This window comes from Thioreductor micantisoli, assembly GCF_055392745.1.
Genome location: NZ_AP043760.1, coordinates 1,499,457 through 1,662,849 on the forward strand (window position 1 = coordinate 1,499,457; position 163,393 = coordinate 1,662,849).

Here is a 163,393-nt window from a genome sequence, read left to right on the forward strand (position 1 = left end):
CTACACCAGGAATTCCACTTACCTCTCCCAAATTCTAGGTCTGCAGTTTTAGAAGCAGTTCCACAGTTAAGCTGGGGGATTTCACTTCTAACTTACAAACCAGCCTACGCGCTCTTTACGCCCAGTGATTCCGAGTAACGCTTGCACCCTCCGTATTACCGCGGCTGCTGGCACGGAGTTAGCCGGTGCTTATTCATATAGTACCGTCATTATCTTCCTATATAAAAGGAGTTTACAGACCGAAATCCGTCATCCTCCACGCGGCATTGCTGCATCAGAGTTTCCTCCATTGTGCAATATTCCCCACTGCTGCCTCCCGTAGGAGTCTGGACCGTGTCTCAGTTCCAGTGTGACTGATCATCCTCTCAGACCAGTTACGCGTCTTAGCCTTGGTAGGCTCTTACCCTACCAACTAGCTGATACGTCGCAGTCTCATCTCACAGCACTAAAGCTTTCCCCCGTGGGGTATATCCGGTATTAGCAATCGTTTCCAATTGTTATCCCAGACTGTGAGGCAGATAACTACGTGTTACTCACCCGTGCGCCACTTAGCTGACAATCTAACCGAAGTTAGATCCGTTCTCGTTCGACTTGCATGTGTTAGGCATGCCGCCAGCGTTCACTCTGAGCCAGGATCAAACTCTCCATAAAAAGTTTAATCCTTTGAATCACTCAAAGAAATTTTCGTTTGTTACTTATCTATATGTTTTCATTAATTATTTCAATTTCTCTCAATCGCTCGTTGCGTTTGTGGACTGGAATTATAGTAAATTATCCCTCCTTTGTCAAGTGTTTTTTCTCTTTTCTTTTCAAATTTAGTGAAGTTTTTTAATAAAATATAAAAAAGGCCTTAATTTAGGGAAATTATATATGAAAAAATTTAAAATGATTTTTTTGGAAAATTATGAAATTTTTAATAAGAGATTAAGAAAGAAAAAGAAAGAAAGGATTATTCTCCTTCGTTAGTTACAGAATACTCAGCTTTTCTTTCGTTATGGAAGAACATACCAGTACCAACTGGAACTACTCTACCTAATACAATGTTTTCTTTGAAGTCTTCTAGGTAATCAAATTTACCTGCTATACTTGCTGCTGTTAAAACTTTTGTAGTTTCTTGGAATGAAGCTGCAGAAATTACACTATCACTTGAAATAGCTGCTCTTGTAATACCTACGAGTGTTGGTTCAGCAATAGCAGGTTCTCCCCCAAGTTTTAATATTTTTGCATTTTCTTCATTAAATCTTTTTCTAGATACTATATCACCTTCGATAAATTTAGTATCTCCACTGTCAACAAGTTTAACTTGTCTTAACATTTGATTAACAATTAATTCAATATGTTTATCATCTATATTAACTTCTTGTCCACGATAAACTTTTTGAACTTCTGAAATAATATATTGTTGAACTGCCTTTTCTCCTAATATTCTTAAAATATCAGCAGCATTAATATTACCATCAGTAAGTCTCTCACCTGCATGAATAAATTCACCTTCATGAACTAAAATTTGTCTATCATTTGGAACAACATATTCGAATGTCGCACCAGTTTCAGTTGTTAGAACAATTCTTTGTTTTCCTCTTAATTTTTTACCAAAACTAACAGTTCCATCTATACTTGCTAAAATTGCAGGAGATTTTGCTTTTCTTGCTTCAAAAAGTTCACTAACTCTTGGAAGACCCCCTGTAATATCACTTGATTTAGCTGCTTCTTTTGGCGTTTTAGCTAAAATGTCCCCTGCAATTACTCTATTACCCTCTTTTACTTGGATAATTGACTTAGGATCTAGTTTATATTCATAAATTTTACCTGCATCATTTGCAAGAATAATTTTTGGTTCATGTCCTTGAAGATATTCTTTAACCATAATTCTAGTTTCACCTGTTAATTCATCATATTGTTCAGCAACAGTTAAACCATCAATAATATCCTCAAAATGAATAACTCCATTATCCTCTGCTAAAATTGGATTAGCAAATGGATCCCAATCAGCCACTATTTTATCCTCATTATTTAAAGATTCACTAATTACATCACCTTTTTTTACAATAGAATCAGGTTTTGCAACTATTTTACTTCCTCTTACAATATAATGTCTTTCTGATTCTCTTCCATTAGCATCAATAATTAAAGCAAAAAATCCTTTATAATTAACTTTTTCATCTTTTTTTACATCTATATCAGCTAAATAATCACCTTCTAATCTAAAGTATTTAATTTTACCTTCAGCCATGCTTTTAGTTTGCATTGCCACTGGTTCATTATCTTCTACTTTAAGTTCAGCTCCATAAGGAATCCTTTCAGGAATATTCCATCCTTCTTTGATAACTTCAACTAGCGTATCTTCTGCTTTAACTTCTTTTCCTTCATAAGGAATATAAAGTTTTCCTTCAAGCTTTCCACTAATACCAGCTAACTCTATAGCTTTTGCAACATCATTTTTTCTTAAGGCATATCTTTTAACATTATCACCATTTGTAAGTGTAACAACAACTTCTTCATGATGGGCTTCAACTGCCACTTTTCCATCAAATAATGCTTTGATTTTAGGTTCAACTAACAATATTGATGCATTTCTTCTGTTTGCAATAATATGTTTATCTTTATTTTCATAAGTTTCTATATTATAGAATCTTATATAACCTTCTTTTTTAGCAACAATTTGTCTCTCTTCTTGAGTAGAACCTGCAACCCCACCGGCATGGAATGTTCTAAGTGTAAGTTGTGTTCCTGGTTCCCCAATTGATTGAGCTGCAATAATACCAACAGCTTCACCTGGTTTCACTAATCTTCCTTCTGCAAGATTCAGACCATAACATTTTGAACATAAACCTTTTGGTGCTTTACAAGTAAGTGCTGTTCTAATTTTTACAATTTTTACACCTTTTAAAACAATATCTTTTGCTTTTTCTTCATCAATTAATGTTCCTTCACTATAAAGGATTTCATTTGTAATAGGGTCATAAACATTTTCACTTAAAACTCTACCATTAATTCTATCTTCAAGTTTTTCTAGAAGTGTTTCACCATCTCTAATTTCACTTACTTCAATACCTTCATGAGTTCCACAATCGTACATTGTAATTTTATAATTTTGAGAAACATCAACAAGTTTTCTTGTTAAATATCCTGCACTTGCTGTTTTAAGAGCTGTATCGGCAAGACCTTTTCTCGCACCATGTGTTGAAATAAAGTATTCAAGAACATTAAGCCCTTCTTTAAATGAAGAAATAATTGGTGTTTCAATAATATCACCATTTGGTTTTGCCATAAGACCCCTCATACCTGAAAGTTGTCTAATTTGGTTTTTAGAACCCCTTGCACCTGAATCAGCCATCATATGAATTGAATTAAATCCATTTTTATCGTTTTTCATAATTTCCATTAATTTATCTGTAAGTTCATTATTAGTTTGAGTCCAAATATCAATAATTTTATTATATCTTTCTTGGTCTGTTAATAAACCTTTTTTATATTGATTTTGAATCTCAACAACTTTTTTCTTACTTACTGCAATTAATTTAGCTTTTTCTTTTGGAACAATAATATCATCAGCACTAATTGAAACCCCAGCTTTTGTTGAATATTTATAACCAATATCTTTTAAGCTATCAAGGAAACTTGCTGTAACAGAAAGTCCACCAATTTTATAAACATAGTCAGCTAAATTTGCAATATCTTTTTTCTTCAAAATTTTATTAAACATTTCAATTGGAACAAATTCAGGGCAAATTGAACCAAAAACAACTCTACCTGGTGTAGTTTCTATTACTTTTCCTCTAAGTCTTGTTTTAATTTTTGCATGAACATCAATTAATCCATTTGCAAATGCTTGTAAAACTTCACTTTCATTAGCAAAAAGTTTATGCTCACCTTTTACACCATCTTTTGTAAGAGAAATATAATAAATTCCAAGTACCATATCTTGTGAAGGAACTGCAACAGTTTTCCCACTTGCTGGAAGTAAAATATTCATACTACTTAACATTAAGATTTTTGCTTCTGCAATTGCAGCTTGACTTAAAGGTACATGAACTGCCATTTGATCACCATCGAAATCGGCATTAAATGCAGCACAAACTAACGGATGAAGTCTAATTGCTTTTCCATCAATTAATACAGGATGGAATGCTTGAATACTCATTCTATGCAATGTTGGGGCTCTATTTAACATTATAGGATGACCTTCTACTACTTCTTGTAAACATTCCCATACTTCATTTGTTTTAGCTTCAATTAATTTTTTAGCTTGTTTAATTGTAGTTGCATAACCTTTTTCTTCAAGTTTTGCCATTAAATGCGGTTTGAATAATTCTAATGCCATCATTTTAGGAAGACCACATTGATCCATTTTTAAAGTAGGACCAACCACAATAACACTTCTTCCTGAGAAATCAACTCTTTTACCAAGTAGATTTTGTCTAAATCTTCCTGATTTACCTTTAATTAATTCAGATAATGATTTTAAAGGTCTTTTATTTGCACCTTTTACAGAATTTCCTCTTCTTCCATTATCAAATAAAGCATCAACTGCTTCTTGAAGCATTCTTTTTTCATTTCTAATAATAATTTCCGGTGCATCAAGTTCTAATAATCTTTTAAGTCTTTGATTTCTGTTAATTACTCTTCTATATAAATCATTTACATCACTAACTGCAAATTTTCCACCATCAAGTGCAACTAATGGTCTTAAATCAGGTGGAAGAACTGGAACAACTTTTAAAATCATCCATTCTGGTTTATTTTCAGAATTTAAAAAACTTTCTACAATTTTTAATTTTTTTACGATGTCTTTTTTTCTAGATGCACTTTTTGTAGTTTTCATCTCTTCTTTTAATTCATCATAAGCTTCTGGTAAATCAAGTTCTTCAAGCATTTTTCTAATGATCTCAGCACCCATTTCCGCATAAAAACCATCTTCACCATAAATATCATTAAGTTTTCTATATTCTTCTTCTGTTAAAACATCTCCTCTTTTTACAGGCGCTTCACCGGTTGTATAAACAACATATGCTTCATAATAAAGGATTCTTTCAAGGTCTTTCATTTTAACACCAAGTAAAGTACCGATTCTACTTGGAAGATTTGAAACATACCAAATATGTGCAACAGGAGAGACAAGTTCAATGTGCCCCATTCTCTCTCTTCTAACTTTTGAAGTAGTAACTTCTACTCCACATTTTTCACACACAACACCTTTGTATCTCATTTTTTTATATTTACCACAAAGACATTCATAATCATTAATTGGTCCAAAAATTTTAGCACAGAAAAGTCCATCTCTTTCAGGCTTTAATGTTCTATAATTAATAGTTTCAGGTTTTTTTACTTCACCATAACTCCAAGAAATAATCTTTTCAGGCGATGCTATTTGAAAACTAACAGCATTAATATCTTTTGGTCTTCCTTCATTTAAATCAATTTTTACCAAATTTTTACTCATTTTCTTCACCTTTTTTATAAAACTCTACATCCATACATAGTGATTTTAGCTCTTTTGTTAAAACAAAGAATGTTTCACTTAACCCTGTATTTGGAACATCTTCACCTTTTGATAAGGCTCTATATGCTGCATTTCTTCCTTCAATATCATCTGATTTTGTAGTAAGCATTTCTTTTAAGTTTGCAGATGCCCCATATGCTTCAAGAGCCCAAACTTCCATTTCTCCAAATCTTTGTCCACCAAACAGTGCTTTACCACCTACTGGTTGTTGAGTAATTAATGAATATGGACCTGTACTTCTTGCATGCATTTTTTCATCTACTAAATGATGAAGTTTTAATACATACATATAACCTACATTTACTCTTTCTTTCAGTGCTTCACCTGTTCTACCATCATAAAGTTGAACTTTTCCATCAGTTGGAATTTGTGCAATTTCAAAAAGTTTTTTGAACTCTTCATCATTAACACCTTCAAAACTTGGTGTTGACATTTTAACACCTTTAGCCCAATCTCTAGCATATTTTAGAATTTCTTCATTTGTTAAAGAATCTAAGAAATCAGCATATTTTTGACCAAATTTAGCTACAAGTGATATTTCTTTCATTTTATCTCTAAGTTTATTTACATAATCTTCTGTTTTAGATTCAAAAATTTCTTGAATTTGATTTCCTAATTTTTTACCAACTAAACCTAGATGAACTTCAAGAATTTGTCCAATATTCATTCTTGATGGAACCCCAAGTGGATTTAAGATAATATCAACATTTGTTCCATCCGCCATATATGGTAAATCTTCTCTTGAAACTATGTTTGAAACAATCCCTTTATTACCATGTCTTCCGGCCATTTTATCACCGACTTTTAGTTTTCTTTTAGTCGCAATATAAACTTTAACTACTTTTGCAACTCCGTTTGGTAAGATATCATCTCTATCAATTATTTCAAGTTTTTCTTCATAATCATTTCTGATTCTTTCTTTTTCTTTTTGGAATCTATTTTTAATATCTTCAAATTTAGATTTAACATCATCTGAATATTTATCAACTACTGCTAAAAGTAAAAATTTATTCATTCCTCTTAAAACATTAGCTTCAATTTTTTCTCCAGCTTTATAAGTTATATCACCTACATCCGCATCATTTTCTAATTCAGAATTAGATAAAAGTGAAGTAAGTGCTAAAACTTCTTCTCTATCAATCAAATCAAGTTTATTTCTATAATCTTCTTCTAGCTGAGCTTTTTCTTGGGCATATGCAGTTTTTGCTCTTTCATCTTGTTCATAACCTTTTTTAGTAAATACTTTTACATCGATTACAACACCTTCTAAAGATGCCCCTGCTTTAAGTGAAGAATTCACAACATGACCAGATTTTTCACCAAAAATACTTCTAATTAATCTTTCTTCTGGTGTAGGTTTTACATCACCTTTTGGAGAAACTTTACCAACCATAATCATTCCTGGTTTAATATAAGTTCCTACTTTTACAATTCCACTTTCATCAAGATGAGTAAGCTCTTCTTCTCTAATACCTGGAAGTTGTTTTGTAATTTCTTCTACTCCATATTTAGTTTCTCTAGCTTCTGTTTGTTTTTCATAAATATGAATTGATGTATAAACATCATCTTTTAAAATTCTTTCACTAATAATAATAGCATCTTCATAGTTATATCCATGCCAAGGCATAAATGCAACCATCATATTTTTACCAACGGCTAATTCACCTTGGTCCATATTACTTCCATCAGCTATTACATCACCTACTTTGATTTTTTCACCTAATTTTACAATTGGTTTTTGATCAAACGCAGTATTTTGATTTGTTCTCATAAACTTATCAAGTTTATAATGATCAATATATGGTCCAGTTTCATCTTCACCTAAAATATATATGTTTTTAGAATCAACTTTTTGAACAATTCCACCTCTATTTGCTTTAACAATTTGCCAAGCATCACGTGCCACATATTTTTCCATACCAGTTCCAACTAATGGAGCTTCTGCTGTAAGAAGTGGAACACCTTGACGTTGCATATTTGATCCCATTAAGGCTCTATTTGCATCATTATGCTCTAAGAAAGGAATAAGTCCTGCTGCAACCCCAATAATCATTTTTGGAGATAAATCGTATAAAGAAACTTCATTTCTGCTAAGAAGTAAAATTTCACCATCTCTTCTTGCTTCAATTAATTCTTCTTTGATAAATCCATTTTCATCAAGTTTAGCAGAAGCTGGTGCAATTACTTTTCCTTCTTCTTGAGTAGCTGTTATATAAACAACTTCATCAGTTACTTTACCATCTTTTACAACTTTATATGGAGCTTCTATAAATCCATGTTCATTAACTCTAGCATAAGTTGTTAAAGTATTAATTAGACCAATATTTTGCCCCTCTGGAGTTTCAATTGGACAAATTCTACCATAATGAGTTGGATGAACATCCCTAACTTCAAATGAAGCTCTCTCTTTTACGATACCACCTTCACCAAGTGCTGAAAGTCTTCTTTTATGTGTAACTTCACTTAATGGATTTGTTTGATCCATAAATTGTGATAATGCTCCACTTGAGAAAAATTCTAATACAGTAGAAGAAATAAGTTTAGTGTTGATTAAATCCATAGGCATAAGCTCAGTAATACCCATTACACTACTCATTTTATCTCTAATAGCTTTTTGCATTCTAATTAAACCTTCATGCAATTTATTTGCAAGAAGTTCACCAATAGCTCTAATTCTTCTATTTCCTAAATGATCTCTATCATCTATATGACCTTGACCATTTTTAACTTTTATTAAATATTGAATAGTTCTTATTAAATCTTGGTGAGTAAGAATTGTTACTTCTTCACTTACATTTAGACCTAATTTATGGTTCATTTTCATTCTACCAACTTTTGTTAGGTCATATCTTTCTGGATCAAAAAACATTTTTTGAAGTAATTCTTCAGCTGCTGCAACTGTTACAGGCTCACCTGGTTTCATAACTTTATGAATTCTGATTTTTGCAAGTTCATTTTCATCTTCTAAACCTTCTGTTTGTCTTAGAAGTTTTAATGCATCAATATCTTGAATAAATGCATTAATTATAGAAGAATCAACTCCCCCAGCTAAATCATTTATGATTTTTATTTCATTAACACCTGATTCAATCATCTTTTTAAGTCTATTTTCATTAACTTGTGTTAAAGTATCATATAATACTTCACCAGTTACTTGATCAATTATAGGTTCAGCTAAATGTCTTTCAAGTAAAGTTTCAAGTGGATATTTAATCCATTCTAAACCTTCTTCTTTAAGTTTATTAGCCTTTCTTTTTGTTAATCTTTTTCCAGCTGCTATTATTAAATTATCATCTTTATCTTCAATATCAAATTGAACTCTACCTTCTAAAGCTTCTGCATCAAAAGACATTAAAAATTGATTATTTTCTATTTTTATAGTTGTTGTTGGATAAAAAAGTTTAATAATATCTTCTTTTGAATATCCTAAAGCTCTCAAAAGAATAGTTACAGGAACTTTTCTTCTTTTATTAATTCTTACAAAAAGTGTATCTTTTACATCATATTCAAAATATATCCAGCTTCCTCTATCTGGAATGATTTGACCTGAATATAAAAGTTTTTTAGAATCTTTTGCTTCAGTTTTTTTGAAAATTACCCCTGGACTTCTATGTAATTGATTTACAACTACTCTTTCAACTCCATTAATAATAAAACTTGTTCGTTCAGTCATTAAAGGAATATTCCTAATAAATAGAGTTTGCTCTTTTATATCTTTTATTCCTATTTTTTCACCAGTTTTTTCATCTCTTTCATGTAAAATAAGTCTTATTTTTATTTTCATAGGAATAGAATATGTAAGTCCTTTTTCCATACACTCTCTAACAGTATATTTTGGCGTCCCAAATTCACTGTCAACATATTCAAGTGTTAATTTATTATGTCCATCATTAATAGGAAAAATTGATTTAAATACTTTATTTATTCCTGATTTACTTGCATCATTTATATTTAAAAAATTTTTGAAACTATTTTGTTGAAGTTCTAATAAATTTGGAATATCTAGAACTTGAGGAATTTTTGAAAAGTCTAATCTTAGTCTGTTTGCTGATTTTAGTTGATTTAACATTGGCATACCTTGTAGTATATTTCTCGCGAGTTTTTTGTTTTTATATTTTTTGTTTTAATTAAAACAATTCCAAAAAGGAAAAGACCACAAAATGTGGATTTTAAAGAAATTAAAATTATTTAATTTCTGCTACTGCACCAGCTTCTTCTAATTGAGCTTTAAGTGCTTCTGCATCTTCTTTAGAGATAGCTTCTTTAATTGTTGTTGGTGCTTCATCAACAGCAGCTTTTGCTTCTTTTAGTCCAAGACCAGTTGCAGCTCTAACCGCTTTAATTACATTGATTTTTTTAGCTCCAGCTTCTTTTAAGATAACGTCAAATTCAGTTTTTTCTTCTGCCGCTTCACCAGCTGCACCTGCACCTGCAACTACTGTTGGTTGTGCGCTTACTTCGAATTTTTCTTCAAATGCTTTTACTAATTCGTTTAACTCTTTAACTGTTAAACCTTCGATTGTTTCTAAAATTTGTTCAACTGTACATGCCATGGGTTTATTCCTCCTCGTTATTTTGTTTTTTTTCTATTAAATTTTGTAATCCAAATGCCATTTTTGAAACTGGTGCTTTCATCATATAAGCTACCATTCCAAGTAATTCATCTTTAGTCGGAAGTTTAGATACTTCAATTACATAATCTGTGTCTTTTACTTCACCTTCGATAACTGCACTATTTACTTTAAATACATCTTTGTGTGCTTCTGAATATTTTACAATAAGTTTTGCAAGAGTAATTTGATCATCACCCCAAATAAAGATATTGTTTTCTTCATAACTTGCTTCAATTCCATTATTTGCTAATGCAATTTTTGCTAAATTATTTTTAACAACTTGAACTTTACCTTCTGCATCTCTCACTGCATTTCTCAGTACTTCAAGGTCTTTTGTTTTAGAACCTTTATAGTCACATACAAAGATATTATTATCTTTTGTAAATTCTGTAGTTAATTGCTCAACTACTTCATGTTTTTTTACTTTATTCAAATTTTTTTCCTCCTTTCCGACTAGAAAAACCTCGATAGGGAATTAAGGCTTCGCCACCTACTTTCTTCAGTCTAAGATTAAGTGTGGAATTATACCACAATTTTTATTTTTTATTTAATATCCATAAGTTCTGCTGTATCTAAATTCACAGATGGTGACATTGTGAGTGACATAGCACCTTTTTGAATATATTTACCTTTTGCTGTCGCTGGTTTCATTCTATTTATTTTTGAAATAAAAGTTTTTGCATTTTCATTTAATTGTTCAACAGAAAAACTTGCTTTTCCAATCCCAACATGAATATTACCTTTTTTGTCAACTCTGAAGTTAACTTGTCCAGCTTTTGCATTTTTAACTGCACCTGTAACATCCATAGTTACAGTTCCAGTTTTAGGATTTGGCATTAAACCTTTTGGTCCAAGGATTCTACCTAATCTTCCTAATTGCCCCATCATATCAGGAGTAGCAATTAAGATATCAAAATTAATATTTCCATTTTTGATATCTTCTGCTAAATCTTCAAATCCAACGATATCTGCTCCAGCTTCTTTTGCTTCTTCAGCTTTTTTATCTTTTGCAAATACAGCTACTTTTACATCTTTACCTGTTCCGTTTGGTAAAACAACACTACCTCTGATCATTTGATCAGCATGTCTTGGATCAACTCCAAGTTTTAAAACTAATTCAAGAGTTTCATCAAATTTAGCAGATTTTAAATCTTTTATTTTTTCTACTGCTTCATCAAATGAATAAACATCTTTATCTATTTTTTTTAATAATTCAGCATATCTTTTAGATACTTTTTTCATTCTTTCTCCTCGCATATTTTGCTTCCACTAAACTGTGGTGTATTTTTATTAGTCAACTATTTCTATACCTATACTTCTTGCAGAACCTTCTACAATTTTCATTGCTTGTTCTACATCTTTTGTATTTAAGTCAGGCATTTTTTTCTCAGCAATTTCTTTTACTTGTGCTTTTGTAAGTTTTCCAACTTTGTTTTTAAGTGGATTATCACTACCTTTTTTAAGTCCAGCTGCTTTTTTAATAAAGTCAGTCATTGGAGGTTGTTTAGTAACAAATGTAAAACTTTTATCTGCATAAACAGTAATTACAACAGGAATATTGAATCCCATCATATCTTTTGTTTTTTCGTTAAATGCTTTACAAAATTCCATAATATTAATACCTCTTTGACCTAATGCAGGCCCAACAGGTGGAGATGGATTTGCTTTACCAGCAGGGATTTGTAATTTTAATTCTCCCACTACTTTTTTTGCCATATTTTATCCTTTTATATAATTTTTTCAACTTGAGCATGAGATATCTCAACAGGTGTACTTCTACCAAAAATTGTTACATTCAATTTAAGTTTACCTTGAGACATATCATATTCTTCAACAGTACCTGTGAAGTTTGCAAAAGGCCCATCAACTATTCTTACTGTTTCACCATGAGTGAAAGCAATCTTAGGTTTAGGAGCAGCTTTTTGCTGAGATTTTTCGATTATTAAATCGATATCTGATTTAGATAAAGGTGTTGGTTTATTAGATTCACCGATGAATCCACCAACTTTTGGAAGAGATTGAATTTGTTGCCATAAAGCAGTGTTTTCATTTAAATCTTCCAATTCTACAAAAACATATCCAGAATAAATACATCTTTCTGTAATTTTTTTCTTACCATTTTTGATATCAAGAACCTCTTCAGTAGGAACAATTATTTCACCTAATTTATCGTCCCATCCAAGTTCTTGTATTAAGTTTTGAATTCCTCTTTTTACAGCTAATTCACTTCCTGAAAAACTTTGAATAGCATACCATTTTTTAGACATAATTTTCCTTATAAAACTGATTTCAATATTGATGACATTATCACATCAACAAGACTTAAAAATAATGACACAACAGTAACTACTGCAAAAACTGATATAAATGATTGTTTTATTTCTCTACTCGTAGGGAAAATAACTTTTTGTATTTCAATTTTAGCGTTTCTAATATATTTGATGAATTTATCCATTAATAATCCTCTTCCAAAAATTGGTGGCAGGGGAGGAGGGACTCGAACCCACAACAAACGGTTTTGGAGACCGCCGCTCTACCATTGGAGCTACTCCCCTTTATAGGTGTTTAAAATATTTGTAAATGGAGCGGGAAACCGGACTCGAACCGGCGACCCTCAGCTTGGAAGGCTGACGCTCTAGCCAACTGAGCTACTCCCGCTCATTTAAACTATCAAAAATAGCTTAAAAAAGAGGGGCAAAAACTTAAAGTTTTGCTTCTTTATGAATAGTGTGTTTACTACACCATTTACAATATTTTTTTACTTCAAATTTTTCAGAATGAAGTCTTTTGTTTTTAGTTGTGTGATAATTTCTTCTTTTACATTCATCACACGCTAAATGAATAATATCTCTCATTTGTTTACCTTTATAAAAATAAGGGAAAACCCTTATTTACTAATTGAACTTACAACACCAGCACCAACAGTTCTACCACCTTCTCTGATAGCGAATCTTGTTCCTTCTTCTAGTGCAACTGGAGCGATTAGTTCAACTATCATTTTTACATTATCTCCAGGCATAACCATTTCAACACCTTCTGGTAATGTAATGTTTCCTGTTACATCAGTTGTTCTAATATAGAATTGTGGTCTATATCCAGTAAAGAAAGGTTTATGTCTTCCACCTTCTTCTTTTGTTAACACATAAACTTCTGCTTCAAAGTTTGTATGTGGAGTAATTGTTCCTGGTTTTGCAAGAACTTGTCCTCTTTCAACATCATCTTTTTTAATACCTCTTAATAGAACACCACAGTTATCACCTGCTTCTGCTTTATCAAGTTCTTTTTTAAACATTTCCAAACCAGTTGCAATTGTTTTTACAGTTGGTTTAAACCCAACAATTTCGATTTCTTCATTAAGATTTAATGTTCCTCTTTCTACTCTACCAGTTACAACTGTTCCTCTTCCTGAGATTGAAAAAACATCTTCGATAGGCATTAAGAAATCTTTTTCTGTATCTCTTTCTGGAGTTGGAATATATTCATCAACTGCTTTCATTAAGTCAAGAATGTCTTGAGACCATTCACCTAATTTACCAGTTTTAACTTCTTCAAGTGCTTTGAATGCTGAACCAGCAATTACAGGAGTATCATCACCTGGGAATTCATATGCACTTAAAAGTTCTCTAATTTCCATTTCAACTAATTCTAATAATTCTTCATCATCAACTAAGTCTTTTTTGTTCATAAATACTACAATATATGGAACACCAACTTGTCTTGAAAGAAGAATATGTTCTCTTGTTTGAGGCATAGGACCATCAGTCGCAGCAACAACTAAGATAGCACCATCCATTTGAGCAGCACCAGTAATCATGTTTTTAACGTAATCGGCATGTCCTGGACAGTCAACATGAGCATAATGTCTAGCTTCAGTTTCATATTCAATATGAGATGTATTAATTGTAATACCTCTTTCTTTTTCTTCAGGAGCATTATCAATTTGAGCATAATCTTTAAGAGTATTTGTATCAGATGGAAATGCAAGTGCTAATACACCAGAAATTGCAGCTGTTAAAGTTGTTTTACCATGATCAACGTGACCAATTGTACCAATATTTAGATGTGGTTTAGATTTTATGTATTTTTCTTTAGCCATTTTGTATCCTTTTTTAAAATTTATTAGTTTTTTCAGGTCAAAGCCCCACATATAAGTGGAGCCCATAAGCGGAGTTGAACCGCTGACCTCTTCCTTACCAAGGAAGTGCTCTGCCACTGAGCCATATGGGCATAAAAACACTGTTGCAACAATGTTCATTTCGAACAATAAAATTGTGTTTTGGGATTTTCTCTAGTAGTGATAATTAATGAGATTAAACTACTAAGCTCCCAGTTCATTAAATGGAGCGGGAAACCGGACTCGAACCGGCGACCCTCAGCTTGGAAGGCTGACGCTCTAGCCAACTGAGCTACTCCCGCATTTAAAGTGGTGGTAGAGGAAGGATTCGAACCTTCGAAGGCGGAGCCAACGGATTTACAGTCCGTCCCCTTTGGCCGCTCGGGAACTCTACCAAACTATACTTTATATACTGGTCAAACGCTTGTTTAAATGGAGCCGAAGATGGGACTCGAACCCGCGACCTGCTGATTACAAATCAGCTGCTCTAGCCAACTGAGCTACTTCGGCAACTTTTTTTCACTGTGTTTGTGGACTGGAATTATATATAATTTCTTTTCTTATGTCAAGAAATTTTATAATTTTCTTACTAAAAATAAAAAGTTTTTTTGTTTATCTTTAAATAATACCTTATTTTTGGTAACTTTATAAAAAAAGTTTTTTGTGGTTTGAATAAATCCATCTTTTATTTTTATAATTTTCACATTTTTAAATGGTTTATGAGAAAGAATAGTTTCAAACAAATTACTTGGATAAGTTGAATTTAACTTATGAATAAACATAGTTTTATCATAACACTCATTATTTATACAAATTGAATTATTTTTTATAGTAAATACAAAAGCTAAATTTCCTACTTGATAAACTTCTATTTTTTTGGAAAAACTATTCTCTTTTAAAAATCCTTGATCATTTATAGCAAAATTACCTTTTTTAAAAGCTACAACAACTGGCGTAGTTTTATAAGAACATCCTGTAAATAAAATAATAGTTAAAATTAATAAATATTTTTTCATCTTAATCTTTTTAATCCCTTTTTATAAAGTTTTATAATTTTTGAAGGTTTTGCTTCAAAATATCCTATATTATCAATTATAAAAATATCTGCCCTGCTTTTGGCAAATTTTTCATCAAACTTTTTTCCACTCTCATTTGCACTTGTGGAATACATCCACTTAAATTTATCCAAAAACTCTTTATGATTTTTTTCAGTAATCACACGATATGCTTCATTATTTATAACATAAGTTATTTTGTTTGGAGTTTTTCTAATTTGTCCTCTATATTGTTTAGGAACGCGTGGAAGAAGTTTATAGCTATTTACAACTTTTAAAAATTTCTTATTTGGAGATCTTTTTTTTATTTCATTTAATTTTTGTAAATTTTGAGACAGAAATCCAACTGTTGTATTTGTTTGGATTAAATATATTTTATTTGGATTCATTATCAATTTATAAAACAACCAAAAAGATTGTTTATTCAGCTAGATATTCTTGAAGTGATTTTACATTAAATTTATTTTGTTGCAAAAATTTAATAGATTCTATACTTGCTTTTACCGCTGCAATAGTTGTAAAATATGGAATATTTGCTGCTAATACTTCTTGTCGAATAATTTTAGCATCTTCTTTACTTGCTTTATTATCACTTGTATTAATCACTAGGGCAATATCTCCATTTTTGATTAAATCTACAATATTTGGTCTTCCTTCACTAATTTTAAGAACCAATTCAGCTTCGATTTTGGCATCAGTAATTGCTTTGTAAGTTCCTCTTGTAGCAACAATAGTAAATCCTAAATCGATTAAATCTTTTGCTATTTCACCCGCAAATTCTTTATCAAGCTCTGTTAAAGAAACAAATACTTTTCCACTTTTTGGTAAAATATTTTTACAAGCTTCTTGGCTTTTTGCAAAACTTTCTCCGAAAGTTGAACTAATTCCCATAACTTCACCTGTTGATTTCATTTCAGGTCCCAAAATCAAATCAGCACCTGGAAGCTTATTAAATGGAAATACCGCTTCTTTAACTGCTATATGATTTTTTAAAGTTGCTTTGTAAACATCTCCATCAAAATTTATAATATTATAATTATCATAAAACTTTAATGCTTCTTTTAAAACATCCTCATCTTTAAATTTTAAATTCCACATAACTCTTGTAGCAACTTTTGCAAGAGGAATTCCAGTTGCTTTACTTACAAATGGAACAGTTCTACTTGCTCTTGGATTAACTTCGATTAAATATAAATCATCATTTCTATGAAGAGCATATTGAATATTAAGAAGACCCTTTACTCCAAGTCCTAAGGCAATATTTTTAGTAGTATGAGCTATCTCTTTTAATTTTTCATCACTTATACTTACACTTGGCAAACTACAAGCACTATCACCTGAATGGATTCCAGCCTCTTCAATATGTTGCATAATTGCCCCAATATAAACCTCTTTCCCATCACAAATAGCATCCACATCAAGTTCAATTGCTCTATCTAAAAATTTATCAACTAAAACCGGACTTTCATTACTTACACTAACTGCTTCATCCATATATTGTTTAAGATCATTTTCATTATAAACAATTCTCATAGCTCTTCCACCAAGAACATAACTAGGACGAACTAATACTGGATAACCTATTCTTTGGGCAATTTTGAAAGCTTCTTCTTTTGTAAATGCAGTTCCATTTTCTGGTTGTCTTAAATTTAATTTTTCCACAAATACACTAAATTTCTCTCTATCTTCTGCAGTATCGATTACTTTTGCACTTGTTCCTATAATATTTGCTCCAATAGAAGTTAAAGATTTTGAAAGTTTAAGTGGAGTTTGCCCTCCAAAATGAACAATTACACCATCTGGATTTTCTCGCTCAATTACATTTCTAACTCTTTCAAAGTCGATTGGTTCAAAATATAAAACATCACTTGTATCATAATCAGTTGAAACTGTTTCAGGATTACAGTTATACATAATTGTTTTGATTCCCATATCCTTTAGGGCAAAAGCCGCATGTACACAACAATAATCAAACTCAATTCCTTGACCTATTCTATTTGGTCCACCACCAAGAATTAAAACTTTTTTATCATCTTTTATACTACTAGTTCTAAGAGGAACTTCTTTTGTAACATTCGTAGAAGAGTATAAATAACTTGTAGTTGTAGCAAATTCCGCCGAACAAGTATCCACTTCATTATAATCAAGTTCAATATTCATTCTTTTTCTTGCATTATAAATATCAGTTTCGCTTAAGTTTGCTTCATCACTTTCATTGATTAACTTAGCAAGCATTCTATCACTAAATCCATAAGTTTTAGCTTTTCTTAATTTTTCATCATTTTGTAAGATATCAATATCAATCTCTTTTTCAAATTCAATTATCTCTTTTATTTGATATAAAAACCATTTATCGATTTTGTTGATATCATAAATTTCATCTACACTCATTCCTTTTCTAAACGCCTCGGCTACATATAAAATTCTATCTTCATTTGGACGTCTAAGCTCTTTAATTAGAGTATCTTCATCAACATTCATTTTTTCAAAACCATCAAGACCCGTTTCAAGTGAACATAAAGCTTTTTGCATTGATTCTTTGAAAGTTCTACCAATTGCCATAACTTCACCTACACTTTTCATTGAAGTTGTAAGTGTTGAATCAGCTCTTGGGAATTTTTCAAATGTAAATCGTGGAATTTTTGTAACAACATAATCAATTACCGGCTCAAAACTTGCTGCAGTTCCTGTCATATCGTTTTTGATTTCATCAAGTGTAAATCCAACTGCAAGCATAGTTGCTACTTTTGCGATAGGATAACCAGTGGCTTTTGATGCAAGTGCACTACTTCTACTAACTCTTGGATTCATTTCAATTACAATCATTCTTCCATTTTCTGGATTAATTGAAAACTGAACATTACTTCCACCCGTATCAACTCCAACTTCTCTTAAAATAGCAAAAGAAGCATCTCTCATTTTTTGATACTCTTTATCTGTTAAAGTCAAGGCAGGAGCAACTGTAATTGAATCTCCTGTATGCACACCCATTGGGTCAAGATTTTCGATTGAACAAACGATAATACAGTTATCATTTCTATCTCTGATAACTTCCATTTCGTATTCTTTCCAACCAAGCATACTTTCCATAACTTCTATTTCATTAATTGGAGATGCTTCAATACCAATTTTTGCAAGTTCTTTAAACTCATCCATATTATAAGCAACACCACTTCCAAGTCCTCCAAGAGTGTAACTTGCTCTCACGATTACTGGAAATCCTATCTCTTTAGCTACATTTATAGCAAAATCTAAATCATTAACCGCGTAACTTTTTGCCATTTCTAAACCGATTTTTTCAACAGCTTTTTTAAATGCTTCTCTATCTTCACCTTTTTTAATTGCTTCTGGATTTGCACCTAAAAATTCAACACCTTCAAGAAGGCCTTTTTCATACATATCCATAGCAACATTAAGTGCAGTTTGCCCTCCCATTGTAGGCAAAATTGCGTCAATATTCTCTTTTTTTATGATTTGTGAAATAACTTCCGGAATTATAGGCTCAACATATGTTTTATCTGCAAATTCTGGATCAGTCATAATTGTAGCTGGATTTGAATTAATTAAAACAACTCTATATCCTAATTCTTTCAATGTTTTTGTAGCTTGAACCCCTGAATAGTCAAATTCACAAGCTTGACCTATGATAATTGGCCCTGAACCAACAAGTAATATTGTTTTGATATCTTCTCTTTTTGGCATAAAAAATTCCTTTATTATTATTCTATTTTAGAATTATACCAAATTATAAAAATATTTTTTTGATTGTATTCATATGTTAATTTAAATTTATGTAAGTTTATAATTTCATTTGAAATATATAATCCAAGTCCAAAACCTTTATATGAATTTTCGTATTCATGATTAAAAGGTTTAATGTAATTTTCAAATGGTTTTTGCAGTTTTTCACCTTCATTTGTGATAACTATTTTATCTTTATAAACTTTTATTTTAGGGTTTTGCCCATATTTAATAGCATTATCAATTAAATTTTTTAAAGCTATAGGAAAATAGTAAATATCTACATCCATTTTATATTCATCAAAAAATTTAACTTCAATTTCAGATAAAGAAATTTCAAAAGCTCTGTGAATTACATTTTGTATCGGATAACTCTCTTTTTTTAATTTTATAGTTTGACTTGTAATTAATTCAAGCTCTTTGAGTGACTTTATAATTTCTTCTAATCTATTTATAGAATTTTCAATTCTAATTTTTTGTTTATCACTGTTTAAAAGAGTTGTTGTGAGTTTTATTTTTGTAATTGGAGTTAAAAGTTCGTGAAAAATATTTCTTAAAAAAAGTTTTCTACTTTCATTTAAAGATATAATTTTTTCAGAAGCACTATTTAATGCGTTAACTATCTCTTCTATTTCAGTAGAAGCTTTAATATTTAATTTGTTATTCGTAGGGATTTTAGCTATAAATTTCGTAACTTTTTTAAGTGGTAAAAGTGAATAAATAATAAAAACATAAAAAAGTATAAAAATAGTATCAAGTAAGACATAATAAATTATTGGATTTTCATATTTTTTTAAATCCTCAAAACTAAATGGAGTAAGAGAATTTTCAAAATAAATTTTGTTATTTTTTATAGGTTTAGGAATATATTTAAGCTCTAAAGCATTCATATTGTCAATAAATTGATTATAATCTATCTTATAAAGTTTATATTCTTGATAATAATTTAGTGCTTTTTGGTATCTAAAAGTTTTATCTTGATTTATTTGCTTCTCTTTATTTAAATAAATTTCATAAAAAAGATAATTTATTAACCCAAACATCATAAAAAAAAGAAAACTTATTTTAAAAAACAGACTTTTAACAAACAAATTTATATCCTATTCCTCTGACTGTTTTTATGCAGTCATTTTTTAGTTTTTTTCTAATTCTACCGATTAAAACCTCAACTGTTTTTAAATCACTTTCAAAATTATAAACTAATTCAGCCTTATCGATTATTTTATTTCTATTTTGGATTAAAGTGGATAAAATATTCTGTTCAGCTACTGTTAAATTTAAAGTTTTACCAAATTCCAAAATTTCATTATCTTTTATTTCATATATTTTAGTTGGTTTTTGATATCTTTTGATGTTGGAATTAATTCGTAAAACCAACTCTCTTAAATCATAAGGTTTTGGAAGGTAATCATCAGCACCATTTTCAAACGCTATATTTTTATCGTCAAAATCACTTCTTGCAGATGAAATAATTATAGGAATATCACTAAATTCTCTAATTTTATTTATAACTTCAAGTCCATTCATTTGAGGCAAAGACAAATCTAAAATCACCAAATCATAAACAGTGTTTTTTAGAGATTCTATTCCATTTTTTGGAGTAGGAAAATTGCTAATATTTATTTGATAAGATGAAAGAGTCTCAGAAATTATTTCTGCTAATTCTTCATCATCTTCTATCATTAAAATATGTTTATTTTTTTCTTTTTGCATTTATAAGCGCTTCTAATTTTGTTTTTTGTACTGGTGTTAAAATTGCATATATTTTTGCTATTATTTCTGCTCTTTTTTGAATATTTTCTTCAAACATAGTTTTTCTTGTTTTAATATAAGTTTCTTTGTCAAACTTACCATTTTTAATACTAAGAACTAATGAATTTTGATATTTTATTCTATTTTTTCTATTTTCTTTGAAAATTTCTCTAATCTGTTTTCTTTGTACTGATGTAATTCCTAGATTTCTAACTAAGCTCATAAAATTTCGTTTATTAATTCTATGATGTTTTTTCATTTGTTTATGTTGAACATTTTTAACTTGATTTTGATTATTCACTGGCGCGTCGGCAAATAAAGAAGTTGCTACAATCATTCCTGCTAATACTAATTTTTTCATTTTCTTATCCTTAAGTTTTTTTGTAATAGAAGTATAAAAAAATAGAGTAAACAAAAGGTAAATATTAAATAATTTTTTCGATATTTCCATTTATTACTTTTTTATCTTTAATTTGTAAAATCCTATCACATAAAGGAAGCATATCTTCATCATGAGTTACCATAATAACCGCTACATTTTGCTCAACTGCTATTTTTTTGAGCATTTTCACCACATCTATAGATTTTGTTTTATCAAGTGCAGCAGTTGGTTCATCTGCTAAAATTATTTGAGGTTCAGTAGCCAAAGCTCTTGCAATTGCTACTCTTTGTTGTTGTCCTCCACTTAATTCACTTGGCATAAAATGAGCCTTTTGGTCAATATCAAAATAATCAAATAATTCCATTGCTTTTTTATTGGCATTTTGTTTTGAAATTCCTTTTGTAACAGAAAGTAAAGTTACATTTTCTATCACATTTAAAAAAGGAATTAAATTTGGCGCTTGAAAAATAAATCCTATTTTATCTCTTCTTATTTCTGTGGTATCTTTTATAAGCCATTTATTATCATAAACTTTTTCATCACCTAAACATATTTGTCCACTTGTAGGAGTTTCAACACATCCTATCATCATTAAAAGAGTAGTTTTTCCTGCTCCACTTGGAGCGACAAGAGCAACTAATTCACCTTTTTTTACTTCGAAATTAGCTCCATTTATTACTTCTACTTTTGTATCATTTTTACCAAAAATTTTTACTAAATTTTCAACTTTTATACTACTATCCACCTATTGCCTCCTGAGGATTTACTTTTATAACTTTATAAATTCCGATTAAAGAAGATAAAACAGAAGCCACTAAAACTATAATAAAAAGTACTCCAGCATCATTTGAATTTAATAAAACTCTTTTAGGAAACTTATTATATATTAAATGTGCAAAAATATTTCCAGAAATAAAAGCTAAAATTCCTAATAAAATAGTCTCTTGTAAAATCATATTTACAATTTTTATATTTGGGATACCAATTAATTTCATAATAGCAATTTCTTTCATTTTTTCTAATGTCATTGTGTACATTATAAGTCCAATAATAATAGTAGAAACTATAATTAAAATAAGTGTAAAACTTCCAATTTGTTTAGATGACTTTTCTATAACATGTTTTGATAAAAAAAACAGTTCATCTTTTTGAGTAAAAAAGTTTTTATTAAAATCTTTTTTTATATTTTGACCTACTAATTTTGGTGAATAACCCTTTTTAAGTTTCACAATTATTGTATTTACCAAATCGCTATCTCTATTTGCCTTTAAACCCCGGGCTCTATCATTTCTAATTCTTGGATTTGTATAATTAAACTGAATCTTATTTGCATCTGCTAATGACATATAAACTATCGGATCACCTCCACTATCAACTGTCCCATGAGTAATTCCTACAACTGTGTAAATATCGTTTTGTAATTTTATTTTATCTCCAAGTTTATATTTCATTTTATCTGTTGTAACTATTTCATAATGAGATTTATTTATCACTCTTCCCTCAATTAATCTTTTAGGATTTATAGGGTTTATTTCACCAAAAATATCATATCCTACAATCATTGCTTTAACGGATTTTGTTTTTAAAGGAAATTCCATAGTTTGAAAAGTATAAGCAGCTGTTTTATCAACACCTTCCACTGATTTTAAAGAATTTTTCAAGTCTTTATGAATTTTTGAACTTTCTGCAAATGGACCTAACCTATCTTCTTGAACTACCCACAAGTCTGGGTTTATATCCATAACTAACACTTTAGCATCATAAATCATACCACGATAAACACCAATCATAATAAGCACAACACCTAAAAGCATTCCCACACCCATAGCTGTTACAATAAATTTTCCTAATGTATGCTTAATATCTTTATAGGCTAAATTCATAAAACTTTGCTTCCATTTTTTAGTGCTGCCTTTTTACTGTTTGGTACTATAATTTTTAAATTTTTTTTATTTATTATGATAAATTTATCATTTCTATCTATAATTTTTATTGGTTCAAATCTTGCTTTATTACTATTTTTTACCCATACTCCTACTTTCTTATTTTGATAAACAACTACATTTGCAGGTATTTTATAAATATTCTTATATTTTTTTGTAGTAATTGCTACATTAGCCTGAGAGTTCATATAAAAAGGAGTTGGGAGCTTCTCAAAAGAGATGTCAACTTCTCTCTCTTCTGTCACTAAATCTGTAACTGGAGTAATTCTCGCAACAATTCCTTTGTAATAAATATTAGGATTTGAATTTAGAGTAATATCTGCATTTTGACCTATTTTTAAGTTTTTACTAACTCTTTCATCAATATAACTTTTTAGCCATACATCTTTTGGATTTACTATTTCAAAAATTTCTCCATTTGGCATTATATTTTGATCTAATGATACACTTTTTGAGATTACCAATCCATTAGTTGGAGAATAAATCTTAAATTTACTTAGCTGAAGTTTAATAGATTCTATATTTTTACTTGCAATTAATATCTCTTTTTGAGCTATTTGCAAAGCAACTCTGTTTGATTCTATTTCTTTAATAACTTCTTTTAAGTTTGCTTTTGAAGTGTCATATTTATCTTGTGAAACTCCTTTTACTTTTATAAGTTTTTTATTTCTTTGAAATGTTTTATTTAAAAGCCATTTTTTTACTTCTAAACTTTCTAAATCTTTATTTAATTTTTGTATATTTAGTTTTGCTTTTTCTAAATTTAGTTTTTCTATTTCAAGTTTTTTAGGTAAATCTACACTATCAATAACTGCTAACAATTGCCCTTTTTTTACCCATTTTCCAATATCACTATTTAAAGCTAAAATTCTTCCACTTACTTCTGAATTGATTTTATAAATTGTTTTAGCAGATATATTTCCAATCCCATAAACTTGAACTTTCAAATTGCCTTTTATTGGCGTAACTATTTTGTAAGTATGCTTTGGAATATAAACTTTTTTATAAAACCCAAAACCTATAATAATTATAAGAAATAAAAAACTCCCCCATTTTAATATATTTTTCATCTTTTTCCTTTGAATTATTTTATGATAAAAGTATAACAAAATAAAGTAAATAGAAAGTAAACATTGAAATATTATTTAAAAACAGGCTTGATATTCACAACTTCTCTAATATAATAAAGACCACCATTTAAATTTTGAGCGTCTATTCCTTCTTTTCTTAGAAGTTTTGTAGCTTCATAACTATCTACTCCTCTTTCGCACAAAATATAAACAGCTTTATTTAGTTTGTTCACTTCTTCTACAAAATCATCATCAAATTTAATAAAAATACTACCTTCATAATATCCTAAATCTTCGATACTTTCTTCATCTCTAATATCTATAATTATTCTTCCATCATTTAAAAAATTTTCATCAGGAAAATCCTCTCTCATAGGTGCTAATCTCTCAGCTCCAAAGCCCCACGATGGTTCTTTTCTCTCTTTTTTTCCAAATAATTTTTTAAGCATTTTTATCCCCATATTTTTGTGTAATTTCTTTATCTATCATAAAAATATCATCAATAGAATTAATTTTCATATTTTCATATTCATTAAATATACCTAAAATAAATTTACTTATTTCTATAAAACTAATTTTACCTTCTCTAAATCTTTTATTTGCAATCTCATTTGCTGAGTTTATTACAACACCTAATTCTGGTTTATTTAAAAGTTTATCTTTTATTTCCCAAATTGGATATCTATTTTTGTCAATTTTTCTAAATTCCAATGAAGCAATTTCCTCCCAATCTACAAAAGAAGTAATTTGTTTATCTACTTCTCCAAGCAAAGCAAAAGCAATAGGGAGTCGCATATCACTCTCAGCAATATGTGCCGTGGTACTTCCATCTACAAAATTTATCATCGAATGAATTATTGATTTTGTTTCGATTATAGCATCAATTTTTTCAACCCCAAAAAGCCACTTTGCTTCTAATAATTCAAAAATTTTATTTACCATTGTAGCACTATCAATCGTAATTTTATTTCCCATCGACCAATTTGGATGTTTCAAAACATCTGAAAGTGTAGCGGATTCTATCTTTTCAAGTGGATAATCTCTCAAAGCCCCTCCACTTGCAGTAATGGTCATTGAATCAATCTTTCTTCCACTGTTTAAATACCACAATCCAAAATGCTCACTATCAATGGGAACAATATCTTTCATATCGATAAATTTACCCGCCATTACAAGAGATTCTTTATTGGCTAAAGCAAGTTTTTTATTTAATTCTTTTGTTTTAAGTGTTGGCCTGATTCCTGCACTTCCTACAAGTGCATTAATTATAGTATCACTTTTACTCTCTTCAATTGCATTTAATATCTCTTTTTCACTATATTTTATATTTCCAAAATTAACTTTTTCAGCAGTAAATTTATCTTTTACAATTACTCTTTTTGGTTTAAACTCTTCGATTTGTTTATTTAAAAGTTTATAATTATTTCCTGCAACTAATGTATCAATATTTAAATTAAAAACTCTAGCAATATTTAAAACATTAACACCTATACTTCCAGTGCTTCCAAGTAAAATCATACGAGTTTCATTCCAACGTATAAAATAACAACTCCAAATAAATATCCATCTAATCTGTCCATTATTCCACCGTGTCCAGGGAAAATATTTCCACTATCTTTTACACCTGCTTTTCTTTTTAGATAACTTTCAAACAAATCACCAAATACACTAAAAAACGAAACAAAAAAAGATAAAATTAAAGCATATAAAAATCCATTGAAATATAATCCTGCTGCACTTCCTATAATCGTACCAGCAATTATTCCTCCGGCAACTCCTTCTAATGTTTTATTTGGTGAAGTAGGTGAAAATTTGTGTTTTCCAAAGCTCTTCCCACTAAAATAAGCAAATGTATCAGTAAAAGAAACTACCAAAATAAGCCAAAGAACTGCAAAAACTCCAAACTCTTTATAAAGGGCTAAAAACAAAATCATAGAAACTGTTGGATATATCAAAACAAAAGTATCTTTTATATCTTCATTTCTATAAACTTTATGACTTGCCATCAAAATAGCCGGTAAAAAGGCTAATAATTCTACTTGATTTATAAACAAAGTAGCAATCCAAGTAACTACTCCTAATGTCAAAACTACTGTTTGACTTTCAACATTTATAAGTTTATTAGTTTCATAAACTCCTAAAATATAAGCCATACCTAATACGCCCCACATTAAATAAAAGTTATTTATAGATAGAATAATAATAGCCCCTAAAATTAATCCGACCCCTGTTACAACTCTCTGTTTATTCCCAAATAATATATTTTTTATTTTATCCATTTTTATCCTTTTAAATCTATATGATGAGTTTGTTTTGCATTTTCTCTTTGCTCATCTTTTGGTAAATTTGTATCGATTTTACTTGATTTTTCTATTTTTCTAACTTTTTTTACTTTATCTTCTTTCTCTTTTGCTGCAATTTTAGAAAATTCATCAGAAAATTTCATTTGTGCAATATGTTCAGCATATAAATATGCAGGAATATGCATATTTTGATTAATATTTATAATTTGACCTATTTGACTCATTTTAAACCCTCCTCTAAAGCAAATGCAAAACTACATAACATATTGTTATATTTTTCAATAATATGTTTTTCTTTGTCTTTTAGCAGATTTTCAAATACAACTTCATTTACTGGTTCTAAAAACATTTTTTGATTTTCTAATATTTCTAACTCTTTTTTTGATTTTCTAATATTATCTATAATTGTTCTTTTTTGAACATCTATATTTTCTAACTCTTTTTTTGCTTCTTCTTTATCCTCTTCTGAAGTTGTTAATTTTACTAAAACATTATTCTCTTCTATAGTAAGATTTTCTAAATTTTTTTCATTTTTATCTATTTTTTCTAAACAATTAGATATATTTTTATCTACTTTTTCTAAATCTATTTTCATAAATAAATCTTCCTTTTTAACTGATAAATATTTATATTTATGATATATTCTTTTTATATCATCTATAGAATATTCCATCTGTATAGGTTTATATTTTGTATCTTTATCCACTAATGTTTTTGTAAATAAAATCTGAACAAAATCACTATATTTTTCATTTTCTATTCTATCAACAAAAAAAGAAGTTATAAATAAATAAATTTTATTATAGAATTTTTTTAATAAAATAGAAGATAATAAAATAGCTATTTTCTCTATTTTTGTATATGCAATAAGTTCTTTTATAAGATAACTTCTTAAAGAATTATTTAATTCTTTCCTAAAGTATAATGGGGATATTTCTTTGGGATTAAACTTGTTTTTTAATGTTTTATTAACAATATCATTTAAAAGATTTTCTATTTCTATATCATCTTTAAAATATTCATAAATTAAATTATCCTCTTTCTTTTTACTAAATAAAAAAGCTGTTTTTTTAAATTTATTTTTTAAAAGAAAAGTCTCTTTTGTCAACTCTAAATTTTGATTTTTATAAAAATCTATCATTTTTTCTTGTAAATTAACACTTTTTTGCAATTGATTTAATTGTTCAGAAACTCTTTTTTTATAAGTAATAATAGATGAATTCTTTTTATCTTTTTCAATCTGACAATTAAAAATTTCATTTTTAAGAACGATAAAACTTTCTTTTAACATTTTAATTACATGATTATATTTTTTTTCTAATTTTCCACATTCTTTATTCATATTCTTATTTTTACACCTTTATAAGTTACATAATTTACGAAAGCTTTTTCTTTGATATATAAATTTCTTCTATGAGTATAATCGACGATTCCTTCATTTTCATTACTAAAAGTTAAAGCGAGCTTTGCAGCTTTAAAAATCACATCTTCTGGTACATTTTTTTTATTAGTTTTGATTATTACATGAGCTCCTGGTTTATCTTTGATATGAAGCCATACATTATTTGCCTTGCTTTGCTTTAATAATTTTATATTTCCTTTTTCATTTTTACCTACCAAAACTATAAAATCATCTATAAAAAATTGTTCAATATTATCTTCTTTTAATTTTGTTTTTTTAGGAGATTTAAAAATATTGAGTTCACTAATAGTTGTGGCTTTCTCTATACCTTTTTTATAATTTTCTAAAAATTCTATCTTTTCAGTTAAATTTCTTTTTTCTATTTGAATATTTTTAGATTTATGTTTCATTTTTTTGGATAAATTATAATAATAATTTCCAATATCATTTATATTTCTAAGTTTAGGCATAGGAATTTTCAGAGTTTCACCTTCAAAATCTTCTACTTCTATAAACTTGTCATATTTATTACTAATTTTATACAGATTTATCATTGCCAAATCTGCAAAAAGTTTATATTTTTCACTCTCTTTTAATAATTCTTCTTCACTTGGTAAATTTTGTAAAATTTTTTCTAATTTTTTTATTTTTTTATTTGTAGAATTAATTATAGTTTTTTTAATATTATCTAGTTTTTGATTATATTTTTTACTAAAAAGCTCTTGTGTGTATTGAACAATATCATCAACTTCAAACTCTTTTTCTTTTATTTCTATTTTTGGAAGTGGAAGTAGTTTAATTCCTGGCTGAATTGGTCTAAATGTTACGCTACTGTTTATATGATGAAGTGCTTCAGTAATTATAAACTTTTCATCTAAAATAATGGTATTTGTATATCTTCCTGTAAATTCAAATTCTATACAATTAATCTCTTTTTTAAATCCAAGATTGGTTTCTACTTTTAAAGTTAAAATTCTTTCAACTGCTTTAACTTCTAAAAGTTTTGATTTAATAAATTTTTTAGCAAGTGTAATATCAAACGGAGCATTAAATTTTTTGGAAACATCATACTCTATATCAATATAAATATCACTATTTCCTTTTGTTAAATCAAAGAAATATTTAGTTTTATCAATTTCAAGTAAAATTACATTATCATCAACTCTTAAAGCTCTTTTGATAAATTTTTTATTTGAAATATGATTTGCTATTTTTTTTAGAATAAAAGCTTTCATATAACAGACTCTTTTTTATAAATTATAGCATAATGTAAGGGATTTTTAAAGGAAAGTAAAAAAGAAAAAAGATAAAAAATTATCTTTTTGAGAATTGTGGGCTTCTTCTTGCTTTTCTTCTTCCGTATTTTTTTCTTTCAACGATTCTAGCATCTCTTGTAAGAAGTCCATAAGGTTTAAGTAAAGTTCTTAATTCTGGTGCATATTCAACTAAAGTTTTTGCAATTGCATGTTTTACTGCATCAGCTTGAGCAGCTTGACCACCACCATAAACTTTAGCTTCGATAGCTACAGCGCCTTCTTGTTTAGTTACCATTAAAGGCCATCTAACTCTAAGTTTAAGAGCATCTCTTCCACCTAAAAATTCATCAAGGCTTTTACCATTGATAGTCATTTCACCATTTCCTGGTTTTAACCATACTTTAGCTACTGCTGTTTTTCTTTTTCCTGTTGCATAAGTTCTACCGTGCATTTTCATTTGCTAGCCTTTACTTGAGCTGTATGAGGATGTTCTGCCCCTTCATACACTTTTAATTTTTTAAGTTGCGCTTTTCCAAGTGATGTTTTTGGAAGCATCCCTCTTGTTGCAAGTTTAAATAGTTTTTCTGGATTTTCATCTAAAAGTTTTTTAGCACTTTCTTCTTTAACACTACCGAAATATCCTGAATGTCTATAATATTTTTTATCTTCAGCTTTATTTTCTTTTGAAAATTTAACTTTATCTGCATTTATAACTACTACAAAATCTCCACAATCCATATTTGGAGTATAGTAAGGTTTGTTTTTTCCTCTTAAAATAATTGCGATTTCAGAAACTACTCTACCGAATATTTTATTTTCTGCATCAATTACTACCCAGTTTCTTTCAACTGTTGGATTCATATTTGTAAATTTCATATTTATGCCCTTTTAGCAATTTTAAGTAACTATATATTACTTTTGGAAATGAAAGTATAATCAAATTTCCTTAAACTTAGCTGAAATTAAGTAAAATTTAAGCTTTATTTTAGAACTTCAAATAAAGTTGAACTTCACCTGCTGGCATATTAACTTCTTTTGCTATCTCTTCTACAGAATACCCTATTTCAAAAAGTTCTTTAATTTTACTTTTATCATCTTTTTTATTAGATATTGTTTCAAAATTTGGCAATGCATTTAATTTTATATTACTTTCTATTTTTTCTATTTTTTCATACAAACTTTTAATTTCATCTTCTGATTTATATTGAGATTCTTTTATTGTTTTGATTAAATTTTCTAAAATATCACTCATCTGGTTAGATATAATTTTTTCTACATCTAACTCTAAATTTTGAGATATCTTTTTTTGTTGTTTTTCAAGTTGATAAATTTCTTCATTCATCTCTTCTAATGCCATACCAATTCGTTGAAATTTTCTATCAAAATTTTTACTACTTGCAAAAATATAAAAAAACAAAAACATTATAGCAAATGCAAATCCTATAAAAATTGCTATAGTTATACTCATTTTATTCCCCTTTTTTCTCTAATTAATGCTCTTTCTCTGGCTGCTATAAAAGAATTATAATCTTTTATATCTCTATCATGCATTAAAATAATTTCAGCAATCTCTTCATCTATGGCAATGAAATAAATAGGAACTTCCCTCTCTGGGAAAAAAGCAACATTTAATCTTCCATAATATTTTTCATTTGGTGTCAAAATAGGATTTTGAAATTTAATATATTCATATCCAATATCACTAATTTTTTCATTATATTTAAGAGCAATTAATTCTTTTGTTTCATTTTTGATTAATTGTGTAAGTTCATCTACTTTTCTATGAAGTGCAATTACAAGTTCAAGTAATACTTTATCACTCTCACCTGTCTCACCTCTTGCCTTAGCTAATTTTATATATTGACCAATTGGATCATCTATTTCAGCCCCTAATTTATCATATTCTTCTTTGAAAATTTCTTTATCTTCTTCAAATTCAATATTAAGTGGAGCTGAAACAAATCTTATTTTCATTTAAAAACCTTATCTAAAACTATACAAACAAAAAATATAATTCCTAAATATCCATTCAAATCAAAAAATGCTTTTGGAATATTTTCTAAATTATTTCTTACCATCATTTGTTCTTTATATAAAAATCCTACACTAATTATAAGTGCAATATAAGCAAAAAAACCTAAATGTGAATAAACAATAAATAAAAACCAAAAAATAATTGTCAAAATATGAAAAAGTGCAGAAAGCTCTAAACTAGGTTTAAGCCCATATTTAGCAGGTATTGAGAATAACCCCTCTTTTTTATCAAACTCCATATCTTGCAAAGAGTATAAAATATCAAATCCAGCCACCCAAAATATAACTCCAAATGCCAAAAAAACACTCCAATCTGGCACACTATTTGTTACAGCCATTGCTCCACCTATTGGTGCAAGTGCAAGTGAAATTCCTAAAATAATATGAGCATATTCACTAAATCTTTTGAAATAACTATACCCACCTAACACTGCCAAAATAAAAGGTGAAGAGTAAAAAACAAGTGAATTAATAAAATAAGCTACAAAAATAAAACCTATCACATTTCCTATAATAAAAAGTTTCATTTCATTTTCATTTACTTCGCCATTTACACTTGGTCTATCTTTTGTTCTTTCATTTTTGATGTCAATATCTCTATCTAAATATCTATTTACACCCATTGCAAAATTTCTAGCAAATATTGCTTCTAAAACTACCAAAAAAAACAGTTTCCATCCAAACCAACCATCAGCCCCAACAATCATTGCTACGAAAATAAAAGGCATTGAAAATATCGTATGCTCAAACTTTACAAGTTTTGCCATTTTTAATAAGTAATTCATTTTATTACATCCAAAATATATTTTGCTAAATTAAGAGCTCTTGTTCTATGAGAAATTGATTTTTTAACTTCTTCATCAAGTTCTCCGAGTGTCTTATCATAACCCTTAGGAATAAACATAGGATCATATCCAAAACCTCTATTTCCTCTTGCTTCATCTATCACTTCACCATACATAAATCCATGAGTTGTGTAAATTCCATAAGGAGACGCAATAGCTATTGCTGATGTATAAAAAGCAGGAGTTTTTGAAATATTTCTTTTTTTAAGTTCATTAATTAATTTATTTAAATTATCTTTGTCACTTGCATCACTGCCAGCAAATCTTGCACTATAAATACCAGGAATATTTCCTAGAATTGGAACACTTATGCCACTATCATCGGCGATAATTATAAACTCAGGAAGTTTTTCATAAATAGCCTTAGCTTTTATAATAGCATTTTCTTTGAAACTTTTACCATTTTCTTCTATTTCAAACGGAGTAATTAAATCACTAAAAGCGATAACATCGTTACCAAAATATTTTTTAATTTCTTTAATCTTACCTCTATTTGATGAGGCCAAAACTATTTGCATATTAAAAACCTTTTTTGATAATTATATCAAAAAAAGAAAAAAAGCGAACTTATTCCGCTTTTAATCCATAATCTACTAAAGTTTCTGGAAGTTTTTTATTCATATCTCTTAAATATCTCCAATATAAAAGTGGAATAACAAAAAGACTTAAAACTGTAGAAACCATCACACCAAAAATAAGTGAAACAGCTAATCCTTGCCAAACTGGATCAAGTAAAATAACACTTGATGCCAAAATAATAGCAAGTGCCGTTAGAATAATAGGCCTAAATCTTGTAGCTGCTGCTTCAACTACTGCATCTTCCAGATTTCTTCCTGCTTTTACTAAGTCATTTGTAAAGTCAATAAGTAATAGTGAATTTCTAACAACAATTCCGGCTAGTGCAATAAATCCAATCATACTTGTGGCAGTAAAATAAGCTGGCGTTCCAGTAAGAGGAACAGTAAACCAACTTGTTATCATATGCCCAGGCAAAACTCCAATAAAAGTTAAAGGCACAGCGGCTAATACAATTCTTGGAATTCTGAAATTTTTATAATATGCAACCATTAGTAAGAAGATTAAAATAACTGCCCCACCAAATGCAGTTCCTAAATCTCTAAATGTATCAAATGTAATTTTCCATTCACCATCCCATACTAGATCATATTTTTGTCCAGTTTTTGTATTGAGTGCTACTAAATTTAATCGTGGATTTCCATTATAAGTGATTTTATAACCTGCTAAGCCTTTATCTTTTAATTGATTAAATATATCAAGAAGTGCATAAATACTTCCTCTTTTATCCATTTCACCAGTTACCATTGTAATGTCTCGAAGGTCTTTACTCGTAATAAGTCCTCCATAAGGCACTGCTTTTACTTTCACAACTTCTCCAAGTGGCACCATTCTATGAGTTGTCATAGACATAATTTTGATATTTTGAATATCTTCAATTCCATTTCTTGAAGCTTTATCAAATCTAACAAAGATTCCAACTTGTTCTTTTTCGTTTGGAATATGAGCTACACTAACAACGGCACCTTTTATTCCAAGTCCTAAAATATCAGCAATTTGTTTAGTTGTAATTCCTAAAAGTCCAGCTTTTACTTTATCTGGTACTAATTCATATTTTACAATAGGGTCATCAGCCATTACATCAATATCAACTACACCTTTTGTTTTTTTATAAATATCTTCTATTTTTTTAGCTAAAACCATTCTTCCAGCATTATCTCCTCCACTTACTTCCATAAGAAGTGTAGCCATTACAGGAGGTCCTGGAGGGTCTTCTACAAGTTTAATGTTTGCATCATAAGGTTTAGCGATTTTTTGTAAGATTGGTCTAAGTCTTGAAACCATATTAATTGATGATTCTTTTCTTTCATGTAAATCTTTTAAATTAACTCTAATTTCAGCTAAATTTTCACCTTTTTTAAGATTACTTCCTTTTAAAAGTCCATTAAAATCAATAACTCCACCCATTCCTACAAAACTTTCAAAATCAGTGATTCCTTTTTGTTTTGCAAGCTCTTTTTCTAATTTAGATACCACTTCTTTCGTAGTATTAATATTTGAACCTGTTGGTAAATCAATTGTTATATTAAATGTGTTTTTATTAGCTCCTGGAAGCATTTTAAATAACACTAGTTTACTAGGCAAAGTTAAAATCGATAAAATAGTTAAAATTACAAGTGATGAGATAAATAGTAATCTTTTAGATTTATACTCAATCATCGGTCTTAATAATTTATTAAATATAGCATAAGTTTTTGTTTTTTTAATATCAAATGGCTCACTTTTGTGATGATCTGGTAAAAATTTTACTGCTGCCCATGGCACAAACATATAGGCTATTACAAGTGAAGAAATCATTGCAACTGGCACATTAAATGGAATTGGCCTCATATAAGGTCCCATCATTCCACCAACAAAAAACATTGGAATAAATGCTAAAATAATAGCTAAAGTTGCTACATTAGTTGGATTTCCTATCTCATTTGTAGCAAATACTGCTGCGTGTTCTTTACTTTTATCCCCCATTGAAAAGTGTCTATGAATATTTTCAATAACAACAATAGCACTATCAACCAAAAGCCCAAGTGAAAGAATAAGCGCAAACAGTGTAATTCTATTAATTGTTTGCCCTGCAAGCATTCCTACAAAAAGAGTCGTAGCAAGAATTAAAGGCACTGTAAAAGCAATAATTAAAGATTCCCTAAATCCTAAAGTTATAATTAATAATATTGTGATAATACCAATTGAAATAATTAAATGAGATACAAGTTCATTAACTGCTTCATTTGCTTTATGTCCATCATTTCTTGTAATTATTGCTTTAACTCCTGCTGGAAGTTGTTTTTTTAGTTCATTCATTTTTTTAATTGTAGCTTCTGAAACAAATACAGCATTTGTTCCTCTTTTTTTAGATACAAATACAGTTACTTGATTTAACTGCTCACCTTTATTTATACCTTTATCTTCAAAAGATTGTCCAGCCATAAAATAAGTATAATGTTTATCATGATAATTTGCAGTATCGCTAACTTTTGCTATATCTTTTAAATAAACAGCTCTACCATTATAATTTGCAACTAATAAATTTCTAATATCATCTAAATTTTTAATAAATCCATTATATTCTACTGGAATAGAAAATTTACCTTTTTCAAAATTACCAAGAGGATAATCCACATTTCCTTTTTTAAGTGCATCTGCAACTTGACCTAATGAAATATGATAAGCTGCTATCTTAGATGCATCTAAAGTAACATCAAATTCTCTTTTGTGTCCACCTTTGATTCCAACTACACTTACATTCTTAACACTAGCAAGTGGAGTTAAAAGTCTTTGTGCCATTCTATAAAGCTGGGCATCATTATATTTTTTACTTGCTAATGCAAAAGTTAAAACTGGAACTTCATCAATATCATTTGGTTTAATTATAGGTTTCCATACACCTTTTGGTAAATAATCCATATTTTGAAAAAGTCTATCATAAAGTTTTTCCATTGAAAGTTCTTTATTTTGACCAATCTTAAATACAACTGTTACAACCCCTACACTATTCATAGACATACCATAAATATGGTCAACCCCAACAATAGCCTTTGTTTTTCTACTAAGTGGATCAACTATAATATTTTTAACCTCTTTACTACTAGCCCCTGGATAAACTACAATTATATTTGCACTGGGAACATCAATTTGAGGATTTTCTTCTCTTGGTGTCATCATAAGAGCAATTGCCCCAAATAAAAATAGAACAAAAGCAATTACAGGTGTTAAAGGATTTTTAAGAAAATCTCTTGCTAATCTTCCTGCTATATTTAACTTTAATTCTTCTTCTATTTTTTGAATTTCTTGCTTTTCTTGATGCAACTCTTTTTTTAAATTTTTTTCTTCCATTATCTATCCTTAGTCTAATGGTGTATTATCTGTCATATTTACAGGTGGTAAGATCACAACTTCTTCACCTACTTTTACATTACTAACAGCTACACTATTTCCATCTTGAGATAAAATTGTAACAGCTCTAAATTCAGCTTTACTGCCATTATTTACAAATACTCCTACAATTCCTCCTCTACTTGTTAATGCATCATAAGGAACTACAGTTTCTTTTTTATCCCCGATTTTTACTCCGATTTTGGCATACATTCCTGGTAAAATATCACTATTTTTATCACTAAATTTAAATTTAACTAAATAAGAGTGAGTTGCCGCATCACCTGAGAGAATTACACTTGATACTTTTGCCAAAACTTTTTTATTTAAAGCACTAATAAATATATCAGTATTTTGACCTTTTTTTATAAGCCTAACATCCTCTGCTTTTACAAAAGCTCTAGCTTGAACAGACTTTAAATTAGCTAAAATAAGTACCGGATGACCTGGAATAGACATATCTCCAACATTTGCAAACTTTCTCACTACTACACCATTAATTGGAGCATAAACTTTTGAATATTTTTTTTGAGCAAGAGCTTGATCAAGTCCTGCTTTTGCTTGAGATAGCATTGCTTTTGCCATCCCCACTTGTGATTTTCTTATTTTCATATTCAAAGTCATTTTGTCATAGTCTCTTTTTGAAACTGAACCTTGTTTATAAAGATTACTAAATCTATCATAATCTTTTTTAGCATCCGCGTAAGCTAGTTCCGCCATCAAAACTGCATTTTGTGCTTGCAATACTCCTGCTCTTGCTTGATTTATCATGGAATAAATATCACTTGGGTCAACTTCAAATAAAAATTCACCTTTTTTAACTACATCACCCTCTTCTACATTTATTTGTTTAATATATCCCATAAGTCTAGTTGCCACCATAACTTGTTTTTTGGCATAAGTGTCACCACTATATGTTTTTGTTATATTAATTGTTTTCATTTGTGCAGGTGCTAAGTTATAAGCAAAAGCACTAAGTACCATTAACGATATTGATAATATTTTTTTCATTTGCTTTCTCCTTTAATTCTTTTTCCAATTGCTAATTCAAGTTTGGCTGCTGCTAAAGCTTGATCATATTTTGCTTTTATAAGCTGGGCATCTGATTTTTGTTTTTGGGATTGTTTCATAAGTAATCTTGAAATATTAATTATCCCATTTTTATACATTGATTTATATTGATGTAAAACATTTTCGGCTAAATCTCTATTTTTAACCTTTGTTTTTATTAAAGCCGTTTTTGCTTGTAAATTAAGTAATTTTTGCTCTACTTCCATTTTTATACCATTTTGCATATGTTTATAATATAATGCAGTTTGAGCTGCTTGAATCTTTGATTTTTGAAGTTCTTCTTTATCCCCTGGATTTATAAAATTATATGTAAGTCTTGCAGAAAGTAAATAATAATCTTTATTTCTATTAAGCTCTGGGTTTTTACTGTTTTGTCCATATTCTAGATGAGTGCCTATTGTTGGATAATAGATATTTTTATCCATTTTAACTTTGTTTTGCATAGTATCCACATTTGATTTCATATATTTTATATCGTTTCTATTTTTTAGGGCTACTTCTTGCAAAGTTTTTAAATCAGATTCAGGAGAAACTATTACTTTGAAACCTTTTACATCATCTATACCACTATTTCCTGTTAAAAATCTTAAATAAGCCAAGGCTAATTTATATCTATTTTGTGCTTCAATTAACTTCGCATCTATTTCACTATCTCTCTCTTCGGCATTTAAAACATCACTTTTTACGATGATGCCTTGTTTATACATATTATTTGTCATCTTTACAAATGAAGTGGTAGTTTTTTTGGCACTTTTCAAAGCTTCAATAAAATATTTAGCCGCAACTGCACCATTATAAGCTTTTAAAACCTCAACAGCTAATTTATTTTTATCTCTTTGATATTTAAATTGTTGAGCTTTTACTTGAAGTTTTGCTATTTTTTTTGCATATTTTATTTTAAAACCAGTAAAAATTGGTAAATCATAAGCAATTTTTGTAGAATAATTATCTCTAAGATGTGGATAATTCAAATTCTCAGGTACTACTTTTAGAGCAGCTGGACCTGTAAATTGATTTGCACCAAAATCCATAAATGTAGCTTCTCTTTGAGATAATTTATCACCAAAAACATATAAAGCATTATTTGTTCTACTAAATGTTTCCTCAAAATAAAGTCTTCCAAAATCAAACATTTTAGCTTTACTAAAATCTTGTTTAGACATTTCAATATTTAATTTTTTAGCTTTTAAACCATTATTATTTGTATATACATCATTCAAGGCTTCTTCAAAAGAAACACTCGAAGCAAGCATAAAAACTGGAATTAATCCTATCATTATTCTTTTCATAAAAAATCTCCTTAAATATCATAATTTAAAATTATATCATAATTTTTTTATAAAAAGAGTGATTTTATCTTATTTAAAAAACAGGAACATATATTTTTTCTTTTGGAGGAGGAGAAAGTTTTGTAAAAGGCATTTTCTTATTTTTATAATTGAAATATTTAATACCCTTTGGAACAAAAAAATATCTTTTAATTTCTGGATGAATTTGTAATAATTGTTCATAAAAATACTTAAATACAGGTGCACTTACTCTCCCACCACTCATTCTTTTACCCATAGTTTTATAATCATCATTTCCATACCAAACAATAGTTGTAGTATCGGGAGTAAATCCACACCACCAACCATCTCTAAATTTATTAGTTGTCCCAGTTTTACCAGCTACTTCTATTGCCTTAAGTCTTGCATTTCTACCGGTTCCTTTTTTTACAACATCCCTTAAAACATCTACCATTAGATATGCTTGATCCTCGTCCATTAAATCATCTTTTTTAGTTAAAAACTCAGTATTTAAACCTTTTTTTTCATTGCTTATTTCCAAAATAAGTCTAGGCTTAACTTTAACACCATAATTTGAAAAAAGTGTATATTCTTCAGCCACTTTAAGTAAAGTGACACCTGCACTTCCCAAAACAACTGACATATCTTTGGAAGGAATATCATCAAATCCAAAAAAATACAAACCTTTTATAATTCTATCAAGTCCTATCATTGAGGCTAAATTAATTGTAGCTAAATTTCTTGAATGCACAAGTGCCTGTCTTAATGTAATATATCCTAATGTATTTTTTTCATAATTATGTGGATGCCAATATGTATCATTATTATCTTGACTTGACATCTTATAAGTTCTTGAAACATCTGGAACCATGCTTTGTGGATTATACCCCATATTAAAAGCAATTTGATATACAAAAGGTTTCATGGCACTACCCATACTTCTTTTGGATTGAATAATTCTATTGAAATTACTTTTTTTATAATCAATTCCTCCTACAGCCGAAAGAACATCTCCTGAGTGAGAATTGATTGTAATCATAGCTCCATTTAAAGTAGGATCATTTTCATCATATTTTTTTCTAATTCTATCATATCCCCATATTATGGATTCTTGTGCAATTTTTTGAATATCTAAAGCTATACTAAGTTTAACTTTATATCCACCTGTTTTTATATCAGAATATCTTTTTTTTAACTCTTTTAAAGCCATATCTACTACATAAGGTGCTTTGTTTCTTGTTAAAGTTGTATTATAGACTTTTGGCGTCTGAAAAACTGCTTTTTTATATTCATCATTTGTTATCCAACCAAGGGTTAGCATTCTTTGCAAAATTGTATTTGCACGGATTATATTTTTATTATAATGATTAGTAGGGGCATAATAACTAGGTGCCTTAGGCAAAGCAATAAGCATTGCTATTTCTTTTAAAGATAACTCTTTTAATTCTTTATGAAAATAACCTTCACTTGCTGTTTTAATACCATAATATCCATGTCCTAAATAAATTTGATTTAAATAAATTTCTAATATTCTGTTTTTTGAAAGAGTTTTATCTATTTTTATAGCAATAAAAAGTTCTTTTATTTTTCTTTTTATACTTTTTTTCCTATTTAAATACATAACTTTAACAAGTTGTTGAGTTAAAGTAGAAGCTCCTTCTACTTTTTTACCTGCTTTTATATCTTTTATCAAAGCTCTAAAAATTGCCTCTAAATTAAATCCATGATTTGTAAAAAATGTAGTATCTTCCGTAGCTACAAGAGTTTCTATTACTCTTGGAGGAATATCTTTAAATTTAACATAAAGACGATTTTCTTTATCAAAAATATTAGCAACTAATTTACCATTTCTATCATAAAATTGTGTAGTTAAAGGAGGATTATAATAAACTAATTTATCTATATCAAATCTCGTAGATTGATACAGATATAAGATTAAAACAATTACAACAATTATTGGTAATATCAAAAATGATAATAAAAATTTTTTAAGCATCAATTAGATTAGAGCTTTCTTACATTTAACTTACTAACTAAATTTAAATCATCTAAAACTTCATATAAAATATCACTTTTTACTTCTAATTTTATATTTATACCTTCTTCCACTTTTTTAAGCAAATTACCAATTACAGCAGAAGGCATAGCAAAACTATCTTTTATTCTAAGAGTTACTGTACTTCCTTCTTGAAACTCTTCCAAAATTCCGTTTAATTTGTTTGCATCATTCATAGTTTTAATAACACCTTCTATCTCTAAAACATTACCTTTTTTTATAATATCCATTATTTGTCCTTTTTTAAATATAATTTTACTTTATTGCCTTTTACATTATAATAAATACCATCACTTAGAGATTTCAACATTTTAAGACCTCTTCCATGATATCTATTAAACCACTCTTTTTTAAATATATCATTAACTTCAAATCCATCTCCTTCGTCTTCCACTATAAGAATAACAAATTTATTTGAAACTAAAATTTGGAGTTGGACATATTTATTTTCATTATTATACTCAATTTTTATACTATTTTTAACTATTTGATGTTTATTTCTACCCATTTTCAATACAGAATGTTCTAAACTATTTAATAAAAGCTCATTTAAAGCAAATACTATTTTTTCTATAATTTGAATTGATACTCTGTTTTGAGGTAATTCAAACTCTATATTATTAACTATATTTTCTATATTTTCTTGATTTATTAAAATTTTTTCATCATAAATAGTTTCATATTTATCTTTATCTTTTGCTAAATAAAAAATAGTCATATCATCATCAGCTTCATCTACATTTTTACTAAAATCACTAATTATTTCAGACAAAAAAAAAGAGGTTTTAAATTTATCTTTAAATCTAATTAAATATGGATATCCATTATTCATAACGGATTCAGTTAATCCATCACTTGCCATTAAAATAGCATCAAATTTACTAGCTTCATCTATAAAAAATTGTTTCTCAGTCAATAAAAGAGCAGTATTATTTGCTTTTATTTTTATAGTTTCTTCGTCTCTTTTTAGATAAATTGGTGGAAGACCAAAATTGGCATATCTTATATTTTCATTTTCAATATCTATTTCAACCATTGCAAAGCTCAATGCTTCATTTTCAAGTAAAATAGATTTAACATATTCAAATGTATCTTTTACAGTTCTATTAAAATTATAATCATTGAATGCAATTGATTTAGAAAGAGAATAATTCATAAAAGCTATTGTAAGCACAGAAGTAAGAGATGCACTAACACCTTTCCCCATTCCATCTACAACAGCTACAAAAAACTTAGTATCACTAATTCTGAGTGTTGCATAACTATCTCCACTTACAATATCATACGGCTTAAAATAAGAATCAGCTATCCAATCACCATAAAAATGATTACTAGCATAATCTTCAATAATTTTATACTGTTTTCTAAGTGTCATTTCCTCTTGTTTATCTTTATATTTTAATGTTTTTTCTAAAGAAATCTGATAATTTTTTACTTTATAATAATATAATCTTAAATTAATTAAAATATTCATTCTAGCAGTAAATTCAGCAAAATCTATAGTTTTAGGCATAAATTCAGTTACACCCTCTTCTATTGCTTCTAATTTAACATTTATATCATCACTATCAGTCATCATAATTGTTAAAATATCTTTATTTATTTCTTTGATTTTTTCTAAAACTTCTATTCCATTTAAATGAGGCATTATATAATCAATAAATATAATATCAATACCATCATTTTTTTCCAAATATTCTAAAAATTCAACTGGATTTTGAAAAGCAATAATATTATTTAAATTTAATCTTTTTAATAGTAATTTTAAATAATTAATTGAAGATTTAGAATCATCAACAATTGCTATTTTTAATTTTTCTCTATCCATTCAATAACCTCTTTTAATTTTTCTATATCTTGACTAATTCGTGCTGTTATTCTGAAAAGTGATTTTTTCACAGTTGGAGGACGAATTGCACCTACTAAAAATCCTTCTTTTTGTAACTCTTCAGATTTTAAAATTATATCATTTTCATATTCTTTTACATAAATAAGAGAATCACTTTTTATCAATTTTTTTCTTTTATCAATCTCTTTTTTTAATTCATCTAAATTATTATGTATATATTTTAAAGCAAAATATGCATACATCGTATCAAAATTGCTTAATGCGGTTGAATATATAATTCCTTTTGCCCTATTTTCTAAAAATGAAATAATTTCCTTACTCGCTAAAATATAAGCACCATAACTTCCAAGCGCTTTACCAAGTGTCCCTATTTTTATAGTGTTTACCGTGGGAATTTTATATAAATCAACTACTCCCATTAATTTATCTCCCACTACCCCTACAGAATGGGCTTCATCGATGATTGTAATAACTTTCTTTTTGGCAGCCAAATATTGTAAAATCTCCTCTTTTACCAAATCCCCTCTCATAGAATAAATACCTTCTACGGCTACAAAGACTCTGTTAAAATGTATAGAATCAGCAAGTTTATAGACTAAATCTTCTAAATCATTATGTTTAAAATATCTAACTTCTGCTTGAGTAAGCTTCGTCCCCACAATTCCACTTGCATGATACTCTTCATCTAAAATTACCAAATCCCCTTTTCGTGCCAAACTTTCGAAAAGGCTCATATTTGCCAAAAATCCACTTCCTACAACAATTCCTGCTTTATATTCATTTATTTCACAAAGATATTCTTCAAGCTTTTTGTGATATTTTGTATATCCATTTACTAATTGACTAGCTTTTGCTCCATATTCTTCGCCTTTTAAAGCATTATAAGTTTTATCCAAAATTTCTGCATTTCCTGCAAGTCCCAAATAATCATTACTTGCAAAATCTATTACATTATTATAAATTTTTCTTTTTCTAAATCTATTCTTTTTTTTTAAAATTTCTATCTCTTTTTTATACATTAAATAAATTCCTTTTCTTTTTTTACAAAAATAGGGTAAAATTTTAAAAAAATTATATCAAGTTTTTTAGTATAGGAGTTAGTATATGAATATTAGAGAAGAATTTTTAAACTTTTTTGAAAAAAAAGGTCATAAAATATACCCATCAAGCCCATTAGTTCCGGATGATGCAAGTCTGCTTTTTACAAATGCAGGAATGGTTCAATTTAAGCCAATTTTTACAGGTGAAATCCCTGCACCAATTCCTCCAAGAAGAACTTCAAGTCAATTATGCTTGCGAGCTGGTGGAAAACACAATGATTTAGAGAATGTAGGTTACACAGCAAGACATCATACACTTTTTGAAATGTTAGGAAATTTTAGCTTTGGTGATTATTTCAAAAAAGAAGTAATTGCATATGCGTGGGAATTTATAACAGAGGTAGTTAAACTTCCAAAAGAAAAACTTTGGATTACTATTCACGATAGTGATGATGAAGCAGGTGAAATCTGGAAAAAATATGTCCCAGCTGATAGAATTGTGAAAATGGGTGATAAAGACAACTTCTGGCAAATGGGAGATACAGGTCCTTGTGGCCCTTGTAGTGAAATTCATTATGACCAAGGAGCAGAACATTTTAACTCTGAAGAAGATTATTTAGGTGGTGAAGGTGATAGATTTTTAGAAGTTTGGAATTTAGTTTTTATGCAATATAATAGAGACAAAAAAGGTAATCTTACCCCACTTCCAAAGCCTTCAATCGATACAGGAATGGGACTTGAGCGAATAGTAGCTATAAAAGAAGGTGTTTTTAGCAATTATGATTCTTCTATTTTTAAACCCCTTTTAGAAAAAATTACAGAAATTACAGGGAAAAAATATTATACAGATGAAAAAGGTGCATCTCATAGAGTAATTGCTGACCACATCAGAGCTACTACATTTTTACTTGCACAAGGTGTAAATTTCGATAGAGAAGGTAGAGGATATGTTCTAAGAAGAATTTTAAGAAGAGCAGTTAGACACGGATATCTTCTTGGAATGAGAAAACCTTTTATGTATAAAATTGTAGATACATTAGTAGAAGAAATGGGAAAACAATATCCCTATTTAATAGAAAAACAAAACATCGTAAAAGAAAATATGAAACTTGAAGAAGAAAAATTCTTTGCTACTATCGATAAAGGTATGGCGATTTTTGAAGAAGAGCTAAAAAATACAAAAGGTAACCGTTTTAGCGGAGAAGTTGCTTTTAAACTTTATGATACTTACGGTTTCCCTCTTGACTTAACACAAGATATGCTAAGAAGTGTAAATAAAAATGTAGAAATCGATATGTTTGAAAAGCTTATGCATGAACAAAAAACAAGAGCAAAAGCTGCGTGGAAAGGTAGTGGAGATGAAGTAAGTGCAAATGTAAAACCTTTGATTGAGGAATTTGGAGAAAACAAATTTGTTGGTTATACAACTACAAAACATAATTCAAAAATATTAGCACTTTTAGATGAAAATTTTAATATAGTTGATGAATTAAATGGTAATGGTTGGGTAATGTGTGAAGAAACTCCATTTTATGCCGAAAGTGGTGGACAAATTGGAGACACTGGAACTATTAATGGTTATGAAGTTAGTGATACTAAAAAATTCAATGGAATTAATTTAAGCTTCGTAAAAAATGCAAAATTAAAAGTAAATGAGGAAGCTATATGCGCAGTTGATAACTTAAGACACGAAATAGCGAAACACCATTCTGCAACTCATTTACTTCAATCTGCTTGTAGAATAGTCTTAGGTGAACACATCTCACAAGCAGGAAGTTTAGTAGAAGCTGATAAACTTAGATTTGATATAACACATCCAAAAGCAGTTACAAATGAAGAGCTTGAAAAAATAGAACTGATTGTAAATGAAATGATAGCTAATGCAATCTCTGGAATGACAGAAGAACTTCCTATCGAAGAAGCTCAAAAAAAAGGTGCAATGGCTCTTTTTGGTGAAAAATATGGAGATATTGTTAGAGTTGTAAGTTTTGGTGATGCAAGTGTTGAATTTTGTGGTGGGACACATGTAGATAATACAGCTGAGATTGGAAGCTTTTATATTACAAAAGAATCAGGTGTAAGTGCAGGGGTTAGAAGAATTGAAGCAGTTGTAGGTATGAGTGCTTACAAATATGCTAAAAATAATATAAACAAAATAAAATCACTAAAAACTGAACTTAAAGCACAAGATATTTCAAAAGCTATTGAAAAACTAAAAAATGAAATAAAATCATCAAAAGAAGAGATTAAAAAATTAAAATCAACTTCTGTAAAAGAGTTGAATAAAACTGAAAAAGATGGCGTTGTTTATATAATAGATAGAGTTGATAATGCTGATTTAAAAGAATTAGTTGATAAAGAAAAAAACAAACATGACAAAGTTTTCATTTTCTTAATTGGAGAAGAAAACGATAAAGTAAAAATGGCTTGTGGGGCAAAAAATGTAGAATTAAAAGCCGGAAATTTCATAAAAGAAATAGCACCAATCGTGCAAGGTGGTGGAGGTGGAAGACCTGACTTCGCTCAAGCAGGTGGAAAAGATAGTTCAAAAATCGATGAAGCACTAAACCAAGCAAAAGAGAAACTACTTTTGATTCTTCTTTGCTCTTCTTCAAAATCAAGAGCCAAATTACTACAAGTTGCAAATATCCCTTTTATTCAAAAAAGTTGTGAATTTGATGAAGAACAGATTCAAACTACTAATCCTCTTGAATTTGTTAGCCTTGCAACAAAAGGTAAATTTACTGAATGTTTAAAATGTTTGGGTGATGAAATTCCTTTACTTTCAGCCGATACAATTATAACTGACGGCAAACAACTTCTTAGAAAAGCAAAAAACGAAAATGACGCCAAAAGATTACTTTCAATTCAAAGTGGAAAAAAGATTGATATTGTAACTTATCAAATAATTGGATATCAAGGTAAAATTTATGATAATTTAGCCACAACTACTTACTATTTTGATAAATTTAATGAAAAAGATACAGAAAATTATATAAAAAGTGGAGAATGGGTAGGAAGCGCAGGTGCATGCAAGGTTGAAAGTTTTTGTAAAAAATATATTAAAAAACAAATTGGTTATACGAGTACGGCAATGGGACTTACAACTGAGTGGGTAGAAAAAATTTTGAATAAAATTTATTAAATAGTGTATAATTAAATTAAAAAAGGTAAAAAATGAAAAATATAAAATTGATTTACATACTTCCAAATCTGTTTACAGCACTTAGCGTGTTTTTTGGAATAATGAGTGTGATAGCTTCGAGTCAAGGAAAATTTGAAAAAGCATTTGTTTATATCATCTTATCATTTATAGCTGATGGACTTGATGGGAGGGTTGCTAGAATGACAAATACCTCATCTAAGTTTGGTATGGAATTTGATAGTTTAGCTGATATTGTAGCTTTTGGAGTGGCACCTGCTATGATGTTATTTTTTAGTATAGGTTATAATTATGGGAAATTTGGCGCATTAGCAGCAGGACTTTTTGTAGTGTTTGGAGCTATTAGACTTGCTAGATTTAATGTAACAACTTCTCAAAATGACCCAACAGTATTTATAGGAGTTCCTATACCAACAGCGGCTGCTGTTTTAGCAAGTGTTCTGATGCTAAATTTAGAGCTTAACCACAAATTAGATTTAACTATTTTAATTGCTTCATTTATTTTAGGTATTTTAATGGTAAGTAATGTTAGATTTCCTTCGTTTAAAAAAGTAGATTTACATCAAAATGCCAAACTAAAAGTCTTAATTTTTATTATTATTTTAGCATCATTTTTATATTTATATCCTATTTGGACATTGGCTATAAGTTTAAGTGGATATATTATTTATGGATTAATTAGAGCTTTATGGAGTTATAGAAAAGTATATAAGAAATAACTGAAAAATCAGTTATTTCATTTATTTTATATATTTCACAATTAACACTTTTTCTTTTATAAAAACATCGTGTACATTTTCATCATTTTTAAACTTATTAATCATTTCATCATCAAAATTATCAAATGTTTTAATATCAAAACCTTTAAAATCTTTCATTGTAAAAAGTGAAATTATCCAAATAACACCAATAGCTAAAATAAGATAAAACAAAGCATTATATCCATAATATTGTTTAACTACACCTGCAACCAAACCACCTAAAAATATTCCTGAATATTGAATAGAATTTCCAATACTCATAGCAGTTGCTTTTTCGTGAATTCTTGCTATTTTACCCGTAAAACTTTGTAAAACTGGTTCTAACATATTAAATCCAATAAAAAATAGAACAACTCCAATAATATAACTACTTTCATTACTTAAAAGAAATGCAATTACACTTGAAGTCATAAAAATTGCACTTAAAATAAATACCAATTTAGCTTTACCTTTTTTTTCAGCCATAATTGCACTAAAAGGCATAGCAAAAATACCAAAAACAAGTGCAGGAATATAAACTTTCCATAAATCCATTTTTTCCCAACCAAGTTTATTTATAAAAATCAAAGGTGTTACCATAAAAATAATAGTCATCATTCCTTTTTGCATAAATCCAGAAAAATAAACTTTTATAAGTTCTCTATTTTTAAAAACTTCACTTATTTTTGCACTATCTTCGAAATGTTGAATCTCAGGCGCTGCTGGAACTTTAAGATACAATAAAACAATTGCTAAAACTGCTAAAACTGCAGTAATATCAAATAAAAATGGTACTCCATATTTTGCACCCCAAATCGGACCCACTACCATGGCAATTGCGAAACTAAGTCCAATAAATTGACCCATTCTAGCAAACATTTTTCCTCTTGTCTCTTCTGTTGATAAATCATTTAAATATGCTAAAACTACTCCACCAATTGCTCCAGCACCTTGAAGAAGCCTACCAAAAATTAGCATCCAAATATTATCACTTACAGCACATACAATACTTCCAAGTGCTAAAATAAGTAATCCAAAAGCAATAATATGTTTTCTTCCATATTTATCACTAAGTTTTCCAAAAAATACTTGTAAAAACATTTGTGAAAGCGCATATGCACCCAACGCTATACCAATTGTTGTATCACTTGAACCTTGTAAATGCATTGCATAAACTGAAAGCAAAGGCAAAACTATAAATAATCCTAAAAATCTGGTTGCCATAATTAAACTTAAATATGTCATTCTTTATATCCTTTTATTTTTTTGGAATTATACTCTTTTTATAGAGCTTTATTAATTTTTGAATTTTTTTGATATAATTTCATTTCTAATAAGACCCGTTAGCTCAACTGGTAGAGCATCGGACTCTTAATCCGAGGGTTGTGGGTTCGATCCCCACACGGGTCACCATTTTTATAATTTTTTGTATTTTTTTTCTCTATTTTCAAAATAAACAACTCTTTTAAAACCAATAAGTTTTGCTAACTCATAACTCTCTTTTAGCTTAAAACCAACCTGTGCTTTTGAATGCGCATCACTTCCAAATGTAATATCAATATTTGCTTTTTTTATCATTTCTAGTAATTCAACACTTGGATAAGCTTCATTTACTTTTTTTCTAATACCTGCTGTGTTTATTTCAACTACCATTTTTTTATCAGCAATTGCTTCAATTGCTCTTTTAGCTATTACTTTAACATCCTCTTTGGGTCTATATCCAAATATTTTAATCAAATCTAAATGCCCTACTATATCAAACATTTTAGACTGAGCCAGTTTCTCAATTAATTCAAAATATTCTTTATAAACATCATCAACATCTCGCTTAGTCCATTCGCTTAAAAATTCTGGATTATCAAATCCCCAGTTATCTAGGAAATGAACACTTCCTATAAGATAATCAACATTTCTTTCTATTACTCTTTTATCTACTTCTGGAGTAAAATCAACTTCATAACCTTTCAAAATTTTAATTTTATTTTGGTATTTTTCTTTTACTTTATCAATCCAATTTTCATACATATCCATATCATCGAAACTCATTCTATACTTTTCATCATAATTCATAGGAGCGTGGTCACTAAATCCATAAATTTTAATCCCTTTTTTAATAGCTTTCTCTATATATTCATCTATTAAATCATTAGCATGGTTACATAAAATTGTATGATTATGCAAATCAATCATTTTAAGTCCTTTTAATATTTTAAGTAAATATAATTACTTTCTCAATATTATAACTTTTTTTTGGTATAATTTAGACAAAAATAGTTTTTATAGGAGCTTTGTTATGACACAAGAAGAACTAGATGCCCTAATGGATGGTGGAATAGATGATTTAGATGAAGAAATTGAAGAAAATAACCCTGCCAAAGAAAATGATGAAACTGAAACTAAAGAAACAGTATCTACTGAATCTGAAAATTCAGAAAAAATAGATCCAGCTAATAATAGTGGAATATATCCACCTCCTGCTACAGAGGAACATCAAGTTGTTTCCCAATTAGATGAAGTAACAAAAGATAGTGAAGAAAAAGCAAGTGAAATTTTGGATATTATGGATGAGATTTCAAATGCAATGCTGGAAAATGAAGAAGATTCAAATACAGTGCTAAAAACTTTAGAAGAACAAAAAGCTTTGTTTGAAAAATTATCAAATAAATTTCCAAATATAGAAGTATTTAAAGAACAACTTGCAAAAAGTGAAGAAGCAATTACACTTATAAATAAAAATCTAGAAAATGCCCAAGGTGCAGGCGATAATATAATGATGGCTATGGATATTATGCAGTTCCAAGATATTCACAGACAAAAAATAGAAAGAGTAATTAATATTATGAGAGAACTTCTTCAATATATGAATAGAATATTTGAAGGTAAAATCGATGATAGTAAAAGAGTAGCATCAGCAAAACATCTTCATGGAGATAATACAGAAGATTTAGTTGATGGCGAAGATGACTTAGATGCTTTAATTTCCCAATTTGCAGGTGGTAAAAGTGAATAAAGTAGAACTACTTTCCCCTGCTGGTGATATGGAAAAATTGAAAATAGCTATCGCTTATGGAGCTAACGCTGTTTATGCAGGAGTTAGCCATTTTTCTTTGAGATGTCACAGTGCAAAAGAGTTTAATTATGAAACATTCGAAGAGGCTGTAAAATATGCACACTCTAAAAATGTAAAAGTTTATGCCACCGTAAATGGATTTCCATTTAATAATCAAATAAAACTTATTAAAAATCACATACAAAAATTAAAAGAAATTGGTGTAGATGCTATGATTATTTCTACTCTTGGAGTTATAAAATTAGCAAAAGAGATAGCACCAGAAATTGACATTCATCTATCTACGCAAGCAAATGCTTTAAATATCTTAGATGCCAAGGCGTATTATGATTATGGAGTTAAAAGAATAATTTCCGCAAGAGAAGCTAGCCTAAAAGACTTAAAACAGATAAAAGAAGCTATTCCAAAGCTTGAAATAGAAACTTTTGTGCATGGTGCTATGTGTTTTGCTTATAGTGGAAGATGTCTAATATCTGCTCTTCAATTTGGAAGAAATGCAAACAAAGGGAGTTGTGCAAATGATTGCAGATATCCGTATGTAATGTATGCCGAAAATCCAGAAACAGGGAAACTTCTAAAGCTTGAAGAGTATGAAGATGGAACTTACATAATGAATTCTAAGGATTTAAACCTTATAAATCATGTAGATGAGATTTTAGCAAGCGAGGCAGTTGATTCTATCAAAATCGAAGGACGAACAAAAGCCCCTTATTATGTAGGCGTTGTAACAAAAGCTTATAGAAATGCTATAGATGACTATTTCAAAAACAAATTTGATGCGAAAAAATATGAACGAGAGATTTTAACTACAAAAAACAGAGGTTTTACAGATGCTTATTTGGTCAAAAGACCGTTTGAAAAAAATGATACTCAAAATTTGGAAACATCTTTAACAAATGGAAGCTACCAAGTAAGTGGAATTGTAAATGAAGATAAAAAATCGTTTATGTGTAAGTATAAAACTTTTCCAAATGATGAAGCAGAAATAGTTTTACCTTATGGCGCTAAAATTAAAGAGTGTGAAAATGAAATAGGTAAAATTTATAAAGATAATAAAAAATGGAAACTAAAACTTTATAAAATAATAACGAATAAAGATAAAGAGTTAGAATCTGTTCATAGTGGAAATTTAAATCCAATTAAATTACCTTGTGAATTACCATATCTAACATTTTTAAGAAAAAAGGAAATAAAATGAAATTTATATCAATTATTTTAGGAAGTAAAAGCGATTATGAAGTAATGAAAGAGTGTGCTAAAACATTAGAATGTTTTACAGTACCTTATGAGCTTATAATATCATCAGCTCATAGAAGTCCAAAAAGAACTAAAGATTATATTAAAACAGCAGAAGAAAAAGGTGCAAGAGTATTTATCGCAGCTGCTGGAATGGCTGCTCATCTAGCAGGTGCAATAGCATCAACTACTACTAAACCTGTTATTGGAGTACCTATGAAAGGTGGTGCAATGGATGGAATGGATGCTATGCTTTCAACCGTTCAAATGCCTTCTGGTATGCCAGTTGCTACTGTAGCACTTGGAAAAGCTGGTGCAATTAATGCAGCATATTTAGCTATGCAAATATTAGCACTTGATAATGAAGAACTTGCAACAAAACTTCAAGAAGACAGAATTGCAAAAGCAAAAAAAGTAGAAACTGATTCAGCAGAAATAGAGGTTATTTTGTAATGCAAACATGGCTTAGTATTGATGAATTTGCTAAATTAATAGGAAAATCCCCTAATGAAATAAAAACTCTTTGTAGAAATAAAAAATTAAATTATAAAAAAGAAAATAATACAATCTATATAGAAGCACAGGCGGGAACAAAAAGTTTAATTCCAATGACTACTGAGCTTGAAATAATAGAAGATAATAAAGGGACTGTATTAGAAAAAACAATTTCAACTATTCTAACACTTCACGAAAAAGTGTTAGAAGCAAAAGACGAAACTATTACCACTATGAAAGGTGAAAATGATTTTCTAAAAAGCACAGTAATTTCAGTGCAAGAAATATATGACGAAGATAGAAAAACTATTGAAACCCTTCAAAAACAACTTAAAATAGCTCAAGAAGAGCTTGAATTTTGTAGAAGAAAATATAAACTGATGTGGGGTAAAGTAATCAAAGGAAAAGGAAAGGAAGATGAGTGAAAAGAAACAACCAAAAAGACAAAAAAGAGTTGCTCTTTTTACAGGTCCAGGTTGTATTTGGTGTGTAAAAGCCAAACAATTCTTCAAAAAACATAAAATTAAATTCAATGAAATTGACATAACAAAAAATAAACAAGCAGCAAGTGACTGCAAAAAACATACAAATGGCGGAATACCTGTAATTTTAATAGAAAACAAATGGATTAGTGGATTTAATGAACCTTTAATCAAAAGAGAGCTAGGTATCAAATGAATATAAAACCCGACTGTCTTGCGTGCCTTTTCAATCAAGCACTTAAAACTACAAAATTATTAAATTTAGATGATAAAACCTCAGCTAAAATTATGTTTGAAGTAGCAAAAATTTTACCTAATTACTCACTTGACAACACTGCACCACAAATCGCAAAAGATACTTATAAACTAATAGAAACAATTACAAATAATCCTGATCCACTTTTAAAAGCAAAAGAAAATGCTATAAAAGAAGCTAAAAAGTTTAAGCCTTTTTTATATGAAGAGATAAACAAAAGTAATGACAAACTTTTAACTGCTCTAAAAATTGCAGTAGCTGGAAATGTAATTGATTTTGGTGCAAAAAAACAGTTTAATTTAGAAGATATATTAAATGAAATTTTTAACACCCCTTTTAAAATAGATAACTATTTAGAACTAAAAGAAAAACTAAAAACTGCTCAAAAAGTGGTAATTATCGGGGATAATTGTGGTGAAAATATTTTTGATGTTATTTTAGCTGATATTTTAAAATCACTTTATAACATTGAAATATTCTATTTTGTTAGAGGAAAACCTATTATAAATGATGTAACTTTAAAAGAAGCAAATGAGAGTGATATGCCAAAATTTGCAACTATTATTGATACAAGTGTTCCAACTCCTGGATATGATTTAAAATATGCAAATGAAGAATCAAAAAAAATATTCAACGTGGCAGATGTTGTTATTGCAAAAGGAATGGGAAATTTTGAATCTTTGTATCAAATTACAAGTAGAGAAGTTTTTTATCTTTTTATCGTTAAATGTAATGTAATTGCAAATGCAATTAATGCAAATGAGAAAGATATTGTTTTACTTTATGATAAAATTTCAATAAAAAAAGGATAAATATGTTATATTTTGGTGATTTACTACTTAAACTACAAGAATTTTGGAAAAAGAAAGGATGTAATATTGTAATGCCTTATGATATTCCAGCAGGTGCTGGGACATTTCATCCAGAAACATTACTTAAGGCTATTTCAAGCAAACCTTGGAGTGTAGCGTATGTTGCTCCGTCAAGAAGACCAACTGATGGTAGATATGGAGAAAATCCAAACAGACTTGGTGCTTATTATCAATTTCAAGTTTTAATCAAACCAAGTCCAGATAATATTCAAGATATGTATTTAGAAAGTTTAGAATATTTAGGACTTGATACAAAAAGCCATGATATTAGATTTGTAGAAGATAACTGGGAATCTCCAACACTTGGTGCGTGGGGACTTGGTTGGGAAGTTTGGCTTGATGGAATGGAAGTTAGTCAATTTACATATTTTCAACAAGTTGGAGGGCTTAAATGCGACCCTGTTGCTGTGGAAATCACATACGGAACTGAAAGACTTGCTATGTATTTACAAGGAGTGGAAAATGTTTATGACCTTAAATGGAGTGAACATACAACTTATGGAGAGATGTTTAAGACAAGAGAATATCAATACTCAAAATATAATTTTGAAGTAGCAGATGTAAATATGCTTTTTAAATGGTTTGATGATGCAAGCTTAGAAGCAAAAAGAGCTTTAGAGCAAAAACTTGTTTATCCTGCATATGATTATGTAATGCTTGCAAGTCATGTTTTTAACACACTTGATGCAAGAAAAGCAATTTCAGTTACTGAGAGGCAAAATTACATCTTAAAAATTAGAGAACTTTCTAAAGCGTGTGTCCAAACTTACAAAGAATTAGAAAATGAAAATAAGTGATATTTTTGAATATTTAGATAAATTATCGCCTTTTGAACTTCAAGAAAATTGGGATAATTCTGGTTTATTAGTGGGAGATAAAAATCAAGAAATAAATAAAATTTATCTTTCACTTGATTTAGATTTAGAATTAATTGATGATATAGAAGAAAATTCTTTAATTATTACTCATCATCCACTAATTTTCAAACCATTAAAAAGTTTAGTTCCTATTAGCTATTCACAAAAAATAGCTATTAAACTTATTCAAAAAAACATATCTTTAATTTCAATGCATACAAACTTTGACAAAACTCATCTAAATAAATATGTAATGAAAGAAGTTTTAGGTTTTGAATACGCGGAAGCTGGTGAATTTATGCTAAAAGCAGATATAAATATGCCTTTTGAAAAGCTAGTAAATTATATAAAAGAGAAACTAAATGTTGATAGTTTAAATGTAGTAAAATGTCACGACACAATAAAATCTTTGACATTAACAACAGGTAGTGGAATGAGTTTACTTGATAATGTTTCAACTGATTTATTTTTAACAGGTGATATTAAATATCACGAAGCAATGGAAGCAAAAGCGAGAGGAATTTCACTTATGGATATAACTCACTATGAAAGTGAAAAATATTTTGCCAAAGCTTTATTTAAAGAATTGAAAGATTTTGAAAAATTCGTTATAATACGAAATTCAAAAAACCCATTTAAAAGGCTATAAAAAATGAATAAATATCTTAACCAATTAGTAGAATTAAATCAATATGATAAAAAACTTGAAAAATTAATTCCAGTAGAAGAAAGTATCAAAAAACCTCTTACTACATTACAAAATAAAGTTAAAAATTTAACTACAAAACTTGAAAAACTTACTGATGAGATTAAAAATTTAATACTTAAAAAAAGTAAAAATGAACTATTAATTACAGAATTAAAAGAAAAGCTTAATCAAATTGCAGAAAAAAGTGCAAAAGTAAAAACAATGAAAGAAGCAAAAGCTCTTAGTTTAGAAGAAGAACTTGCAAAAGAACAAATTGAAAGTGCAAATGAAGAGATTGCAAAATTTGAAAAAATGGTAGAAGAAAAAAAAGAAGAAAAAGAAGAAATTACAAAAGAAACAAAATCACTTGAAGCTCAAATAATTATCACTCAAGCTGAAATCCAAGATAAACTTGATGAACTTGAAAAACAAAAAGAAACTATCTATAAAAACAAAGATGTATTAATCAAAAAAATGGATTCAAATATTTATAAATTTTACAAAAAAATTAAAAAATGGGCTGGGAATTCAGCTGTTAGTCCTATAAGAAAACAAGCTTGTATGGGTTGTTTTATGAAAATAAATGAGAAAACTTATGCAGATGCAATAAAAGGTGAAGAAATAATCACTTGTCCTCATTGTGGAAGAGTTTTATATATAGAAACTGAGGAAAATAAATAATTTAAAATGGCGATAAATATTTTATATTATCTTATCGCTTTTTCCCTCTATATAATTTCCTTACCTATTTTACTTTTTCTAACTTTTAAAAACAAATATAAAGATTCAATTCCTGCAAGATTTTTTTTACTTAATAATCCACCGTTTAATAAACCTTTACACCATTTTCATACTTGTAGTTTAGGTGAAACAAAAGCTATAAAACCTATTATTGAAAATTTTGAAGAAATTAACTTATCAGTAATTACCAATACTGGTTACGAAGAAGGCAAAAAATATAAAAATGCAAATGTTAGATTCTTACCTTTTGAACTGTTTTTACCTTTTTGGTATAAACCTTGTAAAACTTTAGTGGTAGTAGAAGCTGAACTTTGGCTAATGCTTTTTATTATGGCAAAAAAAAGATGTCAAAAAACTTTGCTTATAAATGCTAGAATAAGTGATAGAAGTTATCCAAAATATATGAAATTTAGATGGTTTTATCGTCATCTTTTTAAATATGTTGATGTAGTTTTAGCTCAAAGTAAAACTGATAAAACAAGACTAATAAATTTAGGGGCTAAAAATGTCAAAGTTGCTGGAAATATCAAAAGTGCCGTAACTTATCAAATAACAAAAAAATATCCAAAACCAAGTAAAGAACTAATCGTAGCTGGAAGTACTCACCCGGGTGAAGAAGAGCTAATTCTTAATGCTTACAAAAAAAATTCTATTTTAGTAATAGTTCCAAGACATCCAGAAAGGTTTGAAGAAGTTTATAAATTAATTGAAAAATTTTCTGCCAAAAATAGTTTAACTTATGGTAAAATTCAAGATGGACTAAATAAAGATATTATTTTAGTAGATAAAATGGGTGAACTCATTAATTTGTATAGTATAGCTGATAAAGTAATTTTAGGCGGAAGCTTCATAGATAATGCTGGTGGGCATAATCCATTAGAAATAGCTTATTTTAATAAACCATTAGTTAGTGGAAAATATATTTTCAATCAAAAACCTCTTTTTAAAATGGTAGAAAACGCAAATATTATAGAAAACAGTAAATTAGAAGAGTATTTAAATAAAGAGTTAAAACCAACTAATATAAAGAACAGAGGAAATATTGATATGATATTAAAGGAAATTGATGTTTAAAATAGAAAATGATCATGTGTCATTTAAAGTAAAAGCACAACCAAGCTCATCAATTAATAAAATAGCAGGAATTTATGATGAAGACTCAATTAAAATAAATGTAAAAGCACCACCAGTAGAAGGGGCTGCAAATAAAGAACTTATTAAATATTTATCTAAACAATTTAAAATATCTAAAAGTGATGTAAGTATAAAAGGTGAAACATCAAAAAGAAAAATAATTACCCTGCCTTTGAATGAAAAAGTAAAAAAATTTATAGAGGAATTTAAATGAAAAACAGAAATTTAGTAAATAAAATAAATAGATATTCTATAATATTTCCTATAATGGTAACTATTATAGGAATAGTAGCAAGTGCATTTTTTATTACTTATCAAAAAAATTTATTAGAAAAAATAGGGACAAATGCATTAAAACAAGCAGAATTAAAAGTTCAAGAAGAGAAATTAAAAGCTTTAGTTGAGCATACTATGGATACAACAACTTTATTACAGCAACAAAACTATAAAAATATATTACAAAAATTAAAAACTATATATAAAAATAAACAAAATTATATTTTTGTATATAAATTAAATTATCCATTAAATGAATCTATAAAACATAATAAATTTGCTACGATGCTTATGAATATAAATAGACCAGATTTACTAGGAAAATCTATATCTCTTAATTATAAAGATATTAAAAATAAAGAATTTAGAAAAGAGATGCTTCAAAAAATTATAAAAAATGATGAAGCTTTTGTTACTTACTATTATAAAAATCCATTAACAAATAAAATAGATAAAAAATTATCTTACTTTAAATACTATAAACCTCTAAATATCATAATTGCAAGTGGTTCTTATTTAAACGAACTCGATAAAATAATTAAAAATTATAACAATCAAATAATATCTGTTACTAAAAATTTTGTAACAATATTTATAGTAGTTGCATCTTTTTTATTAATTATAGTTATATTTGTATATAAAATAATTACAAAATTAATCTCACAAGAAATTCAAAAATATCAAAAAACTATTAAAAAAGAAACAAATAAAGTAAAACATCAATTATATTTTGATGGACTTACCAATTTAGAAAACAGAAAATTATTGGTAGATAAAATAAATAGAAACATATTTAGTAATTTAATATTAATAGATATAGATGATTTTAAAAATATAAATCAATTTTATAGTGCAGAAATAGGTGATATATATTTACAAAAATTTGCTAGATTATTAAAAGAATTTAAAAAAGCACAAACAGCAGCTATTAGTATTTTTAGAATTGGATCTGATGAATTTGTTCTGGGAATAAGACACAGTAATTGTATAAAAACTGCTCAAATTGCAAAAAATTTAAATTTATTTATAGAAAATAAGACTATTGAAATTAATAATGATAATTTTGATATAAGTGTTACTATAGTTTTTAGCAAAACACCAAACCTTTTAAAAAAAGTGCTAATTGCTCTTTCTATTGCAAAAGAAGAGCATATTTCACTATGTTCTTATGATGATATTAAAGATAACTCAAAAGATAAAGAATATTTTGAAATGAGAAAACTTATCAAAACTGCAATAGAGAAAAATCAAATTACTCCTTATGCACAAGCTATTGTCAATAAAGATGGAGAGATTATAAAATATGAATTACTTATGAGAATTGTAACAGAAGACAAAGTTATTCCTCCTTATTTCTTAGATTATGCAAAAAAAGCAAAATTATATAATGAGCTATCTCGTCAAATGATTTCAAAATGTTTTAAATTTATAGAAAAAACAGATATTTTATGCTCTATAAATTTAGATTTAGAAGATATTAAAAATGAAGAAACTATAAAAGAATTAGAATTTTATGTAAATAAAGTTAAAAAACCTGTTGTATTTGAAATATTGGAATATGCTTCAATGACTGATTATGCAATTTTTGGAAAATTTGTTGAAAAATTTAGAAAAAAAGGAGTTTTATTTGCAATAGATGATTTTGGAAGTGGATTTTCAAATTACAAAGAAGTTATTTTATTAAAACCAGATTATGTTAAAATAGACGGTAGTTTAATAAAAGATATTACTAAGAATAAAGACAATTTACTGTTAGTTTATTCAATTGTTTCTCTTGTTTCAACATTAAATATTAAAACAACTGCTGAATTTGTAGAAAACAAAGAAATCTATAACAAACTAAAATCAATAGGAGTAGATGAATTTCAAGGTTATCATTTTGCAAAACCAACTCCATTAGAGGAATTAAAATAAGATCTATAAATAAATATTATCTATAAGTCTTGTATTTCCTACAAAAGCAGCTATTAAAATTATGCTATTTTTTTCCTCTATTTCATTAATATAATTAAATTTTTTATCTACAAAAGCAATATATTGAAGTTTATCAACATCTAAAATATTCAACATTTCTTCTTTTAGTTTTTCACAATTTTTCTCTTTTATGCTAAGCTTTGCAGCTAATTTTAATGATTTTGAAATAGATAAAGCTCTCTTTTTTTCTATATCAGAAAGATAGACATTTCTACTACTTAAAGCAAGTCCTGTTTTTTCACGAACAGTCTCACCTTCTACTATTTCAATATCCAAAAACAGATTTTTTACCATTTGTTTAATAAGTGCTAATTGTTGAGCATCTTTTTTGCCAAAATAAGCTTTTTTAGGTTTAACTATATTAAAAAGTTTGAGAACTATCTGTAAAACACCATCAAAATGCCCTGGACGGAAATGACCCTCTAATATATACCCTCTAACTTTTGGAACTTTAATCAAAGCCTCATCACTATCATTATACATATTTTCTATATTTGGAGCAAAAATATAATCAACACCTGCTATCTCACAAATTTTGGAATCTGCTTCTAATCTTTTAGGATATTTATCTAAATCTTCACCCTCCAAAAACTGAGTTGGATTTACAAAAATAGAAACTACTACCGTTTTATTTTCACTTCTAGCTTTTTTGATAAGACTTAAATGTCCTGCGTGCAATGCACCCATTGTTGGAATAAATCCAATTTCTTTGTCTTTTAATTCTTTTCTTAATTCGTAAGGATTATTTATTATTTTCATTTAAACACCTTTTATGGTAAAATTACAACTTATAAGTAGCTAATTATACTAAAAAAGGATAAAAATGGATAGTTATGAATATTCTGAATTAATTAAAGATTTAGAAAACAAACTTAATAATATTTCAAAAATTATAGACCCTGAAAAAATTAAAAAAAGACTTCAAGAAATTTCAGTAATGGAAAATGAAGCTGAGTTTTGGAATGAACCTAAAAATGTGGCTAAAATTCAAAAAGAAAAAAATATATTAACAAGAAAACTAAAAAAATATAATGATGCAAAACAAGCATTAGATGACAATAAAGATATGCATGAACTCGCAAATTTAGAAGAAGATGAAGATACATTAAATGAAATATTTAGTGAACTTCCTGCTCTTCAAGAAAAAATAAAAGCAATTGAAATTGAAGTTATGCTTAGTGGAGAACATGATGCAAATAATGCAATTGTTTCAATCCATCCAGGAGCTGGTGGTACAGAAAGTCACGATTGGTCAAGTATTTTATATAGAATGTATCTAAGATTTGCTCAAGAGAGAAAATGGAAAGTAGAAACGATAGATTATCAAGATGGTGATGAAGCAGGGATTAAAGATGTTACTTTTATGGTAAAAGGCGAAAATGCTTATGGATATTTAAAAGCAGAAAATGGTATTCATAGACTTGTTAGAGTTTCACCATTTGATAGTGGAGGAAGACGACATACTTCTTTTGCATCAGTTCAAGTTTCTCCTGAAGTTGATGATGATATTGACATCGTAATAGAAGATAAAGATATTAGAATTGATACTTACCGTGCAAGTGGAGCTGGTGGACAACATATTAACAAAACTGAAAGTGCTGTTAGAATAACCCACCTTCCAACAAACATTGTTGTTCAATGTCAAAATGGAAGAAGTCAACATCTAAATAAAGATACAGCCTTTAAAACATTAAAATCAAGACTTTATGAACTTGAGCTAGAAACAAGAAGAGCAATAGAAGAAGGAAAAGAAAAATCTGAAATTGGATGGGGTCATCAAATTAGAAGTTATGTTCTGTTTCCTTATCAACAAATCAAAGATGTTAGAAGTGACAAAGCTTATTCACAAGTAGATAAAATTCTTGATGGTGATTTAGAAGAAGTAATCGAAGATGTATTAATTGCACAAAATAGTCAAGAATAAATAAGAGTAAATCTCTTATTTATTTAAATTATTTTTAAGTTCCTTTACCCAACTTTCCATAGTCTCATTTGCTGTAATTGCAGGTGGTTCTAAAAAAGCAACTTCAAATTTATCATTAAATTCAGTAACTGCTATACTTCTTGGTCTTGCTGCTAAAATTTTTCCATTTGGAATTGCTTTTCCAAAACAAAATATAATAATTTTTGCATCTTTTATTTCAGGAGCTATATTTCCATCTACAAGACTACTAGTATGTTCAAAATGATCAAATTCTGCAATATATTTTGCAACAGGATGTTTTTCAATTTTTTGTTTAAAAAATTCTATAATTTCACTTACTTTTTCATAAGTTGTTTCATTTTTAAAAATATCCAATATAAATACTGGATATTTTTCTTGTACTAAAATTTGTTTCATAACTTTCCTTTATATTTAATAATAGAGGAAGCATTATATATATTTTTAATAATTTGTCAAATTAATTATTGGCATCCCATACATTCTATACTTCTATCCATTACATCTTGTTCAGCTTCTGGAGATTTACTTCTTAAATAATAGAATGATTTAATACCAAGTTTCCAACCAAGTGAATAAATTTCATTTAAATATTTTCCACTTGCATTTTTTGGATCTATAAAAATATTTAAACTTTGTCCTTGATCTATCCATTTTTGTCTAATGGCAGCAGCTTTTACCAATAATCTTTGGTCAAGTTCATAAGCTGGAGTATAAAATTGCCAAGTATCAGGACTTAGATTTGGTACAACAACAGGAATAAGTCCACTAAGATTTTCTTCAAACCATTTTCTTTTATAAACAGGCTCAATCGCTTGAGTTGTTCCACTTAAAATAGAAATAGAAGAAGTTGGTGCAATAGCCATTAAATAACCATTTCTCATACCGTTTCTAACTTCTTCTCTCAAACTATCCCAATCACAACAAGTTGGAGCAAATAAGTCTCTTTGAACAAGCTTTTTAGCTTCTATATTTGCAGTATCTATCGGTACAATTCCTTGTTGCCATTTACTTCCCTCAAATTCAGGATAAATTCCTTTTTCGTGTGAAAGCTCTGCACTTGTTTTAATAGCCCAATAACTAAAGTTCTCCATTAATTCATCAATTTTAAGAAAATGCTCAACACTACCCCATTCTATTTGATTTTCAGCTAAATATTGTGCTTCTCCCATAACTCCAAGCCCAATTGCTCTATTTTTTTTATTTGTATCTTTTACTTTTCTTTGTGGGTAAAAATTCAAATCAATTACATTATCGAGCATTCTAATGGCAATTGGAACAACTCTTTTGAAATCTTCTGCACTATTTACTTTACTTAAATTCACACTTGCCAAATTACAAACTGCTGTATCTCCGTCAATTTTTTGTTTTTGAGCAATATAAATTTTTTTACCATTTATAGAATCAATACTTGAAAGTTTTTTAGCAGGTTTTTTGTAGCCTCCATCAACCTCAACTATCTCTTCTTCTTCAAAAAGTTCTATACTTTCATCTTCATAAATTATCTCTATTTTATAATAATTAGGTGATGTGTTTTGATAAATTTCGGTGCATAAATTACTACTTCTAATAATTCCTGCATGATCATTTTGATTTCTAATATTTGCATTATCTTTAAAACATAAAAAAGGATTTCCAGTTTCATAATATTCAACTAAAACTTTTTTCCATAATTCTTTTGCTTTTACTCTATGTTTTACTAAATTTTCATCTTTTTCATATTCAAGATATTTTTTTTCAAATTCTTCTGCATAACAATCAGTTAAATCAGGAACTTCATAAGGGTCAAAAAGTGTCCAAAGCTCATCATTTTGAACTCTTTTCATAAACAGATCATTTATCCAAAGAGCTGGGAATAAATCGTGAGCTCTTCTTCTTTCTTCCCCACTATTTTTTTTAAGTTCCAAAAAGTCCATAATATCCATATGCCAAGGTTCCAAATATACAGCAATTGCTCCTTTTCTAGTTCCTAATTGATCAACTGCAATAGCAATATCATTTGTGATTCTAAGCCAAGGAATTACCCCACCTGCTGCATTTTTGTGATTATCAATAAAACTTCCCAAAGATCTAATTCTTGATACATCCCATCCGATTCCACCACCAAATTTACTAAGTAGTGCCATCTCTTTGTAATCATCAAAAATTCCCTCAATATTATCATTCATACTTCCTACATAACATGAGCTTAATTGATGTCTTGGAGTTCTTGCATTACTTAAAGTTGGAGTTGCAGCCATTACTTCAAATTTAGATAAAATATCATAAAACTTTTTCGCCCATTCTTGAGAATTTTCTTCATTTTGAGCCAAAAACATAGCAACACCCATAAACATATGTTGAGGAAGCTCTATTGGATTATTTTGTTTATCTTTAAGTAAATATCTATCATATAATGTTTTAATTCCTAAATATGTAAATTGTAAATCTCTTTTTGGCTTGATATAATTATTTAAATCATCTAAATCATATTTTTCTTTCAATCCTAAAATAATTCTTCCCTCTTTTTCACCTTGTTCAAAATATTCTTTTAAATGACGATATCCTGTCCATCTACTAACTTTATGGTATAAATCATATAAAAATAATCTTGAAGCTACAAATGACCAATCAGGTCTATCAATATCTATTTTATCAACAGCAGTTTTTATCAAAGTTTGTTGAATCTCTTCTGTGCTAATTTTATCTCTAAATTGTATTTTTGCATCTAATTCTAATTCACTTTGATTTACATTTTTAAGTCCTTCACAAGCAGTTGATGTATATTTTTGTATTTTTGAAATATCTAATAATTCTATTCTTCCATCTCTTTTTTTTACTTTTATTTCATTTAACATTTATATCCTTTTAGAAAAATTCCAGAATAGATTATAATATAAATTTGCTTAAACAAGCATAAAATTTATAAACTAAATAATAGGTTATAAATGTAACTTTTTTACATATTTTTGATAATAAAAAGCAATATTTGTTACAAATTGTAATCATTTTTCAAAATATTATATTATAATCAGTAACAAATTATTAAAAAAGAGTAATTTTATCTTATTATATTATAATTAGAACATAAAAAGGAGAATTTAATGGAAACAGTTTTACTATATGCCTTAGGTATTTTCGCTGGTGTTTTTGTTTTATATCTTTTAGGAATTATGGTTGCCCCTTATGCTCCTAATGATGTAAAAAATGACCATTTTGAATGTGGATTGCCACCAAGTAGTGATGTTCCTCTAAAAGCAAATTTTGGATATTTCATATTTGCAATTGCTTTTATTATATTTGATATGAGTGGGTTATTTTTTAGTTTATTCGTATTTGATAATACTGAATATAGTTTAAAGATTGCCATGATATTTGGTATTTTATTATTTGCTGCTGTAACAATTTCAATGAAGGAGTATAGACATGTTAAAAGTTCTTGATTTTTTTAACTATGCAAAGAGTAAATCTCCTTGGATAGTTCATTTTTGTAGTGGATGTTGCTCACTAGAAATGTTAGCGGCCATGAGTCCAAGATATGATTGGGAAAGATATGGATATATTATGACCCCAACACCAAGACAAGCTGATATTATTTTTATTACAGGACTTGTAAGTAAAAAAATATTACCAGCACTCATTAGAACATATGCACAAATGCCAGAGCCTAGTTATGTTGTAGCGATTGGTGCTTGTGCTTATGATGGTGGTCCATACAATGATTCAGTTTCTGTTATCAAAAATGTAACAGAAATATTACCAGCAGATGTATTCGTAGCAGGTTGCCCTCCAAGACCAGAAGCTATTCTTGCTGGACTTGAAGAAGTAAAAGAAAAGATAAGAAAAGGTGAACCAAGTGCTGCAAGCCAAGGTGGCCTTTGGAAACAAATGAAGTTTTAAGGATTGATGATGGAAGCTATTAAAAATGTATTACAAAAATACGATAATGAATATATAAAAGATTATAAACCTACATGGGTTAAAGCAAAATTCAAAAATCCAAACGATTTACTTAATATTGTTTCAGATTTAAAGGAAGTTGGAGTAGAAACTTGCTCAACTGTTTCTCCAACTGATTTTATTGATGACAATAAAATTGAAATAAATTATTTTTTAGAAGATTTAATAAATAAAAAAAATGTTTGGCTAAAATTTGACTTACCAAGAGAATTAGAAGAATGTAAAATTGATTCTATTACTCCTTTAATGCCAAGTGCTAATTGGCATGAATTAGAAGCATATTCTACTTTTGGAGTTAAGTTCGAAAGACATCCAAATCTAAGATATTTCTTAATTTCAGCTGATTATTTTGGAAAATTTCCATTTAGAAAAGATTTCGATTGGAAAAAACATGAAGAAAATTTAATTCAAAATATAGATGATATTACGAGTGAATGGCTTGATGAATATGAAGAAAATAAAAAAACATTACCAAAAGATGGTAGTGAAACTATCTTACATTGGGGACCAACACACCCTGCAAGTGGACCTATAAGACTAAGAGTTGGTGTTGATGGTGAAAATATTAATTGGGTTGATCCTGATATCGGTTATGTATGGAGAGCTTTGGAAAATCTTGTTGAAAGAAAAGATTTTATAGGTGCCATTACTTCAGTTGAGAGAATTTGCTTTATGGATAATCCAAATCCAATGATTTGTTATTCTGAAGCTGTGGAAGAAATAGCAGGTAAAGAAATCACAAGATTTGCAAAACTTATGAGAGTATTACTTGGTGAAATCGGTAGAAGCGCATCTCATTTAATTAGTATGGGTGGATTCTTCGGAAATACAGGACTTCAAACATTTGTAATGTGGACTATGGATATTAGAGAATATTTCTTAGATGTTTTAGAAGATTATTCAGGTGCAAGAATTGCTACTGCTTCAGTTGAACCAGGTGGAGTAAGATTTCCAATGCCGGATAATTGGCTTGAAACACTTGAAAAAGCAATTAAAAAATATAAAGATACAGTGCCAGATATGTTAGAAATTTTTATCAAAAATCCACTTATGAAAACAAGAGCCGTGGGAACTTCTCCAATTTCAAAAAACGATGTCATTACAAATTATATGGCAGGGCCAATTGCAAGAGCCAGTGGAGTAAAAGTTGATGTAAGAATAGATGAACCTTACGCGGGATATGATGAAATTGATATGGATTATGTAACTTGTGAAAATGGTGATGTATATGATAGGCTTAATATTTTATTTAAAGAATTAAATCAATCAATGGATATTATGAAACAAGCAATTGCTAAAATCAGAGAAGGTATTGAAAAAGGTGAAATGGATCCTAAAAAAGACCATTTAGTTAGAATGCCAAGACGTATGCCAGCAGGAGAAGCAGTAACAAGAGTTGAGTGGGCAAGAGGTGAAATGCTTATGCACTTAGTTACTACTGAAAAAGCAACAAGCCCATATAGACTAAAACTAAAAGCACCAAGTGTAAATCACACAATGGTATTAGATAGTCTATTAAGAGGTAAAACTTTGTCAGATATTCCATTAATTTATGGAAGTATGCATATCTGTCAGGGTGACTTAGATAGATAAAGGAGTAGAATATGTTTAATAATATTTGGTTTGAGATACTTGTTTTTCCAGGTTTACTGTTTTTACTTGCTTGGACATTTTTTGTATTTTATTTCGCAAGAAAAACGCTAGCAAGAATCCATAAAAGAGTTGGACCTCATTTTAATGGACCAGCAGGAACTTTACAAACAGTTTTTGATGTTTTTAAATTGTTAACAAAAGAAAATATTACGCCAAAAACAGCTGATCCATATCTGTTTAGCATAATTCCATTAGTTACACCAATTATTGCTTCACTACCAGTAATTTTAATTCCTTGGACACCTCTTATGCATAATGGAGTTGTATTGGATACACAATATGGAATTTTAGGATTAGTTGTACTGATTGGAGTTGAGCCATTTTTACTATTCTTGACAGGGTTTGGTTCAAACAATAAATATTCATTCCTTGGAGGAATGAGAGTTTTAGCACAAATGCTTTCAATGGAAACACCATTTTTCTTAGCGGCATTATCTCCTGCAATTTTATTTGGAACAATGAATTTACATGATATAATGTATTCAAATACATGGCTTACTACTCTTATTTTATTACCAGGTGCTATTATTTTTATAATCGCAATGCTTGGAATTTTGGAACAACCACCATTTAATATTCCAGAAGCAGAACAAGAAATTGTTTATGGATTTTATACTGAATATTCAGGAACAAACTATGTTTTACTTAAATTTGCAGAATTTACAGAAATTTTAGTTGTGTCAGCAACTGCTGTTACACTATTTTTTAGTGGATATAGGGGACTGTTTTTTGATAGTTTCTTTTGTTTATTCTTAAAAATAGTTTTAATTGCAATTCTTATGGTAACTATTAGAGCAAGTAACCCAAGACTTAGACTTGACCAAATGCTTAAATTTGCATGGAGTTGGTTAGTTCCACTTGCAATATTAAATATAGTTTGGATAATTTTCGCAAAACTATATATTTTAGGAGCTTAAAATGTTGTTAGATATAGTTAAAAAAATGATAAGAGTTACAAAAGGTATGACAGAAGATAGAATCGCAACTATTGATGCATCAAAAGAGTTTGTTCATCATTCTGATATGTTTAGAGGAAAACACGAAGTAGATTACGAAACTTGTACAGGTTGCGATGCTTGTAACAAAATTTGTCCAGTTAACGCAATTGTGATGAAACCTCTACCTCTTAAAAAACCAAACAAAATACCAGAAGTTAATTTGGCTGTTTGTATATTTTGTGGATTATGTGAAGATGTATGTCCTGTGAAACCAAAAGCTATTAAACTTAGTGGTGGAGACTTTAATATGAGAGCTGGTGGGAAACATGAAGCTCAAGATAACTTCTGGGTAAAAGTAGATGTACCTGAAGATTGGATAGAAAAGAAAAAAGAAGAAGAGAAAATAAAAGCGGAAGCAGCTGCAAAAAAAAGAGCTGAAATGGCAGCTAAAAAGAAAGCTGAAGCTAAGGAGGAAAATAATGGTTAGTTTTTTATTATTAACAGCAGTTATTATTCTAGCGGTAATTTCTATTACTGTTAAAAAAACTGTGCCTGCACTACTCAGTTTTGCAATTTTAATGTTTCTACTAGGACTTTATTATATTGGATATGGAGAAAAACTATTAGGACTTTTCCAAATATTTGTTTATACTGGAGGAATTGTTGTTTTAATGCTTTTTGGTGTAACTGTAATTGGAACAAACTTTCCAAAAGAAAAAGGAAGAGCATGGGCTGTTACAAGTATTGTTTTGATAACAATTGGATTTTTTATAATTCCATTTATGTTACCAAGCTTTAATATAGTAGATAATGCAGGTGATGTTCATGAACAAGTAAAAGTTTTAACTGGGAATTATGCAGAAGTTACAATTTTTTTAGCAGTTGTAGGGGCAAGCTTATTATATGGAAGTATTAGAATGCTTCATACATTAAAACATGAAAAGGAAATATCATGAGTTTTCAAATAGATATGATATTCGCAATTATACTTTTTGCAATAGGACTTTATGGAATTACAACAAAAGCAGATTTTTTGAAAATTTTCTTTTCATTGGAAATGCTTTTAAACGCGGTAATTTTAATTTTGGCAAGTAGTGCTTACCATTTTGGTATGACACAAAATCTAGCAATTGCATATATTATTATTGTAATTGCTACACTTGAAGCAGCAGCGGGAGTTTTAATATTTTTACTTGCAAATAGAATCACTCATGAAGTTATCCCAGATAGATTAAATGAAGGGGGTAAATACGATGATAAGTAGTGTTGGAATATATCTTGTTTTACCTTATTTAGGAGCTGTTTTAGCTTTTGTTATAGGTAAAATGAATGAAAAAAGTGCCTTTTGGATTGCGGAAATAGTAGGTGCTATTTTATTTGGAACAAGTGTTTATCTTTTTATGACATACACTACTCCAATTGATATAGATTATACTTGGATAAATTATGGTGGAATTCAACTGCCACTTGGAATTTACATTGACCATTTAAGTATCGTTATGCTTTTAGTAGCAACTGGACTTGGATTCATTGATATTCATTTTGCACACGATTATATGGGAGATGACCCCGATAAACCAAGATATTATGCAGAAGTAATATTCTTTATTGGTGGTATGATTTTACTTGTAATCGCAAAAGATTTAATTGGTGCTTTTGCAGGTTGGGAATTTATGGGACTTGCTTCATATCTTTTAATTGCTTTTTGGTTCAAAACAAAACCAGCAGCCAATGCAGGTATGCAAGCATTTTTATATACAAGATTTGGAGATATTTTCATATTAGCAGCAATCGGTTTACTAGCTTATTTTGTAGGTGACCTTAATATGATAGATTTAAATCAAATGGCAAACAATGGTGAAATAGATAAAACAGTTGCTCTCGTAACCGCAATGTTTATTTTCATGGGTGCTATTGGTAAATCTGGACAATTTCCATTATATCCATGGCTTATGAATGCAATGGAAGGACCAACTACTGTTTCTGCTCTAATTCATGGAGCTACAATGGTAAATAGTGGTATTTATATTGTTGCAAGACTATTTGATTTTTATGCTTATACAGATGCATTATTTGTAGTTGCAAATGTAGCAGCATTATCTGCATTTATTGGTGCAACTAGTGCATTAGTACAAAAAGAGATCAAAAAAATACTCGCTTATTCAACAATGTCTCATTTATCAATTGCTTTTGTTGGACTTGGAGTTGGAAGTTTAGGTTTTGGTATGTTACACCTTGTAAATCATGCTATTTTTAAAGCATTACTATTCTTATCAGCTGGTGCAATTATTTATATAGCTCACCATACAAAAGATGCGTGGAAACTTGGAGGACTTATCAGAAAAGCCCCTTATGTAGCACTATTTATGGCAATGGGTTCATTGTCACTTGCAGGGGTTCCACCATTTAGTGGATTTTTCTCAAAAGATGGTGTAATTGCAGAGGCTATTTTACATGGAAGTCCATTTGTTTATATATTTGTAACAATAGCAGGTCTATTATCAATAGCTTATATTACAAGACTTTGGGTATTAGTATTTATGGGTGACCCAAGAGATGAAGATATCAATGGGCATGTTCACTCTCCTGGAACTCTATTTATTAGATTACCACTTGGAATTTTAGCGTTTACTACCCTTGGAATTGCTTTATATCAAACAAATATAGTTGATTATATTGTTGGTCATCCAGTAGCAGAGCCACATGTAAAAGGTCTTTTAGTTGGATTTTTACTTGGAATGGCTATTTTATTTGGAATAGTTGTAGGTCTTTATGTAAAAGGTATGAAATTACTTAAAAAAATATCACAACATAGATTTATGCAAATTATTCATCAAGTATTATTTAATGGATATTATGTAGAAACAGGAATTACATATTTAAGTAAAAATGTAATTGTAAATGGAGTGGCAAAATCAACAAGATGGATTGATACAAATTTAATTGACTGGCTTGTAAATGCAACAGTTCCATTTGCAAGAGGAATCTTCAAAGGAATTAGAATCGGTCATACTGGTAGAATTGGTGATTATATTGGTATATTTGCTATCGGTGTTGCTATTATTGTAATTGCAATTTTAATAACAGTAAAAGGTGTGTAATATGATGAGTGTAGAATTAATATTTGGACCAATGCTACTAGCACCTTTTGTATATTTTTTATCAAAAGGAACTGAATGGGTAGCAAAATGGATAGCTTTAGCACTATTTGTTGGATTACTTGGAATATCTTTAGAGATGTATCATGCCCTGCCGGCTGATGGTGGATTTCTATTTTTAGGGGAATTCTTAAGAGTTCCCGGAATTGATTATGCTTTAACTCTGCAAGTTGATGCATTAAGTGTAATTATGCTGATTTTAACAGCATCACTTAGTATATTAGTTGTTTTTTCAAGTTGGAATGAAAAGCATCAAGCTGCTTATTTTTCATTACTAATTTTCTTTGCTGGACCAATTTTTGGTGTATTTATGACAACTAATCTTTTATGGTTTTTCATATTCTGGGAAATGGTATTAATTCCAATGTTATTCTTAATTGGATATTGGGGAGGAGAAAAAAGAGTTTATGCAACAATTAAATACTTCTTATATGCTCACTTTGGTTCAATGTTTATGTTAGTTGGATTTTTCCTTATTTATAAACAAACAGGACATTGGGATTTTATGACAGTTAAAGAAGTTATGATTACAACACCAGCTCTTATTTGGTGGCTTATGTTTGTTGGATTTGCGGTTGAAATGCCACTGTTTCCATTTCATACATGGCTTCCTGATGCACACGTTGAAGCGCCGGGAAGCATCTCTGTTTTACTAGCAGGTGTTTTACTAAAAATGGGCGCTTATGGTTTAATAAGATTTGTTATAGAAATGATGCCAACTGAATCTCGTCATTTTGCAATTTATATTGTAATTATTGGACTTACAACAACATTTTTTGCTGGAATGCTTGCTATTTATGAAAAACATATTAAAAAAATTGTTGCTTATTCATCAATCTCACATATGGGACTTGTAGCGGTAGCAATTGCCACAACAACTTATGATGGATTAAGTGCAGCACTTTATGAAATGATAGGACATGCAATTGTTATTTCTCCTTTATTTATAATAGCTGGTTGGCTTCATCATAAAACTCATACTTGGTATGTTGATGAAATGGGTGGAATTATGCAAAAAGCACCTTATGTTTCAGCAATTTTCGTTTTAGCTGGTATGGCGGCCCTTGGACTTCCTGGAACGATGGGATTTGTAGGAGAGCTTACAATTATAGTTTCTGCTATTAAAGCTTTTGGACCGTGGATTGCAATAATTGCTGTAGGTTCACTAATAACAGCGGGATATGTTATCTGGGCAGTAAGAAGAGCTTTACATGCTGAGATATCACCAATAGTAGCAAAAAGTAATTTTGATATGGGTGGTTTTGAATTTATGGCACTTGTAGTATTTGCATTCTTTATCATTTTCTTTGGTGTGTATCCTCAACCAATTTTTGATATGGCAAATAATGCATTTGCAATGTTTGGAGGTATGTAATGGATAGTTTAATTATTTTAATAGGAGCTGGACTTATTGTTCCTTTATTTTTTAAAGGGCATATGATTATTGCCAAATACATTGCAGCAGCCGCATTCGCAGCAGCCGCTTTCAATGTATATATGGGTAATGGAATTGATATGGAATATTTTGTTTTAACACCTGATATTCAACTTATGGAAATTGTAGTTTTAATCGTATTAGCAGCTACAATGATGACTTTTAGTGGATTTGAAAGACCTCTAATTTCACAAACACTTTTTGTAGGAGCTGCTAGTTTAGCTATTTTAGAAACGAATAACTTCTTAATGTATATAGTTTTATTTGAAGTAATTGCTATTATTTCTTATGTATTAGCTGCAAACATTAGAAGCAAATTAAATGCAGAAGGTGCTATCAAAATGTTTATAGCAGGGGCAACTGCAAGTGGATTTATTTTAATGGGATTTGCAATGTTTGCTATGATTACACCAACTTTTAATTATTCAGAAATTAGTGTACATGGAAATTTTGCATTAATTGCTTTTAGTATTATGCTTGCAGGTGTCTTTTATAAAATGACAATAGTTCCAATGCATGGATGGGCAGCAGATACTTATGCACAAGTTAATCACGCAGCAGCAGCTACTCTTTCAGCTACAATTAAAGTTGTAATTGCAGTAGCTACATTCAAAGCATTTTATGTATTTATGATAGCTTATCCAACTACAACCGTTTGGCTATTTGGATTTTTTGCAATTATAACAATGACACTTGGTAATTTTATGGCACTTTTCCAAACAAAAATCGCTAAAATTTTATCATTTTCATCAATTACACATGCTGGATATATGTTAATTCCATTTGCAGCAGTAGCAAGTATTTATAGTTATACTGGTTTAATTTATCTTGGTGTTGCTTATGTATTTATGCAAACAAGTGTATTTTTACTTTTAAATGATTTAAGAAGAGAAGCTCATATCAAAACACTAGAAGATATTAAAGGACTTTATAAAAAATCTCCTTTACATGCACTTTTCTTTACAATTCAACTTTTATCTCTTGCAGGAGTTCCTGTATTAGCGGGATTTATATCAAAAGCAGTTGCTTTTTATGCAGGGGTAGATGCAGGATTATGGCCACTTGTATTAATTGCAGTTCTTAATTCTGCTTTATCAGTTGGCTATTATGTATGGATTATTAAACACATATATTTTGATGAACCAGTAGCTGGGACACAAGCAAAAATCACAATGACACCTGGTTCATTAGTAGGTCAATTAATCTTACTTGCAGGAACTATTTACTTTGGTATTTTTGCAGCTCCTGTATTTAGTGCTACTTTAGGATTATAATTCCTTCCTCTCTTTTGGGAATTATTGAAACAAAATACTATTTATAAGTTACAATTTGTAACTTTCCCTCTTTGCTCTTTTTTATTTTACTTTCCTTTTTATTTTTGTATGATATAATTTATAAAAAAGGAGTTTTTATGAAACTATTTAAAGGATTATTATGTGCTTCGTTAATTGCAACAATGTCTTTTGCTGCTGAATATACACTTAAATTTTCACATGTTGTATCTCCAGATACACCAAAAGGAGAGGCAGCTGATTATTTTGCAAAAAGAGTAGCTGAGCTTAGTCATGGCACAGTAGAAGTAAAAGTTTATCCAAATGCTGTTTTAGGCAAAGACAAGGCAGTTCTAAGAAAAATGAAATTCAATTCAATTCAAATGGCTGCTCCAAGTTTTTCAAAATTTACAGGTCTTGTTCCACAACTTGGAGTATTTAGTTTACCATTTATTTTTAAAGATGCAAACCATTTACATAAAGTTTTAGATGGAGAAGTTGGTCAAAAACTTTTGAATATGGTTACAAAAAAAGGATATGTGGCACTTGCTTATTGGGATAATGGATTTAAACAAATGAGTGATAATATAAGACCTCTTCTTAAACCAAGTGATGCGAAAGGATTGAAATTTAGAGTAATGGATTCTAAAGTTTTAATGGCTCAATTTAGAATAGTAGATGCTATTCCTCAACCACTTCCATTTAGTGAAGTTTATTCAGCACTTCAACAAGGTGTAGTTGATGGTCAAGAAAATACAATTTCAAATATTTATACTAAGAAATTTTATGAAGTTCAAAAATATATGACTATTACTAATCATGGATATTTAGGTTATATGGTTGTTATGAGTAAAAAAGCATGGCAAAAACTACCAGCAGATATGCAAAAAGTTGTAAAACAAGCTATGAAAGAAGCTACAGCAAAAGAAAGAATTTGGGCAGATGCTCTTAATAATTCACAACTTGCTAAAATTCAAGAATATGCTAAAAAAACTGGAAAATTAAAAATTTATCATTTAACACCAGCCGAGAGACAAGTATGGGCAGATAAATTAAGTGAAATATATCCAGAATTTTATTCAACAATTGGAAAAGATTTAATCAATAAAGTTATAGAAGAAGGTAAATGAAAATTTTAGATTTTTTAGATAAATTTATTGGATTTATCAATGAATTTATTGCCGCATTTGGTATTATAGCAGGTGTTACACTTGCTTTTATCAATGTTGTTGCCAGATATGTTTTTCATATCGGAATTGATTGGGCGTTTGAATTAACCAATTATTTTTTCATTTGGTCTGCATTTTTTGGCGCAGCTTATTGTTTTAGACAAGAGTGCCACGTAAAAGTTACTTTACTACTTGATGTCTTACCATCAAAAGTAGCTAAATTTACATCTTTACTTGCTACATTTATTACTTTTTTATATTTATTAGCTGTTGCTTATTATGGATATCTATTTATATTTGATCCAGATTTAGGTTTAAAATCAAGTGGAGAAATGAGTATCAATTTAAATATTCCTGTTTGGATACCTTACATTGTAATCCCTATTGCTTTTATATCTGCATCTTATAGAGTATTTGAAAAATTTATCGAAATGGCAAAAACTCCAGCAAATGAATTAGTGAGAAAAACTGAAAGTGATATGATTATTGAAGAAGTTGAGATTAATATGGGTGGTAAAAAATGATAGCTGCTGTTTTATTTGGAATATTTTTTCTTTTTATGTTTTTGAGTGTTCCTGTATCGGTAGCACTTGGAGCATCTACATTTATAACTTCTTATATGTATGAAGGAAATGATTCATTAATTGATCTAACAAGTGCACTATTTTCAAAAATTGATAATTATGCTTTAATGGCTATACCTATGTTTATTTTAGCAGGAAATTTACTTAGCAAAGGAAGCAGTGCCAAAAGAATAGTAGAATTTGCAAAAGCTTTTGTAGGACATTTACCAGGAGGTTTGCCTATTTCTGCGATCTTAGCAAGTATTGTATTTGCCGCAGTTAGTGGAAGTTCCCCTGCAACAGTTGTAGCTATTGGGTCTATTATGTTTGGAGCAATTACAAGTGCTGGATATCCTAAAAAGTATGCTTTAGGAACTATTACAACAGCTGGTAGTTTAGGAATACTAATTCCACCAAGTATTGTAATGATTGTTTATGGAGTTACAGCTGAAGTTAGCATCGGTAAACTTTTTATAGCAGGGATTATTCCTGGACTTTTGATAGGTTTTATGCTAATAGCCATAACTTACATAGGAGCTAAAAGACTTGGATTTAAAAGAACAACTCCTGCAAACTGGTGCTTTAGATGGGCTAAATTCAAAGAAGCTTTTTGGGCTTTAATGACAATTATAATTATTATAGGTGGTATTTATGGTGGAGTTTTCACTCCAACAGAAGCAGCAGCAGTATCTGCTATATGGGCTTTATTTATAGCACTTTTTATTTATAAAGATATTAGCTTTGCTGATTTAAAAGATGTATTTTTAGAAAGTGCAAAAACAAGTGCTATGATTTTATTTATTATCGCAAATGCAAGTGTTTTTGCTTATTTCTTAACACTAGAAAATATACCACAAGATTTGGCATCAATGGTAACTGATATGGGACTTAATAAAATTATGTTTTTAGTGGTAGTTAATATTTTATTATTAATTGCAGGTAATTTTATGGAACCAAGCTCTATAATTATGATTATGGTGCCTTTACTTTTACCAATTGCAAAACTTTTAGGAATTGATCCTATCCATTTTGGTGTAATTTTGACTATAAATATGGAACTTGGAATGCTAACTCCTCCTGTGGGGCTTAATCTATTTGTAGCAAGTGGAATTACAGGTTCTTCCATAAAAGAAGTTGTAAAATCAGTAATTCCTTGGTTTATGGTTATTTTTGTTGGTCTTTTAATGATTACTTACATTCCTGCAATTTCATTATGGTTACCTAATATGATGATGGGAAACTAATTATTTAACTATGATAGTTTTTTAATTAGCAATTCCACTCTGGTTAAAACATCTTTTATATAAATTTCCTGAAAATTTTTATCTATTTTACTTTCTTCTTCAAAAGAATTTAATATTTTTTTAGTTTTTTGCAATAATTTTTTGAATCTATTTATTAAAAAAGTATCTTTGATTTTTAAATCAAATGCTAAATCAATCAAATCACTATATTCAATTTCATCTAATTTAAAATTATCTCCTATGCTCATTGATAATTTTGTATCATAAATATTTTTATACATAACAGTATTTAAAATATCATAAAAAGGAGTTATTGAAATGCCATTATTATCTATATAAAAAGAAATATTTTTACTGTGAGCATCACTATTTCCAATAATCAAATTAAATAAAATCCAATCTAAAAATTTACTTTTTTCTTTTATTGGCTCTTTAGTATAGTTTTCTATTGCATCTGAAAGTTTTTTGATGCTAACACCTTCAATTGCAGAGTTTTCTCCAAATACTTTTTGATATTTATAAATGGGTGGCATATTTAAAAGTTGAACGCCATCAATTATATGTTTTTTAAAAACTATATCTTTTTTTTCATCATAAAATCTATCAAATCTTTTAACTAAAAGTATTTTTTCATTATCAATTTCTAAAATTTCAGTTTCATTTACTTCTAATCCCATTTTTCTAGCAAGTTTTAGAGATAAATATTCATTTTCTACTAAATTAAGTTCTTTTTTATCAAATTTTAATATATGAGTAGAAGCATATAAACCTTCTCCAAATCCCATTTTTTTATCTTTAATCATTACAGGAAGTTTTTTACCAACTCCGGCAATACTTAATCTAACTTTTCCATTCCAAACTAAAATATTTTCATAATTGATATTTTTAATTTTTTTGATTAATTCTTTACTTGAAATTTCTATAAATTGTTTAGTTTGTGTAGTAGATATTTCATTATAAAAATTTATAGCACCTGCAATATCTTGTCCTATCTCTTTTATAAGTCCAAAAGTATTATATTTTGAAATTTGCAAAAACAGAGAAATATCATCTAAATTTTCTCCCTCTGGTAAAAGATTTGTTAGAAAATTTTTTATATCATCACTATTTATAGTTTCAAAAGATAAATAAGGAGATAATTCAAAACCATTTTTAATCCAATTATCATAATAGTTTAATTCAAATTTATCATTTTCAAAAATCAACTTTCCTATTGTTTTTTGATTATAAGTAATAAATAATTTCACTATTTTTCCTTAATTTCTATTTTATAGCCAATTAAATTTAATAACTTTGCAATAGTTTCAAATCTAACACCTTTTGATTTGTTATATTCAATTTTATAAAGAGTTCGAGCAGATATATCAGCAAGTCCACAAAATTCTTCTTTTGAGTATCCAAATTCTTTTCTTTTTTTTCTTATAAGTTCCCCTATATCTTTTAACATTTTCTACCTTTAAATACAATAGTATCTATTTTTAGTAATTTTAACATATTTTACCCAAAATGAATACTTTTGTAATTAAAAATTTACATAAATCCTATTTCTTTAGCACTATCAAAAGTGGAATTTAATTCCCTTTTTATCTCTTCAATAAAATCATTCATAACAAAAATCGGATTTTCTTTAACAGCTACTTTGTAAGCACTATTTTTAACTATTATATTAATTTGCCCTCCGGTTAAATTATATTTAGCTAACTTTTCAACATCAAACTTTTCTTCATATTCTACATTTTTAGGCAACATTTTTCCCCATAATTCAATTCGTTGAGAAAAATCAGGCTTTTTGAATTCTACTTTATAATTAAATCTTCTAGAAAATGCACTATCAATATTTTCAAGTAAATTAGTCGTGGCTATTAAAATCCCATCAAATCTTTCAATCTGTTCTAGAAATATATTTTGCATCTGATTATGCATTTTATCTGCACTTGAAGCAATATTTGTAGTTCTAGAGCTTAAAAATTGATCTGCTTCATTTAAAAGCAAAATAGGCTCTGTTTTACTTTTAGATGCTATTTCTTTAAATTCATCGAAAATTTTTCTTACATTTTTTTCACTCTCTCCTACATACATTGATAAAATTTTACTGCAATCCAAGCTCAAAAGTGGTCTTTTAAGAGTTTTGGCTAAACTTACCGCCGTCATTGTTTTACCAGTCCCAGGGTAACCATAAAACATAATTTTAGCTTCTATTTTTTTACCTGTTTTTATTCCCCAAGTTTTTAGTAAATTTTGAACTTTTTTATCCATTTGTTTTAGGATTACTTGTAATGTATTTCTCGTACTTTCATTTAACACCACATCATCGAGAGTAGTCTTTGCTTCAATTAATTCAAATATTTTTTGTTCTTGCACTAAAGATGAAAATTTAATTTTATGATTTTTAGGCTTTTTATGATGGTCGGGATGCAAAAATTGTTGAAGTAATTCATCATTTATAAAAAAGAGTTTATTAAATCCTCCAAAAGCAGAAAAAAGCTCATCATAATCAATAATCCCTTCACTAATAAGCTTAGAATTTTCTTCAAAATAGTGTCTATTTTTAATTCTTTCTATCTCATCATTGCTTATAAGACTAAGTAAATTATTTATGTCTCTAAGACCTTCATCAATCCCAGTTACCTCTTCTTTAAGCAAAGTTAAAAATATAAGTTTTTCTTTATTATCAAACTTTTTTTCTTCCATAAAATCTATAACTGGTAAATCTATATCACTTAATTCAATTCTTTTAGAGATAGAATTTTCAATTAATTTAAGCTTTGCTTGAATTCGTTTAATATTTAGAGAATTTTCATTATAATCTTGTCTATATGTTACTAATTGATGATACAAATCAACTCTTAAAAACTCATCTTGAAGATATTCTAAATGGTCAGTATATGGTTTGTCTTCTTGAACAATAAGCTCTAAATTTCCATTTTCAAGTAATTTTAAAAATGTAATTGATAATGAAACTGTAGAATTAAAAAGTTCAATCAAAGTTAAGTTTGTACTTCTAAGATTTGATAAAATTAGCCATCCCTTATTTAAAAGACTTTGAATAATTTCTATTTTTTTAAGTGATTCTAATTCTTTAGATTTATAAAAATCATTTAATATTTGATATACATAATTATCTTCAATACCTGAAATATAGGCTTTTAACATATATTTTAAAATCTCGGCTTCTTCTTTTGTGCATTTTAAGTGAGAATAAATTTTTGTTTTTTCTATATCATTTTTCAAAAAGTCTAATATATATTCCAATAGCTTCCTTTTTTAGTGCAATTTTATCAAATTTGTTATAATATTCAAAGAGAGATTGGAAAAGTATTTGAGATGATTTTTAGAGATCACATAATCTTTGAAGTACTATCTTATTTAAATTTTTTATAAACTTGAGTATGTTTTCCGAGCATTGCTAAATTCAAATATTCTGTATCTACTTTAAATACTAATAACCAATCTGGTTTAATATGTACAGTTTCATAGTCTTTCATATCTCCATTAAGGGGATGTCTTTTATATTTTGCATCAATTTCTACTTGTTTTTGTAAATTTTCAATAACTTTTTTTAAATTTTCAAAATCATCTTTTAAATAGTTTCCACTTTTCTGATCTCTTTTAATATCTTTTTTAAAAGAATTTTCAGTTTTAATTTTTAACATTTAAATACCTAAATCTTTGAATAATTCTTCTCTGTTTTCATAAGTTTGTATATTTTTATTTTTTTCAATATTATCAATTCTTTTTTCCAATTCTTTACTTGGCAATTTTAAATCAAAAGGAATACCTTTTTCCATTGCTACTTTGGCTAAAAATATATTTACTGCATCTCCAAAATTTAATCCAAGTTTTTGAAATACTTCTTTTGCTTGATTATAAAACTCTTTTTCTACTCTTACACTTGTTTGCATTTTCATAATAACCCCTTTTTATTTCATTATACTCCAAATGGGGTATAAAGTCAATTTTTAAATTATAAATACAAATTTGCTATAATTATACAAAAAAGGTTATTAATGCAATTCATTTATGAAGAAAATCCTCAAAATAGTATGATAATCACAGGAGATAATTACAAATATCTTTTTAAAGTTAGAAGAGTAAAAGTAGGAGACGCAGTTAATATTACAAATTTTAATGGTATTATTTACAAATATAAAATTACAAATATTTCAAAAAAAGATGCAAATTTACTTAAAATAGATGAGTTTAAAATAGAACAAGAATTAAAACCTTTTCATTTAGGATGGTGCAAAATTGATACAAAAAATATCGAAAAAGTTTTGCCAACTCTTAATGAAATAGGAGTAACAAAAATTACTTTTATTGAATGCGACAGAAGTCAAAGAAACTTCAAATTAAAGCTTGATAGAATTACAAAAATATTAATAAATTCAAACCAACAATGTGGAAGAGTTGAAATAATGAAAATTGATTTTTGTGAAAGTTTAGATGAATTTTTAGAAGCTAACCCAGATGCAAAAGTATTAGATTTTGGTGGTGAAAAGATAAATGAATATTTTGAGACTGCAGTTGTAGGATGTGAAGGTGGATTTAGTGAAAGAGAGAGAACATTATTTAAAAATAGATACTCTTTTGATACTGATTTAATTTTACGAAGTGAAAGTGCAACAGTTGCAGTTGCATCTAAGGTGCTACTTTGATAGCATTAATTGGTCCTACGGCAAGTGGTAAAAGTGATCTAGCAATAGAATTTGCTGGAAAGTATGGATATGAAATTCTATCTCTTGATTCACTTTCAATCTACAAAGAAATAGATATAGCAAGTGCAAAACCCAGCCAAGAAGAACTTAAAAAAATAAAACATTATGGTGTTAATGAAATTTATCCAAATGAAAAATTTGATGTAATGAAATTTATAGAAATTTATGAAAAAATAAAAGATAAAAAAATAATAATCGTAGGTGGAACTAGTTTTTATTTAAAAGCAATGCTTACAGGTATTTCACAAATGCCAAAAGTGAGTGTTGAGATAAAAAAAGAAGCTCTTAAATATAATTGGGAATTTTTAAATAAAATTGACAAAGAATATGCTTCAAAAATAAAACCTCAAGATAGTTATAGAGTTACTAAAGCCATAGAAATTTATCTTTCAACAAATACAATTCCATCTATTTATTTCAAACAAAATCCTCCAAAGCCAATTATTGAAAATTGCCAAATTTATGAAATTGCAGTTGATAGAAGTCTATTACGAGAAAAAATAAAATTAAGAACCCAGAAATTGCTTGAAATTGGACTTGTTGATGAAGTAGCATATTTAGAAAGTAAATATAGAGATAGGAAATTACCAGCCCTCAAAGCTATTGGGATAAAGGAAGTTTTAGATTATTTCAATGGAATTTATGACAAAGAGACTCTAAAAGAAAAAATCATCACAAACACCGCTCGCCTTGCCAAAAGACAACAAACATTTAATAAAACACAATTTAAAGATAAAATATCTTTACCACTTGAAGAATTGAGACAAGAATTACTAAAAAAACTTCCAAATGTTAACTAACTAACAGACAATAATTTTATTTTTTAATACAATAAATTTTCTATAAAAAATTAAAGGATAAAAATGAAGAGATTTATAAAATGTTCTGTTATTGTAAGTGCATTATTGATGAGTTCTGCATTTGCGACTGAAGTCAATGAAACAGCCAATAACAAAGTAGATAAACCTATGATGATAGCACAAAATGAAGTAGAAGTTTCTAAAACTGCTACGAAAATTATGTTATCACTTGCAAATGCAAGAGGTTACATCGCACATAAAGATGCAAAAAAAGCAAAAGAGAGTTTACAAAAAGCTCTTGTTAGTATTGATACTATTGATGATCAAAAACCTACAAGCAAAGTTACAAATCTTATTGATATTGCAAAAAAACACTTAGGATATGAATCTTCAAAAGAAGTAAAACAAGATTTAATTCCTATTGCTTACAACATAAATGAATTAGTAGATGTTAAAGCTGTAAAAATAGCTAAATCTCATCTTGAAAAAGCAAAAGAATATCTTGGTTTAGATAAAAAAGCAAAAGCAAAAAAAGAACTTGAAGCAACAGAAGCTGCTGTACAAGTTAAAGGCTTATATCTTCCAATAAATAAAACAAAAGGCTATATTCATATAGCTCTACAATATTTAAATTTAAAAGATTTTACAGATGCTGATGCTACATTAAAAAAAGCTGAAAATAGCCTTGTTGTTATGTCAGTTATAGAAACTGGTCCGATTAACAATGCTAAAAAAAGTTTTTATAAATCAATGGTTGATTATTCTCATGGAGAATATGCCAAAGCAAAAGATGACTTACAAAAAAGCAAACAATGGCTAGAACAAGCTTCCCATTCTTCAAGTGAAACTGTAAGAGATGAGGCAAATAAACTTTCAGAAAAAACAGATACTCTAAAAAAAGAGATATCTCAAAAAAATGACAATGTTAAAGAAAAGCTTAGTGCATTATGGCATAAAAGCAAAGCTTTAGCACAAAGAGAAAATGCAACATTAGGAACAGATTACTCTTTACTTAGCACTAAAACAACAACACAAAAAGCACTACTTGATGCAAGACTTCATCTCGAATATGCAAAAACAGAAATGTTCATTGCAGGAACAAACGATGAAGTAAAACAAGAATTAAACAAAAGCATCCAAGATTTACAAAAAGCTTCAAAAACAGCAGATACAAAAACAAAAAATGCTATAATATCACTAGAAAAAGAAGTGAATGGGCTCAAATCAAATATATCTCAAAAAAGCTCTGTTATGAAAGAAAAATATAATAAAGCAAAAACAAATATAGAACAAACTATCAAAAACATATAAAGGAAAATAAAATGTCATATAAAGATAAAATAAAAGAACAAGTAAAAGCCATAGTAACTACTGGAAAAGATGTAGAAACTAATATAATTACTACAGTAAAAAAAGATTATGCACAAACTATAGAAGATTCTAAAATAGCAGGACAGTCTCTTCAAAAAGTAACTTACGAAACTCTTGAAGGTATAGAAGAAGGTTTAAAATCTACTACATACAATACAAAAGAGATTTTAAAAAAATCTTCTGATGCTATGGTAGAAGTAGTGAAAAAAAGTGCAAATGCAAGCATTGATGCAACTGATAAACTTTTAGAAGAAACAAAAACAAAACTTTATGAAAGTACAGACAATGCAAAAAGTACTGCAAAAGACAAAGTAGATGCAGCCTATGAAGCTTTGCATCAAAAAACAGAAGCAGAAAAAGAACATCTTAAAGAAGTTGCTAAAGGAATACAAGAGTATTCTAAAGAAAAAACTCATAGTATATTAGATTCAAGTGTTCAAAAAGCAAAAGACGCAATTGCACATACAGAAAAATCTTTTAAAGTTCACAGCAAAAGATTTTTGGATAATATTGAGCAAAAAACAAGTTCATTTAACCATGCTTTAATAGAAAAAATAAAAAAACATTTATAAGAAATCATATGACATCAACTTCACCTTTTTATGAAGAAACATTTTCAGCTCTTTCTTCTTTTGAGCTTTTTAATGGTGTAGATAAAAAAACATTAGATACAATACTCAATGACTTTACATATATAACATTGAAAAAGTCAATGATTTTAGATGATGAAATTGGTATGAAATATCTTCATATAATTTTAAAAGGACGATTAAAAATAACAGAAGTTAATCCCAAAAATGCTAGAACAATTACTCTATTTTTATTAAAAGAAGGAGATGTATATGATATTTTTCCTCTTTTGGATGGGCAAGGACATATTACTCAACCAATTGTAGTTGATGATATGACTGCTCTAAGAGTTCCTATGGAGCGAGCAAGAGAGTTATTAGAAATTCATCCTGAATTTAATCGTAATTTTTTACCCTATATTGGCCAAAAAATGAGAAAGCTAGAAGCTTTTTCTAAAGAAATTGTTTTTACAGATACACTTTCAAGACTAGCTTCGCTAATATTAAAAAACACTATAACTACAAAAGATGATGATAAAGAATATCATTGCGTCAAACTTATAAATGATTTGTCACATGAATCACTAGCAGAGATGATAGGCTCAGTTCGTTCCGTTGTAAGCACCCAAATGCAACATCTAAAAAATGATAAAATCATTGCTAGTCAAAAAGGTTCTCTTATTGTTAAAAATTTAGATAAACTTAGAAAAAAGTGTGATTTATTCAAATAAAATACTCAATATTATCTACAAACTTACCTCCATCATTTTATTTCAAACAAAATCTTCCAAAGCCAGTTATCTAAAATTGCCAAATTTATGAAATTGCAGTCAATAGAAATATATTAAAAAAAAGAATAAAATCACGAATTAATAAAATATTTAAGATGTGACTTATTGATGAAGTAGCATACTATCCCTTAAAACTATTGAGACAAAAAAAGTGTTAGATTATTTTTAATAGTATTTATGATAAAAAGATTTTAAAAGAAAAATTATTAGAATAATAAAAATTATTATTTAAATTTTATTATTTTTTAGATACAATATGAAATATATATAAAAAGGTGCTTCATGTTAAACTTAATAAATAATATAGATATAGCATTAATTATAAAAAGAAATAATTTCAAGACTTCTTTTACACAGCAAATATTAAATATCTTCGAATGTAATGAAAATGAAATTGAAAAAAAATTATTTGAAATAAAAGAAATAAAGCAATTTATAGCATCAAATCAAACAGATATTTTTTTTGATAAAGTTCTAAGAATAAATGAAAAAAATAAAAAATTAGAATTTATAGGATATAAAGATGAAGATCTACTTTCTATTATAATAATAGATGTTACAATTATACATCATTCATATCTAATATCTAAAACTCTTTTTAAATTAAATAAATTAATTCATATAAAAGAAGAAAATGAATTATTTCAAAAAACAGTAGATCTTATTTTAGAAAGTGCAAATTTTGATGCTACTTTTATTATGATAAATAAAAATAATATTCTAAAGCCAATAGCATGGGGAAATACAGTAGAAGATAATTTAAATTGTATAAAAAATATACAAATTCCTCTAAATGGAAAATCGCCTGCTTTAAATACTCCAGTAGCACAAGCTTTTTTAAGAGGTGAAATTGTAATTAATGATAATAGTAAAATTAATCCAAATATAGAAGTTCTAAAAGATGAAATGTTGAAAAAAGATTACTTAAGTTCTATTGGAATACCTATTTTCAAAAACAATAAACCTTATGGTGCTATTTGTATTTGTCATAACGAAATTAACTTTTTTAGTAAGTTTAAAGAATTATTCAATGAAATATCAAATATTATTTCATATGTTTTAGATATCATAGAAGAAAATAAATTTACTAATATTTTAAAACAAGCTATTGATATAAGTTATGAATGGATAATAATTACTGATAAAAAAGGAATAATTTTATACATAAATGATATGGTAACAGAAAAAAGTGCTTATTCAAAAGATGAACTAATAGGTAAAAATACAAATATTTTTTTGAAAAATAATAAAATATACGAAAGTATAGAACATAAAATGAAAAATAATGAAATATATGAAGATATAATAAATTATAAAATAAAAGATAATAAACAATTATTTTTTTTAAGTAAATTTATTCCATATAATAATTATGTAATTTATATGGGAAAAGATATTACAAATGAAAAAAAATATAAAAAATTATTAAATAACATGAAAAATAGAGATAGCCTTACAGGATTTTTAACAAAAAATGCTTTTATTAAAGAAGTACAAAAAACAATAACTTTATCCCTCAATAAAAAACATTTATTAATAACAACGGATATTAATAATTTTAGCTATTTTAATATTGAATATGGTAAAAGGATTGGAGATTTATTATTTGTTGAAATATCAAAAGATATAAATAAAATTCTTAATAAATATGAAAACAACATTATAATAGCCAAAAACAATGATGGATTTTTAGTTTTTGTAGAAGATATACAAAATGAACAATTAATTGAAGTAAATAAAATTCTTGAATACTTTTTCAATAAAACCTATATTATAGATAATTTAAAATTAGTAATAGACTATAATGCAGGAATTTCTATATATCCAAAAGATGGGAAAAATATAAATAAATTATTAGAACTTGCTAATATTGCCTTAAAAAAAGCAAAATTAGAAGGAATAAATAATTATACATTTTATAATAATGAATTTTTAACTCAAATAAAACACCAAAAAAATGCAATTGCTTTAATCGAAGAAGCTTTAAAAAATGATGAGTTTATTCTATTTTATCAACCACATATAGATGCACAATCACAAAAAATAATTGGAGCAGAATCACTATTAAGAATTAAAAAAAATAATGAAATCATATCTCCTTATCATTTTATAGAAGAATTGGAAAAAAGTAATTATATTCAACAAATAGATATGGATATTTTAAACAAAATTGATAAAAAACTTTCACAAACAAATTTAAAAATTTCTTTTAACTTATCATTAAAATCATTTAATAATGAGAATATTATAAATAGAATTATAGAAATAGCTCAAAAACATCCAAATAAATTAGAGGTAGAGCTACTTGAGAGAACTTTAATAAACGACAGTGAATATACAAAAGAAATATTAAATAAATTTAAACAAAACACTATTTTGATTGCTATGGATGATTTTGGAACTGGATATTCATCTTTGAGCTATTTAATAAAATTTCCTATTGATATATTAAAAATAGATATATCTTTTATTCAAACAATGTTAACAAATAAAATATCTTTTGAAATAGTAAAAACTACTATAAATTTATGTAAAGAATTAAATATAATATCAATTGTAGAAGGTGTAGAAACAAAAGAACAATATTTAGTACTAAAAACATTAGGATGTGATTATATTCAAGGATTTTATTTTTATAAACCTATGAATGAACAAGATTTTTTAAAATTATTGAATTCTAAAATCAAGTAAGAAAGTCATTTATTACTCATTATTGCTTGACAATTAAACTCTTTTTTATTATAATTTCGTCTCTTCAAATATGGTGAGGTAGCTCAGCTGGTTAGAGCGCTGGTCTCATAAGCCGGAGGTCGACGGTTCGAGTCCGTCTCTCACTACCATTTATTTAATTTTCCTCAACAATTTCAGCTTGATAAGTATAAATTACCGGATGATAATCAAGACAATTTTTATCTATTCCAGCTTTTAGGCATAAATGTGCGAAAAATAGTTCAAATGAAGGCAATTCTTCCCAAACAGATGGTAAAAATGTAGCTTGTTTATCACCCAAAATCAAAATAATCCCATCCTTATTTGTAATTTTTCTTTTTAAATCTATTTTATCTGTATATTCTAATATTTCTGGAATTGTAAGAATACTGATTTCTATATGAATTTTTTCATATTCTTCTAGTGTTAAAGGATAAAATCTTGGATCTGCAAAAGCAGCTTGCTTTGCATTATAAATAACATCATCAATAAGTAGCTTTCTTGGAAGAATTGAGCCAATACATCCTCTTAATTGATTATCTATTTTAAGTGTTACAAATGTTGCCCTTTCTTCCAATAAAAAAGGATACTCTTCAACTAATTTATCTCTTTTGATAATCTTTTTATTTTCAAGCTCTTCTAAAATAGATTCTCTCGCTATTTTAAGTAATATTTTTTTATTCATTTTTACTCCTTCTAATATTATATAACTCAATTATACAAAATTTTGATAAAATGTCAATAAAAAGGCATATCATAAAAACAATAGAATGTAAGTTTTGTGGAGAGATTTTACACTTACCAAAAATAGATAAAAATAGTGAATATATCTGTCCAATTTGTAAAAATAGAGTCTATAGAAGTGGAAAAGATATCAGGCTTGTATTATTCTTAGCTTTAACTTCTATGTTTTTAATATTTATTTCTATTTCTTATCCACTCTTAAACATTAGTATCTTAGGTATCCATAAAAACTTGTCTATTTATGATTCATATTTTTTATTATTAAACAATAATCTATTTTTACCTGCATTTATTTTATTAGTTACCATTTTTATAATTCCTATTATGATGCTTTTTTCAATTATTATCATAACAGGATTTGCTCTATTTCATAAAGATTTAGTAAAAATAGCATTTGTTTTTAAAGTTTATAATTTTTTAAAAGAGTGGAATATGGCAGAAGTCTATTTAGTAGCTGTCTTAGTCTCTATAATAAAACTAAAATCTATTTCTTTAATGAAAATAGATATTGGATTATATCTATTTTTTCTATTTTTATTTACATTTCTTTTAACAGTTAGATTTTTTAATCCTCAAGATGTTTGGCATAAGGAACTAACCAAATGAGAACAAAAGAAAATAATCAAGTATTTTGTAATGTATGTGCCTCGCTCCAATCTACAAGAGAAAAATGTAAAAGATGTGGAAATAGAATATATACTAGAAAACCCTACTCTTTACTGAAAACTTCTCTTTATACATTGAGTGCTTTTATTATGCTAATTCCTGCTAATTTACTCGATATGATGAGTAGTGTAAAATTGACTGTAGAATATCCACAAACTATTTGGGGAGGTATTATGTGGTTTTATGAAGAAGGAGAATATTTCTTAGCTTTTATAATATGGTTTGCCTCTATTTTTATTCCAATATTTAAAATATTATCTCTTGTTTGGCTTATAATAATGGCAAAAATAGGAAAAAATAGATTTAGCTATTTTTCTACAAAATTATATAAAATAATAGATTTTATAGGAAAATACTCTATGTTAGACATATTTGTTGTTACAATTATGACTGGATTTTTACAATTTGGAAATTTAATACATGTAGAAGCCAGAGGAGCTGTTATTCCTTTTGCACTAGTTATTATATTTACAATGTTAGCAACTCAAAATTTTGATACAAAACTTTTATGGGATGAAAAATGAAACAAGCAATAAAAAAGAAAAAATCAATTATATTTATTTATTGGATAATACCGATAATTGCCATAATAATAGCAGTAATTATGCTAAAAGATAAATATGAAACAAAAGGTAAACAAATTACACTTATTTTAAACAGTGTTAATGGACTTAATATAGAACAAAAAAGTCCTATTATGTTTAATGGTGTAAAAGTTGGAAATATAGATAATGTAAAAATAGATGAAAATAATTTTAATCATTTTAAAGCATATTTAAGTATGTATAAGAAATATGATTATTTAGTAAAAAAAGGGACTAAATTTTGGAAAGTATCTCCCGAAATTTCACTTAATAAAGGAATCAAAAATTTAGGAACCATTATTACCGGAAGTTATATCGAAATATTACCTCCAAAATTAGCAAAAAAAGAGCTTATGAAACTACCTAATCAATATAATTTTATAGCCTTAGATACACCTGTATTAAATGGAATTACAACAACAATTAAAACAAAAAATTCTTCATTTTCGATCGGAACTATATTGATTTATAAAGGAATTCAAGTAGGGGAAATTATAGATAAAAACCTTCAAAATGATTACATTTATTATACAGCTATTATCTATGATAAATACAAAAATATACTATCACAAGATACAAAATTTATCCCTTTAAACTCATTAGAGTTTCAAGCATCCCTAAAAGGTATTAAATTCACAATACCTTCACTTAAAAATTTAATCACAGGTGCTATAAAAATACAAACTACAATAAAAGGCACTAAACCTAAAAAAGAATATTCACTTTTTATACCTAAAACAATTTTAAAAGGATATAAATTTACCATCATTTCAGATGAAAAATTGGCTTCATCATTAGTTTATAAAGGTTTTGATGTAGGAAAACTTATAAAAAGTGAGCTTATAAACAATAAAATTTATAATCACTTTATAATTTATGATAAATATCAAAATTTAATAAACAACTCTACTCTTTTTTATAAATTAAATGCTATAGAATTAAAAGCATCACTAAATAATTTTTCTTTACAAATTTCAGATTTAAAAAGTGCAGTTTTAGGAGGAGTTAGTTTTGTTACACCTAAAAAAATATCTTTAAATAAAAAAAGATTTAGAGTCTTTAAAAGTAAAAATAGTCTTGATGAATATCTTTATGAAAAAAGTGGTGCAAAAATAATTACACTTCTTACAAAAAATTTAGACTTTATCAAAAAAGATACACTTATAACATACAAAGGCTTAACTGCTGGAAAAGTTATAGATTACAGATATAATCCAAAAAATAATTATATTAAAGTAAAAACTTTAATTAAAAAACCATTTATAAAATTAATCAATAAAACTACCAAATTTTATACAAAAAGTGGCATAAATATAAAAGCCGGATTAAATGGCGTGAAGATTCAAACACCAACCGTTAATTCACTTGTAAATGGAGAAATTTCATTTGTTACAAAAGAAGATAAAATAGATAATACAAAAACTTTCACCCTATTAAAATATGATGAGCTAACTAAAAGAAACTATTTCACAATTAATTTAATAATGGATAAAACAAATGGAGTAAAACAAGGATCAAAACTAAAATACAAAGGCTTTACACTCGGAAGTGTTGAGAATATAATTTTTGACAAAAATATTACGACAATTATAAAAATAAATAAAAAATATAAATACTTTTTTGGTAAAAATTCAAAACTCTATTTAGAAACTTTCCAAGCTGGATTAAGTGGTATCAAAAATCCTGATTCTATTGTTTTTGGCTCAAAAATAGTTTTAATAGCTGATAAAAATGATGGGTTCAAAGATAAATTTATACTGGACAGCATAAATCCTATTAATTCATATTATCAAAAAGGATTAAGAATTGTTTTAAAAGCTTCTTCAAAAGCTGGACTGAATGTAAATTCACCTATTTATTATAGAAAAGTTAAAATCGGACATATCGAAAAAATAAAACTTTCTAAAACTGCCCAAAATGTAGAAATATTTATTTTTATAAAACCAAAATATGAAAATATAATAAGAACAAATTCTAAATTTTTTAATACAGGAGTATTGGCTATAAAAGCAAATCTTTTAGGAATAAAAATAAAAACTGGAACACTTGAATCAATGATAAAAGGAGGAGTTGAGATAATTACTCCTAATCATCCAGGTCAAAAAGTTAGAAATGGTGCTATTTTTAAACTTTATAATAAACCTGAAGTTGAGTGGTTTGAATATAAACCTAAGTTGAAAATGGGTATTTAAACACCAAAAACAACTTTTCCTAATTCTTTAGGATATCCTCTACTCTTTGCTAATTTCATAGCTAATTCATCTACTTCTTTTGTATCTAAATTAATTTCTTCTAATTTTTTTATAGAGTTTTTATCTAAAATTCCAAATTTTATAAGTTTTTTTACAATCTCATCTGCCATTGCAAAAACTGATGAAGCTTTTACTATTTCACATCGTGCATATTTATCTCCATCAAAAGATATTTCAGCAGCTCTAAGTGTTTCATCCTTCCCTGGAATTTGTTGTGCTCCATAAAGCGGTTTAAAAGCTTCATTTGCGCTGCTAAAAGAGGGAATAAAGTTTGATAAATGATTTACTGCTTTTTTAGTTCTCTCTTCTACTAAATTTTTATCCCAACCTTTTTCTATAATTTCTATAAATTTTTTATCAAGTTTTGGTTGAGATGAGTTGTTCTCACTTTTTACAAGTCCATTATCAAAAAGTGTAATATCTTTTGTCATTGCATGAAGTTGAAAATATCCTCCAAAATATGGTGTGAATTGTCCCATTCCTTTAGGTGTTCCCCTCTCTCCGTGAAAAATAATTTCTGGCCAAAATGGTTCTTTGTTTTCCCATTTTGTTACATAAGCTGCCTTAAATTCTACAAATCTTTCTCTTTTTTTATTTAAAGAATCATCAATCTTACCACTCTCAAATCCAGCAGAATTAATCACATAATCAAACTCTTCTTTGTTTAGTTTATTATCTTGAAAATATTTTATTTTAAATTTTTTATCTTCTTTTACTTCTAAAACTTGTGAATTTAATTTAAGTTTTGCATTTGGAAATTTTTTTAAAATCAAATAAGCACTTGCCCCTATTCTAAACACATTTAACCCATATTCTTGAACTAAAATAACAGGAAATTTAAGTTTTTCTAAATCTACATTTTTAGCAAAAGGCACCATCCAGTCATCTAAAGTTTTTGGAGTAGTAACATTTTTTTCTTTTAGTTTTAAAATATCATCTTTTGAATATAGTTTATAATAATCTTCTACTTCTCCTAAAACTTTATTTTTTCTATCTTCATTTATTAGTTTTTGATACTCTTTTTTTAAAAGTTCTAATCTCGGAAGTAAATCTTGGGAATTTCCTTTATCAAAAGTAGGAGTAGCAATTATTGTAGGTCTAAAATCTATAGCTTTTGGATAAAGTCTAAGAAGTTCTATAGATTCTTTTAGAAGTTGTATGCATTGATTATCTGAAATTTCTCTATAGAGATTCCCACCTGCATGTAAATGACACATCGGAGGTCCATCAACAAGTGATTCTTTTTTTTCAAACAAAGTTACATCAAGTCCTAAATTAGCTAAGTAAATAGCTGCACTACTTCCAGCAATACCACCACCAATAATTGCTATTTTCATCTATTTTTTCACTTTCAAAATATATGTAAAATCTTTGCTTTCATCAAAAATATTTTCAAATCCACTCGTTAAAATCAACTCTATTTTATTGTCTATTATTAGATATCTATCATGTAAATTTCTAAAATCTGTATTTATTTTATCTTCAGATATTTTCCAATCTTTATAAATATTTTTTATTTTAGTTATATCACTTTGATTAAAATGATTATTTGTATAATATATATTTAATTTTCTTTTAGGAACAAGCTGTTCAAAAAAATATTTAGTTCTTTCCCAATGTAACCTAAAATATTTATCATAAATAAAAATATGATTTGCATTTTCGAGTAGATTTTTAATGTGCTCTTTTCCTTTTTCTCTATCTTCCTCTTTATAAAATGTAGATGTAAAATTATTTTCTATCTGATCATTCAAGATATTAATATATGGAAAAGTATCTATAGTAGTATTTAAAATCGTTTTAAATAAAGTCATTTTTGCCAACTCTTCTAGCGATTGATTTATAAGACCACTCTGAGCCAACTGCTGAAATAGTATACTATCTGAGATACCAGCTCTTTTTAATTGTTCTATATTTGTAATATATAGTTTATAGTAATGCAAAAGTTTTTCTATATAAATATTATTACAAGATATATTATTTTTAAAATTATAAAACTCTTTTAACAGTTCATCACTCAATACCAAAGATTTACTCACTACATTATCTCCAATAATTCATCCAAAGTTGAATCAAAAAAACCTGAAGGAAAATCTATTTTTTTAAAAGTGTCATCTGTAAAATGACCACTTTGATTTATAAGTAATTTATCAAAATTTGTAGTTATATCTTTTTTATAATAAATCACAATTTCATCACTTTTTATGTTGTTTTTATACACATTATATCTCATTTTGTTAAGTATATGTTCAGAATGAGTTTCTATTATGAGTTGGATACCTGCATTACTAAGCATAATAAAAAAATCACTTATTTTTGCTTGTGCCTTTGGGTGTAAGTGTATTTCAGGATTTTCAATTATCAAAATATTGTTTTTTTTACAACTAAGACCCATAATTAAAATCTTTGCTAAATAGCTGTTACCTGCTCCAAGATTAAAAGGGGATATATCTGTAAGTCCGTCACTTTGAAAAGTCACTTTTATATTTAAATCTGTTATCTTTGATGTTTCTATTCTTAAATCTATATCAAGAATATACTTCAACCAATAACTAAGCTGTGCATCTAAGGTATTATGTTCTTTATATCTTATTAATTCATCTATGATTTTTTTATCTTTATTTTGTTCAAAATATCCAAATACATATTTGCCATCTGTACCAAATTTAATATTTTCATCAAGTTCAGCTATATCTTCTTGACCAATTCTATTTGCAGATATATAGAAAAGATTTTCTTCAAATTTTAAAAGATTACTAGTTGAAGGTCTCCTACTCTCATAAATAGGATTTTTTGATGATATTTTTAAACTACTCTCGAAAATATCATCTTCAACAATATTAAAAGAAATACTTTTAGCATTTTTATATTTATTTCTAACTGCATAAAAATTTGAGAATTTTTTAATGTAAACATCTAATAATCTACTTTTAAAAGTAATAGAAGATAATAACAACAATGCTTGAATAACTGTTGATTTACCAGTTGAATTAAGACCTGTTAAAATTGTTATATTCTTCATATCAAATTCTTGTAGATCTATACTTTTAAAATTGTTAATTGTTAATTTTTTTAACACAATTTCTCCCTTAATTCTATTACTTTTTGAAATCTATATGTAACATTTGTTGAACTATCTACACTATTTACAAAATTTTTACTACTATCAAATTCTTGTTTCAAATTTATTACTTCTTTTTTAAGTTTATCATTATCCTTAATATCACACATAATTACATATAGATATGATAATGACTCAAATAGTGGCATATTAATTGGTCTTTTATTTTGATTGTAAGTATCAAACCTAAATCCGTCTCCATTAAAAAGTTTATATGATAAAGTCATAGATTTTATAAAAATATCTTTCAAATAAATAATATCTTCATAATTATCAAAAGAATTTAAATATTCCATAACATAAGCTAAAAAATCATCAATATTACTTTTATACTCTATTTTTATTTTTTTTGTTTGAAGTAAATAAAAGGCTATAAATCTTAGTATGATATATCTATCTTTCATTCTTGTTGATTTTATACTATTTCCTGTAGCTTGTTTAAATATCTCAAGTTCTGCCAACTCTTTTAAAAGTTTTGTAGAATGACCTTGATATAAAGCATTTCTCATTTCTTGGTTATTTAGTTGTGTTCCACCTCTATTTACTCTATCAAATATATCAAATTTTACTCTTTCAGGTGTTGGTGGTTGTATTACATACGCCATAATTTGATAATCTTCTATCTTTGCTTGTAGTAATGGATTTAAATCATCAAATTTTTGTCCATTTAAATCTGATAACATTTTTAAATCACCTAAAGAAAAAACACCATTTAAATAATCCATAAAAGTAGTAATCCTTTGTCGTCCATCAACCACCTCTTTTTTACCATCTTTTGTTTCAAAAAGATATATCATAGGAATAGGTATTCCCATCAAAATAGATTCAATAAGTTCAGATTTTTGTTTTTTAGATTTCCAAATACTTCCTCTTTGAAAATCTGGATCTAGTACAATATCCTGTCTTTTAATATCTTCATATTTTCTTTTTAGTTCAAAAATACTATATTGAACTTTAGAGATTTTTACTGTAGCATTTGGATAAATATCAGTTGTGTTAATATTTAAACTTTCCTCACCTTCAAATTCTTTTACCATTTTTTATTTCCTATTTTTATAAGTTAAATTATTATATAATAATTACTAATTGTTTTCAAGATTTTTTCAATTACTCCAAAAAGCTTCATTCTTATCCTTTTAAAATTTTAGTAATTTTAAAAATATCATCTACTTCAAAAGTTGGCTTATGTTTTGAAATATCTTCTCCATAGTTATAACCATATTTTACGGCAATTGAATCAATTTTGGCATTTTTTGCCGCTAAAATATCATTTTTCGAATCTCCTACCATAATAGCCAATTTTCTATCCACACCAAAATAGTTACAAACTTCTAAAAGTGGTTTAGGTGAAGGCTTTTTCTCATCTAAAGAATCAGCTCCTAAATAATATGGAAAATACTCAATAATTTCTAATTTTTCCAAAATAGGTTTTACAAATTTATAAGGTTTATTTGTAACAATTGAAAGACAATGATTTCTCTTGTGTAACTCTTCAAGAGTTTTTTTCACATTTGAATATAAATAAGTTTTATTTGAAAGATTTTCATGATAATGATTTAAAAAAAGTTTCCTAGCTTTGTGAAAAGTATTTTTATCAATATTTTCATCTATTTTCACATCTCCACTTAAAGCTCTTTTTACTAAAACCTCAGCACCATTTCCTACCCAAAAACGAATAATATCTTCACTAAATTCTTCTCTTCCTAAACTTTTTAGCATAAAATTCACAGAACTCGCCAAATCTGGAACAGAATCAATCAAAGTCCCATCTAAATCAAAAATAACTAATTTTTTATTCAAATAATATTCCTTTATAAAATTATTTTAATCTCTTCTTGTAACTCTATTCCAAACTCTTCAAAAACTCTTTTTTTGGCTTCGTTTATAGCTTTTATTACATTTTCACAATTTCCATTTCCATAATTTACCAAAAAATTTGCGTGAACTTCGCTAAATCCAACATCTCCAAATTTAATACCTTTAAGTCCAACTTTTTCTATCATTGCCCCTGCATAATTTCCTACTGGATTTTTGAAACTACTTCCCAGACTTAGGAGCTTTGGCTGATTTTTTCTCATATTTTTAAACTCTTCTACTAATTCACTATTAAACCCATCTTTTATCTCAAAATCTGCATAAAAAATAGGTTCATCTATATGTGAATAACGGTATCCAAACTTAAACTCATTTTTACTTTTATGATTAATTAATACTAAATTATTACTAATTTCATAACTTTTCATACCAGCATTCATTTTAATACTTCCACCTATACTTCCAGGAAGTTTTGATAAAAATTCAAACCCAGCTATATTATTTTTTTTAGTGAAATTATACAAAGCTCTATTCGATGTTTTAGCACCCACTCTCAAATATCCATTTTTAATCTCTATAAAATTATATTTATCATCTAAAACACCTATATTTCCACCACATACAAGTGAATTAGAGGCACGTCCAATAATTAATTCATTATTATAATTATCTTCATTTACTATTTTAACATCAAGCTTTGAACCTATTGCAATAGTAGAAAGTTTAGAAAAATCAATAATCATTGTATAAAAGTAGGAATCATTTTAAAAAGCCTAGTAGTAAAATCAATCAAAGTAGTCATCGCCCAAGGCGCGGTTAAAACTATCACAACAGCAATACCTATAAGTTTTGGCACAAAAGATAATGTCATTTCATTAATTTGAGTAGTTGCTTGAAAAATAGAGATTAAAAGACCTATTATCATCGCTACCAACAGAGCTGGAAATGATAAAATCATAGTTACTTTCATAGCACTTATAGCTATAGCTAAAACTTGACTCTCCACTAAATCTCCTTAAAAAACTTCTCTAGAGAAGTTCTAATATCTTTTCTATTGAAACTAATAGGACTTGGATGAAAAGTTACTCCTATTTTTGTTTTATAAAAACCAAAATTAAATTCATTAATTGAGTTTCTTTTAAAATTTTTAACTTCTTTAGCATTTTCTAAAGGTAAATAACTAAAAGCTTTTATTGCTGAATTACCAAGTAATAAAATTAATTTTGGTTTTACTATTTTTATCTCTTCAAGTAACAGTTTTGCACCCTCTTTTAATTCACCAGCTTTTGGAGTTCTGTTTTTATTTCCCGCGTACGTTCTAAAAGGAAACGCATTTGTAATCAAAATATCTTTTTTTCTATCATATTTACTTAAACCAATCAAATAATCCAAATTTTTACCGGCCATCCCTACAAATGGTTGCTTTTCTTTTACTTCATTAGCCCCTGGAGCTTCGCCAATTATCATTATAGGATTAGCTTCCTTTTCATCTAAATATGGGTCAAAAACATCTGTGTAATCTACATTATCAAAAGAGATAAAATCTCTTCTTGATAAGTAAAAGTCCTTAAGCTTGGATATCAAGTCCAGAACCCTTTCCTATTACTTTTGAAATAGATTCTTTAATAGAATTATCTATTGTTTCTTGTGCTTTTTCAGTTTGTGGTGTCATACCAAGTGCTGCTAAAACTTGATTATTTTTCACATCTTTTGCTTTATTAAAAGCAAACATTCCAGCAGTCACATTTAAATTATTGCTAACATTCATATTATCTCCTTTTTCTTTTACTATTAATATCGACTATATTTTATTTTCTTTTATCTATGATTCTTTGAGCTTTACCCATACTTCTTTCTATACTTTTTGATTCTACTAAATTAACAACTGCATTTATATATAAATTATTTAATAATGAATGTTGTAACTCTTTTTTGATTTTTTCTACTCTTTCAACATCATTAAATTCAATAGAGTCATCAACTTCAATCACTATTCCTAATTTATCTAAATATCCCTTTTTATCCACAATTATTTGGTAATTAATAGTAACTCCTTCTGTATTTGCAATTACATGCTCTACTTGAGAAGGAAAAACATTCACTCCATTTACTATTAACATATCATCTGCTCTACCTATTACACTTTCCATTCTAACAAATGTTCTACCACACGCACAAGGTTCTCTATGAAGTTTTGTGATATCTCCTGTTCTGTATCTAATAATTGGTAATGCTTGTTTTGTAATAGTTGTTAAAACAAGTTCACCTTCTTCTCCATCTGGTAAAACTTCTCCAGTTTTTGGATCTATAATTTCTGGATAGAAATGGTCTTCGTTGATATGTAATCCCAAACCTTTATTACAACTACAGCTTACTCCAGGTCCTATAATTTCACTAAGTCCATACACTTCATAATAATCTATATCCCATACTTTAGCAACTTCTTTTCTAAGTCCCTCACTTGTAGGTTCAGCTCCAAAAAATCCTGCTCTAACTTGATACTCTTTTCTGAATTCAGGACCTTCTTTTCTAGCTATTTCAGCTAAATGAAGGGCAAAACTTGGAGTAGCACACAAAATAGTCGCTCCAAAATCTTTCATAAGCATAAGCTGTCTTTGGGTAAATCCTCCACTTGCTGGGATAATTGTAGCTCCCATTTTTTGAGCAGCTTCATGAAATCCAAGCCCACCAGTAAATAATCCATAACCATATCCATTATGAACTATATCTTTACTTGTCATATCAGCCATATAAAAACATCTAGTTATTACTTCATTCCACACATCCATATCATGAGCAGTATATCCTACAACAGTTGGTTTTCCAGTAGTTCCAGAAGATGAATGTATTCTTACCACTTCGCTCATAGGTACAGTAAAAAGTCCAAATGGATAATTATTCCTTAAATCCTGTTTTTTTGTAAATGGTAATTTTTGAATATCATCTAACGATTGAATATCATCAGGAGTAATTCCCATTTCATCAAATTTATCCTTATAAAAAGGAGTTAAATTATAAACTCTTTTTACTACGTCTTTTAATCTGTTAAGTTGAATCTTTTCAATATCTTCTCTATTTGCACTTTCAATTTTATTGTAAATCATTTTTTAACTCCTCAAAATTTTTTGTAGTTTTATAAACAGTCCCATTCAATAAAGCAATTACTTTATTATTATCTGTAACTTTTATTTCATAAGTACCTAATCTATTACTTTCATCGACTAATTTTGCTTCAGCTATTAAAATATCACCTTCTTTAGCTGCATTTATATATGATATATTTGCATTAATTCCTAAAGAAACTTTTCCAAAAGAGTTACTAGCTACCGCAAAAGCATAATCAGCTAATGTAAAAATAGCCCCTCCATGACATACACCTGCAAGATTCAAATGAAATTTTTTAACTTGCATTTGAACTTTTGCATATCCATACTTCACTTCTATAAGTTTAACACCTATATTTTTCCCAAATTCGTTATTTTGAGTAAAAAAATCAAATATTTTTTGCATATTCTATAGCTTTATCTAAAATCTCAAAATTAGCTTTAGCAAATCTTGGATTCATCTCTTGTATTGCATCTTTTACTTCATTTACACTAAATGGGAATTTATCATCTTTTGCTAACACAATTCCAAGCATAAATACATTTAATCCTTTTACATCAAATAAATTTTCTTCTATCAATTTATTTGCATCCACATTATAAACTTTTGCATCAATTTTAACAAAATTATCAGCATTTACGATAACTTTACCACCTCTTTTTAAATAAGGAAGATTAAGCATTGCCTCATTTTTATCTAGTCCAATTATTAAATCTGCTTGAGCATAATCAATCAAAGAATTATAAAAATCACCTATTTTTATATGTGAACTAACACTTCCACCTCTTTGACTCATTCCGTGATTTTCAGTACCTAAAAATTTAATTCCCTTTTTACCCGCACAAATACTCAAAACTTTTACTAAAAATACAACTCCTTGCCCTCCAAAACCTGCAACTAATATTTGATATTTCATGGCTCTCTCCTTATAAATGCATCAGTTGGACAAATTCCACTAATACATACCCCACATCCAATACAAAGAAGTGGATCTATATTGATTTTTCCTTTTTCATTGTAACTCATTGGTGGACAAACAAATTGAGTAGTACAAATATCACAAGCTACACATTTTTCTTCATCTACACTAGCGAATATTCCTTGTAAATTTTCTTTTGCCCTCTCTTTATCAAGCACACAAAATTGTCTGCTAACAACTACAAGAGGTCTATCAACCTCATCAAATCTTTTTTTAACATCTTTAAAAAAGTCAATAGTTTTATCAATGTCAGACTCATAAAAATATTCCATAACTTCCGCGCCACAACCTTGGACTATTTGTTTCAAATCAACATCTGGATTTGCCCTCTCTGGCGTATTTTGTCTTCCTGTCATTGCAACAGTTGAATTATCCAAAATTACCAAAATAAATTTCGCTTTTTGATAAACTGCATTTATAAGTGGTGATACACCTGAATGAAAAAATGTAGAATCTCCTATCGTCGCAATTACTATTTTTTCTTTATCAGCAATACTAAATCCATGCGCCATAGAAACACTTGCGCCCATACATAAAACTGTATCAATTGCTTGTTGATTAATTCCTAAAGTATAACATCCAATATCTGAAGGATAAATCGATTTTTTAGGACGAAATACTTTTTTAATAGAAAAGAATATATCTCTATGTGGACATCCAGGACATAGATTTGGTTTTCTCTCTTTTATATTTTCAGGAATAAACACAGGTTTATATCTGTTTTCACCTTGATAAAATCCAATTTTTATAAAACTTTCAACTACTCTTTCTTTATTCATTTCATCAACTAAATGCATATGTCCACTCATTCTACCATATACATTTTCACTTCTAATTTCTTCTTCAATTACCGGATAAGTTTCTTCTACAACTAAAACTTTTTGATATTTTTTGACCAATTGATTTAATTCTTTAGGTAAAGGATATGGCATATCAATTTTTAAAACATCAATATCCAATTTAAGTTCATCAATTACTTCTTTTACATATCCAAAAGATGCTCCACTTGTAATGATTAAATCTTTTGTACCTTTAAGCTTATCTATTTTTGGTTTTATCAATTCTTCATAATTGTATTGTCTAATTTTATCAATTCTTTTTTGTTGTTCAATTGCTTGATTTAATCTTCCATTTCTTGGAACTGCTGCAAATCTTGGAATATCTCTTTGGAAGTTACCTTTTTGAGATTTAAATTTAGTATCTCTTAATTCAATATTTTCTCTTGAATGAGATACTCTCATAACACTTCTAAGCATTACAATTGTTTCAAACATTTTAGAAATTTCAGCTGCTTTAATTGTAAATTCATAATCTTCTTTTGGAGTTGATGGATCAAGTACTGGAATCCTTGCAAATCTTGCAAATTCTCTACTATCTTGTTCATTTTGTGATGAATAAAAGCCTGGATCATCAGCCACAATTAATACAAAACTTCCTTTATTACCTATAAAAGTTGCACTCATTAAAGCATCACTAGCTACATTTAGCCCAACTTGTTTCATTGTTACAGCTGTATTTTGACCTGCTATGGCTCCAGCATATGCAACTTCAAAACCAACTTTTTCATTTGTAGCCCATTCAGCATATACATCTAAATTAAGTTTGTTTTTAATATTTTGAACTGTTGTTAAAATTTCACTAGAAGGAGTTCCAGGATAGCCACTCACCATTTGAGTATTACTGTGGATTAAACCCCATGCAATAGCTTCATTACCCATTAATGTTTGTTTCATTTTTGGCCTTTTATAAAATAATATTTATATAATAATATCAAATTTTTAGTAGTTTATTTAATAAGCTTTAATATACTCTCCACACTCTCTTCAATATTTCTATTTTCAATAGTATAATCAGCAAGTCTCATATAAATTTCATCTCTTAATAAAAACAATTCTCTTGCTTTTGTTAAATCAGCAAAAAGTGGGCGTTTTTTTATCTCTTTTTCATCTAATCTTTTTACAATATCATCAAATTCTACTTTTAAATAAATCACTATTCCAGCTTCTTTGATTTCTGATACACAAATAGGAAGTCCCCCACCTGTGGAAATTATTGCATTTTTAACATCATTTTTTATCCAATTAAAAACTCTTTTTTCTGCCTTTCTAAAATACTTTTCACCCTCATTTGCAAAAATATCACTAATTTCTCTATTTTCAAAACTTTCAATCAAACTATCAGTATCCAAAAAATAACTATGCTCTAATTTTTTTGCAAGAATTCTTCCAATTGTACTTTTTCCACTTCCCATAAACCCTGTAAGAATTATATTCTTATTTAAAATCAATCAAATACCCTTCTGTAACTTTTTTAATTATTGGTTTGTAAACTCCATCAGTATATAAAACTACTCTATAAAAACCATTATGATTTCCTACAACAACTTTTTTTATAAAACTATTTATATTCTTTTTATAAGTCAAAAAACTTCTATTTGCTTTAAAATCAAAAATAACTCTAAATGGCTCAACTAATACAAAATGTCTAATCATTTTATCTTTTGAAGATATTAAAACTTTATATTTTTTATCAATATAAAAAGTTAAAAAAGCTACTTTTATTTTTTTTACATCATTTTTTATCTTTTTTTGGAAAATATAAACAGGAGAATGCCAATTAATAGCTTTATTTATAATTATAGTTTTATTTAAAATAGAGCCTGTTAAAGTTTGATATGTAAATGTAACTGATTTTAAAATTCTTGCATCACTTGGAAGTGTTACATTTGTTTCTTGAAGAATTTCTTGTTTTATTAAATTTTTATTTTCATTAGTAATTACTGGTACAAATGGATTTTCTCTTGCATTTAAAATAATACTTACTAATAAAAATAAAATAATTTTTTTCATTTATCACCTTCTATATCTTTTAATCCAAAATACTCTTTTTGAAGCTTCACATTCTCTTTTCTAAGCTTTTGGGTTCTTTTAGCTAAAACATCTTTTTGTGATTTTAACTCAACTAATCTATTAATCCCTCTATCTCCATAAATCAAAAATCCTATATAAATAGCCATTGCCAAAATTGCAAATATGACAAAAAGGAGCTTAAAATCAAACTCTTTTTTGTCTAAAAAATCAAAATTAAGCTCTTTCAATTAGAAAAGTTCTTTTCCAATATATTCTGGTAAACCTAACTCTCTTTCGATTCCCAAAAGTCTGTTATATTTAGCATTTCTTTCACCTCTTGCAGGCGCTCCTGTTTTTATTTCACCACAATTTAATGCTACTGCAAAATCAGAAATAAATGCATCTTCACTTTCACCACTTCTATGACTTACTACACATTTATAACCATTTCTTTGAGCAAGTCTAACTGTTTGCATAGTTTCACTTACAGTTCCAATTTGATTTGGTTTAATCAAAATTGAGTTTGCAATTCCTTTTTCGATACCTTCATCTAAAAGATCTTTATTTGTTACAAATAAATCATCTCCAACTAATTGAATTTTATTCCCAAGTTTTTCAGTCATTAGTTTAAATCCATCCCAATCGTTTTCATCAAGTCCATCTTCGATAGATACGATAGGATATTTATTACATAAATCTTCATAATATTCTACAAGTTCAGCAGAAGTTAGCTCTCTGTTTTCACTAGCTAAAATATATTTTCCATTCTCATAAATTTCACTTGCAGCAATATCCATAGCAATTGCTATCTCTTTACCTGCTTTATATCCAGCTTTTTCAATAGCTTTTACTAAATATTGAAGTGGTTCTTCATTACTTTTTAGATTTGGAGCAAATCCACCTTCATCACCAAGTGAAGTAGAATGATTATTATCAGCAAGTAATTTTTTCAGTGAATGATAAGTTTCAACTGCTGCTCTCAAGGCTTCACTAAAATTATCAAATCCAACTGGCATAATCATATATTCTTGAAAATCTACATTATTATCCGCGTGACTTCCACCATTGATTACATTTAACATTGGAGTTGGTAAAACTACGGCATTACTTCCACCTAAATATCTGTAAAGTGGTAAATCTAAGCTTTTAGCTGCTGCACGTGCCACTGCCATTGAAACACCAAGAATTGCATTTGCACCAAGTTTTGCTTTGTTTTTAGTTCCATCCAAATCAATCATAATTTGGTCAATTGCACCTTGATCATAAGGACTAAGCCCAATAAGTTCATTTGCAATTACACCATTTACATTTTCACAAGCTTTCAAAACACCTTTTCCAAGATATCTTTCATCATCATCTCTAAGCTCAATTGCTTCTTTACTTCCAGTTGATGCACCACTTGGAACGATAGCATCTGCAACATTTCCGTCACTAAGTTCAACTGTTGCTCTAACTGTAGGATTTCCTCTACTATCTAAAACTTCATCTGCATAAATATTTTCTATATAAATCATTCCGTTTCTCCTTTTTCTATTGATTCATTAATTTCAAGCATACTATTTAAACTCATTCCAAGAGCATCTTTAATTTTATTTTCAATTTCTAAGGCAACTTCTGGATTGTCCTTTAAATACTCTTTAGCTTTTTCTTTTCCTTGACCTAATTTATCAGCACCATAGCTAAACCAAGAACCACTTTTGTCAATTATATCAAGCTTTACACCATAATCAACAAGCTCACCCTCTCTTGAAATACCAGTTCCAAACATAATATCAAATTCAGCTATTCTAAATGGAGGAGCAACTTTATTTTTTACCACTTTTACTTTTGTTCTATTTCCAACTTCTTTATCACTTTGTTTAAGAGTTGCAATTCTTCTAATATCAAGTCTAATTGATGAATAAAATTTAAGAGCGTTTCCACCTGTTGTAGTTTCTGGACTTCCATATCCCATCATTCCTATTTTCATTCTTATTTGGTTAATAAAAATAATAGTTACATTCATTTTGTGAACCACACCTGTAAGTTTTCTAAGAGCTTGAGACATAAGTCTAGCCAGAACTCCTACTTGAGCATCACCCATATTCCCCTCAATTTCACTTTTTGGAGTAAGTGCTGCTACTGAATTGACTACAATTACATCTACAGCTCCACTTCTTGCAACTGTTTCCACAACTTCAAGAGCTTGTTCTCCATAATCTGGTTGTGAAATTAGAAGATTTTCTACATCTACACCTAAATGTTTTGCATACATAATGTCTAACGCATGCTCAGCATCGATAAATGCAGCGACTCCACCTTGTTTTTGAGCTTGTGCAATTATTTCAAGTGTAAGTGTCGTTTTTCCTGAACTTTCTGGTCCATAAATTTCAATTACTCTTCCTTTTGGAATACCACCTATTCCAAGAGCCAAATCTAATCCAAAACTTCCAGTCGGAATAGCTTCAATTGGTTCTATTTCTTTATCACCAAGTCTTTGAATCGTTCCTTTTCCAAATTGTTTATCAAGTTGTTTTAGAGCTAAATCTAAGGCTTTTTGTTTTTTATCATCCATATTTTAAAACCTTTTTATTTTATTTTAGTATAATTATATCAAAAAAAGGCTTAACTTGAAAAAAATAGATTTAGCACATTCTCCTGATGCAGATGATATATTTATGTATTATGCTATCAAATTTGGATGGGTTAGCAGTGATTACGACTTTAAAAACAAAGCAGATGATATAGAAACCTTAAATCAACAAACATTAGCAGGACTTTGGGATGTTAGTGCGATTAGCTTTGGACTTTATCCACACATCTCAAATGAATATGCTCTTCTTAGAACTGCCGTAAGTTTTGGAGAAGGCTATGGACCTAAACTTATCAAATTAAAAGGCAAAAAGCTAAAAAGAAACTTCAAAGTTGCCCTTAGTGGAAAATATACTACGAATGCTCTAATTTTTAGACTTAAATACCCAGAAGCCAGAATTAAATATTATAACTTTTTAGAGATTGAAAAAGCAGTACTTGACGGCGAAGTAGATGCAGGAGTACTAATCCATGAATCAATTTTAAATTATGATGAAAGATTAGAAACTGAAGCTGAAATTTGGGATATTTGGAATGAATTAAACAAAGAAAATTTACCACTTCCACTTGGAGGAATGGCTATTAGAAGAAGTATTCCTTTGCTTGATGCAATAAACATAGAAGAGATTCTAAAAAAAGCTGTGGAAGTTGGAAACACTCACAAAGATTTGCTTTCTAAAATGTTAATTGAGAGAAATTTAGTAAGAGTTGATAGCGAAACTCTCAAAAAATACCTTTCACTTTATGCAAATGATGAAAGTATAAGTATGAGTGATATTCAATTAAAAGCTATAAATAAACTTTTTGAACTTGGATTTAATGCAGGATTTTATCCAGAACTCATTGATGCAAAAGAAAATTTAATCCCAAAAGAGTATAAAAAGGTAAGAGAATCTTGACTTATGAAGAATGGTATGAAAATAATAAAAATTCACTAAAATGTAAACCTCGAAGCCAACAATTCAGCTTTGCTGATTTTATTGAAAATGGTTATGAAGGAATTGCTCCGATTAACTTCAAAAAAGGTGAAATTTATTATGCCAAAATTACAAAAAAATCAAAAAAACGACCATTTGTGATTTGGCAAAACAACTTTTTAAATCAAGCTTGTTTCAAGGAAGATTATCATTCTGTAATCGTTTTACCTCTTAGCTCTCAATTAATTGGTGGAGCGATGAGATATAGAATAAATACCCACGATAATTTACCAAAAACAAGCGAAATAGTTTGTAATGCAATTGGAATTATTGGAGTAAATAAATTTCTATGGGATAGAGGTTTGATTGCAAAATTAACTGGGGAAGAGATAGAAGAAGTAAGTAAAATTATAGAGTTTATTCTATAAAAGTTACTTTTTACTAATTTATATTTTCCTATTTTTTACCTCTTATAACTTTAAATGTTCCATTATTACATTTATTTATTCCAAAAGTTAAATTATCCAAATCCTCTCCATATAAATTTTCTACACATTCAAAATCTTTAAATTCCGCTTTTTTAAGCAATTTGATGATATCATCTTTTATAAAAAAGGTAGCAACTTTGTAAAACTTAGATTTCTGTTTATTTTTTTCATAAAATTTACCAAGAGGTGAATTTAAATCTACAAAAGCAACCAATATAAATCCGCCCTTTTTTAAAGCTTTATATATATTTTGAACTGTTTTTAAAGGGTCTTTTACAAAGCATATAGTTGTAACAATTAAAGCAAAATCAAATTCTTCTTCAAATTCCATCTTTTCTGCTGTTACATTTACAACTTTAATTCCTCTTTTTTTAGCAACTTCAGCCATTTTTCTACTTGGTTCTATCCCAAATTTTATTCCAAGTGGTGCTGCAAATCTACCGGTGCCAACTCCTATTTCAATACCTTTTCCCTCGAGTAATAATTTTTTAATGGTTTTTATTTCTTCTTCATAAATTTCAGGATGTTTTTCAAACCAACTCTCATAATCTTTTACTAATTCATCAAAAAGCATTTTATTCCTTTACTATAGAATCAAAACATTCTTGTAAATCTTTTATAACATTTATATTTGGTTCTAAAAAAATTCTATTACCTATTTTTTCCATTTTTATTAAATTTGCTTCTTTTAATTCTTTTATATGTCTTGAAATAGTAGGCAATGAATAATCAAATTGTTCTGCAATAACTCCAACACATAAAGCTTGAGAAATAATATCATCTTCTTTAGCTTTTTTATTAATTCCACAAACATAAGGTTTTCTTAAAATATTTAAAAATATTTTAAGTCGTGTTTTATGACCAAGTGCCTTAAAAGCCTTAATTTTTTCTTCAAATGTTAACATAAAAATCCTTGACTTTTTTTATAAAAAATTATACCATACATTTCAATATTTAGCAAAAAAGCTAAATAGCTAAATTATAAAACAAGGAGTAATTATGAAAATTTTATTTATTTTCAACCATGAACCTTATGATGGAAGTGATGTTACTTGGAACGGACTTAGACTTGCTAAAACTTTGTTTGAAAATGGAAATGAAGTTAGAATTTTTTTGATGAATAATTCTGTTGATATGGCAAGAAACTGTTATAAAAAACCTGAAAATTATGATACAGATTTAGTAGCAATGCTTAAAGAAATGTATCAAAACGGTGTAAAACTTAAAGTTTGTGGAACCTGTCAAACAAGATGTGGGATTTTTAAAAATCAGCCATATTTTAATGATAATATTAAATCCACTATGAAAGATTTAGCTAAGTGGGTAGAAGAATGCGATAAAGTAATGACTTTTTAATTTTTTTGCTAATTTTTAATTTAAAAATATAATTTATCGTAATCTTATATAACTTTTAGTAAAAATATAGAGTTTATTTTATATTTTTACTTCTTATTTTGATTTTTATCATTTGGATCTAATGGAATTTTATTATCTTTTGGAGTTACCATCCAAAAATATCTTACTTCACTTATAAAGTTTTCCAAAATAAATTTAGCTTTTTTAATTAAGTCTTAAAACTTAATAAATTCATAATAATTTCTTTTATATATTAATTTAATTAGACTTTAAATTTATATTAAAATAAGCTATATTTGTTATAATAAAGTATTCTTATTACTAAAAGGAACATTTTGAGAGGTTTTATTCTGAAGACAACTCTTGTGAAAGAAGAAGATTTGGTTGTTACAATTCTTACAAAAAACAGAGTTTTAAGACTTTACCGTTTTTATGGAGCTAGACACTCTACAATCAATGTAGGATTTTTAATTGATTTTGAAGAAGAAGAAACAGCAGTACAAATAAATCGTTTAAGAAATGTTATGCAAATTGGATTTACTTTTTTATTAGATATAAATAAAATGATAATATGGCAAAATTTTATAAAACTATTAAATGAACATTTTTTTGAAATAGAAGAAATTGATAGTTTTTATTTTGATATGCTTATGAATATAACTCACAATTTTGATAGAAATCCTAAAAGAGTTTTAGTTGAGAATTATGTAAAACTTCTTGAATTTGAAGGAAGACTTCATAATGATTTTGAATGTTTCTTATGTGAAAAACCTATTAAAAATAGAGTAAATTTAGCAAGAGGATATTTAACTGCTTGTGAAGAATGTATACCTAAAAAAGGGTTTGAAATAGAAAAAATTAGAACACTATTTAATGAAAAAAAAACTCTACTTCTCGATGAAAAAGAGATAGAATCTCTTTTTCATATTTTAATGTTGGGAATTTAATGAATTTTTTCATCTGAATTTCGATTAATTAAATAAATTGCTATTATAGCAACAGTAAATCCAGCTAACTCAATCCATACTCCAGCATGATAAGCCCCGGCAATTGCTGTAAGCGTTCCAAGAACACATAAAAACATACCTATTAAAAATAGTGGATTTTTCCAATACTTTTTTATTGCATCCATAATTGCTCCTTTAATTAAATAACTATTTATAAATTATACTTAATTTCCTACTAAATTAGAAGCAATTAAATAAAAAATTTTTATTCCCCTACTTTTTTTACAATTAGTTACTTTAATTAAATAATTTTTGCATTTCTTCAAATTCTTTTTGCATCTCTTTTTGCATTTTTTGTTGCATAATTGAAAGTCTATTTATCATTTTAATTGCATCTTTATGTTTATCTAAAAATTCTTTTTCATTTTTATATCTTTCCTCGCTTGCTTGATAAGTTTGAGTAGCATATTCTTCTATTTTTACATCTTTTAACTTTACAATATCGTTAGTAATATTTTTAATTTTATTTATATCTTTATTATCTTTTGTATTACAAGATATATTTAAAATAATATTATATGGATATTTATCTTTTTTTGTATATTTAATATTCTCTTTTATTTTACATTTTTTATTATTTTTCACTTCTTTATTTAAATTCGTTATCTGATTTAAAACAGATTTATTTGTTTGAATATTTAAATCAATATTATACTTTTGTACAAACTCACTTTGTGCAAATAAAGATGAACCTAATAAGGCTAAAGCTAAATATTTTTTCATAATATTCTCCTTTTTTTATTTAATTTTACAACTTTTAAATGAATTTAAAATTAATTTAGTAAATTTTTAAAAATAGACTAAATAGTTGGTATAATTATAAAAAACTAAAAGGCATTTAAATGAAAAAAAAGATTGCACTACTAATTCTTGGTATTTTAATAATTATATCTGTTGGATTTTTAATAAAATATATAAATTATAATGAAAATTATGTAACAAGTAATGCTGGATTTATCAAAACAGACTCTTTGACTTATCTCTCTTTCAAAGTTGATGGTAAAATCAACTATTTACCTTTTACATCAGGAGATAAAGTTCAAAAACATCAATTAATTGCAGCATTAGATACATTAGAACTAAACACTACACTAAATCAAACTAAATTTAATATTTTATCACTTCAAAACAAAATTGATTCTATGCAAGCTGGGAAAGAAAAGCTCATAAATGATATTAAATTAAATAGTAAATTAAATGAAAATCAATTAAAAATATTAAACAAAAATATAGAAGCAAACAGATTAAATATAAATTCTATGAAAGTAGAACTTAAAAAGCTAAAAGATGATTATAAAAGATACTCATTTTTATACCAAAGAAAAAAAGTATCAAAAAATGAATACGAAACTGTTACTACAAATTATAATTCAATGAAATTCAAAATCGAATCTGCTCAAAAAAGTTTAGATGCTATAAGTTTATCCAAAAATGATTTACTTATAAAACAAAAACTTATTGAAAATGAAAAAAATGATATTCAAAAACTTTCAAAAACAATTAAGTCTCTAATTAATTCTAAAAAAGCAATGACTTCACAAGCCAAATTAATTGAAGAAAAAATAAAAGATAGTTTCATTTATGCTCCATTTAATGGAATAATCGCCAAAAAATATGTAAACAAATTTGAAGTAATTAAAAAAGGAGAAAACATAGTTACTCTTGTAAATCCAAAAGATATTTATGCATCTATTTTTTTAGAAGAAACTAAATTAAAAGGCTTAAAAATAGGAAATCCTGCCACCATTCATATAGATGCTCTAGATAAAGATTACAAAGCACAAGTAGAAACTATTTTACCAACAAGTGCATCTACATTTGCAATAGTTCCAAGAGATTTAAGTAGTGGAGAATTTACCAAACTTACTCAAAGATTTATAGTAAAACTAAAAATATTAAATCCAGATGAGAAGTTAAAAGTTGGTATGAGTTGTAAAGTAACTATAAAAAAGTAAAATGTATATAAAATCATCAAACAAAATAGAACTTTCAATTTGGGTAGTTTTAACTATCGTCGGGGTTTTTATGGCAGTTTTAGATACCACCATTGTAGATGTAATGGTGCCAAGACTTCAAGGACCTTTATCAACTGATTTATATGGAGCGCAATGGGTAATCACATCATTTATGATTGCCGCTGCACTTGGATTTCTAGTAACTCATCCAATAATTAAACTCATAGGAAATAAAAATACCTATATTTTAGGAATAACTATATTTACTATATTTTCATTTTTTTGTGGAATTTCTAATAGTTTAGAATTTATAATCTTTTCAAGAGTTTTTCAAGGATTTGGAGAAGCTCTAATAATGGTAAGTGCTAAAGTTATGGTATTTAACTATTTTCCGCCACAAAAAAGAGGAATTGCAATGGGAATTTTTGCTTTGGGAGTAGCTTTCGCTCCTGCAGTTGGTCCTACTCTTGGAGGATATTTAACTCAATATTTTTCGTGGAGAAGTGCCTTTTTTATAAATGTTCCTATTGGCGTGATTTTAATAATTTTTGGCTCACTTTTATTACCTGATAAAAGTAAAAGAGAAATTCCAAAAATAAACATATTATCTTTGATTTTTTTATCTATTTCAACCGTTTCATTATTGGTTTTACTTTCCAAAGGACAACAATATGGGTGGTTAAATTCATCTTTTATTGTTTATTTGATTTTTATAACCATTTTTTCTACTCTATTTTTTGCAATAAATGAGATTATTTCTGAAATTAAAGTATTTGAATATTCACTATTTAAAAATTATCACTTTACAATTGGTGCTTTAATCTTTATGGTGCTATTTGGTTTTTCAATGTTTCAATATTTTTATTTACTTCCATATTTTTACGAACACATCAAAGGGCTTCCTTCAAGTGTAGCAGGAATAGGAGTTTTAGGTTTTGGAATTTGGATAGGAATATTCAGTATAGTTGCAGGAAAACTCGTAGATAAATTTTCACCAAGTTTCACACTTTCAATAGCAGCTATACTTTACCTCATTTCAACTTTAATTTTATTTCCTACAATCAACTATTACACACCATTTTATATGGCAGTTATAAAGACAATGCTTTTTGGAGTAGCTTTAGGTATGTTTTTCGCACCAATTACTGTGCTAATTCTAAATAATTCAGGCAAATTTAAAGAACAATCAATTGTAATTACAGATTATTTAAGATTTATCGGTGCAGGATTTGGAACTGCAATTGCAACAAATGATTTGGTATATTTTACAGAACAAAAATTTAATGCTATTAGCGAATTACAAAATCAAACATTAACATACTCTATACTTGCTAAACTTCATTCTCTATATAATGAAATGGGAGAGGTTTTATTTGGACAATATGAACATTTTATGGCTATGAATTATGGATATAAATCTGTGTGGATACATGCCGGTCTTTGGGGAATTTTGGGTGCTATTTTTATTTTTATGTTGTTACTAAAAAAAGAAAAAAATTAATTCAAAATATAGCAAAAATAGAACAATTTTTTAATCATTCACAAGATAAAATTATAAAAACTTTAAAATTTATTATAGATAATGATTTAAAAAATGTTGGAAATGCATAATTAGAAACAAATCCCATCATCTCCGCTATTTCTATTATGAATATTATACATTTTTTCTCAAATAAATATTCTTCTCAGTAATTAATACAAATATGATATAATATATTTTAATTATCAATTTTTATGAAAAATAATGAGGTCTAAATATGAATATATATTCACAGAAACAAAATAAAAAAATTATAATTTTTTATTCTTCTATTGGCTATGGGCATATCAGTGCTGCCGAAGCCATTAAAAAAGAAATATTAAAATATAATTCAAGTTCTATTGTTATTTTGAAGGATATTCGTGATTTTATGAATCCTTTATGGCGTAAAATTGATGAAAAAGTTTATTGGCTTGTGGCTGGCAATTGTCCAAAACTATTTGATGTTCTTTTTCAAGAAATTCAGATACGAGGTAATAGTATTCCATCTCTTGCTTTATTGCCAAATGATTATCCTGATGAAAAAGTTTTTGAATTTATAAAAACTAAACAGCCAGATATAATTTTATCAACCCATTATGGAGCAGCACAAGTTTTAGGTAATTTAAGAGAAAAAGGCAAGTTAAAAGATATTAAAATAGGATGGCTTCATACCGATTTTTTTCAAGGCTATTTTTCTAGAATTTCTAAACGAATAGATCAAACTTTTCTTGCACATAGTGAATTGGAAAAAATGTGGCTTGCAGCAGGAGTTCCTTCTGATAAGATTATGACAACCGGTATGCCTGTATATGTTCCTGATTACGGATATAAAGAGCAAAAAATAATTTTAAATAAATATGGTTTAGTAGAAGATATGCCAATAATATTAATTACTTTTGGAAAAGAAGGAGTTGGAAATTATACTGCATTGATTAAAGATATTATTTTATATTATAAAAAGCCTTTACAAATTATTGCTGTTTGTGGAAAAAATAAAAAACAACAATTTTTACTTAAAAAATTAAAAAAGAATATGTCTGATAAAGTAGAACTGAAAATTTTTTCTTTATTATCACATGATAATTTGCTTTCTTTAATGAGTGTAGCCGATACGCTAATAACTAAAGCAGGAGGGTTAACACCTGTAGAAGCATTCTCAACAGGTGTTCCTACTATTCTTTTAAATGTAGTCAGCGGTCATGAAAGGGAAAATGCTGCTTTTTTTGCTAAGCTTGGGGTTGCTAAACTTGCTGCAAATACAAATCAAGCAGCTAAATTATTACAAACATTTTTGTTTAATCCTATAGAAAAAGAAGCAATGCGTAAAGCCCAGAAAAAATTTAAAGAAAACTTCAAAATTGAAAAAATTGTTAAATTTGCTCTTAGCGACAATTTTATTCCATTTTCTTTACCAAATGATTTTGGTGCTGAAAATGGTGAACCTGTTCTTAATGTCCATAATGCATTATCACAGCTTAATGCCAATTCTCCTGCTGAAGTTGAATTGCTTTTATCTTATGCAACTTCTCAATCTCCACAGCATATTATATGGGAAAATCCATTTGGGCATATTGCTATTCGTGTAGATAAAACGGTTTACAGTGCAAATTATATTGCAAATCCTTCTATTGATTCTAATTTTTTACAGCATTTAAGTCTTGTAGATTATCTTTATGGGGTAAAACCTCCATCTCCCTCACAAATACATACCAATACATATGGTATGGCTTATGGTAGAGAAACAATTGGACTTCGTGTAACTGGTATTCCTGCACATTGTTTAACGGCTATGATAGCTGAAGTTTATCGTATTGAAAATGATTTCAAACAAGGACTTATAAAATGGGATAAAACAAAATTTAATTGTGCAGATGTTGTTGATAAAATACTTCAAGCTGGAGATTATGAAGATTCAAATATATATGATAAATTTAAATTACCTTCAATGCCTTTAAATTCATTTGAAAAAGCTAAAAAAAATTTCAAATCTGATACTTCTGTGAAAACAGACCTTGTGGCTTATCATATGGTTCCTGGTGCTCATACTGATTATAACTATTGCCGTTTTCCCCTTTCATTAAAACAGCCTATACGTTCTTTAACTCATATAGTAAGCAATTCAAAAGATTTTCTTGAAATGTCAGTTTCTAAACATTTAGTGATGTATTATGGTGACCCCCGTTTATATTTTGAAAATCTACACAGTGATTTTGGAAATATAAAAAATAAAAATACATATTTGTGTGATTTTCATTATTATATTTATTATAGGGCTTTAGCAAATGATTTAAAAAATTTTTTTAAATCAAAAAAAACACTTCCAAAAATTACTTTTTGGAGCAGAAGCTTTTTAAAAAATAGTGAATATTTAAATAAAAAATAAAAGTTGGTAAATTTTAATTGTTATTTGATTCAATCTTCTTAAGCATATTCATTTCAAGCATAATATTTACGATATTCTTAAATGCTACAACAGAAGTTTGAGACGCAAAATAGTGTTTTTTATCTGGTTTTATAGTGAGTGTTGCTATGGTATATTTATGAGTCTTATCATCTGCAAAGCCTATAAAAGTAGAATTATACAAACCTTTTATATATTTCCCATTTTTATTTATTTTAGCTGTTCCTGTCTTTCCTGCTGTAAAAATTCCATCCACTTTCGCTGCTACCCCTGTTCCTTTTAGAACAACTTTTCTTAGAATTTGCAAAACCGTCTCGGCAATAGCTGGTGAAATTACCTGTTTTTTTGTAGTTTGGATGATATTATTTCCATATTTATAAGCAATCTTTGGAGTTACCATTATTCCATAATTATTAAACATATTATAAGCTTTTAAAAGTTGAATTAAATTAAGCTGAATCCCATATCCAAATGCCATACTTGCTCTATGAGTTTCTCTTTGAAACTCTTTTACAGAAAACAAACGACCCCTATATTCATAAGGTAAATCAATACCACTTTTTTTGCTAAATCCAAATTGTAAAAGTCCATTTCTAAATTCAGATGGAGTTAGTCTAAGTCCTAATTGAGCAAATACTATATTACTTGAATGAATAACTGCTTGAGTAACACTAAGCCACTTAAATTTATCATCATCATAAATTGTAAAATGTCTTTTAAAATACCAAATACCATTGTGAGCATTTAAAACTTCTAATGGATTTACTTTATTATGCTCTAATAAAATAGATAAAATAATAGGTTTCATAACAGAACCAGGCTCATAATTATATTGAATATGAGATATTTTAAGATTTTTTACGTTAGTTATATGATTTGGATTATATCTGTTTGAACTAGCAATTGCGATTACTTTTCCTGTTTTACTCTCCATTACAATTGTTAAAATTTCCTCTGCTTTTAACTTTTTTTTCATAGTGTCAAGCATATTTTCTATTTTTTTTTGGAAAATAGAATTAACATTTAAAACTACATTATCTCCATCTATTTTTCTTTGTATAACAACTTTATTATCATATATAATTCTATTTTTAACATCTCTATACCCCTTAACAATCCCATTTTGCTTAGGTTGCAGAGCTTCGTCATAATATCTCTCAATTCCTGATTTTCCAATCAAACGATATCCATTTTTAAAATCATAATAAGATGTAAAACCTAGTGCAGGTTCTAGAATATTTTTTAATCTATAAACTCTTTTTGAAGGCTTTTCATAAATATCCAATCCATAAATAATATGAGTTTTTTTATTTTCAAGAAACACTTTTTTTATAGCTAAAACATCTGATAAATATTTTAAATTTTTTTGAATTTTAAAAGGTATATTTTTTAATAAAACTACTCTATTAGCTTTTGCAGTTTTAAATTTTTGTATAAAATAACTTTTGGGAGTATTTGTATAAATAGAGAGTAAATTTATAAATAGATCAAATTTATTTGGGTTTATATAGTTTTGAAAAACAGCTAACTCATATACTTTTTCATTCTTTGCTAAGAGTTGATTATCTTTTGATATTATTTTACCTCGTAAGGCTAAATTTTTTTTAGATATCATAGTAGATATCATAAAATTTGGTTTGTAAAAATCTAAATGAAATATCATTGCTAAAAATAATAAAATAAGAGCAATAAAAGAAAGAAATAAAAAACTTATCTTTAATGTAATTTTATTATGTGATTTATTGGACATTAACTATTAAACTTGTATTTTTGATAATTCTTTATATGCACTAATTGCTTTATTTCTAACTTCTAACATCATTTGCATTTTCAAATCAGCTTTTTCTATAGCGATATTCGCTTTTGCTAAATCTTTTACACTACCTGTAGCTATATCTACTTCCGCTTTTTGAGAATTTTCCATTGTTTCATTTGTAGAATCAATCTCTTTTTTTAGCATATCACCAAAATTAAGACCACTTTCGTTGTTAGATACTTTATTATCATTTTTTAACAGATCTTGAGTGGAAATATTTCCTATATTATTTACATTAATTGCCATCTGTTATCCTTTTAAAATACTTATAGCACTACTTGCCATTGTTTTTGCACTTTGAAATGCTGCTACATTAGCCTGATAACTTCTTGTTGCTTCTACTAAATCGGACATTTCTATAACTGGATTAATATTTGGATAAGCAACATATCCATTTTTATTTGCATTTGGATTATTTGGCTCATATTTAAGAATTGGTTTTGAATCATCTCTTACTATTTTGGCGACTGAAACAGTAGTTAAAGCTGGTTTTGCTTCAATCCCATTATTTCCTTCTTCATCTAAAGGATTTGAATATTTCAAATAGTTTGTTTTAAGCTCATTATTAAGTTGTTTATCAAAATTAATTGCTTTAAAAACAACCTCTTTTCTTCTATACGGCCCACCTTCTGGAGTCTCAGTTGTATTTGCATTTGCGATATTACTAGATATTGTATTAATTCTAAATCTTTGAGCTGAAAGCCCATATCCACTAATATCAAAACTACTCATAAAACTCATTTTTTATCCTTATATATTTTTAGTTGATGCTATTACAGCTCTAAAAATAGATGCCTGTTTTTTCAATGCTTCTATATCTGCATTATACATCATATTGTTTTTGCTTAGTTCCGTGCTTTCCACATCCAAATCTACTGTATTTCCATCATTTCTTGCTAAATGTCCATCTCTAAAAAATATAGTTGGCTCATCACTATTTTCTTCTTCTATTGCTGGCATCATATTTTCAGTAGTTCGAGCAAGCTCTAATTTATTATCATTTTTATTAAATTCTTTTGATGCTTCTTTACTAAGCATATTTTCAAAATCTATATCTTTTGATTTATAATAAGGAGTATCAGCATTTGCAATATTTCCAGAAATTAAATCTTGTCTAATTGCTCTATATTGCAAACTTGATTCTAAATATTTAAATGATTTAGATATTTCAAAACTCATTGATACTCCTTTTTATTTTTTATAAGCAAATCTTATTCCTAAAAGTTATGTTTTACACTTTTACAATCGCATCAAATGTTTTTTTTACTTTACCTTTGAAAAAGAGTGTATCATCATTAAAACTAACTTCTAACTCTTCATTACTTGTCGGATAAACTTTTGAATAACTATCTATAAATTTTTTATTTCTTGCACTCAAAAAGCTTGCACACATTCCAGTCCCACAAGCCAAAGTTTCATCTTCTACTCCTCTTTCATAAGTTCTAACCTTTAAAACTCCATCTTCAAATTTTGCAAAATTCACATTAGCATTATATTTTTGTCTCATTTTTCTAGCTAATTCTTTATCAAACTTTGTAATATCTTCAACAAGTGCCACCAAATGAGGAACTCCTGTATCAATTAATATCCACTCATACCCCTCTTCTGTAAAATAATCTTTTATAAGTTTTGGTTTTGTAAGCTCTGTTTCGACAATATCTCCATCAACCGTGCAACTAATAACTCCCGCTCCTGTTAAAAATTTCATATTTTTATCTGCTAAATTATTTATATAAGCATAATGAGCAACCGCGCGACTTCCATTACCACACATAGCCGCAACACTACCATCAGCATTATAAAATTGCCACTCAAAATCATATATTTCATGAGGAACTAAAACTATAAGTCCATCCGCTCCTACTCCTTCTTGTCTATCACATAAATTCTTTGCTAATTCACTTCTATCTTCTTTTCTAAAAGTGTGAAAAATCACAAAATCATTTCCACTTGCACTATATTTTGTTACATTCATTTATTATCCTTTAAAAACTTTTCTTCAAATTCATCAACTGGAATTGGTGGTGAATAAAAATACCCTTGAATATAATCACAACCATTTGATAATACAAAGTCTAATTGAGATTCTTTTTCCACACCTTCTGCTATACTTTTTAAATTCATATTTTTAGCTAAATTTATCATACTTTTTGTAATAACTTCATCATCTTTATCATATGGAATATCTTTTATAAATTCTCTATCAATTTTTAATTTGTTAACTGGAAGCTTTTTAAGATATGCAAATGAAGAATATCCAGTTCCAAAATCATCAACATTTATTTTTACTCCCAAATTATTCACTTCATTAAGCATTTCTATAGATAATTCTGGATTTTTCATAAGTCCTTCTTCTGTAACTTCTATATTTAAATATTTTACATCAAAATTATATTGTTCAAGTAATTTTTTTAAATCTTTAGCAAATGTTCCTTTTTCTAGTTGATAGACTGTTATATTACAAGATAATACAGGATAATAACCTTTTTCTTGCCATTTAATATGTTGTTTTATAGCTGATTCTATCACCCACGAATCTAGCTTATCAATAATTCCTATTTCAATAGCCAATGGAATAAAATAAAAAGGAGAGACTAAACCTTTATCAGGATGATTCCATCTCATTAATACCTCAGCACCATAAGTTTTACCTAATTTATCAATTTGTGGTTGAAAATATATTTCTAATTCATTTTTTTCTATAGCTTTTCTTATTTCATTTTTAAGTTGTAATTTTTCATCTGCTGTTTGGCTTATCTCTTTTTTAAAAAATGTATATCTATCTTTCCCCATTTTTTTTGCTTCATACATAGCAGAATCTGCAAATCTAACAATAGTTTCAAAATCATCAGCATCATCAGGATAAATAGTAACGCCAATACTTGCAGAAACATAAAAACTTTTATTATTTACATTTATTGCAAATTTTATAACAAGCAAAATTTTTTCAACAAGTTCTTCTACCTCTTTTTTATTTTTAATTTCATTTAAAATAATTATAAATTCATCACCACCAAATCTAATAACTTTATCTTTGATAGTTACACATTTTTTAAGTCTGTTGGCCACTACTTTTAAAATTTCATCTCCAATATTATGACCTAATGAATCATTTATATCTTTAAAATGATCTAAATCTATAAATAAAATTGCTGTTTTTTTATGATTAACATCTACGCTTTTTTTTATTTTTTCAAATTCATATTTAGCCCCATATCTTGTATAAAGATTTGTTAAATTATCAAAATAAGCTTTTTTCTTAAATTTTTCTTTCTCTTTTTGTAATTCATTTCCATATTTAAAAAATAAATTTTGTAATTTTTTAGATAAAAGAAATATAACACTACCCATTATAATTAAACTTAGTATTGATATCAAAATGAATTTTGTAAGTAAATTCATGAGTAACTTATGCTCTTTATTTTGAATTTCTAATAAATCTTTATTAAGACAATTCAAATAAACACCTGAAGCTATTAAAATATGTAATGGTTTATAAAGTTTAACATAAGAAACTTTTTTTGAATTTCCTTCTTTTGTATATGGAATATATTCTACATATGAACCTTTTGGATAATGAATTGCTTTATTTATAAAAAGTTGTGCAGGTTTTTGCCCATTAACAACTAAATTCCACATATTCTTGCCTATTAATTTATGATTTATATGATAAATCACATTTCCTTTTAAATCAGTAATAAAAACATATCCACTTTTTTTCCATTTAAAATTATCAAAAAATTTAGGAATAATTTTTATTACCCTTTGTTGTACTTTTTCTCTATTTTTAAAATCACTTAAATGTTTTTTATACATAAAATCAATTATATTATAAGTCATATCTACTTTTTCTTTTGTAGTTTTTTGAAGGTTTTGCATAAATTTCTTAGCAGTTTCTTGTTTTTGCTTTTCAAAGGCTTGATTGATTGAAATAACAGCAACTCCTGTAATTAGCAAAGATGTAATAATAATACTAATAATAGGTAAAATAATAATAGCTTTTGAAATACTCTTTCTATTTAATTTCATTAAAAATCGACCTTTTAATTTATTTTGTTATAATTGTATCAAAAAAGGATAAATAAATGATATTAATTACAGGACCTTGTGTAATTGAAAGTCGTGATCAAATTATGAGAATTGCTGAGAGTTTAAGTTATGCAAACGAAAAATATGAATTTTACTTCAAAGCTAGTTATGACAAAGCAAATAGAACTAGTTTAGATAGTTTTAGAGGCCCTGGGCTTGATGAAGGACTTAAAATATTAGAAGAAGTGAAAAACACTTTTGGATATAAACTTTTAACTGATATTCACGAAACAATTCAAGTAAAACCAGTAAGTGAAGTAGTTGATGTTTTACAAATTCCTGCATTTTTATGTCGTCAAACTGATTTACTCGTAGAAGCCGCTAAAACAGATAAAATAGTAAATATCAAAAAAGGTCAATTTATGAACCCCGAAGATATGAAATATTCTGTTTTAAAAGTCCTTAAAACTCGTGGTTGTAATGAAGCAAACTATGAAAATTCTAAAAAACATAATGTTTGGCTAACCGAAAGAGGAACAACATTTGGATATGGAAATTTAGTTGTTGATATGAGAAGTTTTCCTATTATGAGAAAGTTTGCACCAGTTATTTTTGATGTAACTCATTCAGTTCAGATGCCTGGAGGTGCTGGTGGTAAAAGCACAGGAAAAAGAGAATTTGTTGCCCCTCTTGCAAAAGCAGCAGCAGCTATTGGAGTGGATGGATATTTCTTTGAAACTCATTATGACCCAAACAATGCTTTAAGTGATGGGCCAAATATGTTAAAACTTGATGATTTGAAAAGTCTGCTTGGAGATATTAATAAAATAAGAAATAATGTTTGATATAATTGAGACAAATAGATTATTTAATCAGTACCTAAATTAATAGACTTAATTTTAGATGAGTTTTGATATAATTTCAAAAAAAGGTTTTTATATGAATATAATAGAAGGTAATTTAAGTTTAGATAAAAATGCAAAAATAGCAATAATTTCAGCAAGATTCAATCATTTGATCACAGATAGACTTGTTGAAGGTGCCAAAGATGCCTTTTTAAGACATGGCGGAACTGAATTTAATTTAGATTTAATTTTAGTTCCAGGAGCATTTGAGGTTCCTTTTGCTCTTGAAAAAATTTTAGAAAGTAAAAAATATGATGGCGTTTGTACTGTTGGTGCAGTTATTAGAGGTGCAACTCCTCATTTTGATTATATAAGTGCCGAAGCTACAAAAGGAATTGCAAGTGCTACGATGAAACATTCAACTCCCGTAACATTTGGAATATTAACAACTGATACAATCGAACAAGCAATTGAGAGAGCTGGAACGAAAGCCGGAAACAAAGGTTTTGATGCAATGACGGGGCTTATTGAAATGATAAACCTTTATAAAGTAATATAATGGCAACAAGAACTCAAGCAAGAACAGCAGTCGTTCAAATGCTTTATGCACTTGATTTAGGTAATGATGATATGACTAAACAATCTAATGAATATTTAGATGAAAGAAAAATAAAAGGTGCAAAACACGAATTTGCTGATTCACTTTTTCAAGGTGTATTAGAACATTTAAATGAAATTGATGAAGTTATAAAAAGCCATTTAACTAAAGAGTGGGATTTTTCAAGACTTGATAAAGTTGATAAAGCTATTCTAAGACTGGCAGTATTTGAAATTTTATTTACAGATTTAGCTTATCAAGTTGTAATTAATGAATCAGTGGAAATAGCAAAACTTCTAAGCAGTGAAAATTCTACAAGATTTATAAATGGTATGCTTGATAAAATAGCAAAAGAGAAAGAAAAATGAAACTTTGTATAGCTCTTGATTTACCTTCAAAAGAAGAAAATCTACAATTAGCAAAAAATATATCTGGTTTAAGCACTGATATTTGGCTAAAAGTTGGTTTTAGAAGTTATATTCGAGATGGAGTGAAGTTTGTAAAAGAGCTTCAAAATTTAGGTTTTAAAATCTTTTTAGATTTAAAACTTTATGATATTCCAAACACAATGGCTGATGCTTCTGAAGAAATAGCAAAAATGGGTGTGGATATGTTTAATATTCACGCAAGTGCCGGAAGAGTTGCTATGAAAACTATAATGGATAGATTATCAAAGTATAAAAAACGACCATTAGTTTTAGCAGTAACCGTCTTGACAAGTTTCGATGAAAAAAATTTTGAAGAAATTTATGAATTACCAATAGCCACTAAAGCAAACGAATTTGCTAAAATGAGTTATGAAGAAGGACTTGATGGAGTTGTATGCAGTGCATATGAAAGTTTAGATATCAAAGAAATTACAAATGATAGTTTTATAACCCTAACTCCAGGTATTAGACCGTTTGGAGAAGATAGAGGGGACCAAAAAAGAGTAGCAGATATTGACTTTGCTACAAAAGCAAAAGTTAATTTTATCGTAGTTGGAAGACCTATTTATAAGTCAGGAAATCCAAAAAAAGTAGTTGAAAAAATTATACAAAAATTAAAGGAAAAAAAATGAGAAAATTTTTATCAATAGGACTTTTATTAGCAGTATCACTTTTTGCTAATGATAGAGTTTTAAACCAAACTGAAGCTTTAAAAATTTTAAAAGCAACACCTATTTATAATCAAGTTGCTCCAAAATTAAAAAAAGGCCTTAAAGTAAAAGGTCAAGATAAAGGTGATTTTTATTTAATTACAGTTTACGATAAAAGAGGTGCTGGAAATATATTTATAACAAAAAATTTAAAATATACTATTTTAGGAAATATTTTAAATAATCAAACAAAACAAATCATTCATCCAACTTATCCAGCAAAACCATTTACAGGAAATAAACAAACTGTAAAAAATGGAGTTGTTTTTACAATGGGTCACGGTAAAAAAGATTTATATATAGTGACTGACCCTCAGTGTCCATTTTGTCAAAAAGCAGAAAAATTAGCAGAAAAAGCTCATTTATCAGATAAATATACAATTCATGTAATTTTTATGCCTTTATCATTTCATAAACACTCAAAAGCTATGATTTATTATATTTTAAGTGCAAAAACTAATCAAGAAAAAGCAAAAAGATTTAAAGAGACATTAGATGGTGGTAATGCTTGGTCAAAATTCAAAACAACTACTAAAGAAAAAGAAAATATTAATAAAATAATTTCAAAAGCTGAAAAAGCAGCTACAGAATTAGGCGCAAGAGGAACTCCAAGTTTTTATGATAAAAATATGAATGAAATAAAAAATAGAGGAAGTATATTTAAATAATGAAATTTTTAAAAAGTTGTAAAATTGCTAGCAGAGAAATAATAAGATTAATTCATAGCAGTAATAAATCTATTTTTGATAAAACCCAAAAAGGCTTTGGAGGGGATGTTTCTATGAACATCGACCTTTTGGCTGAACAAATTTTTATAAAACACTTTTCAAAACAGGGAAATATTTATTCTGAAGAGTGTGGATTACTTGATAACAACAAAAATAAAACCTTTGTTATTGACCCAATTGATGGAAGTTTTAATATTTCAAATGCTTTCCCTTATTATGGTAGTAGTATAGCTATTAAAAAAAATAATAAAGTAATTAAATCTTTTGTTGTAAATTTAGCTACGGGAGATTATTTTTATAAAAGTAAAAACAGAAGAATTGAAAATAATATTTTTTATAATAAAAAAATTACTCCTTCAATTAATGAAATAATTTTATTTGAAAAAGCATATGCAAATATTGATATTTGTAAAAAACTAGCACAAAACAGTATAAAATATCGTTCCCCTGGTGCATTAGCCTTGTCTCTGGCACTCGCTCATAGATGCAAAGCTGTAATTTTTAAAGGTGATATTAGAGATTTTGATATTGCAGCAGGACTGCATTTTAATAGTCATTTAAATATTAAAATAGAAAATAATATTATATTAGTAGCAAAAAGAAAAAAAGATTTTGATATACTTTCTAATATACTATTTAAAGGATAAAAAATGGGATGGAAAAATTTTTTGGATAAATTTACAAATAAAAAACCACAACCTTCAAAAGAAGAAGCACCAAAACATTGGATAAAATGTCCTAGTTGTGGGGCTTTAAGTTTTTATAAAGAAGTAATTAAACAAAACAATACTTGTCCAAAATGTGGATATCATTTTAGAATGAGTGCAACTGATAGAATTAATTTATTAGCTGATAAAGATACATTTAAAGAATTTGATACTAACCTTGAGCCAATTGATCCAATTCATTTTGTAGATAAAAAAAGTTACCAAAAAAGAATAGAAGAAAACTATAAAAAAACAGGTAGAAAATCATCTCTAATAAGTGGAGAATGCGAAATCGGAGGAGTTTTAACCGAGCTTGTAGTATTTGATTTTGCTTTTATGGGCGGAAGTTTATCATCAGTTGAAGGTGAAAAAATTGTTCGCGCAGTTAATCGTGCTTTAGAAAAAAAATGTGGACTTGTAATCGTAAGTGCTAGTGGAGGTGCTAGAATGCAAGAATCTACATTTGCACTTATGCAAATGGCCAAAACTTCTGTTGCATTAGCTAGTTTATCTGATGCAAACTTACCATATATTTCATTACTAACTGACCCAACAATGGGAGGAGTAAGTGCAAGTTTCGCCTTTTTAGGTGATTTTATTTTAGCTGAGCCAGGTGCTATGATAGGTTTTGCAGGAGCAAGAGTTATCAAACAAACTATCGGTGAAGAACTGCCAGAAGGTTTCCAAAGAGCAGAATTTTTACTTGAACATGGACTTATTGACATGATTGTAAAAAGAGATAAACTCAAAAAAACAATTTCTGATTTACTGATTCTTTCTGGAATAAAATCAAATAAAGTATGCCGTTTATGATATATGCCTTGCTGGATTTTGATTTAATACAAAAATATAAAATTACTATTAATTCATTCATAAAAAAATGTTATGAATTAGATGTAAAAATTATTCAATATCGTGATAAAAACTCAAATATAAAAGATATTGAAAAAAGATTAAAAAAAATTAGAAAATTATGGGATAAAACGCTTATAATAAATGATTATATAGAATTGATTGAATATACAGATGGCCTTCATATTGGGCAAGAAGATTTAGAAAAATATAAATCTATCGAAAATATTAGAAAAAAGATTAATTCCAAAATTTTAGGACTTTCTACTCATAATAAAAAAGAGGTTTTAGTTGCTAATAAATTAGATATAGATTATATTGGCCTAGGTGCATATAGACCAACAAAGACAAAAAATGTAGGAAGTATCGGTGGTGAAAAATTAATCAATATAGCTAAATTTTCAAACAAAAATGTAGCTATAATTGGTGGAGTTAAACTTAATGATACGATACCTAATGTAAAGTATAAAGTAATAGGAAGTGATATATGCAAATTAATATCTACTCAATAGAAAAAAAAGAAGATTATAAACCAATAATAGATAATTTTATTAAACAATCTCGTCAATTTGCAGATGTTAAAAATATAACCATATTCAATAAAAACATAGCAAAAAATAATTCTCCCAAAAGTTATAGTGAGACATTTGAAAAATTTCTTACAAATGGGTATAATATCGCGCTTACTCCAGAAGGTAAATTAGTCGATAGTTTTAAATTTGCTAAGCTTTTAGAAGATAAACAGACAGTAAACTTTTTTATTGGTGGAGCTTATGGCTTAGAAGAAGAGTTTAAAAACAAATGTGATATAAAAATATCATTAACACCTCTAACTTTAAGCCATAAAATTGCTAAAATTATGATTTTTGAACAAATTTTTAGAGGACTTGCAATAAATCATAATCATCCATATCACAAATAAAGGAAGTAGATGGCACAAAATAGTGAATATAAAGAATTACTATTAAATAGAAAAAAAGAGATAGAAAAAATTATAAATAGCTTAAAAAATGAGCTAAAAGGTGTTAATAGTTGTGACATAAAAGAAGATGGTGATTTTGCTGCTTGTAGCACAAATAGTGAAAACAATTATCAAATTTATAAAAAACAACTTCAAGAATTAAAAGAAATAGAAGAAGCATTACTTGCAATTGAAAAAGAAACTTATGGTATTTGCCAAATGTGTGAAGAGCCAATAGATCCTGAAAGATTAAAAATCAAACCTTTTGCTAAATACTGTATAGATTGTAGGGAACTTATAGAAAAAGAGAATAAATAAAAAGGGGACAAAATGAAAAAATACACAATAATATCTTTTATATTTATTGTATTGGTGGGGCTATTAACTTATATGAATACAGATTCATCTACTACATTTAATATGTTAGGGGTAAATATAACACTTTATAATGCTGTGTGGACTATGGCATTTGTATTCCTGTTTTATTTAATATCAATAATATATTTTGCTATCATAAAATATAAAAACTTTTCATTTGAAAAAAATATTCACAAAGATAAATTGAATCTAATCAAAAATATAGAAAATAAAATTTTATTTAACAACAAACAATTACCTATAAAAGTATTAAAAGAGTTAGAAGATTTTATAGATATGGTAGAAGGTTTAGAAATAAAACCTAAAACAAATGAGACTTTTAAATTTATGGAAGATTTAGCTAAACTTCAAAATGGTGAAGTAGTTGATTTAACAAAATATAAATTTTCATCAGACAACCCATGGATAATTAAAAATTTAGAAAATAAAATTATTAAAGAAGATTTATCTGCAGCCAAAGAAGCCCTAAAAATAAAGCCATTAAGAGAAAAAGCTCTAAAACTTTTAGCTAAAAAAGCAGAAGTTAATGAAATACTTGCAAACAATTATCCAATTTATAAAGAGACTATTTTAAATAATTTAGAAAGCTCAAGAGTAAAAGAATTAATCGAAAAATCAGATTTAAAAAGTGATGAATACATCGAAATTGCAAACACTTTATATCTAAAAGAAGAAAAAAATCCTGAAAATGTAATAAGTTTATTTGAGAAAAAAATAGTTCCTTATATTTATTTACTTATTAAATATGAAATGTTAGATAAAGCAAAGGAATTAGCACACGAAAATGAACTTAAATTTTTTGAATATTATTTAGAATTAAAAGAAAAAAATATAAAATTAGATGATTTTTTAAATGCAAGATATTTTTAAATTTCCTATAATAGCCTTAGCTCCATTAGCTGGTTATACTGATTTACCTTTTAGAAAAGTGGTAAAAAAGTATGGGGCTGACTGGAGCCTTTCTGAAATGATAAATGCAAATGCTATTAATTTTAAAAATGAAAAAACTCTAAAAATGCTTACAAAAAATAAAAATGAAACTCCCTATTCTGTCCAAATTGCTGCTCAAAATCCTGAAATTGCAAAAAAAGCTGTTGAAATTTTAAATGAATATGATTTTATAGATGGAATTGACTTAAATGTAGGTTGTCCTGTAAAAAAAGCTATCAAAAGTGGTTATGGTGGAAATTTACTAAATGAACCTGAAAATCTTGCACAAATTATTGAAACTATAGCAAGAACACACAATAAAAAGTTTTTTTCTGTAAAAATGAGAATTGGATTTGATGAAATAAATGGATGTGAGAGGGCAAAATTAATTGAACAAAGTGGAGCTGATATTTTAACAGTTCACGGCAGAACCGTAAAACAACTCTATACAGGTGAAACAAATTATGAAGAGATTGCTAAAATAAAATCATCTCTAAAAATTCCTGTTTTAGCAAATGGAAACATAGATAGTTATAAAAAAGCAAAATGGGTACTAGATTATACAAAATGTGATGGTGTAATGATAGGTCGAGGTGCTATTGGTAAACCTTGGGTTTTTAAAGAAATAAAAGAGCAAAAGTCTATTAGTGAAGATGAAAAAAAAGAGGTTATACTTGAACACTTAAATGCAATGTATGAATGGTATGGAAACTTTGGTATAATCTTATTTAGAAAGCATCTGCATACTTATTCTAAAGGGTATGACAAAGCTAGTGAATTTAGAGATAAAGTTAACAAAACTGAAAATTATGATGAGATGCTGGAGATAATTCAAGGATTTTTTAATGTTTAATGGGTTGATTAGAGAAATAGCAAAAGTAAAAAGTTTTAGCAACAATAAACTTTTACTAAAATCAAAATATATTCCAAATATTGGCGACAGTGTAGCTATAAATGGAGCATGTTTGACTACTACAAAAGTTTATAATGATGGTTTTGAAGTAGAACTTTCCCCTGAAACTCAAAGTAAAATTGCAATAGAAAATTATAAAAATCAAGTCCATATAGAACCAGCTATGAAACTTAGCGATAGAATTGATGGTCATTTAGTACAAGGTCATATTGATTGCATTGGTGAAATATTAGAAATTAAGAAAAATAGTAACTCTTATGATATTGTAATTAAAGTACCAACAGAATTCATAAAATTTATAATAAACAAAGGAAGTATTGCAGTTGATGGCGTTAGTTTAACTGTAAATGATGTATGGAGTGATAGATTTAGACTTACTATCATTCCACACACATTTGAAAATACACTATTTAAAACATATAGAATCCATCAAAGAGTAAATATTGAAACAGATATGTTTGCAAGATATATTTACAATATGTTTAAAAAACAACCAAACAACATAAATAATGAGATTGGAAGTTGGTGGTAAAAACTAAATTTAATGTTTTGGTCAAACTAAAAAAATTAGATGTTGATAAACTTTCAAGAGAAATAACTAAACAAAATAATAAGATTGCAAAAGCAAATCAAGAATTAACTTTATTTAATAAAGAATTAGAACAAATTAAATATCCTAAAAGTGGGAATTTTTCTATAATTACACAAATAAAAACAATGCAAAATGCTCTTTTAAATCAAATTAATTTAAAAAAAGAAGAAATTAACTTTTTACAAAATCAAAAAAATATATTATCATTACAATTAAAAAATAAAGAAATAGAATATGAAAAAATGAAATATCTTCAAGGAGAAGAAATCAAAAAAGCAGTTAATAAACTGAAAAAACAAGAAGTAAAAGATATGGATGAAATTGCAATAATGCTATTTAAAGGACAACAATGAATAAATTTTTACTGTTTTTAATACCATTTTTTCTATTTGCAAATGATACAAATTTATCAAATGAAGAATCTAAATTGGTAAATTGTTATCAAATTTTTGACCAAAGAAGAGGAGAACTTGAGATGCAACTTGAACAAATTCAAGAACAACAACAAGCATTCCAAGCATTGAAAGATGCCTCTATGAATATACTCAAAAAAAAAGAAGCTAAAATTAAAAAAGAACAAACAGAACTTAATACAACTTTGAACAAAATTGAAGCTACAAAAAAAGAAAAAGAAACCTTAGTTAAAAAATATCAGCAAATTCTAAAACAAATTCAAGATGCAACTTCCTCAAAACTAGTTCAAAGTTACTCAAAAATGAGAGCAGGAAATGCTGCCAACATCATTTCTGCTATGGATACGAATACTTCACTCGAGATTTTATCTAAACTTTCTCCCAAAGTATTATCCAAAATTTTTGCAAAAATGGACGCAAACAAAGCTGCTTTTTTGACAGAAAAATTAAAAAAATATATTCCTAAAAGTACTAAATAATGGCAGCTGATAAATGGATATTTGTTATTGTTATAATGCTTATGGCAATAGGTACTGTTTTTAGTTACTCTTTACCTATTTATATCGAAACAAAATATAACTATGGAGAGTGGCACTTTTTTATAAGATATATAACATTTGCAAGCTTAGGAATTATCATTATGATGACTCTTGCCCAATTTAATCCAGATAAAGTTTTTAAACCTTTAGGTTGGATTTTATTTATAGTAGGTCTCATTACTATTTTTATTATGCCTAAATTACCTCCATCTCTTTGTCCTATAATCAAAGGAGCTAGAAGATGGATCGCATTAGGAGGGGGCTTAAGAATATCTCCATTAGAATTTTTTAAAGTTGGGCTTATTTTCTTTTTTGCATGGAGTTTTTCTAGAAAATTAATTCCAAAACATTTTACTTCTTTAAAAGAAGAGTTTACAGCTATATGGCCATATTTATTTTTATTGAGTGTGGTTGCTTTAGTTATTATTATATTTCAAAGTGATTTGGGTGAAACATTACTTATTTTAATGATATTTATTGTTATGCTAATGTTTACAAAACTATCTCCTAAAATATTTGGTATTTTAATTTTAATTGGAATAATATTTTTTGGTGTTGGAATGATGGGAAAATCATATCGTATTGCAAGATTAAAAAGTGCTTTATATAATATTTACTTAATGTTGCCTGATGGCATTCAAAAATGGTTTAATGTTAATATTTCAAGTTACGATATCTCCTATCAACTTAGACAAAGTATGAATGCTATTCATAATGGAGGATTTTTTGGTGTTGGGATTGGAAATGGGCAACTTAAAATGGGATTTTTAAGTGATGTTCATACAGATTTTGTGTTATCAGGAATTGCTGAAGAAACAGGATTATTAGGAGTTTTACTTGTTATTATTTTGATAACTCTTTTAATATGGAGAATTTTTAAAATTGCAAATCACATCAAAACAAAAAGACAAATTGATTATGTATATCAACTATTTTGTGTTGGAGTTGGAGTTTTAATAGGATTTGAGACACTACTTAATGTTCTTGGAATTATAGGAATGCTTCCATTAAAAGGATTGCCTATTCCTTTTGTAAGCTATGGTGGTAGTTCATTGCTTGCTTTTAGCATAGCTTGTGGAATGGTCTTAATGATTAGTAAAAAGGTAAATCTAAAATGATAGCAATTACAGGTGGTGGAACTGGTGGACATTTAGTTATAGCTAAATCTATAAAAGAAGAATTAAATAAACAAGGAATTAAGCCAATTTTCATAGGTTCTACTTATGGACAAGATAAAGCTTGGTTTGAAGACGATAATGGATGGGCAGAGAAATATTTTTTTGATACAAGTGGAGTGGTAAATAAAAAAGGTATAAAAAAACTACTATCTTTAGCAAATATTTTAAAATATAGCTTTAAAACAAAACAGATATTTAAAAAACATAATATTACAAAAGTTTTTTCTGTTGGAGGTTACTCCGCGGCTCCTGCTAGTTTTGGCGCTATTATGTTTAATAAGCCTCTTTTTATTCACGAACAAAATGCTTATATGGGCAAATTAAATCAACTTCTTAAACCTTTTGCAAAAAGAGTATTTAATACATTTTTATATAATGACCCTTATCCTATAAGAAATGAATTTTTCACAAAAGCAAGAGTTAGAAAAGAGATACAAACTATTATATTTTTAGGAGGAAGCCAAGGAGCAAAAGCAATTAACGATTTTGCTTTGCAAGTAGCCAAAACAAAAAAATATAAAATCATTCATCAAACAGGAAAAAGAGATTACAAAAGATGTGAAAAATTTTATAAAGAAAACAAAATAGAAGCAGATTATTTTGATTTTAGCAAAAATATAGTAGATAAAATTTCGGTAGCTGATTTTGCAATAAGTAGAGCAGGTGCAAGCACACTTTTTGAACTTAGTGCCAATCAAATTCCTACTCTTTTTGTTCCATATCCTTACGCGGCAGGAAATCATCAATACTATAATGCTAAATTTTTATCAGATAAAAACTTAGCCTTTTTAAGTCTTCAAAATGAATTAAATTTAGATATTTTTGATGAAATAAAAAATATTGATATAATATCACAAAAGTTAAAAGAAATTAATTCAGTAAATGGTGCAAAATTTATAGTTGATGAGATTTTAAAAGGATAAAATATATGTTTACAGTAGCGATAGTAGGACAGCCAAATGTCGGTAAAAGCAGTCTATTTAATAGAATTGTAAAAGCACAAGATGCAATTACCTCAAGCAAAGCCGGAACTACGAGAGATTTTAAAAAAAGAGATGTTGTTATAGATGAAAATAAAGAAATAACATTAATTGATACAGGTGGTCTTGAAGATAGAAATGAACTTTTTAATAAAGTAAAAGATAAAGCGTTAGAAATAGCAAGTACAGCTGATTTAATTCTATTTATGGCAGATGGTCAAAAATATCCAGATGATATAGAAATCAGATATTTTAGAAATTTACTAAAATTAAAAAAACCAATTTGGCTAGTGCTTAATAAAATAGATAATGATAAATTAGGTCAAATGGTACACGAATATTATGAACTTGGGGCTAAAGAAATATTTACAATTAGTGTAACTCACAACAGAGGTGTTACAAAACTTATAAATGAAGTTGCAAGAATTACTCCAGAAAATAAAATAACTGAGCCTATTTTAGCTCCTGATGAAGATTTACCATTAGAAGAACTTCTTGCGATGAAAGAAGCTCCAAAAGTAGAAAAAAAAGATATAAAAGTCTCAATTATTGGAAAAGTAAATGTAGGTAAATCTTCACTTTTAAATGCACTTCTAGGAGAAGAAAGAAGTATCGTAAGTGATGTAGATGGGACTACAATTGATCCAATTAATGAAACCGTTTATTTTAATGATAAATTAATTACATTTGTGGATACTGCCGGAGTTAGAAGAAGAAGTAAAATAAAAGATATTGAAAAATATGCTTTGATGAGAACTGAAAAAAACCTTGAAGAAAGTGATATGACTCTGCTCGTAATTGATGCTAAAAATGGAATTGCTGAACTTGATGAAAAAATTGCTGGATTAGTTGATAAACATAGAACAGCCGTAATAATTGTAATGAATAAATGGGACGAAACAAAAGCAGAATATAAAAAATTTGTAGATAATGTTCGACTTAAATTCAAATTTTTACATTATGCACCCGTAATTGCAGTAAGTGCCTTAACTGGTCGAAATATTGATAAATTAAAAGATTTAGTTTTAAAAGTTTATACCAATTATTCAAGAAGAATTTCAACATCAAAACTAAATGAAACAATTAAACAAGCAACACAAAGACATTATCTTCCAACAGATAAAACAAAACCAGTAAAAATTCTTTATGCTGTTCAATATGAAACAGCTCCTCCAAGAATTGCGCTTATTATGAATAGAACTCATTTACATTTTAGTTATAGAAGATATTTAGCTAACTATTTAAGAGAAAGATTCGATTTTGAAGGAAGTCCAATACTTTTCACTGTTAGAAAAAGAGGTGAAAAATATGATGAAGATAAAGAAAATGATTAATAATTTTGATAAAATACAGATAAAAAAGGAGTTTTTATGAAAAAATTGGCTTTAAGTTTATTAGTGGCAGGTAGTTTTGCAAGTGCTGACTTTTTAAGTATAAGTGCAGGAGCAGGTGTTTGGCAAGAAAACATCAGCGGATATGTAAAAAGTGGTAGTACAATTAATTATATGAATAATAAATCAGCTGAAACTGACGGAAACAATAATACTGGTAATCTTGGATTAGGAGATAATGCTCAACCTTACATATGGGTAAAATTAATTCATCCACTTCCTATTATCCCAAATGTAAAATTACAATATACAAAATATTCAACAAGCGGTGATGGCAAAGCAAGTGGTGATCTTAAAGTTTTTGGAAGAAGTGTTGCTAATGTAGATTCAGAAGTGCACACAGATTTAGATATTGATAGTTATGATGCTACATTTTTTTATGAATTCAAACCAGCTATTGTAGATTTAGAAGCAGGATTTGGAGTAAATGTATTAAGTACAGATACAACTGTAAAAACTTCAACAGATACTTCATCAACTTCAGTTGTAGCGCCAATTCCATATCTTTATGCAAAAGCTGAAAGTATGCAACTTTTTGGATTTAGTGTAGAAGCACAAGGTAAATATCTAAATGTAAGTGATAAAGGGCACTATTATGATTATAGCTCAGCTGTAAAATATCATTTACCTTTGCCAGCAATAGATATTTCTGCATCACTTGGTTATAGATATCAAGATATTTTAGGAAAAGATGGTGATGATGAAACAAAACTACAATTCAAAGGTGCTTTTGCCGAAGTAGGAGTTAAATTTTGAGAATAGTTAGTGGAATGAGACCTACTGGATCTTTACATTTAGGTCACTATTTTGGAGTGATTAAAAATTTGGTTAAACTTCAAGAAGATAATGAATGTTTTTTCTTTGTAGCAGATTGGCACGCACTTTCAACTAAATATGAAAACAAATTACATCTAGAAGATTTAAGTATAGATTTGGTAAAAACATGGATAGCTTGTGGAATTGACCCTGAAAAATCAACTATTTTTGTTCAAAGTGATATCAAAGAGCATGCAGAATTATATTTAGTATTAAATATGATAACTCCAGTTAATTGGTTAGAGAGAAATCCAAGCTACAAAGATATGTTAGCTCAGCCTGAATTTAAAGATAAAAATATGGCTGGATTTTTAACATATCCTGTTCTTATGACTACTGATATTATTATGTATGATGGTGAATTAGTACCCATTGGAGAAGACCAAAAACCTCATTTAGAGTTAGCAAGAGAGATAGTTAGAAGATTTCATCATCTTTTTGGAAGTGAAATTTTCACTGAGCCAAAAGAGATGCTAACTGAAACTTCAAAACTTAGTGGACTTGATGGCAGAAAAATGTCAAAAAGTTATAATAATTCTATCTATTTAGATGATGATACTGAAACTATTTGGCAAAAACTAAGAGGGGCAAAAACTGATACAAACAGAATCAAAAAAACGGACAAAGGTAGCCCTGAAGTTTGTACAGTTTGGGAATATCATAAAATTTTCTCTGATAAAGAGACACAAGAAAAAATCTATGCAGAATGTAAAGCTGGAGAGATTGGATGTGTCGCTTGTAAAAAAGAGTGTGCAAAAAATATTGATAAGTTTTTAGCTCCAATTAGAGAAAAAAAAGCTAGTTTAAGCGATGAATATATTTTAGAAATTTTAGAAAAATCTAAACAAAAAGCTGGTAAAATAGCATCTGAAAAAATGAAAAAAGTAAATAAACTTATAAAAGGATAAAAATGGAATTTAAAATTTGTGCCGAAAGAGTTGCAAGAGCTATAAACTCTATTGTATTATTAATAATTATTGCTATTTTCGCAAAAGGTTATGAAACGCTAGCATTAGCATTTTTAGCTTTTGTATCAATTATGATGATGATTTGGGCATTATTTGATTTTTGTCCAAATATTTGGATGTTAAGTAAATTTTTACCAAAATGTTATTGTGAATGTGATGAAGATAAAAAGGAAACTTATGAGTAAAATTTCTTATAAAGATAGTGGTGTTGATATCGATGCAGGAAACAGTTTTGTTGAACAAATTAAACCTTTCGTAAAAGAAACAATGACTCCAAATGTGATTGGTGGGATTGGTAGCTTTGCTGGAGCTTTTAGACTTCCTAGTGGATATAAAAAACCTGTATTACTTAGTGCAACTGATGGAGTTGGAACTAAACTAAAACTTGCAATTGATGCTAAAAAGTTTGATACAGTTGGTATTGATTTAGTTGCTATGTGTGTAAATGATTTGATTTGTAATTTTGGAGAACCTTTATATTTCTTAGATTATTATGCGACTGGCAAACTAAAAACTAACGAAGCGGCCAAGGTTGTAAAAGGTATAGCTGAGGGTTGTAAACTAAGTGAATCAGCATTAATTGGTGGAGAAACAGCAGAAATGCCAGGAATGTATAAAAAAAATGATTTTGATTTAGCTGGATTTGCAGTTGGAATTACCGAAGAAGATGAAATGGATAGAATTAGCCACACAAAAGCTGGAGATATTTTAATCGCTTTACCAAGTAGTGGTGTTCATTCAAATGGATTTAGTTTAGTTAGAAAAATTTTAGAAGCAAATAATATGGATGTAAATAGTAAATTTAATGGGAAACCAATGTATGAAACTTTGCTTACTCCTACTAGAATTTATGTAAAAGAGTTTAAAAAATTAAAAAATAAAATAAATGCTTTAGCTCATATTACAGGTGGTGGAATAGTAGAAAATCTTCCAAGAGTTTTACCAGACAATCTTGAAGCAATAGTTTACAAAGATAAGATTCAAACTTTACCTATTTTTGATTTTATGAGTAAATTTGTAGAAGAAAATGAAATGTATAGAACATTCAATATGGGTGTTGGTATGATTTTGGTTGTAAATCAAGAAAATGTAGATTTTATTTTAGAAAATAGTGATGGCTATGTAATTGGAGAATTAAAAGAAGGAAATAAAGGAGTTAAACTACAATGAATACTAATGGCGTCTCGCAAATGTTTGGGAAATTTGCCAAAACAAAATTCCCTCAAATTTTACAATGCTTTATAAATAAAAGTTATGTACAAATTTTTAAAATAGATATGAGCTTGTTTAAAGAAGAAGACCCTTGTAAATACCCTACTCTAAATGCCCTTTTTACAAGAGAAAAAAAAGAAATAGAATTTCATGAAGATGAAGATGTATTATGCTCTCCATGTGATGGTTTAATTACAGAATATGGAGATATTGAAAATAAAACTGCTTATCAAATAAAAGGTAAAAGCTATTCAATTGATGAATTAATTCCTGGAAACAAACTTGAAGATGGATTTTTCCTTAATATCTACCTTTCACCAAGAGATTATCATAGATACCATGTACCAATTGATATGCAAGTTTTAAGTGCTACTCATATTCCTGGGGCTTTGTATCCTGTAAATTTACCAAGCCTTAAAAAAAGAGACAATCTATTTATCAAGAACGAAAGAGTAATGTTAAGATGTAAAGATACAAAAGATAGAATTTTTTATTTTATAGCTGTTGGTGCTTTAAATGTAGGGAGTATATTATTTACTTTTGATGAAAGAATTAAAACAAATATATCAAACGCTAAAACAACTACCTTTGAATATGAAAATTTACATCTTAAAAAAGGCGCGGAACTTGGAAGATTTGAAATGGGAAGTACAATTTTACTTTTCTTTGGAGAAGACCATTTTAAATATTTAAATCAAAAAGATGAAGTAGAAACTGGTGAAATTTTGGGTGAAATTTATTAGGTCCTGACCTAAAACTCTCAACAATAATGCAAATTTTTTAACACTACAAAAAAGCTAAAAAGTGTCAACGCAAGCGCCCTTCGGGTTTGAAGCACACTTTTTTTAACGCTTTTTTTTCGTTAAAATTAACAGTTGTTTCGTTTATTTAGTCAGAACCATTTATTATAAGGAGAAAGCGAATGATAAAAAAATGTATATTTCCAGCAGCTGGATATGGGACTAGATTTTTACCAGCAACAAAATCAATTCCCAAAGAGATGCTACCAATTGTAAATAAACCATTAATTCATTACGGAATAGAAGAAGCAAACAAAGCGGGGATTAAAGAGTTTGGATTTGTAACAGGAAGAAATAAAAGAGCTATCGAGGATTATCTTGACCACGCTCCAGAAGTTGAACAAAGTATAAAAGGAAGTAAATCAAAAGAAAAACTTCTTGAAGATACAACTAAAATGATAGAAGAATGTACATTTACTTATGTTAGACAAAAAGAAATGAAAGGACTTGGTCATGCTATTTTAACAGGCGAGCCATTAGTTGGAAACAACCCTTTTGCAGTAGTTTTAGCAGATGATTTATGCGAAGGTAATGTACTCACTCAAATGGTAAAACTTTATGATAAATTCAAATGCTCAATAGTAGCTATCGAAGAAGTACCAAAAGAAGAAACTTCAAAATATGGTGTAATTGCGGGTAAAGAAATAGAAGAAAATGTATTTGTAATAAATAATATGGTAGAAAAACCAGAACCTAAAAATGCACCAAGTAATTTAGCAATTATAGGAAGATACATTTTGACTCCAGATATTTTCGATATTTTAAGAAATACAAAACCTGGACGCGCGGGAGAAATACAAATCACAGATGCTTTGCTTGAACAAGCAAAAAATGGTATGGTAATTGGATATAAATTCAAAGGAAAAAGATTTGATTGTGGTAGTGTAGATGGATTTGTTGAAGCTACAAATCATTTTTACAATCAATTAAAACAAAAAAGTAAAAATATTTAAATTTTTTACTTTTTATTTTTTAAAAATATTCTATTTTAAACTTCTAAAAATTTCACAATTCCAAAAGCAGCTTCTCTACCATCATAAGTAGCAGTTACTGCTAAATTAGCACCTCTTACGCTATCCCCTCCAGCAAAAACTTTTTTATTTGATGTTTGATAATTTTTATTAACTTTTATTCCATTATATTTATCTAATTCTAAATTTAGTTCATTTACAAAAGCAGGTTTTTCTTGCTCAAATCCAAGTGCAAAAATAATAACATCAGCATTTTGGATATATTCACTATTTGGAATAATTTCAACTTTTTTTCTACCATTTTCATCTGCTTTAGTTAAAGTAGTTTTTTCTAACACAATTCCATTATCTACAATTTTTTTAGGACTTACATTAAATACAAATTCAACTCCCTCTTCTTTCGCATTTACAACTTCTTTTTTACTTCCAGGCATATTTTTTTCATCTCTTCTATATAAACATTTTACACTTTTTGCACCTTCTCTAATTGCAGTTCTCACGCAATCCATTGCAGTATCACCCCCACCAATAACAACAACATTTTTAGCTTTTACATCTATATAATTTTCAACTTCTTCATTAAAAAGTTTTTTTTGAACTTTTGTTAAAAATTCCATTGATAGATGAACATTTGGTTTATCTTCACCTTCAATTCCAGCCTTTCTACCTTTTTTAGCACCAATACCAATAAATATTGCATCATATTTATCAACTAATTCTTTTATAGACTTATTTTTGCCAATCTCACAATTTAAAATAAAATTAGCACCTGCTTGTTCTAAAAACTTCACTCTTCTCTCAATTCTATTTTTATCAAGTTTAAATCCTGGAATTCCATAAGTTAAAAGTCCACCTGCTTTATTAGCTCTTTCATAAACATCCACATTAACACCATTTCTAAGTAAAAATGTAGCGCAACTAAGTCCTGCTGGCCCACTTCCTATAATTGCAACTTTTTTGCCAATCTTTTTATCACTAAATTTTGGTTTTAGTCCTTTCGCAAATCCAGTTTCACTAATATATACTTCAATAGCACCTATTGCAATTGCTCCATGGGTTTCATTTAATGAGCAATCACCTTCACACAGTTTATCTTGAGGACAAATTCTTCCCAAAATTTCAGGAAACGGTGAAGTTTCATTTGAAATATCAAAAGCTAGTTCTAGATTATCTTCACTTACTTGTTTTAGCCATGCTGGAATAATATTATGAAGAGGACATTTATTATGACAATAAGGATCTCCACAATTAATACATCTATCAGCTTGTTCTTTTGCTTTAATATTATCAAACAAATTATAAACTTCTTTAAAATCTTTAATTCTTTCTACAACACTTCTTTTGGAAGCATTTACTCTATCAATTGTTGTAAAAGCTAACATAAATTAATCTCCCTCGTTTGGATTTAATGGTAAAACTGTCATTTTTTTAGGTTTTACTATCCAAAAATTTCTAATTTCTAATCTAAAATTGTCCAAAATCTTTTTTGCTTTGATTGAATTTGTTTCAAAACAATAATCTTTTAACATTTTTTTAAGATATAATCTTTCTTTTTCATTATCATCTGTATCAATTCTAAGTGCTTCAATTAATTCTTTATTCATATTATCCATAAAAGTTTTATGTTTATCATAAATAAAAGCAATACCTCCAGTCATTCCGGCACCAAAATTAATACCAGTTTCACCTAATATTACTATAACTCCACCAGTCATATATTCACATGCATTATCTCCAGTACCTTCTACAACAGCTTTACATCCGCTATTTCTAGCTGCAAATCTTTCCCCTACATTTGCTCTTATATATACTTTTCCTCCAGTTGCACCATAAAGACAAGTGTTTCCAGCACCACTAAATATATTACCTTGATGTGGAGAATTTATAATAATTTTTCCACCACTCATTCCTTTGGCAACATAATCATTTCCAACACCATTTAAATAAATTTCAACTCCATTAGATAAAAATGCTCCAAAGCTTTGCCCTGCAACACCTTTTAAATCAAATCTAATAGTACCTTCTTTCAATCCCTTATCACCATATTTCCTTGCAATTTCACCAGAAATTAATGCACCAAAACTTCTATTTGTATTTTCAATAGTTGCTTTTATTTCTATTGGTTTTGAAGGATTTTCAATAGTTGCTCTAACTTTTTCTAATAAATTTTTTTCAAATGAATTCTTATCCCAAGGATTATTAAATTCAACTTGACATGTGTCAACTCCATCAATTCTTTTTAAAATATTATTAAAATTAAATTTTTTAGCAAATTCATCATCAATTACTTCTAGTAAATCACTCTTTCCAATAATATCATTTAAACTTTTATACCCTAAACTAGCAAGAATTTTTCTAATATCTTCTGCTAAAAATGTAAAATAGCTTATAAGTCTTTCAACTGTTCCATTGAATTTTCCTCTTAATGCTTTATCTTGAGTTGCAACTCCTACACAACATTTATTTGTATGACACACTCTCAACATTTTACAACCAAGTAATGTTAAAGTCATTGTTCCAAAAGCATAACTCTCAGCACCAAGAAGAGCTGCTTTTACTACATCAATTCCACTTTTTAATCCACCATCAGTTTGTAAATGAACAAAACTTCTAAGTCCATTTGCTTTTAGTGCATTATGTGCTTCGCTAAGCCCAAGCTCCCAAGAATCTCCAGCATATTTTATTGAAGTCAAAGGTGCAGCCCCTGTTCCACCATCAGAACCACTAATAATAATTTTATCGGCATATGCTTTTGCTACCCCTGCTGCAATTGTCCCTACTCCAAGTGTTGAAACTAATTTTACAGTTATTTTGGCATTAGGATTAATTTGTTTTAAATCAAAAATTAATTGAGCTAAATCCTCAATTGAATAAATATCATGATGAGGAGGAGGTGAAATTAATGTAACTCCAGGAGTTGTATGTCTTAGTTTCGCAATATAAACACTTACTTTATGACCTGGAAGCTGACCACCTTCACCAGGTTTTGCACCTTGTGCTACTTTAATTTGAAGTTCTTCAGCATTTACTAAAAATTCAGGAGTAACACCAAATCTACCACTTGCAACTTGTTTGATTTTGGAATTTTTTATAGTATTAAACCTAGTTTTATCTTCTCCACCTTCACCAGAATTACTTTGTGCACCAATTGTATTCATAGCAGTTGCTATAGCTTCATGAGTTTCAATTGAAATTGAACCGCAACTCATAGCTGCTGCTGCAAATCTTTTAAAAATTTTTTCTTTTGATTCAACCTCATCAATTGATATTGGTTTTCTATCACTTTTTAATCTAAAAAAATCTCTAATAAATTTTTTATCTCTATTTTCAACTAATTTTTTTAGTTCTTTAAAACCAACAATTTCTTGATTTTGATTTATTTTTTTATTATGGATTGCTTTTATCGTAGTTGGCGAATAATCATGATATTCACCTTTATCAAGATATTTATATAATCCTCCTAATTTTAATGGGAACATTGTCGCATTTGAATGAAATGCTTCAAAATGATATTTTTCAATTCTTTTTTCAATATCACTATATTCTAATCCACAAAGTTCATACATAGCTCCATTAAAACAATCTTTAATTATCTCTTCTGAAAGCCCTAACACATCAAAAAGTGCAGAATTTCTATAACTTGCAACTGTTGCAATACCCATTTTTGACATAATTTTTAATAAACCAAAATTTATAGCTTTTTGAGTATTTTTTAATTTTTCTTTCATTTCATAGTCAGTCAATTTATTTTTATAAAAATCAACAACACTAGCATACATCATATACGGATATATTGCAGTTGCACCAAAACCAATCAAGACTGCTGCACTATGTGGGTCATATACTTCACCACTTACTGCGACAATAGATACTTTATGTCTAATTCCTTCTTTTAAAAGAATCTGATTAATATATCCTACAGCAAATGGCATAGGTATTAATTTAGTTTCTTCACTAATATCTCTATCATCCAAAATTACGATACTAATATTATCTTCTTTAACAGCTTGAATTATTTCATTTGCTAAATTTGTAAGAGCTGTTTTCAAATCAGATTTAAAAGTCGTACTAAAAGTTCTATTTTTATAATATCTATCATAAAAAGAACTTTTTTCTTTACCAAACTCAAATAGAATATCAAATTTTTCTTTCATTAAAATTGGACTAGTAGTTTTTAATCTTTTTGCATAAATTTCTTTTTCTTCCAAAACATTATGAATTTGTCCAAACCCTGTATTTAAACTCATTACAATATTTTCTCTATATGGATCAATTGGAGGATTTGTTACTTGAGCAAATTTTTGTCTGAAAAAATCACTCCAATTTCTTTGAACATTTGAAAATGCTGCAAGTGGTGTATCATCTCCCATACTTGCAGTAGGTTCTTTCCCATCATTTGCCATTGGAAGAATCATTTGGTCAATTACTTCATAAGTAATATTAAAATATCTTTGTTTTTTAGAAAGAGTATCTATTTTATAATCATTAAAATCTATAAATGTTTCTTCAATATATTCTTGTAAATATTGCATATGATTATTTAACCATTTAAAATAATTTTGAGAAGATTTTAGATAATTATTTATATCATCATCGAAAAATACTTTTCCATATTTTAAATCAATACCAATCATTTGACCAGATTTAAGTCTTCCTCTTGCTTGTATCTCATCTTCATCAATTAAAACTGTTCCATATTCACTAGTAATAAATACTCTATTATCTGTTGTAATTACATATTTTGAAGGTCTTAGTCCATTTCTATCAAGCATACATCCTAAAAATCTACCATCTGTCATGCTAACTGCTGCTGGTCCATCCCATGCTTCCATAGAAGTTGATGTATATTCATAAAAAGCACGAAGTTCAGGATCCATATATGGGGCATTTTGCCAAGGAGCTGGTATTAGACTTCTTGCTGCTTTAAAAAAATCCATTCCATTTACTATTAAAAATTCGAATATGTTATCCAAACTTGCACTATCACTAGAACCTTTTTGAAGTATTGGTAGAATTTTTTTTAATTCCTCATCACTAAAAACAGATGATTTAAATACCTCACTTTTAATTAATGTATTAAATCTATTTGCTGCAATTGAATTAATTTCTCCATTATGTGCAATACCACGAAATGGTTGAGCTAATTTCCATTGAGGTAAAGTATTTGTTGAAAATCTTTGATGGAAAAGTGAAAATTTTATTTTAAATTCCGGATCATTCAAATCTTTGTAAAACTGTTTAATAGTTGTTGGCATAACTAATCCCTTATAAGAAATTAGTTTATTAGAAAAACTTGGTATATAAAAATTTTCATCATCAATTTTATGTTCACTTTCTTTTCTTGTTAAATATAAAAGTTCTTCAAATCTATTTTGAGCAATTATTGTATTTGGAATTACAAATATTTGAACAATTTTAGGTAAGTTATTTAATGCATATTCACCAAGTGCATTTATATCAACAGGAACATCTCTTGTAAATACAACTTTTAAATCATTTAGCTCACAAATATGCTTAAATATTTCAATTTGTTCATCATGACTGGCGAACACCATTGCAACTGCATAATTTTCAGGTAAATCAATATTATTGGTTAAAGCTATTTTTCTCATAAAAGAATCTGGCATCGATAAAAGTAAACCACTTCCATCTCCAGTTTTCCCATCAGCTGCAACTGCACCTCTATGCATCATTCTCTCAAGTGCAATAATTGCATCTTCAAGATTTTTGTGTGTTGGAATGTTGTTTAAATCAACCATCAGTCCAAATCCACAATTATCCTTAAAAGCAGTTAATCTTTCATTATAATTCATACAATATCCTTAATAATTATCTTTTTTTGATAAAAAATCTTATAGTATTATACCATAAGATATTGCTTCATATCAATCCACGAAAGAATAATTTTATAATAATTATTCTTTTTTAGTTTTTTATGATATAATTCGGCCAACCAAACGGTGAGTAACCGAATATTTTAGATTTTTAAGATACATTCTTAACGCATTTTCTTCACGAAACACTTCAAAATATTATCTACTTACCGAGCAAGGTAAATAAACAACAAGTGAATTATCACAATTTATAAAGATTATTAATATTAATTTTAATTCACAAAACTTAAGGAATACAATAATGACATTTACAGAATTTAATTTGAGAAATGAGCTTGCAAAAGCAATAGAAACAGCAGGATTCAAAGAGCCAAGCCCAATTCAAGAACAAGCAATTCCAATTGTTTTAGCTGGAAAAGATGTAGTAGGACAAGCTCAAACAGGAACAGGAAAAACAGCGGCATTTGGATTACCAATTTTAAATAAACTTGAACTAGACGGAAGTGTAGAAGCAGTAGTAATCGTACCAACTAGAGAATTAGCCAATCAAGTAAGTGACGAAATTTTTAGATTTGGAAAATTTTTAGGAATTACTACAGCAGCAGTTTATGGTGGATCAAGTTATTCAAGACAACTAAAACATATAGAAAAAGCAAGTGTAGTAGTTGCAACACCTGGTAGATTTTTAGATTTACTAAGAGGTGGAAAAATTGACATAGCACCAAAATATGTAGTATTAGATGAAGCTGATGAAATGCTTGATATGGGATTTTTAGATGATATCAAAGAAATTTTCACATTTATGCCAAGTGATAGACAAACACTTTTATTTAGTGCAACAATGCCACAAGCTATCAAAGATTTAGCAAAAAGAATCTTAATCGATCCTGAATTCATCACTATTACAAAAAATGAAATGGCAAATGCTAACATTACACAAAGTTTTTATGTAGTTGAAGAGTACGAAAGAGATGAAGCGTTAATTAGACTATTAGATTTCAAAAACCCAAGTAAAGCAATAATCTTTTGTAGAATGAAAGTTGAAGTAGACAGAATTACTACTATGTTAGTTTCTCAAGGATACGCAGCTAAAGGTCTTCACGGAGATATGGAACAAAGACAAAGAGAAGAAACTATTAGAGCTTTCAAAAGAAATTTAGAAATTTTAGTAGCAACTGATGTAGCAGCAAGAGGACTTGATGTAAATGATGTAAGTCATGTATTTAATTATCATTTACCATTTGATTCTGAAAGTTATGTTCATAGAATAGGTAGAACAGGAAGAGCTGGTAAAGAAGGTTTAGCAGTATCAATAGTAACACCTGCTGAATTTAGAGGATTACTAAAAATTCAAAAAGCAGTAGGAAGTAAACTTACTGCAAAAGAAATCCCTTCTGTTCATGAAGTAAAAGGTAAAAAAAACAACGAATTACTTGAAAAAATTGAAAAAGCTGATGTAAGCGAAACAGTAATTGAATTGGTTGATAAATTAAAAGAAGAATATGATTTATCTACAATTGCATATAAACTTGCAACTTTACTTGAAGATGAATTAAAAATAGCCGGGAATGAAAAAATCGGTAAAAATATGAGTGAAATCTCAAAAATCGAATCAAGAGCTAAAAATGACAGAGGTGGAGATAGAGGAAGAAGAAGTAGAGGCGGTTACAGAGGTGGTAACAGAAGCAGAAATTCTTCATCTTCAAGAAATGGTGGAGATAGAGGTGGTAGAAACTCTTCATCTTCAAGAAATGGTGGTGGTGACAGAAACAGAAGAAGATAATTCTTTTTCTTTTCTATAAATTAAAAAATTCTAAATCATCTATATTATCTTTTTATAAAATAACTTCTTTATCTTTAAATATTTCTTTAATTTGTTCACAACTACTAGCAAAAGAAGCATCAAGATAATTTACATTATCTGTACTTTTCAAAAAGAAAATTATATCAATCCAATTAATTAAATCATCAACAATAACAATTAAAGAATCTAAAAACATCTCTTTATTACTAGCTTTTTGTAAATCTTTTAATGCTAAATTGTTTATAAAATCTGAAAAATCTTTAAATATAATAGATAAAATTTCAAATCTATACAATCTATTTAAATTTTGATATAAATCATTAAACATAGATGCTATATATTCTTTTTGTTCATAAAATTCTATACATTCTTTAGCATATGCATTATTTAAAAATATAGTAAATTTTCCTAATTTATATTTTAACAAATCTACTCTTTCAAAATCTATATCATTTAATTCTGATACAAAAGTCTCAGCATCTATTTTTTTATTATCATTAAGTGTAAATTTCATATTATAATTTTCATATCTGTCTATTTTTTCTTCAATAAAATCTATAGAAGAATTAAGTTCACAAGAATAATTATAATTAACAAAAGAAAAAAGCTCTTTTTTTAATTTATCCATATCATCAAAATTTTTATCTAAAGTTTTACAAATATTATTATTTAATTCTGATATTTCATCTTCTAAAGAATTAATATAATATATTGACTCTTTTTCATCTGCAATAACTTTTGTTAAAGAATACATAGCATTATAAAAAACAACTTTTTTGACTGGTTTAGATACAAATTCATCAATAATTATATATTTAAAATCAAAATTTTCTTTATTATCAATAACTAAAACCTTTTTATGTGGCATAATTCGTTTTATTTTATATCCATTTTTGAAATTTGTAATTATAATATCATACAAATCTTCATTTTTTAATATTTCATACAAACCTTTTGTTTCGTCATCCAAAATTTTTATTTTAGATAATAATTTAGAAAAATTTTTTTTAAATTCTTTAATAAATTTTTTATGATTTGATAGAAGAACTACACCTTGATTTCGGATATTTTCTAATACTAAAGGCTTTATTTTTTTCTTATCTACATACATTAGATACTCCTATTATATTTTATGTTTATAATAATTTGTTAAATTATTATAAAATCTTTATTTTTTATTAAAATTTTATTTACTAAGGGATTGTATAGTCTATTTTTTACATTTTGATTACAATAAATAATTTGTTTTTTAAAATATTTCATTAAATAATAATTTTTTTCCTTGACATTTTTTTATTTTTTAATTATAATTCCACTACAAAATCACAAAGGAGCTAAAATGGCTTGTGAAAAAAAAGTAGAAGCTACTGAAAAAGTAGTAACAAATCAAACAGAAACAAAGGAAAATAAAATGGAAGCAACTCAAGCAGGAGTATTAGTACTTAAAAATGTACCTGAATTTAAAGCAGAAGCTTATAACGCAGAAACTGGACACTATACAGAAGTATCAAGTGAAGATTTCAAAGGTAAATGGTCAATCGTATGTTTTTACCCAGCAGATTTCACATTTGTATGCCCAACTGAAATTGCAGCTATGAATGCAAGTTTAGATGTAATCAAAGGTGAACTTGGATGTGAAGTATTAGCAGTATCAACAGATACAAAATTCAGTCACAAAAGATTTGCTGAAACTGAACCTTTACTAAAAGATTTAAAACTTACAATTGCAGCTGACACTACACATGAATTAAGTAGAAAATTTGGTGTATTAATTGAAGATGCTGGAATTGCTTTAAGAGGAAGATTCTTAATCAACCCAGATGGTGTAATAGTAGCTCAAGAAGTTCAAGCTCCACCTGTTGGAAGAAGTGTAAAAGAATTCGTAAGACAAATCAAAGCACATCAACATGCTTATAAAACTGGTGAAGTTTGTCCTGCTGGATGGAGACCTGGTAAAAAAACATTACCAGTAAATACTGATGTAGAACAAATGACTGGTAGAGTTGGTGATTATGTAACTATCGAAGAAATTATGGCTGACTAAGAGATTTTCTCTTGGTTACCTAACTAAAAATTATGAAAAATTCACAAAAGTTACTAAGAAATTCTCCTCTAAAAGTAACACCGCAAAGATTAGAAATCTTACAAACAATACAAAAAAATGGACATATTTCAATAGATGATTTATATTCACATATCAAAGAAAAGTTTCCATCAATCTCATTAGCAACCGTATATAAAAATATACATACACTAAAAGATGAAGAAATTTTATTAGAAATTCATCCTCAAAATGAAAAATCACATTTTGAAATAAAAAAAGAGCCCCATGGACATTTTATTTGTAAAAAGTGTGGAAAGATTTATGACTTTGAAATAGAAACAAGTTGTAATCCTCATTTAAGCGAAATTTCTGAGATTAATGAAAGTGAAGTCTATTTATATGGAATATGTAAAAATTGTAAATAACTCACTTCCAGGCCCTTAGGCCGGGAAATTTAAAATATTATATTTCTTCTTTTGGTTCAGCAAAATAATATCCTTGAAAAGCATCAATACCTATTTCTTTTAATGTACTATAAACTTCTTCATTATGCACAAATTCAGCTATAGTTTGGATACCAAGATCATGTGCAAAAGCATTTACATGTTTTACAATTGTATAATACCTTTCGTTTTTATCAATAGTTTTAACTAAACTTCCATCTATTTTTAAATAATCTGGTTTAATATCTGCTAAATAACTAAAATTACTATATCCTGTACCAAAATCATCTATTGCAATTTTGATTTCATAAGGTTTCATTTCTTTAATAAATTTAATAACTTCTTTAAAATCTTCCATAGCTTCAGTTTCAAGAAGTTCTATTATTATTCTACCTTTAAGATTACATTTTTCTATTTGTTTAATTAAATAATTTTTAATCTCTTCATTATGTAAATCTTTATATGAAAAATTAAGTGAAAAATCTTCTTTTCTATTTTTAAAAACTTCACAACTTTTTCTTATCATTGTTTTTGTTATATTAAAGTATAAAGCTGTATTTCTTACATCATCTAAAAAGAAATATGGACTTATTAATTTATCACCATCTTTTATTCTAACTAGACATTCGTAACTATTTATATCTGGCTTAATTATTTTTTGAAATACTGGAACTACTCTATCTTCCTCTAATGCTTTTTTAACTATATCTATTGCTTCAAATTTTTTAATAATTTGTTTTTCTATATCCATTTTTTCATTATATTCAATAAAGTTTAAATCATTCTTTTTAGCATATAAAAGAGCTAAATGAAGTTTTTTCATTATTTTTTCTTTAGTTCCATATTTTACTGTAGCTATTATAATTTCTATATTTATTGGAACTATTTTATCTTTGTATTTTATGTTAAATATTTTTCCTTTAAAATAATTATTTATCTTTTCAATTAAAACACTACATGACATTTCTCCAAAATTTAAAACAATAAATTCATCTGCACTATATCTATATAAATTACAACTTTTAGGTAAAATAGATTGTAAAGTTTTAGAAAATTCTTTTAATACTAAATCTCCTACTTCAATTGAATAATAATCATTTACTAATGAAAAGTTTTTAATATCAACAATCATAAAATCTTTTGGCTTTAATTTTTCTAAATCTTCTTCTAATTTAACTTTATTTGGAAATTCTGTTAATAAATCATAGTAGGTTTTATGTTCTAATTCTTTTAATAATTTAGTTTTTTGATGTAATATATCTACTATCTTAGAAGCTAATTCTTTAAATTCATCAAAATAAAGTCTATTTTTTTCAATTTTCTCTTCTTTTACAAAATCTTCAAAAACTTTTAAATCACTGAATAATCTATTTTTTATCTGATTTAATAATAAATAAATTAAAACAAATAAAATAGAAATAATGAATAATAATATAATAGTTTTTTCAATAAATTCAGCTAAAAGTCTATTTTTTTGTACTTGTTTTATTTCATCTATCTTATCAAGAAAAATACCTGAACCCATAAAATAAGGAGAGTCTTTAATATTTACAACATATGATATTTTAGGTTCTTTTTTATTCGTTTGTGGATTTATCCATTCATAAGATATAAAATGATTTTTAGAATGAGAAATTTTTATTAGTTTTTCTTTTTCTTTTTTTAATTTTTCATTTTTTGATTTTAATAAATCAACACCTACAAATCTTTTATCAGGATGAACTAAAAGAACCCCTTTTTCATTATCTAAAAAGACATATTCAGTTAGATGATTTTTATTATAATTTTGTAATATTTTTTTAAAATTATTAATTTTAAGCTCTTGTGGAGCCTTTATATTATTTAAGATATATCCAAATTGCTCAGCAAACAAATCAACTTTTTCTTTTAATTTCTTCTTTTCTACTAAACTATATTTATTCGTCGCATGAGTTACTGCTTCTTTGTATTCATTATATTCATCAATTATTTGAAATATTAAAAAAAATATAATTGTTAAAAAAAAAGTTCCAAATGTTGCTAATTTAAATTCTTTTGATAATTTCATAAATATCCTTTATACTTTTTAATGTTATATTATATTTTTACTATCCAAAAACTAACTTTTCATACACTTTAAGTGTCATTTTTACATCTTCTAAAGCATCGTGATATCCAGCATTTTGATGACCAAAGAAATAATTCACACACTCTTCAAGTCTTGGCATTTTCTTTTTTTCAAGTTCAACTACATCAACTGAAAAATACATCGTATCAAAAATAGGAACATCTAAATGATTTGTATGATATTTATCTCTTTCAAGCTCTCTTTTTAAAATACCAAAATCAAACAAGACATTATGTCCAACTACCATATCAGCATTATTTAAAGTTTCTAAAATTTCATCTCTTTTATCTCTAAAAACAGGCTTATCTTTTACATCTTCAGCACTTATTTTATGTACCGCGTAAGCTTCAGGATTTATTTTTGCCTCTGGATTTATAAATTCGTGGATTTCTTTTGTAATTTTTCTGGTAATCATATCATATTCTACCATCGCATACGAAATAATATAACCTAAAATATCAGTGGTTTCTGTATCAAAAACAACAATTTTTTTTGCTTTTTTACTCTCAGGCAAAGATTCATAATCTTTTTTAAAAACTTCAAGAATATATTTTGAGCTAAAAGCCTTTTGCATACTCATATATTTAAAATCTTCCACCTCATCATCAACAAGTGAAATCAAATAATCATTATAATTTCTAAAAAATAGATTTTCTCTTTTTGTAGGAAATTTTGAAGAAAATGACTTATCTTTTGCCATTTTCTCAAAATTATCATTAATTGTAAGCTTATTAAAAACAGTTGCTTTTTGAAGCATTCTTGTTTTTGCTGGAAGCATTAGATTTTATCTTTATATGAAACTTTACAACTTGTTAATAAATCTTTTGAAACTAAAAAACTATTTAGTGCATTTAGATATGCTCTTGCACTTGCCGTCATTGTATCTATATTTAGCCCATGACCCAAAATTGCCGGTTTGCTTTCATCAAAAATCACTTTTACAGTAACTTTAGCTAATGCATCTTTCCCTTCAGTTACAGAATCAACTTTATAACTAATAAGTTCCCCGGAATAACCTGTAATTCTATCAATTACTTTAAATACCGCATCAATAGTTCCCTCTCCAATAGCCGCGTCCGTTAAAACTTTATCTTCAAATTTCACACTTGCAGCTGCACTTGCAAGTCCATTTGAACAATCAGCTAATTGAAGAGAAATTAATTCATACATTTTATTGTGATTTATCATCTCATCATTTATAATTGCAATTATATCTTCATCAAAAATATCTTTTTTCTTATCAGCTAAAAGTTTAAATCTATCGAAGGCTTTATTTAATTCAATTTCACTTAATTCATATCCAAGCTCTTTAAGTTTATCGCTAAAAGCGTGTCTTCCAGAATGTTTTCCTAAAACAATTGAATTGTTTTTTTCAAGCCCTATATCTTCTGCACTCATAATCTCATAAGTGTCTCTATGTTTAAGCACACCATCTTGATGAATTCCACTTTCATGTGCAAAAGCATTTTTACCTACAATCGCTTTGTTTGGTTGTGGCTCAATTCCTGTAATTGATGTAATTAATCTACTTGTTTTATAAATTTCTTTTGTATTTATATTTGTTTTGACATCACTAAAAATATCTTTTCTTGTTTTCATAATCATAGCAACTTCTTCAAGTGCCGCGTTACCTGCTCTTTCCCCAATTCCATTAATTGTACATTCTACTTGTCTTGCTCCATTTTTAACTGCTTGAATAGAGTTTGCAGTTGCTAAACCTAAATCATTATGACAATGCACTGAAATAATTGCTTTATTATTTACAAATTCAACTAACTCTTTGATTTGAGCACCAAATTCCCAAGGCATTGTATAACCAACTGTGTCAGGAATATTTATAGTTGTTGCTCCAGCTTCAATAACTGCTGCTATAATCTCTTTTAGAAATGACATTTCACTTCTTCCAGCATCTTCACAACTAAACTCTACATCTTCTACGAATGTTTTTGCATATTCCACTGCTTTTACTGCTCTTCTTATAACCTCATCAGGCGTCATTTTTAATTTATATTCCATATGAATAGGACTTGTTGCTATAAATGTATGTATTCTTTTGTGATTTGCTTTTGATACAGCTTCTCCGGCTTTTCTAATATCATTGTCTAATGCTCTTGCCAAAGAACAAACATAAGAATTTTTCACAACTTCACTAATTTTAGAAATCGCTTCAAAATCCCCTGGACTAGCTGCTGCAAACCCAGCTTCAATAATATCAACTCCCAATTTATCAAGTTGAGTTGCTACTTTTATTTTTTCATCAATTGTCATAGAGCATCCAGGACTTTGTTCTCCATCTCTTAAAGTTGTATCAAATATTTTAATTGTATTCATTATTTATCCTTAAATTATCGTTTTTATAGTATGATTATATCTAAATTTATTAAATTTTTTCGTTAGAAGACAAGCAGCAAGAGTGAATAAGCTAAAAATGGAAAGTGTTTATTATTATGATTAGCCATATTCACTCCTTTTTTTAAATTATTATATAATAATTTTTTTCCTTTGTCAAGAAAATATATCAGATGGTAATTCTTCTTCATGCCACCAATTAAATCTATCACCCTCTTTTATATTTGAAAAGCCTAATGTATATCCAGCTTTTTTAGCAAATTCTATTATATTTCCTATTTCAGGATCAATTCCAAATATTTTTATATATCTATTAAACGCTTTTTGTATTATTTTATTATCTATATTTTTTGTTTTTAATTTTTCTAGTATTTGATACAAGTAAGCAGATTTTATAAGTTCTCCTATTTTAGGAAGTTTTTCTTTTATCTTCGTATAGTTCTTTAGAAGTCTCAATTATATGAGTTACATCACCTTTTGAGCTATATTCTTCAGCTATTGAAACTTTTTTTTGCCATTCATCTTCCAAATTTTTAAAATCTTCTATCTCTTCTAAAAAAGGCTCTTTTTTTACATATTCATAAACTTTATCATACTGTTTATTTGCGATATAACTCATAAAATTAACTAAACTATTTGCTTTATGAAAAAATTCTTTAGCATCTTTTTTATACATCGGAAAATTTTCTAATACATTAGCATATTGTAAAACCTTAGCATAATTTCCATTTTTAATATAATTATTAGTAGCTTTCAAAAGTTTTTTTCCAAAGTCTAAAGCCTCTTTATATTCATCTAAGTCTACTAAAAATGGAAATCTATTTATTAACTCAAAAAAGCCTTTAAAATCTTTTTTTGATAATTTTTGTTTTAATAATAAATAAATCTCTTTTTCATTGAAAAGTGATTGCATAAGAGCAGTTTTCTCTGAAACTCCTCTAAAAGGCATCAATAGTTGTTTAACATAATCTTCTTTAGATTTATCAAAAATTAATTGTCTTGCCATCTTAAAAGACTTTTTCCACTCATTTTCCATATGTTTATAATATTTTGTTTCTTTAAATGATGGATAGTTATTTGCAAGTGAATATGCAAGTGGATATTTCTTTTTAGTGACTAAAATTTTAAATTTATCAAATTCTGAAAAATCTTTAAGTAAATTTTGAATAAACATTCTTTTTGAAGGAATAGACATAAATGGTTTTAAAATTCGATTAACTATATCTTTTTGCCCTTGTTCTAAAAGAGTTTGAGCTTTAACTAGTATATCTTCCCAAATTTTTTCTAATTTAGAATAAAATACTGTATCTTTAAGTAATGGATTTTCATCTACTAAATTATAAGCCTCAGCATATTGTTTATCTTGAATATATTTTTCAAGTTGTTTTTCATCTGCTAAAAGATCATAAATATATAAAATACCATCAACTGTTCCTATAATTAAATACATCATTTCAGGAACAAAATCAATAGATGTTATAGTAGATGTTACATTTATAAATTTATCTGTAATTAACTCATATTTTTCCATATCATATAGATATATATTTTTATTTTTTGTAGCAGCAAACATATATTTTTCATCCATACTAAATGTAAAATCTAAAGCTATATCTGGAAGTTTAGGAACTCTTTTTATTACTTTTCCTTTTGAATAATCACTTACAATTAAATTACCTTCTTTATCTCCACTTAGCATTTTAAAATGGTTTAAAAATTTAATTTTTGTTACCATCGTAGAATGAACTCTCATTTTATAAGCAAATTTCATAGAAGAAATATTTGTAATAGAAATAGTTTTATCATAACTTCCCGTAGCACACCAATAACCATTTTTACTAAAACCTATAGCTGTTACATAATCAGCATGTGGAGCTAATGCCCCCACCATTTTACCAGTTTTTACATTCCAAATATATGCTCTTCCATCTGTTCCACCAGTTGCTACATATTTATTTTGTTCATCAAAAGCAACAGATTCAATCTCCCCTTTATGCCATCCAAGATTTGCACTTGGCTTTCTTGTATTTGTTTGCCAAAGAATTGCTTTATTTGTTTTAGGAACTGTAAATATTAAATACTCACCATTTTTACTAATATCAACATTATTAGCAAATACTCTATTTTTAGGTAATTTTATTTTAAATCCACCATCAAGCTTCAAATTATTCAAATTAAATATTCTAACTGTATTATCTTCATCAATTACTATAAGCCGACTTTCAGAAGTATATTTAACTTTACTAATTGCTCTTTTGATATTAAAAATTTTTAATGGTTGCATTCTTTTCCTTGCTTTGATATAATCTGAAAAAAAGGTTTTTTATGTCTAAAACTTTGACCATCATCGATACTTTTGGATTTTTATTTAGTAACTATTACGCCTTACCTTATTTAAAAGCTAAGAATGGAACTCCAACGGGTATGATAACCGGTTTTATGAACTTTATCTCTAATTTAGGAAGAGATTATAAAACAGATTATATCCTATTTTCTGTCGATTCCAAAGGACCTTCATTTAGAAATAAGATATATCCCAAGTATAAAGCAAATCGTCCCGAAGCACCAGAAGATTTGAAGACTCAACTTCCAATTGTTTTAGAACTCATTAAAGAAATGGGGTTTAAATCAATAGAGATGAATGGCTATGAAAGTGATGATATCATTGCTTCTATTGCAAATATTTCTAAACAAAATGATATAAAAACAATTATTGTATCTCACGATAAAGATATGTATCAATTAATTGACGATGACAAAGTTGTGATTTTTGAACCACGTAAAAAACTATTTATAAATGAAGAAGAAGCTTACAAAAAATTTGGAGTTCATCCAAAAGACTTCATAAACTTTCAAGCACTTCTTGGAGATAGTAGTGATAATGTCCCTGGTGTCAAAGGTGTAGGCCTCAAAACTGCAGCTAAACTTATAAACGAATACCATACATTAGAAAATCTATATGAGCATATTGATGAAATAAAAGGTGCTATGAAAAAGAAACTTATTGAAGGAAAAGAAAATGCCTTTTTAAGCAGAAAACTTGTAACTCTAAAACCTAATTTATTTGAAAATATCAATCTAGAAGAGTTCAAATTTCCTAAAATTAATCCTATCATAAAAGTTGCAGATAAGCTTATGGATTTGGATATGCATAGAATTATAGAAAGAGTTCAAAAAGAAGGAATGATTATTCCTACATCCGCACCTAAAATTCAAAAAATAAAAGTACCAAATGAATTAATTCTTGATGAAAAGAAGTTATTTTCTATAATTGACTCTATAGATAATGAAATAGTGGCTTTTGATACGGAAACAACTTCTCTTGATAGAGACAAAGAGATAGTAGGATTTAGTTTTGCCTTTGGTGAAAATGCTTATTATGTACCAATTAATCATTTTTATTTAGGAGTAGAAGAACAAATATCTTTAGAGAGTGCATTAAAAGCAATTAAAAAGTTATTTACAAAAAAAATAGTAGGTCATAATCTAAAATTTGATTTAAACTTAGTTTATAAATATGGCGTAGAAAAAATTATTCCTTTTATGGATACAATGCTTTTAGCTTGGATTTTGAACCCAGATCAAAAAGTAGGACTTGATGCTTTAAGTAAAAAATATTTAGACCACGAAATGATTCATTTCAAAGATACAGTTAAAAAAGGTGAAAACTTTTCGAGTGTTTCTTTACAAGAAGCAAGTAAATATGCAAGTGAAGATGCTTATATTACTCTAAAACTTTATGAAAAACTTTATCCTATGTTGTGGAGTAAGGAAATTCAAAAAGAGATAACAGATGTTGAAATTCCTTTTATTGATATACTTATAAATATAGAAAATAGAGGAATTAATATCGATATAGAATATTTTAGAAATTTAGAAAAGAAACTCGAGAAAAAACTAGAAAATTTAACAAATGAGATTTATGAATTAGCAGGAGAAAGATTTAATATAAATTCCACTAAACAATTAGCTTTTATTCTATTTGAAAAGCTTGGACTCCCCGCTAAGAAAAAAACAAAAACGGGATATTCCACAAATGAAGCTGTTTTAAATTCTCTAAAAAAGTATCCAATCGTTCATAAACTTTTGGAATATAGAGAACTTTTTAAACTTCAATCAACTTACATAAAACCTCTTCAAGTACATAATCAAAATGGAAAAGTTTACACAAGCTTTTTACAAACAGGTACAGCTACTGGAAGACTTTCAAGTAAAGATCCAAATTTACAAAACATACCTACAAATAAAGAAATAAATATAAGAAATGGATTTATTGCAAGCAAGGGTAAATGGCTTGTTAGTTTAGACTATTCACAAATTGAACTTAGGCTTCTTGCACATTTTAGTGAAGATAAAACTTTGATAAATGCTTTTAATGAGAACAAAGATATTCACTTAGAAACTGCTATTAAAATTTTTGGTGAGGAAAATGCAAAAGAGCATAGAAGTATAGCTAAAAGTATAAATTTTGGGCTTATTTACGGAATGGGTGCTAGAAAATTAGCAGATACAATCAATGTAAGCAACAAAGAAGCAAAAGAGTTTATAGAAAAATATTTTGCTTCATTTCCAACTGTGAAAAACTTTTTAAATGAACAAAAAGAAATTGTGAAAAAACAAGGATATGTCGAAACTCTTCTAAAAAGAAGAAGATTTTTTGATTTTAAAACAGTCAATAGCTTTATGGCAAGTAATTTCGAAAGAGAAGCAGTTAATACAATTTTTCAAGGAAGTGCTGCTGATTTGATTAAACTTGCTATGCTTGAAATTGAAAAATTAAACAATAATGATATGATTTTACAAATCCACGATGAATTAATTTTTGAAACAAATAATTTAGAAGACATTGAAACTTACAAAAACATTATGGAAAATATATTCAAACTAAAAGTACCTTTAAAAGTGGGAGTTAGCAAAGCAAAAAGATGGGGAGAAATTAAATAATTTGGTATAATTAAATCAAAAAAGGCTAATAATGAAAATATCAATAGGAATTTTGCCTACAAAAAGCAATGCAGATGTGATTTTACATCCTGTAAAATATAAAAATTCAATAACTTATGAGCCAAGTGCAGAAGAAGCAGTTATCGCTTTAATGGTAAAATATTTTATTTATGATGAATTAAATGATGAATTAAAAGAGTATTTTAATGAGCTAGACATTGGATATTTATATAGTGAAAGTAATTTTGATGAATTTGATTTAGAAATGATTGAAAAAAAACTAGAAAAAGATAATGAAATAATCATAGGTAGAGATGTTTTACTTCATCCTAAAAAAGAAAATATTTTAAAACTTGCAAATTTACTTAGAAAAAAATTTAAAGTAAATGAATTTGTAAATAACACTAATTTAGATGAAATTGAAGATATAGAAGAGTTTAATGGAAGTGTAGTCTATTTAGATGAGTGTGAAAATGATGATATTTTAATAAGTAATCAATTTAAAATTGCTAATAAAATCAATAATGACAAAATTTCAGTAAATTCAAAAAATAAAAATGTAATTTTAGATGATAATTTAAAAGGTGTATTTGGCGTGATTTGTGAAAAAACAGATAAATATCCTTTCGAAAGAGTGAAAATAAATTGAAAAAAATAATTCCCTTTTTTTTAATTATTCCTCTTTTCGCACTTGAAATAGTAGTAAATAGTGTAAATGACTATTCTGTATTAAATATAACAAATAATAATCCTTTTATATGTAAACAAAAAGAAAAAAATATATATATTTGTAAATTCAACAAACTCCCATCAGCTCCTGTTTTTTCGACAAAAAGTGTCGCATTTAAACTAACTCCATTTTTTGATAAAAATAGTTTTTATATAAAAATCCAAGCAAAAAACAAATCTATTATTAGAGCTTTTAAAAAAAATCTATTTGAAGGTTATAATAAAAGATTAAAATCACTGAGTATTGCAAAAAAATGGGTTATTATTTCTTATAAAAACAAACTTCCTTTAATTTATCAAAAACCAATAAATGGCCTTAAATTTCCTCTAGAAATTGATATAAAACCTTTTGTTGGTGCAATTGATGAAAATGGTAATCCAATAAATTATGATACACAAACTGCTGATGTAGTAGAATATTTTTCTATTCTTAGACAATATAAAAAAAACAATTTAGATATTGATAGAATAGATAAATTTTTAGCTAATTATCCAAAATCTTTATTTGTATCTGATATTTTATATTTAAAAATCAAACTTCTTGATGAACAAAGTAATAATGATGAAGTAATAAAAGAAGCAAATGAGTGGATAAAAAAATATGCTTTCAATGAACATCTACCTGAAATAATATTAATTTTAGCAAAAAATTATGCTAATGATGCAGATATGGAAAGTGCTACTTATATGTATGAAAGACTTTTTACAGAATATGAAGGAACTAAGTATGCTTATAAAGGTATGATTTATTTAGCTGATGAATTATATAGTGCTGGGGATAATAAAAGAGCTTTTGCATTATATAAAAAGGCTTTTGCAAATACAAAAGATTTGGAAGTTGCTTCGCTTGCAGCATCTCGTTTAGGTCAAAGATATTTAGCTGAAGGAAAAGTAAAAAAAGCGCTTAAATATTATAAAAAATTATATGAAGCTAATAAAGAATATTTACTTAAAGATATACACCAAACATATCAATTAATTAATGATCTTGCTAATAATAAAGAGTATAAACTAGCCACTGAAATAGGAAATAATTTACTTAACAAAATTTATATTCAAAATGATTTATATGAGCCTCTTATGTATAGATTAGCTAAATGGAACTACAAAATAGGCAATTTTAAAGAATCAATGAAATTTATAAATAAATATTTAGCTGAATTACCTTATGGAGATTTTGCAGGAGAAATGAAAAGTATAAAAAATAAAATCTTATTTCAAATACCAGATAATAATTTGACTTTAATGCTTCAAAGATATGATGAAATTATAAAAAAATATAAAGATAATAAATTAGCTAAAAAAGCTCTAAAAAGTAAAGTTAAACTTTTGTATAAATTAAAAAGATATAAAGAAATTTTAGATTTAAATACAACTGATATAAATAAAACTATTATTATAAATAGTGGTAAATTCAGTGTGATTAAAGATTTAAATACATCAAATTGTATTCAAGCAATCAAAGTATATAAAAAGTTTAATATTAAGTTAGAGAAAAAATATGATGAACCATTATTTAAATGTGCTTATAAAGTAAGAGATTTCAACCTCGCAAGCCAAATTCCAAATAAATATTTGATTTTAAATAATAATAAAATCGTATTAAAATGGCTAATAAATAAAGCTAAAGTTTTCGAAGTTCAAAATGATTATAAAGATTTAGCTTTAATTATTGATGATATTTGTAATCTTAAAAAAACAAATTGCTATGAATTCAGATATAAACAATTTTTTGCTTATTATAATTCAAATCAACCAAAAGAATTTTTAAGTATTGCTACTAAATTTTTAAATAATGATAATGTAAAAAATATAGATATTTTCCAAAAAATTGTTTTATATTCACAAAAAACAAATAATACTTTAATGACTTATACATATTCTAAAAAAATATTAGAATTAGAAAAAAAATATCATACATTTATTCAATCTCCTGAGATTGATTTTATTTTCGTAGAATCAAGCTAAAAAATTAAATAAAACAGATGAAGCAATCAAAGTACTGAAAAATATATTAAAATTAAATATAGATGAAGATAACAAAGCAAAAGCATATTATATGCTCTCATCTATGACAGGTAAAAAAATATATCTGCAAAAATGTATTAAACTTAAAAAATCTAAAACTTGGATGCCTTTGTGTAAACAATCATTGGAGGTATTTTAATGAAAAAAGCAGTAGCAATGCAATATAAAGCATATGAAAATAATGCTCCAAAAGTAATTGCAAAAGGTTCAGGTGAAATTGCTAAAAAAATTTTAGAAAAAGCAAAAGAATATGATATAAATATATTTAAAAATGCCCAATTAACTGATATGCTTATGAATGTAGAAGTAAATGAAGAGATTCCTCCAAAGTTATATAAAGCTGTTGTAGAAGTTTTTATTTGGCTTCATAAAACTGAAGAAAAGGCTCAAATCTCAAAATAATAACTAAAAATTTAATTGAAAAATCATTTATATGGTTAATTTTTAGACAACTTTTTTATTATTCCTAGATATTCATAAGATATAATTTTAATATAAAAAACATTAAAAGGATATCTTTTGAAAGAATATATTGATCTTTATATTAAAAATAGAGGAAAAATTGAAAATTTTATAGAAAACAGTATTGAAAGCTTAGGAGAATTAGGAAATCAATCAGATTATTTTTATAAACAACTTTTTTTAACTTTTACATCTCTTGAATTAGTTTATGTAGTAGATGCTAAAACAAATATCCAAATTTCACCTAATATATATAAAAAAAACAATGATAATGATGAAAAAAATAAAGATAGAAGTTATCTTATAAATAAACTTATTATTAAAGATAATAATTTTGCTTTTACAAAGCCTTATCAAAGCTCAACTGGAACACTTTGTATTACAGTTTCAAAAAAAGATGGAGATAATATAATATTTTTAGATTTTGATTTAGAAAAACTACTTGAACGCGTAGGGATTATAGAAAAACATATTTATTTTAGTAAAATTATTAAAGGTTTTTATTTTATTGCAGGATTTTTTATGATGATACTTGCAATTTCAACAATCATTTATGGTGGATATAACTTTATAAATCATTTTATACAAGGTAGTGATATAAATATTGATGGAATTTTTAAACCTATTATAGCAACTACACTAGGACTTGCTGTATTTGATTTAGCAAAAACTATTTTAGAGCAAGAAGTATTTTTTAAAAGTTATTCAAAAGAATCAAAAATAGAAATTAAAGTATTAACAAAATTTTTAATAACAATTTTAATTGCTCTTTCTATTGAAACACTGATAGTCGTATTTAAAATTTCAATTCATAATTATGACAAAATGATAAACGCCCTTTATTTAATGGGTGGTGTATCTTTTATCATTTTATCTCTAGCTGTACTAATATTTTTGACAAAAATTACAAAAGAATAATAAAACTCAAATATTTTTAAATATTATTTAGTGTAACTATAACTACATTTCCTTTTAACTTTTTAGTAGGTAAAGAATAAAAACAAGCCAATATATTTAATAAAAAGCAATATTAAAGTATAAGAGAGCA

At 27.6% G+C, this 163,393-nt stretch carries 161 protein-coding genes, 8 tRNA genes, 1 rRNA gene and 1 pseudogene (1 of these 171 running past the window's edge); 79 read left to right on the forward strand and 92 right to left on the reverse strand.

Annotated elements, in window-relative coordinates:
- The 45 genes from ACZ5OA_RS08015 to ACZ5OA_RS08235 form a co-directional block, all read right to left on the reverse strand.
- Positions 1 to 651: ribosomal RNA gene (locus ACZ5OA_RS08015) — 16S ribosomal RNA — on the reverse strand; it reaches 844 nt to the left of the window's first position.
- Between the two features lie 298 nt (positions 652 to 949).
- On the reverse strand, positions 950 to 5,443 hold the full coding sequence (gene rpoC / locus ACZ5OA_RS08020) for a DNA-directed RNA polymerase subunit beta' (protein WP_464907335.1): 4,494 nt from the start codon (positions 5,441 to 5,443) through the stop codon (positions 950 to 952).
- Positions 5,436 to 9,572, reverse strand: coding sequence for a DNA-directed RNA polymerase subunit beta (gene rpoB, locus ACZ5OA_RS08025; RefSeq protein ID WP_464907336.1), 4,137 nt, complete (start codon positions 9,570 to 9,572; stop codon positions 5,436 to 5,438). The genes rpoC and rpoB overlap by 8 nt, the downstream gene beginning before the upstream one ends.
- A 115-nt stretch (positions 9,573 to 9,687) precedes the next feature.
- Positions 9,688 to 10,056, reverse strand: coding sequence for a 50S ribosomal protein L7/L12 (gene rplL / locus ACZ5OA_RS08030; RefSeq protein ID WP_464907337.1), 369 nt, complete (start codon positions 10,054 to 10,056; stop codon positions 9,688 to 9,690).
- Between the two features lie 4 nt (positions 10,057 to 10,060).
- On the reverse strand, positions 10,061 to 10,549 hold the full coding sequence (gene rplJ, locus ACZ5OA_RS08035) for a 50S ribosomal protein L10 (protein ID WP_464907338.1): 489 nt from the start codon (positions 10,547 to 10,549) through the stop codon (positions 10,061 to 10,063).
- A 110-nt stretch (positions 10,550 to 10,659) separates the two neighbouring features.
- Positions 10,660 to 11,358 (reverse strand): 50S ribosomal protein L1, encoded by a 699-nt coding sequence (rplA, locus tag ACZ5OA_RS08040; protein WP_464907339.1) that lies wholly within the window; start codon positions 11,356 to 11,358, stop codon positions 10,660 to 10,662.
- Between the two features lie 48 nt (positions 11,359 to 11,406).
- The gene (rplK, locus tag ACZ5OA_RS08045; RefSeq protein ID WP_464907340.1) at positions 11,407 to 11,832 is read right to left on the reverse strand and encodes a 50S ribosomal protein L11; all 426 of its coding nucleotides are present in this window, start codon (positions 11,830 to 11,832) and stop codon (positions 11,407 to 11,409) included.
- Between the two features lie 11 nt (positions 11,833 to 11,843).
- On the reverse strand, positions 11,844 to 12,386 hold the full coding sequence (gene nusG, locus ACZ5OA_RS08050) for a transcription termination/antitermination protein NusG (RefSeq protein WP_464908340.1): 543 nt from the start codon (positions 12,384 to 12,386) through the stop codon (positions 11,844 to 11,846).
- A gap of 5 nt (positions 12,387 to 12,391) precedes the next feature.
- Entirely contained in the window at positions 12,392 to 12,571 is a 180-nt protein-coding gene (gene secE, locus ACZ5OA_RS08055; protein WP_464907341.1) for a preprotein translocase subunit SecE, read from the reverse strand.
- A 24-nt stretch (positions 12,572 to 12,595) separates the two neighbouring features.
- Positions 12,596 to 12,671: transfer RNA gene (locus ACZ5OA_RS08060), tRNA-Trp, on the reverse strand.
- 26 nt (positions 12,672 to 12,697) lie between these two features.
- Positions 12,698 to 12,774: transfer RNA gene (locus ACZ5OA_RS08065), tRNA-Gly, on the reverse strand.
- Positions 12,775 to 12,818: 44 nt separating this feature from the next.
- A complete protein-coding gene (rpmG, locus tag ACZ5OA_RS08070; protein ID WP_464907342.1) occupies positions 12,819 to 12,971 on the reverse strand; it encodes a 50S ribosomal protein L33 in 153 nt (50 codons plus the stop codon).
- 32 nt (positions 12,972 to 13,003) lie between these two features.
- The gene (gene tuf, locus ACZ5OA_RS08075) at positions 13,004 to 14,212 is read right to left on the reverse strand and encodes an elongation factor Tu (protein WP_464907343.1); all 1,209 of its coding nucleotides are present in this window, start codon (positions 14,210 to 14,212) and stop codon (positions 13,004 to 13,006) included.
- Positions 14,213 to 14,268: 56 nt separating this feature from the next.
- Positions 14,269 to 14,343 (reverse strand) — tRNA-Thr (locus ACZ5OA_RS08080).
- Positions 14,344 to 14,455: 112 nt separating this feature from the next.
- A tRNA-Gly gene (locus tag ACZ5OA_RS08085) sits at positions 14,456 to 14,532 on the reverse strand.
- A gap of 8 nt (positions 14,533 to 14,540) precedes the next feature.
- Positions 14,541 to 14,625, reverse strand: a tRNA-Tyr gene (locus tag ACZ5OA_RS08090).
- Positions 14,626 to 14,663: 38 nt separating this feature from the next.
- Positions 14,664 to 14,740: transfer RNA gene (locus ACZ5OA_RS08095), tRNA-Thr, on the reverse strand.
- A gap of 65 nt (positions 14,741 to 14,805) precedes the next feature.
- Entirely contained in the window at positions 14,806 to 15,246 is a 441-nt protein-coding gene (locus ACZ5OA_RS08100; RefSeq protein ID WP_464907344.1) for a hypothetical protein, read from the reverse strand.
- Positions 15,243 to 15,674, reverse strand: a complete 432-nt coding sequence (locus tag ACZ5OA_RS08105; RefSeq protein ID WP_464908341.1) for an L-threonylcarbamoyladenylate synthase — start codon at positions 15,672 to 15,674, stop codon at positions 15,243 to 15,245. Before ACZ5OA_RS08105 ends, ACZ5OA_RS08100 begins: the two co-directional genes overlap by 4 nt.
- Positions 15,675 to 15,705: 31 nt before the next feature.
- A complete protein-coding gene (carB, locus tag ACZ5OA_RS08110; protein WP_464907345.1) occupies positions 15,706 to 18,987 on the reverse strand; it encodes a carbamoyl-phosphate synthase large subunit in 3,282 nt (1,093 codons plus the stop codon).
- A gap of 17 nt (positions 18,988 to 19,004) precedes the next feature.
- Positions 19,005 to 20,072 (reverse strand): ATP-binding protein, encoded by a 1,068-nt coding sequence (locus ACZ5OA_RS08115; RefSeq protein WP_464907346.1) that lies wholly within the window; start codon positions 20,070 to 20,072, stop codon positions 19,005 to 19,007.
- Between the two features lie 34 nt (positions 20,073 to 20,106).
- Complete coding sequence (locus tag ACZ5OA_RS08120; protein WP_464907347.1) at positions 20,107 to 20,739, reverse strand: response regulator transcription factor; 633 nt, start codon at positions 20,737 to 20,739, stop codon at positions 20,107 to 20,109.
- Positions 20,720 to 21,139, reverse strand: a complete 420-nt coding sequence (locus tag ACZ5OA_RS08125; protein ID WP_464907348.1) for a Spy/CpxP family protein refolding chaperone — start codon at positions 21,137 to 21,139, stop codon at positions 20,720 to 20,722. The genes ACZ5OA_RS08120 and ACZ5OA_RS08125 overlap by 20 nt, the downstream gene beginning before the upstream one ends.
- 64 nt (positions 21,140 to 21,203) lie before the next feature.
- A complete protein-coding gene (locus ACZ5OA_RS08130; RefSeq protein WP_464907349.1) occupies positions 21,204 to 21,905 on the reverse strand; it encodes an ABC transporter ATP-binding protein in 702 nt (233 codons plus the stop codon).
- Complete coding sequence (locus ACZ5OA_RS08135; RefSeq protein ID WP_464907350.1) at positions 21,898 to 23,043, reverse strand: ABC transporter permease; 1,146 nt, start codon at positions 23,041 to 23,043, stop codon at positions 21,898 to 21,900. The genes ACZ5OA_RS08130 and ACZ5OA_RS08135 overlap by 8 nt, the downstream gene beginning before the upstream one ends.
- The gene (locus ACZ5OA_RS08140; RefSeq protein WP_464907351.1) at positions 23,040 to 24,173 is read right to left on the reverse strand and encodes an efflux RND transporter periplasmic adaptor subunit; all 1,134 of its coding nucleotides are present in this window, start codon (positions 24,171 to 24,173) and stop codon (positions 23,040 to 23,042) included. Before ACZ5OA_RS08140 ends, ACZ5OA_RS08135 begins: the two co-directional genes overlap by 4 nt.
- 71 nt (positions 24,174 to 24,244) lie before the next feature.
- Positions 24,245 to 24,622: a rhodanese-like domain-containing protein gene (locus ACZ5OA_RS08145; protein ID WP_464907352.1), complete on the reverse strand. Its 378-nt coding sequence runs from the start codon at positions 24,620 to 24,622 to the stop codon at positions 24,245 to 24,247.
- Positions 24,615 to 25,691, reverse strand: coding sequence for a 1-deoxy-D-xylulose-5-phosphate reductoisomerase (gene dxr, locus ACZ5OA_RS08150; protein WP_464907353.1), 1,077 nt, complete (start codon positions 25,689 to 25,691; stop codon positions 24,615 to 24,617). Before dxr ends, ACZ5OA_RS08145 begins: the two co-directional genes overlap by 8 nt.
- Positions 25,688 to 26,452, reverse strand: coding sequence for a phosphatidate cytidylyltransferase (locus ACZ5OA_RS08155; RefSeq protein WP_464907354.1), 765 nt, complete (start codon positions 26,450 to 26,452; stop codon positions 25,688 to 25,690). Before ACZ5OA_RS08155 ends, dxr begins: the two co-directional genes overlap by 4 nt.
- 2 nt (positions 26,453 to 26,454) lie before the next feature.
- Complete coding sequence (locus ACZ5OA_RS08160; protein ID WP_464907355.1) at positions 26,455 to 26,700, reverse strand: hypothetical protein; 246 nt, start codon at positions 26,698 to 26,700, stop codon at positions 26,455 to 26,457.
- Positions 26,697 to 27,818, reverse strand: coding sequence for a hypothetical protein (locus ACZ5OA_RS08165; RefSeq protein ID WP_464907356.1), 1,122 nt, complete (start codon positions 27,816 to 27,818; stop codon positions 26,697 to 26,699). Before ACZ5OA_RS08165 ends, ACZ5OA_RS08160 begins: the two co-directional genes overlap by 4 nt.
- On the reverse strand, positions 27,815 to 29,113 hold the full coding sequence (locus ACZ5OA_RS08170; protein ID WP_464907357.1) for an NFACT RNA binding domain-containing protein: 1,299 nt from the start codon (positions 29,111 to 29,113) through the stop codon (positions 27,815 to 27,817). The genes ACZ5OA_RS08165 and ACZ5OA_RS08170 overlap by 4 nt, the downstream gene beginning before the upstream one ends.
- 79 nt (positions 29,114 to 29,192) lie before the next feature.
- Positions 29,193 to 29,591 (reverse strand): 30S ribosomal protein S9, encoded by a 399-nt coding sequence (gene rpsI / locus ACZ5OA_RS08175; RefSeq protein ID WP_464907358.1) that lies wholly within the window; start codon positions 29,589 to 29,591, stop codon positions 29,193 to 29,195.
- Positions 29,588 to 30,010, reverse strand: coding sequence for a 50S ribosomal protein L13 (gene rplM, locus ACZ5OA_RS08180; protein ID WP_464907359.1), 423 nt, complete (start codon positions 30,008 to 30,010; stop codon positions 29,588 to 29,590). Before rplM ends, rpsI begins: the two co-directional genes overlap by 4 nt.
- 109 nt (positions 30,011 to 30,119) lie before the next feature.
- Positions 30,120 to 30,602, reverse strand: coding sequence for a hypothetical protein (locus ACZ5OA_RS08185; RefSeq protein WP_464907360.1), 483 nt, complete (start codon positions 30,600 to 30,602; stop codon positions 30,120 to 30,122).
- On the reverse strand, positions 30,599 to 31,108 hold the full coding sequence (locus ACZ5OA_RS08190; protein WP_464907361.1) for a hypothetical protein: 510 nt from the start codon (positions 31,106 to 31,108) through the stop codon (positions 30,599 to 30,601). Before ACZ5OA_RS08190 ends, ACZ5OA_RS08185 begins: the two co-directional genes overlap by 4 nt.
- Positions 31,105 to 31,953: a menaquinone biosynthesis prenyltransferase MqnP gene (mqnP, locus tag ACZ5OA_RS08195; RefSeq protein ID WP_464907362.1), complete on the reverse strand. Its 849-nt coding sequence runs from the start codon at positions 31,951 to 31,953 to the stop codon at positions 31,105 to 31,107. The genes ACZ5OA_RS08190 and mqnP overlap by 4 nt, the downstream gene beginning before the upstream one ends.
- Complete coding sequence (rdgB, locus tag ACZ5OA_RS08200; protein ID WP_464907363.1) at positions 31,950 to 32,531, reverse strand: RdgB/HAM1 family non-canonical purine NTP pyrophosphatase; 582 nt, start codon at positions 32,529 to 32,531, stop codon at positions 31,950 to 31,952. The genes mqnP and rdgB overlap by 4 nt, the downstream gene beginning before the upstream one ends.
- Before the next feature lie 49 nt (positions 32,532 to 32,580).
- On the reverse strand, positions 32,581 to 35,919 hold the full coding sequence (locus ACZ5OA_RS08205) for an efflux RND transporter permease subunit (RefSeq protein ID WP_464907364.1): 3,339 nt from the start codon (positions 35,917 to 35,919) through the stop codon (positions 32,581 to 32,583).
- A 9-nt stretch (positions 35,920 to 35,928) separates the two neighbouring features.
- Positions 35,929 to 36,969, reverse strand: a complete 1,041-nt coding sequence (locus ACZ5OA_RS08210) for an efflux RND transporter periplasmic adaptor subunit (RefSeq protein WP_464907365.1) — start codon at positions 36,967 to 36,969, stop codon at positions 35,929 to 35,931.
- The gene (locus tag ACZ5OA_RS08215; RefSeq protein WP_464907366.1) at positions 36,966 to 38,318 is read right to left on the reverse strand and encodes a TolC family protein; all 1,353 of its coding nucleotides are present in this window, start codon (positions 38,316 to 38,318) and stop codon (positions 36,966 to 36,968) included. The genes ACZ5OA_RS08210 and ACZ5OA_RS08215 overlap by 4 nt, the downstream gene beginning before the upstream one ends.
- A 73-nt stretch (positions 38,319 to 38,391) precedes the next feature.
- Complete coding sequence (locus ACZ5OA_RS08220; protein ID WP_464907367.1) at positions 38,392 to 40,314, reverse strand: transglycosylase domain-containing protein; 1,923 nt, start codon at positions 40,312 to 40,314, stop codon at positions 38,392 to 38,394.
- A gap of 8 nt (positions 40,315 to 40,322) precedes the next feature.
- Positions 40,323 to 40,604 carry a hypothetical protein gene (locus tag ACZ5OA_RS08225; protein WP_464907368.1) on the reverse strand — a complete coding sequence of 94 codons (282 nt, stop codon included), beginning with the start codon at positions 40,602 to 40,604 and terminating at the stop codon, positions 40,323 to 40,325.
- Entirely contained in the window at positions 40,604 to 42,202 is a 1,599-nt protein-coding gene (locus tag ACZ5OA_RS08230) for a response regulator (protein ID WP_464907369.1), read from the reverse strand. The genes ACZ5OA_RS08225 and ACZ5OA_RS08230 overlap by 1 nt, the downstream gene beginning before the upstream one ends.
- The gene (locus ACZ5OA_RS08235; RefSeq protein ID WP_464907370.1) at positions 42,184 to 43,242 is read right to left on the reverse strand and encodes an aminotransferase class I/II-fold pyridoxal phosphate-dependent enzyme; all 1,059 of its coding nucleotides are present in this window, start codon (positions 43,240 to 43,242) and stop codon (positions 42,184 to 42,186) included. The genes ACZ5OA_RS08230 and ACZ5OA_RS08235 overlap by 19 nt, the downstream gene beginning before the upstream one ends.
- Before the next feature lie 85 nt (positions 43,243 to 43,327).
- Here ACZ5OA_RS08235 and alaS point away from each other — a divergent pair.
- The 3 genes and pseudogenes from alaS to pssA form a co-directional block, all read left to right on the forward strand.
- Positions 43,328 to 45,862, forward strand: a pseudogene (alaS, locus tag ACZ5OA_RS08240) (alanine--tRNA ligase); the annotation flags it as partial.
- Positions 45,854 to 46,408 (forward strand): septum formation inhibitor Maf, encoded by a 555-nt coding sequence (gene maf / locus ACZ5OA_RS08245; protein ID WP_464908342.1) that lies wholly within the window; start codon positions 45,854 to 45,856, stop codon positions 46,406 to 46,408. The pseudogene alaS and the gene maf, both read left to right, overlap by 9 nt.
- Before the next feature lie 32 nt (positions 46,409 to 46,440).
- The gene (pssA, locus tag ACZ5OA_RS08250) at positions 46,441 to 47,145 is read left to right on the forward strand and encodes a CDP-diacylglycerol--serine O-phosphatidyltransferase (RefSeq protein ID WP_464907371.1); all 705 of its coding nucleotides are present in this window, start codon (positions 46,441 to 46,443) and stop codon (positions 47,143 to 47,145) included.
- Positions 47,146 to 47,166: 21 nt separating this feature from the next.
- On the opposite strand, the gene ACZ5OA_RS08255 is transcribed toward pssA, so the two are convergent.
- Complete coding sequence (locus ACZ5OA_RS08255) at positions 47,167 to 48,411, reverse strand: MFS transporter (RefSeq protein WP_464907372.1); 1,245 nt, start codon at positions 48,409 to 48,411, stop codon at positions 47,167 to 47,169.
- Between the two features lie 92 nt (positions 48,412 to 48,503).
- Between ACZ5OA_RS08255 and ACZ5OA_RS08260 the strand changes: the two genes are divergently transcribed.
- Positions 48,504 to 48,579, forward strand: a tRNA-Lys gene (locus ACZ5OA_RS08260).
- A 3-nt stretch (positions 48,580 to 48,582) separates the two neighbouring features.
- Here the strand turns inward: ACZ5OA_RS08260 and ACZ5OA_RS08265 are convergent.
- Positions 48,583 to 49,356, reverse strand: a complete 774-nt coding sequence (locus ACZ5OA_RS08265) for a histidinol-phosphatase (RefSeq protein WP_464907373.1) — start codon at positions 49,354 to 49,356, stop codon at positions 48,583 to 48,585.
- Between the two features lie 103 nt (positions 49,357 to 49,459).
- On the opposite strand from ACZ5OA_RS08265, the gene ACZ5OA_RS08270 reads away from it, so the two are divergent.
- From ACZ5OA_RS08270 to ACZ5OA_RS08325, 12 genes are read left to right on the forward strand one after another with little or no spacing between them, the layout of a single operon-like run.
- The gene (locus ACZ5OA_RS08270; protein WP_464907374.1) at positions 49,460 to 50,176 is read left to right on the forward strand and encodes a hypothetical protein; all 717 of its coding nucleotides are present in this window, start codon (positions 49,460 to 49,462) and stop codon (positions 50,174 to 50,176) included.
- On the forward strand, positions 50,169 to 51,434 hold the full coding sequence (locus ACZ5OA_RS08275) for a peptidase U32 family protein (RefSeq protein ID WP_464907375.1): 1,266 nt from the start codon (positions 50,169 to 50,171) through the stop codon (positions 51,432 to 51,434). The genes ACZ5OA_RS08270 and ACZ5OA_RS08275 overlap by 8 nt, the downstream gene beginning before the upstream one ends.
- Positions 51,431 to 51,925: a 5-(carboxyamino)imidazole ribonucleotide mutase gene (gene purE, locus ACZ5OA_RS08280; protein ID WP_464907376.1), complete on the forward strand. Its 495-nt coding sequence runs from the start codon at positions 51,431 to 51,433 to the stop codon at positions 51,923 to 51,925. The genes ACZ5OA_RS08275 and purE overlap by 4 nt, the downstream gene beginning before the upstream one ends.
- Complete coding sequence (locus tag ACZ5OA_RS08285) at positions 51,925 to 52,392, forward strand: DUF3972 domain-containing protein (protein ID WP_464907377.1); 468 nt, start codon at positions 51,925 to 51,927, stop codon at positions 52,390 to 52,392. Before purE ends, ACZ5OA_RS08285 begins: the two co-directional genes overlap by 1 nt.
- Complete coding sequence (locus ACZ5OA_RS08290) at positions 52,385 to 52,645, forward strand: glutaredoxin family protein (protein WP_464907378.1); 261 nt, start codon at positions 52,385 to 52,387, stop codon at positions 52,643 to 52,645. The genes ACZ5OA_RS08285 and ACZ5OA_RS08290 overlap by 8 nt, the downstream gene beginning before the upstream one ends.
- Entirely contained in the window at positions 52,642 to 53,517 is an 876-nt protein-coding gene (locus tag ACZ5OA_RS08295) for a damage-control phosphatase ARMT1 family protein (RefSeq protein WP_464907379.1), read from the forward strand. Before ACZ5OA_RS08290 ends, ACZ5OA_RS08295 begins: the two co-directional genes overlap by 4 nt.
- Before the next feature lie 2 nt (positions 53,518 to 53,519).
- Positions 53,520 to 54,374: a glycine--tRNA ligase subunit alpha gene (glyQ, locus tag ACZ5OA_RS08300; protein ID WP_464907380.1), complete on the forward strand. Its 855-nt coding sequence runs from the start codon at positions 53,520 to 53,522 to the stop codon at positions 54,372 to 54,374.
- Positions 54,361 to 55,083, forward strand: a complete 723-nt coding sequence (locus tag ACZ5OA_RS08305) for a Nif3-like dinuclear metal center hexameric protein (RefSeq protein ID WP_464907381.1) — start codon at positions 54,361 to 54,363, stop codon at positions 55,081 to 55,083. Before glyQ ends, ACZ5OA_RS08305 begins: the two co-directional genes overlap by 14 nt.
- Positions 55,084 to 55,086: 3 nt before the next feature.
- Positions 55,087 to 55,803, forward strand: coding sequence for a zinc ribbon domain-containing protein (locus ACZ5OA_RS08310; protein WP_464907382.1), 717 nt, complete (start codon positions 55,087 to 55,089; stop codon positions 55,801 to 55,803).
- A 6-nt stretch (positions 55,804 to 55,809) separates the two neighbouring features.
- The gene (waaA, locus tag ACZ5OA_RS08315; RefSeq protein WP_464907383.1) at positions 55,810 to 56,937 is read left to right on the forward strand and encodes a lipid IV(A) 3-deoxy-D-manno-octulosonic acid transferase; all 1,128 of its coding nucleotides are present in this window, start codon (positions 55,810 to 55,812) and stop codon (positions 56,935 to 56,937) included.
- On the forward strand, positions 56,930 to 57,211 hold the full coding sequence (locus ACZ5OA_RS08320; RefSeq protein WP_464907384.1) for a DUF167 domain-containing protein: 282 nt from the start codon (positions 56,930 to 56,932) through the stop codon (positions 57,209 to 57,211). The genes waaA and ACZ5OA_RS08320 overlap by 8 nt, the downstream gene beginning before the upstream one ends.
- Positions 57,208 to 59,187 (forward strand): EAL domain-containing protein, encoded by a 1,980-nt coding sequence (locus tag ACZ5OA_RS08325; protein WP_464907385.1) that lies wholly within the window; start codon positions 57,208 to 57,210, stop codon positions 59,185 to 59,187. The genes ACZ5OA_RS08320 and ACZ5OA_RS08325 overlap by 4 nt, the downstream gene beginning before the upstream one ends.
- A 3-nt stretch (positions 59,188 to 59,190) precedes the next feature.
- Here the strand turns inward: ACZ5OA_RS08325 and panC are convergent, their stop codons facing one another.
- A complete protein-coding gene (gene panC / locus ACZ5OA_RS08330) occupies positions 59,191 to 60,006 on the reverse strand; it encodes a pantoate--beta-alanine ligase (protein WP_464907386.1) in 816 nt (271 codons plus the stop codon).
- A gap of 64 nt (positions 60,007 to 60,070) precedes the next feature.
- Here panC and prfB point away from each other — a divergent pair, with 64 nt between their 5' ends.
- Complete coding sequence (gene prfB / locus ACZ5OA_RS08335) at positions 60,071 to 61,171, forward strand: peptide chain release factor 2 (RefSeq protein WP_464907387.1); 1,101 nt, start codon at positions 60,071 to 60,073, stop codon at positions 61,169 to 61,171.
- Between the two features lie 15 nt (positions 61,172 to 61,186).
- Here prfB and ACZ5OA_RS08340 read toward each other — a convergent pair whose 3' ends face one another.
- Together ACZ5OA_RS08340 and ACZ5OA_RS08345 are read right to left on the reverse strand one after the other, a co-directional pair.
- Complete coding sequence (locus ACZ5OA_RS08340) at positions 61,187 to 61,588, reverse strand: DUF6858 family protein (protein ID WP_464907388.1); 402 nt, start codon at positions 61,586 to 61,588, stop codon at positions 61,187 to 61,189.
- A gap of 65 nt (positions 61,589 to 61,653) precedes the next feature.
- On the reverse strand, positions 61,654 to 64,014 hold the full coding sequence (locus ACZ5OA_RS08345; RefSeq protein ID WP_464908343.1) for a ribonucleoside-diphosphate reductase subunit alpha: 2,361 nt from the start codon (positions 64,012 to 64,014) through the stop codon (positions 61,654 to 61,656).
- Positions 64,015 to 64,272: 258 nt separating this feature from the next.
- Here ACZ5OA_RS08345 and ndhC point away from each other — a divergent pair, with 258 nt between their 5' ends.
- The 13 genes from ndhC to ACZ5OA_RS08410 all read left to right on the forward strand — a co-directional run bounded on the left by ndhC (position 64,273) and on the right by ACZ5OA_RS08410 (position 76,559).
- A complete protein-coding gene (ndhC, locus tag ACZ5OA_RS08350) occupies positions 64,273 to 64,611 on the forward strand; it encodes an NADH-quinone oxidoreductase subunit A (protein WP_464907389.1) in 339 nt (112 codons plus the stop codon).
- Positions 64,595 to 65,068 (forward strand): NADH-quinone oxidoreductase subunit B, encoded by a 474-nt coding sequence (locus ACZ5OA_RS08355; RefSeq protein WP_464907390.1) that lies wholly within the window; start codon positions 64,595 to 64,597, stop codon positions 65,066 to 65,068. Before ndhC ends, ACZ5OA_RS08355 begins: the two co-directional genes overlap by 17 nt.
- Positions 65,069 to 65,077: 9 nt before the next feature.
- Positions 65,078 to 66,721, forward strand: coding sequence for an NADH-quinone oxidoreductase subunit D-related protein (locus ACZ5OA_RS08360; RefSeq protein WP_464907391.1), 1,644 nt, complete (start codon positions 65,078 to 65,080; stop codon positions 66,719 to 66,721).
- Positions 66,722 to 66,732: 11 nt separating this feature from the next.
- On the forward strand, positions 66,733 to 67,698 hold the full coding sequence (locus tag ACZ5OA_RS08365; RefSeq protein WP_464907392.1) for a complex I subunit 1/NuoH family protein: 966 nt from the start codon (positions 66,733 to 66,735) through the stop codon (positions 67,696 to 67,698).
- A gap of 1 nt (position 67,699) precedes the next feature.
- On the forward strand, positions 67,700 to 68,206 hold the full coding sequence (locus ACZ5OA_RS08370; RefSeq protein ID WP_464907393.1) for a 4Fe-4S binding protein: 507 nt from the start codon (positions 67,700 to 67,702) through the stop codon (positions 68,204 to 68,206).
- Entirely contained in the window at positions 68,199 to 68,675 is a 477-nt protein-coding gene (locus tag ACZ5OA_RS08375) for an NADH-quinone oxidoreductase subunit J (RefSeq protein WP_464907394.1), read from the forward strand. The genes ACZ5OA_RS08370 and ACZ5OA_RS08375 overlap by 8 nt, the downstream gene beginning before the upstream one ends.
- Positions 68,672 to 68,983, forward strand: a complete 312-nt coding sequence (locus tag ACZ5OA_RS08380) for an NADH-quinone oxidoreductase subunit NuoK (RefSeq protein WP_464907395.1) — start codon at positions 68,672 to 68,674, stop codon at positions 68,981 to 68,983. The genes ACZ5OA_RS08375 and ACZ5OA_RS08380 overlap by 4 nt, the downstream gene beginning before the upstream one ends.
- Positions 68,973 to 70,820 carry an NADH-quinone oxidoreductase subunit 5 family protein gene (locus tag ACZ5OA_RS08385; protein ID WP_464907396.1) on the forward strand — a complete coding sequence of 616 codons (1,848 nt, stop codon included), beginning with the start codon at positions 68,973 to 68,975 and terminating at the stop codon, positions 70,818 to 70,820. The genes ACZ5OA_RS08380 and ACZ5OA_RS08385 overlap by 11 nt, the downstream gene beginning before the upstream one ends.
- A 1-nt stretch (position 70,821) precedes the next feature.
- Complete coding sequence (locus ACZ5OA_RS08390) at positions 70,822 to 72,252, forward strand: complex I subunit 4 family protein (RefSeq protein WP_464907397.1); 1,431 nt, start codon at positions 70,822 to 70,824, stop codon at positions 72,250 to 72,252.
- Positions 72,252 to 73,586 carry an NADH-quinone oxidoreductase subunit N gene (locus tag ACZ5OA_RS08395; RefSeq protein ID WP_464907398.1) on the forward strand — a complete coding sequence of 445 codons (1,335 nt, stop codon included), beginning with the start codon at positions 72,252 to 72,254 and terminating at the stop codon, positions 73,584 to 73,586. Before ACZ5OA_RS08390 ends, ACZ5OA_RS08395 begins: the two co-directional genes overlap by 1 nt.
- 137 nt (positions 73,587 to 73,723) lie before the next feature.
- On the forward strand, positions 73,724 to 74,713 hold the full coding sequence (locus tag ACZ5OA_RS08400) for a TRAP transporter substrate-binding protein (RefSeq protein ID WP_464907399.1): 990 nt from the start codon (positions 73,724 to 73,726) through the stop codon (positions 74,711 to 74,713).
- A complete protein-coding gene (locus ACZ5OA_RS08405) occupies positions 74,710 to 75,276 on the forward strand; it encodes a TRAP transporter small permease (RefSeq protein ID WP_464907400.1) in 567 nt (188 codons plus the stop codon). Before ACZ5OA_RS08400 ends, ACZ5OA_RS08405 begins: the two co-directional genes overlap by 4 nt.
- Entirely contained in the window at positions 75,273 to 76,559 is a 1,287-nt protein-coding gene (locus tag ACZ5OA_RS08410; RefSeq protein WP_464907401.1) for a TRAP transporter large permease, read from the forward strand. Before ACZ5OA_RS08405 ends, ACZ5OA_RS08410 begins: the two co-directional genes overlap by 4 nt.
- 8 nt (positions 76,560 to 76,567) lie before the next feature.
- Here the strand turns inward: ACZ5OA_RS08410 and ACZ5OA_RS08415 are convergent, their stop codons facing one another.
- From ACZ5OA_RS08415 to ACZ5OA_RS08435, 5 genes are all read right to left on the reverse strand, one after another.
- Positions 76,568 to 77,806: a HipA domain-containing protein gene (locus ACZ5OA_RS08415; protein WP_464907402.1), complete on the reverse strand. Its 1,239-nt coding sequence runs from the start codon at positions 77,804 to 77,806 to the stop codon at positions 76,568 to 76,570.
- On the reverse strand, positions 77,806 to 78,006 hold the full coding sequence (locus ACZ5OA_RS08420; protein ID WP_464907403.1) for a helix-turn-helix domain-containing protein: 201 nt from the start codon (positions 78,004 to 78,006) through the stop codon (positions 77,806 to 77,808). The genes ACZ5OA_RS08415 and ACZ5OA_RS08420 overlap by 1 nt, the downstream gene beginning before the upstream one ends.
- Before the next feature lie 83 nt (positions 78,007 to 78,089).
- Positions 78,090 to 79,811 carry an ATP-binding protein gene (locus ACZ5OA_RS08425; protein WP_464907404.1) on the reverse strand — a complete coding sequence of 574 codons (1,722 nt, stop codon included), beginning with the start codon at positions 79,809 to 79,811 and terminating at the stop codon, positions 78,090 to 78,092.
- A gap of 110 nt (positions 79,812 to 79,921) precedes the next feature.
- A complete protein-coding gene (locus ACZ5OA_RS08430) occupies positions 79,922 to 80,212 on the reverse strand; it encodes a type II toxin-antitoxin system RelE/ParE family toxin (RefSeq protein WP_464907405.1) in 291 nt (96 codons plus the stop codon).
- Positions 80,213 to 80,467, reverse strand: coding sequence for a type II toxin-antitoxin system RelB/DinJ family antitoxin (locus ACZ5OA_RS08435; protein ID WP_464907406.1), 255 nt, complete (start codon positions 80,465 to 80,467; stop codon positions 80,213 to 80,215).
- A 99-nt stretch (positions 80,468 to 80,566) separates the two neighbouring features.
- On the opposite strand from ACZ5OA_RS08435, the gene ACZ5OA_RS08440 reads away from it, so the two are divergent.
- The 7 genes from ACZ5OA_RS08440 (at position 80,567) to ACZ5OA_RS08470 (ending at position 87,645) form a co-directional block, all read left to right on the forward strand.
- Positions 80,567 to 81,214 carry a 16S rRNA (uracil(1498)-N(3))-methyltransferase gene (locus ACZ5OA_RS08440; protein WP_464907407.1) on the forward strand — a complete coding sequence of 216 codons (648 nt, stop codon included), beginning with the start codon at positions 80,567 to 80,569 and terminating at the stop codon, positions 81,212 to 81,214.
- Positions 81,211 to 82,074, forward strand: coding sequence for a tRNA (adenosine(37)-N6)-dimethylallyltransferase MiaA (gene miaA / locus ACZ5OA_RS08445; RefSeq protein ID WP_464907408.1), 864 nt, complete (start codon positions 81,211 to 81,213; stop codon positions 82,072 to 82,074). Before ACZ5OA_RS08440 ends, miaA begins: the two co-directional genes overlap by 4 nt.
- 63 nt (positions 82,075 to 82,137) lie before the next feature.
- On the forward strand, positions 82,138 to 83,385 hold the full coding sequence (locus ACZ5OA_RS08450; RefSeq protein WP_464907409.1) for a YfdX family protein: 1,248 nt from the start codon (positions 82,138 to 82,140) through the stop codon (positions 83,383 to 83,385).
- Between the two features lie 11 nt (positions 83,386 to 83,396).
- Complete coding sequence (locus ACZ5OA_RS08455) at positions 83,397 to 84,017, forward strand: hypothetical protein (protein ID WP_464907410.1); 621 nt, start codon at positions 83,397 to 83,399, stop codon at positions 84,015 to 84,017.
- A gap of 8 nt (positions 84,018 to 84,025) precedes the next feature.
- Positions 84,026 to 84,745, forward strand: a complete 720-nt coding sequence (locus ACZ5OA_RS08460; protein WP_464907411.1) for a Crp/Fnr family transcriptional regulator — start codon at positions 84,026 to 84,028, stop codon at positions 84,743 to 84,745.
- A 342-nt stretch (positions 84,746 to 85,087) separates the two neighbouring features.
- The gene (locus tag ACZ5OA_RS08465; RefSeq protein ID WP_464907412.1) at positions 85,088 to 87,496 is read left to right on the forward strand and encodes a sensor domain-containing diguanylate cyclase; all 2,409 of its coding nucleotides are present in this window, start codon (positions 85,088 to 85,090) and stop codon (positions 87,494 to 87,496) included.
- Between the two features lie 72 nt (positions 87,497 to 87,568).
- Positions 87,569 to 87,645, forward strand: a tRNA-Met gene (locus tag ACZ5OA_RS08470).
- A gap of 5 nt (positions 87,646 to 87,650) precedes the next feature.
- On the opposite strand, the gene amrA is transcribed toward ACZ5OA_RS08470, so the two are convergent.
- Positions 87,651 to 88,199, reverse strand: coding sequence for an AmmeMemoRadiSam system protein A (gene amrA, locus ACZ5OA_RS08475; protein ID WP_464907413.1), 549 nt, complete (start codon positions 88,197 to 88,199; stop codon positions 87,651 to 87,653).
- A gap of 50 nt (positions 88,200 to 88,249) precedes the next feature.
- On the opposite strand from amrA, the gene ACZ5OA_RS08480 reads away from it, so the two are divergent.
- Genes ACZ5OA_RS08480 through ACZ5OA_RS08490 form a run of 3 tightly spaced genes read left to right on the forward strand, consistent with a single transcriptional unit; the run spans position 88,250 to position 91,700 of the window.
- Positions 88,250 to 88,864 (forward strand): paraquat-inducible protein A, encoded by a 615-nt coding sequence (locus ACZ5OA_RS08480; protein ID WP_464907414.1) that lies wholly within the window; start codon positions 88,250 to 88,252, stop codon positions 88,862 to 88,864.
- The gene (locus ACZ5OA_RS08485; protein WP_464907415.1) at positions 88,861 to 89,448 is read left to right on the forward strand and encodes a paraquat-inducible protein A; all 588 of its coding nucleotides are present in this window, start codon (positions 88,861 to 88,863) and stop codon (positions 89,446 to 89,448) included. The genes ACZ5OA_RS08480 and ACZ5OA_RS08485 overlap by 4 nt, the downstream gene beginning before the upstream one ends.
- Positions 89,445 to 91,700, forward strand: a complete 2,256-nt coding sequence (locus tag ACZ5OA_RS08490) for an MlaD family protein (RefSeq protein WP_464907416.1) — start codon at positions 89,445 to 89,447, stop codon at positions 91,698 to 91,700. The genes ACZ5OA_RS08485 and ACZ5OA_RS08490 overlap by 4 nt, the downstream gene beginning before the upstream one ends.
- Here the strand turns inward: ACZ5OA_RS08490 and ACZ5OA_RS08495 are convergent.
- The 18 genes from ACZ5OA_RS08495 to recA all read right to left on the reverse strand — a co-directional run bounded on the left by ACZ5OA_RS08495 (position 91,697) and on the right by recA (position 106,183).
- A complete protein-coding gene (locus ACZ5OA_RS08495; protein WP_464907417.1) occupies positions 91,697 to 93,097 on the reverse strand; it encodes an FAD-dependent oxidoreductase in 1,401 nt (466 codons plus the stop codon). The genes ACZ5OA_RS08490 and ACZ5OA_RS08495 overlap by 4 nt on opposite strands.
- Complete coding sequence (locus tag ACZ5OA_RS08500; RefSeq protein ID WP_464907418.1) at positions 93,098 to 93,799, reverse strand: hypothetical protein; 702 nt, start codon at positions 93,797 to 93,799, stop codon at positions 93,098 to 93,100.
- Positions 93,799 to 94,839 carry an AAA family ATPase gene (locus tag ACZ5OA_RS08505; RefSeq protein WP_464907419.1) on the reverse strand — a complete coding sequence of 347 codons (1,041 nt, stop codon included), beginning with the start codon at positions 94,837 to 94,839 and terminating at the stop codon, positions 93,799 to 93,801. The genes ACZ5OA_RS08500 and ACZ5OA_RS08505 overlap by 1 nt, the downstream gene beginning before the upstream one ends.
- On the reverse strand, positions 94,833 to 95,918 hold the full coding sequence (locus tag ACZ5OA_RS08510; protein ID WP_464907420.1) for a GmrSD restriction endonuclease domain-containing protein: 1,086 nt from the start codon (positions 95,916 to 95,918) through the stop codon (positions 94,833 to 94,835). Before ACZ5OA_RS08510 ends, ACZ5OA_RS08505 begins: the two co-directional genes overlap by 7 nt.
- A gap of 91 nt (positions 95,919 to 96,009) precedes the next feature.
- Positions 96,010 to 96,681 (reverse strand): phosphoglycolate phosphatase, encoded by a 672-nt coding sequence (locus ACZ5OA_RS08515; protein WP_464907421.1) that lies wholly within the window; start codon positions 96,679 to 96,681, stop codon positions 96,010 to 96,012.
- Positions 96,682 to 96,692: 11 nt separating this feature from the next.
- Positions 96,693 to 97,439, reverse strand: a complete 747-nt coding sequence (locus tag ACZ5OA_RS08520; protein WP_464907422.1) for a UDP-N-acetylmuramate dehydrogenase — start codon at positions 97,437 to 97,439, stop codon at positions 96,693 to 96,695.
- The gene (gene fliQ, locus ACZ5OA_RS08525; RefSeq protein WP_464907423.1) at positions 97,436 to 97,702 is read right to left on the reverse strand and encodes a flagellar biosynthesis protein FliQ; all 267 of its coding nucleotides are present in this window, start codon (positions 97,700 to 97,702) and stop codon (positions 97,436 to 97,438) included. The genes ACZ5OA_RS08520 and fliQ overlap by 4 nt, the downstream gene beginning before the upstream one ends.
- The gene (locus ACZ5OA_RS08530; RefSeq protein WP_464907424.1) at positions 97,702 to 98,280 is read right to left on the reverse strand and encodes a uracil-DNA glycosylase; all 579 of its coding nucleotides are present in this window, start codon (positions 98,278 to 98,280) and stop codon (positions 97,702 to 97,704) included. The genes fliQ and ACZ5OA_RS08530 overlap by 1 nt, the downstream gene beginning before the upstream one ends.
- Positions 98,264 to 98,464 (reverse strand): hypothetical protein, encoded by a 201-nt coding sequence (locus ACZ5OA_RS08535; RefSeq protein WP_464907425.1) that lies wholly within the window; start codon positions 98,462 to 98,464, stop codon positions 98,264 to 98,266. Before ACZ5OA_RS08535 ends, ACZ5OA_RS08530 begins: the two co-directional genes overlap by 17 nt.
- Before the next feature lie 40 nt (positions 98,465 to 98,504).
- Positions 98,505 to 99,800, reverse strand: a complete 1,296-nt coding sequence (locus ACZ5OA_RS08540; RefSeq protein WP_464907426.1) for a phenylacetate--CoA ligase family protein — start codon at positions 99,798 to 99,800, stop codon at positions 98,505 to 98,507.
- Positions 99,787 to 100,206, reverse strand: coding sequence for a PaaI family thioesterase (locus ACZ5OA_RS08545; RefSeq protein WP_464907427.1), 420 nt, complete (start codon positions 100,204 to 100,206; stop codon positions 99,787 to 99,789). The genes ACZ5OA_RS08540 and ACZ5OA_RS08545 overlap by 14 nt, the downstream gene beginning before the upstream one ends.
- A complete protein-coding gene (locus tag ACZ5OA_RS08550) occupies positions 100,190 to 100,717 on the reverse strand; it encodes a 2-oxoacid:acceptor oxidoreductase family protein (RefSeq protein WP_464907428.1) in 528 nt (175 codons plus the stop codon). The genes ACZ5OA_RS08545 and ACZ5OA_RS08550 overlap by 17 nt, the downstream gene beginning before the upstream one ends.
- The gene (locus tag ACZ5OA_RS08555) at positions 100,714 to 102,513 is read right to left on the reverse strand and encodes a thiamine pyrophosphate-dependent enzyme (protein ID WP_464907429.1); all 1,800 of its coding nucleotides are present in this window, start codon (positions 102,511 to 102,513) and stop codon (positions 100,714 to 100,716) included. Before ACZ5OA_RS08555 ends, ACZ5OA_RS08550 begins: the two co-directional genes overlap by 4 nt.
- Before the next feature lie 53 nt (positions 102,514 to 102,566).
- Positions 102,567 to 103,067 carry a shikimate kinase gene (locus ACZ5OA_RS08560; protein WP_464907430.1) on the reverse strand — a complete coding sequence of 167 codons (501 nt, stop codon included), beginning with the start codon at positions 103,065 to 103,067 and terminating at the stop codon, positions 102,567 to 102,569.
- Entirely contained in the window at positions 103,054 to 103,629 is a 576-nt protein-coding gene (locus tag ACZ5OA_RS08565) for an AMIN domain-containing protein (RefSeq protein WP_464907431.1), read from the reverse strand. Before ACZ5OA_RS08565 ends, ACZ5OA_RS08560 begins: the two co-directional genes overlap by 14 nt.
- Positions 103,626 to 103,877: a phosphopyruvate hydratase gene (locus ACZ5OA_RS08570; protein ID WP_464907432.1), complete on the reverse strand. Its 252-nt coding sequence runs from the start codon at positions 103,875 to 103,877 to the stop codon at positions 103,626 to 103,628. The genes ACZ5OA_RS08565 and ACZ5OA_RS08570 overlap by 4 nt, the downstream gene beginning before the upstream one ends.
- Entirely contained in the window at positions 103,878 to 105,143 is a 1,266-nt protein-coding gene (gene eno / locus ACZ5OA_RS08575; protein WP_464907433.1) for a phosphopyruvate hydratase, read from the reverse strand.
- Positions 105,140 to 106,183, reverse strand: a complete 1,044-nt coding sequence (recA, locus tag ACZ5OA_RS08580; RefSeq protein WP_464907434.1) for a recombinase RecA — start codon at positions 106,181 to 106,183, stop codon at positions 105,140 to 105,142. The genes eno and recA overlap by 4 nt, the downstream gene beginning before the upstream one ends.
- 55 nt (positions 106,184 to 106,238) lie before the next feature.
- Here recA and ACZ5OA_RS08585 point away from each other — a divergent pair, with 55 nt between their 5' ends.
- Both ACZ5OA_RS08585 and ACZ5OA_RS08590 read left to right on the forward strand, forming a co-directional pair.
- Positions 106,239 to 107,099, forward strand: coding sequence for a menaquinone biosynthesis family protein (locus ACZ5OA_RS08585; RefSeq protein ID WP_464907435.1), 861 nt, complete (start codon positions 106,239 to 106,241; stop codon positions 107,097 to 107,099).
- Positions 107,096 to 107,545, forward strand: a complete 450-nt coding sequence (locus ACZ5OA_RS08590; protein ID WP_464907436.1) for a type II toxin-antitoxin system PemK/MazF family toxin — start codon at positions 107,096 to 107,098, stop codon at positions 107,543 to 107,545. The genes ACZ5OA_RS08585 and ACZ5OA_RS08590 overlap by 4 nt, the downstream gene beginning before the upstream one ends.
- Positions 107,546 to 107,573: 28 nt before the next feature.
- On the opposite strand, the gene ACZ5OA_RS08595 is transcribed toward ACZ5OA_RS08590, so the two are convergent.
- The gene (locus ACZ5OA_RS08595) at positions 107,574 to 108,179 is read right to left on the reverse strand and encodes a class I SAM-dependent methyltransferase (RefSeq protein ID WP_464907437.1); all 606 of its coding nucleotides are present in this window, start codon (positions 108,177 to 108,179) and stop codon (positions 107,574 to 107,576) included.
- 1 nt (position 108,180) lies between these two features.
- The gene (locus ACZ5OA_RS08600) at positions 108,181 to 108,510 is read right to left on the reverse strand and encodes an ArsR/SmtB family transcription factor (RefSeq protein ID WP_464907438.1); all 330 of its coding nucleotides are present in this window, start codon (positions 108,508 to 108,510) and stop codon (positions 108,181 to 108,183) included.
- Positions 108,511 to 108,604: 94 nt separating this feature from the next.
- Here ACZ5OA_RS08600 and ACZ5OA_RS08605 point away from each other — a divergent pair, with 94 nt between their 5' ends.
- Positions 108,605 to 108,961, forward strand: coding sequence for a DsrE/DsrF/TusD sulfur relay family protein (locus ACZ5OA_RS08605; RefSeq protein WP_464907439.1), 357 nt, complete (start codon positions 108,605 to 108,607; stop codon positions 108,959 to 108,961).
- A gap of 335 nt (positions 108,962 to 109,296) precedes the next feature.
- Positions 109,297 to 109,908, forward strand: a complete 612-nt coding sequence (gene recO / locus ACZ5OA_RS08610) for a recombination protein RecO (protein WP_464907440.1) — start codon at positions 109,297 to 109,299, stop codon at positions 109,906 to 109,908.
- On the opposite strand, the gene ACZ5OA_RS08615 is transcribed toward recO, so the two are convergent.
- Together ACZ5OA_RS08615 and ACZ5OA_RS08620 are read right to left on the reverse strand one after the other, a co-directional pair.
- Positions 109,905 to 110,093 (reverse strand): hypothetical protein, encoded by a 189-nt coding sequence (locus ACZ5OA_RS08615; protein WP_464907441.1) that lies wholly within the window; start codon positions 110,091 to 110,093, stop codon positions 109,905 to 109,907. The genes recO and ACZ5OA_RS08615 overlap by 4 nt on opposite strands.
- Before the next feature lie 112 nt (positions 110,094 to 110,205).
- Positions 110,206 to 110,691, reverse strand: coding sequence for a hypothetical protein (locus ACZ5OA_RS08620; RefSeq protein WP_464907442.1), 486 nt, complete (start codon positions 110,689 to 110,691; stop codon positions 110,206 to 110,208).
- Positions 110,692 to 110,810: 119 nt separating this feature from the next.
- Here ACZ5OA_RS08620 and ACZ5OA_RS08625 point away from each other — a divergent pair, with 119 nt between their 5' ends.
- The 3 genes from ACZ5OA_RS08625 to ACZ5OA_RS08635 all read left to right on the forward strand — a co-directional run bounded on the left by ACZ5OA_RS08625 (position 110,811) and on the right by ACZ5OA_RS08635 (position 115,828).
- Positions 110,811 to 111,923, forward strand: coding sequence for an HlyD family secretion protein (locus ACZ5OA_RS08625; RefSeq protein ID WP_464907443.1), 1,113 nt, complete (start codon positions 110,811 to 110,813; stop codon positions 111,921 to 111,923).
- 1 nt (position 111,924) lies between these two features.
- Positions 111,925 to 113,424, forward strand: coding sequence for a DHA2 family efflux MFS transporter permease subunit (locus ACZ5OA_RS08630; RefSeq protein ID WP_464907444.1), 1,500 nt, complete (start codon positions 111,925 to 111,927; stop codon positions 113,422 to 113,424).
- Positions 113,425 to 113,680: 256 nt separating this feature from the next.
- Positions 113,681 to 115,828 (forward strand): MGDG synthase family glycosyltransferase, encoded by a 2,148-nt coding sequence (locus ACZ5OA_RS08635; protein WP_464907445.1) that lies wholly within the window; start codon positions 113,681 to 113,683, stop codon positions 115,826 to 115,828.
- Between the two features lie 13 nt (positions 115,829 to 115,841).
- On the opposite strand, the gene ACZ5OA_RS08640 is transcribed toward ACZ5OA_RS08635, so the two are convergent.
- The 6 genes from ACZ5OA_RS08640 to ACZ5OA_RS08665 are packed head-to-tail and all read right to left on the reverse strand — an operon-like array spanning position 115,842 to position 121,691.
- Positions 115,842 to 117,596, reverse strand: a complete 1,755-nt coding sequence (locus ACZ5OA_RS08640; protein WP_464907446.1) for a peptidoglycan D,D-transpeptidase FtsI family protein — start codon at positions 117,594 to 117,596, stop codon at positions 115,842 to 115,844.
- Between the two features lie 6 nt (positions 117,597 to 117,602).
- Positions 117,603 to 117,908, reverse strand: coding sequence for a flagellar hook-basal body complex protein FliE (gene fliE, locus ACZ5OA_RS08645; protein ID WP_464907447.1), 306 nt, complete (start codon positions 117,906 to 117,908; stop codon positions 117,603 to 117,605).
- 3 nt (positions 117,909 to 117,911) lie between these two features.
- Positions 117,912 to 118,403: a flagellar basal body rod protein FlgC gene (gene flgC / locus ACZ5OA_RS08650; protein ID WP_464907448.1), complete on the reverse strand. Its 492-nt coding sequence runs from the start codon at positions 118,401 to 118,403 to the stop codon at positions 117,912 to 117,914.
- A 9-nt stretch (positions 118,404 to 118,412) separates the two neighbouring features.
- Positions 118,413 to 118,841 carry a flagellar basal body rod protein FlgB gene (gene flgB, locus ACZ5OA_RS08655; protein WP_464907449.1) on the reverse strand — a complete coding sequence of 143 codons (429 nt, stop codon included), beginning with the start codon at positions 118,839 to 118,841 and terminating at the stop codon, positions 118,413 to 118,415.
- Positions 118,842 to 118,893: 52 nt separating this feature from the next.
- The gene (gene dapF / locus ACZ5OA_RS08660; protein WP_464907450.1) at positions 118,894 to 119,637 is read right to left on the reverse strand and encodes a diaminopimelate epimerase; all 744 of its coding nucleotides are present in this window, start codon (positions 119,635 to 119,637) and stop codon (positions 118,894 to 118,896) included.
- Positions 119,634 to 121,691, reverse strand: coding sequence for an EAL domain-containing protein (locus ACZ5OA_RS08665; RefSeq protein WP_464907451.1), 2,058 nt, complete (start codon positions 121,689 to 121,691; stop codon positions 119,634 to 119,636). The genes dapF and ACZ5OA_RS08665 overlap by 4 nt, the downstream gene beginning before the upstream one ends.
- A gap of 56 nt (positions 121,692 to 121,747) precedes the next feature.
- On the opposite strand from ACZ5OA_RS08665, the gene kdsA reads away from it, so the two are divergent.
- The 24 genes from kdsA to galU all read left to right on the forward strand — a co-directional run bounded on the left by kdsA (position 121,748) and on the right by galU (position 139,583).
- Positions 121,748 to 122,536, forward strand: coding sequence for a 3-deoxy-8-phosphooctulonate synthase (gene kdsA / locus ACZ5OA_RS08670; RefSeq protein WP_464907452.1), 789 nt, complete (start codon positions 121,748 to 121,750; stop codon positions 122,534 to 122,536).
- A gap of 94 nt (positions 122,537 to 122,630) precedes the next feature.
- The gene (gene ribH, locus ACZ5OA_RS08675) at positions 122,631 to 123,095 is read left to right on the forward strand and encodes a 6,7-dimethyl-8-ribityllumazine synthase (RefSeq protein WP_464907453.1); all 465 of its coding nucleotides are present in this window, start codon (positions 122,631 to 122,633) and stop codon (positions 123,093 to 123,095) included.
- The gene (nusB, locus tag ACZ5OA_RS08680; RefSeq protein ID WP_464907454.1) at positions 123,095 to 123,502 is read left to right on the forward strand and encodes a transcription antitermination factor NusB; all 408 of its coding nucleotides are present in this window, start codon (positions 123,095 to 123,097) and stop codon (positions 123,500 to 123,502) included. Before ribH ends, nusB begins: the two co-directional genes overlap by 1 nt.
- Complete coding sequence (pyrF, locus tag ACZ5OA_RS08685) at positions 123,499 to 124,194, forward strand: orotidine-5'-phosphate decarboxylase (RefSeq protein WP_464907455.1); 696 nt, start codon at positions 123,499 to 123,501, stop codon at positions 124,192 to 124,194. The genes nusB and pyrF overlap by 4 nt, the downstream gene beginning before the upstream one ends.
- On the forward strand, positions 124,191 to 124,940 hold the full coding sequence (locus ACZ5OA_RS08690; protein ID WP_464907456.1) for a thioredoxin fold domain-containing protein: 750 nt from the start codon (positions 124,191 to 124,193) through the stop codon (positions 124,938 to 124,940). Before pyrF ends, ACZ5OA_RS08690 begins: the two co-directional genes overlap by 4 nt.
- A complete protein-coding gene (locus ACZ5OA_RS08695) occupies positions 124,940 to 125,647 on the forward strand; it encodes an inositol monophosphatase family protein (protein WP_464907457.1) in 708 nt (235 codons plus the stop codon). The genes ACZ5OA_RS08690 and ACZ5OA_RS08695 overlap by 1 nt, the downstream gene beginning before the upstream one ends.
- Positions 125,648 to 125,650: 3 nt before the next feature.
- Complete coding sequence (gene accD / locus ACZ5OA_RS08700) at positions 125,651 to 126,520, forward strand: acetyl-CoA carboxylase, carboxyltransferase subunit beta (protein WP_464907458.1); 870 nt, start codon at positions 125,651 to 125,653, stop codon at positions 126,518 to 126,520.
- Positions 126,508 to 127,071, forward strand: coding sequence for a thiamine phosphate synthase (locus ACZ5OA_RS08705; protein ID WP_464907459.1), 564 nt, complete (start codon positions 126,508 to 126,510; stop codon positions 127,069 to 127,071). The genes accD and ACZ5OA_RS08705 overlap by 13 nt, the downstream gene beginning before the upstream one ends.
- Positions 127,047 to 127,481 carry a 23S rRNA (pseudouridine(1915)-N(3))-methyltransferase RlmH gene (locus ACZ5OA_RS08710; protein WP_464907460.1) on the forward strand — a complete coding sequence of 145 codons (435 nt, stop codon included), beginning with the start codon at positions 127,047 to 127,049 and terminating at the stop codon, positions 127,479 to 127,481. The genes ACZ5OA_RS08705 and ACZ5OA_RS08710 overlap by 25 nt, the downstream gene beginning before the upstream one ends.
- A gap of 9 nt (positions 127,482 to 127,490) precedes the next feature.
- On the forward strand, positions 127,491 to 127,838 hold the full coding sequence (dksA, locus tag ACZ5OA_RS08715) for an RNA polymerase-binding protein DksA (RefSeq protein ID WP_464907461.1): 348 nt from the start codon (positions 127,491 to 127,493) through the stop codon (positions 127,836 to 127,838).
- A gap of 12 nt (positions 127,839 to 127,850) precedes the next feature.
- Positions 127,851 to 128,768, forward strand: a complete 918-nt coding sequence (locus ACZ5OA_RS08720) for a hypothetical protein (protein WP_464907462.1) — start codon at positions 127,851 to 127,853, stop codon at positions 128,766 to 128,768.
- Positions 128,752 to 129,681: a tRNA dihydrouridine synthase gene (locus ACZ5OA_RS08725; RefSeq protein WP_464907463.1), complete on the forward strand. Its 930-nt coding sequence runs from the start codon at positions 128,752 to 128,754 to the stop codon at positions 129,679 to 129,681. The genes ACZ5OA_RS08720 and ACZ5OA_RS08725 overlap by 17 nt, the downstream gene beginning before the upstream one ends.
- Positions 129,674 to 130,273 carry a riboflavin synthase gene (gene ribE, locus ACZ5OA_RS08730; RefSeq protein WP_464907464.1) on the forward strand — a complete coding sequence of 200 codons (600 nt, stop codon included), beginning with the start codon at positions 129,674 to 129,676 and terminating at the stop codon, positions 130,271 to 130,273. The genes ACZ5OA_RS08725 and ribE overlap by 8 nt, the downstream gene beginning before the upstream one ends.
- Entirely contained in the window at positions 130,267 to 130,686 is a 420-nt protein-coding gene (locus ACZ5OA_RS08735) for a flagellar export protein FliJ (protein ID WP_464907465.1), read from the forward strand. Before ribE ends, ACZ5OA_RS08735 begins: the two co-directional genes overlap by 7 nt.
- On the forward strand, positions 130,683 to 131,225 hold the full coding sequence (locus ACZ5OA_RS08740) for a MotE family protein (RefSeq protein WP_464907466.1): 543 nt from the start codon (positions 130,683 to 130,685) through the stop codon (positions 131,223 to 131,225). Before ACZ5OA_RS08735 ends, ACZ5OA_RS08740 begins: the two co-directional genes overlap by 4 nt.
- On the forward strand, positions 131,225 to 132,403 hold the full coding sequence (locus ACZ5OA_RS08745) for an FtsW/RodA/SpoVE family cell cycle protein (protein WP_464907467.1): 1,179 nt from the start codon (positions 131,225 to 131,227) through the stop codon (positions 132,401 to 132,403). Before ACZ5OA_RS08740 ends, ACZ5OA_RS08745 begins: the two co-directional genes overlap by 1 nt.
- Positions 132,400 to 133,386: a UDP-N-acetylglucosamine--N-acetylmuramyl-(pentapeptide) pyrophosphoryl-undecaprenol N-acetylglucosamine transferase gene (locus ACZ5OA_RS08750; RefSeq protein WP_464907468.1), complete on the forward strand. Its 987-nt coding sequence runs from the start codon at positions 132,400 to 132,402 to the stop codon at positions 133,384 to 133,386. Before ACZ5OA_RS08745 ends, ACZ5OA_RS08750 begins: the two co-directional genes overlap by 4 nt.
- Before the next feature lie 5 nt (positions 133,387 to 133,391).
- On the forward strand, positions 133,392 to 134,777 hold the full coding sequence (gene der, locus ACZ5OA_RS08755; RefSeq protein ID WP_464907469.1) for a ribosome biogenesis GTPase Der: 1,386 nt from the start codon (positions 133,392 to 133,394) through the stop codon (positions 134,775 to 134,777).
- Between the two features lie 36 nt (positions 134,778 to 134,813).
- A complete protein-coding gene (locus tag ACZ5OA_RS08760) occupies positions 134,814 to 135,590 on the forward strand; it encodes a TIGR04219 family outer membrane beta-barrel protein (protein ID WP_464907470.1) in 777 nt (258 codons plus the stop codon).
- The gene (gene trpS / locus ACZ5OA_RS08765; protein WP_464907471.1) at positions 135,587 to 136,558 is read left to right on the forward strand and encodes a tryptophan--tRNA ligase; all 972 of its coding nucleotides are present in this window, start codon (positions 135,587 to 135,589) and stop codon (positions 136,556 to 136,558) included. Before ACZ5OA_RS08760 ends, trpS begins: the two co-directional genes overlap by 4 nt.
- 2 nt (positions 136,559 to 136,560) lie before the next feature.
- On the forward strand, positions 136,561 to 136,803 hold the full coding sequence (locus ACZ5OA_RS08770) for a phosphoribosylaminoimidazole synthetase (protein WP_464907472.1): 243 nt from the start codon (positions 136,561 to 136,563) through the stop codon (positions 136,801 to 136,803).
- Positions 136,796 to 137,788: a phosphoribosylformylglycinamidine cyclo-ligase gene (purM, locus tag ACZ5OA_RS08775; protein WP_464907473.1), complete on the forward strand. Its 993-nt coding sequence runs from the start codon at positions 136,796 to 136,798 to the stop codon at positions 137,786 to 137,788. Before ACZ5OA_RS08770 ends, purM begins: the two co-directional genes overlap by 8 nt.
- Positions 137,785 to 138,573 (forward strand): phosphatidylserine decarboxylase, encoded by a 789-nt coding sequence (locus ACZ5OA_RS08780; protein ID WP_464907474.1) that lies wholly within the window; start codon positions 137,785 to 137,787, stop codon positions 138,571 to 138,573. The genes purM and ACZ5OA_RS08780 overlap by 4 nt, the downstream gene beginning before the upstream one ends.
- Before the next feature lie 179 nt (positions 138,574 to 138,752).
- A complete protein-coding gene (galU, locus tag ACZ5OA_RS08785) occupies positions 138,753 to 139,583 on the forward strand; it encodes a UTP--glucose-1-phosphate uridylyltransferase GalU (RefSeq protein WP_464907475.1) in 831 nt (276 codons plus the stop codon).
- A gap of 35 nt (positions 139,584 to 139,618) precedes the next feature.
- On the opposite strand, the gene ACZ5OA_RS08790 is transcribed toward galU, so the two are convergent.
- Both ACZ5OA_RS08790 and gltB read right to left on the reverse strand, forming a co-directional pair.
- Positions 139,619 to 140,983: a glutamate synthase subunit beta gene (locus ACZ5OA_RS08790; protein ID WP_464907476.1), complete on the reverse strand. Its 1,365-nt coding sequence runs from the start codon at positions 140,981 to 140,983 to the stop codon at positions 139,619 to 139,621.
- Between the two features lie 3 nt (positions 140,984 to 140,986).
- Entirely contained in the window at positions 140,987 to 145,414 is a 4,428-nt protein-coding gene (gltB, locus tag ACZ5OA_RS08795) for a glutamate synthase large subunit (RefSeq protein ID WP_464907477.1), read from the reverse strand.
- Between the two features lie 322 nt (positions 145,415 to 145,736).
- Between gltB and ACZ5OA_RS08800 the strand changes: the two genes are divergently transcribed.
- Positions 145,737 to 147,218, forward strand: a complete 1,482-nt coding sequence (locus ACZ5OA_RS08800) for a DEAD/DEAH box helicase (RefSeq protein ID WP_464907478.1) — start codon at positions 145,737 to 145,739, stop codon at positions 147,216 to 147,218.
- Between the two features lie 52 nt (positions 147,219 to 147,270).
- Here ACZ5OA_RS08800 and ACZ5OA_RS08805 read toward each other — a convergent pair whose 3' ends face one another.
- On the reverse strand, positions 147,271 to 148,350 hold the full coding sequence (locus ACZ5OA_RS08805) for a hypothetical protein (protein WP_464907479.1): 1,080 nt from the start codon (positions 148,348 to 148,350) through the stop codon (positions 147,271 to 147,273).
- A gap of 228 nt (positions 148,351 to 148,578) precedes the next feature.
- Between ACZ5OA_RS08805 and ACZ5OA_RS08810 the strand changes: the two genes are divergently transcribed.
- A complete protein-coding gene (locus ACZ5OA_RS08810) occupies positions 148,579 to 149,283 on the forward strand; it encodes a peroxiredoxin (protein ID WP_464907480.1) in 705 nt (234 codons plus the stop codon).
- A 32-nt stretch (positions 149,284 to 149,315) separates the two neighbouring features.
- Positions 149,316 to 149,708, forward strand: coding sequence for a Fur family transcriptional regulator (locus ACZ5OA_RS08815; protein ID WP_464907481.1), 393 nt, complete (start codon positions 149,316 to 149,318; stop codon positions 149,706 to 149,708).
- A gap of 37 nt (positions 149,709 to 149,745) precedes the next feature.
- On the opposite strand, the gene ACZ5OA_RS08820 is transcribed toward ACZ5OA_RS08815, so the two are convergent.
- The 5 genes from ACZ5OA_RS08820 to ACZ5OA_RS08840 all read right to left on the reverse strand — a co-directional run bounded on the left by ACZ5OA_RS08820 (position 149,746) and on the right by ACZ5OA_RS08840 (position 156,466).
- Positions 149,746 to 151,773: an EAL domain-containing protein gene (locus ACZ5OA_RS08820; RefSeq protein ID WP_464907482.1), complete on the reverse strand. Its 2,028-nt coding sequence runs from the start codon at positions 151,771 to 151,773 to the stop codon at positions 149,746 to 149,748.
- 40 nt (positions 151,774 to 151,813) lie between these two features.
- The gene (locus ACZ5OA_RS08825) at positions 151,814 to 152,611 is read right to left on the reverse strand and encodes a 3'-5' exonuclease (protein ID WP_464907483.1); all 798 of its coding nucleotides are present in this window, start codon (positions 152,609 to 152,611) and stop codon (positions 151,814 to 151,816) included.
- Positions 152,611 to 154,164, reverse strand: coding sequence for a 2-isopropylmalate synthase (locus ACZ5OA_RS08830; protein WP_464907484.1), 1,554 nt, complete (start codon positions 154,162 to 154,164; stop codon positions 152,611 to 152,613). Before ACZ5OA_RS08830 ends, ACZ5OA_RS08825 begins: the two co-directional genes overlap by 1 nt.
- Before the next feature lie 174 nt (positions 154,165 to 154,338).
- Entirely contained in the window at positions 154,339 to 154,638 is a 300-nt protein-coding gene (locus tag ACZ5OA_RS08835) for a hypothetical protein (RefSeq protein WP_464908344.1), read from the reverse strand.
- Positions 154,592 to 156,466 carry a WD40 repeat domain-containing protein gene (locus tag ACZ5OA_RS08840; RefSeq protein ID WP_464907485.1) on the reverse strand — a complete coding sequence of 625 codons (1,875 nt, stop codon included), beginning with the start codon at positions 156,464 to 156,466 and terminating at the stop codon, positions 154,592 to 154,594. The genes ACZ5OA_RS08835 and ACZ5OA_RS08840 overlap by 47 nt, the downstream gene beginning before the upstream one ends.
- 41 nt (positions 156,467 to 156,507) lie before the next feature.
- On the opposite strand from ACZ5OA_RS08840, the gene polA reads away from it, so the two are divergent.
- The 5 genes from polA to ACZ5OA_RS08865 all read left to right on the forward strand — a co-directional run bounded on the left by polA (position 156,508) and on the right by ACZ5OA_RS08865 (position 163,263).
- The gene (polA, locus tag ACZ5OA_RS08845) at positions 156,508 to 159,126 is read left to right on the forward strand and encodes a DNA polymerase I (protein ID WP_464907486.1); all 2,619 of its coding nucleotides are present in this window, start codon (positions 156,508 to 156,510) and stop codon (positions 159,124 to 159,126) included.
- Between the two features lie 31 nt (positions 159,127 to 159,157).
- A complete protein-coding gene (locus tag ACZ5OA_RS08850; protein WP_464907487.1) occupies positions 159,158 to 159,775 on the forward strand; it encodes a hypothetical protein in 618 nt (205 codons plus the stop codon).
- Positions 159,772 to 161,823, forward strand: coding sequence for a tetratricopeptide repeat protein (locus tag ACZ5OA_RS08855; RefSeq protein ID WP_464907488.1), 2,052 nt, complete (start codon positions 159,772 to 159,774; stop codon positions 161,821 to 161,823). The genes ACZ5OA_RS08850 and ACZ5OA_RS08855 overlap by 4 nt, the downstream gene beginning before the upstream one ends.
- A gap of 198 nt (positions 161,824 to 162,021) precedes the next feature.
- Positions 162,022 to 162,285: an EscU/YscU/HrcU family type III secretion system export apparatus switch protein gene (locus tag ACZ5OA_RS08860; protein ID WP_464907489.1), complete on the forward strand. Its 264-nt coding sequence runs from the start codon at positions 162,022 to 162,024 to the stop codon at positions 162,283 to 162,285.
- A gap of 117 nt (positions 162,286 to 162,402) precedes the next feature.
- On the forward strand, positions 162,403 to 163,263 hold the full coding sequence (locus ACZ5OA_RS08865) for a PDC sensor domain-containing protein (RefSeq protein WP_464907490.1): 861 nt from the start codon (positions 162,403 to 162,405) through the stop codon (positions 163,261 to 163,263).
- The last annotated feature ends 130 nt before the right edge of the window (positions 163,264 to 163,393 follow it).

What these genes read in the sequence shown, in the direction of transcription:
- rpoC (WP_464907335.1), bottom strand. Translation starts at nt 5,443, where the DNA reads ATGAGTAAAAATTTGGTAAAAATTGATTTAAATGAAGGAAGACCAAAA.
- rpoB (WP_464907336.1), bottom strand. Translation starts at nt 9,572, where the DNA reads ATGTTAAATCAACTAAAATCAGCAAACAGACTAAGATTAGACTTTTCA.
- rplL (WP_464907337.1), bottom strand. Translation starts at nt 10,056, where the DNA reads ATGGCATGTACAGTTGAACAAATTTTAGAAACAATCGAAGGTTTAACA.
- rplA (WP_464907339.1), bottom strand. Translation starts at nt 11,358, where the DNA reads ATGAAAAAAGTATCTAAAAGATATGCTGAATTATTAAAAAAAATAGAT.
- rplK (WP_464907340.1), bottom strand. Translation starts at nt 11,832, where the DNA reads ATGGCAAAAAAAGTAGTGGGAGAATTAAAATTACAAATCCCTGCTGGT.
- secE (WP_464907341.1), bottom strand. Translation starts at nt 12,571, where the DNA reads ATGGATAAATTCATCAAATATATTAGAAACGCTAAAATTGAAATACAA.
- rpmG (WP_464907342.1), bottom strand. Translation starts at nt 12,971, where the DNA reads ATGAGAGATATTATTCATTTAGCGTGTGATGAATGTAAAAGAAGAAAT.
- tuf (WP_464907343.1), bottom strand. Translation starts at nt 14,212, where the DNA reads ATGGCTAAAGAAAAATACATAAAATCTAAACCACATCTAAATATTGGT.
- ACZ5OA_RS08100 (WP_464907344.1), bottom strand. Translation starts at nt 15,246, where the DNA reads ATGAAAAAATATTTATTAATTTTAACTATTATTTTATTTACAGGATGT.
- ACZ5OA_RS08105 (WP_464908341.1), bottom strand. Translation starts at nt 15,674, where the DNA reads ATGAATCCAAATAAAATATATTTAATCCAAACAAATACAACAGTTGGA.
- carB (WP_464907345.1), bottom strand. Translation starts at nt 18,987, where the DNA reads ATGCCAAAAAGAGAAGATATCAAAACAATATTACTTGTTGGTTCAGGG.
- ACZ5OA_RS08115 (WP_464907346.1), bottom strand. Translation starts at nt 20,072, where the DNA reads ATGATGTTTGGGTTAATAAATTATCTTTTTTATGAAATTTATTTAAAT.
- ACZ5OA_RS08120 (WP_464907347.1), bottom strand. Translation starts at nt 20,739, where the DNA reads ATGCAAAAAGAAAAAAATAAACATATTTTAATGATAGAAGATGATGAA.
- ACZ5OA_RS08125 (WP_464907348.1), bottom strand. Translation starts at nt 21,139, where the DNA reads ATGAAAAAATTAGTATTAGCAGGAATGATTGTAGCAACTTCTTTATTT.
- ACZ5OA_RS08135 (WP_464907350.1), bottom strand. Translation starts at nt 23,043, where the DNA reads ATGAATTTAGCCTATAAAGATATTAAGCATACATTAGGAAAATTTATT.
- ACZ5OA_RS08140 (WP_464907351.1), bottom strand. Translation starts at nt 24,173, where the DNA reads ATGAAAAATATATTAAAATGGGGGAGTTTTTTATTTCTTATAATTATT.
- ACZ5OA_RS08145 (WP_464907352.1), bottom strand. Translation starts at nt 24,622, where the DNA reads ATGCTTAAAAAATTATTTGGAAAAAAAGAGAGAAAAGAACCATCGTGG.
- dxr (WP_464907353.1), bottom strand. Translation starts at nt 25,691, where the DNA reads ATGATTTTACTTGGAAGCACTGGAAGTATAGGTGTTAATGTTTTAAAT.
- ACZ5OA_RS08155 (WP_464907354.1), bottom strand. Translation starts at nt 26,452, where the DNA reads ATGGATAAAATAAAAAATATATTATTTGGGAATAAACAGAGAGTTGTA.
- ACZ5OA_RS08160 (WP_464907355.1), bottom strand. Translation starts at nt 26,700, where the DNA reads ATGAGTCAAATAGGTCAAATTATAAATATTAATCAAAATATGCATATT.
- ACZ5OA_RS08165 (WP_464907356.1), bottom strand. Translation starts at nt 27,818, where the DNA reads ATGAATAAAGAATGTGGAAAATTAGAAAAAAAATATAATCATGTAATT.
- ACZ5OA_RS08170 (WP_464907357.1), bottom strand. Translation starts at nt 29,113, where the DNA reads ATGAAAGCTTTTATTCTAAAAAAAATAGCAAATCATATTTCAAATAAA.
- rpsI (WP_464907358.1), bottom strand. Translation starts at nt 29,591, where the DNA reads ATGAAAATGCACGGTAGAACTTATGCAACAGGAAAAAGAAAAACAGCA.
- rplM (WP_464907359.1), bottom strand. Translation starts at nt 30,010, where the DNA reads ATGAAATTTACAAATATGAATCCAACAGTTGAAAGAAACTGGGTAGTA.
- ACZ5OA_RS08185 (WP_464907360.1), bottom strand. Translation starts at nt 30,602, where the DNA reads ATGAGTATAACTATAGCAATTTTTATAGGATTTGCATTTGCTATAATG.
- ACZ5OA_RS08190 (WP_464907361.1), bottom strand. Translation starts at nt 31,108, where the DNA reads ATGAAAATAAGATTTGTTTCAGCTCCACTTAATATTGAATTTGAAGAA.
- mqnP (WP_464907362.1), bottom strand. Translation starts at nt 31,953, where the DNA reads ATGAATTACTTATTAAAAATGGCAAAACTTGTAAAGTTTGAGCATACG.
- rdgB (WP_464907363.1), bottom strand. Translation starts at nt 32,531, where the DNA reads ATGCAAATAGTTTTGGCCTCATCAAATAGAGGTAAGATTAAAGAAATT.
- ACZ5OA_RS08205 (WP_464907364.1), bottom strand. Translation starts at nt 35,919, where the DNA reads ATGGAAGAAAAAAATTTAAAAAAAGAGTTGCATCAAGAAAAGCAAGAA.
- ACZ5OA_RS08210 (WP_464907365.1), bottom strand. Translation starts at nt 36,969, where the DNA reads ATGAAAAAAATATTATCAATATCGTTAATGGTACTTAGTGCTTTTGCT.
- ACZ5OA_RS08215 (WP_464907366.1), bottom strand. Translation starts at nt 38,318, where the DNA reads ATGAAAAGAATAATGATAGGATTAATTCCAGTTTTTATGCTTGCTTCG.
- ACZ5OA_RS08220 (WP_464907367.1), bottom strand. Translation starts at nt 40,314, where the DNA reads ATGCTTAAAAAATTTTTATTATCATTTTTGATATTACCAATAATTGTT.
- ACZ5OA_RS08225 (WP_464907368.1), bottom strand. Translation starts at nt 40,604, where the DNA reads ATGGATATTATAAAAAAAGGTAATGTTTTAGAGATAGAAGGTGTTATT.
- ACZ5OA_RS08230 (WP_464907369.1), bottom strand. Translation starts at nt 42,202, where the DNA reads ATGGATAGAGAAAAATTAAAAATAGCAATTGTTGATGATTCTAAATCT.
- ACZ5OA_RS08235 (WP_464907370.1), bottom strand. Translation starts at nt 43,242, where the DNA reads ATGTATAAAAAAGAGATAGAAATTTTAAAAAAAAAGAATAGATTTAGA.
- pssA (WP_464907371.1), top strand. Translation starts at nt 46,441, where the DNA reads ATGAAAAATATAAAATTGATTTACATACTTCCAAATCTGTTTACAGCA.
- ACZ5OA_RS08255 (WP_464907372.1), bottom strand. Translation starts at nt 48,411, where the DNA reads ATGACATATTTAAGTTTAATTATGGCAACCAGATTTTTAGGATTATTT.
- ACZ5OA_RS08265 (WP_464907373.1), bottom strand. Translation starts at nt 49,356, where the DNA reads ATGATTGATTTGCATAATCATACAATTTTATGTAACCATGCTAATGAT.
- ACZ5OA_RS08270 (WP_464907374.1), top strand. Translation starts at nt 49,460, where the DNA reads ATGACACAAGAAGAACTAGATGCCCTAATGGATGGTGGAATAGATGAT.
- purE (WP_464907376.1), top strand. Translation starts at nt 51,431, where the DNA reads ATGAAATTTATATCAATTATTTTAGGAAGTAAAAGCGATTATGAAGTA.
- ACZ5OA_RS08285 (WP_464907377.1), top strand. Translation starts at nt 51,925, where the DNA reads ATGCAAACATGGCTTAGTATTGATGAATTTGCTAAATTAATAGGAAAA.
- ACZ5OA_RS08290 (WP_464907378.1), top strand. Translation starts at nt 52,385, where the DNA reads ATGAGTGAAAAGAAACAACCAAAAAGACAAAAAAGAGTTGCTCTTTTT.
- ACZ5OA_RS08295 (WP_464907379.1), top strand. Translation starts at nt 52,642, where the DNA reads ATGAATATAAAACCCGACTGTCTTGCGTGCCTTTTCAATCAAGCACTT.
- glyQ (WP_464907380.1), top strand. Translation starts at nt 53,520, where the DNA reads ATGTTATATTTTGGTGATTTACTACTTAAACTACAAGAATTTTGGAAA.
- ACZ5OA_RS08305 (WP_464907381.1), top strand. Translation starts at nt 54,361, where the DNA reads ATGAAAATAAGTGATATTTTTGAATATTTAGATAAATTATCGCCTTTT.
- ACZ5OA_RS08310 (WP_464907382.1), top strand. Translation starts at nt 55,087, where the DNA reads ATGAATAAATATCTTAACCAATTAGTAGAATTAAATCAATATGATAAA.
- waaA (WP_464907383.1), top strand. Translation starts at nt 55,810, where the DNA reads ATGGCGATAAATATTTTATATTATCTTATCGCTTTTTCCCTCTATATA.
- ACZ5OA_RS08320 (WP_464907384.1), top strand. Translation starts at nt 56,930, where the DNA reads ATGTTTAAAATAGAAAATGATCATGTGTCATTTAAAGTAAAAGCACAA.
- ACZ5OA_RS08325 (WP_464907385.1), top strand. Translation starts at nt 57,208, where the DNA reads ATGAAAAACAGAAATTTAGTAAATAAAATAAATAGATATTCTATAATA.
- panC (WP_464907386.1), bottom strand. Translation starts at nt 60,006, where the DNA reads ATGAAAATAATAAATAATCCTTACGAATTAAGAAAAGAATTAAAAGAC.
- prfB (WP_464907387.1), top strand. Translation starts at nt 60,071, where the DNA reads ATGGATAGTTATGAATATTCTGAATTAATTAAAGATTTAGAAAACAAA.
- ACZ5OA_RS08340 (WP_464907388.1), bottom strand. Translation starts at nt 61,588, where the DNA reads ATGAAACAAATTTTAGTACAAGAAAAATATCCAGTATTTATATTGGAT.
- ndhC (WP_464907389.1), top strand. Translation starts at nt 64,273, where the DNA reads ATGGAAACAGTTTTACTATATGCCTTAGGTATTTTCGCTGGTGTTTTT.
- ACZ5OA_RS08355 (WP_464907390.1), top strand. Translation starts at nt 64,595, where the DNA reads ATGTTAAAAGTTCTTGATTTTTTTAACTATGCAAAGAGTAAATCTCCT.
- ACZ5OA_RS08360 (WP_464907391.1), top strand. Translation starts at nt 65,078, where the DNA reads ATGGAAGCTATTAAAAATGTATTACAAAAATACGATAATGAATATATA.
- ACZ5OA_RS08365 (WP_464907392.1), top strand. Translation starts at nt 66,733, where the DNA reads ATGTTTAATAATATTTGGTTTGAGATACTTGTTTTTCCAGGTTTACTG.
- ACZ5OA_RS08370 (WP_464907393.1), top strand. Translation starts at nt 67,700, where the DNA reads ATGTTGTTAGATATAGTTAAAAAAATGATAAGAGTTACAAAAGGTATG.
- ACZ5OA_RS08375 (WP_464907394.1), top strand. Translation starts at nt 68,199, where the DNA reads ATGGTTAGTTTTTTATTATTAACAGCAGTTATTATTCTAGCGGTAATT.
- ACZ5OA_RS08380 (WP_464907395.1), top strand. Translation starts at nt 68,672, where the DNA reads ATGAGTTTTCAAATAGATATGATATTCGCAATTATACTTTTTGCAATA.
- ACZ5OA_RS08385 (WP_464907396.1), top strand. Translation starts at nt 68,973, where the DNA reads ATGATAAGTAGTGTTGGAATATATCTTGTTTTACCTTATTTAGGAGCT.
- ACZ5OA_RS08390 (WP_464907397.1), top strand. Translation starts at nt 70,822, where the DNA reads ATGATGAGTGTAGAATTAATATTTGGACCAATGCTACTAGCACCTTTT.
- ACZ5OA_RS08395 (WP_464907398.1), top strand. Translation starts at nt 72,252, where the DNA reads ATGGATAGTTTAATTATTTTAATAGGAGCTGGACTTATTGTTCCTTTA.
- ACZ5OA_RS08400 (WP_464907399.1), top strand. Translation starts at nt 73,724, where the DNA reads ATGAAACTATTTAAAGGATTATTATGTGCTTCGTTAATTGCAACAATG.
- ACZ5OA_RS08405 (WP_464907400.1), top strand. Translation starts at nt 74,710, where the DNA reads ATGAAAATTTTAGATTTTTTAGATAAATTTATTGGATTTATCAATGAA.
- ACZ5OA_RS08410 (WP_464907401.1), top strand. Translation starts at nt 75,273, where the DNA reads ATGATAGCTGCTGTTTTATTTGGAATATTTTTTCTTTTTATGTTTTTG.
- ACZ5OA_RS08420 (WP_464907403.1), bottom strand. Translation starts at nt 78,006, where the DNA reads ATGTTAAAAGATATAGGGGAACTTATAAGAAAAAAAAGAAAAGAATTT.
- ACZ5OA_RS08430 (WP_464907405.1), bottom strand. Translation starts at nt 80,212, where the DNA reads ATGTTAAAAATTAAAACTGAAAATTCTTTTAAAAAAGATATTAAAAGA.
- ACZ5OA_RS08435 (WP_464907406.1), bottom strand. Translation starts at nt 80,467, where the DNA reads ATGAAAATGCAAACAAGTGTAAGAGTAGAAAAAGAGTTTTATAATCAA.
- ACZ5OA_RS08440 (WP_464907407.1), top strand. Translation starts at nt 80,567, where the DNA reads ATGCAATTCATTTATGAAGAAAATCCTCAAAATAGTATGATAATCACA.
- ACZ5OA_RS08450 (WP_464907409.1), top strand. Translation starts at nt 82,138, where the DNA reads ATGAAGAGATTTATAAAATGTTCTGTTATTGTAAGTGCATTATTGATG.
- ACZ5OA_RS08455 (WP_464907410.1), top strand. Translation starts at nt 83,397, where the DNA reads ATGTCATATAAAGATAAAATAAAAGAACAAGTAAAAGCCATAGTAACT.
- ACZ5OA_RS08460 (WP_464907411.1), top strand. Translation starts at nt 84,026, where the DNA reads ATGACATCAACTTCACCTTTTTATGAAGAAACATTTTCAGCTCTTTCT.
- ACZ5OA_RS08465 (WP_464907412.1), top strand. Translation starts at nt 85,088, where the DNA reads ATGTTAAACTTAATAAATAATATAGATATAGCATTAATTATAAAAAGA.
- amrA (WP_464907413.1), bottom strand. Translation starts at nt 88,199, where the DNA reads ATGAATAAAAAAATATTACTTAAAATAGCGAGAGAATCTATTTTAGAA.
- ACZ5OA_RS08480 (WP_464907414.1), top strand. Translation starts at nt 88,250, where the DNA reads ATGTCAATAAAAAGGCATATCATAAAAACAATAGAATGTAAGTTTTGT.
- ACZ5OA_RS08485 (WP_464907415.1), top strand. Translation starts at nt 88,861, where the DNA reads ATGAGAACAAAAGAAAATAATCAAGTATTTTGTAATGTATGTGCCTCG.
- ACZ5OA_RS08490 (WP_464907416.1), top strand. Translation starts at nt 89,445, where the DNA reads ATGAAACAAGCAATAAAAAAGAAAAAATCAATTATATTTATTTATTGG.
- ACZ5OA_RS08495 (WP_464907417.1), bottom strand. Translation starts at nt 93,097, where the DNA reads ATGAAAATAGCAATTATTGGTGGTGGTATTGCTGGAAGTAGTGCAGCT.
- ACZ5OA_RS08510 (WP_464907420.1), bottom strand. Translation starts at nt 95,918, where the DNA reads ATGGTAAAAGAATTTGAAGGTGAGGAAAGTTTAAATATTAACACAACT.
- ACZ5OA_RS08520 (WP_464907422.1), bottom strand. Translation starts at nt 97,439, where the DNA reads ATGATTATTGATTTTTCTAAACTTTCTACTATTGCAATAGGTTCAAAG.
- ACZ5OA_RS08535 (WP_464907425.1), bottom strand. Translation starts at nt 98,464, where the DNA reads ATGAATGTTAGCAATAATTTAAATGTGACTGCTGGAATGTTTGCTTTT.
- ACZ5OA_RS08540 (WP_464907426.1), bottom strand. Translation starts at nt 99,800, where the DNA reads ATGATTTACAATAAAATTGAAAGTGCAAATAGAGAAGATATTGAAAAG.
- ACZ5OA_RS08545 (WP_464907427.1), bottom strand. Translation starts at nt 100,206, where the DNA reads ATGCAAAAAATATTTGATTTTTTTACTCAAAATAACGAATTTGGGAAA.
- ACZ5OA_RS08550 (WP_464907428.1), bottom strand. Translation starts at nt 100,717, where the DNA reads ATGAAATATCAAATATTAGTTGCAGGTTTTGGAGGGCAAGGAGTTGTA.
- ACZ5OA_RS08555 (WP_464907429.1), bottom strand. Translation starts at nt 102,513, where the DNA reads ATGAAACAAACATTAATGGGTAATGAAGCTATTGCATGGGGTTTAATC.
- ACZ5OA_RS08565 (WP_464907431.1), bottom strand. Translation starts at nt 103,629, where the DNA reads ATGAAAAAAATTATTTTATTTTTATTAGTAAGTATTATTTTAAATGCA.
- eno (WP_464907433.1), bottom strand. Translation starts at nt 105,143, where the DNA reads ATGATTTATATAGAAAATATTTATGCAGATGAAGTTTTAGATAGTAGA.
- recA (WP_464907434.1), bottom strand. Translation starts at nt 106,183, where the DNA reads ATGGATGATAAAAAACAAAAAGCCTTAGATTTAGCTCTAAAACAACTT.
- ACZ5OA_RS08595 (WP_464907437.1), bottom strand. Translation starts at nt 108,179, where the DNA reads ATGCTTTTTGATGAATTAGTAAAAGATTATGAGAGTTGGTTTGAAAAA.
- ACZ5OA_RS08600 (WP_464907438.1), bottom strand. Translation starts at nt 108,510, where the DNA reads ATGTTAACATTTGAAGAAAAAATTAAGGCTTTTAAGGCACTTGGTCAT.
- ACZ5OA_RS08605 (WP_464907439.1), top strand. Translation starts at nt 108,605, where the DNA reads ATGAAAATTTTATTTATTTTCAACCATGAACCTTATGATGGAAGTGAT.
- ACZ5OA_RS08615 (WP_464907441.1), bottom strand. Translation starts at nt 110,093, where the DNA reads ATGGATGCAATAAAAAAGTATTGGAAAAATCCACTATTTTTAATAGGT.
- ACZ5OA_RS08620 (WP_464907442.1), bottom strand. Translation starts at nt 110,691, where the DNA reads ATGAAAAAATATTTAGCTTTAGCCTTATTAGGTTCATCTTTATTTGCA.
- ACZ5OA_RS08625 (WP_464907443.1), top strand. Translation starts at nt 110,811, where the DNA reads ATGAAAAAAAAGATTGCACTACTAATTCTTGGTATTTTAATAATTATA.
- ACZ5OA_RS08630 (WP_464907444.1), top strand. Translation starts at nt 111,925, where the DNA reads ATGTATATAAAATCATCAAACAAAATAGAACTTTCAATTTGGGTAGTT.
- ACZ5OA_RS08635 (WP_464907445.1), top strand. Translation starts at nt 113,681, where the DNA reads ATGAATATATATTCACAGAAACAAAATAAAAAAATTATAATTTTTTAT.
- ACZ5OA_RS08640 (WP_464907446.1), bottom strand. Translation starts at nt 117,596, where the DNA reads ATGTCCAATAAATCACATAATAAAATTACATTAAAGATAAGTTTTTTA.
- fliE (WP_464907447.1), bottom strand. Translation starts at nt 117,908, where the DNA reads ATGGCAATTAATGTAAATAATATAGGAAATATTTCCACTCAAGATCTG.
- flgC (WP_464907448.1), bottom strand. Translation starts at nt 118,403, where the DNA reads ATGAGTTTTATGAGTAGTTTTGATATTAGTGGATATGGGCTTTCAGCT.
- flgB (WP_464907449.1), bottom strand. Translation starts at nt 118,841, where the DNA reads ATGAGTTTTGAAATATCTAAATCATTTAAATATTTAGAATCAAGTTTG.
- dapF (WP_464907450.1), bottom strand. Translation starts at nt 119,637, where the DNA reads ATGAATGTAACAAAATATAGTGCAAGTGGAAATGATTTTGTGATTTTT.
- ACZ5OA_RS08665 (WP_464907451.1), bottom strand. Translation starts at nt 121,691, where the DNA reads ATGAAATTAAATAGAAAGAGTATTTCAAAAGCTATTATTATTTTACCT.
- kdsA (WP_464907452.1), top strand. Translation starts at nt 121,748, where the DNA reads ATGATATTAATTACAGGACCTTGTGTAATTGAAAGTCGTGATCAAATT.
- ribH (WP_464907453.1), top strand. Translation starts at nt 122,631, where the DNA reads ATGAATATAATAGAAGGTAATTTAAGTTTAGATAAAAATGCAAAAATA.
- nusB (WP_464907454.1), top strand. Translation starts at nt 123,095, where the DNA reads ATGGCAACAAGAACTCAAGCAAGAACAGCAGTCGTTCAAATGCTTTAT.
- pyrF (WP_464907455.1), top strand. Translation starts at nt 123,499, where the DNA reads ATGAAACTTTGTATAGCTCTTGATTTACCTTCAAAAGAAGAAAATCTA.
- ACZ5OA_RS08690 (WP_464907456.1), top strand. Translation starts at nt 124,191, where the DNA reads ATGAGAAAATTTTTATCAATAGGACTTTTATTAGCAGTATCACTTTTT.
- ACZ5OA_RS08695 (WP_464907457.1), top strand. Translation starts at nt 124,940, where the DNA reads ATGAAATTTTTAAAAAGTTGTAAAATTGCTAGCAGAGAAATAATAAGA.
- accD (WP_464907458.1), top strand. Translation starts at nt 125,651, where the DNA reads ATGGGATGGAAAAATTTTTTGGATAAATTTACAAATAAAAAACCACAA.
- ACZ5OA_RS08705 (WP_464907459.1), top strand. Translation starts at nt 126,508, where the DNA reads ATGCCGTTTATGATATATGCCTTGCTGGATTTTGATTTAATACAAAAA.
- ACZ5OA_RS08710 (WP_464907460.1), top strand. Translation starts at nt 127,047, where the DNA reads ATGCAAATTAATATCTACTCAATAGAAAAAAAAGAAGATTATAAACCA.
- dksA (WP_464907461.1), top strand. Translation starts at nt 127,491, where the DNA reads ATGGCACAAAATAGTGAATATAAAGAATTACTATTAAATAGAAAAAAA.
- ACZ5OA_RS08720 (WP_464907462.1), top strand. Translation starts at nt 127,851, where the DNA reads ATGAAAAAATACACAATAATATCTTTTATATTTATTGTATTGGTGGGG.
- ACZ5OA_RS08725 (WP_464907463.1), top strand. Translation starts at nt 128,752, where the DNA reads ATGCAAGATATTTTTAAATTTCCTATAATAGCCTTAGCTCCATTAGCT.
- ribE (WP_464907464.1), top strand. Translation starts at nt 129,674, where the DNA reads ATGTTTAATGGGTTGATTAGAGAAATAGCAAAAGTAAAAAGTTTTAGC.
- ACZ5OA_RS08740 (WP_464907466.1), top strand. Translation starts at nt 130,683, where the DNA reads ATGAATAAATTTTTACTGTTTTTAATACCATTTTTTCTATTTGCAAAT.
- ACZ5OA_RS08745 (WP_464907467.1), top strand. Translation starts at nt 131,225, where the DNA reads ATGGCAGCTGATAAATGGATATTTGTTATTGTTATAATGCTTATGGCA.
- ACZ5OA_RS08750 (WP_464907468.1), top strand. Translation starts at nt 132,400, where the DNA reads ATGATAGCAATTACAGGTGGTGGAACTGGTGGACATTTAGTTATAGCT.
- der (WP_464907469.1), top strand. Translation starts at nt 133,392, where the DNA reads ATGTTTACAGTAGCGATAGTAGGACAGCCAAATGTCGGTAAAAGCAGT.
- ACZ5OA_RS08760 (WP_464907470.1), top strand. Translation starts at nt 134,814, where the DNA reads ATGAAAAAATTGGCTTTAAGTTTATTAGTGGCAGGTAGTTTTGCAAGT.
- ACZ5OA_RS08770 (WP_464907472.1), top strand. Translation starts at nt 136,561, where the DNA reads ATGGAATTTAAAATTTGTGCCGAAAGAGTTGCAAGAGCTATAAACTCT.
- purM (WP_464907473.1), top strand. Translation starts at nt 136,796, where the DNA reads ATGAGTAAAATTTCTTATAAAGATAGTGGTGTTGATATCGATGCAGGA.
- ACZ5OA_RS08780 (WP_464907474.1), top strand. Translation starts at nt 137,785, where the DNA reads ATGAATACTAATGGCGTCTCGCAAATGTTTGGGAAATTTGCCAAAACA.
- galU (WP_464907475.1), top strand. Translation starts at nt 138,753, where the DNA reads ATGATAAAAAAATGTATATTTCCAGCAGCTGGATATGGGACTAGATTT.
- ACZ5OA_RS08790 (WP_464907476.1), bottom strand. Translation starts at nt 140,983, where the DNA reads ATGTTAGCTTTTACAACAATTGATAGAGTAAATGCTTCCAAAAGAAGT.
- gltB (WP_464907477.1), bottom strand. Translation starts at nt 145,414, where the DNA reads ATGAATTATAATGAAAGATTAACTGCTTTTAAGGATAATTGTGGATTT.
- ACZ5OA_RS08800 (WP_464907478.1), top strand. Translation starts at nt 145,737, where the DNA reads ATGACATTTACAGAATTTAATTTGAGAAATGAGCTTGCAAAAGCAATA.
- ACZ5OA_RS08805 (WP_464907479.1), bottom strand. Translation starts at nt 148,350, where the DNA reads ATGTATGTAGATAAGAAAAAAATAAAGCCTTTAGTATTAGAAAATATC.
- ACZ5OA_RS08810 (WP_464907480.1), top strand. Translation starts at nt 148,579, where the DNA reads ATGGCTTGTGAAAAAAAAGTAGAAGCTACTGAAAAAGTAGTAACAAAT.
- ACZ5OA_RS08815 (WP_464907481.1), top strand. Translation starts at nt 149,316, where the DNA reads ATGAAAAATTCACAAAAGTTACTAAGAAATTCTCCTCTAAAAGTAACA.
- ACZ5OA_RS08820 (WP_464907482.1), bottom strand. Translation starts at nt 151,773, where the DNA reads ATGAAATTATCAAAAGAATTTAAATTAGCAACATTTGGAACTTTTTTT.
- ACZ5OA_RS08825 (WP_464907483.1), bottom strand. Translation starts at nt 152,611, where the DNA reads ATGCTTCCAGCAAAAACAAGAATGCTTCAAAAAGCAACTGTTTTTAAT.
- ACZ5OA_RS08830 (WP_464907484.1), bottom strand. Translation starts at nt 154,164, where the DNA reads ATGAATACAATTAAAATATTTGATACAACTTTAAGAGATGGAGAACAA.
- ACZ5OA_RS08840 (WP_464907485.1), bottom strand. Translation starts at nt 156,466, where the DNA reads ATGCAACCATTAAAAATTTTTAATATCAAAAGAGCAATTAGTAAAGTT.
- polA (WP_464907486.1), top strand. Translation starts at nt 156,508, where the DNA reads ATGTCTAAAACTTTGACCATCATCGATACTTTTGGATTTTTATTTAGT.
- ACZ5OA_RS08850 (WP_464907487.1), top strand. Translation starts at nt 159,158, where the DNA reads ATGAAAATATCAATAGGAATTTTGCCTACAAAAAGCAATGCAGATGTG.
- ACZ5OA_RS08860 (WP_464907489.1), top strand. Translation starts at nt 162,022, where the DNA reads ATGAAAAAAGCAGTAGCAATGCAATATAAAGCATATGAAAATAATGCT.